A 218,808-nucleotide genomic window follows, 5' to 3' on the forward strand; every position below is an offset into this window, starting at 1 on the left:
GGCGTCGCCGCGGCTTTGCGCTTCCCCGATCGCCAGGTGGTGGTAGCCGCCGGCGATGGCGACTTCCTGATGAACGGGCAGGAACTGGCGACGGCGGTGCGCTATGGCGCGAACATGCTGGTGATCGTCGTCGACAATGCCAGCTACGGCACGATCCGGATGCACCAGGAACGCGAATATCCGGAGCGTCTGTCGGGCACCGAGCTGGTCAATCCCGACTTCGCCGCTTTGGGCCGCGCTTATAGCGCCTGGGCCGAGACGGTCGAGCGGACCGAGGATTTCGCCCCGGCGCTCGCCCGCGCGCAGGCGGAGAAGGGCGTGAAGCTCCTCCACCTCAAGACTGACGTCGAATTCATCGCCGCCGGCACGACCATTTCCAAGCTGCGCGACGCCAGGAAATAGAAAGCGCAACCATAAGGTTGCATTTCGCACCCGATCCGGACTAAATGGGGCAACGAGGAGGTTGCCCCATGACCGATCGTATCGAAAAGACCGTCGACCTCGCTGCGCCCGTCGAACGGGTGTGGCGCGCCGTCACCGACCACCAGGAATTCGGCCAATGGTTCAAGGTGCGGCTCGACCAGCCGTTCGCGGCGGGCACGCTTTCGACCGGGATGATGACCTATCCCGGCTACGAGCATGTGCCCTGGAAGGCGCGCGTGGTGCGGATGGACGCGCCCCATGTCTTCGCGTTCGAGTGGCCGCAGATGGACGAAGCGGACGAGACGATCGACGAGGAGGCCTGGATCCTGGTCGAATTCCGGCTCGAACCGACGCCAGGCGGGACCCGTCTGACGATCGTGGAATCGGGCTTCGATGCGCTGCCCGAGGGCAAGGGCGCGCTGGCGATGCGGCGCAACGAGCCGGGCTGGGAAGAGCAGACCGGCAACATCAAGGCCCATGTCGAAGGCTGAGGCGCTCGTCGATCCGGCACCGGTCTTCGCCGCGCTCGGCGACCGGACGCGCCTGTCGCTGCTGCTCCGCCTCAGCGACGGCCGCGCCCGCTCGATCACCACCCTCTCGATGGCGACGAACCTGACCCGCCAGGCGGTGACCAAGCATCTGCGCGTGCTCGAGGATGTCGGCCTGGTGGCGGTCAGCCGGGTGGGCCGCGAGAGCCTGTTCGCCAGCCGGCCCGAGGCGCTCGCGGAGGCGCGCTCCTATCTTGAGACTGTTTCCGCACAATGGGACGAGAATCTCACGCGCCTGCGGTCGCTCGTCGAGGACTGACCGTTACAGGCCGAACGGGTAGGTTTCGTCCTCGCCCTTGCGCTGCTCGGTCGGCAGCGGAGTCACCGCTTCGCTTTCGTCGAACCAGACCCAGGCATCGAACTGGCCGGGGAGAGACGCCTGCGCATAATGGCTCCAGCGCTCGGTCTCCGGCCGGTAGATCACGCCGACGAACCGCTCCAGCTGCGGCTCCGCCAGGCCGGCGCGCAATTCCTCACTCGCGTCGCGCAAATCCAGCAGGAAGCGCGCCACCCCGGCCTTGTGGCAGATGCGTTCGTAGCTGCCGGCGAGCGAGGGCCGCACCTCCTTCACCTCCATCGCCGCATCCCAGTCGGTCGCGGCAGCGACGGTTCCCGTGTGCGTGCCGAAGCCGATCAAGGCCGCGTCGCGCCCGAACCGCTCGCGGCAGAGCTGGCCGATATTCAGCTCCTCGCGCACCTGGCCCATCTCGGTATGGCTGGCGTCGCCAATATGGCTGTTGTGCGCCCACACCACGGCCTTCGCCTCCGGTCCCTTTGAATCGAGGATCTGGCAGAGCGTCTCGAACATGTGCGTGTCGCGCAAATTCCAGCTCTCGGCCGCGCCGTGATACATGACGCGATAATAAGCCTCGGCATTCTTCACGAGCCGCGCGTTGGCGGCGGCATCGAGGAATTCGTCAGCATCCGCGCCCGCATATTCCATGCGCTTCTGCATCAGCTCGCGCAGCATCTGGACGACCGGCTGCTCGCATTGGGCGAAGCCCTGGGTGATCGCCATTCGTCCGTAGCTTTGCGGATTGCGGCTCCAGGGCTTGAGGCAGCCATAGCGTTCGCGCGCCACCGCCGCCGCTTCGGGGTCGACGTCGTCGAGATAGTCAATGACGGCCCGCATCGAGCCGCCGAGATTGTAGAGGTCGAGCCCGTAGAAGCCGGCCATCTCGTCGCGCCCCTGATTGTGCGCGCGCAGCCAGCGGATGAACGCCTCGACGTCGGTGTTGCGCCACATCCAAGTCGGGAAGCGCTGGAACGGGGCTTCCTCGCCTTGGCGATGGGGCCGATGGCGGACGAAGCGGTCGACCGCCGCCGCGTCGGGCCAGTCGGCCTCGACCGCGACGATGCCGAAGCCGTGCTGCTCGATCAGCCGCCGGGTGATGGCCGCGCGGGCGCGGTAGAATTCGGACGTGCCGTGGCTCGCCTCGCCGAGCAGGACGATTCGCGCGTCGGCATAGCGATCAAACAGTGCGCCAAAGGCCGGATCGTCGAGCTCGGGCAGCGGCTCGCACGCCGCGCGGATCATCTGCGGGAGCGAGCGCGGCCCGTGCCGGGCACCCTTGGCGTCGCGAAACCCGTGGGTGCCGATCAGAGGCACGAAGCGCACCGGGCCAAGCTCCTCGCGCTCATATTCGTCCTTGCTGAGGCGGGTGATCTTGATCAGCTGCTGCACGGCGTGCGGTTCGCCGACCGGCATCACCAGTCGTCCGCCTTCGGCAAGCTGGAACAGCAATTCGTCGGGCACGTCGGGGCCGCTCGCTGCAGCGATGATCGCGTCGAACGGCGCTTCCTCGGGCATGCCTTCGCTGCCGTCGCCCTCGAACACGGCGACATTGTCGTAATCGAGCCGCGCCATCCGTGCTGCCGCAAGCTCGGCCAGCTCGGTCACCCGTTCGATCGCGAGGACCTCGCCGGCCATCTGCGCCATGATCCCCGCGGCATAGCCGGAACCCGCCCCGATCTCGAGCACTCGGTCGTCCGGGCCGAGCTCGGCCGCGTCGATCATCAAGGCGACGATGTAGGGCTGTGAGATGGTCTGCTCGCCCTCGATCGGGAGGGGACCGTCCTCAAACGCGAATTCACGCACTTTCTCGGGCACGAACAAGTGGCGCGGAACGGTCCGCATCGCCTCAAGCAGCCGGCGGTCGGTGATGCCGCGCGCCGCGATCTGGCGCTCGACCATCCGCTCGCGCGCCGCTGCAAGATCGGGACTATCGACAAGATCGCTCATTCCGCACTCCCGTGCCGCCGGCTCTCTCTACAACCGGCGCGACGGAGGCCCGTTCCGGATGAACGGCGCGATCTCGATCTTTAGGAAGGCCGGGGAGGCTCAGCCGCCGCCGACGAAGGTCACGATCTCGAAATCGTCGCCATCGTCGACCAGCACCTGATCGAGCGTCGAGCGCGGCACGACCTCCATATTGCGTTCCACAGCGACCTTGGCCGGCTCCAGCCCCAGATCGGCGGCGAGCTGGGCGATGGTGAGCCCGGCCACCACCCTGCGATGCTCGCCGTTCACGCTGATCGATACCGTGCCATCATCATGCATGTGCTTGTTACCTTTGCGCATCCGTTATCATGGTCATATAGGGGCTCCCCATGGCAACGCCACCGACCGTCTTCGTCCTCAACGGGCCGAACCTCAATCTGCTCGGCACGCGCGAGCCGGAAGTCTACGGCTCCGACACGCTCGACGACATCGCCGTCCGGCTCGAGGAACGGGCGCGGCCGCTCGGCCTCGCCGTGGACATGCGCCAGTCGAACCACGAGGGTCACCTCATCGATTGGCTGCACGAGGCGAATGCCGAAGGGGCCAAGGCGGTGATCCTCAACGCCGGCGCCTATACGCACACGTCGATCGCGCTGCGCGACGCCATCGCGGCGATCGCGGTGCCGGTCATCGAGGTGCATCTTTCGAACCCGCATGCGCGGGAACATTTCCGCCATCGGAGCCACGTCGCGCCGGTGGCCAGGGGTATGATCGCAGGCTTCGGAGCCATGGGCTACGAGCTTGCGCTGGACGCAGCCGCCCGTCTCTGACAGAGGCCGCGGCAAATCAGGGGTATAGAATGACCGACAACAACCAGGCCGACGGCGCCATGCAGGTCGACACCGATCTCGTCCGCCAGCTGGCCGAAATGCTTACCGACAGCGATCTGTCCGAGATCGAGGTCCAGGACGGCGAACGCCGCATCGTCGTGAAGCGCAAGCTCGCAATGGCCGCCGCGCCGGTCGCCTATGCGCCCGCGCCCGCCGCCGCGCCAGCCGCTCCGGCTGCTGCCGCACCCGCCGCCGACGTTCCCGCCGCTGCCCATCCCGGCGCGGTCAAGTCGCCGATGGTCGGCACCGTATTCCTCGCCGGCGAACCGGGCGCGAAGCCGTTCGTCGCGCCCGGCCAGCAGGTCGCCGCCGGCGACACCCTGCTGATCGTCGAGGCGATGAAGGTAATGAACCCGATCACCGCGACCAAGGCCGGCACGGTCAAGCAGGTCCTCGTCCAGGACGCGCAGCCGGTCGAGTTCGACCAGCCGCTCGTCATCATTGAGTGACGCGATGACGATCAAGAAGGTCCTCATCGCCAATCGCGGCGAGATCGCGCTCCGCATCCACCGCGCCTGCCACGAAATGGGCATCAAGACGGTGGCGGTCCATTCGACCGCGGACGCCGATGCGATGCACGTGCGCCTGGCCGACGAGGCCGTCTGCATCGGCCCGCCGCCCGCCGGCGAATCCTATCTCAACATCCCCAACATCATCTCGGCCGCCGAGATCAGCCACGCCGACGCGATCCATCCCGGCTACGGCTTCCTCTCGGAGAACGCCCAGTTCGCCGAGATCGTTGAATCCCACAACATCATCTGGATCGGCCCCAAGCCGGAGCATATCCGGACGATGGGCGACAAGATCGAAGCGAAGCGCACCGCCGCCAAGCTCGGTCTGCCGCTCGTCCCGGGCTCGCCCGGCCCGGTCGAAACCGTCGAGGAGGCGCGCGCGATCGCCGCCGAAGCCGGCTATCCGGTGATCATCAAGGCGGCGTCGGGCGGCGGCGGGCGCGGCATGAAGGTCTGCACGTCCGAGGGCCAGCTGGAAACGCTGATGCAGCAGGCCGGCAGCGAGGCGAAGGCCGCGTTCGGCGACGCCACGGTCTATATCGAGAAATATCTCGGCGATCCGCGCCACATCGAATTCCAGGTGTTCGGCGACGGCAAGGGCGCCGCCATCCATCTCGGCGAGCGTGACTGCTCGCTCCAGCGCCGCCACCAGAAGGTGCTTGAGGAAGCCCCCTCGCCCGTCATCTCCGCCGCCGAGCGCGATCGCATGGGCGGCATCGTCGCCAAGGCGATGGCCGACATGGCCTATCGCGGCGCCGGCACGATCGAATTCCTCTACGAGAATGGGGAATTCTACTTCATCGAGATGAACACGCGCCTGCAGGTCGAGCATCCGGTCACCGAGATGATCACCGGCATCGACCTCGTCCGCGAGCAAATCCGCGTCGCCGAGGGCAATCCCTTGTCGGTCACGCAGGACCAGGTCCAGTTTCACGGCCACGCGATCGAATGCCGGATCAACGCCGAGGACCCGCGTACCTTCGCCCCCTCGCCCGGCACGGTGAAGAATTTCGTCGCGCCCGGCGGCATGCACGTCCGCGTCGATAGCGGGCTCTACACCGGCTACAAGGTGCCGCCTTATTACGACAGCATGATCGCCAAGCTGATCGTCTACGGCACGACGCGCGAGCGCTGCATCATGCGGTTGAAGCGCGCGCTCGAGGAGTTCGTCGTCGACGGCATGAAGACCACGATTCCGCTCCATCAGGCGCTGATCGAGGACCCCGAATTCCGCGAGGGCGTCTACACGATCAAGTGGCTGGAGGAGTGGCTCGCCCGCCAGGACGAGGCCGCCTAGGTCGTAAAGACGCCGTCGGCCGGCTGCCCGTTGCCGTAGAGCTCGGGCAGCCAGCCCTCGGTGACCAGCACCTGGTCGCCCTTCACCACCTCCGCGAAGAGGATCTGCGCGAACTCCTCCGGCACGCCGATGCAGCCGTGGGTGGCGTAGCGCTCATCGACCTCGCTCCCGTGGATGGCGATGCCGTCCCAGGTCAGGCGCAGCATGTAGGGCATGGGCGCGTCGTAGAGGTTTGAAACGTGATCGGCGTCCTTCTCCAGGATAGGGAAGATGCCGTGCGGCGTCGGCTTGTCGTCGGCGCCGTAGATCATCGACGAGCGGCCGATCTCGACCCCGCCGCGATAGACGTAGACCTTCTGGGCGGCGATATCGACGACGATTTGGGTCGGGCCCGGCACCCCGCCGCCGGCCCAGGCAAAATCGCCGGCCTCGATCGGCTGGTCGAGATCGAGCACCGAATGGACCGCGAACACCGGCGCCGGCGCCTCGGTGACCTGCAAGGCCGGCGGCGCGGGAGCCGGCCGCGGCCGCGCCGGCGCAGCATCGGCGCTCTGGGTTTCGCTCGGAACCGGCGAAGCCTGGGAGCAGGCGCCCAATGCGGCCACGCCCAGCAGCGCGCACAACCCTATCCAAAAACGCCGGCTTACTCGCATCGTCACTGCCTCCTTCGCGCGGCTTAACGCCGAAGAGGCAGACGTGGCCATGGGCCGATTCTGCGCGTTTCCGAACGGGACAGTCTGTCGCCAATCCTCAAGGCGCGCGCCCGCGGCGTCCTTGCCGGGGGCTGGCGGGACTCCGATCCACTTGGCATAGGGGCGGGGGACGGCCGGGCCTGTTGCCCGCCGCTGCGCGCAACGGAAGAGCCCGGTCATGAAAGCCACCATCTACCACAATTCCCGCTGCGGCACGTCGCGCAAGACGCTCGAGATCCTCGAGCAGGAGGGCGCCGACGTCACCGTCGTGAACTATCTCGAAACCCCGCCGTCGAAGGACGAACTGCAGCGCCTCTACGACCGCGCCGGCATCACGCCGCGCGACGGGCTGCGCGCCAAGGAGTCGCTCGCGCAGGACCTCGACCTCGTCGAGGGGGCCGTCAGCGACGACGCAATCCTGGACGCGATGGTCGCGAACCCGATCCTGATCAATCGGCCGCTGGTCGAGACCGAAAAGGGCGTGCGCTTGTGCCGTCCGCAGGACGTGGTCCGCGAAATCCTCTGACGGCGGTTGACCGGCGGCGCCGGGCGTTACATCCGAAAAGGATGGCGATCCTCGATCCCGAGCTGTTGCTGCGCGCTTATTCGATCGGCGTGTTTCCGATGGCCGACGGCCGCGACGCCGACGAGGTGTTCTGGGTCGAGCCGCGCAAGCGCGCGATCCTGCCGCTCGATTCTTTCCGGATGTCGCGCTCGCTGCGCAAGACGCTGCGCACCGGCCAGTTCACGGTAACCCACGACAAGGCCTTCGCCGCGGTCGTCCGGCATTGCGCCGAGCGCGAGGAGACCTGGATCAACGCCCAGATCGAGGCCAGCTACAATCGCCTCCACCGGCTCGGCCACGCCCATTCGATCGAATGCTGGCAGGACGAGCAATTGGTCGGGGGCCTCTATGGCGTGCGGCTCGGCGCCGCTTTCTTCGGCGAGAGCATGTTCTCGCTGCGCACCGACGCTTCCAAGGTGGCTTTGGCCTGGCTGGTCGCGCGCTTGAGGGTCGGCGGCTTCCGCCTGCTCGACTGCCAGTTCATGACCGAGCATCTGCGCAGCCTCGGCGCGGTCGAAATCGACCAGAAGGATTATGTCGCGATGTTGGCTTCGGCCGCAGCGGGCGGCGCCGTCTCGGGCTCGGGAGCGGTCGGCGCCGCTTCGGGCTGCGCCGCCGGCGCCGAATTCGGAGCGCTCGACCGGCTCTTGGGCGCCGACCCGGCGCGGACCGCCGACGGCGCGGCTTCCGGATGGGTCATCGCGCAGCTCTTGGGCCAGACGTCGTAGATGGCGTGCTCGACGACGTTGAGCGACGGCGATTCCTTGTAGACCCAGCCCGAGAATACGCGCTGGAACTGGCCCTGCGGGTTGCGCACGTCGACCTGGACGAACGCGCCGGTCAGCCGCTGCGCCTCCCACGGCGCGGTCGTCTCGCAGGCGCGCAGGCGGACGATGACGTCCCCGGCGCGCAGCGCCTGGCCCGGCTTCATCGTCAAATCGCGCGAGATGCCGTTGCGCTTGTTCAAAAGGCCGATCACCGCCACCCGGTCCTTCATCGGCGTCGTGCCCGGCGCGATCTCGGTGACCGTCTGCGGGATATCGACCGTGTCGGGCTCCGGCTCGGCCTCGGCCTTGGCCTTGCCCTGGTCGGCGGGAAGGTCGTCGCGATTGCAGCCGGCAAGCGCGGTCATGCCGATCAGGCAGGCGATCATCAATCTGCGCGTCACTGGGCCGGTGCCTCTTCCATCGTGCCGAGGCCCTCCGGTTCGGTCGCGGCGCCCTTGCCGTCGTCGCCGCTGCGATTGATGACCGAACCGATCAGGCCCATCATGTCGACCGAACCCTGCGTATCGAGGATGACGTCGCCGTGCTTCAACGGCGTTTCGGACCCGCCGGGAAGCAAGGCGATATAGGAGCCGCCGAGCAGCCCTTCGGCCGTGATCGCGGCGCTGCTGTCGGACGGGAGCCGGACATTGCGGTCCAGCGCGAGCGTCAGTTCGGCCTGGTAGCTTTGCGGATCGAGCCGCTGCGCCGCGACCGTGCCGATCTTGAGCCCGGCAACGCGGACGTCGGTCCCGACCGAAACCCCGCCCGCGGCGGGGAACAGCGCCTTCACCTGGATCGCGTCGGGCATGCCGCCGCCGGTGCGGCCCCAGGCGAAGAGGATGAACCAGACCGCGAGAAGTACGACCAGCAGGCCGACGACGGCCTCGAGGGCATTATCGCGGAGGAGGCCGCGCATGCTTATTCGGGCGTCCAGGCCTGATAGTCGCCGCTCGCGGCCTGGCGTTGGCCGCCGCGCTCCAGCGCGCCCGACGGGCGGTAGGCTTGCGGAGTTCCGGTGAGGTTGCCGGTGGCGGGCTTCGCGAATTTGGGGACCGGCGGCAGCGTCTCGTCGGGCAGGCCGTCGATCTGGCGGTGCATCCAGCTGAACCATTCGGGCGGGATGCGGCTGGAATCGTTGGGGCCGTTATAGATCACCCAGCGCCGATCGCCCTTCTTCGAGCGAAAATAGACGTTGCCGAGCGAATCGGTGCCCACGCGCTCGCCGTTGCGCCAGCTCCACAGGGAGGTGCCGATCGTCGCACCATCCCACCACGTGAAAATCTTCTTCATGAGACCCATGGCGGCTCGCCTACCCTCGAAGGGCCGGGCGGCGCAAGTGTTGAAGAGCGTGCGAAGCCTGCCGCGGCCGGCTCACGGCCTCGGGCCGCCCGTCCAGCTAACGCGCGCACGCTCGTCGATCCCCAGTTCAGCAGCGCGGCCGCCCGGAATCTCGAGCACGGCCGCGACCGGCTCGCGTACCCCTTCGGGATCGAGCGAATGCGGCACCGTGTTGGCCGCGATGCGCGCGATCGTGCCGTCCGCGCGCACGAACAGCATGTCGAGCGGGATCAATGTGTTCTTCATCCAGAAGCTGGCCGGGCGCGGCGGATCGAACGGAAAGACCATGCCGCGGTTTGGCCCGAGCGATTCGCGGAACATCAGGCCCTGCGCCTGCTCCTCGGGCGTCCGCGCCACCTCTACCTGGAAGCGATGGACCTTGGCGCCGCTGCGGATCTCGAGCGGGATGATCTCGAGCCCGGCCGGCGAGACCGCATCGGACTGCGCGACCGCGGCCTGCGGCTCGGCGCTGCACGCGGCGGCGGCGGTGGCGAGCACCACCGCGATGACCATGCGACGAAGGATCACCGCGGTTCGACCGCGACCGCCAGCGGCCCCTTGCGCCCGTCCGCGATACGCGCGCGGAGCGGCTGGTCGGGAGTGAGGTCGGCGAGCCCGCCTTTGCGCACCGTTTCCATGTGGATGAAGATGTCCTCCGAATCGCCTTCCTCGCGGACGAGGAAGCCGTAGCCCTTCAGGCGGTTGAACCACTTCACCTTGACTGGCTCGAAATCGCCGGCCTGGTCAAGCAGCGCCGAAGGGTCGACGCGCTCGCCGGACGCGCCTTTGGCCCGGGTCGCCTCGGGGACGACGGCATGGGTGAGGTCGATCGAGAGCACCTTGCGCGCCTGGAGGCCGCGCTCCTGCTCGGCCACGAGGCATTCGACGATCGCGCCCTCGGGAAGACTGCGCCGGTCATGCTCCTTGAGCACGCTGAAATGGACGAGGATGTCGCCTTCGACCTGCTCGCTCACGAGAAAGCCGAAGCCGCGCGTCGCGTCGAACCACTTCATGGTGCCGGTGAGCCTCAGCAGCCCGTCCTCTGCAGCATCCACCGGATGCGCAGCCTCGGCGCCCGAAACATCGGCCCTTTGATCCTCTACAAGCATGTCCCCACGCGACTTCATTAACGGCTGGTCCACTACAAAGCTAAGGTAAGGAGTATCACGCATTCGCCGTGCTTGGGAACCGTTTTACCGTTATTTTTAAGGGATGTCGCAATCCGGGATATCGTCGGGCAACAAGTTAAGTATGGTGCGCGCAACTTCTGGCGAGTGCCCGGCCCTCATCATGGCCCCGAATGCCTTTTGTCGGACCCCATGGTCCATATTACTTTCGGCGTAGGGCCCAATTCGCTTGCGGCGGGCGAAGCGAAGCGCAGCCGCCATCGCACCATCTTGGACCTGTTCCCTTGCCTCGGCCGAATCCTCGTCGGCAATGCCCGCCGCGCGCAAAGCTTGGCCGACGCGCCGCGCGCCGTAGCCGCGCCTCTGCAGAGAGCCGGCGCGGGCGATGGCGAAGGCGGCGTCGTCGACATAGCCGAGGCCCGCCATCCGCTCGACGAGGCTGTCGACGGGGGCTGCGCCCTCCCCGTCCCAGCCGCGCTCCTTCAGCTTCCTGGCAAGATAGGACTTGAGCTTGGCCCGGCTGGTCGCGTAGCGACCGACATAATGCAGGGCCAGCCGCTGTAACGCCTCGGCGTCGAGCGGCGGACGGGGCTTTTTTGGTCGATCTGTGGTCACGCGCCATGATTGTGCCATAGTCGGGCCAGAATATGAACGCGCCTTGTGCCGTAAGACGGGAGCCGAACAGAGAGCGCCCGCGCACGTCCGGCGCCTGAGATAGTAAGGATTGTACCCGCAGTGCTCCATCAAGGTGAAGCCACGCTCCGCAAGCCCGCAGCCGACGATACCGTCGTGCCGACGCCGACGGAAGATCGCCTGCCACGCCGTTTCTCGGACTTCGCAACCCTCGGCGAGGCGCTGGATTATGCCGCGCGCGGCGAACGCGGCCTGAATTTCCACGATCCCCGCGGCGTTCTGACCCGCGCCTATTCCTATCAGGAACTGCGTGAGGATTCGCTTGCCGCAGCCTATCGGCTCGTCGCCCACGGCGTGAAGCCGGGCGACCGCGTGGCGCTGATCGCCGAAACGGGCGCCGACTTCGCCGCCCTCTTCTTCGGCGTCGTCTATGCCGGCGCCTGGCCAGTGCCGCTGCCGCTGCCAACCTCCTTCGGCGGGCGGGATTCCTATATCGACCAGCTCAGCGTCCAGCTCAAAAGCTCCGATCCGAGCCTGCTCTTCTATCCGGCCGAACTTACCTCCATGGCGGGTGCCGCCGCCCAGGCGGTCGGTGTCGAAGGGATCGACTGGGAGAGCTTCGCCGAGCGCAGGGCCGTGCCCGTCCCGCTTCCGCAGGCGGGCACCGACGATATCGCTTATCTCCAATATTCGAGCGGCTCGACCCGCTTCCCGCATGGCGTGGCGGTGACCCACAACGCCTTGCTGAACAATCTTGCCGCCCACGCCCACGGGGTGCGGATCGGGGACGATGACCGCGTGATCTCCTGGCTGCCCTGGTATCACGACATGGGCCTCGTTGGCTGTTTCCTCTCGCCGGTCGCCAACCAGGTCTCGACCGATTATCTGAAGACCGAGGATTTCGCCCGTCGCCCGCTCGCCTGGCTCGATCTCATCAGCCGCAATGCCGGCACGACGCTCAGCTACTCGCCGACCTTCGGCTATGACATCTGCGCGCGCCGCATCGGCAGCCAAAGCAAGGTTTCGGAGCGCTTCGACCTGTCGCGCTGGCGCATCGCCGGCAACGGCGCCGACATGATCCGCCCGGACGTGATGCAGGCCTTCGTCGACGCCTTCGCCGAGGCCGGCTTCCAGGCGTCGAGCTTCCTGCCGAGCTACGGCCTCGCCGAGGCGACTTTGGCAGTCTCGATCATGCCGCCGGGCGAAGGCATCGTCGTCGAGCTGGTCGAGGAGACGCTGCTGTCCGGCGGCGGCCCCGCCGACCGCGAGCGGCCGCAGCGCTACCGCGCGATCGTCAATTGCGGCAAGCCGGTGCGCGACATGGAAGTCGCGATCCGCGACGACGACGGCCAGGACCTGCCCGACCGCGCGATCGGCAAGGTCTATGCCCGCGGCCCCTCGATCATGCATTCCTATTTCCGCGACGAGGAGGCGACCAAGGCCTGCCTCAACGCCGACGGTTGGCTGGACACCGGCGACATGGGCTACATGTCGGGCGGCTACATCTACATCGTCGGCCGCGCCAAGGACATGATCATCATCAACGGCAAGAATCACTGGCCCCAGGACATCGAGTGGGCGGTCGAGCAACTGCCGGGTTTCAAGGCCGGCGACATCGCCGCTTTCTCGATCACCACGCCCGGCGGCGAGGAGACCCCGGCGGTGCTGGTCCAGTGCCGTACCTCGGACGCCGAGGAGCGCGGCCGGTTGCGCGACGAGATCCGCGAGCGCGTCCGCGCCATCACCGGCATGCACTGCGTCGTCGAGCTCGTGCCGCCGCGCACTTTGCCGCGCACCAGCTCGGGCAAATTGTCGCGCGCCAAGGCCCGCAATCTATATCTCTCGGGCGAGATCCAGCCCTACGATATCGCCGCCTGAGCCTCGCCCCTTGCGCCGCCGAAAAGCGGCGGGTAAGGGGGCGGCGGCTCTAGGAGTGTAGCTCAGTTGGTAGAGCATCGGTCTCCAAAACCGAGGGCCGTGGGTTCGAGTCCCTCCACTCCTGCCATCCCTCCGCCGCAGCGTGACGCCCCGATCCGGGCCAGCGCCGCGGCGGAGACGCTTTCCCCGCTTGCCAGGATGCGCACAGGCTCTTGCCCGGCGGCGCGTCCGCGCCTAAGTCGGGCGCGGAACCACGGCCCGGCGGCGTCTCGCCTCCAGGTCCCGAGCGAGGTCAGGCGGCGACGGCGAGAGCCGATGCGCGGCCCTGGCCTCATTGCTGTTGAACGAAGAGGGTGAAGAGTGGCCAAGGTCAGTCCCGGTGAATTTCTACGGCAGGTCCGCGCCGAGACCGCGAAAGTGGTGTGGCCGACCCGCAAGGAAACCATGACCACGGCGATCATGGTGGTGATCATGACCACCCTGCTCGGCCTCTTCTTCTTCGGCGTCGATTCGGCGTTCAGCGCGATCGTCAAGGCGCTGCTCGGCCTGCTGAGCTAAGCGCAAGGAACCCAGAATTTATGTCTCGCTGGTACATCATCCACGCTTATTCGGGCTTCGAGAACAAGGTCCGCGACGCCATCGTCACCGAGGCGCAGCGGCTCGGCCTCGAGCAGCTCGTCGAGGCCGTCGAGGTCCCGACCGAGAAGATCACCGAGGTCCGCCGCGGCAAGAAGGTCACCTCGGACCGCAAATTCTTCCCCGGCTACGTGCTCGCCAAGCTGGCGATGAACGACGACGTCTACCACCTCGTCAAGAACACGCCCAAGGTCACCGGCTTCCTGGGCTCCTCCGGCAAGCCGCAGCCGATCAGCGAGGCCGAGGCCGCGCGCATCCTCAACACCAAGGACGAGGCCGCCCAGGCCGCGCCCAAGACCAAGGTCAGCGTCGATTACGAGATCGGCGACCAGGTCAAGGTGCTGGAAGGCCCGTTCGCGAGCTTCAACGGCATCGTCGAGGAGCTCGATTTCGACCGCGGCCGCGTCAAGGTCGGCGTCTCGATCTTCGGCCGCGCCACTCCCGTCGAGCTCGAATTCGAGCAGGTGGAATTGTCGAAGTAACGGCCCGCTAAAGGTCGTCATCCCGGCGCAGGCCGGGTCCAGATACAAAGAGGCCGGTGCGCAAGCGCGGCCTCTTTCTTTTCAGCAACACCCCCCTCCGCCGCGCACGCTTAACCGCGCTTTTACCATGCGCCTTTACCTATGCCGGCTGGGGGCGCTGAATGTACGTTGCACTGGATCAACCCTGGTCGATAGACCGGCCCGCGCCGGTGCGCTCGCTGGCGAACTGGCTGCTGTGCTGGGTTTTCCTGCCCAACGTCGTCTTCGCCTGGGGCTGGGTGGTCGGCGGTCCGGCGCGGTCGGGAGCGGTGCTCGTCACCGCCGCGGTCGGCGTCGTCCTGCACCGCGCGCGCTTCCCTCTCAAACTTTGCGGGTTCGTGGCGGCGCTTGCTTATGCGGCGCTTTATTATATCGGCAGCGTGTTCAATCTAAGCATCGTTTCGCTGGTCCATTCGCTGAAATTCGCCGCCGAGCTCAGCCCGGCCGCATCGTCGGAATATGTCGTGGGCGCTCTCGCGCTCTCGGCCGTCGCCGCGGCCGCGTGGTTCCGGCTGCGGCGCTCGACCGAACTCGCCGGTGCCGGCTGGATGATCGCCGCGGCCGGTGCCGCCTGCCTGGTCGGGGCGGTCGACGCCCATATGGTCGCGCGCAACGGCACCTCGTGGACGCGCATTCCCGAGCCGGGCGCGCCGTTCGGCTCGGCGGTTGCGCGCAGCGGCCTCCTCGCCGCGGCGGACGGCAAGCGGCATATGGTCGTCGTCATGGTCGAATCGCTCGGGCTTCCGACCGATCCCAAGCTGCGCGACCGGCTCGTCTCGCTGTTCGCGCGGCCGGCGGCGCGCGCGCGCTACGATATCGCCATCGGCGACACGCCTTTCTACGGCTCCACCACCAGCGGCGAGATGCGCGAGCTCTGCGGCCGCTGGGCGGATTATGCCGAAATACTGGAAGCGTCCGATCCGACATGCCTGCCGGCCCGGCTGGCGGCGCGCGGCTACGGCACGCAGGCCTGGCACAGCTTCAACGGCTCCTTCTTCGACCGGTCGCATTGGTACCCCGGAATCGGGTTCCAGCAGATGCGCTTTGCTCCGGAATTGCTCGCCGGCGGCGCAGCGCCCTGCCCGGGCGTATTCACCGGCGCCTGCGACCGCGACGTCCCGCGCCAGATGGCGCTCGCCCTCAAGGAGGCGCGCCGGCCGCAATTCCTCTACTGGCTGACGGTCAATTCGCATTTGCCGGTCATGGCCCACGCCCGGCTCGGCACCGACGATTGCGACCGCTTCGACCGCGACCTCGGCCGCCAGCTGCCGATGGTCTGCCGCCTGTTCGCGCTCATCGACCAGACCGGCGCGGCGCTGGAGCAGGAGATCGTCGCCAAGGATTTCCCGCCTGCCGACATCCTGATCGTCGGCGACCATCTGCCGCCTTTCTTCGATCCCCAGCATCGCGGCGCGTTCGCCGGCGACCGCGTGCCCTGGATCCTGCTCAGGACCCGCGAGCCCGGCTGACGCCGCGGGGCAAAGCCGTCGTCATAGCGCAAAAAAGGCCGGGGCATTGCCGCCCCGGCCCTTTTCGTTCGGCAGTCCCGCGCCGCGGGCGCCGCCCCCCGCCCCGCTCGGGCTTAGCGGCTGTAATCCTGCTTGCCGGAATTGCCGGGGACGCCGTCATGGCCGCCATTGCCGTAGCCGTTATTGCCCTTTTCCTTGCACTTGGGCGGCTTGCAGCATTTGCCGCCGGCGCCCGACACGTGAACGAGTTCTTCCATTGCGAGCAGACGCATCGTCATTCTCCTCATTCCGAACCGCCCGCCGATCGGGGCGGCCGAGCATTTCTACGCCTCTCGCCCGCGCCCGCAACCGCCCGCAAAGCGCCGTCCCCGCTTGGGACGCAAATCGGGACCTAAGTGACTGGAATGAAGCCGCCTATCCTCCCCTCGCTTTCGCGGGGAGGATATTCAGGGGCCCCTGCTCTTCTTCATATGCTCGATCCGCCAGCCGCCGAACAAGGCGACCTCCGGGTCGTGCGGCGGCTTGCCCTGGGCGCGGCTCCAGCCGGTGACCTGGTCGAGCGCCGGCAGCACCGGCACGCCCCCGCCTTGCTCCGCTTCCGTCCTCTCTTCCCGCGCCGCGCGCGCCACCGCTTCGTCCTCGGCCTTGTGGCGCTCCTCGACCATCCGCATCGCGCGCAGCCGCTCGGTATAAGTCTCTTCCGATTCGCCGCGGCGCTGGCGGCGGTGGGGCTTCTCCCAGCCCTGGTAGACGCTCTTGTCGTGCAGGCAGAGCAGTTGCAGCGCCTGGCTCGGGGTCATCGCCGGGATCGGCAGCGGCGCGTTGTGGCGCCAGGCATCGTCGGCATAGCTTTCCGGCAGGCCTGCCATCAAAGCCGCCGCCTCGACCCGTTCGAAGCCGGTCCTGAGCGCGAGCCGCATCTCGCGCGCAAAGGCGCGGTTCTTCTCGCGGCGGCGGTAGAAGGCCCGTGCCGAGGCGCCCGTGGCGGCGGCCGACAGCCGGATATTGGCGGTGGCGGCGAGCGCAGCGAAGAAGGCCTGCTCGCACCTTTTGGTGAGCTTGCCCTTGTGCGCCGGCCGGATCTGCAGCCGCCCGCCCCGCGTCCGCACCACCACCGGCTCGCCGCCCTGCGTCCGCAATGGAGTCCCGCCCGGTCCTGAGCCTGTCGAAGGGCCTGAGCCTGTCGAAGGGCCTGGGCCTGCCGAGGCCCGCGCGCGATGAATCCGCGCATCGGCCATCACCAAATCCGCGTCCCAGTGCAAGGCGAAGCCGGCGCATTTCCCCCGCCGCTCGTGCATCGTCGCATGCGCCCGCCGCACCGCCCGCGCGGCCAGCCGGGCATTGCCGGTCTCGGCCAACATTTCGAGAAAGCGCGCATTCTCGAGCGCCTGGGCGCGGGTGAAGGGACGAGGCATTCGCACGGACTCCGTGTTCCCGCTATGTTCTCATGCAAAGTCCTTATTGGTCAAGTCCAGCCGCCCCGGCGCAGCGAGCCCGACGCGCCGCGACGCGCGAGCAGCGCCGGGAGTCGGCGCAGACCGGCCGGCGAGGCAGGCGCGCACCGCAACGCGCCTGAACTCGTCCGACGTCACGGCCGCCCGTGACGTCCTGTCCCAGTCCACCCGCCCAGGCGCAGCGCGCCCGGCGCATAGCGCCGCGCGAGCAGCGCCGGGAGTCGGCGCAGACCGGCCGGCGAGGCGCGAGAGCCCAAGTCTCGCGAACTCGTCCGACGTCACGGCTGCCCGTGACGCGCCTTCAGTTGCCACGCCGCCGCGGCGTAGTCGCGCCCGTATCCTAGATATCCGAGTGCCGCCCGGCATTCTTCTCGCGGGTAAGGTTCAAACCACGCAGATCGATCGATTTCAAGAATTCCGTCAGTTTCTCTGCTGGCGCGGCGGTCCGCATCCTCACCAATTCGATGACATCGTTCACACTCCACAACGCATCGCGTTGTTCAGGTTTGTAACTATCCTGAATAGGTCGCGGCACGACCAGCACCACTCTCTCGTCTTTCATCTGGTCTGTCTGGGCAACGGAGATCGCTGGCTCAAGAGTAATCAAGTGTTTTGGCCATATACGCCGGGCCTCCGGGAGAACTTGACGCCACCTTTCCTTGCAGGTCGATTTAGCGGCCAGCATGGTTAATCGATCAGTGGGATAGGATTGGTCATGGTATTCAGCCGAACCGGGGAACAAAAAGTCAGCGGTATTCCTCTGCTCTGTGACAACCTGCGTCTCAAACGTGAGTTCGTGCGCCCGGAAAACAGCTTCAAGGTGATTCTCAAAGGCTCTTCCCATCCGCGACTTTCTGCGGTTTTGAACTTGCAGTGAGAAATGGATGAAACCCTCAACATCGACGTTCGGCTCCGGGCCGAAACCGGAGGCGAGGCGCGCTGCCACTATCCGCCTTTCCAGCCGGCGAAAGAGCGCTTCTTCATGGTTGAGCCAAGCAATGAGGGCACTGTCAGGGTCATCAACCGCGCTGACGTGAGGTAGCGTAAGCCTTGCCAAGTCCGAAAATTCTCGAGTTTTTGGAAAGGCACCCCCAAACCGCTCGATGATCGAGTCGAGAGTGTTGGCTCTAGGATCTTCAAACTCAATGCCGAGTTCATCCAGTATCAGTCGAGCCGCAAAATCCAGCTCGGCGTCCTCGCTGCCCTCGATCTGGTGTGCATCGAATCCTAACTCCGGCTGAGTCTCAAATCCGAAGAGCCAGAGCAACTGGTTCTGAATGGTGCTCCCTGCGGGAGCGACTACGAACAGAAGGGTGCCATCGGTACGCTTCGCTAGAAATAGCGTTTCGCCTTCGGTCATGACGTCTGTCACGGGGTTGGAGGGGTAGTAGAGGCGCCATTCAGGTCCGCGGTGTTCCTGTTGCTCTCTCGTGTCGTAGAGTGTCGCCGTTCCCTCCTCGGAAAAGCTCTCCTGTTCACTACCCAACCACAGATAGACCACGGCGAAAGTTTTCTTCTCTTCCCCAAGGAAGCGCCTCATGGCACGCGTCGTACCAATTTCATGTTGATTGGACTGCGGTGTTGCATCGACGCGTGATAGCTTTTTGACTGCAACGCCTTCGAAGTACTCAGACAGGTAACCGCACCTCATTTCCTGCGATCTCCAGAGCGGTGTCATTCGAGCAAAGCCATGCTTCGCATCTGTCCAGCACTTCCGCCAGAGGCAATCGGGTTCGCCCCTTCAGCGCACACTCCCACACGATACCTATACGCCAGCCAGATGCCCGAAGCGCCTCCACCAAAGCGATATCTCGAACTCTGTTCTGCCTAATTTTATCTCGCCAGAACTCCTCGCGGCTTTTCGGCCATTTGAAGAGGTGGCAGTCATGCTGATGCCAAAAGCACCCATGGGCAAACAAGACTGCGCGATACTTTGGAAAGACGATGTCAGGCTTTCCCGGGAGTCCGTTGACGTGTAGACGAAACCTAAATCCACGCCCGTGCAGACCGCGACGAAGCAGAATTTCCGGAGCAGTGTTTTTATTCCGAATTCCAGACATCATCCGGCTTCGGACGGCCGGAGAAACCACGTCAACCACGGACGGCGATCAGTTCCCTTGGCGGTTCGGTTTCCTCAACTGTAGGCGCCGCCTCCGCCGCGAGGTGCGGCGACATAAGCCTTGCTACAGCACGCACCACCGGAACGACGACTGCATTGCCAAACTGGCGATAAGCCTGCGTGTCCGAGACAGGAATCCGGAAGCTCGAACCCTGCGGCTCGTCGAATCCCATCAATCTTGCGCATTCTCGGGGCGTGAGCCTGCGAGGTCTCCCACCCGGTTGCAAGACGAGAACCTCCGATCCATCCTTGTAATACCGCGCTGACAGCGTCCGCGTCACGTCATTTGGGCCGAAGACGGAATAGCCAAAGCCATTACCCGCCTTCTGGTGCTTCGCCTTGTAGTTTTGAAGATAGGTCCAAAGATGTTGGGTTAGCGTGTACTTCTCCGGGGGAGATCCTTCCAGTATATCCCCTAGTACCGGCTGACGCCCTTCGGGTACTTCCAGCGTGTCAAAATCGAAGCTGGTTCGGTCACGGAAACCCACAATAAAAATTCGTTCGCGCCGCTGCGGCACCCATGGATGCGAGCTGATCACACGATACTGCACGTGATATCCGAGCTCCTCCTCGAGGACGTGCATAATTGTCGCGAAGGTTCGACCACCATCATGACTTTCCAGGTTTTTGACGTTCTCCAGAAGAAAGGCGGCCGGACGGTGATGAGCCAGTATATTGGCGAGATCGTAAAACAGCGTCCCCTGCGTATCGCAGAGGAAGCCGTGAGGGCGTCCCAGCGCGTTCTTTTTCGATACTCCAGCGATCGAGAACGGCTGGCAGGGAAACCCCGCTAGCAACACGTCATGCGCCGGCACGCGCGAAGGATCTTTTGCGTACGGCCGTACATCCTCGGCGAACTCGTGCTCGAAAGGGTCATCGTGAAAATTTGCCGAGTAAGTCTGGCGCGAGAAGCGATCCCACTCTGCGGTGAAGATACATTTGCCGCCAATTTCCTGGAACGGCGTTCGCAACCCGCCAATACCGGCAAACAGATCTATGAACGTGAATGCTGGCTCCTGCTCGGGACGCGTCCAAATAGCCGCTGCGCGCCGCATAACGTCGAGGACCAAGGGGGACGGATCGCAGCCGCTCTCGCCCACGTCTTCGTACCTACGCACTTGCCGCTCGGAGACCTGAGCGAGTATCGCGGCTTCATCAAGCGACAGGCCCGCCTTTTGCCGCAGCTTCGTAAATTCGGTTCTCGGCTGCGAAGTCATGTGACGGCCTCTCCCTGGGTCGGTTTCTGACAAACTGTCATACAGCTTCCCAGCTGTGGAACAAGAGGGAAACATCTGATATTCTATGCGGTCAAAAGGGCCGGGACCCACCGTCCCGGCCCTCCCCCGTCAGAACCGAAGCCCGGCGCCGAGCTTCACCTGGTTGCGCTTGACGTCGCCGCCCTCGGCGGTCTCGTTGTACGCGGTGCGCAGATATTCCGCCTTGAGGTAGAGCGGACCGGCGACCGCGAATTCGGCGCCGCCGCCGACGTGCCAGCCGCCGACATCGTCGGTGCCGGTGAAGTCGTTGGCCTGGTCCTGGAAGTCGCGATAGGCGGCCTTGAAGCTGCCGTTGGAGAGGCCGGCCTTGCCGTAGACGAGCAGGCGGCTGCCGAGCGGGACGCCGAGCCGCGCGCCGAGCGTGTAGTTGCGCTTGCCCTCGAAGCAGAGCTCGTCGTTGCCGGCGAGCGTGCCGCAGGTCTCGTTCCTGGGCAGGTCGATGCCGGCATAGGCGCCGACCAGGACGTTGCCGAGCTGGAGGTCGTAGCCGGCCTCGCCGCCGAACGCGAAATCCTCGGCGTCGCGGTCGAACACGGAAGTTCCCGAATTGAAATCGCCCTTGACCGAGGCGGCGTCGCGGCTGCCATAGGCCTCGACGCGCAGGCCGGAGAAATCGGCGGCGGCGGCCGGAGCGGCGGCAAGCGCGCCGGCCGAAAGCGCGGCGGCGGCGATGGGATGAAGCTTCATGTCTGTCCTTCCTGAAAAGCCCCGGGGCAAGACGACGCGCCCGGGCAGGAACGGATGGAGAGGCGAGGATTGCAGTAGGGTGAACGGCCAGCCGCCCGGACGCAGCGAGCCCGGCGCAAGCGCCGCGCGAGCAGCGCCCGGAGTCGGCGCAGCCGCGGCCGGCGAGGCAGGCGCGCCGCAACACGCCTGAACTCGTCCGACGTCACGGCCGCCCGTGACGTCGCTCCCCCGCTTAAGCTCTCCCGTGAGCCGCCCCGCATTTGCATCCGCCCCGCGCTTGCGCTAAGGGCGCCGCTTCCAGCGCACCAGCATTGGAATTTGCGGGAGCCCCGGATCCGTCCGGGGCGCTTGGACCGCTAAACTTGAACCCGGGCAATAGTACCCCTTTTGCCCGATCTACAGAGTGAGACACATGGCTAAGAAGATTACGGGCTATATCAAGCTCCAGGTGCCCGCGGGCGCCGCCAATCCGTCGCCGCCGATCGGCCCCGCTTTGGGCCAGCGCGGCGTCAACATCATGGAATTCTGCAAGGCCTTCAACGCCGCCACCGGCGACCTTGAAAAGGCGATGCCGATCCCGACCATCATCACCGTCTATGCCGACCGGTCCTTCTCGTTCGAGACCAAGACGCCGCCGGCGACCTTCCTCATCAAGAAGGCCGTGGGCCTGAAGTCGGGCTCGAAGGAGCCGGGCAAGGTGATCGCGGCCAAGATCAAGCGCTCGCAGCTCACCGAGATCGCGAACATCAAGATGAAGGATCTGAACGCGACCGACATCGACGCGGCGACCCGCATCATCGAAGGCTCGGCCCGCGCGATGGGCCTCGAAGTGGTGGAGGGCTAAGGACATGGCAAAGCTCAGCAAGAAGGCCAAGGCCCTCGCCCAGACGATCGACCGCGAGAAATTGCACGGCGTCGATGAGGCGATCAGCACGATCAAGGCCAATGCGACCGCGAAGTTCGACGAAACGGTCGAGGTCGCGATCAATCTCGGCGTCGATCCGCGCCACGCCGACCAGATGGTCCGCGGCGTCGTGACGTTGCCGGCAGGAACCGGCAAGGACGTCCGCGTCGCCGTGTTCGCTCGCGGCGACAAGGCCGAGCAGGCGACCGCCGCGGGTGCGGAAGTCGTCGGCGCAGAGGATCTGATGGAATCGATCCAGGCCGGCAATATCGATTTCGACCGCGTGATCGCGACGCCCGACATGATGGGCATCGTCGGCCGCCTCGGCAAGGTGCTCGGCCCCAAGGGCCTGATGCCGAACCCGAAGCTCGGCACCGTCACCCCGAACGTCGCCGAAGCCGTCAAGGCGGCCAAGGGCGGCCAGGTCGAGTTCCGCGTCGAGAAGGCCGGCATCATCCACTCCGGCATCGGCAAGGCGAGCTTCTCCGAAGCCGACCTGCGCAAGAATTTCGACGCGTTCGTCGACGCGATCGTCAAGGCCAAGCCGGCCGGCGCCAAGGGCAAGTACGTCAAGAAGGTGGCCCTGTCCTCCTCGATGGGCCCGGGCGTCAAGGTCGACACGGCCGAACTCGCGAACGCCTGAGCGGACCGCGCCTAACGAAATGAGAAGGGCCGGGGCGCAAGCTCCGGCCCTTCTTCTTTGGCGCCTACGGTCTCCCCGCATCGGCCGCTAACCGGTCTTCAAGACCTCAGTCGCCAAGCTGGCAACTTCGGTCAGTTGAAAGTCCAGGATGCAGACCAAGGGGGGAATGGTCCACCGCGCACCGCGGCAGAAGGTGCTGATCCGGGCGCGGATGCGTGCCGGCGGGCCGCAGATGGACGTGTGCATTCGCGACGTCTCGGCGCGGGGCATGCTGGTCCAGGCGGACCACGCGCCGGCGCAGCGCTCCTATGTCGAGATCCTGCTCAACGGCCAGTCGATCGCCGGCCAAGTCATCTGGGCGAAAGACCGCCGCTTCGGCGTGGCGACGCGCGAGCAGATCGACATGGGCGCGGTGAGAAGCGGGGCGAAAGCCTCGTTGGTCGCGGCGGAAAGGCCGCGGCTGCCGGGCGCGCGGGCCGCCCCCGCCAACGTCCAGCACAGCCTCGACCGCAGCCGGCGCCTGGCGACGGCGCTGCAATTCGGCTTTCTCGTCGCGGCCGGCGCGGTGGCCGCCTCCGCCGTGGCGGTCACCGTCCACGGCAGTCTCGCCGGCACCTTCCGGGCGGTGGCCGACCAGCTGGGCGGCTGAGCCCGGCGCTCAACCCTTGGGCGCATCCTTGTGCGGATTGACCCCGCCGGCGGCTATAAAGGCGCGGATGCGCTGTTCGAGCACCGGCAACGGCACCGAGCCGGTCTCCAGCACCGCATCGTGGAAATAGCGGACGTCGAACTTCGGCCCGAGCGCGGCTTCCGCCTCGGCGCGGAGGCGGCGGATCGTCATCTCGCCAAGCTTGTAGGCGAGCGCCTGGCCGGGCCAGCTGATGTAGCGGTCGACCTCGGTCGTTACCTCGTGCAGCGACAAGGCGGTGTGGCCGGCGAGATAGTCAATCGCCTGCCGGCGGCTCCAGCCGCGCGAATGGATGCCGGTATCGATGACGAGCCGGGCGGCGCGCCACATCTCGTAGGAGAGGCGGCCGAAATGATCGTAGGGCGTGCGGTAGATGCCCATCTCGACGCCGAGATGCTCGGTATAGAGGCCCCAGCCCTCGCCGTAGCCCGAGAAATAGGTCTCGCGCCGGAAAGCGGGGCGGGCCGGCTGCTCGAGCGCGAGCGCGGCCTGGAAGCTGTGGCCGGGCGCGCATTCGTGGAGCGTGAGCGCGGTGATCTGGTAGAGCGGGCGCGACGGCAGATTGTAGGTGTTCATCTGGCACGCACCGAGGCCGCCGCGGCCGGCGGTGTAGAAAGGCGCGATCGCGTCCGGGACCGGGATGATGGTGAAGCGGTAGCGGGGCAGGAAGCTGAAATAATCCTTCAGTTTCCCGTCGACGCGCTTGGCCGCGTAAGATGAGAAGCCCATCAGTTCGTCGGGCGTCTTCGCGTAGAATTGCGGATCGGTCTTGAGGAAGGTCAGGAACTCGGGGAAGCTGCCCTTGAAGCCGCTCTCGCGCATGACCTGCTGCATCTCGGCCTGGATCCGCGCCACCTCCTTGAGGCCGATGTCGTGGATCTGGTCCGCGGTGAGATCGAGCGTCGTATATTCCTTGATCTGCGAGGCGTAGAAGGCCTTGCCGTCCGGCATGTCGTGCGCGGCGAGCGTGGTACGCGCCTTAGGCATATATTCGTTGCGCATGAAGGCGAGCAGCTTGCCGTAGGCCGGGATCACGGCTTCGCGGATCGCCGTCTCGCCCTCAGCGCGGAGCGCGGCCTGTTCGGCCGCCGGGATCGACTGCGGCATCTGCGCGAACGCCGTGTGGAACGGGTTTTTGGCGAGATCGGCCGTCGCGAAGGTCGCGATCGATGCGTCTCGCCCCTCGAGCGTCGCGCGAGGCACGCTGAAGCCGCGCTTCAGCCCGGCGCGCAAATTGACGATCTGCTCGTCGAAATAGCGTGGGATATCGCGCATGCGGGCGATGTAGCGCCGATATTCGTCGGCGGTGCGATAGCCCTGGCGCGGCGCCAGATAGGACCAGAAACTGCTGTCGGCATTGAACGACATCTCCCAGCTCCGGAAACGGCCGTTGGCGACGAAGGCCTCCAGGCTGGTGCGGAAGACGGCCGCGTTGATCTTCTCCTCGGGCGAGTGCTGGTCGAACGGGATGCGATCGAGCTCGGCCAGGGTCTTGCGCCAATATTCGACGCGGCGCTGCTGATTGGGGGCGTCGACCCGAGGCAGGTAATCGGCCGCCTCGCTTGATCCGTCCTCGGCCTCCCGCTCGCCGAACTCCTTCTGCCGCCACGCCCATTCCGCGTCGTACAGCGCCTTCAGACGGGCGTCGGCCGAAGCCTGGGCGGTGGCGGCGGCGGGCTGCGCGGGGGCCGCCGCGGGAACAATCGTCGCAACGCCGGCGAGCAAAGCGGCGGCCAGGGCCAAGGTCTTCATCATCTCTCCTATCATGCCTGGATGCGGGCGAGCAGGCGGTCGATCGCGGCGACACTCTCCGGCTCGGTAAGGATCGGGGTATGGCCGACATTGGGAATCGTGACGGCCTCCATCAGCGGCAGCTCTTCCTGCATCCGCGCCACCGTCTCGACCGAGAGCAGGTCGGACAATTCGCCGCGTAGGAGCAAAGAGGGCACGTCGACGAGTCCGCGGAGCGCCTGCCAGGCGTCGAAGCCGGTGACGCCGTTCGGCACCTTGAACGGCTCGGCGATGCGCATGTCGTAATCGAATACGATGCGCCCCCCCGTCGTCAGCCGGCACAGGCGCTTGGCCTGGGCGAGCCAGTCCTCGAGGTTCCAGCGCGGATAGACGTCGCGCTGGAACTCGCTGAACCAGCGCGCCGCGTGCAGCCACGTCGGCCAGGTCTGCGAACGGCCGACATAGGAGCGAATACGGTCGAGCCCGCGCTCGTCGAGCGTCGCGCCGACATCGTTGATCATCGCGCCGGCGATCCGATCGGGATGGGCCGTGGAGAGGAGCATGGTGAGAAGCCCGCCGAGCGAGGTGCCGAAGGCGACGAAGCGGGGCAGCTCCAGCTCGCGCAGCAAGGTCTCCAGATCCTGGACGTAGGTGACCGGCATATAGGTCATCACGTCCTTGGCAAAACCGCTCTCGCCGCGGCCCCGCAGCTCGACGCAGATCACGCGCCAGTCCGGGGAAAGCCGCTCCGCAACCGCTTCGAAGTCGCGCGCGTTACGGGTCAGGCCAGGAATGCACAGGATCGGCGGGCGGTCCGACGGCCCTGGATAGTCGCGATAATGGAGCCGCAGCCCGTCATTCGACCACCAGTAACCATCGGACCATGATGCCATGCTAGCTTCCCTTATATTCCCCTCCCATATCGACTGATGATGCAAAGCCCGCAAGCCAGCCCGTATCGCCCGGAGAAAGCCATTCTTTCGCTCGGCGACGCTTTCTACGACCCGGTCCGTCCCGCCGATTTCCCGCAGGCGATCCTCCGTTTCCGCAACGATCGCTGGGCCGAAGCCGTTGGGTTGGCGGCGCTCGGCGACGACGAGTGGATTCGCCATTTCGCGCGCTTCGAGCGACTGCCCGACAACCTCCCCGAGCCGCTGGCGCTGCGCTATCACGGCCACCAGTTCCGCGTGTACAACCCCGATATCGGCGATGGCCGCGGCTTCCTGTTCGCGCAACTGCGCGACAATGCCGATCGCCTGATCGACCTCGGCACCAAGGGATCGGGCCAGACCCCGTACAGCCGCTTCGGCGACGGCCGGCTGACGCTGAAGGGCGGCGTGCGCGAGGTGCTGGCGACCGAGATGCTGGAGGCGCTGGGCGTCGAGACCAGCAAGACCTTCTCGCTGATCGAGACCGGCGAGGCGCTGGAGCGGGGCGACGAGCCCTCCCCTACCCGCTCGGCCGTGCTGGTGCGCCTGCAGCACAGCCATATCCGCATCGGCACCTTCCAGCGGCTCGCTTATTTCGGAGACACGGACAATATCCGCCGGCTCGTCGATTATTGCCTCGACCATTATTATGGCGAGCCGGCTCGTGAGGACGGGCCCGCCCGGCTGCTGGCGCGGGTGGCCGAGGCGGCGGCGGGCCTGGCGGCCTCGTACATCGCCGCCGGTTTCGTCCACGGCGTGCTCAACAGCGACAATATCGCAATCACGGCGCAGAGCTTCGATTACGGGCCATGGCGATGGACGCCCTTTTGGGACGGCCATTTCACCGCCGCCTATTTCGACCATGCCGGGCTCTATGCGTTCGGCCGGCAGCCCGAGGCGATCCACTGGGACGTCGTTCAGCTCGCCGCGGCGTTGCGCACCGTGGCCGAGGCGGAGGTGTTGACGCCGGCGCTGGAGGCGTTCCCGACGATATTCCAGGAGCGGCTCGTCGAGACCGTCTTTGCGCGGCTCGGTATCCGCCCGACCGGGACCGATGCCGACAGCGACCTGCTGGTCGCGCTCGAGACCGGGCTGGCGCAGAAGACGGTCGAGATCGACCGCTTCTTCTTCGACTGGCGCGGCGGCCGGCGGCGCGGCCCCTCCCCCGCCGACATCGAATATGGCTCGGACGGCTTCACGCCCTTTCGCGAGCGGATCGAGCAGTTCGAGCCGACCGGCCCGCTCGACCACCCTTACTGGTCGGACGAGGGCCCTTGCTCGATGCATATCGACGAGGTCGAGGCGATCTGGTCGCGGATCGACGAGGCCGACGACTGGTCCCAGTTCGAGGCGAAAATCAAGGCGGTGCGCCGTATGGGCGAAGCGATGGGGGGCGTCTCTTGACCGCGTCGATCAAACATGTTGGGGCTGCGGCCCAGGAGATTGGGAACCAGATGAGCGACATGCTGACCTCGACCGAACCGGCCACCGGCGCCGCGCTCTGGACCGGCGCCATCGGCGATGCCGACGCCGAGGTGACCGCAGCGCGCGCGGCCTGGGCAGGGTGGGCGTCGCGGCCGCTTGCGGTGCGATCCGAGACGCTGCGCCGCTTCGCCAACGTCGTCCGCCAGAACAAGGACAAGTTCGCGGATCTGATCGCACGCGAAACGGGCAAGCCTCTATGGGAAGCCGGCACCGAGGTCGATTCGGTGATCAACAAGGTGGACATCTCGATCGCCGCTTATTCCGAACGCACGTCGCAGCGGAGGCTGGAAGGCGCGCTCGGCGCGCGGGTCGCGGTCCGGCACAAGCCGCACGGCGTGCTGGCGGTATTGGGGCCGTATAATTTCCCGGCCCACCTGCCCAACGGCCATATCGTTCCGGCCCTGCTCGCCGGCAATGCGGTGGTGTTCAAGCCATCGGAGAAGACGCCGGCCGTGGGCGAGATGCTGGTCAAGCTGTTCCACGAGGCGGGCGTGCCCGAAGGCGTGCTGCGCTGCCTGCAGGGCGGGCCCGACACCGGCCGCGCGCTCGCCGGCCATCCCGGGCTCGACGGCCTGCTCTTCACCGGGTCTGCCCGGGCGGGCCTGTCGCTGCACCGCCAGTTTTCCGAGACGCCGGAGAAGATCCTCGCGCTCGAGCTCGGCGGCAACAATCCCCTGGTCGTGTGGGACGCGCCCGACGTGCACGCGGCCGCGACGATCGCAGTCCAATCTGCTTTCATGAGCGCCGGCCAGCGCTGCACTGCAGCGCGGCGGCTGATCGTCAAGGACGGCGCGCACGAGGAACTGGTCGGCACGATCGTCAAGCTCGCCGAGCGCCTGATCGTCGACCAGCCGCACGCCAGTCCGGCGCCGTTCATGGGCCCGGTGATCGACAACCAGGCCGCCGATCAGCTCCAGGAGGCCTTCCTCGACCTGATGATGAAGGGCGGCAGGCCGCTGAAGCATCTCGATCGCCCGTACGACGACCGGCCGTTCCTCACCCCGGCGGTGATCGACGTCACCGACGTGAGCCAGCGGCCCGACGCCGAATTGTTCGGCCCCGTGCTGCAGGTGATCCGCGTGCCCGATTTCGACGCCGCATTGGCCGAGGCCAATGCGACCCGCTACGGCCTCGCTGCCTCCCTGGTGGGCGGCAGCCCGGAGCTTTACGATCGCTTCTGGGCCAACATCCGGTCGGGCGTCGTCAATTGGAACAAGCCCACCAACGGCGCCCCGTCGAACGCGCCGTTCGGCGGCGTCGGTGTCAGCGGCAACCACCGCCCGAGCGCTTATTATGCCGCCGATTATTGCGCCTATCCGGTAACCAGCTCCGAGGCGGAGACGGCACGGGCGTCGATCGGCGTCGGCCTGCGCGACGCCGCCAGCGCGAGCACGCCGATCGTCTGATCAGCCGCCGCGCACTTCCGGCAGATAGTGATCCTCGATCAGGTCCGAGAAGCGGGTGATCTTGGCGTCGAACTTCAACGTCACGGTGCCGGTGGCGCCGTGGCGCTGCTTGGCGATGATCAGTTCGGCCTTGCCGTGCGCCTCGCCCATCGCGCGCTGCCATTCGTCGAAGGCGGCGATCGTCGAGGCGTCGTCCCCGGCATCGGCCGAAGCCTCCTTGGGCTTGGCGAAATTGATGTAATATTCCTCGCGATAGACGAACAGGACGATGTCGGCGTCCTGCTCGATCGAGCCGGATTCGCGAAGGTCGGAGAGCTGCGGGCGCTTGTTCTCGCGGCTCTCGACCTGACGGCTGAGCTGCGAGAGCGCCATCACCGGCACGTTCAGTTCCTTGGCGAGCGTCTTCAAACCTCGCGAAATCTCCGAAATTTCCTGGACGCGATTGTCCTGGCCCCCCTTGCCCGAGCCCTGCAGCAACTGGAGATAGTCTACCACGATGAAGCCGATGTCGCGCTGGCGCTTCAGCCGGCGGGCGCGGGTGCGCAGGGCGGCTATGGTGAGGCCGGGCGTGTCGTCGATATAGAGCGGAAGGTTCTCGAGCTCGGCCGCGGCGCGGGCGAGGTTGCGGAAATCCTGCTGGCTGATCTTGCCCATGCGCAGGCTCTCGCCGCTGATCCCGGAGGCTTCGGCGAGAATGCGGGTGGCGAGCTGGTCGGCCGACATTTCGAGGCTGAAGAAGGCGACCGGCGCTCCCACCGACTTGGACGGCTCGAGCCCATCCTCGAGGTCGCGGATGTAGCGCGACGCCGTGTTGTAGGCGATGTTGGTGGCGAGCGAGGTCTTGCCCATGCCGGGGCGGCCGGCGAGGATCAGAAGGTCCGAATGGTGGAGACCGCCGGTGCGGGCGTTGAAGCTTTCGAGGCCGGTGGTGAGGCCGGAGAGGCCGCCGCCGGTGTTGAGCGCCTTTTCGGCGAGCTGCACGGCGAGCTTCGTCGCCTGGGCGAAGCTCTTGACTGAGCCCTCACCGCCGCCTTCCTCGGCGACGCGGTAGAGCGCGCTCTCCGCGGCCTCGATCTGGGCGAGCGGATTGACCTCCTCGCTGGTGTCGAGTGCCTGCTCGACCATCTCGCGGCCGACGCCGATCAGGGCGCGCAGCAGAGCGAGCTCGTAAATCTGCTCGGCAAAATCGCGGGCGCCGATGATCGCGGCGCCGCCGCCGGTGAGCTGGGCGAGATAGGCCGGGCCGCCGAGCTCCTTCATCTCCTCGTCCTGCTCGAACAGGGGGCGCAGCGTGACCGGGCTCGCGATCATGTTGCGGTCGATGAGCTTCAGGATGTTCTCGTAGATGCGGGCGTGTAGCGGCTCGTAGAAATGGTCCGGCCGCAGCTTCATCTGAATGTCTTCGGCCAGCCGGTTGTCGATCATCAACGCACCGAGCAGGGCGGCCTCGGCCTCCACATTCTGCGGAAGGGCCGCTGCGGCATCGGCAGCCGGGGTCTCGATCAACGTAAGGGGATTCAACATAACGCCTTGTCGCCCGTTCGGCGGGCGGCCTCAAGGCACATTAAGTCTGGGGATAGGGTGTGGATAAGCCTTGCTGCACCCGCTAACAAGCTTTCATGGGCGAGCCGCGCATCATCGACATCGAGCTGGACGACCGCACGATCCTGTGGCGCAACGCCGACGTGGAGCAGGAGCGGAAGATCGCGATCTTCGACCTGCTCGAGGCCAATCATTTCGCGCCCACCGGCCATGAGGGGCCCTTCAGGATCATGCTGCGGGTCGAGGACAACCGGCTCGCCATCGACCTCAGGGACCAGCAGGGCGCGCCGCTGGAGACGATCCGGCTCGGCCTCGCCCGTTTCCGCCGCCCGATCCGCGACTATTTCGCGATCTGCGATTCCTACTTCAAGGCGGTGCGGTCGGATTCGCCGCACGGCATCGAGACCGTCGACATGGCGCGGCGCGCGATCCACAACGAGGCCGCCGAACTCCTCCAGGAATGCCTCGAAGACCGGATCGACATGGACTTCGACACGGCCCGGCGGCTGTTCACCCTGATCTGCATGCTGCATATCAAATGAAGCCGCGCGCGGGGGCTTGCCCTCCCGCTTCATTCCCGCGAAAGCTCGCGCTCATGAAGCCACTCCTCATTCTCGGCCTGGCCGCGCTTGCCGGCTGCGCGGCCAACGGCCCCGCGCCGTTCGCAGCAGTGAAAAACGTCCGCTACAACGCTATCGGCCACGATCCGTTCTGGATCGTCGCGGTCGGCGACGACAAGGTCGTGTTGACGCTCGGTCCCGCCGGCGGCCGCGCCGACGGCGAACTCGAGAGCTTCGCCTATCCGCGGCCGCTGCCGCGCGAGGCGGACGGAGTGCGCCGCTGGGAATCGGGCGAAGGAACACAGGTAATCACGATCGAAGCGCGCAAGGCGGCATGCCAGGCAGGCGGCCGCTCCTATCCGGACAAGGTGAAAGTCTCGCTCAGCGGCCGGGTGCTGCAGGGCTGCGGCGGCCGCGAGCAGGGAGCGCGCGGCTAATGGCAGTGATGGCCGACCGCTGGATTCGCGAGCGCGCGCTCCAGGACGGAATGATCGAACCCTTCGTCGACCGCCAGAAGCGCGAAGGCTGCATCAGCTACGGCCTGTCAAGCTACGGCTACGACGCGCGCGTATCGGACGAGTTCAAGATCTTCACCAATGTCGACAGCGCCATCGTCGATCCCAAGGACTTCGCGGCGAACAGCTTCGTCGACCGCAAGACCGACTGCTGCATCATCCCGCCCAACAGCTTCGCGCTGGCGCGGACGGTCGAATATTTCCGGGTGCCACGCGACGTGCTGGTGATCTGCCTCGGCAAATCGACCTATGCCCGCTGCGGCATCATCGTGAACGTGACCCCGCTCGAGCCGGGCTGGGAAGGCCATGTCACGCTGGAATTCTCCAACACGACCCCCCTTCCCGCCAAGGTCTACGCCAACGAAGGCGCGTGCCAGTTCCTGTTCCTTCAGGGCAACGAGCCGTGCGAGGTCAGCTACGCCGACCGCGCCGGCAAATATATGGGCCAGCGCGGAGTGACCCTGCCGAAGCTGTGAAGGCGCGCAGCGCCGGCCTTTAGAGGAGCAGCCCGCTCCGCGGGGCGGCGCGCTTGGCCTTGGCCGGATCGGCTTCGGCGGCGGAGGCGGCGGTGGTCCAGCCGAGCTGGGGAATGCTGATCTGGCGCTTGCCGGTGAGGTCGATGCGCACGACGATCGTCCCGCGCTCCTCCATGTAATTGAGCAGCCGTCGCGCCCGATTGGCGGAGCTGGTGCCGTAGATCGCCGCCAGATCGGAATCGGCCGGGCATTCCTCTTCGTCCTTGGCGGCGCGCGCGATGGTGAGGAACACGCCGAGCATGTCCTCGGGCAGGCCCACCGCAATCTCCATCGCCTCGTCCCAGCCTTCCTCACCCTCGCGGTAGAGGCCGGCCCGCGCCATGCCGAGGCGGCGGCGGAAAGCGGCGAGATCGAGGCCGGGATCGTTCAATCGGTGCATGCGGCAGCGGAGCAGAAAATCCTGGAACAGGATCGCGGCCGACTGGAAGGCGGCGGCCGGATCGCCGACGATCTCGCGCAGCACGGTCTCGATCACGCGGTCGCGCTCGTCGGGGTCCATGGCCGGTGCCGCGGGCTGCGGCGTCGCCGGCGTCATCACCGGATGGCTGAGGCTGCGGATCAGCTCCTCGGCGGCGACCGGGCTGGGGCGCGGCGGCGCGGGCGGCGGTGGCGGAGCCTCCTCGGCGGGCGCGAACAGCAGGCTCTGCATATCCTCGCCATTGGTCTGCGGGAGCGGCACCAGCTTGGGGCTGCCGCTGCGCGCCGCGGTCTTCACGTCGCCGATCTTCACCGACACCGGCCGTCGCGACAGCGCCGGGCCGAGCGCCAGGAAATGGCCGCGCTGGAGATCGCGTATCTGCTCGGCCTGCTTGCGCTCCATGCCGAGCAGATCGGAGGCGCGCGCCATGTCGATATCGAGGAAGGTGCGTCCCATCAGGAAGTTCGACGCCTCGGCGGCAACGTTCTTGGCGAGCTTGGCGAGGCGCTGGGTGGCGATGACGCCGGCAAGGCCGCGCTTGCGGCCGCGGCACATCAGATTTGTCATCGCGCCGAGCGACAGGCGGCGGGCTTCGTCCGAGACCTCGCCCGCGGCCGACGGCGCGAACACCTGCGCCTCGTCGACCACGACCAGGGCCGGATACCAATGGTCGCGATGGGCGTCGAACAGGGCGTTGAGGAAGGCTGCGGCGCAGCGCATCTGCTGGTCCATCTCGAGCCCTTCGAGGCTGAGCACGACCGAGGCGCGATGCTCGCGGATGCGCGTGGCCAGGCGGGCGATCTCGGTTAGGCTGTAGTCGGTCGCCTCGATCGCGGTGTGGCCGAATGCGGAAAGGGTAACGAAATCGCCCTCGGGATCGATCACCACCTGCTGGACGAGGCCGGCGCTGCCCTCGAGCATGCGGCGCAGGAGATGCGACTTGCCGGAGCCGCTATTGCCCTGAACGAGGAGGCGGGTCGCCAGCAGCTCCTCCAGGTCCATGCCTACGGCCTTGCCGGCGGCGTCCACCCCCATGTCGATCTGTACGCTCACGCCTTGCCTTTGAACGCCTTAGCGCGCGGGAAGCAAGATGGGACGGACCCCTAAAGGGGTGCTTTTCTGGGGATGGAATCGGTGCGCGGCGATTCAGCCGGCGAGGCGATGGCCGGAAACCGACTGGAGAACGGGCGCGCGGCGGAAGGGCGGCCACGGCTCGCCGAGCCCGCGGGCGCGATATTCGGCGGCGGCGGCAAGGTGACGGCGGCGCTCGGCAGGATCGGCGGCGCGGTCGGCAAGATAGAGCGCACCCTGGCGCAGGCGCGCATAATGGATGAAATCGTCTTGCTGCTGCATCAGGGTCTCCGCGACTGCCGGACGGCGCCGATAAACCAAGAACGTACTGATCTCGCAGCGGTTCCAAGGCGGAGGCCGGAGTGGGATTGTTACGGCAAGCGGCGGCCGGCGGCTTCTTCGTTACGGCGCCGACGGCTATACTGGCGGGACGACTCAGAAACCACTGGTCGCTCCCTTGTGCCCACTCCGTAGCGATCCTCCTACGCCCCGGTTTCGGGGCGTTTTGTTGTGCGCGTCAGCTGCCGGTGTGACTGTGCGGAGCGGCCACCGGCTTCGATTCCGGCGATTCGCGCTGGCGCAGGTAGATCGACAGCACGACCAGCACCGCCGTCGAAAGAAACTCGCTCTGCCAGTTCTGGAAGCTCTCGAACCACAATTGCGGGTCGCCGAGATATTCCATGACGCTCATCGCCGGCTCGCCGTGCCGGCGCGCCTCCTCGGCGGCGGCCAGGGCGCTGTACCGCCAGTGCATCACGAACGAGGCGACGAACATCGCGAACAGCACGATCCCGAGCGAACGGGCATAGAGCCAGCGCGCCAATGCGCCCGCGCGCAGGGCCGCCGGGGCGTCGGGGCGCTGGCCCTGGGCCGCGAGATTGGCGTCGCGCGGGGGCGAATCCGGGTCCTTCGATTCGGAGGAGCCGCGTTGGATGAGGATGGCGGTCAGCATGACATAGGCCGACATCTGCAGGAACTCGCTCTCCCAATTTTCGAACACGGTAGAGAGGAATTCGTCGTCGGTCGCGTAAGCGAACAAGGTGATCGCTTCACGGCCGTGACGGGCGAGATCCTCGTTCTCGACATACCAGCCCATCACCCAGTGGCCGAGGATGCTGGCGAGAAACAGCAACATCAACGCGATAGTAAGGCCATTGTCCCGCAGCACGCGCACGATCCGGTCTCCTTATTGTTTCGGAAGCGAAAACCCCGTCGGACGGCTTCGTTCCCCGCCCGGGCATTTGCAGCGGCACGCTACTGCTGTAGCGGACGATCTCCCCGCCCCTTCAGGAACCCTGCATGGCCCTCTGGAACGACAATCTCACCGCCGACCGACCGACCTTCGTCAGTCATCTCGAATGTTCGATCACCGGCGAGCGTTACGAGGCCGACCGGCTGCACGGCCTGTCACGGGCCGGACGGCCGCTGCTGGTGCGCTACGATCTCGACGGGGTGCGGCAGGCGCTGAGCAAGGACGCAGTGACGCAGCGGCCCGCCGATTTCTGGCGCTGGCGCGAACTGCTGCCGGTGCGGGACAAGGCGAATATCGTCAGCCTGGGCGAGAATGCGACGCCGCTCATCCCGCTGCCGCGCTCGGGCGGCGCGCAGGTGCTGGTCAAGGATGAGGGCCGGCTGCCGACCGGATCGTTCAAGGCGCGCGGCATCGCCATGGCGGTGGCGATGGCCAAGGAACTGGGCGTGACGCGGATCGCGATGCCGACCAACGGCAATGCGGGCGCCGCGCTCGCGGCCTATGCCAGCCGCGCCGGGATCGAGACGGTCGTGCTCTGCCCGGACGACACGCCCGAGATCAACGTGCGCGAGATCGCGCAGCAGGGCGCGCGCGTCTATCGCGTCAACGGCCTGATCGACGATTGCGGCAAGATCGTCGGCGAAGGCGCGGCCGCGGGCCACTGGTTCGACATGTCGACGCTGAAGGAGCCGTACCGGATCGAGGGCAAAAAGACGATGGGGCTGGAACTGGCCGAGCAGCTCGACTGGCAGCTTCCCGACGTCATCTTCTACCCGACCGGCGGGGGCACCGGGCTGATCGGCATGTGGAAGGCGTTCGCCGAATTGGAGGCGCTCGGCTTCATCGGCTCCGAGCGGCCGCGCATGGTGGCGGTACAGGCCGAGGGCTGCGCGCCGATCGTCAAGGCATGGGCCGAAGGCGAAGAGCATGCGCCGCGGTGGGAGGACGCCCACACGATCGCGGCCGGCATCCGCGTGCCGCGCGCGGTCGGCGACTTCCTGATCATCCGCGCGGTGCGAGAGAGCGAAGGCTTCGGCATCACCGTTTCCGATGAGGCGATCGCGCAGGCGGTGGACGATGCCGCGCGCGAGGACGGCCTGCTGCTCTGCCCGGAGGGCGGCGCGACCCTGGCGGCCTATCGTAAGGCGCTGGCGGAGGGACTGGTTTCGGCGGGCGACCGCGCGGTGCTGTTCAACTGCGCCACCGGCCTCAAATATCCGATGCCGGACCGCTCGCGCACGCTCGACCGCCACGCTGCGATCGATCTCGCGGCGCTCTGAGCGGAGCCGCCGGCCCAACAGCTAGGCTTTAGCTCTTGCGGCCTTGGTGACGGACGTTGCCGGGGCGGCCGCGCTTGCCCTGCATGTACGGCTTCTTGTCGTCCTTGGGCTTACGGCTGCGCCGGCCGTCGCGGAACGTGCGGCGGTCGCTGGTGCCGGCCGGCGTGTCGGGCAGCTCGAAGCGCAGGCCGCCGGTGATCGGATTGGCCTCGACCAGCCGCAGGGTCAGCCGCTGGCCCGACGCGAACGTGACCTGCGTATCGTCGCCGACCAGGGTCTGGCTGGACTCGTCGTAACGGAAGTAATCGCTGCCCAGCGTCGAGACAGGGACGAGGCCGTCACCGCCGAGGCCCTCGACCGTCGCGAAGAATCCGAACGGCTGGACGCCGGTGATGCGCGTCTCGACCAGCTCTCCGACCCGCTCCGAGAGGTAGGCGGCGACATAGCGGTCGATCGTCTCGCGCTCGGCCTCCATCGCGCGCCGCTCGAGTTGCGAGATGAGCTCGCCGGTGACCTCCATCGCCTCGGCCTCGCCGTCGGTGAGTCCGGTTTCGCGCGTTTCCGGCCCGAGCCCGTAGGCGCGGACCAGCGAGCGATGGACGACGAGGTCGGCATAGCGGCGGATTGGGCTGGTGAAATGGGCGTAGGAGCCGAGCGCCAGGCCGAAATGGCCGTGATTTTCCGGCCCGTAATAAGCCTGGGTCTGGGTGCGGAGGATCTGCTCCATGATCTGCGGGCGGAAGTCCGCCTCGCCGATCCGCTCGATGATGCGGTTGAAGGTGGACGGGCGCACGACCTGGCCGAGCGCGAACTCGACCTCGAACGTCTTCAGATAATCCTTGAGCGCGACCAGTTTCTCGCGGCTCGGCGGCTCGTGGTCGCGGTACATGACCGGCGCCTTTTTCGCCTCCAGCGCCTTGGCGGCGGCGACGTTGGCGGCGATCATATAATCCTCGATGAGCTTGTGCGCATCGAGCCGCTCGCGCGGCGCCACCGAGAGGATGCGGCCCTTCTCGTCGAGCAGCACCCGGCGCTCGGGCAGATCGAGATCGAGCGGCTCGCGCTTCGCCCGCGCGGCATAGAGCGCGCGCCAGCACGCCCAGAGCGGCTTCAGCGTCGATTCGACGATCTCCGGAGCGACCGGTGCGTCGGGCAGGTTCATGTCGGCTTCGGAGAAGCTGCACGGGCTCGAGGCGACCTCCACCGCTTCCTCGATCCCCTTCCCTTCGGCGAGATCGATCGCGGCCTGGGCGTCCTCATAGGCGATGTTGGCGGCGATGCGGACGCGGGCGCGGGTGAAGCGCCACGTCTTGAGCTGGCCGTCGCGGCCGACCTGCAGGTGGCACACCATCGCCGCGCGGTCCTCGCCTTGCTTCAAGGAGCAGACATGGGCGCTCAGCGTCTCGGGCAGCATCGGCACGACGCGATCGGGGAAATAGACGCTATTGCCGCGCCGCCGCGCCTCCTTGTCGAGCGCCGAGCCGGGACGGACGTAGAAGCTGACGTCGGCGATGGCGACGATCGCCTTCCAGCCGCCGGGATTGGCGGGATCGTCGTCAGGCGCGGCCCAGACCGCGTCGTCATGATCGCGCGCGTCGGCAGGGTCGATCGCGACGATCGGGATCTGGGTCAAATCCTCGCGCTCGCCGAGCTGCTGGCCGGCGATGCGCTCGGCCTCCTCCAGCACATGCTCGGGAAATTCGTGCGGGATGCCGTGCTTGTGGATCGCGATCAGGCTGAAGCTGCGCGGCGCGAAGGGATCGCCGAGGATGTCGGTGACTCGGGCCGAGAGGCGCGGCGGGCGGCCGGTCTTCTCGGCCAGCACGAGGTCGCCGACCTCGGCCTTGCCCTTGTCGGAGATCGGCAGTTCGCGCCGCTCGCGCTTGTCGACCGGGCGCAGCCAGAAGCTCTCCCCTTCCTGGTGGACGACGCCGAGGACGAGCTCGCTGCCCTTGAGCAATTTCTTCATTGGATGGGCGATGATTCCGGCGCCCTTCTCCTCGGTGCGGGCGAGCACGCGGTCGCCGACGCCGAGCGCGCCCTTGCGGCCGCGCTCCTGGAGGCGGATGCGCGGCTCCGGCGTGTCGCTCTCCCAGCGCTCGGGCAGCGCCCAGGCAGTGCCGCTCTCGTCGATGTCGACGACGCGCAGCACGGTGACCTTGGGCACGCCCATCTTGTGGAAGGCGCGGCCGGGAGCGCTGTCGATCAGGCCCTCGTCGCCCATGTCGCGCAGCAGGTGCTTCAGCGCGATCTTCTCATTGCCGGCGAGGCCGAAGGCGCGCGCGATCTCGCGCTTGCCGGCCGGCGTTTCGGAGGTCTCGATGAATTCGAGGATCTGTTCGCGGCTGGGAAGGCCGGGTGTGTGCTTACGTGCCATGAGACTAAAACCCGTCACGCTGAACTTGTTTCAGCATCCATGAACACGAAAAGCGTTCAACCCGTCCCTTCCCTGTTCGCGGCCCCGGATCAAGCCCGGGGCGACGATCACTTGGCCGGAGGCGTGTAGGGTCGGAACGCGCCGCCGGGCACCGCGGAGGCGACCGGGCTCTCATAACCGTCGGCCGAGACCGACGACATGCCGAACACCCAGTCGTCGATGCGGATGCCCTTCAGCACATGGCTTGTACCGCCAGCGGGCACGCGGATGCTTTCCTGCCAATTCGCGGCGTCGGTCGGGCGCCAGCGGATCAGATAGGCTGCCGCGCCGGGCACCGGCTTCCAGCTCAAAGTCGTGTCCGGCTTCACCGCGCCTTCGACCGTCGGCTCGGGCGGCATCGGCGCGCGCGCCAGCGCCGCCAGGGCAGCGACGTTGAACTTGGTCGAGCGCTCGAAATAATCGAAGTCGATGCCCTCGATCACGTCGCCATAGGCGATGCCGTTCTCGGTGCGCAGATCCTGGTGCTGGCGATTGTAATTCTCCAGCGCCTCGGTGATCCGCACGCCCGGGAAGCCGGCATTCAGGAACTCGCTATGGTCGCCGCCGCGGCCGAAGCGGTCGTTGCGCCAGATCTGGCGGACGTCGAGACCGAACGGAAGCGTGTCGGCGAAACTGTCGAGCCAGCGCGAGAGGTTGCGCGAAGGCGAGTCGTTCTCGCCGCTAAGCCGGCGCACGAGCGCGAGATATTCGGGATTGGCGGCGTCGGCGCGGATGCCTTCGGAGAAGACGCGGATGTGGCGACTGTCGCGGGTGCCGTCCTGCCCCTCGGTGTTGCCGATCATGTCGTTGTTCAGATTGGCGACGATCTGCCAGCCCTGCGCCTTGGCATAGGCCGCCAGGATCTTCGCGCCGACCAGCCCCTGCTCCTCGCCGGCGAGCGGCGCATAGACGATCGTGCCGGGGAATTTGTGCTTCGAGAGCACGCGCGCCGCCTCGATCACCGCGGCCGTACCGGAACCGTCGTCATTGGCGCCCGGGGAATCGGAGGCGGCGTTCATCACGTCGGTGACGCGGCTGTCGATATGGCCGGTGATGACGACGACGCGCTTGGGATCGGTGGTGCCGCGCTGGATCGCGATCACATTCTGGACGCGGCTCGGGTTGGGGATGCGCGGGCCGGTGACCGTGTCTGCGACGGTCACGATCTCGAGGCAGTTCCCGCAGGCCTTCGAATAGCGGCGGAACTCCTGCTCGGTCCATTTCTGCGCCGCGACGATACCGCGCCTGGGATCGGACGGATCAGACAGAGTGTGGCGCGTCCCGAAGCTCACCAGCCTCTCGATATTGGCGCGGAGATTTTCGGCCTTCACGTCGTCGGCGATCGCAACCGGCGAGACCGGCGCAGCGGCGAGGAGGACGGGGCTGAGGGCGAGCAGCAGGGCGAGCTTTTTCATGCGCCCTGGGATGCCTTCCCGGACGGGCTCTTGGCAACAGGCGAATATCGTGGAAGGCTTCCGAGCGGAGAGCTGCTTTACACAGATAACACAGTGTGGCACGACCGCGGCCGAAACGATCTCCGGGGGACGGACAGAAATATGCTCGAGCTCAACGATGTCAGTCACGTTTACGCCAACGGGACTCGCGCCCTCGACCATGTGAGCCTGTCGATCCCGCGCGGCATGTATGGCCTGCTCGGGCCCAATGGCGCCGGCAAGTCGACACTGATGCGGACGATCGCGACTCTGCAGAGCCCGACCGAGGGCAGCATCCGCTTCGGCGACATCGACGTGATCGCCGAGCCCGAGCGGCTGCGGCGGACGCTCGGCTATCTGCCCCAGGATTTCGGCGTCTATCCGCGCGTCTCGGCTTACGACATGCTCGACCATATGGCGGTGCTGAAGGGCGTCGCGTCGGCGAGCGACCGCAAGGCGACGGTCGAGGGCCTGCTCCACCAGGTCAATCTGTGGGGCGTGCGCAAGAAGGCGCTAGCCGGCTTTTCGGGCGGCATGCGCCAGCGCTTCGGCATCGCCCAGGCGCTGATCGGCAACCCCGAACTGATCATCGTCGACGAGCCGACCGCGGGCCTCGACCCGGAAGAGCGCAACCGCTTCCTCAACCTGCTCGCCGAGATCGGCGAGAATGTGGTGGTGATCCTTTCGACCCATATCGTCGAGGACGTCGCAGATTTGTGCCCGCGCATGGCGGTGCTGACCGGCGGCCGCATCCAGCTCGAGGGCGCGCCGATCGAGCTCATCCAGTCGACCAAGGGCCGGATCTGGATGAAGGTGATCGATCGCTCCGAGCTCGAGACCTACAAGGGCTCGTATGAAGTGATCTCGACCCGGCTGTTCGCCGGCCGCACCGTGATCCACATCCTGGCCGACCAGGACCCCGGCAACGGCTTCGCCTCGACCGAGGGCGGCCTCGAAGACGTCTATTTCTCGACGCTCGCGCAATCGCGCCGCGCGGCCTGAGGAGGACGATCATGTTCGCGAGGATCGCCGGATTCGAGCTCCGCTACCAGCTCCGCAACCCCGTCTTCTGGGTGACGGCGGGCATCTTCTTCCTGCTCACCTTCGGCGCGATGACGATCGACCAGATCCAGATGGGCGACGGCGGCAACGTCCATAAGAACGCGTCCTATGCGACGCTGGAAAAGCATCTGATCCTGTCGCTGTTCTTCATGTTCGTGACGACGGCATTCGTCTCCAACGTTGTGGTGCGCGACGACGATACCGGCTTCGGGCCGATCGTCCGGTCCACCCGGATCACCAAGTTCGATTACCTGATCGGCCGCTTCACCGGCGCGTTCCTGGCGGCCGCTTTGTGCTTCGTGGCGGTGCCGCTGGCGATCTGGTTCGGTTCGCTGATGCCGTGGGTCGACCCCGAGACGCTCGGGCCCAACCGGCTCGAAGTCTATGCCTATGCCTATTTCGTGCTGGCGCTGCCCAACATCCTGATCACGTCGGCGATCTTCTTCGCGCTGGCGACGGTCACCCGCTCGATGATGACGACCTATGTCGGCGTGGTTGCCTTCCTGGTCGTCTATTTCGTCGGCAACATGCTGGTCCGGGACCAGCCCGAGATCGAGCCCACGGTCGCGCTGGCCGAGCCGTTCGGCGTACGCGCCATCAGCCTTGTCACCCGCTACTGGACCGCCGCCGAGCGCAACGTGATGCTGCCCGATTTGGGCGGCCCGCTGCTCGCCAACCGCCTGCTCTGGATCGGCATCTCGATGCTGTTCCTCGCGCTTGCCTACGCCGGCTACCGCTTTGCCGACAAGGGCATGTCCAAGAAGAAGGCGAAGAAGCAGAAGCTGGCCGAGCAGAGCCTGGCCGAGCCGCACGCCGCGCGCACCGAGCCGCTGCCGCCGGCGCGGCACGGCGCAGCTTCCGCCCGCGCCCAGCTTTCGGCCCGCACCCGCTTCGAGATGAAGCAGGTCTTCAAGAGCCCGGCCTTCCTGGTGCTGATCGCGCTCGGCCTGTTCAACTCGATCACCGCTTTGTGGATGGGCGGCGACCTGTTCGGAACCCCGACCATACCGGTGACGCGGGCGCTGATTCCCCTGCTCCAGGGCACATTCTCGATCATCCCGATCATCATCGCGATCTATTATGCGGGCGAGCTCGTGTGGCGGGAACGCGATCGCAAGATGCACGAGATCATCGATGCGACGCCGCTACCGAACTGGGCCTATGTCGTGCCCAAGACGATGGCCGTGTCGCTGGTGCTGCTCGCCTCGCTGGCGATCAGTGTCGTCGCGGCCATCTTGGTCCAACTGCTCAAGGGGCACAGCGATCTGGAGCTCGGCAAATATTTGCTCTGGTATATCCTGCCCATCGGCTTCGATCTGATCGTGCTCGCGGCGCTGGCGGTATTCGTCCAGGCGCTCAGCCCGAACAAATATGCCGGCTGGGGCATCATGGTGCTCTACATCATCATGACGATCGTCGCGGCGAACCTCGGGCTCGAGCATAACCTCTACGTCTACGGACAGGCGCCGCAGGTCGTCTATTCGGACATGAACGGCGCCGGCAGCTTCTGGGAAGGCGCCTGGTGGTTTAGGCTCTACTGGGGCGCCATCGCTTTGCTGCTGCTCGTCGCCGCGCACCTCCTGTGGCGGCGCGGCACCGAGACCAGGCTGAAGCCACGGCTGCAGCGGGCGCCGGCCCGCCTGCGCGGCACGCCCGGCCTGCTCGCCGGCGCCGGCTTGGCCGTCGCTCTGCTGACCGGGGGCTGGATCTTCTACAACACCAATATCCTCAACGAATATCGCACTCAGGACGACCGCAACCGCTTCTTCGCCGATTACGAGAAGAAGTATCTCGCCTACGAAAAGCTGCCGCAGCCGACCATCTCGGACGTTAAGCTCGATGTGGCCATCTTCCCGGAGGAGCGGCGGGTGGCGGTGAAGGGGCAGTATCTGCTCGCCAATCTGACCGATAAGCCGATCCGCGACGTCCATGTCCGCAACGTCGACCAGGATGTCGAATTGCTGTCGGTCAATTTCCCCGGCGCCAGGCTTGCCAGCCACGACGAGGATTTCGGATACCGAATCTACCGGCTCGACCGGCCGATGGCGCCGGGCGAGACGCGCAGCCTGTCGTTCGAGACGCGGCGCGGGCAAAACGGCTTCCGCAATTCGGGCGACGACACCAAGGTCGTCGAGAACGGCACCTTCCTGAACAATATGGAGTTCGCGCCCGCGATCGGCATGGACCGCATGGTCCTGCTCCGCGAGCGCAGCACCCGTCGTAAATATGACCTGCCGGCGGAACTGCGCCCGGCCAAACTCGAGGATCTCTCGGCAACCGCGAAAAGCTATTTCGGCAGCGGCTGGTCGAAGGCGGACATCATTGTCTCCACAGCCGCCGACCAGGTGCCGATCGCGCCCGGCAAGAAGGTGTCGGACGTCACCCGGGACGGCCGCCGCACCGCGCGCTTCGTGTCCGATGCGCCGATCCTGACCTTCTTCTCGGTCCAGTCGGCGCGTTATGCCGAGAAGCACCGCCAGCATGCGGGAGTCGACCTGGCGGTCTATTACCATCCCGACCATCACTGGAACGTGGACCGGATGTTGAGCGCGCTTCAGTCGTCGCTCGATTATTATCAGGCCAATTTCGGGCCCTATCAGTTCGAGCAGGCGCGGATCCTGGAGTTCCCGGCCTATGCCCAGTTCGCGCAGGCCTTCGCCAACACCATGCCCTATTCGGAATCGATCGGTTTCGTCGCCGACAACCGCGATCCGGAATCCATCGACTATGTCACCTACGTGACCGCGCACGAACTGGGGCACCAATATTGGGCGCATCAGGTGATCGGGGCAGACATGCAGGGCGGCACGATGCTCTCCGAGACGCTCGCCCAATATTCGGCGCTGATGGTGATGAAGAAGCTCTATGGCGAGGACAAGATCCGCCGCTTCCTCAAATATGAGCTCGACCGCTATTTGCGCGAGCGAGGCGGCGAGGCGGTCGAGGAACTGCCGCTCGCGCGCGTCGAGAACCAGCCCTACATCCATTACCGCAAGGGGTCGCTGGCGATGTACCTGCTACAGGAGCGGCTCGGCGAGGATGCGGTGAACCGCGCCCTGCGCTCGCTGCTCGACCGCTACAAGTTCAAGGGCGCGCCCTACCCGCGGTCGCTCGACCTCATCCAGGCGCTGCGCAAGGAGGCGAAGACGGCCGAAGACCAGGCGCTGATCACCGACCTGTTCGAGCGCATCACCCTGTTCGACCTCAAGGCGTCCGAGCCCAAGGCGGTGAAGCGCGCCGACGGCAAGTGGGACGTGACAGTCACCGTCGAGGCGAAGAAATTCTACGCCGACGGCGAGGGCACGGAGACCGAGGCGAAGCTCGCCGACCGCATCCCGATCGGCCTGTTCACCGCCGAGCCGGGCCGCGGCGCTTTCGACCGCAGGAACGTGCTGCTGATGGAAAAGCAGTCGGTGCGCAGCGGCAAGCAGAGCTTCCGCTTCGTCACCGACCGCAAGCCGACCCACGCAGGCGTCGATCCGTACAATTTCTACATCGACCGCAATTCGGACGACAATGTCGCCGCCGTGAGCTGACGGGGCGTCGGCCTCTTACGGCCGCGCTCCCGTCATCCCGGCGGAGGCCGGGATCCCGGGACGAGGTTGCACCAGGCATTGCGGAGGCCCCGGCCTGCGCCGGGGCGACGGTTACGCCGCCACCACTTCCTGCTCGATCGTTCCGAAGATCGGGTGGCCGTGCTCGTCCTCCATCCAGATGCGGACGGTGTCGCCGGGCTTGAGGAAGGGCGTGGCGGGAGCGCCGTCGAGGATCGTCTCGACCATCCGCACTTCGGCGAGGCAGGAATAGCCCCGCCCGCCGCGCGCGACCGGCTTGCCGGGGCCGCCGTCCGCGTCGCGGTTGGAGACCGTGCCCGAGCCGATCATCGAGCCCGCGCCCAAATTCCGCGTCTTGGCCAGGTGCGCGACGAGGATGCCGAAATCGAAGGTCATGTCCTCGCCGGCTTCGGCGCGGCCGAAAGGCTCGCCGTTCAAGTCGACCTTGAGGGCGCCGAGCAGCTTGCCGCTTTGCCAGCGGTCGCCGAGCTCGTCGGGCGTGACGAACACTGGCGACAGCGCGGAGGCGGGCTTGGACTGGACGAAGCCGAAGCCCTTGGCGAGCTCGGCCGGGATGAGATTGCGCAGGGAGACGTCGTTGACCAGCCCGACCAGGCGGATGTGGCCGAGCGCCTCTTCCGGGCTCACGCCGCGCGGCACGTCGCCGGTGACGACGACCACCTCGGCCTCGAGGTCGCAGCCCCAGGTCTCGTCGGCGAGCGGGATCGGATCGCGCGCGCCGAGGAATTCGTCGGACCCGCCCTGGTACATGAGCGGATCGGTCCAGAAGCTCTCGGGAAGCTCGGCGCCGCGCGCTTTGCGGACCAGCTCGACATGGTTCACATAGGCCGAGCCGTCGGCCCACTGATAGGCGCGCGGCAACGGCGCGGCGGCATCGCGCTCGTGGAAGCGCATCATCGGGATCGCCTCATGGGCGAGATCGGTGGCGAGAAGCTCGAGCTGCGGCGCGTGCCTTTCCCAATCGTCGAGCGCGGCCTGGAGGGTGGGCGCGATATGGGTCGCATCGGCGCACCAGGCGAGGTCGTGGCTCACCACCACGAGGCGCCCGTCGCGGCCGGACTTCAGCGATGCAAGCTTCATTCGTCTCTCCCATCACCCGGGTTGGACCCGGGGCCATTGAACATCGGCGTGTCGTCACGCCCTCTTCCGTGTTCGTGCAGGCCGGATCAAGCCCGGCAAGACGATTAGGCGCCCAGAAGCCGCGGCTGGCGGGCGCCGACCAACTCGGTGAGCCAGGCGACGAACGCCTCGACGCGGGGGAGCTGGCGGGTGTCGGCATGGGTGACGAGCCAGAAGGAGCGCGTTACCGCGATGTCGTCGAGCACGCGGACCAGCCCGGCATCGGCGTCGCCGATGAAGCAGGGCAGGACGGCGATGCCCGCGCCCGACGCGACGAGGCGATATTGGGCGTTGATGCTGGTGCTGCGGATGCGCGGCTCGAGGGCGGGTGCAATTTCGGCAAGATAGCGCAATTCGGGTGCGTAGAGCAGGTCCGGCACATAGCCGATCAGGGCATGGCCGCGCAGCGCCTCGACGCCGTCGACCGGGCCGTGCGTATCGAGGTAGGAACGGGCGGCGTAGAGGCGCAGCCGGTAATCGGTGAGCTTGCGCGTGAAGAGCGGACCCTTGCGCGGGCGGGCGAGCAGGATCGCCACGTCGGCCTCGCGCCGCGACGGATTGAGAAAGCCGCTGCTGGCGACGAGATCGATGCGGAGCCGCGGATGGGCGGCGGCGAAGCTCTCGAGATGGTGGGCGACGAACCAGGTGCCGAACCCTTCCGAGACGCTGACCCGGATCGAGCCGGCGAGGCCGTGCCCGGCCTCTGGGCCCGCCTCGATCGCGCGCATCTCGCGTTCCACGGCCTCGGCCTTGACCAGCAAGCGCTCGCCGGCCTCGGTCAGCGCCTGGCCTTCCTGGGTCTGCTCGAACAGGCTCTGACCCAGCGCTTTCTCGAGCCGCCGCAACCGCCGACCGACCGTGGTGGCGTCGACGCCGAGCCCGGACGCGGCGCGGCTGAGCTGCCCGGCGCGCGCGACGGCGAGGAAATGGCGCAGGTCGTCCCATTGCATCCGCCTGCATTATTGCAGTCACGGGCTGCATGTCTATCGCTTGCCTTGCACCGATGGTGAGGCTCATAGCAGCCGCACTTGGAGAGACGGACAGGACAGGATGACCATGCGGAACATCGATCATTTCATCGGCGGCGCGGCCTTCGCCTCGGGCGAGCGGCAGGGCGACGTCTTCGATCCGAACAATGGCAGGGTGCAGGCCAAGGTCCGGCTCGGCACGTCGGCCGATCTCGACAAGGCAGTGAAGATCGCGCTCGAGGCGCAACACGGCTGGGCCGCGACCAACCCGCAGCGGCGCGCCCGCGTGATGTTCAACTTCAAGGCCTTGGTCGAGAAGAATATCGACGAACTGGCGCTTTTGCTCGCCTCCGAGCATGGCAAGGTCATCGCCGACGCCAAGGGCGACGTGCAGCGCGGCCTCGACGTGATCGAATTCGCCTGCGGCATCCCGCACGCGCTGAAGGGCGAATATACCCAGGGCGCCGGCCCTGGCATCGACGTCTATTCGATGCGCCAGCCTTTGGGCGTGGTCGCCGGCATCACTCCGTTCAACTTCCCGGCGATGATCCCGATGTGGATGTTCGGCGTCGCGATCGCGGTCGGCAACGCCTTCATCCTGAAGCCGTCCGAGCGCGATCCCAGCGTGCCGGTGCGGCTCGCCGAGCTGATGATCGAGGCCGGCCTGCCCCAGGGGATACTCCAGGTCGTCCACGGCGACAAGGAGATGGTCGACGCGATCCTCGACCATGAGGACATCAAGGCGGTGAGCTTCGTCGGATCGTCCGACATCGCCCATTATGTCTACCGCCGCGGCGTTGCCGCCGGCAAGCGCGTCCAGGCGATGGGCGGCGCCAAGAATCACGGCATCGTCATGCCCGACGCCGACCTCGACCAGGTCGTAAACGACCTCACCGGCGCCGCCTTCGGCTCGGCTGGCGAGCGTTGCATGGCCCTTCCCGTCGTGGTCCCCGTGGGCGAGAAGACCGCCAACGAATTGCGCGAGGCGCTGCTGCCCGCGATCGCCAAGCTGCGCGTCGGCATCTCGACTGACGCCGAGGCGCATTACGGCCCGGTGGTGAACGCCGCCCACAAGCAGAAGGTCGAGAATTACATCCAGATGGGCGTCGACGAAGGCGCCGAACTGGTCGTCGACGGCCGCGGCTTCACGCTGCAGGGGCACGAGAACGGCTTCTTCGTCGGTCCGACCCTGTTCGACCACGTCAAGCCGAACATGCAGACCTACCAGGAGGAGATTTTCGGGCCGGTCCTGCAGATCGTCCGCGCCGACAGCTTCGAGGAGGCGGTGCGCCTGCCGAGCGAGCATCAATATGGCAACGGCGTCGCCATCTTCACCCGCAACGGCCACGCCGCCCGCGAGTTCGCCGCGCGCGTCAATGTCGGCATGGTCGGCATCAACGTGCCGATCCCGGTGCCGGTCGCTTATCACAGCTTCGGCGGTTGGAAGCGCTCGGCGTTCGGCGACATCAACCAGCACGGCATGGAAGGCGTCCGCTTCTGGACCAAGACCAAGACCATCACCCAGCGCTGGCCCGACGGATCGGCGACGGGCGAGAACGCGTTCGTCATTCCGACCATGGGGTGACGACGCGGCGGCGGTCGTTCGCACCGTCATCCTGACGAAAGTCAGGACCTATGAACACGATCGCGCAGAAAGGTCGCGGGCCGTTTTCATGGGTCCCGGATCAAGTCCGGGATGACGGGTGTGACGGCGTCAGCGTTGCGGGATGGGGCGGGATCGGTTCGAAGCCGAGCTCTATCGCCCGGTCCTCCCATAAGGGGTTGTCCTGTTCGATGAGTGCGATCTTCCAGGCGCGGCGCCAGTTCTTGAGCTGTTTCTCACGGGAGATCGCCGCAGCCATGTCGTCAAACATTTCGAAGTGGATCAGACGCCCGACACGATATTCGGCGGTGAAGCCTTTCGTAGCGCCGGTGCGATGTTGATGGAGCCGCGCCATCAGGTCGGCGGTTACGCCGATATAGAGCGTGCCGTGACGCCGGCTCGCCAGGACGTAGACGCACGGCTGCTTGGGCATATTCGGATGATGGCGCTTTCATGGATGTCGAAGCAACATTTTCGTCATTCTGACGAAAATCAGGGGCTGTGAACGCGATGGTACGGAATTGCCGCGGATGTGTTCATGGGTCCCGGGTCAAGCCCGGGATGACGCTGTGCGGGGCGCTGACCTCGAGCAAAATTCTCGCAAACCGCGTTCAAGGATGCTGAATCAAGTTCGGCATGACGTTATGGGACAGATATGACCACCCAGTTCGACCTTACCGACGAGCAGCGCCAGATCCAGGAGATGGCGCAGCAATTCACCGCCGACGCGATCACGCCGCACGCCGCGGAGTGGGACGAGAAGCATATCTTCCCGCGCGACACGATCCGCGCCGCGGCCGAGCTCGGCTTCGGCTCGATCTACGTGTCCGAGGAATCGGGCGGGATCGGGCTGGGCCGGCTCGAATCGGCCCTGATCATGGAGGCGATGGCCTATGGCTGCCCCTCCACCTCGGCCTTCATCTCGATCCACAATATGGCGAGCTGGATGATCGACCGGTTCGGCGCGGCCGCAGTCAAGCAGAAGTATCTGCCGTCGATGGTGACGATGGAGCAGATGGGCTCCTACTGCCTGACCGAGCCCTCGTCGGGGTCGGACGCGGCGGCGCTCAAGACCAAGGCAGTGAGGCAAGGCGACCATTATGTCGTCTCCGGCTCCAAGGCGTTCATCTCGGGCGGCGGTGAGAACGAGATCTACGTCACCATGGTCCGCACCGGCGAGGAGGGACCCAAGGGCATCTCCTGCCTGGTCATCGAGAAGGACATGCCGGGCGTCAGCTTCGGCGCGCAGGAGAAGAAGCTCGGCTGGCATTCGCAGCCGACCGCCCAGGTCAATTTCGACGAGGTCCGCGTGCCGGTCGAGAATCTGGTCGGCGGCGAAGGTGAAGGCTTTCGCATCGCGATGATGGGCCTCGACGGCGGCCGGCTCAATATCGGCGCCTGCAGCCTCGGCGGTGCCCAGCGCGCGCTCGACGAAGCAGTGCGCTACACCAAGGAGCGCAAGCAGTTCGGCCAGGCGATCGCCGACTTCCAGGCCACTCAGTTCACGCTCGCCGACATGGAGACGGAGCTGCAGGCGGCGCGCACCCTGCTCTACGCCGCCGCCGCCAAGGTCACCGCCAACGCGCCCGACAAGACCCGCTTCGCGGCGATGGCCAAGCGCCTCGCCACCGACACCGGCTCGAGTGTCGTCGACCGCGCGCTGCAGCTTCACGGCGGCTACGGCTATCTCCAGGATTATCCGATCGAGCGCTTCTGGCGCGATCTCCGCGTCCACTCGATCCTTGAAGGGACCAACCAGGTTATGCGCATGATCGTCGCCCGGGATATGCTGCGCCAATGAGCGACATCGTCACCCAGATCGAGGGCAAGGTCGGCCGTATCCGCCTCAACCGCCCGAAGGCGATCCACGCTTTGACCAAGGACATGTGCAGCGCGATGATCGCCGCCCTGGTCGAATGGCGCGCCGACCCGTCCGTGCAGGCGGTGCTGATCGACCATATGGAGGGCCGCGGTTTCTGCGCTGGCGGCGACGTCCGCATGCTCGCCGAAAGCGGATCGAGCGACGGCGCCGATGCGCGCGCCTTCTTCCACGAGGAATATCGGCTCAACCATCTCCTCTTCACCTACGCCAAGCCGGTGGTCGCCTTCATGGACGGCATCACCATGGGCGGCGGCGTCGGCATCTCCCAGCCCGCCAAATATCGCGTCGCGACCGAGAATACCCGCTTCGCCATGCCCGAGACCGCGATCGGCCTGTTCCCGGACGTCGGCGGCGGCTGGTATCTCTCGCGCCTGCCCGGCCGGGTCGGCCAGTTCCTGGCGTTGACCGGCGCCCGGCTCGACGGCGCCGAGAGCCACTATCTCGGTCTCGCCACCCATTTTATTCCGCACGCCAAGCTCGACGAGGTGAAGGAGCGGATCGCCGAACATCCCGAGCGGATCGAGGGCATATTGGGCGCGGCCGGAGTGACCCCGCCGGCGGCAAAGATCGCCGACAATCTGGTCCACATCAACAAGACCTTCGCGGCGGACCGGCTCGAGGACATCCTCGCCGCGCTCGAAGCGGACAGTTCCGACTGGGCCGAGACCGAGCTGGCGACCTTGCGCTCGAAGAGCCCGCAGGCGTGCAAGGTCTCACTCCGCCTCCTTTCCGACGGCGCGCGCATGAACGATTTCGCCGACGAGATGCGCCAGGAATATGCGGTGGCGGCCCGTGTCGTGCAGCGGCCCGACTTCGCCGAGGGTGTGCGCGCGGTGCTGATCGACAAGGACAATGCGCCGCGCTGGAATCCGGCCGAACCCGAAGGCGTCACCGATCATATGATCGATACGATCTTCGCGCCGATGCCCGCGGGCGAGGAATGGACGCCGCTTTCCGTCGATGGAGCCAAATAGTGAATTACGAGAACATCCTGGTCGAGCAGCGTGGCGCGGTCACGCTGATCACGCTCAACCGGCGCAAGGCCTTGAACGCGCTCAACACCGCCGTGCTCGGCGAGCTGATCCACGCCTTCGCCGCTTTTGATGCCGATGACAGCCAGCATTGCGCCGTGCTGACCGGCAGCGAGAAGGCATTCGCCGCCGGCGCCGACATCAAGGAGATGGAGAGCCAGGGCTTTGCCAGCATGTACGGCTCCAACTTCTTCGCCGGCTGGGAGAAGGTAACGGCGACGCGCAAGCCGTGGATCGCCGCGGTCGCGGGATACGCGCTTGGCGGCGGCTGCGAGGTCGCGATGATGGCCGACTTCATCATCGCCGCCGACAATGCCCAGTTCGGCCAGCCCGAGATCAAGCTCGGCGTGACGCCGGGCATGGGCGGATCGCAGCGGCTGACGCTTGCGATCGGCAAGGCCAAGGCGATGGAGATGTGCCTCACCGGCCGCATGATGGGCGCCGAGGAAGCCGAGCGCGCAGGCCTCGTCGCGCGCGTCGTTCCGGCCGAAAGCCTGCTCGAGGAAGCGCTGAAGACGGCCGCGACGATCGCCGGGATGGCGCCGCTGGCCGCGATCGCGACCAAGGAGCAGGTCAACGCCGCATTCGAGATGCCTCTCGCGCAGGGGATCGTGTTCGAGCGCCGCCTGTTCCACGGCCTGTTCGGCACCGAGGACCAGAAGGAAGGCATGGCCGCGTTCGTCGCCAAGCGGAAAGCGGAGTGGATGGGGCGCTGACGCCGCCGTCATCCCGGCGGAAGCCGGGACCCAGGAACACCGACCGCGACAATCCGGCTCTGCCCGTGGGCATGGGTGCCGGATCAAGTCCGGCATGACGATTGGAGGAAAGACATGGCACGTGTAGCATTTATCGGGCTCGGCAATATGGGCGGCGGGATGGCCGCGAACCTCGCCAAGGCGGGCCATGACGTGCGCGCCTTCGACCTCTCCGCCGAGGCGCTTGCCAAGGCCGAGAAGGCCGGCTGCATGCCCGCGGCGACCGCCGCCGAAGCGGTCGCCGGCGTCGAGGCGGTGATCACCATGCTGCCCGCCGGCAAGCATGTCCGCGACGTCTATGAGGGCAGCGTGCTGGGCGAAGCGCCGACCACCGCGATCCTGATCGACTGCTCTACGATCGACGTTTCCACTGCGCGCGAGGAGATCGAGAAGGCGCAGGGCCGCGGCTATGCGATGGTCGACGCGCCGGTCTCGGGCGGCATCGCCGCGGCCGAGGGCGGCACGCTCACCTTCATGGTCGGCGGCACCGGGGACGCGTTCGAGCGCGCCCGGCCCTATCTCGACATCATGGGCAAGGCCGTGATCCATGCCGGCGGACCCGGCGCCGGCCAGGCCGCCAAGATCTGCAACAACATGCTCCTCGGCGCCTCGATGGTCGCGACCTGCGAGACCTTCGTGCTCGCCCAGAAGCTCGGCCTCGACCCGCAGACATTCTTCGACATTTCGAGCCAGGCTTCCGGCCAGAACTGGTCGATGACCAGCTATTGCCCGCTGCCCGGCGTCGGCCCGGAGACGCCCGCCGACCGCAATTATGAAGGCGGCTTCGCAGCAGCTTTGATGCTGAAGGATCTCCGCCTTGCGATGGAGGCGGCGCAGAGCGTCGACGCCTACACGCCGATGGGCAGCCATGCCGAGAGCCTCTACGCGCGCTTCGCCGACCGCGGCGGATCGGCCAAGGATTTCTCCGCGATCATCAAGATGATCGACGACAGCTGGCAGGCGCCTGCGGGTTCCCCGGTGCCGGCTCCGCCCGTCACCCAGATCGACGAATAACCGCTTCGATTCCATCATCTTGTGCGAGCTGCCTTAGCCGGGTCGTACAGCTTGTATTAAACGAACGATCTATATAGCCTCGCGCAGCGTCCGGCCTGTCCGGGCGCTGTCTTTTTTCGAGGATCCTGCATGACGTTTTTCCGCCTCACCGTCTCCGCCCTTGCTCTGGCGGCGGCTGCGCCCGCTTTCGCCCACGATGCCCATGAATGCGTCGACGAGCAGTGCACCAATCTGGCCCTGTTCAGCCAAGCCGCGTCGACGGGCACCGGCTCGGGTTCGGTCGAAGCCGTGCGGATGGGGACGTGGGGGATCGATACCGCGGGCATGGACACTTCGGTGAAGCCCGGCGACGACTTCTTCGGCTACGTCAACGGCACCTGGGCGAAGACGACCCCGATCCCGGCCGACCGCTCCTCCTATGGCGGCTTCGCGGTGTTGCGCGACCTTTCCGAGGCACGCGTCCGCCAGCTGGTCGAGGGCTACAAGCTCGGCGACCCAACCAAGGACGGCGATCAGGCCAAGGTTGCCGCGATCTACCGCTCCTTCATGGACGAGGCGGCGATCGAGAAGCTCGGCGCAAAGCCGCTCAAACCCACGCTGGCCGCGATCCGCGCGGTGAAGGCCAAGGGCGCGATGGCGACCCTGATGGGCCGGTCGCTCGGTCGCATCGGCGGTAGCTTCTTCGGTGCCTACGTCAACGACGACAGCAAGAATCCGGATTATTACGCGCTCTACATGAGCCAGTCGGGCCTCGGCCTCGGCGACCGCGAGCTTTACCTGCAGGAGAAGTTCGCTCCGCAGAAGACGCGCTACCAGCAATATGTCGCGCAGATGCTCGGCCTCGCCGGCTGGGCCAATGCGGAGAAGGCCGCGGCCGACATCGTCGCGATGGAGACCAAGATCGCCGAAGCGCACTGGACCCGCGCCGAGAGCCGCAACCGCGACAAGACCTACAATCCGATGACGCTGGCCGAACTGAACGCGCAGGCGCCGGGCTTCCCCTGGGCCGCGTTCATGCAGGCCGCCAATGTCGGCAAGGCGGACAAGGCGATCGTCTCGCAGAACACCGCCTTCCCGAAGCTGGCCGCGATCTTTGCCGCGACCAACCTCGACACGCTGAAGGCGTGGCAGGCATTCCACACGGTCGACGATGCCGCCCCGCTCCTCTCCAAGGCGTTCGTCGACGCCAATTTCGAGTTCCGCTCGAAGTTCATGCAGGGCCAGCCCGAGCAGCGCGAGCGCTGGAAGCGCGGCGTGTCCTTCGCCGAGAATGCGATGGGCGAGGCGATCGGCCGCGATTATGTCCAACTCTACTACACGCCGGAGGCGAAGGCGGCGATGGACGACCTCGTCGCCAACATCCGCGTCGCGATGAAGAAGCGCATCGAGGGCCTCGAATGGATGGGCGCCGAGACCAAGGTCCAGGCGCTCGCCAAGCTCGAGAATTTCGGGCTGAAGATCGGCCATCCCGACAAGTGGCGGGACTATTCGGCGCTGCAGGTCCGCAACGGCGACCTGTTCGGCAATATGGAGCGGGCGGCGCAATATGAGTGGGCCTATCGCACCAACCGCCTCGGCCAGCGCGTCGACGACGCCGAATGGGGCATGACCCCGCAGACGGTGAACGCTTATTATTCGCCCGTGAAGAACGAGATCGTCTTCCCGGCCGCGATCCTGCAGCCGCCCTTCTTCGACCCCAAGGCCGACCCGGCGGTCAATTACGGCGCGATCGGCGGTGTGATCGGCCACGAGATCAGCCACGGCTTCGACGACCAGGGCCGCAAGTCGGACGGCGAAGGCATATTGCGCGACTGGTGGACCGCCGAGGACGCCGGCAAGTTCGAAGCCCAGGCCGCGCGCCTCGGCGGGCAGTATGAGGCCTACAGCTTCCCGACGCTGCCCGACATGCACATCAACGGCCGCGTCGCGATGGGCGAGAATATCGGCGATCTCGGCGGCGTGCTGCTGGGCCTCGAAGCCTATCGCAACTCGCTCGACGGCAAGCCGGCGCCGGTGATCGACGGCTTCACCGGCGAGCAGCGCCTGTTCATGGGCTGGGCCCAGGTGTGGCGGACCCTGTGGCGCGACGACGCTCTCAGGCAGCAGATCGTCAACGGGCCCCACTCGCCCGGCCAGATCCGAGCCTTCGCGCCGCTGCGCAACGTTGACGCCTGGTACGACGCGTTCGGCATCAAGGAGGGCGACGCGCTCTACGTGAAGCCCGAGGACCGCGTCCGCATCTGGTAAAGCGAACCGACCCGTTCCCCGGCGAAAGCCGGGGAAGAAATTAGAGGACCGCGGTCACCGCTGTTCGCCAACCGGCGAGGCGGCGGTCGCGGTCCTCCTGATTCATGCGGGGATCGAAGCGCGTCACCGAGCCGCGCATCGCCGCCGCTTCCTCCAGCGAGGCGAACATGCCGCAGCCGACGCCGGCGAGCATCGCCGCGCCGAGCGCGGTCGTTTCGATGAAGGCGGGGCGCTCGACTTCGAGATCGAGCGTGTCGGCGAGGTCCTGGGCGAGCCAGTCATTGGCGACCATGCCGCCGTCGACCTTCAGGCATTGCCACTGCACGCCGTCGGCGGCGAAGGCGGTCATCAGGTCGTGGGTCTGGTACGACTGCGCCTCGAGCGCGGCGCGGACGATATGGGCGCGGCCCGAGGCGAAGCTCAGGCCGGAAATGGATGCGCGCGCATCCGGCCGCCAGTGCGGCGCGCCGAGCCCCGACAAGGCGGGCACCAGATAGACGCCTCCATTGTCCGCAACCGATCGCGCCATCGCCTCGCTCTCGGACGATGCGGCGAGCAGGCCGAGATCGTCGCGCAGCCACTGGATCAGGCTGCCGGCGACGAACACCGAGCCTTCGAGCGCGTAGGCTCGCACGCCGCCCAATTGCCAGGCGATCGTGCCGAGCAGGCGATGGTGGGACACCGGCTGGTTCGCGCCGGCATGGCTGAGGACGAACGCGCCGGTGCCGTAGGTCGCCTTGGTGTCGCCGGGCGCGAGGCAGGCCTGGCCGATCGCCGCGGACTGCTGGTCGCCCGCCATGCCGGCGATCGGGATCGGCGCGCCGAACAGATCGGGCATGGTCTGCGCGAAATCGCCCGCGCAATCGACCACCTCCGGCAGCGCCGCGCGCGGCACCCCGAACAGCGCCAGCAGGTCGTCGTCCCAGCGCCCGGTGCCGATGTCGAGCAGGGCGGTGCGCGAAGCGTTGGTCGCGTCGCTGATGTGGAGCCCCCCGGTGAGGCGATAGACGAGCCAGCTCTCGACCGTGCCGACGAGGAGGTCGGCGCCGGCCGCGCGCAGTTGCGGCCAGTGGTCGAGCGCCCAGGCGATCTTGGTGGCGCTGAAATAGGGATCGAGCAGCAGGCCGGTCCGCGCCTGGACCGTGGCTTCGTGGCCGTCCTCGCGCAGCCGCTCGCACAGGTCGGCGGTGCGCCGGTCCTGCCACACGATCGCGGGGGCGAGCGCCCTCCCCGTCCGCCGGCTCCAGAAGACGATCGTCTCGCGCTGGTTGGTGATGCCGAGCACCGCGATCGCGTTGGCGCCGCCGGCCTGCTCGACGACCGTGCGAGCGCAGGCGAGGCTCGCGCTCCAGATCTGCTCCGCGTCATGCTCGACCCAGCCCGATTGCGGGTAATGCTGGGTGAGGTCGCGTTGCTGGGAGCCGAGGCACGCGCCGTCGGCCGCGAACAGCATCGCCCGCGTGCTGGTCGTGCCTGCGTCGATGACCAGCAGCCGGTCCGCCATATGCCCTCCCTTTGCTCTCTGCGCCCGCCACGCTAACAGACGAAGCGACAATGGAAAGCTTCGACCTCCTCGTCGTCGGCGGCGGCATCAACGGCACCGCGATCGCGCGCGACGCCGCCGGGCACGGGCAAAAAGTGCTGCTCGTCGAGAAGGACGATCTTGGCCAGCATACCTCCTCGGCCTCGTCCAAGCTGATCCACGGCGGGCTGCGCTATCTCGAATATTACGAGTTCCGGCTGGTGCGGGAGGCGCTGCAGGAGCGCGAGATCATGCTGCGCACCGCGCCGCATATCGTGCGGCCGCTGCGCTTCGTGCTGCCCCACACCGAGGGCATGCGGCCGTGGTGGATGGTCCGCGCGGGCCTCAAGCTTTACGACCTGCTCGCGTGGGGCAGCAGCCTGCCCGGTTCGCACAAGGTGAAACCGCGCGGCAGCGAGACGCTGATCTCCCCGTTGAAACGGGCGGCGGCGCGGCGGATGGCGATCTATTGGGACGCGTGGGTCGACGACAGCCGGCTGGTGGTGCTGAACGCGGTCGATGCCGCCGAGCGCGGCGCCGAAATCGCCACCCGAACCGAATTGCTGACGGCGCGGCGCGAGGGCGATCTCTGGCAGGCCGAGCTGTCGGGCGGGCGGCGGGTCGCTGCAAAGGCGATCGTCAACGCGGCAGGGCCGTGGGTCGCCGAAGTGCTGAACCAGCGCCTGTGCGAGAGCAGCGAGAGCCGGGTGCGGCTCATCAAGGGCAGCCATATCGCCGTGCCCCGCCTCTACGAGGGCGACCACGCCTACATCTTGCAGCAGCAAGACGGGCGCGTCGTCTTCGCCCTTCCGTTCGACGGCTGCACGTTGATCGGGACCACCGACGTGCCGGTCGCTACGCCGGAGAAGGCGGTGATCGATGCCGACGAGATCGCCTATCTGTGCGCGGCGGCGAACCTCTATTTCGAGGCCCAGCTCGGCCCCGCCGACGTCCGCTGGAGCTATTCGGGCGTGCGCTCGCTCTACGACGACGGCGCCGCCGAGGCGAAGGCTGTGACGCGCGACTACCGGCTCGAACTCGACGACGATCCCGGCGCGAAACTGCTGTCGGTATTCGGCGGCAAGATCACCACCGCGCGCGCGCTGGCGGCCGAAGCGCTGGACCGGCTCGGAATCGAGGGACGCAAGTGGACCACCCACACCGCGCTACCGGGCGGCGACATCTTTCCCGCGTTCAACGACTATCTGGACCGGCTGCGCTTGTGGATGCCTGCACCGATGGTGACGCGGCTCGCCCGGGCCTATGGCACGCGGCTGAAGGACGTGCTCGGCGATGCGACCAGCCTCGACGGACTGGGTCGCCGCTTCGCGCCGGGGCTCTACGAATGCGAAGTGCGCTACCTCGTCGATCGCGAGTTCGCACGCACGGCCGAGGACATATTGTGGCGCCGCACCAAGACCGGCCTCGTCGCGAGCGACGACGAGGCCGCGGCGCTGGCCGCCTATCTGGCTTAGGGTCCTTCGTGCAGCGGATCGGTGCCGACGGGCGGGATTTCGTCGAGATGCTTCGCCGCCTCCTCGCCTTTCTGCGTCGTCTCCGGGTCCTGGTGGGGAAGGTCCTCGTCGCTCGCCTTGTCGCGTTCCATGTTCATGCTCCTCCTCCCGTCAACGCAGAGAAAGGCGCATCTTTCCCGCGGCACGGAGGTTGAACGCGCATGACACCCACTCCCGAACAGGCCGCCGCGAAGGCCGGCACCGGCGACAGCGTCATTGGCTGGGCGCTCGACCGCGAGCAGCGCAAAGAGTTGCTGCTCCAATTCCCTCCGAAATTTCCGGACGTGGTGGCGGACCATGTCACGCTCGCCGCCAAGGTGCGGCGCGACGCCGTGCTGCCCGGCCCGGTCACCGGTGAGATCGTCGGACGGATCGACGACGATGCCGGCGTCGAGGCGCTGGTCGTGACGATCGACGGCACCGCCGACCGGCCCGACGGCAGCACCTACCACATCACCTGGTCGCTCGATAAGGCGAAGGGACGCAAAGCGAAGGAGAGCAACGACGTGATCGCAAAGCTCGGCTGGCAGAGGATCGACCTGCCTGTCCCGGTGCTGCTCGAACCGAGGCGCTGGCCGTGAGGCGCCAGCTCTATCTCGACTGCGACGGCGTGCTGGCCGATTTCGACAAGGGCGCGGAGGCAATCCTCGGCCTGAAGCCGAAGGCGTTCGAGCAGCGCTACAATATCGGCAAGATGTGGGCGAAGCTGGCAAGCGCGCCCGATTTCTACGGCACCCTGCCGCTGATGCCGGGCGCACGCGAATTGTTCGAGGCGGTCAAACATCTCGATCCGATCATCCTCACCGGCCTGCCGCGCGGCAATTGGGCAGCGGATCAGAAGGTGCGCTGGGCAGCGCAGCATTTCCCCGGCACGCGGATCATCACCTGCATGGCGGTCGACAAGCGCAACCATTGCCACGAGGGCGACGTGCTGGTCGACGATACCCTCAAGCACCGCCACCTCTGGGAGGAGGCCGGCGGCATCTTCGTCCACCACCGCAGCGTCCCCGAGACGCTGGCGGAGCTTCGCGATATCTACCCGCTCATCGACGCCTGACCCGCCTTAGGCCTCCTCGGCCTGCCAGCGGGTGGAGAGCAATGCGCCGATCCCGGCAGCGGCCAGGCTGGCCAGCGCCAGCGTCGCCAGCGGGTGGCGTGCCGCCTTGCTGTAGGCGCTCGGCCGGATCAGGCTGCCCTGATGGTCGCCGCGCACCTGCGCCTCCGACTGGCCGTGATGGAGATTGTCGGTCGGCGTCGCCCGGTCCGGCCCAAACTGGCTGTTGATCAGGAATTTCTCGCTGATCCAGTCCATCACCCGCGGCGCCTGCTGCGAGAAATGGCTGAGCGTGCTGGCGGCGCTGCCGATGAAGGCGTCGCGCGTCGGCCGCTCGGCCGCGCGCAGGATCGTCGCCGCGACTTCCTCGGGCGCATAGATGGGCGGCGGGAATTTGGCCTCCTGCTCGGAATAGTTCTTCACATGCTGCGGCATCGGTGTGCCGATCGAGGCGGGCTTGATCAGGGTCACCGAGACCGGCGCATTCTCCGCCTCCAGCTCCATGCGCAGCGCGTCGGTAAAGCCCTTCACCGCATGCTTGCTCGCCGAATAGATACCCTGCACCGGCATGGCACGGTCGGAGGTGACGCTGCCGATATTGATCAGCGCGCCGCCATGCGCCTTGAGGTGCGCGAGCGCGACCTCCGAGCCATAGACCACGCCCCAGAAGTTGGTCTCGAACAGTCGCCGCATGTCGGCGTCGCTGACCTGGTCGATCGTGCCCCAGATGCCGACGCCGGCATTGTTGACCCAGGTGTCGAAGCCGCCGAACCGGTCGAGCGCGTGGGCGGCGACCGCTTCCAGCTCCTCGCGGTTGCCGACGTCGGCGGTGACGAAGCTCGCTTTGCCGGGTCCCGCCTGGTTGATCTCGTCGACCGCCTGGGCGAGCGCGTCGCGGCTGCGGGCGCTCAGCACGACTTTGGCGCCCTGCTGCGCGGCCATCCTGGCGGTGGCGAGGCCGATGCCGCTCGAAGCGCCGGTGATGACGATGGTCTGCTCGGAAAGCGGCTTCAGCTTGCGCGCCATGGAAGAATCTCCTTGTTCGGGGCTTTGCGGGTCAACGCATGGGACTCACGAGCGTTCGACGGGAGACCGCGATTGGCGCACGAGGCGCCGTAACCGCTTGAGGGTCGGGCGCCGCCGCTTTAACCCCGCCTGCGCGTCAGCCAGGGAATCCGCATGAACCACATCGCCAAAATCCTACTACTGGGCTCGGGCGAGCTCGGCCGCGAGTTCGCGATCTCGGCGAAACGGCTCGGCTGCTACGTCGTCGCCTGCGACAGTTACGAAGGCGCGCCGGCGATGCAGATGGCCGACGAGGCGGAAGTCTTCTCGATGCTGGACGGCGAGCGGCTGCGCGCCGCGGTCGCCAAGCACAGGCCCGATTTCGTCGTGCCCGAGGTCGAGGCGATCCGCACCGAGATCCTCGCCGAGGTCGAGGCCGAAGGAACGGTCGTCGTGCCCTCGGCCCGCGCCACCCAGATGACGATGAACCGCGACGCGATCCGCGAGCTGGCCGCGGGTCCGCTGGGCCTGCGCACGTCGCGCTTCCGCTTCGCCGAGAGTCTCGAAGAGGTGCGCGCCGGCGCCGAGCACACCGGCTTCCCGTGCGTGATCAAGCCGGTCATGTCCTCGTCCGGCAAGGGCCAGAAGACGGTCACCGACGAAGCCGGCCTCGAGGAGGCCTGGAACTATGCGGTCGCCAACATGCGCGGCGACCGCGCGCGCGTGATCGTCGAGGAGTTCGTGCGCTTCGACTACGAGATCACGTTGCTGACGGTGCGGACGCGCGACGGCGTGCTGTTCTGCCCGCCGATCGGCCACCGCCAGGAGCGCGGCGATTATATGGAGAGCTGGCAGCCGGCGGCGATGTCTGCCAAGGCGCTGGCCGATGCGCAGGACATGGCGCGCAAGGTGGTCGACGACCTCGGCGGCCACGGCATTTTCGGCGTCGAATTCTTCGTCGCCGGCGAGGAGGTGATCTTCTCCGAGCTCTCGCCGCGCCCGCACGACACCGGCATGGTGACATTGGTCTCGCAGAACCTGACCGAGTTCGACCTCCACGCCCGCGCCATCCTCGGCCTGCCGATCCCGGAGATCCAGCTGCGCCACCCGGCCGGGGCGTCGGCCGTGATCCTCGCCGACCGCGACGCCGAGAGTTTCAGCTATTCCGGGCTCGCCGACGCGCTCGCCTTGGGCGGACACGGCCATGAGGTCGATCTGCGCATCTTCGCCAAGCCGGTCACGCGGCCCAATCGCCGCATGGGCGTCGCGCTCGCCTCGGGCGCGACGAGCGACGAAGCGCGCCGGCTTGCCGAGGCTGCGGCAGCGAAGGTCCGGATCGATTATCGCGACTGATTGCGCCCCGCGCCGACGGCGCTAAGCTCCCCCGAAAAGACAGGGGGGTGATGATGTTGAGCAAGGTCCTGGGAGCGCTGGTGAGCGCGGCGGTGGCGTTCGCGCCGGTCACGGCGGCAGCGGCGGCCGATTACGACACGATCATTCGCGGCGGCCTGATCTACGACGGCCAGGGCGGCACGCCATATGCCGGCGACGTCGGCATCAAGGGCGACCGTATCGCCGCGCTGGGCGACCTTTCCGGTGCGAGCGCCGACCGGGAAGTGAAGGCCGGCGGCCTCGCCGTGGCACCGGGCTTCATCAACATGCTGAGCTGGGCCAACGAATCGCTGCTGGAGGACGGCCGCTCGATGAGCGACATCAGCCAGGGCGTGACGCTCGAAGTGTTCGGCGAAGGCTGGTCGATGGGGCCGCTGACTCCGGCCATGCGCGCCGAGGAGCTGAAGCAGCAGAGCGACTTCAAATTCGATATCCCGTGGACGACGCTCGGCGAATATATGGACCATGCCGAGAAGAAGGGCATATCGACCAATATCGCCTCGTTCGTCGGCGCGACGACCGTCCGCATCCACGAGGTCGGCAGGGACAACAAGAAGGCCACGCCCGAGCAATTGAAGCGCATGCAGGATCTGGTCCGCCAGGCCATGCGCGAGGGCGCGATGGGGGTCGGCTCTTCCCTGATCTACGCGCCCGGCAATTTCGCCGACACGGACGAGCTGGTCGCGCTGACGGCCGCCGCGCACGAATATGGCGGCGGCTACATCTCGCACCTGCGCAGCGAGGCGGCGCGCTACGAGCGGGCGGTCGACGAGATCCTCGCCATCGGCAGGCGCACCGGCGCTCCGGTCCAGATCTACCATATGAAGCCCGGCGGCCGCGAGAATTGGACGAAGTCCGAGCCGGTGCTGCGCAAGCTCTGGGCGGCGCGCGCCGAGGGCGTCGACGTCACCGCCAACATCTATCCCTATATCGCGGGCTCGACCGGCCTTTACGCGACCATGCCGCTCTGGGTGCAGGAAGGCGGCCACGACGCCTGGGTGAAGCGCCTCAAGGACCCCGCGATCCGCGCCCGCGTCATCAAGGAAATGCGCGCGCCCGCGGTCGACTGGGAGAATCTGATGCATGATTCCGGCGGGCCGGAGAATGTGCTGCTGATCGCGTTCAAGAGCGACAAATTGAAGCCGCTCACCGGCAAGACTTTGGCCGAGGTCGCGAAGATGCGCGGCACCAGCCCGGAGGACACGATCATCGACCTCGTGATCGAGGACGACAGCCGCGTCGGCGCCGCTTACTTCCTGATGGACGAGGCCAATATCCGCCGCAACATCGCCTGGCCGTGGACCATGGTCGGATCGGATTCGGGCAGCGTCGCCGCCGAGGGCAATTTCCTGAAGAGCAATCCGCACCCGCGCGCCTACGGCACGTTTGCGCGCTTCCTCGGCAAATATGTGCGCGACGAGAAAGTGATCCCGATGGAGGAAGGCATACGCCGCCTCACCTCATTGCCCGCCGCCCAGCTGCAGCTGCGCGGGCGCGGACGGCTGGCGCCGGGCTATTTCGCGGACCTGGTCGTGTTCGATGCCAAGACGATTTCGGACAAGGCGACGTTCGACAAGCCGCACCAATATAGCGTCGGCGTCCGCCACGTGCTGGTCAACGGCACCCAGGTGCTGAAGGACGGCGCCCACACCGGCGCCAAGCCCGGCCGCGTCGTCCGCGGCCCAGGCTGGACCGGCTGGGGGAAGCAGTAACGCGCCAATCCGTTCGGGCTGAGCCTGTCGAAGCCCTTTCCTTTCCTTCAGCGACTAAGGACGAAGGAGAGCCCTTCGACAGGCTCAGGGCGAACGGGAGCGGGGGCGACATTAGTGTTCCCCGGCGAAAGCCGGGGCCCAATTTGCGCTCCCATAGGCCCCGGCTTTCGCCGGGGAACAGTGGTTAGATCAGCCCTGCGAGCGGGCTCGACGGGTCGGCGTAGCGGCGCTTGCCCATGCGGCCGGCGCGGTAGGCGAGGCGGCCGGCCTCGACCGCGGCCTTCATCGCGCGCGCCATCAGGATCGGGTCCTTGGCCTCGGCGATGGCGGTGTTCATGAGCACGCCGTCGCAGCCAAGCTCCATCGCTACCGCGGCGTCTGAGGCAGTGCCGACGCCGGCGTCGACCAACACCGGCACCTTCGCATTCTCGACGATCAGGCGGATCATCACCTGGTTCTGGAGGCCGAGGCCCGAGCCGATCGGCGCGCCTAGCGGCATGATCGCGACTGCGCCCACATCCTCGAGCTTCTTCGCAGCGATCGGATCATCGGCGCAATAGACCATCGGCTCGAAGCCTTCCTTGGCGAGGATCTCGGTCGCGCGCAGGGTCTCGATCATGTCCGGGTAGAGCGTCTTGGCCTCGCCCAGCACCTCGAGCTTCACGAGCGTCCAGCCGCCCGCCTCGCGCGCCAGCCGCAAAGTGCGGATCGCATCCTCGGCGGTGAAGCAGCCGGCGGTGTTGGGGAGGTAGACGGTCTTCTTCGGGTCGATGAAGTCGGTCAGCATCGGCGCCTTGGGGTCGGAGACGTTGACCCGGCGCACCGCGACGGTGACGATCTCCGCGCCCGACGCCTCGACCGCGGCCGCATTCTGCTCGAAGCTCTTATACTTGCCCGTGCCGACGATCAGGCGCGAATGGAAGGTGCGGCCGGCCACCGTCCAGCTGTCGGTCTGCGCTTCGGGAAGGATCGTGGTCTCGAGGTTCAATGCATTCACTCCGTCTCGCGGCCCGGACGCCGCTGCCGCGCATATAGCGATCCGGAGCGCGGCGTGAAACCGCTGCAGGCAGAGAAACAATGGGATGGCGGTGGGCGCCGGCCCGCTTTATCGTCACGTCCAAACAAGGAGGATGCCATGCGTTTCACTGTTCTTGCCTGCGCTGCGGCATTGCTCGCCGCCGTGCCCGCCGAGGCTGCGCTGCCCGTCGGCGCCAAGGCGCCCGATTTCACCACCAAGGGCGCGCTCGCCGGCAAGCCGTTCAACCTGCGCCTGAAGCAGCAGCTCAAGAAGGGTCCGCTCGTCCTCTATTTCTTTCCAGCCGCCTTCACCCAGGGCTGCACGCTGGAAGCGCACGAATTCTCCGAGGCTTATGACGATTTCGCGGCCGCCGGCGCGCGCGTCGTCGGCCTTTCCGCCGACCCCTATGACAAGCTCGCCAAATTCTCGGTCGACGCGTGCCGCAACAAATTCCCGGTCGCGACCGCATCGCAGGAGGTGATCAAGGCCTATGACGTCGTGCTTCCGCAAAAGCCGACGCTGACCAACCGCACCTCCTACGTGATCGCGCCCGACGGCACGGTGATCTACGCGCACAGCGACTTGAGCTACAAGGATCACGTCAAGAACACGCTCGCCGCGGTGCGGAAGTGGAAGGCTTCGCGCAGCAAATAGCGCGGCAAAGCGACGGCTTCCCTGCCCTTATGCATGCCCGTCGTGCTGCGCCAAATGCTGCGCAGCATGACGCGGCGCAATTCCTGCTGACAGCGCCGGCATTGCTGCTAAACCCCGCCGGTTTCCGAAGAGCTTGAAAGGATGAATATGGCGAGTGCGGGGAAGCCCTTCTGGACGACGCTCTATTTCCAGGTGCTGGTCGGCATCGCTCTTGGCGTCCTGACGGGCTGGCTGTTTCCCGCATTCGGATCGGCGCTGAAGCCGCTCGGCGACGGCTTCATCAAGCTGGTGAAGATGATCATCACGCCGGTGATCTTCCTCACCGTCGTCACCGGCATCGCCGGCATGGCCGATCTCAAGGCCTTCGGCCGGGTCGGCGCCAAGGCGATGGCCTATTTCCTCACCTTCTCCACGCTCGCCCTGATCGTCGGCTTGGTCGTCGGCAATGTCGTCAGCCCGGGCACCGGGCTCAACATCGATCCCGCCACGCTCGATCAGGGCGCGGTATCGAGCTACGTCAGCGCCGCCAAGGAGCGGACCGTCACCGACTTCGTGCTGCACATCATCCCCGACACGGCGATCAGCGCGTTCACATCGGGCGAGATCTTGCAGGTCCTGTTCGTGGCGATCCTGTTCGGCGTCGCGCTGGCGCTGATCGGAGAACGAGGGGAGAAATTCCTCGGCAGCCTGCGGACTTTGACAGCGATCGTGTTCCGCATGGTCCATATCCTGATGTACGCCGCGCCGATCGGCGCGTTCGGCGCGATGGCCTTCACGATCGGCGAATATGGCATCGGCACGCTCGCCAATTTGGCCGGCCTGATCGCGACCTTCTACGTCACGTCGCTGCTGTTCGTGGTGGTCGTGCTCGGCCTCGTCGCGCGCGCCGCCGGCTTCTCGCTGCTCGGCCTCGTCCGCTACATCAAGGAGGAGCTTTTGCTGGTGCTCGGCACCTCATCGTCGGAAAGCGCGATGCCGCTGCTGATGGAGAAGCTCGAGCGCGCCGGCTGCCCAAAGCCGATCGTCGGCCTGGTCGTGCCGACCGGCTATTCGTTCAACCTCGACGGCACCAACATCTACATGTCGCTGGCCGCTTTGTTCATCGCCCAGGCGACCAACACGCCGCTGACCTTCGCCGACCAAGCGCTGCTGATGGCGGTGGCGATCCTCTCGTCCAAGGGCGCCGCGGGCGTGACCGGATCGGGCTTCATCGTCCTCGCCGCGACCTTGTCGGTCGTGCCGGCGGTGCCGGTCGCGGGGATGGCGTTGATCCTCGGCGTCGACCGCTTCATGAGCGAATGCCGCGCGCTCACCAATTTCACCGGCAACGCGGTGGCGACGATCGTCGTGTCGCGCTGGGAAGGCGCGCTCGACATGCGGCGGCTCGAGGCCGCCTTCGCCGGCAAGGGCGGCGATTTTACCGAGACCGAGAGCGACGCTCTCCAGATCGAGGGGCGCAGCGACGTCCCGGTCTAGGGCTATTCGCGAATGTCGGCGCCGAGCGAGTCGATCGCCGCGCGCAGCACCGTCTCCCCGACCACGTTGAGCAGGACGAGGCCGAGCAGGTAGGAGCGGACCGGCCCCGCGATCGACGAGGTCGCGAGCGCCGTCACCTGCTGGCCGATCGCCGACTGCTCTTCCTGCGACACATTCTGCATCAGGGCGAAGCAATAGGATGGGAGGGCGAGATGCGCCTTCTCGAAATCGATGCCGGTCATGATGCGCGTGACGGCGATGGCGCGGGGCGCCGCGCGGCCGCGATCGACGGCGCGGTCGGTGACGTCGAGCAGCACCTGCAGCACCAGGCCGGGGCCGAGCGGCACGTCCTTGTCGCCGATCTTGAAGGTGAAGAAGGAGCTGCGGAAAAAGGCCATCGCGCCAAGGCCGCCGGTAAGGACCAGCATCGCGCGCAGCTTCACCGCGTCGCGCGCCGGATCGAGCCCGAAATCGACCCTGAACACGTTGAGCAGAAGCAGCGCCAGCAAGGCGGCGGCGGTATTGATCAGAATGTAGAGGATCGCCGAAACATTGACGACGGCGCGCCACGGCTCGTCTCGATAGCGGGCGAGGAGTTCGCAGAGCCCAATCAGTCCCCCGAGCAGCGCTACCGCAACATAATCGAACGCGATCGAACCCATAGCCTGCCCCCTTCGGCCGCGTCGCGGCCCTGGCTGCGGCCTATGCCGCCACGCGCCTCCCCAGATCGGTGAGACGCACACATTCGTCGCCCCCGGCGGTGCTGAGCGCGACCAGATCGGCCTTGGCGAGCTGCTGGAGCGCGGTGACCGCAAGACTGGGCGGAAGCGCGAGCGCCACGATCAGCTCCCGGACCGAGGTCGGAGCCTCGTGCGGCGCAAGAAAGCTCAGGATCTTCTTCTCGACGTCGGCCGGCATTCCCATGTCGCGCGCGCTGCGGGTCTGCGCCGCATCGCCTTGCGCGGCGTTGAGGAATGAGCCGAAATAATCCTTGCCGGTGGCCGAGCTCATGATCCGTCCTTTGCTGGCCGAACGATAAGCCCCGCCTGACGCGCTGGCAATCGCGCCCTTACCGCGTCCGCGCCGCGACCGCGCCGGCGGGCCCGACCACCGCCGGATCCCCGCGCGAATAAGTGCCGATCAGCAGTCCGGCGGCGAGGACGCGGCCGGCCATCGCCCGCACCAAAGCGGACCGGCTCGGCGTGTCGCCGGCGTCGGGCCCGGCCGCCAGCGCGAACAATTGGAAGGCGTAGCGATGCTCGCCATGGCCGGTCGGCGGGTCGGGCGGCAGCCAGCCTTCGCGGAAATAGGAGTTGCGGCCGACGTCGCGCCCGTCAGCAGAGCCATCGCCGTCGGCCGCGATCGCGCCTTCGGCGAGCCGGTGGTCGTCCGGCGAAATGTCCCACACGATGGCGTGGACGAGCGGCTGGGGCGTGGGTGCGTCCGGATCCTCGACGATCAACGCAAGGCTCTCGGTCCCCGCGGGCACGGCGTTCCACACCAAGGGCGGCGACACGCCCTCCCCGTCCGCGGTGAAGCGCGGCGGCAGGCGTCCGCCATGAGCGAAGGCCGGGCTCGCAAGATCGAGCGTCCCGTAAGCGTCGCCAAGCTCGGCCTGGGCGATCACCAGCTTGTCGGCGCCGGCCCGCAATCCCTGCAGCGCGCGGCCCAGCCATGACGGCACATGTTCGAGCATCAGCCTCCCTTTCCGCTTCGCGCTCAACCCCCGAGCCCTTCTATGGGTCCGCTAAGTGGGATCGATCCCGACTGGTCGCAACCTTGGCACGGTTCAGCGCGAAGCACCAAACCAGCGTGGGGCCCCGCGCGCTGTAACCCTTGGCGCTGGGGCGTGAGGAGTGAGGACCATGAGAAAGATCTTCTTCGCGCTTGCCACGGTGTCGGCGATCGCATTCGCCGCGCCTGCGGCTGCGCAATATGAGAATGCCAATGCCAATATGCGTGTCCGCGTCGACCAATTGCAGACGCGGCTCCAGGCCGGCGTGCAGGCCGGCACGATCACGCGCGCCGAAGCCCGCACGTTGCGCGAGCAGCTTCGCCAGCTGCGCGCGCTCGAAACGCAATATAGCGCGAACGGGCTGACACAGAGCGAGCGGCAGGACCTGCAGGGCCGGATCCAGGCGCTGCGCCGCGACCTGCGCACGGCAGAGGCCAGCAATAATGGCCAACGCTACGGCCAATCCGACTGGATCGACCGCAATCGCGATGGCTATGACGACCGCGATCGCGATCGGGACGGACGGTGGGACGACGATGTCCGCGGCGGCAGCCAATATGGCAACACCGACTGGGTCGATCGCGACCGCGACGGCTACGACGACCGTGATCGCGACCGCGACGGCCGCTGGGACGACGACCGGGGCGGTTACGGCCAGGGCGGTCCCTATGAGGAAGTTGACGAAGCCTGCCAGACCCGCAGCGGCGTCGGTGGCGTCATCGACACGGTGCTCGGCCGCGAGTGCCTGCGCGTCGGTGCGCGGGCGCCGACCAATCTCGGCGCGGTACCTTCTGCCTATCGCAACCAGTTCCGCGACGGCAGCGGCTATTATTACCGCTCGGACGGCGACCGAGTCTATCAGATCGACAGCCGCACCCGGACGGTGACGCGGGTCTACGACATCGACTGACGGCCAGCGACGGACGACCAGGAGGGCGCTCCGGCAATCCCGGGGCGCCCTTTTCATATCGGCGCCGAATCGGTGTATGCAGCAGGCGAGCCCCGGCTCCTGTGCGTATCCCAGAATGCGAAGGAGGGCGCGATGACCAGGTTCCTATGGGCAATATTGGCAACCGCGGGATCGGCAGCGGCGGCGGCGCCCGTCTTCCTGTTTGCGCCGATGCCGCGCTGGAGCGAGCCGCCCGAGACCGAGGAGGTGTGCGCGGCGATCGAGAAGGAATGCCCCGCTTTGTGGGCCGCCGAGACCATCGAGGCCGAGTTCGGCTATGAGGAATTGTACGATCCCAAGGGCATGCTGGCCGGCGTGCGGATGACCCGCTCGACCGGCTGCCAACCGCTCGACGAAAGCCTGCTGCTCGGCCAGCGCCGCTTCCGCCTGGCCTTCCACGCCGACGACAAGCCGGACTTCGACAACATCCACGCCGAGCTCGGCCCGGGCGTGAACCCGGACCAAGTCCGGATCGTCAAGGCCTCCCAGACCAATGTCAGCATGGGCTGCCGATAGCGCGCCTCGAAACCACGCGCTTGTCAGCGACGGAAGCGGCGCATTACACCCGATGCGAAGGAGACGAGGATGCGCAGGACAGCCGCCGCTTTCGCTTTGGGTATCGCCCTTGCCGGCTGCACGGCCGCGCCCGATCCGCGCGGGGTGGAGCGCGACGAGGTCCTGCTCCAGGTCGTGGCCACCGGTCGGACCGACATTCGCCCCGACGAGGCCCGCTTCACCGCCGGCGTGCAGACCAACGCGGCCACCGCCGCCGCCGCGAGCGCAGGCAACAATGCGGTGATGAACAAGGTGACCGCGGCGCTCGAGCAGCTCGGCGTCAAGCCGGACGATGTCCAGACCCGCCAGATCAGCCTACAGCGCATCGATTATGGGCCGGAACGCGGCCGCTTCCGCGCCGACAACATGATCGAAGTACGCGTCCGCGACCTGAGCCGCGCTGGCGAGGCGATCGCCGCGGCGACGCAGGCGGGCGCCAACATCGTGTCCGGGCCCAACCTGACCGTGTCCGATCCAGAGGCGGCGAGCCGCTCCGCCTACGCCGTCGCCTACAAGGCGGCGCGGGCGCGGGCCGAGACTTATGCCAAGGCGGCAGGGTTGCGCGTCGCGCGCGTGCTGGCGATCCGCGACACGGGCGAGGCCGGCGGACCGATTCCCTATGGCGGCGGCATGGCCGTGGACGCAGTAGCGCAGACGGCGGCCCCGCCTCCCCCACCGGTGCGAGCGGGACTGACCACCAGCGAAGTACGGGTGCGCGCCGATTTCGCACTGGCCGAGTAAGGGCGGCTCCTTTGGGGGGTGAACAAGGGCTGTCGAACCGGTTCAGCAACGCCACAGCGGCCCGGGCGCTATCTGCGTCTCAAGCGAACCCCGCTTAGGAGACCAGAGATGAAAAAGACCCTGATGACGATCGCCGCTTTGTCCGCGCTCGCCAGCGCCGCGCCCGGCATGGCGCAGAACCGCGGCAGCAACCTCGACAACCGCATCGACAATCTGCAGTCGCAGCTTCAGCAGGGCGTGCAACGCGGGACGATTACGCGCAACGAAGCGCAGCCGCTGCGCGAACGCCTCCGCCAGCTCGAGCGGCTCGAGCGCCAGTACAGCCGCGGCGGATTTAGCCGCAACGAGCAGCAGGACCTGCAGCGCCGCATCCAGACGCTGCGCCAGCAGATCCAATATGCCGAGCGCAACGGCCGCAACGACCGCCGCGGCCATAACGACCGCGACCGCGACCATGACGACCGCGGCCATGACAACCGCGGCCGCGACCATGACGACCGCGGCCATGACCGCCGCGGCCGCTAAGCCCAGCCGCTAGCGGAAATACGGGACGCCCCGGCGAAAGCCGGGGCGTTTTGCGTTGCAGCTTGGCCGCAGGATGGGCCGCGCTCGTCGCGCCGCTGTCGACCTTGCCACGAGCAGCGCGGCAGCCAGAGCCCTTCCAGATGGGAGGGATTATGTCGAAAGGGATTCTGGCCGGTATCGCATTGCTGGCCGCCACCGCCGCCGGCGCGGCAGTGCCGAAGCCGCAATGGGAGCGCGTCGGCAGCCACCACGGGCAGCCGGTCGAGGTCGACAAGGCGTCGATCCGGACCGCGGGCGGGGTCACAAGGGGCTGGTGGCGCGTCGCTCTGGCCGAGCCGCGCGGAGACGGCACGGCGCAGGAGAAGCAGCTCGAAGCGATCGACTGCGGCGAAAGGCTGTCGACCTCGCTGGCGCTGGTCGCGCTCGACGCCGACGGACAGGTGCTGAGCGACTTGCGCGAGCCCGAAAGCGCCGCCCTCGCCCGCCTCGCCCCCGCCACGCCCGGCACGACCGGCGAGTTGGTCGCCGACGCGATCTGCCGCCTGCGCCCGCGGCCCAAGCCGGCGCGGCGCTAGAATTGCGGAACGGCTAGCGGCTGGCGCCGTCGAACGGGATGATGGTGAGCGCCTCCAGGTCGATGTCGTCGGCGCAGCGCAGGTTGATCTCGACCATCGGCTGGCTGTCCGGGCCCTCGCCCTCCGCGTAAGGCGCGCAGCCGCAGGTCTTGCAGAATTGGTGGCGGATGGCGTGGCGGTTGAACGTATAGACGGAGATGTCGTCGCGCGAACCGTGGAGCGTGAATTTGTCGGGCGTCGAGAAATGGTGGAGATAGCCCTTGCGCCGGCAGATCGAGCAGTTGCAGGCCATCGCCTGCGCCGGCACGTCCTCGTCGAGCGTATAGGCGACCTTGCCGCAATGGCAGCTTCCGTGAATCGGCATGTCATACTCCCCGGAAATGAGACACGATCCTGTGCCTCATCCCAGGGCGCATGGACAAGCGCGCCTTAGCCGTTCGGGCAGAGGCGGCGGCGCAGGAAATCGCCGGCGACGATCACACCTTTGATACCGTACCGCACGATGCCGCCGACTTGGTCCGCGATGAACAACAGCACCTTGCGGATCTCATCCCAATGCTCGCAGAAGAAATTGCGGACATCCTCGGTCCCGGCCGCCGCCATCTCGTCGCTGCGGGCGGCCGCGCTATCATCGGACATCATTGCCTCGCCGACGGCGCGGGTCAGTTCGGCACGGTCGCTCTCGCTCAATTGCGGTTGGAGCATGTCAGTCTCCCTGGATTGGAGGCGCGGCGCCCGGGATCGGACGGCGGGCCTGGCCGAGGCAAATTAGCATCCGCCACGCCCGCGCGCGCCGCGAGACCGCGCCGATGTGGAGCCAAAGCCGACAAGACCGCTCGCATTCGGCGCGAACGGCTGGGCCCCTTCTCTCTTGGCTCGACGGGCGAGACGGTTGACAGCGAAGGCCCGGGTCCGGACAGCGGCGACCGAATGGAGGATCTATGGACGGGGTTTCACTCCCTCCCGCGTGGCAGGAACGGCTCGGATGCGAATGGACCCGCCCCTATATGGCGGAACTGGGCGCATTCCTCGCCGCCGAGAAAGAGGCCGGAAAGGCGATCTTCCCAGAAGACGGCGCGTGGTTTCGAGCGCTGGAGCTCACCCCGCCCGACGACGTGCGGGTCGTGATCCTGGGCCAGGACCCCTATCATGGCCTCGGCCAGGCGCACGGCCTGTGCTTCTCGGTCCGGCCGGGCGTGAAGACCCCGCCGAGCCTCGTCAATATCTACAAGGAGCTGCAGAGCGACCTCGGCATCGCGCCGGCGCGGCACGGCTTCCTCGAACATTGGGCGCGGCAGGGCGTGCTGCTGCTCAACAGCGTGCTGACGGTCGAGATGGGCCGCGCCGCCGCGCACCAGGGCCGCGGCTGGGAGCGCTTCACCGATGCCGTGATCGGGGCCGTCAACGCCCAGGCCCAGCCGGCCGTGTTCATGCTGTGGGGCGCCTATGCGCAGAAGAAAGCGGCGTTCGTCGACAGCCTCGGCAAGGGCGGCCGGCATCTGGTACTGACGGCGCCCCACCCTTCCCCGCTCTCGGCTTATGCCGGCTTCTTCGGCTGCCGCCATTTCTCGAAGGCGGATGCGTTCCTCGCCGAGCACGGACGAGGCCCGATCGACTGGGCGCTGCCGGAAACGGTGGAATAGCGCTGCGCTGGCCGCGGCCTCCGGGCTCGGCTAGGGGAGCGGCATCATCAGACGGAGCGAGACGGGAATGACGGGCGGCGAGGACGATTATGTCTACGACGAGGCGAGCGGCGAGTGGATCAGCGCCGCCGATGCGGCCGAGCGCGGCGGCACGGCGGAGACGGGCGTCGAGGTGCGCGATGCGGTCGGCAATGTGCTGCAGGACGGCGACCAGGTCACGCTGATCAAGGACCTCGTCGTCAAGGGGGCCGGCCAGACGCTGAAGCGCGGCACTTTGATCAAGTCGATCCGCCTCACCGGCGACCCGCAGGAGATCGACTGCCGCTACGACGGGATCAAGGGGCTGGTGCTGCGCGCGGAGTTCGTGCGCAAGCGCTAAGCCGCGACGCACCCGCTAAGCGCGGTGCTCCATCAGCAGGCACGTACCCCACATAGTCTCGACCGGACCGCCGGTGACGACGAAGCCGGCCTTCCGATAGGCGGCGATCGCGCGGGCGTTGGCGGGATGCGGATCGGTGCCGATCGCGGGCGCGCCGGCGGCGAGCAGGCGTTCGACGTGCAGGCGGACGAAGGCCGTGCCGTGGCCGCAGCCGAGCATCGCCGGGTCGCCGATCGACTGGTCGATGCCGCGCGCGCCGGGGGGCAGATGCGCGAAATGGTGGCCCGACACCGCGCGGGGATCGTAATCCTGCGCATAGGCGAGTGGCTGCCCGTCCAGCTCGACGATCCAGGCGGCGGTGTCGGGCGCGGCCATCGCCTCTTCGAAAAAGCCAGCGTCCGCCTCGGCCGGCCCCCACCATTCGACCCAGTGCGGCTGCGCGCGCCACGCCTGGAGCAGCGGCAGATCGGCGGGCACGACCGGGCGGAAGCTGTAGCGGGACGCGGCCGATCGCGTCATCGCGCCGGCGGCAATGCCGGCCGCGTCTTCGCGAGGAGATCGCCGATTGCGCGAGGCGCGAAACCGGACTTGAACGATGGAAGCACGGCGGCCGGATCGAGCCCGTCGACCTTGACGCGAGTCATCTCGGCGGCGGCGAGCCGCTCCAGTCCGGTACAACCATCGATCGCTTTGGCGACGAGCTCGGCCTCGGCCAGAACCAACGGCGCCAGCTTGGCCGCTTCGCCGACGATACAGGCCGACCACAATTGCATCAGCGCGGTCACGCTGGCCGGCGGCTGGATGCGCGGCACGTCCGTTTCGCCGGGCGATCGCCAGGTCACCCGGCTTTCGGCCGTCCCGACGGTCGGCTTGCCATCGGCGTCGAGCGCCGGCCTGAATCGCGCCCTCTTGGTCATGACGCCGCAGGTCGCCTCGTCGAGACTGACATGCCCGCTCGACTGGGTGATGGCGCACCGGCTGACGCGCCCATCGGTGCCGATCGTCAGTCGAAAATGGGTCGTCCCCTGCTCGCCCTTGGCCAACGCCTCGGTCGGGTAATCCTCATAGCGGAACAGGGATACAAGTCCCCCGATCGGCTTCGCCTCTCTCGCTCGCGTATCGGCCTTGTCCTGGCCCGCATAAGCCGTCGCCGATCCGCCCGCCAGCAAGACGGCCAGCGCGAGGCGCGCCGCGCTGCAAAGTATTCGTCTCGTCATAAGCCCCCCTACCCGACCGGCTGAGCTTACACGATCCGACCGCGAGGCAAAGGCGGCACGGCGCCCGCTGAACCTTTGGCGGCGTGGCCCGTTCTCGGTCGGACCTCAGACCAGGAGACGAGACGTGGCCGAGAAGAGCCTTGCGCAGCTTGCCGAGAAGATGAGGGACATCGACTTCGCGGTCCTTTCCACACGCACCGAGAATGGCGCGATCGCGGCGCGGCCGATGAGCAACAACCGCGAGGTGGAGTTTGACGGCGACTCCTACTTCTTCACCTGCGACGACACCCGCACCGTTTCCGACATCGCCCGCGACCCGCAGGTCGGCCTCGCCTACCAGGCCAAATCGGGCCTGCTCGGGCTGCGGCCTTTCTTCCTCACCGTCGAGGGCCGCGCCGAGCTGATCCGCGACAAGGAGCGCTTCGCCGCCCACTGGACCAAGGACCTCGATGCCTGGTTCAAGCAGGGCGTGGACACGCCGGGCCTGACCCTGATCAAGGTCCGCGCCGAGCGCCTTCATTATTGGGACGGCTACGACGAGGGCGAGATCAAGGTGGACGCGGGCGCGACCGCCGAGGCCTGAGCAGCCGCCCCGCGACGAGCGCGTCGCATCAGGCAGGCGCGCGGCGATCGAGCCACACCGTTCGGGCTGAGCCTGTCGAAGCCCTCCCTTGGCCCTTAAGACAGGAAGGCCCTTCGACAGGCTCAGGGCGAACGGTGCGGGCGGTCAGGGCGAACGATGCGGGCGGTGTCCGGGGCGAAGCGGTCGCGGACGCAGCGTCGGCGTCAGGCCTTGGAGATTTCCTCCAGCGTTTCGCCGGTGAGTTGGTCGCCGGCCTCGAGCGCGACGTCGCCCAATGAGACCACGCCGACCAGCGCGTCGCCGTCGGTGACGTAGAGGCGGCGGATCTGCTTGTCCTGCATCAGCCGCGCGGCATCCTGCACGTCGCAGTCCGGGCCGACGCAGACCGGATCGCCGCTCATCACCGCGCTGACCGGCTCGTCCGGGCCGCAGCCCTTCGCCACGCCGCGCACCGCGATGTCGCGGTCGGTCACGACGCCGGCGAAACGGCCGCCGTCCAGCACCGGCATCGAACCGAAATTGCCGCTCTGCATCTGCGCCGCGACCGCCTGCAGGCTGTCCGACGCCTGGGCGGCGGTCGGGTTGGGGGTCATCACCTGGGAAATCTGCATGATCCGGGTCCTCTCGTTTCGGGCAAAGCCTTCGCCCCTACCAACGTCGCCGCACCGCCCCCGTTCCTGCCCCACGCTTGCGGAGCGCGGCCGGACGAGGCGACCGTCAGGCGCAGCCCTCGACGTAGCCGAGCACCGGCATCGTGCCGACGTGGATCAGCGCGACCTTGCCGTCCTGGCCGATCTCGAACCGCAAAGCCGGATCGCCGCTCGGCGCATTGGGCGCGGTCAGATATTTGGCCGGGCTTTCCGAATAAGCGTGCGGCTCGGCGCGGAAGCCGGCGAAGGCGGCGCGCACCTCGGCCTCGGTCGCGCCGACGCCGATCCCCTCGACCAGCTTCACGTCCGAGCGCTCGCCGACGGTGACGCGGCGCACCTTGCCGCCCTCGACGATCGCATAGGTTCCGGGGAAATCGGGCGAGCTGACGGTGCGGCACGCGTCCGAAATCTGCGCGCCGCGCTCGGCCCACGAGCTGTTCGCCGGCACCGGCTCGCCGATGCGGAGCGGGCCGAGTCCGTCAAGCGTCAGCACGTTCGCGGCGACCGCGCCGGGCGACGGTCGGGGCCGCGGCATGGGCGGCGGAATCGAGGGCGTGGGGGCGTTGGCTTCGGCGGGCAGCGTCTGCGCATTGCCGGACGGATCGGCCGGCTCCGGCGAGCAGGCGGCAAGGGCGAGGAGCGCCGTCGCGCAAAGGATTGGCTTCATGGTCGCTCCGAATGCCTAGAATTCGATCTTCACCGAGGGCGCGCTGCGTTGCGCCTCGCCGTGGTAGACGGCTTCGATATTGTTGCCGTCGGGATCGAGCAGGAAAGCGGCGTAGTAACCGGGATGGTAAGGCCGCTCGCCCGGCGCGCCATTGTCGGTGCCGCCAGCGGCGAGCCCGGCCGCGTGGAAGGCGTCGACGGTGGCGCGGTCTTTGGCCTGGAAGGCGAGGTGGTGGCGGCCGGTGAGCCTTCCCAGAGCCTCCGGGCTGTCGGGCGACGAGACGAACAATTCGTCATACCAGAAATGGCTTTCGGCGCCGCCCCCGAGCGGGACGTCGAGCACATCGAACACCGCATCGTAAAAGCGCCGGCTCGCGCCCAGATCGGCGACGATCAGCTGGATGTGATCGATCAGCCGCCCGCGATGCAATTGCATGGTCTCCATCATCGCCTCCCGTCATTGCGGCCCGCAGGCAGCCGTGGCGCGCGCCCCGATTTCGCGTAGAAAGGCCTCCCAGCGAGGGACCAATTGTGGCCAAGCACCGCATCTCCACAACCAGTTTCTCAAGCGTCTATCCGCACTATGTCGCCAAGGCCGAGAAGAAGGGACGGACCAAGGCGGAGGTCGACCAGATCATTACCTGGCTGACCGGCTATTCGCCGCAGGCGCTGCAGGCGGAGCTGGACGCGGGCACGGATTTCGAGACCTTCTTTGCCGAGGCGCCGGCGCTGAACCCGGCGCGGGCGGCGATCACCGGCACGATCTGCGGCGTCCGCATTGAGGCGATCGAGGAGCCGCTGATGCGCGAGATACGGTATCTGGACAAACTGATCGACCAGCTGGCCAACGGCCGCCCGATGGAGAAGATCTTGCGGGTGCGATGAGCGCGCGGGCGGGCGGAAGGTCACACTAGGATCACACCAAAACGGTCTGCGCGAACGCGCGGAGTCGCGGCCCGGATCGGGGTGGCGGCGCGGTTTCGGCCGCGGCGACTCGGGGCGCTGTCCCATCCGCGGGAGTAGAACATAAAGGGTACGGTGTAGGACAGGGTTTTGTTCGTGCCGGGCCCCGGGGCGCATCAGCGCGGAGCGGCGGCCGGCGGCGTGTCGTTGAGCTCTTCGGGCAGGTCGGTCCCGACCTCGCGCACCAGCGCTAGGCCGGCGGCCGCGGCCCGCTGCGCCGATTCCAGCTTGCGGTTGGCCGTATAGAGGTCGCACGCCTCGCTGGCGCGCGCGAACACGGCCTCCTGCCGCTTGCGGATTTCGAGCCGCTTCGCCTGCTTCGCCGCTTCCTCGGGCGCGTCGTTTGCGTCACAATCGACAAAGTCGCCGGTGTGGCTGCCGCAATTCATCGGCCCCTCCGCCATCGCGGCCAGCATCAGCAAAGGATAGGCCTTGCGAACCTCGGCGCAGCCGCGATCGAGCTGCTTCAGCGCGTCCCCATCCGCCTGCGCGGCAGCGGCGAGAGCGAGCAAAGCGAGGAGCGAGGCGGCTGCATTCATTGGCTTTTCCTTCCAGGCGGCGAAGGTCTGCGAGAAGCAGCGTGCCGTCAACCGTGCCTTTTGGTTCACTTCCCTGCCTTAGCTCGAATAGGCCCGCCCACTTTCCGAGTCATTGCTGGCATCGAAACATCTCGCTATCAGATATCGACAAGCAAAGGGGCAGATAGCTTTATGTCGCAAATAGCACATCCGTTCATGGGAAAGGTTTTTGTCGGGAGTCCATGTGCGATTGGAAAGAATGCCGAGCTTTATAGCGGCCTGCTGATGGACGGTGAGGCTGTTGACATGGAGTTCCAAGGTCTGCGCGACGGGGCTCTGTTTACAGATCGCAGACTCCTCGTCTGGAACAAACAAGGTCTCATGGGGAAAAAGCACGAGTTCAGTACATTTCCGTGGCGTTCGGTTACCGCCTTCGCCCTTGAGAACAGCGGCACTTTCGACCTGGACGCCGAATTCAAGATCTGCGGTTCAGGCTGGGGCGTGTGCGAGGTAGTGATGACCAAGGGGACCGATGTGCGGGCAGTGCTCACGTACATGAATAATAAGATTTTGGCATAACCGCCAAAAAACGGACACAGACGGTGGCGTCGTCATGCTCGCGCAGGAGACGATTGGTCGAGCGGTCAGGGGACCGATTACCTACAGTCTCATCGGATCCTATCAGTCAGCCCCCACTAGAAGCTTGATGTAAGCGGCAGCCACGGTTCCTGTCGCCGCTAATCCGGCGCCTAGAAAACCAAAAAACCACGGCTTCCAGCGATCCCGATGCAAGACCTGCTTGTCGTGCAGATTGATAGCCAACTGGAAAAAATTCGACACAAACTCGGGCGCTAGCGGTGGCCGACGGTCTTCGCCATCGATCGCGACTTTTCCAACGATGTACCGAATAATCAGAGCAGCGCGAGCTCTCCGACCTTCTTGTCTCCGAACTCGAAAGAACTCTGGGTGTGCCCCGGCAAGATCAATCCACGAAGTAGATGAGATAGGCTTCCTACCAAGGTCGGCGGCCATTCCCTCTTCACTTCGGTAGCCGCTTTCGTCAAACGCCAATAGCTGAATGAGAGAGAGAACATCTGCGAGTCTCCCCTTATCCAAGTACGATGTAACTTTGCCATTCATGATTGCGGCCTTCACAATCACCAATGTATCTATAATTTTTTCTCTGATGCACTAGCAAAGCTTTCTCTCGTAGCAGGCGAGAGAATGGGATTAAGGCTACTTCAGTCACGCTGCATAGGAAGAGCTATCGTACAACCGATTTACGAACTTTGCTACTAGCCACTCTCTATCTAGTTTTGAAAAGCTGTCCTTAGGAAACTCGAACCTTATCTTCCGAAGCACACTGCAAAGACGCCGCGATCCACGTAGGTCTGTCGGGCCAGTGGAGGCCGCAGCCGCCGCCAGCGCCTGCCAGCGCGCGTGCTAGTCCGGGATGGCGGCGTGCAAGCGAGGGGACTAGGGCCGCCCGGGACGCTGTAATCGCTTACGCGCTCAACCTATCGTGCGGACGCCTTCCCTGGCCCATTCCCGGTCTACATCGACGCCTTGTCTGGCCCATTCTTCGCGGGTCCAGCACTTGACCAGCTCGATGAGAGTGCCGGTCAGCGCCTCGATCCGCATGCAATATCGGGTTTCGGCGGTTCCGGCGGGGGCCTCCGTCATCCGCGTCCGGCCCTCGGTTGCGGCCGATACCGGCGCGGCGGCGGCGATCACGCTCAGAGCCAGAACCCATTTCCTGGTCGCCATGTCGTTTCTCCCTGGTGGCATCGCTGGCATGCCCTTCTTAGCATTTCCTTCGACCGGACGCGACTCTTCACCCGGCCGTGGGCAGGTAGATCTCGCCGCCCTTCTCGCGGAATTTCTCGCTCATTTCGGCCATGCCGGTTTCGGCGTCAGCTTCCACGTTGCTCATCTCCGTTCGGGCTGAGCTCGTCGAAGCCCCTTCCTTTCCTTCGATGGCGGGCGAGACGGAATGCCCTTCGACAGGCTCAGGGCGAACGGCGGGAGTCGCCGCCAGGAAGGTGTCGGCGCTGGCATTCTGCTTCGCCGCAAAATCCCTGACTTCCTGCGTGATCTTCATCGAGCAGAATTTCGGGCCGCACATCGAGCAGAAGTGGGCGGTCTTGGCGCCTTCGGCCGGCAGGGTCTGGTCGTGATATTGCTCGGCGGTGTCGGGATCGAGCGAGAGGTTGAACTGGTCACGCCAGCGGAACTCGAAGCGGGCGCGGCTTAGGGCGTCGTCGCGCATCTTCGCGGCGGGGTGGCCCTTGGCGAGGTCGGCGGCGTGGGCGGCGAGCTTGTAGGTGACGACGCCGACCTTGACGTCGTCGCGGTCGGGGAGGCCGAGATGCTCCTTGGGCGTGACGTAGCAGAGCATCGCGGTCCCGAACCAGCCGATCATCGCCGCGCCGATCGCGCTGGTGATGTGGTCGTAGCCCGGCGCGATGTCGGTGGTGAGCGGCCCCAATGTATAGAAGGGGGCTTCGCCGCAGGCTTCGAGCTGCTTGTCCATGTTGGCCTTGATCTTGTGCATCGGCACGTGGCCGGGGCCCTCGATCATCACCTGGACGTCGTGCTTCCAGGCGATCTGGGTGAGCTCGCCCAGGGTGGCCAGTTCGGCGAACTGGGCCTCGTCATTGGCGTCGGCAATGGAGCCTGGTCTCAGGCCATCGCCGAGGCTGAAGGCGATGTCGTACGCCTTCATAATCTCGCAGATCTCCTCGAAATGCGTGTAGAGGAAGCTCTCCTTGTGGTGGCTGAGGCACCATTTGGCCATGATCGAGCCGCCGCGGCTGACGATGCCGGTGACGCGCTTCGCCGTCATCGGGATGTAGGGCAGGCGGACGCCGGCGTGGATGGTGAAATAGTCCACGCCCTGCTCGGCCTGCTCGATCAAAGTGTCGCGGAAAATGTCCCAGCTCAAGTCCTCGGCGACGCCGCCGACCTTTTCCAGCGCCTGGTAGATGGGGACGGTGCCGATCGGCACGGGGCTGTTGCGGAGGATCCATTCGCGGGTGTCGTGGATGTTGCGGCCGGTGGAGAGGTCCATGACCGTGTCGGCGCCCCAGCGGATCGCCCAGACCATCTTGTCGACTTCGGCGGCGACGTCGGAGGCGACGGCGCTGTTGCCGATATTGGCGTTGATCTTGACCAGGAAGTTGCGGCCGATCGCCATCGGCTCGGATTCCGGGTGGTTGATGTTGTTGGGGATGATGGCGCGGCCCCTCGCCACCTCGTCGCGGACGAATTCGGGAGTGACGTAATCGGGGATGCTCGCGCCGAAATCCTGGCCGTCGCGGGCGGCGGCTTCGGCGAGCTGGGCGCGGCCGAGATTCTCGCGGATCGCGACATATTCCATCTCGGGCGTGATGATGCCGCGGCGGGCGTAATGCATCTGCGAGACGTTCATGCCGGCCTTTGCGCGTAGCACCGTGCGGCGGACGTTGGGGAAAGGCTGGACTCCGCCGGAGCGGTCCGGTCCGAGCTGGCCGTTATCTTCCGGCTTCACTTCGCGCTGGGCGACCTCCTCGACGTCGCCGCGGGCGCGGATCCATGTCGACCGCAGCTCGGGCAGGCCGGCCATGATGTCGATGCGGGCATCGGGATCGGTATAGGGTCCCGAGCAATCGTAGACGCGCAGCGGCGGCTCTCCGCACGAAGGCTCGAGGTCGATCTCGCGCATCGCGACGCGGTGCTCGCCCACGTGGATCTTGCGCGAGCCGCGGATCGGGCCGGTGGTGACTTTGAGTTCGGTGCGTGCGGGAATGTCGGCCATGTGTCGTCTCCTCTCCATTGGAGGGAGTACGGGTGACCGCCTCTCCCTCCCTACGCCGGTGTCAGCCGGATCAGGTTCAGCGGGTCTTGGCGTCAGCCAACTCTCAACCGCTTGCGCGCGGTCCCCCGGGGATGGCCCGTCCTTAGGCCAAAGCGCCGGCGTAAGGAAGCCCATAAGCGTGCGCCGTGGCTGGACGCGCGGCCCTCTGTCGGCTTATGGGATCCCATGCACAGGGAGATCGACTTGGCTTTCGACATCGTTGCGGCGGAGGCCTGAGGCCCCGATGGAGAATCCGGTCGCACAGCGCATCCGCGAGCTGATCCTGGACGGAAGCCTCGCCCCCGGCACCCGCCTCGCCGAGGCGGCGATCGCCGAACGGCTCGGCGTGTCGCGCACGCCCGTCCGCAACGCCCTCCCTGCGCTCGCCATGGAAGGGCTGCTCGAGCCGGCCGGACGGCGCGGCTGGGCGGTGAAGGCGTTCAGCGTCGCCGACAGTTTCCGTGCCACCGAGATGCGCTGCCTGCTCGAGGGCCATGCCGCGCGCGAAGTCGCGGCGAGCGGCGCCAAGCCCGAGGTCATCGCCGAGCTGCGCGCGGTGCTCGCCGAAGGCGACCGCATCTTCGCCAAGGGCCATGTCGTGCCCGAGGACGAGGCGACCTATGCGCGGATGAACCGGCGCTTCCACGACATCATCGTCGACGCCGCCGAGGATCCCCTGCTCACCGACCTCATCCACCGCGTCTATGCGGTGCCGTTCGTCGCGCCGAGCGGGCTCGCCTTCCACCGCGTGCCCTTTGCCGAGATCTTCCCGACCCTGGTCGCCGGCCACCACCAGCACCACGCGATCGTCGACGCGATCGAGGCCGGCCAGGCCGACCTCGCCGAGATGCTGATGCGCGGCCATTCGAAGCCGGCTTTGCGCAGCCTGGGGCTCGACAAATTGCCGGGCGAGGAAAAGCTGGCGCCGCCCGTATCGCTGTGAGCCGCTTCGACGTCCTGATTGTCGGCGCCGGCCATGGCGGGGCGCAGGCGGCGATCGCGCTCCGGCAGAAGAAGTTCGAAGGATCGATCGCCATCGTCGGCGACGAGCCCGAACTGCCCTATGAGCGGCCGCCGCTCTCCAAGGAATATCTGGCCGGCGAGAAGGCGTTCGAGCGGATGCTGATCCGGCCGGCGGCCTTCTGGAACGAGCGCGACGTGACGATGCTGCTCGGCCGCGAGGTGGTCGCCGTCGATGCCGCCGCCCACCGCGTGACGCTCGGCGACGGCGCGAGCCTCGAATACGGCATTTTGATCTGGGCGACCGGCGGCCGGCCGCGCGCCCTCTCCTGCCCCGGCGCGGACGGCGCCCACGTCCATTCGGTGCGCAGCAAAAGCGACATCGACCGGATGCTGGCGCGGCTCGACCGGGTCGAGCGCGTCGCGGTGATCGGCGGCGGCTATATCGGGCTCGAAGCGGCCGCGGTGCTGACCAAGCTCGGCCGCAAGGTCGTGCTGCTGGAGGCGCTCGACCGGGTGCTGGCGCGCGTCGCGGGCGAGGCCATCTCGCATTTCTACGAAGCCGAGCACCGCGCCTTCGGCGTCGACCTGCGCACCGGCGTCGCGGTCGACTGCATCGAGGAGGGCGGCGTGCGACTGGGCGACGGCAGCCTGGTTCCGGCCGACCTCGCCATCGTCGGCATCGGCATCGTCCCGGCGGTGGCGCCTTTGCTGGCGGCGGGCGCGGACGGCGACAACGGCGTGGCGATCGACGGATATTGCAGCACCAGCCTGCCCGACATCTTCGCGGTCGGCGACTGCGCCGAGCATGCCAACGCCTTCGCGGGCGGCGCGCGGCTGCGACTGGAATCGGTGCAGAATGCCAACGACCAGGCCAATGTCGTCGCCGGCGCGATCACCGGCGCGGCCGAGCCCTATCATGCGGTGCCGTGGTTCTGGTCCAACCAATATGATCTGAAGCTGCAGACGGTCGGCCTGTCGCTCGGCCACGACCAGGCGGTGACGCGCGGCGACCCGGCCAGCCGCAGCTTCTCGGTCGTCTATCTGCGCGAGGGCCGCGTGATCGCGCTCGACTGCGTCAACATGGTCAAGGATTACGTCCAGGGCCGCAAGCTGGTGCTGGACCGCGCGCAGATCCCCGCCGAGCGGCTGGCGGATGCAGCAACGCCGCTCAAGGAACTCGCCTAAGCCGCCAGCAAAGCTTCGATCTCGGCAGTGTAGCGGTCGACGTCGAGGCCCTGGGCGGCGATCCAGTCGGGGTTGTAATAAGTGTCCTGGTAGCGCTCGCCGGAATCGCACAGAAGGGTGACGATCGAGCCGCACTCGCCGCGGGCGCGCATCTCCTGCATGAGCTGCAGGCAGCCCCAGAAATTGGTGCCGGTCGAGCCGCCGCAGCGACGGCCGACGAGGCCGGAGACGAAATGCATCGCGGCAATGCTGGCGGCGTCCGGCACGCGCATCATGCGGTCGACGATGTCCGGCATGAACGATTCCTCCGGGCGCGGACGGCCGATGCCCTCGATGCGCGAGCCCTGCGCCGTCGCCAGCGCGGGATCGCGGCTCTCGTAATAATCGGCGAAGACCGAATTTTCCGGATCGACGACGCAGAGCTGCGTGTCGTGCTGGCAATAGCGGATGAAGCGGCCGATCGTCGCCGAGGTGCCGCCGGTGCCGGCGCCGCACACGACCCAGGCGGGGATCGGATGCTCCTCAAGCTCCATCTGCTCGAAGATCGACTGCGCGATATTGTTGTTGCCGCGCCAGTCGGTGGCGCGCTCGGCATAGGTGAACTGGTCCATGAAATGGCCGCCAAGCTCGGTGGCGAGGCGGTGGCATTCGGCGATCACCATGCAGGGATCGTCGATCAGCCGGCATTCGCCGCCGTAAAATTCGATCTGGCGCAATTTCTCGGGCGAGGTGCCCTTCGGCACGACGGCGACGAAGGGCACGCCGATCAGCCGCGCGAAATAGGCCTCGGACACCGCGGTCGAGCCCGACGACGCCTCGATTACCGGCCGGCCCTCGTGCAGCCAATTGTTGCAGAGCGCGTAGAGGAAGAGCGAGCGCGCCAAGCGGTGCTTGAGGCTGCCGGTCGGATGGACCGATTCGTCCTTCAGATAGAGCGTGCAGCCGGCCGATCCGGGTAGATCGAGGCGGATGAGGTGCGTGTCGGCGGAGCGGTTCACGTCGGCTTCGATCCTGCGGATCGCCTCGTTGGACCAGCTGCGATTATCGGATGTCATGGAAACTCGGTTCATTGCGTCGGTGGAGCCGCGCGGACGCGGCGAAAATTCAGGCGAGATTTTCGACGATCGTGACGTTGGCGATGCCGCCGCCCTCGCACATCGTCTGCAGCCCGTAACGGCCGCTGCGCGCCGTCAGCGCATGGACCAGGGTCGCCATCAGCTTGGCGCCGCTCGCGCCGAGCGGGTGGCCGAGCGCGATGGCGCCGCCATGCACGTTGAGGCGATCCGGGTCGGCGCCGGTCTGCTGCAGCCAGGCGAGCGGGACCGAAGCGAAGGCCTCGTTGACCTCGAACAGGTCGATGTCGCCAATGCCGAGACCGGCGCGGCCGAGCGCCCGCGCGGTGGCCGGGATCGGCTCCTCGAGCATGATCACGGGATCGCCGGCAGTGACGGTGAGATTGTGGATGCGGGCGAGCGGGGTGAGGCCGTGCGCCTTCAGCGCGGCTTCGGACACGACCAGCACGCCGGCGGCGCCATCGCACATCTGCGAGGCGTTGGCGGCAGTGATCGATCCGCCCTCCTGCAGCGGCTTGACCGCGGCGATGCCCTCGAGGGTCGCATCGTAGCGAATGCCCTCGTCGCTGCGATGCTCGCCCAAGGGCACGATTTCGTCGGCGAAGGCGCCCGCCTGGGTGGCGCGCGCGGCCTTGCGGTGACTGTCGAGCGCGAAGGCGTCCATGTCCTCGCGCGACAGGCCGTATTTGTCGGCCATCATCTGCGCGCCGACGAACTGGCTGAACATCGCGACGCCGAAGCGGTCCTGGATGCGCTTCGAGAAGGGACCGGTGCCGATGCCGTGCTGAAGCGGCAGCGTGAATGGCAGGCCCATCGGCACGCGCGTCATCGATTCGACGCCGGCGGCGATCACCACATCCTGGGTGCCGCTCATCACCGCCTGGGCCGCGAACTGGATCGACTGCTGCGACGAGCCGCACTGGCGGTCGATCGAGACCGCCGGGACCGAGGCCGGCAGCTTCGAGGCGAGCACGGCGTTGCGGCCGATATGGAAAGCCTGTTCGCCGGCCTGGCCGACGCAGCCCATGATCACGTCCTCGATCGCGGCCGGATCGACGCCGGTGCGCTCGACGAGCGCGTTCAGCACCTCGGCGGCCATGTCAGCCGGGTGCCAGTCCTGGAGCGCGCCGCCGCGACGGCCGCCGGCAGTGCGGACGGCAGCGACGATATAGGCTTCAGGCATTGACGGCTTCTCCCTTGGACGCGGCGGGCGGCCGCGGACCGCGCGCCGTATCGACCTCGACCCGGTTGCGGCCGCGGTCCTTGGCCTTGTAGAGCAAGGCGTCGGCGCGTTTCATCACCGATTCCACATCCTCCTCCTTGCCGGCAGCGACGACGCCGGCCGAGAAGGTGATCGAACCCAAGGGCGCGTCGGTCTCGCGGACCTTGAAATAGCGGTTGGCGACGGCCTCGCGCGCCTCGCCGATGATGCGCGACGCCGCGGCAGCGCCGACCGCGGCGAATACCACCGCGAATTCCTCGCCACCGTAGCGCGCGACCATGTGGCCCGGGCAATTGGCGTCGATCACCGAGGCGACCATCTTCAGCACGCGGTCTCCGACGCCGTGGCCGTGGCTGTCGTTGATCAGCTTGAAATGATCGACGTCGCACAATGCGACGCTGACCGGCACGCCGGCATCGACCAGAGCCGCGTAGCGATCCTCGAACGCGCGGCGGTTGGGGAGCGCGGTGAGCGCGTCGCGGCGCGCCTCCTCCTCGGCACTGGCGAGCCGCTCGCGCAGCGCGCGCGCCTCGACGGTTGCGGTCTCGAGCCTCTTCTCGGCCTCGCGCGTGCGCTCGATCATCGCGCCGGTGATGCGGATCAGGTCGCCGAGCGAATCCGCCCCCTCGGCCGCCTCGAGCTGCGCGGCGCCGGTCTCGAGGTCGCCCGAATAGGTGCGCACCTCGGCCTGGGTGGCCTCGACGATATCGGTGAAATCCGCGACCTGGCGGCGGGCATGGTCGATCGTCTCGGGCCCGATCGAGGGCTCGCCAATCTCGATGCCGGCGCTGCCGAGGATGCGGTTCGCCTCCATCTGGGTGAGGCGCAGACCGTCGCTGGTCGCGTCCTCGATGGCGGCGATGGTCGAGGCGTTGCTGCCGGTGACCAGCGTGTGGACCAGCATGTAATTGGCCGGGGTCGGCTCCAGCCGGTGATCGAACAGGAAGGCGCCGATCGCATCGTAGATGCGCCGCCTCTCCACCTCCTGATCGCTCGCTGGCTGCATGGTCCCTCCCCCGTTCCCCTAAAGCAGGGACCGTTTAAGGATCCTTATGGCGGCGGCGCGCCGAAGGCCAGTAGTCCCCACAGCATCGCGCAAGGCCGGCACGTCCGTCAGGCCGGGACCGGGGCGCCGGCGAAGCCGCGCAGGAAGGCGGCGACATTGTTGCCGAGCGCATCGACCGCATAACCGCCCTCCATGACGACCAGGGTGGGCAAATCGAGCGCGGCGATGCGCCCGGCGACGACCGGAAAATCCTGTTCGCGGATCGCGAAATGGGAGATCGGATCGCCCTCGAACGTGTCGGCGCCGAACGACAGGATCAGCACGCCCGGATCGAAGGCGGCGATCGCGTCCAGCGCGCGGGCGAGCGCGTCAAGATAGGCGGGCAGCATCGTGCCGCGCGGCAGCGGCAGGTTCAGCGTGGTCCCCGCGCCGGCGCCCTGCCCCGTCTCGTCTGCATGGCCCCAGAAGAAGGGGTAATCGGTGGCGGGATCTGCGTGGATCGAGGCGAAGAAGACGTCGGGATCCTCGAGGAAGATATCCTGCGTGCCGTTGCCGTGATGATAGTCGATGTCGAGGATCGCGACGCGCCCGTGGCCGGCGGCGGTGGCGGCGCGGGCGGCGATGGCGGCGTTGTTGAGGTAGCAATAGCCGCCCATATAATCGGCGCCGGCATGGTGGCCGGGCGGCCGGCATAAGGCGAAGGCGGTGCGCGCCGTCCCGTCCAGAACGGGAGCGAGCGCGGTCAAGGCGGTCTGCGCGCCCCAGTAAGCCGCATCCGAGGTGCCGGCCGCGATCGGCGTGCCGGCATCGTAGCTGAACCGGCCGAGCAGGGCGTCGATCCGATCCAGCCGCAGCGAGCGGCGGCCGACCACGGGCCAGGTGTATCCGACGGCGTCGCCGCTGCGGCCGGCGGCGAGCCAGCGTTCGTGGGCAGTGGAGAGGAATTCGAGATATTCGGCGCTGTGGACGCGCTCCAGCGGCGCCATTCCGAAATCGCGCGCCGGCGCCAGCGCGCCGAGCTTCGCGGCAATGATCTCGGCGCGCGAGACCTTCTCGGCATAATCTACCCAGCCGCCATTGTGCAGCTCCAGGGCCGGGCTGTGGCCGAGCTGGCGTGGATCGAAAACCTGGAACATCGTCACTCCCCCGCAGACAAGCGAGGGCGTGCCTAGCAGGGCCGCGCGGCGCGCGCGAGCCCCGCCGATCGCGCTAGCGGCGGTCCGCGTCGGCGGCGCGGCGATAGGGCACGAACGGCCCCAAGGCGACGAAGCCGGTCTGCATCCGCGCGGTCGCATCGTAGAGGCGGACGATGTCGATGCTGCAGAGCCGCGACGAATGGGTGTCGGTCACCATGATGTCGTCGCGGTCGAGCGATTGCTCGCCGCCTTCGGGCCGGTTGACGTAGAGCGTGCTGCCGACCTGGTAGAGGATCGCGGTGCCGTCGATGATGCGGCTCGAGCGGATGTTGCGCAGCGGGATGCAGTCGACCGGCTCGCCGGCGACGCGACCCTCCAGGGCCTGGGCGAGCCGCGCCTCCGGATCCTTGGGACGCGCGAGGCCGGGCTGAGCCGAAGCGGCGAGCAAGGCGGTGAGCAGGAGCGAGGGCAGGATCTTCATGGCGGCGTCTCCAGAAAGGCTCTTCGGCGCGAGCCTAAGGCCAAGAGCCTGAACCGGCGCTGAGCGAAGGGGCCGGCTATTGTCCGCCCGGGGGCGTCGCCGGGGGCGGCGGCGGCGGGTCCTCCAGCCGCCAGGTCAGAGGCGCGTGGAGGGTGATCGTCTGCGTCATTCCGCGCGGCTCGAAACGGGCGCGGCTGCGGTAGAGCAGGCAGGCGTGCTCGTCCAAGACCGGAAAGCCGGAGGAGCGGGCGATCGCGCAGTCCCTGATCTTGCCCGACGGGTCCACCTGCAGGCGGAGCAGGCTCGTTCCCTGCGCATCGATCCGGCGGGCGCGGGCGGGATAGTCCGCCTCGCTCACAGGCGGCGGCAGGTAGCGGAGCTCGGCGCCGTCGGGGAGGCTGACCGCCTGCCAGCCCGGACCGAGCGGCGCTGGATCCGGCGCCGGGGCCTGGGCGCCGAGCACCAGGCCGAGGAAAATGAGTGCGGGAGAAAATGTCACCGCTTCGGCCTACAGGGAGGATGCATATTCTACGACCTCGGTCAGGACGCCGGCGTGGCGGGATTGTGCTTGGCAAGAAAGGAATCGAGGCGCTGGAGGAAATCGGCCAGATCGTCGCTGTCGGAGAAACTGTGCCCGGTATCCTTGTAGAAGACCGAAGTGACGTCTGCGCCAGCGGCGCGAAGCGCTTTCTCCATGGCCTGGCCCTGCTTGACCGAAACGACCGTGTCCTGCTCCCCATGGGCGATCAGCACCGGCACCTTGAGCCGGGCGGCCTGGGCGAGCGGCGACAAGGCCTGCAGATCGTGCCCGCTTTCTCCGGCGACCTTGACGCGCCACTGCCGAAAATATCGCGTCGCGGAGAAGCTCTTGCGATTGTCGCGCAGCTGCGCCGATAGGTCGGTTACGCCGGCATAGCTGACCGCGCACCTGTAGCGCTCCGGCGTCCGGATCGCGCCCCAGAGCGCCGCATAGCCCCCATAGGATGCGCCGACGATGCAGACACGGCGCGGATCGGCCTGTCCCGTGCCGATCATCCAGTCGACCCCATCGTCGAGATCGTCCTGCATCTTGCGGCCCCATTCGCCGTAGCCCTTTTCGACAAAGTCCTTCCCGTAGCCGGTCGATCCCCGGAACTGCGGCTGAAGCACGGCATATCCTTGGCCGGCGAGGAATTGGACCCAGGGATCATAGACCCAGGAATCGCGCAGAAACGGGCCGCCATGGGGCATCAGGATGAGCGGCAGCCTCTCCCCCGTTCCGCCCTTCGGCAGCGTGAGGTATGCCGGGATGACCAGGCCGTCGCGGCTCCGGTAGGTGACCGGCTTGACCGGCGAGAGCTTCGCCGCGTCGATGCGCTCGAACGGCGTGATCACAGGCCGCATCCTCGACGTATTCTGATCGAGCAGGAAGTAGCTGCCCGGGTCCGCGGCGCCGCCGGACCAGACGAGCACACGATCGCCGCCGTCCGACCAATCGACGATCGCGTTGACCGCCTCGGGAAGCGCCGTATCGAGCCGGGCCTGGAGCTTCTTGAGCTTGGGATCGAGCCAAACGAAACGATGGCGGTCGTCCTCGTAGCGGACGGCGCTGATCTCCCCGGTCAGGCGGTCGGCCCGGACATCGGCGACGTCCACCGAAGGATGTTCGAAAACAGCGTCGCCGATCTGGCCGGTCTTGAAGTCGTAGCGGTAGACGCCGAACCGACCGGTCCGCTCGTTGGTGATGATCGTTCCGGCGCCCGCCTGACCAAAGCTGACGCGATCGACCGAGCTGTCCTTGCCGGTCTTGCCCTTGATCGGTTTGAGCGGATGCCCGGGCTCCTCCCGATACCACATGGTCCAGCGGTGCTCGTCATAAGCAAGCCCGGCGCGCACGACGCCGCGCGTATCGACGTACCAGTCCCACACATTGGGACGCCCCTTCTCCACCACCTCGGCCTTCCCCGTGGCGAGGTCGACCCGTTTGACGGAGGGGGTGGAATAGATATCGTTCTGGCTTGCCACCAGCGCCCATTGCCCTGTCGGGTCCGCGTAAAGCACGTCTCCGCCGTAGATGCCGCGACTCTTCGGGTCGGCGATGCGGGACCGTCCGTCGGCCAGGTCGAGCACGATCAGGCGGCTTGTCGGGACCACGAGGCCAAAGACCTCGCTCTTGCTGATAATCGTCAGCAACAGCCGGCCGTTGCCGGCCCAATGCAGTTCCGAGAGCACCGCCTTGCCCAACAGGATGTTTTTCGGGGCCGCCTCCGGGTCGTCGGCATTGATGATCACCAGCTTGGCAACGCCCTCGACGGTGACGCGAGCCGCGATCTTGCGGCCGTCCGGCGAAAGTTGGGGGTCGCGGATCGTCGGCTGCGCCGCGAAGTCGGCGATCGTTATGGGCGCCGCCATCGACGGGATCGCGGGTCCGATGATGGACAGGCCCGCAAGCAGGCTGATTAGAAAATTGCGCATGAAGACCCCCCGGACTACCGATCAAGCCTGATGGAAAGAGATAAAGAACGCAATAAGTTTGGCGCCGCGACGGATCGAACGCGGGTATATTCACGGTGGCACCGATGCGGCCTTCCCCGATTCGGGCCTGTTGTATCCGGAGCCCTCGCTCGCGAGTTAAAGAGCGTGACGTAGACGGAGCAAGGCGTGCCGTGGCGATCCGATACACACCTCTCACCTTGATCGGCGCGAGTCTGCTGGCGGCCGCCTGCACGCCGGCTGCGGAGGCTCCGCTGCCGCCCGCCGCCGCGGATCGCGACGCCCGGGTCGAAGCGCCGCGCCAGGACTTGTCGGACGAACAGCGCTCGCCCGACCTGTTCGGCGCGTGGCTGGTCGAGGGGATTGAAGCGCCGAAGCCGGTTGCGCGGGACCGCAGCTGGGAGATGGTGCTGCTTGTCGGCGTGCGGCAGCTCGAACTCCTCTCGCAATGCGTGACGATCGGCCCGTTCGACTATGGCCGCACGTCCGGCGGCGGCATTGCGGTCCGGCAGCCCGTCGCCCCGCCCCGGGCCGAAGCGCCGCCGCCTGCGCAATGCGCGCGGGCGCTGAGCCCGGCCGAGGCGGCGATGCCGGCCGTGCTCCTCAGCGCAACCGACGTCCAGCGGCGACAGGATGGCACGGTCCTGTTGGCGGGGCCGCGGGGAAGCGCGCTCCTGCGCCGGCCCGAGGGGGCGTTGCGCAACCCGCGCGGACAGGCCCCGCCACCGCGGGTACCGCTGCTGTTGGGGGCGTGGCGGTTCGTCAGCGTCGACGGGCGCACGGTGCCGCCGGGCGAGGCGATGGAGCTGCTGCTGCGCCCGACGCAGCTGGAATGGCGGTCGGGCTGCGTCAGCGCCGTGAGGGCGCTGCACCGCGAGGGCGACACGCTGCGCGCCGGCGAAAGCGACATGTTCCCGGTGTGCGAACGCGGCCGCAGCGAAGCCGAACGCTCCGCCGAGCGCCTCTTCGCCGGCAGCGTGACGACCCGCATGGACGCGGATGGCCGGCTGCGCCTGGAAGGCTCCGGGGTAACGGCGGAGCTCGTTCCGCTCGCTTCCGGCCGCTAGAGCAGTAACTGACAATCGCTTACGGCTCAGCCCAACGGGGAATGGCCGAGAGTCGACCGGCAAATTTCGCGGTCACGGTCCTCACCGGCCCGCCGGACAATGCCGTCGCCGAGGACGCGGCGCCCGTAAGGCGCACCTCATGACGCGGAACCGCGGCTAACCCTCGATGCGCGGCAGCGTCTCGAACTGGTGGTATGGCGGCGGGCTGGACAGCGTCCATTCCAGCGTCGTCGCGCCTTCGCCCCACGGATTGTCCGGCGCTTTCCTGCCGAACATCAGCGACCAGATGACGTTCAGGAAGAAGAAGAGCATGCCGACGGCCATGACGGCGTAGCCGAACGAGGCGATTTCGTTCCAGCCGCCAAACGCATCCGGATAGTCGGGGTAGCGGCGCGGCATGCCGTCGAGGCCGAGGAAGTGCATCGGGAAGAACAGGATGTTCACGCCGATGAAGAACACCCAGAAGTGCAGCTGGCCGAGCAGCTCGTTATAGTGGCGCCCCCACATCTTGGCGAACCAGTAATAGAAGCCGGCGAAAAGCGCGAAGACGGCGCCAAGCGACAGCACGTAATGGAAGTGCCCGATCACGTAATAAGTGTCGTGCATGTAGTTGTCGACGCCGCCATTGGCGAGCACGACGCCGGTGACGCCGCCGATCGTGAACATGAAGACAAAGCCGAGCGCCCATAGCAAGGGTGTGCGGAAGCTGATCGAGCCGCCCCACATGGTCGCGATCCACGAGAAGATCTTGATGCCGGTCGGCACCGCGATCACCATGGATGCGGCGGAGAAATAGAGCTTGGTGTTCACGTCCATGCCGACCGTGAACATATGGTGGGCCCAGACGATGAAGCCGATCAGCCCGATCGCGACCAGCGCGTAGACCATCCCGAGATAGCCGAAGACGGGCTTGCGGCTGAAAGTCGCCACCACCTGGCTGATGATCCCGAAGCCCGGGAGGATCATGATGTAGACCTCGGGGTGGCCGAAGAACCAGAACAGGTGCTGGTAGAGGACCGGGTCCCCGCCACCGGACGCGTCGAAGAAGGTGGTCGCGAAATTGCGGTCGGTGAGCAGCATCGTGATCGCTCCGGCGAGCACCGGAAGCGAGAGCAGCAGCATGAAGGCCGTGATGAGCACCGACCAGACGAACAGCGGCATTTTGTGCAGCGTCATGCCCGGCGCGCGCATGTTGAAGATGGTGGTGATGAAATTGATCGCGCCTAGGATCGACGAGATTCCGGCAAGGTGGAGCGCGAGGATCACCATGTCGACCGCCGGCCCCGCATGGCCGCTGGTCGCGAGCGGCGCGTAGAGCGTCCACCCGGTGCCGGCGCCAGTGCCGGATCCGCCGGGCACGGCCATCGAGGCCATCAGCAGGATGAAGGCCGGGACCAGCAGCCAGAAGCTGACATTGTTCATGCGCGGGAAGGCCATGTCCGGCGCGCCGATCAGGATCGGTACGAACCAGTTGCCGAAGCCGCCCATCATGGCGGGCATCAGGGTGAAGAAGATCATGATCAGCCCGTGCGCTGTCACGATCACGTTCCAGAGATGGAGCGCCTCGTCGAAGCCACCCGCGCCGGCCCAGGCCTGGAGATATTGAATGCCCGGATGCGCCAGCTCGAGGCGCATGAGGCCCGACAGCGTGCCGCCGATGATGCCCGACACGATCGCAAAGATCAGGTAGAGCGTGCCGATGTCCTTGTGGTTGGTGGACATGAACCCGCGCGCGAGGAAGGCCGGCTTGTGCTCGCCATGCTTCGCGCCACCGCCGTCCAAGGCCTGGAAACGGCTGGGGCTGGCGGCCGTGTCAGTCATGCGCGCGCCCGACGGTGCGACCATGATCCTGGAACATCGTCTGCTCCTGCAAAGACAGCCTGATTGAACCGTCCATGCAGATATATCGTGTTGCGATATTTATGCAATGCCCGCGCCCTGCGAACACCCCGCCTCCTGGCTATCGCGATTGACTCGATCGATCGCTTATCGATCCATTTCTCGAGGGGGCGTGACGGTCGTTCGGACGCGGATCGCGGACTGCGCCTCCGCGATGGCATCGCTGCGCAACCGCGGCTAAGCGCAAGCGATGACCGACTTCCATTGGCGGCCGATGCGCGAAAGCGACCTGGACGGCGTGGCCGCGGTGGCCGCTATCGCCTTCCCCGGTCATTTCGAGGAACGAGCCTGTTTCGCCGAGCGCCTGGCCCTATTCCCCGACGGCTGCTTCGTGCTCGCCGCGCCCGATGGAATCATCGGCTATCTCATCGCCTACCCCTGGGCGCCGGGCGCGATCCCGCCGCTCAACAGCCTGCTCGGCTCTCTCCCTGCCACGGCGGAGGCGGTCTATCTGCACGACCTCGCGCTCCATCCCGACGCTCGCGGACAAGGCGCCGCCCGGCCGATGATCGAGCGGCTGGCCGCCAACCTGCGCTCGCTGGGCACGCGCCAGATTGCCCTTGTGGCGGTAAACGGTTCGGTACCTTTCTGGCAGACGATGGGGTTTGCGCCTGTGCACGACGATCCGTCGCTCACCGGGAAGCTGCAGAGCTACGGCGGCGATGCGACCTATTTGACCCGCCCGCTCTGAGCGGGTGCGGAGCCTCTCTCCCGTAGCGCGGGGCCCTTGGGGGATCGGAGGGGAATGTGAGGGAAAGCGCGGCCCTCACCGCGCGTCAGCCGCCCGCGGTGCGACCGCCTCATTGTGACTCCACTGGAACGACCCGCCCTTCCTTCCGTTCAGGCCGGGAAGGAGATGTTTGTGCTGAGTATCCCGAGCCTTGAAATGCTGACGCGCATCGGCTTTGCCGCCCGCGGCGTCATGTACTGCCTCATTGGTTACCTGGCATTGCGGTCCGGACGAGGCGAGGACGGCTCGGGGGCGCTTGCCTATCTCGCGGACGGGAGCGGGAAGCTGCTGCTGGGGCTGATGGCCCTCGGGTTCCTCGCTTATGGCATCTGGCGACTGTCCGAAGCCCTCATCGACACGGAAGGGCATGGCTCGGACGCCAAGGGCCTCATCGTGCGCGCCGGCGGCGCAGCGAGCGGAATCATCCACGCCGGACTGGCAGTGGTTGCGGCCAATCTCGCGTTCGGGCGGGCCGGAGGCGCCGGTCGCGAGGGCGCGCAACAGGGGGCTGAAACCGCGCTCGCCGTGCCGGGCGGCGCGCTCCTCCTCGGCCTGATAGGACTGGCGCTGATCGCGACAGGCGCGTGGCAGATCGTGAAGGCGGCGCGCGCCGATTTTCTGCGCCCGCTCGACGGCCAGGCCGCACGACGCCCGTGGGTGATCGGCCTCGGACGGACAGGTTATTTCGCGCGCGGGCTCGTATTCCTGATCATGGGCTGGTTCCTGGTGAAGGCCGGCCTCGCCGCCGACGCCTCGCAGGCGGGGGGCATGGATGCCGTCCTGGAATCCCTCTCGAGCGGACTGCGCTACGCCGTGGCGCTGGGATTGCTGCTTTTCGGTGTCTTCAGCTTTGTCGAAGCCTGCTACCGCCGGATCAACGATCCCGATGTCCTGAACCGGCTGAAGGGCGCCGCGCAGGCGGCGCGAGCCTGACCGGGAAGAGGCATCTCGGGCTTGGGAGCAGAAACATTAGAGCCCGTGAGTGGGTCGCATGCGGGCCCCGGCCCGCATCATTGTCCTTGCCCGTAAGCGCGAGGAGGGTTGCGCCGATCGACCCTAGGTCGGCGGAATAAGTGGCAAGCAAGGCGAGCTCTACCTTCTCGTCCGGACCGGGTCGAAGGCCCTCCAAGAACGACCGTGCAGGCCAGCTGTCGACCGCTTCGCTCATCCGACGTCTGCGAGGTCGTTGAGAAGGTTGGCGACCTGATCCCATCGATAATGGAGGGGCTGGGCGAAACCATGCTCGTCGATCGACCATTCGAGGCGCCGCGACCGGCCGTTGGGTGTCGACGCGGCTCCTCTGGACTGGTAAGGGTAACGGCTCCTTTTGGCCGTAAACGGACTGTCTGTTTCTCGGTTCAGCGGGGGCAAAGCAGACGTTGGCCGGTAGCCCATCCTCGATGCCCGCTAGTGATGGCGTCCATTAAAAGAGCGGGGCGAGGACTCCCCTGGCTTGCCGCTGCCGCCCGAGCAGATCCAAGCAGTCATGGCGCTCGCAGAAACAGCTCAGAGGTGCCGTTGCAGCAGCCTAGCCCCGCTTCACGCGCCCCAACGCTCTGGGCGAATCGCTCGCTATGCGTATCGGCTTACGCGCCTTCGTGTAAAACACCCGGCTCTGAAGCGGCAAATTTGCGTAAAACGAGTAAGCGGGTTGGAATATTCCGACCGCGAAACTTTAGGTGCAGGAGCGTGAATGGCCAATTTCGCCGAACAGTCCGACATAATCGGCCAGGAAGAGCTGCCCCGGGCGAAGCCGCGCGACAGCCTCGAACGGCGTGTGTTTCGGGCCACCGTGATCATCCTTGCGACCCTCGCAGCAGCCTATGTGTTGTGGCTCCTCGTTGATCTGCTGCTCCTCCTGTTCGCCTGCGCCCTGGTGTCGCTCATTCTGCTGACCTTCACGAACGCATTCCGCCGGCGCACCGGGCTACCATATGGCGTCGCACTAGTGCTCGTGGTGGCCGGGCTGCTTGCATTTGTCGGCGGCGCGGTGGTCTTCTTCGGCGCGACAATGCAAACCGAATTCGCGGAACTGGGCACGCGCCTACCCGCCTCCTGGGCCGATCTTCAGGCGAGACTGCAAAACTCAGCTCTAGGGGCTGCAATTCTCGAGCGGGCGCAGGGGGTGGCGCCGAGTGGGCAGACGATCGTGAGCGCCGCGACCGGCGCACTTGCCGCCGTCGGCGGGGCGTTGTCCGGACTCGTTCTCGTCCTTGTCGGCGGCTTATATCTCGCCGCCCAGCCGACGCTCTACGCCACCGGCCTGCTGCGCCTGATACCCCCGCAGGCCCGCGCGTCGGCTGCCGAGACGCTGGATGCCATCTCCGTCTCGCTTCGCAATTGGCTGAAAGGCCAGGCGCTTGGGATGCTCGTCGTCGGCGCGGGCACCGGCTTCGGACTGTGGCTTGTCGGCGTACCCGCCGCCTGGGCGATTGGGCTCGTGGCCGGCCTGGCGGAGTTTGTGCCCTACCTCGGTATATTCGTGGCAGCCATACCTGCGGTCGTCCTCGGCTTCGGGCAAGGCACGGATACGGGGCTCTGGACCGTCGGGGTACTGATCGCGGTGCAGCAGCTTCAGGGCAACCTCGTAATGCCACTTCTGCAGAATCGAATGGTCGATCTGCCTCCGGCCGTAACCATCTTCGGCATAATTGCCGCAGGCATCCTGTTTGGATTGCCGGGAGTGCTGCTCGCGACTCCCCTTACCATCGTCGTTCTGGTGCTCGTTCGCCGGCTCTATCTCGAGGAGGACAAGCATGAGGTGCTCGCGAGCAGCGATGCTCCGGCCACGCCTCCCCCGCCGATAACTCCATCCTGAGCTGGGGTGAGGCAAAGGGCGGAAGCGGCGTAACACAGTCTCGGTAATGGCCGCCGCGCCGCGCACACCCATTCCGGATCGACTGTCTCACTCCTGTAAAGGTGCCGTTTGCAATCGCTCCATCTGGAACTGTTCCAGGGCAACGGCGTTCTTTCTCCTCCCGTCATGTTAGGTCGGCCAAAACTGGAGTTCTCCACATGCTGATCAACGCCGAGACGGTTGATCTCGTTATCGATAGTGCAACGAGCATATTCAGCGACGGTCATGGCGAGTTTGCCGAGATGCTGGAGCAACTCCCGGCGGCGATCTACGTCACCGACAAAGACGGTACCATCATCTACTTCAATCGAGCGTGTGTGACCCTGTCCGGCCGGGAACCGGTGCTGGGCGTGGATAAATGGTGCGTGACGTGGAAGCTCTACACGGTAGAGGGCGAGCGCCTTCCTCACGATGAGTGCCCCATGGCCGTGGCGATCCAGCAACGGCGCCAGATCAGAGACGTCGAGGCGGTTGCTGAAAGACCAGACGGGTCCAGGGTCAACTTCATCCCGTATCCCACGCCGGTGTTTAACGAGAGCGGGGACCTGTCAGGGGCCGTGAATCTGCTCCTTGAGGTCCGCCAAGCGGATAAGCCGCGCTACTTGCGCCAGCAGGCGGAGCGATGCCGCAGCCTGGCCAACGAGACCGGTAGCTCGACCCTCGTCGAAACGCTCATGCTGATGGCCGCAAAGTATGACGAGCAGGCCCTCAGGATGAACAGGTAGAAGGGTCGGTCAGCTTGCCGCGAAGGCGAGCGCAACTCGATCGACTTCCCGTGATCATTCGCTCCTAGCCCCGAACGCGCACCACTGACCGCGCGAAACGGGCGAAGGCCTGCTTTCGGGCTATCGGGGCATCCACTCGGTAATGCCGCTACTTCCGCGCCTTGCGAGCCGCATAACGGGCATCCCGCGCCGCTTTCATGTCCGCTGCACTGGCAGGCTTCAATCGCGCAGCCTTGAGCGCTGCTGCGGCCTCAGCTTCCGCAATGCCGGCGGCCTTGATTGCTGCCTTCTCTGCTTTCGCAGCCGCATTTGCCTCAGCCTTGGCTGCACGCTCCTCGGCGAGCACCTGCTCTCGCGATTCCCGCGCCTGACGGCGTTCCGCCATCAAGGCCTCATCGACCGGGGGCTTTGCCTTCAGCTGGTCTAACGCGGTTTGCTTGGCCTTCTTGGCTGAGGCGACGCGATCTTGAAACGAAGGGTCTTTGAACGAGGCCACGAATTGTCCTTGGTAAGAGATGAACTTCGAGCGCTGTTTATAAGTCGCCAGCCGCGCTTTCAAGCTGGCGCTGATGAGGCCCCATGAATTGACCAGGGGAGCCGTTGATATGGCGCTTGGCGACGCGTTAAACGAGGCCGGGGCCCGAGCCGAGATGGTTAGCACCGGCTCCTGCCTTCGGCCGTCGAGGGTGAGCGGCCGATTAGCGGCGCTGGCCTACCACGTCCGTGATCGCTCGCACGACCTGCTCGGGCACGGCGTAATGGAACAGATGGCCCTGCTCCGGCACGACGCGCAGATCCGAACCGTCGATATCCTCGACGAGCCGCTCCGAGTGCTTTCCGATATGCGCGATCAGGTCGCCCTCGCCTGCCATGATAATCACCGGCAGCCGCAACTCGCCATAGCGGCGGCTGAGCGCCACGGCGCCGGGTATCATCAAAGCGGTGTCGGCGGCCGTGGCGCGCACCTGAGACGGACGCAGTGCCATCGCTATCGGCAAGTCGGCGAATTTTTCCGATACAGCAGCAGGGGCAAAGCTGGCCTTGACGGCGGCCGGACCGGTCAGCAGGCCGGTGAGCGGCGCTACCGTGTGGGCAATCACATCACCGAGCAGCGGAATGGCTGGAACCGAGAACGGGAGGACGTCGGGCCGGACGGAACCGTAATAATAGCCAGAAAGAAGAACCAGGCCGGCCACCGCTTCCGGATGATCGAGTGCCATGGCAATGGCGGCCATCGTGCCCCAGCTGTGGCCGACCACGACGGCGCCTTCTGCGCCGATCTCCTTCAACGCCTTTGCAATGAGCTCCGCCTGAGCGGCCGGTGTCCAGATGGTCGTCCGGGGACGATCGCTGTAGCCAAACCCGGGCCGATCGAACGCGAGCACGCGGTGATGCTCGGCAGCGAGCCCCAGGATTCCACTCGCCTCGAAATCCTGCAGCATCACTCCGTTGCCGTGGAGGAGCACGACAGGCGTACCCTTGCCACGATCGACATAATGAAGCCGGACCCCGTCGACGACGACGAACTTACCGACTGGCGGGTTTTCCTCTTCGACCCGCCGGGCCCGCGCGCGATTGAACCAGGCGCTGGCCGCCAACACGGCGGCGGTTGTGCCGGCAGCAAGCCAGCTCTTATTCTGCTTGGCCGACACCAGCCACTGTTCGGATTGGCGAGATGCGGCGAGGTGGCCTGGTTGGGCTTTCTTGTTGGGCTTTTGTGTCATGGCCCCTCAACCTTGTGGTATGCACAAAGTTGCACGTCACCCGCCAGCGCGTCATCGCCGAAAGATCCGATCGTTTAATGAGAAAACAAGCTGTCATCTCCCGGCAGTTGAGCAGCCAGACCCTGAAACTAAAACCTGAATGGCTTCGTTAGAGTCATATCGTTGGTACAGGCGTTTGAGCGTCCAACGGCCGAGAGACCTTGTGCTCCCGCTTTAGGGAGAGACAGCAGTGCACGCTCTGATTATTGAAGACGAGCCCGTCATCGCGATGATGATCGAGGAAATCCTTCGCGAAAATGGCTACACTAGCTTTGGGTTTGCGGTGTCTGCAGCGGAGGCCGTCGAGGTCGCGCGGGCCCACTGTCCGGATCTGATAACTTCAGACGTGGCGCTGAAACCAGGCAACGGGATCGATGCAATCGTGGAGATTTGCGGTACAAAAGCGCTTCCCGTGATTTTCGTCACCAGCAATGATGCGGAGGTTCGGAGGCGGCTGCCGAGGCATCTCGTGGTGCGTAAACCATTTTTGGCAGCGGACTTGAACGCAGCGATCCGCTCATTCTCCGACTAGCGAAGCGGAGTCCGCCATTCGATTATCCGGAATGTCAGATTGAGCGTTCATGTGCGTTCGTCGCACAAGGTTAGTTCCATGAGCGAGGAAAATATACTGCGCGACTGTTAACCTGTTCTAAGCTAGGGGTCACTAGAAGTCAGAAACAGCGGAGCCGGACTTCTCCTTCGAAGCGGCCCTATGCTGCGGCCGGATCCCCCGGCCCTGACCGACCGGTAGGTCGATCATTTAAGCTACGTGTGTACCTCACCGCTGCGTGGGGGACGTCACGCCTCCCAGACGCGGCGGCATTGAGGTAGCTATGTACAAGTACAGCGTAATCACGGCGGCCATGCTGGCCGCCGGCGGGCAGGCCGCGTCCGCCCAGCAGGCGCCCAGCGCCGGCACTCAACTTCAGCAGATCCCTCCCGCTCCGGCTCCGCCAAGGGTCGATCCCCAGATCAGGATCGAACGCGCCGGCTCGCCCGACCAGCCACTCGCGGGTGGCGCAACGGTGCGCGTTGATTCCTTACATGTGACCGGAAACACCCTGTTCAGCGAGGCAGAACTGATCGCGGCCGCAAACATCGCGCCGGGCAGCGAGCTCACGCTCGCCGACCTTCGCGCCGCCGCCGCCAGGATTGCCGCGCACTATAACGAGCGGGGCTATTTCCTGGCGCAGGCCTATCTCCCCCCACAGGGCATCGAAAACGGCCTGGTAAAGATCGCCGTCGTGGAAGGGCGCTACGGCAAGATCGACGTACGCAACCAGACCAACCTGGCGAATGGACGCGCGAACCAGATCCTGGACGGGCTGCGCACCGGCGATCCGGTCGCGAGCGCCCCGCTCGAACGGCGCCTGCTGCTCCTATCCGACATTCCGGGCGTTCGAGTGAAGTCCACTCTGGTCCCCGGCGCGCTTGTCGGCACCTCCGATCTCCTTGTCGATATTGACCCGGGCCGGCGCGTTACCGGCAGCGTGGAGGCGGACAATGCCGGCAACCGTTACACCGGCGCCCTTCGTGCCGGCGGTTCGGTCAACCTCAACAATCCTGGCGGCATCGGTGATCTCCTCAGCCTGCGGTTGCTCGCTTCGGAAGGCGGCCTGGCTTACGGCCGCGCCTCCTATCAGGCGCCGGTCGGCAGCTTGATGTTGGGCGTCGCCTATACGCATCTCACCTACGAACTCGGCCGCGAATTCGAGAGCCTCGACGCCGACGGCACCGCCGACATCTTCAGTGTCTTCGGCAGCTATCCGCTGGTGCGGTCGCGGGATGCCAATCTCTACGCGCTGGCCGGCGTGGACGTGAAGCAGCTCGAGGACCGGGTGGGCCTGGTATCGAGCGAATCCGACAAGCAGGCAGTAGTTGCTACTGTCGGCCTCAGTGGCGATTCCCGCGATGAGTGGGGGGGTGGAGGTTGGAACGTCTATTCGATGGGCGTTTCGTTCGGAAGCCTCGACATCCAGAGCCCGATCGAACGGGCTGCCGACGCTCTCACGGCGCGCAGCAACGGCAACTTCGGGAAGCTTCAGGCCAATATCGGCCGGCTGCAGACTCTCAGTGGGCCGCTCTCGCTCTACGCCTCGATGCGGGGCCAGCTCGCCTTCGCCAACCTCGACAGCTCCGAGAAGATGGAACTGGGCGGCGCCTATGGGGTGAGGGCCTATCCCGAGGGCGAGGCGTATGGAGACCAGGGCTATATCGCGACGGTGGAGGCCCGATTGATGCTCACACAATGGACAAAGGCTCTGCCGGGACAACTCCAGCTGATCGCCTTCGTCGATGTCGGCGAGGTCGAGTTTTCCCATGATCCCTGGTTCACCGGATCGAACCATGCCAGCCGCAGCGGATACGGCGCCGGCCTCACGTGGTTCGGCCCGCACGATCTGGTCCTCAAGGCCAGCTACGCCCGTAAATTGGGTGACGCAGTGACGACATCCGGCCCCGACAGGGACGGCCGCGCCTGGTTCCACATCTCCAAGCTGTTCTGACGGCCCGACCAGCATCTCCGGCTCACGCCGGCCCCCGATCAAAAGGACGTCATCATGAGCAAGATCTATACCGGGCGCTTCGACGCGGGCGACGCCATCGCGGCCGCCATTCCGCCCGCCAAGGGCCTCCTGTCCGCATCGACCGCCATAGCCCGCGTGGCGGGCCTGTGCTTGCTCGGGATGACGATCGGCTCGGCGGCGCAGGCGCAAAGCCTGCCCACCGGCGGCACTGTCACCTCGGGAAGCGCCACTATCAACCCGGGCGCAACCGTTCTGACTATCAACCAGACGAGCCAGAACGCGGCGCTAAACTGGCAGAGCTTCTCAATCGGCAAGGACAGCGCGGTTGTCTTCGTCCAGCCGAACAGCAATTCCGTTGCGCTAAACCGCGTGCTTGGCGCTGATCCTTCGGCAATCCTTGGAAGCCTCACGGCCAACGGCAAGGTTTTCCTGGTCAACCCGAACGGCATCCTGTTCGGCCAGGGCGCGAACGTCAACGTCAGCGGGCTGGTCGCCTCGACCCTCGGTCTTTCGGACACCGACTTCATGGCCGGCCGCTACACCTTCTCCGGCGCCGGGGGAGCGGTGCTGAACCAGGGGACGATCACTGCCAACGGCGGCTACGTGGCCTTGCTCGGCGCCAGCGTCAGCAACCAAGGTGTGATCCAGGCCAATCTCGGCACCGTTGCGCTCGCGGCAGGCGAAGCGATTACGCTCGACGTTGCCGGGGATGGCCTGCTCAACGTTGCGATCGACACGGGCGCTGTGAATGCGCTCGTTCAGAATGGCGGCCTGATCCGCGCCGATGGGGGCCGCGTGATGATGACCGCTCAGGCGGCTGGGGCACTGCTGCGGACCAGTGTCAACAACAGCGGCATCATCGAGGCACGCACGATCCAGAACCGCAACGGCACGATCGTGCTGCTCGGTGACATGGAGAGCGGCACGATGAGCATTGACGGCGTGCTCGACGCAAGCGCCGCCCAAGGCGGCAACGGCGGCTTTATCGAGACCTCCGCAGCGAATGTCACGATCGCCGACGGCGTCCGTGTCACCACGGCCGCGCCGCACGGTCTCACCGGCACCTGGCTGATCGATCCGAAGGACTTCACAATCGCGGCCACCGGGGGGGACATTTCGGGCGCTACGCTTTCGGCCCAGCTCGTCACGAGCAGCGTCGTCATCAGCACCCTCAGCTCGGCGGGCGACAATACAGGCGGCGCCGGCGACATCTTCGTCAACGACGCGGTTGCGTGGACCGCATCCGGCGCGCCGACGACTCTGACGCTCAACGCTGTGCGGGACGTCAACATCAACGCGGCAATCACGGCTACCAACGGCAATGTAGTCGCCTGCTGCGGCCGCGACGTGAACGTCAACGCGCCGATCACGACGACCAACGGTAGCGTGCTGCTGAACGCGGGTCAGAATGTGAACGTGTTTCACGCGATCACGACGACCGACGGCAACATCGCCCTTTGCGCTGGGCACGACGTCCATATCGACGCTGCGATCACGCTGACGCGGGGGAGTACGATCCCGGCGCAGAGCCTCGGCCTGCCGGTCGGCCTCACCCTCATCTCGGGAGCGGCCGGCACCGGACCGGGCGTCGATGGCGGGACGATCGTCTTCGCGCCGCTCGCGCCGCCGGTCACCGTCACGGTCGCCCCCGTGACGATCAACTACAATCCGGTCTCCTACCAGGCGCCAAGCGACTTCTCGACCAAGTTCGTCCTCACCGAGGGCGCCGCGCTGACCCAGCGAATGCTGCTCTTCCCGAACGGCGACAAAGCGTTCGACGGGACCACCAACGCGGTCTTGGCCGGGTTCAACACAACCGCGACGTCGGGACTGCCGGGCGGCGTCACCCTGGTCGCGGGGCCGGACGCGACTGCCGCGTTCGATGGCTCCAGCGTCGGCACGGGGGTTGGCATCACCTACACGGGCTACAGCCTTGCCGGCGCGAATGCCGACCAATATGCGCTGGCAGGCTCGTGCTGTGTGAGCGGCTCGAGAACGACGTCGACGATTTCGGCAGCGGCGCCGCCACCGGTGGTGACTCCTCCTCCTGTCACGCCGCCTCCTGTTACACCTCCCCCAGTGACGCCGCCGCCACCGCCGGTGGTGACGCCTCCTCCTGTCACGCCGCCGCCGGGGACTGTTCCGACACCGGTGACCCCGCCTCCCGTAGTGCCGTCGCCGATATTGCCGGTCGCCCCGATCGTGCTTGCGCCCGTGCTAACCCCGCCGAGCGCGACACTTCCGCTTGCGTCGGCCGCTCTCCTGCCGATCCTGACCGAACTCGTTGTCGTGCAGCCAGGGCTGGATCTCGCCGTGCTCGACGGCGGCGTCAGGATGCCGGCCCCCGAACCGGTCGCCGCCGCTGCCCCGGCCGCTGCCCCGATGCCGAAACCCGTCCCAGTCCCGGCCAAGCCCGCTCCGGTGCCCGTCTATGCACCCAAGCAGGACCGGAATTGAGGAGGGCCCGCGTCACCGGGAGTATCTCGGCGCGGCTCCAGCGTACGCTAGGGCTCACGATGCTGGCGATCATGATGCCGTTTCCGTTCTCGGCAGGTGCAGCCGAATCATCGCCGCCGCCGACCTTCCTAGCAGAGGGCGCGTCGCCGGACGTGCGCAAGCTCGGCGCGTGGGCAATCCAGACCGGAGATCACCAAGGCGGCCCGTTCATCATCGTCGACAAGGCCGAAGCAAAGGTGTTCGTGTTCAGTGCGAAGGGCGTGCTGCTTGGGACGGCTCCGGCCCTGCTCGGCATGGCCAAGGGCGACACTTCCCCGGACGGCATCGGCGCGCGCAAATTGGCGAGCATCACGCCCGCTGAACGAATTACGCCGGCCGGGCGCTTCGTGGCCGCCATCGGCAGGAATCTGAGCGGGAAGGACATCCTGTGGATCGACTATGATGAGGCGCTCTCGCTTCACCGCGTCGACACGGCGAAGCCGCGCGAGCGGCGACTGCAGCGACTCGCCACGCCGACGACATCCGACAACCGCATCTCTTACGGCTGCGTCAACGTCCCCGCGGCCTTCTTCGAGACCTTTGTCGTGCCGCAGTTCAACGGAAGAACGGGGATCGTCTACATACTTCCGGAGACGCAATCGGTCGAACGCGTATTCTTTGCAAAGCCCTGAGCCCGCTTCCGCTGCCACCCTCGCCGATTCTAGCGATTCCATTCTTCCCGGAGAACGGCCTCTCGACACGTTTTTCCCGACACCGAAGCGCTAAGACCCCCAAAGCGAGGGCCCAAAGCGCGTTAGATTGCCGTATCGCCAGTTAGCCGGCTCACAGCTTCATCGACCGCCATGAGCTCAGTTTTGTGTCATCCGACAGCGAGCGCCGGATCGTCGTCTCGCCCGTGCTGGGCGTCCGGGAAGAGGATGGTCACGACCACTCCCCCGTCATTCCGAACGTCGATCTGGCCGCTGATCTGACGGACCAGCATTCGCACAAGCCCATAGCCGAGCGAACCGTCTCGCACCTCGGACATGCCCACGCCATCGTCCTTGATCACCAGTTCAATATTTCCAGTATGGCGGCGCCTGGTCTGGACCATGATCGTTCCGCACCGGGGGTGCGGGAAAGCGTATTTGACGGCATTGGTGATGAGTTCGGTTGCTACGATACCCAGCGGAACCGCCGTATCCGCGTGGACGAGGATCCCCTTCTCGACGTCAGCCGTCATGGATACGCAGTCGTCGTGATCGGTGATCGGCCTCAACGCTTCGCAAAGGTCGCCAATGTAGGTTGCCAGGTCTACCCGTTGCGAAGTCTCCGATTTGCTGAGCAGGTCGTGCACCCGCGCCATCGCCATGAGGCGATCCTGAGCCTCTTGAAAATGTGCCCTGACGGCAGGATCGGATTGCCGACGCCCTTGGATGCTCAGCAGGGACGATGCGATGGCGAGGCTGTTTTTAGCGCGATGGTTCACTTCGGCGAGTAGCATCTCCTTCTCCCCCGCCAGCTTGCTCAGCTCCCGGTTGGTTTGCTCGAGCGCCGATGTGCGCGCCGCAACCTTTGCCTCCAGGGAATGGGTGAGAGCACGCAGATCCTCTTCCGCTTCGTGGCGGCGGGTGATGTCGAGATACGACAGGAAGTGGTTGGTCACGCTCCCTTGGTCATCGTTCAGCGGACTGGCGAAGAGCATTGCTCGTAAGGATGCCCCGTCCTTCCGGTATTGGACGATCTCCAATGTCACGTCGCGACCTTGCTCCATCGCGGATTCATATTCCCTGATCGCGTCGGGATCCGTTCCCTCGCCATTCATGAAATGAGGGTCTTGCCCGGTGAGCTCCTCGGCAGTGTAGCCGGACAGCTCGATGAACGCCTCATTGGCGAAGATGATCGGGTTGCCCGGAAGTGTCGCGTCCGTCACGATCATCGGCATGCGGGTAAGGCGGACGGCCTCGACAAACATGCCGCCTTGCTCGCGCAAATCGTCCATATGCCGCTCGGATCGCGTCCGGGCGGGAGTATCCGCCATATTTTCTTCATAGCGATTCATGGATGCGCCCTTAGCGGCATCCGTGGCTCAGGGAACTGCTAATTCGACAAAAATGCTACTATCTGAACCACATTCGCCGGAGAGCGCCAATGATTAGGCACATGGCTCAGAACGGCGTCGTCTGGTCGGTCTCGATCTCAGATGCGAGCATGGCCGCTACGCTCCAAGGTCCGCCTTCGGGAAGCTCAATTTCTATCCAGAACGTCCGGTAATGGCGCAAAGCGGACGTGGCGGCCAACTGGTTCATTTGAACCAGCCGACCCCTGCGCACTCAGCTATCGGGAGCAGCCAGGCTCTTGGTTCGCAAGGAAGAATATGGTGGGCGTGGCAAGGATTGAACTTGCGACCCCTGCGATGTCAACACAGTGCTCTACCACTGAGCTACACGCCCACTCTGGGAGCGGCCTTTAGCCGGGGGATTCGCCCCGCGCAAGCCGCCGTCCGCGCTTTTTTACAATCTTCCGTGCCGGTCCTCGGTCTGGAACAGGCGGTCGACCTCGGCGACGAGGTCGCGCAGGTGGAAGGGCTTGGAGAGGACCTTGGCCGAAGGGGTGGCCCGGCCCGCCTTCAGCGCGACCGCGGCGAAGCCGGTGATGAACATCACGCGCATGTCCGGGGCGATCTCGGCGGCGCGCTGGGCAAGCTCGATGCCGTCCATCTCGGGCATGACGATATCGGTGAGGAGCAGATCGAACCGGTCCGATTCGAGCAGAGGCAGGGCCGCCGTGCCGCGATCGACCGAAGTCACCGCATAGCCGGTCTTTTCGAGCGCCCGCGCGAGATAGTGGCGCATCGACTCGTCGTCTTCGGCCAGCAGGATCTTGATCATCCGGTCCTCGGAAACCCCATCGTGCGCGGCCCGATTGCGGCGCCGGAGGAGGGATTATGCCCGAAAGGCTTAAAAGTTTCCACCCAGCGCACAGGGGGTGCGAAGGCCGCGGCGAATGCGATTGCACCGCTTCGGTACGGCCCCTAGATTCGCGGGAGAGCAATGGACGAGTCCCGGCCTCCCTTCCTGCGCGTCGGCCCCGAGTTGCCGGCCTCGCCCGTGATCCTGTCGGTGCCCCACGCCGGGCGCGCTTATTCGGAGGACTTGCTGCGCGCCGCGCGGCTGCCGCGCCACAAGCTCGAGATCCTCGAGGACCGGCTGGTCGACAGGCTGGTGTGGCGAGCGGTGGAGGCCGGATCAGCCGCGTTCATCGCCGCGGCGCCCCGCGCCGAGATCGACCTCAACCGCGACGAGCGCGAGATCGACCCGGCGATGGTCTATCCCTCCCCTGCCCCCGGGACATTGCTCCAATCGCCGCGCACCCGCGGCGGGCTCGGCCTCGTCCCGGCACGGATCAGCGGCGCCGGATCGATCTGGCTGCAGCGCATCGGCCAGGCCGAGATCGAGCGCCGCACCGCCGAGATCCACCGCCCCTATCATGCGGCGCTGGCGCAGGCGCTGGAGGCGGCAAGGGCGCGGTTCGGAATCGCCATCCTGCTCGATTGCCATTCGATGCCGCCGCGCGCCGGCGAGGAAGGCGCGATCGTCTTCGGCGACCGCCACGGCACCAGCATCGCGCCCGATCTGATCGCGGCCGCGGTCGCGGCGGCCGAGGCCGAGGGTTTCGCCACCGCACGCAACGCGCCTTATGCGGGCGGCTACATCACCATGCGCCACGGCCGGCCGGGCGAGGGCATCCACGCGCTCCAGATCGAGATCGACCGCTCGCTCTATCTCGACGCGGCCTTACGCGCGCCCGGGGCCGGTTTCGACCGCACGTCGCGCATGATCGCGGCGGTGGCGGGGGCGCTCGCCGCCAAGGCAATGGAACCGCCGCAGGCGATCGCCGCCGAATAGGCAAAAAAAGACCGCCCCGGAGAAACTCACGGGGCGGCCAAGGTTCAGGGAGGAACGCCCCGAAGGGCGTAACACGCAGCTGCAAAGGGGGGGTGCAGCGCGTATCTTCCTCTAAATGGGTTTGTTTTGCAGAAGTTCAAGCCGCGCCGGGCGGCGCGCGACGGACCGTGCGGCGAAGCCCGCGAACCGACTTTTCAGCCGCGATAGAGCCACGGACCCATCCGCCCGATCAGGTGGCGGTGGCCCTGCAGATGGTGCTTGAGCGCGCCCAGCAGGTGCAGGGCGATCAGGCCGAGCATGAGCTTGGCGGCCAGCTCGTGCAGCTCCTCGAACAGATCGTGGGCGTCGTCGCCGCGGGAGACGGGCAAGGTGCCGATCTCGAACAGGCCGAAATAGTCGATCGGCCGGTCGCTCGACGAGGACAGCATCCAGCCGGTGAGCGGGATCGCGATCAGGAAAAAGTAGAACAGCCAGTGGACGAAGCGGGCCATGACCGCCTCCCAGGGCGCCAGCACCGCGTCGAACGGCGGCGGGCGATGGCCGAGGCGCCAGGCGAGGCGGGCGAGCGTCAGCACCAGCACGGTGACGCCGATCGATTTGTGGAAGAACATCATCCACGACCGCGCGGCCTTGCCGAAATCCTCGTGGTAGAAACCGAGCAGAAGGTTGACCACGACCAGGGCGGCGATGAGCCAGTGCAGCCACATCGCGACGCGCGAATAATGCAGCCGCTCGGGAATCGTCTCGGGTATCATCGTCGTCGCCATCTTCGCCTCCCCGGACGCAGAAAAGGCCCCGTCGCCGGGGCCTTTCCATTAGTCACGACGCCAGGGCGCGCGGTCAAGCGTTGCCGGCGACCTCGCCCTGCGGCGGGACCTTGCCCTGCTGCATCTGCTTGCCGAAGATCTCGCGGATCAGCGGCAGCGAGAAGAGGTGGGCGAACAGCAAAGGCAACATGCCGTTCTGGTTCATCTTGCGGAGCTTGTCGCCATGCGCGTCGCGCAGCTTCTGCTCGTCGACCATCTGGAAGCCGCGATAGACGAACGGCTGCTGGGAGTCGGACGGCTGGATCGACACTTCGCCGTCGATCAGCAATTCGCTCTCTTTCAGCTCCTTCATGAAGGCGTTGGTGCGCTGCGCCGACATCTCGAATTCCTCGCAGAATTTGAGGACCTGGTTGGTCACCTCGCTCGGGGTCTCGCCGTCGAACAGCGCATTGCCGTCCTCGAACTCGCCGACCAGGCCGCTCGACGGATCGAAGCAGAGCGACAGCTCCTCGGCGTCCGGGCGCAGGCGGGCCAGCATGAACGGGTAGCGGCGGATATAGGCCGGAATGTAGGTCTCGGAGAGCAATTTGCCCTCAGCGTCGACGAACACGTTGGTGCCCTCGTTGAGGCCCATCAAAGCGAGCGGAACGGGATTGTCGCCGGTCGAGAAGACGATCGGGTAGAAACGCTGGCAGGCCGCGAACTCGTCGATCGTAATCGGGATCGCATGCGCCTGGGCAAGAAACGGCGCGCTGTCGGCGGCGCGGGTCTTGAAGCTCGCGTGGATGTTGCTCGAAAGCGGCTCCAGGCCGTTGTAGAACAACGGCAATTGCGGATTCGGCGCCTGACTCGCCATGGTCAATCTCTCCCCAAGATGATGAAAGCAGCCGGACGGCCACCAATTTCCTGCCCTCGTCTATGGACGATGCGGCGCTTCCGCAAGCGGTACAAGCTTGCCGGGGTTCATTATTCCGTGCGGATCAAGCGCCTGCTTGATCGCGCGCATCGCCCCCAGGCGAGCCGGATCGCCGAGCCGGGCGAGCTCCGCCAGGCGCATCTGGCCGATGCCGTGCTCGGCCGAGATCGAGCCGCCGGCCGCCACGACGAGATCGTGGACGAAGGCGGTGACCGCCTGCCCCTCCCCCTCGATCCAGGCGGGCGCGGCGCCGGCCGGGGCGCGGGCATTGAAATGGACGTTGCCGTCGCCGAGATGGCCGAAGGCGATCACCCGGACGCCGGGAAAGCGGGCCTCCACGGCGGCGGCGGTCTCGACCATGAAGCGCGGCATCGCCGCGACCTCGACCGAGACATCGTGCTTGGCGGCGGGCCCGTCGGCTTTCTCGGCCTCCGAAATGCTGTCGCGCAGGCGCCAGAAGGCCTCGGCCTGCGCCTCGCTGGCGGCGATCACGGCATCGTCGACCATCCCCTTTTCCAGCGCGGCGCCCAACGCGCGGCCGAGGGCGGCCTCGGGCGATGGTGCGTCCGGCGGCGCAACCGCCTCGATCAGGACGTGCCACGGATGCGCGCCCTCGAGCGGCGGGCGCGTGCCGGGAACGTGGCGCAGGACGAGGTCGAGCGCGGTATTGGGTACCAGCTCGAAACTCTCGACCGCGTCGCCGACCGTATCGTCGAGCAGGCGCAGCAAGGCGAGCGCCTTGTCCGGCGTGGCGAGGCCGATCCAGGCGACGCTGCGCGCGCCGACCGCCGGCACCAGTTTCAGGCTGGCGGCGGTGACCACGCCCAGCGTGCCCTCGGCGCCGATCAGCAGCTGGCGCAGGTCGTAGCCGCGATTGTCCTTCTTGAGCGGGGCGAGACCGTCGAACACCGAGCCGTCGGGCAGCACCGCCTCCAAGCCCTGGACGAGGCCGCGCATCGTGCCGAAGCGCAGCACCTGGGTCCCACCGGCATTGGTCGAGACGAGGCCGCCGATCGTCGCCGAGCCCCGCGCGCCGAGCGTCAGCGGGAAACGCCGGCCGACCGCGGCAGCGGCCTCGTGGAAATGCGCGAGGACGACCCCGGCTTCGGCGACGCCCGTGCCCGCCTCGGCCGAGAGCGCGCGAATCCGGTTCATGCGGCGGAGCGAAAGGAGCAGCGCATCGCCGGCGGGCGTCGGCACCGCCCCGCCGACCATCGACGTGTTGCCCCCCTGGGGCACGAGCGGGACCCTTTCCTCGGCGCAGGCACGGACGATTTCCGCTACCTCCGCCGTGCTCGCGGGGGAGATCATGGCCGCTGCCGCGCCGCGGAAGCGCTTGCGCCAGTCCTCTAGCCACGGGGCCATCTCCGCCGGATCGGTGGTGAAGCCCTTCGGCCCGAGCAGGTCCTTGAAGCGGGCGAGGAGATGGGGCGGAGGGGGATTGGCCATAAGCATGTGGCGCGATAGTAAACATCGCCGGGGGGATGTCGCAATTAATCACATGTTCAAGCGCCGTGCCGATAGGCTGGAAGCAATGGAGCTCCCCAAATGATCCTGGCGCCGCTGCTGATGCTGGCGCATGCCGCCGCATTGCCCGCGGCCGAGCCCGCGCCGGAGCGGCCGATGGAGCTCGCCCAGGTCGTCGTGCGCGAGCAGATCATCATCCGCGTGCCGATGCGGATGCGGAAGGACAAGGCGCCGCCCCGGGCGACTCCGGTCGAGTGGGAAGAGAGCAAGGGCCCGAAATGCGTTTCCCATCGGACCGTGGCGGGCGCGACCCTGCTCGGCCAGGACAGCGTCGATCTCATCCTGCGCGACGGCAGCCGGGTCCGCGCCAAGCTCGATAATTGCCCGGCGCTCGATTATTATCCCGGCTTCTACATCAGCCCGCACCCGGACGGAAAGATCTGCGCCGACCGCGACATGATCCGATCGCGCATGGGCGGACAGTGCGGAATCGAGCGATTCCGGACACTGACTCCGAAGCCTAAGGATTGACCCTCGCTTGACAAGCGCCCGTGCCTTTGCGCAAGCGGATCCCAAACCAGCTTGATCTTGAGCGCCCCAATTCCGGAACAGATATGACTTTCGCCGATCTCGGCCTTTCAGACGAACTGCTCCGCGCGGTAAATGAGTCCGGCTATACCGAGCCGACGCCGATCCAGCGGCAGGCCATTCCGTCGGTCCTGATGGGCCGCGACATCATCGGCATCGCCCAGACAGGCACCGGCAAGACGGCTGGCTTCGTGCTGCCGATGATCGACATCCTTGCCCAGGGCCGCAGCCGCGCGCGCATGCCGCGCTCGCTGATCCTCGAGCCGACCCGCGAGCTGGCCGCGCAGGTGGCCGAGAATTTCGAGAAATACGGCCAATATCACAAGCTCAACATGGCGCTGCTGATCGGCGGCACCAACATGGCCGACCAGATCAAGAAGCTCGAAAAGGGCGTCGACGTGCTGATCGCGACGCCGGGGCGGCTGATGGACCTGTTCGGGCGCGGCAAGATCATGCTCAACGGGTGCAACCTGCTTGTCATCGACGAGGCGGACCGGATGCTCGACATGGGCTTCATCCCCGACATCGAGGAAATCTGCACCAAGCTGCCGCCGCAGCGCCAGACCCTGCTCTTCTCCGCGACGATGCCGGCGCCGATCAAGAAACTGGCCGACAAGTTCCTCTCCAGCCCGAAGACGATCGAGGCCGCGCGGCCGGCCACGGCCAATGCGTCGATCGAGCAGAGGCTGGTGAAGGTCGATTCGCGCAAGAAGAAGGAAGCGCTCGTCCGCCTGCTCCAGAATGACGAGGTGAAGACCGCCATCGTCTTCTCGAACCGCAAGACGATGGTACGCGACCTGACCCAGAGCCTGAAGCGCAGCGGCTTCCGCGCCGGCCAGATCCACGGCGACATGGAGCAGCCCGAGCGAGTCGCCGAGCTGGACCGGTTCAAGTCCGAGGAGATCAACATCCTGGTCGCCTCCGACGTCGCCGCGCGCGGGCTCGACATCAAGGGCGTCAGCCATGTCTTCAACTTCGACGTGCCGTGGCAGCCCGACGATTATATCCACCGCATCGGCCGCACCGGCCGCGGCGGCAAGACCGGCATCGCCATCACGCTAGCGACCAAGGAAGATGCCGAGGCGATCGCCGGCATCGAAAAGCTGCTCGGCATGCCGATCCCGCCCGTGGGCGGCGCCGAGCCGGTCCGCGACGACGAGGAAGCGGAAGAGAAGCCGGCCCGCAGGTCGCGCGCGAAGAAGGCCGAAAAGCCCGCCGCCGAGCGCAAGCCCCGCGAGGAGAAAGCGCCGCGCGAGGAGAAGCCCGCCAGCGAAGAGAAACCCGCCCGCGCGGAAAAGCCGGCCCGGGCCGAGAAGGCGCCGCCCGCCGAGCCGGTGGAACGCGAGCCGCGCGAGCCCGTCGCCAAGCCGCGCCGTGACGAGCGCGCCGAGCGCCGCCCGCGGCGCGACGAGGACGAGCGCGAGCCGGCGCTGGTCGACGAAGGCTGGAACGGACCGGTGCCGAGCTTCCTCGCCTTCGGGTTCGACAGCTGAGCGATCCTAAGGCGGCGCTCGCGTCGCCCTGCGTCAATATCTGCGCGCTCGACCAAACCGGCCGCATCTGCGTCGGCTGCGGCCGCACGCTCGGCGAGATAGCGGAATGGAGCGAAGCCGCACCCGCGCGCCGGCTGGCGATCATCGCCGCGGCGCGGGATCGGCTCACTCGAAGCTAAGCGGCTCCGCGGTTTCGAAGCGGATCCAGGGCCGGGCGCGGTGGCTGTAGACCGAGATCGTGGGCTCGGGGAAATCGCGATCCGCAAAGCAGCCGACGGCGACCGAGACCATGCCCGGACGCCGCTCGATCTCCCAATAGAGGACGGTGCCGCAGCGCGGGCAGAAATAATGGCGCCCCCAGAAGCCTTCGTCGGACGAGCGCGTGTATCCGCTGCTCGCGCCGTCGGTCCGGACCTGCTCGACCGGCCAGGTCGCATTGAGACCGAAGGCGCTGCCGGTGCGCTTCTGGCATTCGAGGCAATGGCAGAGGGAGATGCGGGCGGGCTCGCCTTCGCAGGTGGCGGTCAACGCTCCGCAGGAACAGCTCGCAACACGCGTGACCATGGCGCCCTCCCGTTCGATCGCGCATCATAAGCGCGCCGCGGCGGACATGGCGACCGTTATTGCGGGACGTCGTCGTTCATCGGCGGCAGCTGGAAAGTGCCTTCCTGACGGACCTCGGCAACCCCGGGGAAGCTGCGCAGGCTTTCCTCGATCGCGGGATCGCCATGGCCGCCGACGACACCGACTCCCGGCAGTTCGCGCTCGATCTCGAGCCCTGCGCCGCGCAGTTCGTTGGCGACCTCGTGCACATCATGGTCTCGAGCGATCCGCACGAGATAGTTGACGGTCTTGGCCGGGCCCGTGCTGTTTTCGTCCATGCCCGGAATGTAATCCTTCAGGGCGCCTGAACCAAGCCCGCGCCGACATCCTGTTCGTCGAGCCCGCCGACCTGAACGGCGCTGTCCACGATTTTATCCCACAAGGCCCGGCCGCGCAGCGACGGATCGGTTTCCGCCCATAGCGCCGCAATCCCGGCGACATGGGGACAGGCCATGCTCGTGCCGGACAGGCTGCGGTAGAGCCGCGGGCGCGGCACCGAGGAAAACACCCCGACCCCCGGCGCCGCGACATCGATCGCGCCGGTGCCCGTGGCGCCACAGGAGAAGGTGGCGATGCCGGCGTCCGCTCCGATCGCGGCGACCGCCATGATCGACGGGGCATTGGCCGGAGCCGAGACCGGCGCGACATAGCCGTACCGACGATCGCTCTCGTTGCCGGCGGCGGCGATCACCAGGGTGCCGGCCTCCAGCGCCCGCCGGCCAATGTCCTCATAAAGAGGATCGAACGGTTCATCGGGCCTAACCGCACGCCCCAGGGACATCGAAGCGACGGCGCAACCCTGCCGAATCGCCCATTCCATGCCGGCGAGGATGTCGAGTTCGCGCCCGGCGCCGCTGTCGTTCAGCACCTTCACGACGTGGAGATCGGCGTCGGGCGCAACGCCGTAGTACGGCACATTGCCTCTGCGTGCCGGGCGCCCGGCCGCAGTGCCCGCGCAGTGGGTGCCGTGGCCACGGACGTCGTCAACCGTCTGGCCCGCGACGAGGCTATGCGTGACGATCGTGCGGCCGGCAAAATCAGGATGGCCGAGACCGATGCCGGTATCGAGGACCGCCAGCTTGACGCCTCGTCCGGTCGCGCCCCGCCCCGGCAGGTTCACCGCGTCGCGGCCCCAGGTCGAGGCAGCGCTGTCCCTCCAGGGCGGCCGGGCCGATGTAAACATCCAGAATTCGGGCCGCGTGTCGGCGACCTCGTCCATCGCAGCCATGGTCGCGGCGACATTCGAGGAGCGTTCGAAGCCGCCGCCAATCGCGGCGATCCCGAAGCTTTCGAGCAAAACGACATCGTCGCCGCGCGGCAAGCTGCTGTCCGCAGCAGCAAAGTCGCGTGACCGCGCGACCTCTCCGTTTCCGCTGGCGCGTCCAAGCAGTCGAGCGGCCCGATCGACGGACACATCCTTACGAAAGACGACCAGACGTCGTCCAGTCGGCTGCGGCGGTACGATCGTGGACCGGACCTTGGGCTTTCGCATCATATCGGTCATCGGCTTCTCCTCCTCGCGGAAAGGGAAGCACGAGCGCGCGAGTCCGCGCTAAGCGAGACTGGTCCGTTTCGGAGGGCGCGGCGTCAGGCCCCGGCCGGCCTCCGCGTGATCGCGTGCGGGACGACGTGCGCGGTCCGGGCGTCCGGGTCCACTTCGAACCGGAACTTGCTGTAGAAGCGGATCTCAACCATGGCCCGCTTCCTTCCTGGGCGCGTGGTAGCGGGCGCGGAAGGCGTTGGCGAAGGCGGCGAGCCGCCCTTCCGTGATCGCGGCGCGCAGATCGGCCATCAGCGCCTGATAGAAATGCACATTGTGCTCGGTCATCAGCATCGCGCCCAAAATCTCGCCGGCGCGGACGAGATGGTGGAGATAGGCGCGGCTCCAGGTGGCGCAGACCGGGCAGCCGCATTCCGGGTCGAGCGGGCTCTTGTCCTCGCCGAACTTCGCGTTGCGGATGTTGATCGGGCCCGAGCGCGTGAAGGCCTGGCCGGTGCGTCCCGAGCGGGTCGGCAGCACGCAATCGAACATGTCGATGCCGCGCTCGACCGCGCCGACGATATCGTCGGGCTTGCCGACGCCCATCAGGTAGCGCGGCTTGTCGGCGGGAAGCTGGCCGGGCGCGAAATCGAGGCAGCCGAACATCGCCTCCTGCCCCTCGCCGACGGCGAGCCCGCCGACCGCATAACCGTCGAAACCGATATCGATCAAAGCGTCGGCCGATTCCTTCCGGAGATTTTCGTCGAGCGCCCCCTGCTGGATGCCGAACAAAGCGGCGCGCCCGGCATGATCGCCGCCGGAATCGAAGCCTTCGCGCGAGCGCCTCGCCCAGCGCATCGAGCGGTCCATCGCCACCTTCTGCTCGTCGGGCGTGGAGGTGGTCGGCACGAGCTGGTCGAACGCCATGACGATGTCCGAATCGAGCAGCCGCTGGATCTCCATCGAGCGCTCCGGCGAAAGCATGTGGCGCGAGCCGTCGAGGTGGCTCTTGAAGGCGACGCCTTCCTCGGTGACCTTGTTCAATTCCGACAGGCTCATCACCTGGTAGCCGCCGCTGTCGGTGAGGATCGGCCGCTCCCAGCCCATGAAATCGTGCAGGCCACCGAGCCGCGCCACCCGTTCCGCGCCGGGGCGGAGCATCAGGTGATAGGTGTTGCCGAGGATGATGTCGGCGCCGGCGGCGCGGACGTCGGCCGGCTTCATCGCCTTCACCGTGGCAGCGGTGCCGACAGGCATGAAGGCGGGCGTGCGGATCTCGCCGCGGCGCATGGCGATCGTGCCGGTGCGCGCGGCGCCATCAGTGGCGGCGATCGTGAAGGCGAAACGGGGGCGTTCGGACATGGCCGGGCCTTAGCGCGTCACTTGCCGAGCGCAAGCTCCCAGATTTCGCCCTGCTCGGGCTTGCCGAACTCGTGGTGAACCTCGGTCGAGACGATTTCCATGCCGGCCGCCGCATAGATCTTGCGCGCGCTGAGCAGGATCGAATGGGTCCAGAGCTGGAGCTTGTCGTAGCCGGCATCGCGCGCAAATTCGATGCAGTGACGGACGAGGTCGTTGCCGAGGCCGAGGCCGCGCGCGGTCGGCTCGACATAGAGCAAGCGCAGCTTGGCGACACTGTCGCCGGCGTCGGTGACGAAGACCGAGCCCGCCATCGCGCCGTCGATCTCGGCGATCCAGCATTGCTCGCGGCCCGGCTTGAAATTGCGCAGGAACGAGGACGTGATCTCGCCCAGCAGGGCCTCCATCGGCCGCCCCCAGCCGAAGCCGTCATTGTAGAGCACAGCCTGGCGCGCGCAAACGAGACCCATGTCGCCGGGCCGGAAGGTGCGGATCGTGTAGGGCTTGGTCATGGCAGCAGCAGACTAGCATCGCCGTAGGAATAGAAGCGATAGCCGGTGGCGATGGCGTGGGCGTAGGCGGCCTGCATGCGCTCGCGGCCCATCAGCGCCGAGACCAGCATGAACAGGGTCGACTTCGGCAAATGGAAGTTGGTGACGAGGCCGTCCACCGCCTTGAAGCGGTAGCCGGGCGTGATGAAGATCGCGGTGTCGCCCTCGAACGGGCGGATAATGCCGTCGTCGCCGGCCGCGCTTTCGAGCAGACGCAGCGAGGTGGTGCCGACCGCGACCAGCCGGCCGCCGCGGGCACGCACGGCGTTCAGCCGGTCGGCGGTGGCGGCGTCGATCCGGCCCCACTCGCTGTGCATGACATGGTCGTCGGTGTCGTCGGCCTTGACCGGGCGGAAGGTGCCGGCGCCGACATGGAGGGTCAGCGTCTCGTGGCCGACGCCGGCATCGGCAAAGGCCTGCATCAAAGCCGGCGTGAAATGGAGCGCGGCGGTGGGCGCGGCGACGGCGCCCTTCTCGCGCGCGAACATGGTCTGGTAGTCCTCTGCGTCGCGCGCGTCGGTCTCGCGCTTGCCGGCAATGTAGGGCGGCAGCGGCATGCGTCCGGCGCGCTCGAGCAGCAGTTCGACCGGCTCCTCGCCCTCGAACGCAAGCAGGATGCTGCCGTCCTCGGCCTTGGCGCCGGCGAGCGCGGTCACCCCGTGGCCGAAATCGATCCGATCGCCGTTGCGGACGCGCTTGGCGTTGCGGACGAAGGCGCGCCATTCGCGCACCCCCTCGCGCTTGTGCAGGGTGGCGCCGATGCTGGCCTCGCCGCGGCGCCCTTCGAGCTGGGCGGGGATGACGCGGGTGTCGTTGAAGACGAGGACGTCGCCGGGCGCGAGCAAGGCCGGCAGATCGGTGACGACACGGTCGTCGAGCCGGTCGCCCTCGACCAGCAACAGGCGCGCGCTGTCGCGCGGGGAAGCGGGGCGGAGCGCGATACGCTCCGCCGGCAGATCGAAATCGAATAAGTCGACGCGCATGGCGCCGGGCTTATTGCTGGGGCTGCGTCGCCTGTACAGGGGCAACGGCCGCGTCGGCGGCCGGGGCGGGAGCGGGCGGAGCCATCAGCGCACTCGCGGGGAGCGGCGGCACATTGTCGGCGCCGATCGAAGCCCGGACGACGCGCGTCGGATTGGCCGGCGGCTCGCCCCGTTCGATCGCGTCGACATATTGCATGCCGCTGACGACGCGGCCGAAGGTGCTGTACTTGCCGTCGAGCGTCAGGCGCGGCGCCAGCATGATGAAGAACTGGCTGTTGGCCGTGTTGGGCTCGTTGGTGCGGGCGGCCGAGACGGCGCCGCGGACGTGCGGGAGCGCGTTGAATTCGGCGGCGAGATCGGGCAGCGGCGATCCGCCCTCGCCAGTCCCGGTTGGATCGCCGGTCTGCGCCATGAAGCCCTCGATCACGCGATGGAAGACGACGCCGTTATAGAAGCCCTGGCGGGCCAGCGTCTTGATCCGCTCGACATGGTTGGGCGCGACATCCGGGCGGAGCTGGACGACGACGCGGCCGCCGGTCGAAAGATCGAGGTTCAACGTGTTCTCCGGCTCCAGCGCCGGCACGATCGTCGCCGGCGAAGGCGCGGCCGGGGCCGGCTCCTGGGCGGCGACGGAACCCGCCAGCAGGAAGCCGCCGGCGGCGGCGAACAGTGATTTCAGCAACATAGGCACCCTTATCCCCGTAAACTGGTCCTGCGCATCTCTAGCGCCCGCCATTAAGATTGTCAGCCTGAACGGCTCATGACCCCTTGCGGCCGAGCCGCTCCACCCGCGCCACGACATCGTCGGCGACCGCGGGCGAGACGAACTTGCGGATATCGCCGCCATAAAGCGCGATTTCCTTGACCAGGCGCGAGGCGATCGGCTGCAGCGACACATCGGCCATCAGGAAGACCGTCTCGATCCGGTCGTTCAACTGCTGGTTCATGCCCGCCATCTGATATTCATATTCGAAATCGGCGACGGCGCGCAGGCCGCGGACGATCATCGACGCGCCCTCGCGCTCGGCAAAGTCCATCAGCAGGCAATCGAACGAGACGACGCGGATGTCGCGGTCGCAGCTCTCGACCTCGCGGCGCACCATCTCCATCCGTTCCTCGATCGAGAACATCGGCGACTTGGACGGATTGGTGGTGACGCCGATGACCAGCCGGTCGACGAGGTTGGCGCCGCGGCGGATGATATCCATATGGCCGAGCGTGATCGGATCGAACGTGCCCGGATAAACGCCCGTGCGCATCATCATGTCCCCCATTGGTCCGGCGAGCGGCTTATCAGTGATCGCGTTCGACCGCAAAGCGCGCGATCGCGCGCAGCAGATCGGCCTCGGCGCCGTAGGATTGCAGATATTCGACGGCCTGGGCGACGAGCAGATCGGCCTGCTGGCGGGCGCGCTCGGCGCCGAGCAGGGAGACGAAGGTCTCCTTACCGCGATGCTCGTCCTTGCCGACGCGCTTGCCGGTGCGGCTCTCGTCGCCCTCGGCGTCGAGCAGGTCGTCGGCGATCTGGAAGGCGAGGCCGACGTCGCGAGCATAGCCGCGCAGCGACTTGCGGCCTTCCGGCGGAATGCGGCCCATGATCGCGCCCGCCTCCAGGCAGAAGGCGATCAGGGCGCCGGTCTTCAATTGCTGGAGGCGGGTGATGGCGCCGAGGTCGAGCGAAACGTCCTCGGCCTCCAGGTCCATCATCTGGCCGCCGGCCATGCCCGCCGGCCCCGCTGCGCGGGCGAGTTCGGCGACCAGCTCGGCCCGGACGAAGGGATCCTCGTGCGTCGCCTCGTCGGCCAGTACCTCGAAGGCGAGCGCGTGGAGCGAGTCGCCGGCGAGGATCGCCGCGCTCTCGCTATAGGCTTTGTGCACAGTCGGTTTGCCGCGGCGCAGATCGTCGTCGTCCATGCACGGCAGATCATCGTGGATCAGCGAATAAACGTGGATGCACTCGACCGCGAGGCCGGCGCGCAGCGCGCGCGCGCGGTCGACGTGGAAAAGCGCGCAGGTGGCGACGACCAGCAACGGCCGCAGCCGCTTGCCGCCGCCGATCGCGGCGTGGCGCATCGCCTCGTAGAGGCGCGCGCGCGGATCGGGCGGGACGGCGAGCAGGTCTGAGAAGAGCCGGTCGATATCGGCGCTGACCTCGTCCATGGCGCTGGCGAGGAGCGGCGGCAGCGGGATCGCCACCGCCTTATTCGGCGTCGAACGGGGTCGTGCCGCTCGGCTGGCCGTCGCGGCCGACCTGGATCTTCTCGATCCGCGCCTGGGCGTCGCGCAGCCGCGCCTCGCATTGCTGCTTGAGCTGGTCGCCCTCGGCATAAAGCGAGATGGATTCGTCGAGCGAGGCCTCGCCGCTTTCGAGCTTGCGGACGATTTCCTCCAGGCGCTTCAGCGCCGCTTCGAACGAGAGCTGGGTGATGGCTTCAGGCTGATCCGACATGGCCCTGCTTTGGCCTCCGCACCGGCGAGGGTCAAGCGCCCGCCTTGGCGCGTTCCTCGGCCTGGAGTTCCTTGCGGCTCAGTTTGCCGATCATCGTCTTGGGGAGGCTGTCGCGGATCTCGACGGCGGCGACGCGCTCGTGCTTGCCGAGCTGGGGATTGAGCCACTCCATCAAGAGGTCGCCGGACACGTCGGCGCCGTCGGTGAGCGTCACGAAGGCCTTGGGGCGCTCGCCGGCATAGGCGTCGGGGATGCCGATCACGAGCGCCTCCCGCACCGCCTCGTGCCGGTAGAGCAGAGCCTCAATCTGGCTCGGGAAGACCTTGAACCCGCCGACCGCGATCATGTCCTTCAGCCGGTCGACGATGCGGATATAGCCGTCCTCGTCGATCAGGCCGACGTCGCCGGTGCGCAGGCCGCCGCCGTCCACGAACACCTCGGCATCGGCCTCCGGGCGGTTCCAATAGCCCTTCATGACCTGCGGCCCGAAGAAGACGATCTCGCCCGGCTCGCCTTCCGGCGGCGGAAGGGTCGGATCCTCCTTGTCGACGAGGCTTACGGTCGTGCCGGGGATCGGCTGGCCGATCGTGCCGGGCTTGTTCAGCCCCTCATAGGGATTGGTCGAGACCACGCCCGAGCTTTCGGTGAGGCCATAGCCTTCGACCAGCCGCGCCCCGGTCTTTTCCTCGAAGCGGCGCTTGACCTCTGCCGGCATCGGCGCGCCGCCCGAAATGCAGACGCGGAGCGAGGACATGTCCGTGGCCGGCGTGCGCGGATGATCGAGCAAAGCCTGGTACATGGTCGGCACGCCCGGGAAGGAGGTCGGCCGCGCACGCTCGATCGCGGCCAGCGTCTGGGCGGCGTCGAAGCGGGGCAGCATGACGATCTCGCCGCCGCGCATCACGGTGCGGTTCAATACGCAGGTGTTGGCGAAGACGTGGAACATGGGCAGCACGCCCATGATCCGGTCCTCGGCCTCCGGCTCTGGATCGAGCGCGTCGACCTGGCGCGCATTGGCCGACATGTTCTGGTGGGTCAGCATCGCGCCCTTGGGCGTCCCCGTCGTGCCGCCGGTATATTGGATGAGCGCAAGATCGCTTGCCGGATCGATGTCGACCGCCGGAAAATCGCCATTGTTCGCGATCAGGCCCGAGAAAGCGGTGACGCGTTCGTCATGCGGGCGGTGCGCGATCTCGCGGCTCTTGAACAGGCGGTAGAGCAAAGACTTTGCGGGCGGCAGCGCGCCCGCCACCGAGCCGACCACGAGCCGCTCCAGCGGCGTTTTCTCCATCACCTCGAGCGCCGCGGGGAGCAGCAGGTGTGAGGACAAAGTGAAGAGGAGGCGCGCGCCGCTGTCCTCGATCTGGTCGCACAATTCGGCGACCGTGTAGAGCGGCGAGAAATTGACCACTGTCGCGCCGATTTTCAGCGCGCCATAATAAGCGGCGACATAATGGGGCACGTTGGGCAGGAAGAGGCCGACGCGGTCGCCCTTGCCGATGCCGAGCCGAGCGAGGCCGCAGGCGACGCGGTCCACGCCGTGCAGCGTCTCGGCATAGCTGTATTTGCGGCCCATGAAGTCGATCAGCCAGGCATTGGGCACGCGCCGCGCGGTCGCGTCGAACATGTCGGGCAGGCTCAAGGGCGGGAAGGAGCGATCCCAGGAACCGGGATGCTGGTACGCGGTACGCCAGATGGCGGTCGGGTCGGACATTACGTTGACGTAAAGCCTGGCTCGCCGCGCGGCAAGCCTCAGGCCTGGCGATACCAGTTCACGCCCTCGTGGAACTCGCGCACGGCCCTGCCCTCGACCTCGAGCCGGCGGAGATGGGCGAGCGCCTCGCCGGTGGCGAGGCCGATCACGCTGTCGTCGATCCGGCGCGCGAACAGGACCGAGAAGCAATCGACCGCGCGGCGCGGCTCGGACAAGTGCGCGTGCAGCGCGTCGAGCCGGTCGCGGTGGCCGTAGTCGAGCGCGTCGAGCCGGGCGTGGAGGCCGGTGAAGGGCTCGCCGTGCGAGGGCAGGACGAGCAGGCTGCCCGGCAGCGTCTTCAGCGTGGCGATCGAGGAGAGCCAATCGCCGAGCGGATCGGCCTCGGGCTCGCTGAGGCTCAAAGAGACGTTGGACGTGATGCGCGGCAGCACCTGATCGCCCGCGATCATCACGCCGCCGGCTTCGTCGACCAGACAGGCATGTTCCGGGCAATGGCCGCTGCCGACCAGCACCCGCCAATCGCGCGCGCCGATGCGGATCACATCGCCGTCGCGCATGCGCACGAAGCTGACGGGCACCGGGCTCACGACGGAGGCGAAGCGGCCCCAGCCCTTGGCGGTCTCGGCGGCAATCCTGTCCTTGTCCCAGCCGGCGGCGCGCCAATAGGCCAAGGCTTCGGGCGGCGGCGCATCGCGCACGTCGATGCTGAGCATGCGCGCGAACAGCCATTCCTCGCGCGTCATCCACAGCGGCGCGGCGAAGCGCCCCGCGAGCCAGCCGGCGAGACCGATATGGTCGGGGTGAAAATGGGTGCAGAAGATGCGCGTGACCGCGCGACCGGCGAGCGGCCCCGCCAGCAGGGCTTCCCAGCCCTGGCGCGCGACCTCGATGTCGAGGCCGGTGTCGACGATGGCGACTCCGTCGCCGTCGTCGAGAATCCAGATATTGATATGCTTCAGGGACCCCGGCACCGGCAGCCGCGCCCAGGCGACGCCATCCGCAAGCCGGACCAGCTCGCCTTCGCCCGGCCCCTTGCGGCCGAGCGGATAGGTCAGGCCCTTATGGCTGTAGGCCTCGCCGGCATCGGCCAGCGAGGCATCGGGCTCAGCTCTTGAAGGGGTCGACAAAGCCCTGATCGGCCTCCTCTACGCCCGACTGCGCGGCAGCCTCGGCGGCGTGGGCGGCTTGGGCCTCGCGGGCATGGGCCTCGCGCTCGGCGCGCAGCTCGGTGATCAGCGCCTCGCGGTCGCCGGCGAGGTTGAGGTCGACCGGGGCCGCCTCGATGCCGGCGGCCTTGGCGGCCTTGGCGACGACGGCGTCGAGCTCGCGCTGCGAGGTGAGGCCGAGGGTCACCGGGTCCTTGGGCTGGATGTTGGCGATGTTCCAGTGGGTGCGATCGCGGATCGCGGCGATCGTCGTGCGGGTCGTGCCGATCAGCTTCGAGATCTGGCCGTCCGAAACCTCGGGATGGTTGCGGATGATCCAGGCGATGCCGTCCGGCTTGTCCTGGCGCTTGGAGACCGGGGTGTAGCGCGGGCCCTTGGTACGGCGAACCTTGTCCGGCTCCTTCTGGAGCTTGAGGCGATATTCCGGATCGGCCTGGCCGCGCTCGATCTCCTCCATCGTCAGCTCGCCGGCGCGCAGCGGATCGCGGCCGGTCAGCTTGGTCGCGGCGGTGTCGTCGGCGATCGCCTGGACCTCGAGAATGTGCAGGCCGCAGAAGTCGGCGATCTGCTCGAAGGTGAGCGCGCTATTGTCGACCAGCCACGAAGCGGTGGCATGGGGCATGAGAGGCTGGGCCACTGGGGTCCTCCAGATAAAATAAGGGCCGCCCCTTACCGGAGCGGCCAAACCATTGCAGCGGATGTAAGCCGGGGCCGGTTCCGAAGCAAGATAAAGGTGCGGTCCAGGCACAGTAAATCACGCTGCGGCATTCCCCTCGTCCCCGCAAAGAAGCGGGACCCCCGCGTTCGCGGGGGTGACGATAATGGGCAGGGCGGTTCGGGCATTCTCGTCACTCCTGCGAACGCGGGAATCCCGCTTTTGTTCGGCCCGTCACTCCACCTCGAGCACGATCTTGCCGATATGCTCGCTGCTTTCCATGCGGCGGTGCGCGTCGGCGGCCACTTCGAGAGGGAGAACGGTGTCGATGACCGGGCGAATGCGGCCGGATTCGAGGTGGGGCCAGACCTTGTCGCGCAGCGCGTCGGCGATGGCGGCCTTGAATTCGACGGGACGTGCTCGAAGCGTCGAACCGGTCAGCGTCAGGCGCCTGGCCATGATCGCCCAGACTGGGATTTCCGCCTTGGCGCCGCGCTGGACGGCGATCGAGACGTGACGCCCCTCCTCGGCCATGCAGGCGATGTTGCGCGCCACATAATCGCCGCCGATCATGTCGAGCACGACGTCGACGCCGCGGCCGCCGGTGATGCGCTTCACCTCCTCCGCGAAATCGGCCTCGCGATAGTTGACCGCATAGTCGGCGCCGATCTCGAGCGCCCTCGCCGCCTTTGCGTCCGAGCCGACGGTGACGATGACGGTGAGGCCGAACGCTTTGCCGAGCAGGATCGCGGTGGTGCCGATGCCGCTGGTGCCGCCATGGACGAGCGCGGTCTCGCCCGCCTTCGCGCCGCCCCGGTCGAACAGGTTGGACCAGACGGTGAAGAAGGTCTCGGGCAGCGCCGCCGCCTCGACCATCGACAGGCCGGCGGGAACGGGAAGGCATTGCGCGGCCGGCGCGACGCAATATTGCGCGTAGCCGCCGCCGGCGACGAGCGCGCAGACTGGCTGGCCGAGCAGCGCCCGATCGACGCCGTCGCCGAGCGCGACGATCGTGCCCGCGATCTCGAGCCCGGGGATGGCCGGCGCGCCGGGCGGCGGCGGATAGAGGCCCATGCGCTGCATCACGTCTGGCCGGTTGACGCCGGCAGCCGCGACGCGGACCAGCACCTCGCCCGGCCCGGGCTGCGGCACCGGCCGCTCGACGGGCCTCAGCATTTCCGGTCCGCCCGGCTGCTCGGCCTCGATCGCGACCATCATGGCCGGAACGGTGGTCATAAGGTCACGCTCCCCGAAGAATGTTGGGGATATAATCCTGCGCGATGTTGACACAAGCAGCCCGCCGGGTGGAGTCTTCGGCCATGGACCTCGACGAGCTCTTTCCCGACAAGCCCGGCGACCCGCTGACGCTGCTCGCCAGGCAGGATCTCGATCCCTTCTCGGTCGACGAACTCAACGCCCGCATCGCCCTGCTGGAAGCGGAAATCGCACGGACCCGGGCAAAAATTGAAGCCGCGGTTAACCATCGGGCAAGCGCCGAGGCTATATTCAAGAAATGACCAGGCTGAGGAAACCACCCGGTGTTTTCCCTAGTTTGAAAGGCACGTGCTTGATGCTGGGCCGATGCGGCACGACATTAAGGTCAAGACGCCCGTGACGACCAACGCGGGCACATAGGAGTAGACCATGCCGTCATTTGCCCGCGAACTGGAACAGACGCTGCATACGGCCCTCGCCGAAGCCAGCGGTCGCCGGCACGAATATGCGACCCTCGAACATCTGCTGCTCGCGCTGATCGAGGACACGCACGCTTCCAAAGTGATGAAGGCGTGCGGCGTCGACCTGCCCGAGTTGCGCGAAGCCGTCCGCCTCTATCTCGACAGCGAATTGGAAGCGCTCAAGGTCGAGGGCGAGACCGACCCCTCCCCGACCAGCGGCTTCCAACGTGTCGTCCAGCGCGCCATCCTACACGTACAGTCCTCGGGCCGCGACGAAGTGACCGGCGCCAACGTGCTCGTCGCGCTCTTCTCCGAGCGCGAGAGCTATGCCGTCTATTTCCTGCAGCAGCAGGACATGAGTCGCCTCGATGCCGTCAGCTACATCAGCCACGGCGTCGGCAAGGGCGAGACCTCCACCGAGGCGCCCGAGGTGAAGGGTGTGGAGGAGACCAAGTCGGATGACGGCAAGAAGAAATCCGAATCCGCGCTGAAGCAGTTCACCGTCAACCTGAATGAGAAGGCCCTGGACGGCCGCGTCGATCCGCTGATCGGCCGCGGGCCCGAGGTCGACCGCACGGTGCAGATCCTGTGCCGCCGCTCCAAGAACAACCCGCTCTATGTGGGCGATCCCGGCGTCGGCAAGACCGCGATCGCGGAGGGCCTCGCGCGCAAGATCATCGAGGGCGACGTCCCCGAAGTGCTGAAGCCGGCCGTGATCTACTCGCTGGACATGGGCGCCCTGCTCGCCGGCACGCGCTATCGCGGCGACTTCGAGGAGCGGCTGAAGGCGGTCGTGACGGAGCTGGAAAAGCTTCCCGACGCGATCCTGTTCATCGACGAAATCCACACCGTGATCGGCGCCGGCGCGACCAGCGGCGGCGCGATGGACGCGTCGAACCTCCTCAAGCCCGCGCTTTCGGGCGGGACGATCCGCTGCATCGGATCGACCACCTACAAGGAGTTCCGCAACCATTTCGAGAAGGACCGGGCCCTGCTCCGGCGCTTCCAGAAGATCGACGTCAACGAGCCGACCATCGAGGACACGATCAAGATCCTCGCCGGCCTGCGGTCGGCGTTCGAGGAGCATCACAGCGTCAAATATACGAGCGACGCGATCAAATCGGCGGTCGAGCTCAGCGCGCGCTACATCAACGACCGCAAGCTGCCCGACAAGGCGATCGACGTAATCGACGAGGTCGGGGCGATGCAGATGCTGGTGCCGCCCAACAAGCGCAAGAAGACGATCACGACCAAGGAGATCGAGGCGGTCATCTCGACCATCGCCCGGATCCCGCCGAAATCGGTGTCGTCGGACGACAAGAAGGCGCTCGAGCATCTCGACCGCGACCTGAAGCGCGTCGTCTTCGGCCAGGACAAGGCGATCGAGGTGCTTGCCTCGGCGATCAAGCTGAGTCGCGCCGGCCTGCGCGATCCCGACAAGCCGATCGGCAACTACCTCTTCTCCGGCCCCACCGGCGTCGGCAAGACCGAGGTCGCGCGTCAGCTCGCTTCGATCATGGGCATCCCGCTCCAGCGCTTCGACATGTCGGAATATATGGAGCGCCACTCGGTCAGCCGTCTGATCGGCGCGCCGCCGGGCTATGTCGGCTACGACCAGGGCGGCCTTTTGACCGACGCCGTCGATCAGCATCCGCACTCGGTGCTGTTGCTCGACGAGATCGAGAAGGCGCATCCCGACCTGTTCAACATCCTGCTGCAGGTGATGGACAACGGCAAATTGACCGATCACCACGGCAAGACGGTCGATTTCCGCAACGTCATCCTGATCATGACGACCAATGCGGGCGCCAGCGACATGGCGCGCGAGGGCGTCGGCTTCGGCACTCAGACCCGCGAGGGCGAGGACGAGGAAGCGATCAAGCGGATGTTCACGCCGGAATTCCGCAACCGCCTCGATGCGATCGTGCCGTTCGGCTATTTGCCGCCGGAAGTCGTGGCGCGGGTGGTGGACAAGTTCATCCTCCAGCTCGAACTGCAGCTGGCGGACCGCGGCGTCCACATCAGCCTCGACGACGAGTCCAAGAAGTGGCTGACCGATCGCGGCTACGACCGGCTGTACGGCGCGCGCCCGATGGGTCGCCTCGTCCAGGAGAAGGTGAAGCAGCCGCTGGCCGAAGAATTGCTGTTCGGCAAGCTCACCAACGGCGGCGAGGTCAAGGTCCGCATCAAGGACAATACACTCGCCTTCGAGATCATCCCCGCCCCGCCCAAGGCGCGGCGCAAGGGCAAGAAGCAGCCCGAAGAACAGGCCTGATCACAGCCGCGTGAATAGGAAGAGGCCCTCTCCGGAAACGGAGGGGGCCTTTTTCCTGGTTCCCGCGGCGCAGACTCCCACTCGCTTCAAAGCAAGGATAGGATGCCTCCCGGATCAGGGAGAGCCATGATGTCCGAGCTCATCTTCTACACCAACCCGATGTCGCGCGGCCGGATCGTGCGCTGGATGCTCGAGGAACTGGGCGAGCCTTATGAAACCGTCCTGCTCGATTACGGCACGACGATGAAGGCGCCCGACTATCTGGCCGTGAACCCGATGGGCAAGGTGCCGGCGATCCGACACAACGGGACGGTCGTGACCGAGGCGGGCGCGATCTGCGCCTATCTGGCCGACATGTTCCCGGATCGCGGGCTGGCGCCGCCATCGGGCAATCCGGCCCGCGGTCCTTATTATCGCTGGATGTTCTTCGCAGCGGGGCCGGTCGAGGCTGTGGTCACGGGCAAGGCGCTCGGCCTGTTGGCGCCCGAGGACAAGAAGATGATGGCGGGATACGGATCGTTCGACGAGACGATCGACGCGCTCGAGCGCGGCATCAGCCAGCATCCCTATATCTGCGGCGACGAGTTCACCGCCGCCGACGTCTATGTCGGCTCGCAGATCGGCTGGGGGATGATGTTCGGCACGATCGATAGGCGCGCGGCCTTCGCCGACTATGTTGGGCGTATCCAGGCCCGGCCCGCGGCGCTCCGCGCACGCGAAATCGACGACGCATTGATGCCCAAGAAAGAGGAGGAGCCGGCATGAGCGGCGATATCCGCACCCGGGCGATCGCGCTCTATGACCGCTTCACCCACGAGGGCCTCGATCGCCGCACCTTCATGGCCGAGCTGACCCGGATCGCGGGCAGCGCCGCCGCCGCCAACGCCCTGCTGCTCGGCATCGCCGCCAGCCCGGCCGCGGCGGCGATCAAGGCGGACGATCCGCGCCTGCTCATCACGCGCGGCTCGCTGGGGCTAGAAGGGCACGCGCTCGACGGCTATATGGCCGCGCCCAAGGGCAAGAAACGCCTCCCCTCGGTCATCGTCATCCACGAAAATCGCGGGCTCAATGCGCATATCGAGGATGTCGCGCGGCGGCTCGCGCTGGCCGGCTACTTTACGGTGGCGCCCGATTTCCTGACTCCCGCGGGCGGCACGCCGTCCGATCAGGACAAGGCGCGCGAGATGATCGGCAAGCTCGACCTTGGCGCGAGCATGGCATCGGCGGTCGCGCTGGCCGGGCAGCTGAAGGGCGTGAAGACCAGCAACGGCAAGGTCGGCGCGGTCGGTTTCTGCTGGGGCGGCGCCTTCGTCAACCGCTTCGCCGTCGCCGGCGGTGACGCTCTCGACGCCGCGGTCTCCTATTACGGGCCGGCGCCGGACGTCGCCGAGGCGGCAATGGTGAGGATGCCGCTGATGCTGCACCTTGCCGGGCTGGACGAGCGCGTGAACGCCACCGGCCTCCCCTGGGCGGAGGCGCTGAAGAAGGCCGGCAAGACGGTCGAGGCGCACACCTATGCGAACGTCAACCACGCCTTCAACAACGACACGTCCGCCGAGCGTTACGACAAGGCGGCGGCGGACCTGGCGTGGCGGCGGACTCTGCACTTCTTCGGGCGGCATCTAAGTGGATAGGCCGCGGCTAAAGGGGGGATCGGGATGTCACGAAACGCGCAGTTGGGCCTCAGCCTGGTGCTGACCGCCTTCATCCTCGGCATTGCCTTCTACACCGGCAATTCCGGGCTCTACATCCTCGCCGGGCTGGCGGCGGGCAGCGCCATCGCCCTGTGGCAACGCCGGCGGACGGCCTGAACGAAAAAGGCCCGACGTCACCGCCGGGCCTTTCCGTTTCGTGCCTTCTCCGGGAAGCGCTTAGTCGCGCTGGCCCATGAACTGGAGGAGGAAGGTGAACATGTTGACGAAGTCGAGATAGAGCGACAGCGCGCCCATGATCACGGTCTTGCCCATCATGTCGGTGCCCGCCACGTGGGCGTACATGCTCTTGATGCGCTGCGTGTCGTAGGCGGTGAGGCCCGCGAACAGCAGCACGCCGATGAAGCTGATCACCAGTTGCATCGTGCCCGACTGCAGGAAGATGTTGATGATCGAGGCGACCAGCAGGCCGACCACGCCCATGATCAGGAAGGTGCCGAAGGCCGACAGATCCCGCTTGGTCGTGTAGCCGTAGAGGCTAAGGCCGAGGAATGCCGCCGCCGTGGCGAAGAAGGTCTGCGCGATCGACGTGCCGGTGAAGACCAAGAAGATCGACGCCATCGACAGGCCCATCACCGTTGCGAACGCCCAGAAGAGCATCTGCGCGGTGGCGGTCGAGAGGCGGTTGATGCCGAAGCTCAGCACCATCACGAACGCCAGCGGCGAGAACATGATCAGATATTTGAGCAGACCGGGTCCGCCGAGGACCGTCGCCGCATAGCCGCTGTTCGCGAACAGCAGAGCGACGATGCCGGTGAGAAGGACGCCCGACGCCATATAATTGTAGACGGACAGCATGTAGGAGCGAAGGCCGGCGTCGAAGGCGACGCTTTCCCGGCCGACCCCAGCCGTTCCAGGCTGCGGCCTTGCGGTCGCTCGAGGGTCAAATCCGTTAGCCATGTTCACTCGTCTCCTTGATCGGCAATTGCCCCTGCCGTTGCGGCCAATATCGTGTGATACGGGGGCGCTTTCAAGCGAAACCGGACATGCGCCCCGGATGCTTTCAAGTTGGTTGACGCCTTATGCATCGCCTGTTCGTCGCCATTCGACCCCCGCGCCCGATCCGCGAGCAACTGCTCGCGGTCATGGGCGGCGTGCGCAACGCGCGCTGGCAGAGCGATGAACAGCTCCATCTGACGCTGCGTTTCATCGGCGAGGTCGACCGTCACCAGGCCGAGGACATCCATGCCGCGCTGGCCGCGATCCGCCATCCCGGCTTCGAGATCGCGCTGGCAGGCATCGGCCGCTTCGGCCGGCCGGGGCAGCCGGGGAGCCTGTGGGCGGGAGTGTCGCCGCACGAACCGCTCAAAGCCCTCCACCACAAGGTCGACCAGGCCGTCACCCGTGCCGGAGTGCCGCCCGAGCGCCGCGCCTTCGCGCCGCACATCACGCTCGCGCGGCTGAAGCGCGACGCCGGACCGATCGACGGCTTGCTGGCGCATTCCGGCGGCCTCTCTAGCCCGCTTTTTGCAGTGGATGCTTTCGCGCTCTACGAGAGCGAGCTTACGCCGGACGGGGCGATCTACTCGGTGGTCGAGCGCTTCGATCTCGGCTGATCAGGCGCCGAGCCGGCCGAGCAGGCGATCGACCATGCCCGCATAGGACGCCCCGAACAGCCGCAGATGCACGAGCGCGGGGAACAGTTGATAGACGTCGCGCCGTTCCCTCCATCCGGCCTCCAAGGGTCCGTAGGCATCCCAGAATTCGGCGGGGGGCGACCCGAACAGGGTCAGCATCGCAAGGTCGACTTCCGCGTCACCGCCATAGCAGGCCGGATCGATCAGTGCCGCGAGCTTGCCGTCGGCAACGAGGATGTTTCCGGTCCAGAGGTCGCCGTGGAGAAAGGAGGGGGGCGGTGCGGCCGGCAGCAGATCGGGCAGGCGCCGGGCGAGGCGCTCGACCCGTTCGCGCGTCGGCCGGTCGAGGATGCTCGCCGTGGCGACCAGCCTCTGCTCGCCCCAGAAGGCCGGCCAGTCGCTGGTCTGGCGGTTGTCGAGCGCAACGGTGCCCAGCCGATAGTCGACCGGCCAGCCATATTGCCGGCCGACCTTGTCGTGGAGCCGCCGCACGACCCGTCCGATGTCGGTCCAGGCATGGGGGCTGAACACGCCGTCATTCTCGACATGGTGGAGCAGCAGCACGCCGTCATGCTCGCCCTCCACCATCGGCACCGGCACGCCTGCGCCCAGCAGCGCCCGCAGCATCGCCGCCTCGGTCGCGACGGCCGCCCCGCCCTTGGCGACCGTGCAACGGCCATCGGGGCGGCGGAGCAGCAAAACCTCGGACAGATCGCCGCCGGCAAGCCGCTCGAGCCGCTCGGCCGGAACGCCGGTGAGGTCGGCCACCTTGCTGGCGAAGGCCGTCACCGCCCGGCGATCTTCCGCGCAAGGCCCCGCGCGCCTTCTGTGACGTCGCGCCAGGTGACTTCGAAATGCTCGGACTGGCCGTAATAAGGATCGGCCACCGCCTCCCCTTTCCGTCCCTCGACATGATCGAGCAGCAGCGACAATTGCGCCTTGCCGTCGTTCGGCTCGAGGCGCTTCAGATTGGCGAAATTCTCGGCATCGAGCGCGACGATATGATCGAAGCGGAGGAAATCGTCCGGCGCAACCTGACGCGCGCGCAGGTGGGAAATGTCGACGCCGTTCTTGCGGGCGACGGCGATGGCGCGAGAGTCGGGCGAGCGCCCGACATGCCAGTCGCCGGTGCCGGCGCTGTCCACTTCGACATCGAGCCCCAGCCGTTCGGCCTCGGCGCGGAATGCCGCTTCGGCGAGAGGCGAGCGGCAGATGTTGCCGAGACACACGAACAGGACCGAAACCGTCATCGCTGAAACCCTGTTGCCAATGTGCGCCCCTCTGCTAGCCAGAAGCACAGAACAAATCGAGAGGTGCCATGGCGACGCAAAAGGTGGACGCTCCCCCGATCAGAGTCGGCGCCTATGCCTGGTACGCCCTCTTCGTTCTCGTCATCGTCTATGCGCTCAATTTCGTCGATCGGCAGATCCTCTCGATCCTGGCCGAAGACATCAAGAAGGATCTGGGCCTGGAGGATGCCCAGATCGGCTTCCTCTACGGCACCGCCTTCGCCGTCTTCTACGCGCTGTTCGGCATCCCGCTCGGGCGGCTTGCCGACAGCTGGTATCGCGGGCGCCTGATGGCGATGGGCCTGGCGCTCTGGTCCGGCATGACCGCTCTGTCGGGCTTCGCGACGAGCTTCGGCATGCTCGCCGTCGCGCGCATCGGCGTCGGCATCGGAGAGGCGAGCGCTTCGCCCGCCGCTTATTCGATGATCTCGGACAGCTTCCCCAAGGAGAAGCGCGCCACCGCCCTCTCGATCTATTCGAGCGGCCTCTACATCGGCGGCGCGCTCAGCCTGCCGATCGGCGGCTTCGTGCTCAGCCGGTGGAACACCGCCTACCCGAGCGCGGCCGAAGCGCCTCTGGGCCTCGCCGGCTGGCAGGCGGCCTTCCTCGCCGTCGGCATCCCCGGTCTCCTTATCGCTTTATGGGTCCTCTCGCTCAGGGAGCCGCAGCGCGGCGCGTCCGACGGACTACCCCAGCCGGTGGTGCGCCCGCATGCCTGGCGAGACTTCGGGCGCGAGCTGGTGGCGATCCTGCCGCCGCTCACCTTGTTCAACACCGCGCGCCTGCCCGGCGAGTTCAAGATCAACCTGATGGCGCTCGCGGTCGTGGCCGCCGCCGCCGCGGGTCTGATTGCGCTGACCGGCGACGCCCCGCAATGGGGAGCCTACGGGCTCGGCATCTATGCCGTCTTCTCCTGGGTTCAATCGCTCCGCCATCGCGACCGGCCGACCTACCGGTTGCTCTGGGCGACGCCGACGACGCTGATGCTTGCGATCGCGTTCGGCAGCATCTCGTTCGTGAGCTATGCGGTGAGCTTCTGGACGCCGCCCTACGTGATGCGCACCTTCTACCCCGACCCGACCGGGCCGGCCTTCTACATTTCCGGAATGACGGGCGCCGAGGAAGTCGCCACCATCATCGGCTGGGGCGCGGCCGCCAGCGCCGCAGTCGGCGTGATCATGGGCGGCATCATCTCGGACCTGTGGCGCCGCCGCCATCCGGCGGGACGGCTCTACGTCAACGCTTTGGCGGTGATCCTCCCCGCGCCGCTGACCTGGTTCCTGTTCAGCACCGGGGATCTCACCCGTTTCTACGCCGTCTTCCCGTTCGCCCACATGTTCGGCGCGGCATGGGTCGGCGCGGCCGTGGCGACGCTCCAGGATCTGGTTCTGCCGCGGATGCGCGCCACCGCCGGGGCGACATACATCCTCGGCACCACGATGATCGGATTGGCGCTCGGCCCTTATTATGCGGGCAAGATGGCCGACGTGCTGCAGAGCCTCAGCGCGGGGATTTTTGCGCTCTACGTCGTCCCGCCCTTCACCCTGCTCGCGCTGTGGGTCGGATCGCGAACCATCGCCGGCGTGGAGGACGGCAAGATCGAAAGGGCCCGCGCAGCGGGCGAGCCCCTCTGACCGCTTGGTAGAGGAAACGGGCCGCCCCAAGGCGACCCGCGCTCATTCAGCGAAACACGCCGCAGGCGATGCGACCACCGCTGTTGCCCGACGGATCCGTCCGGTAGTCGTCCGCGGTCGCGTGGATGACGATGGAGGCACCATCGCCATCCAGCATGGCCGCTCCGCCGCCGCTCAGTCGCCCACCGGGGATCGTATATTCCAGCGAGCCTTCCCCGTTCGCGCCGATCAGCACGTTGGGCAGGTCGCCGTGATGCATTCCGGCGGGATTGTCCTTGCCGTGCTTCCGGTCCGTCGGGTTCCAGTGCGGACCGGCGCTGGCGAAGTCGGGCGCCGCGCAGACGCCGGTCTGGTGGATGTGCGCGCCATGCGCGCCGCTCGGGAGATTGCGGCCGTCGATCCGGATCCGGATGCTGTCGCCCACCTGGCTCGCCGTCGCGCTCCCCATGACGCGGCCGCTGGGGTCGCGCAGCTCGGCCGAAGCCATTGCGGCATCGGGCCCTGGCCCGACGTCATCCGCATCATATGTCGTCGCGCAGCCAGCCAATGCCAGGGCTGCCGTCGCGCAGAGCGTCCACCGCTTCATCTCGTCCTCCTAAATTGCTCGTCATCTGAACGAGCCGGAGGCGAAACAGTTTCCCCAGGCACCGTCAAGGGCACCGGGGCCGGGCGCAAAAAAAAGAGCCGGTCCCGAAGGACCGGCTCCCTTTTCGCTTGGTGCTTCCCGCCGCCGAAGCGACGGGAGCCCACCTTACTGGCCCGAACCCGGACCGAAGGTGATTTCCACGCGCCGGTTCTGCGGCTCGCGGACACCGTCGGCGGTCTCGACCAGCGGACGGCTCTCGCCGAACGCTTCGGTGGTCATCACGCCATCGGGCACGCCGCGACCGGCCAGATACTGGCGGACGTTGTCGGCACGACGCTGCGAAAGACCAACGTTGTACTGGGCCGAACCCGACTTGTCGGCGTGACCGGCGAGCACGACCTGCGCCTGACCCGTCGACTGGTAAGCCGAGGCAGCGTTGTCGAGGATCGCGGCAGCCTGCGGGGTGATGTCCGACTTGTCCCAATCGAAGAACACGATGAACGGACCCTGCACGACCGGCGGCGGCGGAGGCGGCGGCGGAGGCGGCGGGGGCGGGGGAGGCGGCGGCGGCGGCGGCGGCGGCGGCGGCGGAGCGGCGCCGAAGTTGAAGATGATGCCACCGAGCAGGCTGTGCGAGCGATAGCGCGACGAAGCCTCGTCACCGTTGAACGCCACCATGTCGAGACCCGACACGTTGAAGAAACGGTACTTCAGCTGGGCGTCGATGTTCTCGGTGATCGGGGCGCGAACGCCTGCGATGACCTGCCACGCGAGGCCGGAGTCGCTGTCGTCGAGGAAAGCGCCCTGGTTCGCGAAAACGCGCTGGTTGTCATACTTCACGCGGGCGATACCGATACCACCGCCGATGAAGCCGTTGATGCCATCGTCATCGCCGAAATCGGCCATGCCGTTGACCATGAAGCTCAGCACGTTGGTGTTGCCGGCTGCGGCATCATAGATCACGCTTGCGCGATTATCGCCCGGCAGAACCAGACCCGACGTGGTTACGCCTTCGAGGTCCGCCTTCTTATAGGCCACTTCGGCTTCGATGCGGAACGCACCGAGATCGTAGCCGGTGAAAAGCGCCGCGTCATAACCATAATCATGGTCAAGGCCGATGACGTTATCCACGCCTGCGATGTCAACGTCGATATCCTCGACGATCATCGCACCGAGTTCGCCGCCTACATACCATGCGCCGTCGCGAGCCATTGCCGGAGTCGCGAGCACGGTGGATGAAAGCGCCACAACTATGGCGAGCTTCCGCATAAATCTTTCCCCTTTCTTCTGCGTTCCAACGGGAACGACCTTGAACTCAATACGGTAAGCGGAGTTTCCGTGCAAGCACGCTTAGCCCCGATTATGTTGCAGAAAAGCCTCAGTTTGTATTGAACCCCTGCGGCCCCACTGCGAACAGGCCCTCAAACGACACGCCGCCGTATCGGTTTCACAGCCGCTCGAAAAAAGATCAATCAGTCAGACCGTGTGACATTAATGTCGCAATCAAAGCGTCGATCGCTGCGCGCGCTTCCGTGTCGATTATCGCGCCGCCAGAAGGACTTAGGATAGGCGGCTGCCGTTTTCCTACCACCTGAACACCGCCGATCACGAGTTTCGCGGCCGGGACCTCGCCATCGCTCCAGCCACCGTCTTCATAGTGAAGCCAGAGGCGCGCCGCCTTGTCCCAGACGCATGTGCCCGGTTGCGGCGAGAGGAATCGCCAGCCCCCCTCGGTCCAGCAGGCGATGTGGCCCTCCTGCCCGGTCCACGCGCCGTCTGCCGGAGCCGCAACGACCCAGCTTTGGCCCGGCGTTGGCGCTGTCGGAGGCGTCGCCAATGGACCTTCTTCCACGCAGCCGTGAAGGGCGCAGTCGATCCGGGACAGGGCCTCGTTGTGGTACAGTTCCTTCTGGGCCTGCCCTGGCAGGATGAAAGGAAGCTGGAACCGCGGTGTCGCGTTCATAGAGTTGCTCCAACTAAAAGCGCTCGCCGCGCCTCAGCGGCGCAGTTCCACTCAAGAAAAACAATGACTTGAGACGAATTCGTATCTAGTCCGGAATGACGGCCGTAGTGGGACGGGACTCAGCCCACGCTCCCATCTGGACTACGCTGACGGAGAAAGGCACCGCGATCCCGTCTGCCGCCTGTTGGCTGGTCGTATAGGTGAAGCGCGGCTCATCGAGGATGACGGCGCGCTCCCTGATTCCATCGGACACGATCAGGCGATACACCTCGGCCTCCTCTGCCAGCGGAACATCGAGCCCGTCTGACCAGGTCCAGCCCGCACGGCTGCGCCTTACCCAACTCAGGAAGAGATCCCCGGCGAGCCATGCGGCGTGCAGGTGGACAGGCGTCGGCGGGCGTATCGCTTCGCCGCTGATCAACAGAGTGGCCGTGGCTGGCTCATCATCGCCCATGCCGATGGCCAAGGCTTGGCAATGACCGCCGATCGCCGGCACGGCGGCTCCGCCAGGCGGAGCGTTTCAGGATCGAGAAGCAGAAACGGCTCCCCGATGGCGTGTGTGGCCGCGGCCCATTCGCTGCCACGCCGCCCGCGCACTAGGCGCGACACTCGGAAGCGTCGGTCGCCCAGCGGCTCGGCGGAACCGAACTGGATCAATTCGCCGCCCAACATGGCCGCGTTGGAGCCGCCGACCAGCGCGTCGTCGCTCCGGCTCTCCAGCCACATGTCGTCGTTCAGCAACTCGACATCGACGCTGCTCGCCGCGTCGAACAAGGCCGCATCTCCCTCGCCAAGCGCGGTCACAGCCGATCCCATGACTGCAGGAGGAGCCGTCGATCCCACCTCCTGCCATTCACCGCTGCCGAAGCGGATCGAGAGGGACGCCCGCCGTCAACCCTCGCCGCCCGCCGCCGCGATAGCCAGCTGGGGCCGCGTCAGGGCGCTGTCGCTGACCGGCGGAAGATCGAGCAGAAGCAGCGATGTGGGGCCATGATGCAGGTCGGGGTGGCCGATCGCCCGGCCTGGCTCGGCCGCCGGCGCTGGCAAGACACCCTCCCCCACCCGGACCAGCCCGAGGCTGACCACCATCCTGTCGAGCGTCCAGCGCTCTATCTTCCACAATCCCGGCTGGTCGGAGAGGCGGACGCAGGCGCCCGGCCGCATTGTCAGCCAGTTCCAGCTCAAATGCTGGGTAGCGGTCGTGCGCCCCGCCCAGAGGGCCGAGAGGCGCTGCTCCGCAATCGCCTTGGCCGCACCGGCGGAGAGGGTTGCCGGGAGCGCCAGCCGTTCGTGAGGCTGGCCCGCCGTCCCGCGCGTCGCGCGTTGGAGACCGGCCTGATAGTCACGCGCAGGGTCGTGATAAGCCACGCTGACCTCGCCGGTCAGCCCGCCCATCGCGCGCTGCGATACGTCGCCCGCTCCGCCGGCCCCATTGGCCGAGGTTGCGCCAGTGGATCTTCCGTCGACCAGGATCGGGGCCTCATAAGCCGAAACCAGCGAGAGCGCGCTGGCATCGCCGCGCAGCGACAAGGGGATCGCCTGGGCCAGCGTCTCCAAGACTGCGCGCACGCTATCTCCGCCGGCGGCGAACCCGCTCAGGTGGGGTGTACCCCCATCTTCTATCGCTCCCGCGCTGAGCTCTCCGGCCATAACACCCACCGAAACCGGTCCCGAATCCGCCTCCACTTCGAATGTCAGCGACGGGATCCGGTTACCGAAATCCTCGAGCTGCATGTCCTCGAACACCGCGTAGGCGAGCCCGCGATAGGCCGGCGCCTGGCCAGCGCCTTCGATCGCTGCGATCAAGGGGTCCACCTCCTGGTCCTCAGTTCCGAGATAGAGGCGATAACCGGTGGCGCTCTTGAAATCTCCGCCCGCCCCACGGAGCAGCTTCCCTTCGGCCCAGATCCGCCGCACGCCCTTGATGGGCCGCGCCGACAGCGCGACCGCAAACGACGCGGTATAGGAATAATCCGTCGTCTTCGGCCGGCCCTTGGTGCCCCCGCTCGTCCGCTTGTGCTCCTGGAGATCGGTGGCCCAGATGACCGTGCCCGCCACGCGCATCATCCCGAATATTTTCGGCAGTTCAGAGCCATAGGACGAGGTCTGGACCGCAAGGTCGCCGAGACGTGGTCCGTGGCGTCCTTTGGGCGCAAACAGCCGGCCGTCGATCTGCTGCCCGAGGATCGCGCCGATCGCAGCGCCGACGGGGCCGCCGACGGCGCCGCCCACGGCGGTCAGGACGAGAGTGGCCATGTTTCCCTCCACACCCGCCACGCCGCCAGAACCGGCCACGGCACCGCCCCCGGCCTCTCCACCACCCGCCGCATGCGAATATCCGCGTGAACGAAGCCGCCATCGACGAGCACCACGAAATGATGCTGGCCCGAACCTATACACACCAGCAGGATGTCGCCGGCCGCCGCGTCACCGGGCGCGATGGATCGGGCATGTCCGGCATATTGTTCGCTCAGTCCGTCCGGGGCGGCGCCGCGCATCGCATAATCGCTGGGCACCAGCTCCAGTGGCAATTGGGCCGCCGCCGCGACGAGTCCCACGCAATCCAGCCCGTGGTCCGGCCGCCGCCCTTGCGGGCGGAAGCGCACGCCGACCAGCGCTCGTGCGCGGTCGACGACGGACTTGTTCACGATGCACCCGGATAGCGGGTCAGCAGGTCCATCCCGGGCAGATGCGGTTCCCCGCGGAAATTTGCGCCGTTGGCGAACCGAACGGTGCATGTTGCGAAGCTCTTGTCGCAGCCCTCCATGACCTCGACCAGGTCGCCTGCGGCCGGCGGAAAGCGGGGCGGCTCGCGCAGCACGAGCCGGGTTCCCTCCGAAGCCAGCAGGCTGCTCTCCAGCCCGCTATTGGCCCCGCCGAGCCACCGCAGCCGTCCATAACCATAGGCGTTTCCGGCCGCCCCTTCCGCAATGTGGATCACGTCTTCGCTCTCCACCGCGATTATCCGGGTCGTGGTAATGCGTGAGGCCATCGCTACGCGGCACCTCTTGTCCCCCAACGTGGCGCGGCATTCGGGGGACGTCTGCTCGACCACGGGCGTATTGAGCCGCGCGGCGGGGCCACGCAGTTCCGTCGTAAAACCGTTGCGCTCGATGCTGACGTCGCCGAATTCGCCGCGGGCAAGCAGCACTTGCTCGCCGTCAGGATCCTCCCAATCGATCGCGAAGATCGAGACTGCGGCGCCGTCCCACCGTCCGGCCGAGAGATCAGTCCGGCTGATGGCCTCGCTCGTCAACGCACCCGAGACTTCGAGCGTGTCGAGCTCGAAACCGTCGGAAAGGGTGATAGCCGATGGCAGCATCCCAGGCATGGCGCGATAGCGCAGGTGGGCGATCACCAAATCCTGGTCGTGGGTGGTGAAACCCAGGCAGACGCCGTCGCGCCGTTCCACCCGCCAGCAAAAGGCGATCGTGCCGAGCGCGCTGTCGACGAAGCTCACGACTCCCTGACCTCGACCAGCGGCACCGAAGGGACTTCGCCGGCCGCAAAGGTTGCTCGGGTGACGCTCAACCGGTCTTCGGCAAAGCGCACCGGGACGTCGAAGCGATAGCCGGCTCGGACCACCGCACCTGTCGGGAGCGGCGTTTCGAAGCGCACCACCCCGCCCGCAGCCAGTATCCAGCCCGACACCTGCTCCACGCCGTCGACCGATACCCGGACGCTTCCCGCCACGGGCCGGGTTATCCGCCGCACCTGGTCCTCATAATGTTTGATCAGCGGGAAGTCGGTGCGCAGCCCGTCGCCGACCCCGATCGGCTGGTCGTCCGCTTCCGGCTCACCCGTCATGCCGTGCGAGCTGTGATCGTAGGGATCTTCGAATCGGAAGGCGACCGCCGCCCCGCGCCGCGCGCGGAAGAAGGCGATCAGTGCCTGCAATTCGGCCTCGCCGCGCAGCCCCGGTCCGGCGTCGAACCGCAGCCGCGCGTCGGCCCAGCCTTTCGGTTGCCTCGGCGATGCCCCGCGCCGTCGCGCCGGCATTGCCGGCGATCACCCAATCATAATCCTCGAGCTGGAGCACGTCGAAGGCGGGCGCCGCCCAGCCGATCGGGATATTGGCCCGCCTCGCCTCCGCCCCGTCGAGCACCGTCGGGAGATAGACCAGCAAGAGGCTTTCCGCCGACGGGACCTCTGCCTTCACGGCCGCGACGAGCGAGGCGGTCGATGCCGCCAGCAACGCTCCCGCCTGGTCGAGCAGATCCTTCTGCGCCGCATCGAGCGGCTGCCGCACATCCGCGATCGATACCGGATTGCCGCCGAGTGCCGCCTTCGCGGCATCGTCGTAAAGGCATATCTGCCCGTCGCCCGTCACCCACCACCACGGCTCGCCCACCTGGAACCGCACGGCTGCGCCTGCGTCGCGGGCGATGGCGCCGAAGGCCCGCCCCACGGCCTGGAGGTAATTCATCGCTCCCGCATGCGCGGGCGACAGCAGGGTCGAAGGGGGCACCCAGCCGGTCAGCGCCGGCGCGCCCGCTTCGGTGCGCTGCTTCCAGTCGTTCCAGCAATGCGCATCGAACAGCTCGTAGCTGAGCGAAAGGATCACCGAGATGCCGAGCGCGTGCGCGCGGGCCAGGAAGTCGCGATGCCAGGCCGCGCACGAGATGTTGAGCGCACTGCCGGCAAGGCTCACGTAGAATCCGCTGCCGAGCGGCTCGAGCCGGAAATAATGGCTCATCCCGACATAATGGTTGATCTCGTTTCGATAGCCGAGCTGCACGATGTTCCGCAGCAGCCGCGCCGGCGTCAGATGGTAGAGATCGTCATAGCCCGTGGCCATCCGCAGCCGATGCTCGGGCACCAAAGTCTCGCCGATCGCCAATACCGAGCCGGCCCCGTCGCAGGCGATGCCGCTTATCTCGGCCCAACCTTCTGCCGGCGCGGAAAAGGACGCAGCCTCCCCGCTGTAACCGGGCGGCACGAGCGAGATGAACAGACGGTCGATGTCGCCGGCCCAGACCGGATCGGCTTCGTCCGGCAGGAGGAACCCGCCCGCCAGATTGGCAAAGTCGATCGCGACCATGGCATCATCCGGGGCGCCCGTGGCGTAATTCCAGAGGCGCACGTACCAGCTTTTCGGCTGGCCGGCAGCGTCGCGGCCCTCGATCGTCAGCGTCGGCCCGTCGATCGCGTCCAGGCCCTTGATGCCGCTGCTGCGCCAGCGAAAGCGCAGCCGACAACCGCGGAAGTCGCGGTCGGTTTCATAGGCGAGCAGCGGATTGTCGAACCGGTCCTCCGCTTCCCAAATCAGTCCGGCCAGGTCGTCGGCCTTGTAGAAGACGGCATCGACGCGCAGTGAGTCCGGCCCCGTAGTGACGACGCTCGCCATCATCGGCCGCGGGAAATTCACCGACCAGAAGCGCGCGTCGAACCGCTTCAAATGACCGAAAACCTTCGCGGCCGCAGAAGGCGCGAGCCAATGCCCCATATCGTCCTCCCGTCCGCTAAGTGCTGGGGTCAATCTTCGACGCGGAGCAGCGCCTGCTTGACCGCACGCGCGACCTGGCGGCTCGATCGCGCGAGCGCCTGCGGCTCCGCCCCCGCGGGCGCATTGATCGTGATGTTCATGCGGATTTCCCGGCTTCCTCCCCGCAGCGGGCCCGCTGACCCGGTCTCGATCCGGCCGCTGGAGGTCGGCACGAACAATTCCGGCCCCCGTTCGCCCACGCGATAGGCCCGGTTCGGGGCGACCAGCCCGCCCGTCGCCCGCCCCGGCGCGCCGAGCACGGCGATCAGGAGTTGGCTCGCCAGCGCGCCAAGGCTGCCGCCGCCGCTCTCGGCGCCGCCGTTTCCGCCGAACGCCGCGCCGATGCCGGACCGGATGGCCGCGGCAGCAATGTCGGCCATCACGGCCAGTGCGAGGCTCTTCAGCTCCTCAAAGCCGAACTTCCCCTTGCGCACGGCCCGGGCGAGCGCATTCTCCAGTCGCAGTCCGGCGCGTTCGGCCGCATCGCCGAACGGTCCGTCGAGCTGCGATCGCATCTCCGCCACGTCGCGGGCGAATACGGCTGTGTCGGCGCGCACGCTGACCAACAGCCGATCGATGTCCTCATCCATCCGGAAACATCTCCTGAAGCCGCTCCATTTCCGCGCGCGACGCGGTCGGTGGCTCCTGGCCGCGCATCGCGCTGACAATGGCGGCCAGCTCAGCCGGCGTGGACCGCCAGAATTCCTCCGGACGCCAGCCGAGCAGGAGCCCGGCCAGCCCGGCCCAACGCGCCGCCGAGTTTGCGAACGTCGCCGCTGGCTCGGTCACCGGCCCTGCAGGATCTGCATGAGCAGTCGCTTCAGGATCGGAGTCATGGCGGCGAGCCCTGCTTCGGCGATCGCGGCGCCGATCCTTTCCTTCGTCACCATCTCAGGCCGGTCCTGGACGCAATGCCAGAACAAGGCGGCCATCTCGGACAGTTTCAGCGCGCCCTCGGCCGCGCGCTCGACGAGGGCGAACAACGGGCCCAGTTCCTCCTCGGCGGCGACCAATGCCTCGAAGCTCGGCCGCAGCGTCAGCGGCTCGCCGCCCACCAGCAGCCTCGCCTCCCCCCGCGCCAGGTTGGGGGTCACAGCGGCACCACCGGGCCGGCGCTTTCGAGGTTCAGCGCGTAATTGCGCTCGCCATTATAGTCGCCGGAATAGTCTAGCCGGGTCACCAGGAACTTGCCCTGCATGCGCTCGCCGCTCTCGAAGCTCAGCTCATAGTCGTCGACGATCCCGGCCAGCGCGTTCGACTTGAGACGGCTTTCGGCCGCCGATCCGCTGAAGATCCCGCTCCCCGAAACCGACACAGATCGAATGCCGGCGCCCGACAGCAATTCGCGCCACGCGCCCGAATCCTTCGAAGTGACGTTCACCGCTTCGCCGTTCACGGACATCTGCGTGGTCCGCATGCCCGCAACGGTCGAAAAGACCGGCGGCTCGGCGCCGTTTCCGACCTTCAAGAGGAATGTGCTTCCCTTTTCCGCGCTCATGTATCATTCTCCCTATAGTCAAGCTCAAGCACTGGAACTCGCCATGATTTCTTATGCGCTTGTTGCGGCTCTGATGATTATGGGGCCGCTTTCCGGATCGACTTCAGCCTCCCGCAATGCTTATTCGCAGTGCATCAATGCGTTCATGAAGAAGAGCCTTGCCGACAAGCTCGACACCCAGGCCTTCGGCACGGCGGTTGCGAGCGCCTGTCAGGCCGAAGCCACCGCCTTCCGCAACGCCGTCGTCTCCAAGGCCACCACGGACGGGTTCAAAAAGGCCGAAGCCGAGCAGATGGGCAAGGACGAGGTCCTCGACTATCAGATCAACGCGACCGAGATGTTCAGCGAATATAGCGAGAACAATACGACCCCGAGCTGATCGAGGCGCCAAGTCGTTAGGCGACTTCCATCACCCTGATGCGATGCTCGACGAGCAGCGCCCGGATGCCTTTCTGCTCAACGGTCCGCGAACGCAGGAACAGGGCTGACGCCACGCGCCAGCCGGGCAGGTCTCGTCCCAGCGTCTCCCCGGCCTGTTCGGCGGCCGCCCTCATGGCGGCCAGCCGTTCGCTCTGCCCGCCTGCGACCCGCACGACGATCGCGGTGCGAAGCTCGCGCCCCTGCCAGCTCTTGCTGCTCCAGTCTGCCGAGGCGGGCTCGCCCACTTCGATCCGCGGCAGCACCGGCGCGTCGGCGCCATAGACGGCCACCCCGTCCAGGACGGGCTCGCCTTGCAACGCCGCTACCAGCGCCGTCCGCACCGTCTGCGCAGCATCGCTCATCGTCCACCTCGCTTCGCTTGCCGTCCGACGATCCGCGGTCGCTTCACTGCAGCCGCAACCGCCGCCAGGGCCGCCATAAGGCGGTCACGGCCGCGGGCGGCCCCATGTCTCCTGCCTCGTCGCGATGGGCGTGCAGGTGGGCTGCGAGCCGCACCATTCCCTGACGCAGCGCGTCGGGCACCTGCGTCCATTCGGCCGCCATCCCAGCCTCGTAGCTGACCTGCACCCGCCGGATGTCGCCAGGCCCGGTAATCCGGATCCAGCCGTCCCCTTGCGCATCGATGTCGATGGCAAAGGCGTCGACGGGCAGCGCGACCGGTTCGCCGTCCGCGGGAAGCCCCTGGATCGTCGAGATCGCCCGGACCGGCGTACGCCCCAACCGCTGCCACGCAGCGCTGGCCGGCAGGACTTCCTTCACCTCCCGGGCGATCGTGACCTGGCCGGTGAAGCGTTCGCACAGTTCGGCGCCGCTCCGCATCCAGCCGGCAATCAATCCGTCATCGGCTTCCCCGTCGACGCGCAAAAAGGCTTTGGCGTCGTCCGTCGCTTGCGGCGGCAAGACGATAGCATCGCTCCCGATCATGGCTGCTCCTTCCCCCCGATGGTTGCGCCGCGCGGGCCAGGGGACAGTCCGCGCGGCGCCCTCCCCTTCCGAAGAAGGGGAGTGCCATTCTGTGTCAGGCGCTGAACTTCATCAGCTTGATCGCCTCGGAATTGGCCACCTGCCCGCCGACCCGCTTGGTCGCGTAGAAGTGGACGAACGGCTTGTGGCTGTAGGGGTCGCGCAGGATCTGGGTCTCGGTCCGCTCCGCGATCAGATAGCCCGCCTTGAAATGGCCGAAGGCGATCGACAGGCTGTCGGCCGCGATGTCGGGCATGTCCTCGGCTTCGACCACGGGATAGCCGAGCAGGGTGTTCGGCTGGCCCGTCGTCAGGCTCGGCTGCCAAAGGAACGCGCCGTCGCTCGTCTTGAACTTGCGGATCCGCGCGGCGGTCGCCGAATTCATCACGAACACCGCGCCCTGCCGGTAGGGCGGCCTCAGCGCCTGGACGAGGTCGATCAGCCGATCCTGCGGGCTCGAGGCCGCGAAAGCGCCGGCGGCGCCGCTGGTCACGAACTGCAGCGTCCCGAACGGCCGGACGGAATCGCCCGCGGCCGAAACCGGCGCCTGCAGGAAACCCTTGGGCCGGTTGACCCCCGATCCGCCGACGAACGCAGCGCCCTCGGCGCGTGCGAATTCGGTCGCGATTTCATCGGCCAGCCAGCCTTCGACGTCGAACGCGGCATCGTCGAGCATGGCCTGCGTCGCCGCCGGGTTCGCATAAAGCTCGCCGAACGGCGGCGCGATTTCGCTAAAGCTCGGCGTGTCTGTCTCGATCCGCGCCGCATCCTCGGCGACCCAGCCGGACGGGATCCCGCCGGTGGTCACGAGCTTGCGATAGCCGGCCGAGCCGACCTTCACGACATTGGCGATCGCGCGGATCGGCGAGATCGCGGTCAGCGTGCGGTCGATGCGTGCGTCGATCTCCTCGGGCACGGCATAGCCGCCGGTGCTGTCGGACGTGCCGGCCAGCGCTTTCAACTCCACTCCCGCCTCGACGCCGCGCCGCAGATAATTCTCGACGAACGGCGAGCGTTCGGCCTGCGCGCCGCTCAAGGCCGGGCGCGATGCCGCCACCGCCTGCGCGTCGATGCGCGACTTGAGCTGCGCCATTTCCTCGCGCAGCTGGGCCACGTCCTCGTCCTGCCGCTCCAGCGCCTCGAACGAGGCCTCCAGCGGATCCGCCTTCACTTCCAACATGTCGTCTCTCCCGTCATTGATCGTCCACCGCATGCACGCGCGCCCGGGGCTGCATCGGAAAGGTCACCAAGCTGATCTCGACCAGGTCGACATCAAGCAGCTCGCGCATCCCGGATCCGCTCGCTTCGTCTTTCGCCTCGCGCACCCGGTATCCGAAGCTCAGCCCGCCGAGCGCGCCGTCCCGGATCAGCGCCGCCGCCTCGTTGCCGGCCGCTCCGGAGGAAAGCCTCCCGATCACGCGGAGGCCCCTTCTGTCTTCGGCGAGATATTCGATGCGGCCGATGGGCCGGGCGCGTTCGTGCTGCCAGAGCAGCGGCACCGCTCCCGCCTTCACCGCGCGGGCGAAGGCTCCGGCGCGCACCACGTCTCCGCCGCGATCGGGCCGGTCGAAGATCGCGGCATAGCCGGCAAACCTCACCGCACGAGCTCCGTCAGGCCGAGCTTCACCGCCATGCCGACCAGCAGCACCGCCAGCAGGGTGCGCATGGTCCAGTCGACCACTGCCTTCCACGCCGCTTTCTTGGCGTCGCGCCAGGCCTGGAGAAGCTGTCGCAGCTCGTCCATGTCGCGGCGAGCATCCTGGCCGGTGAGGCCGAGCGTCCCCAATGCGCGCTCCGCGCCTGTCTCGCTCGCTTCCTCGATCAGGGCGCGCAGGGTGACGAGGTCCGCGCCCTGCGCCTCGGCCTGGGCCATCAGCCGGGCCAGCATCGATGCCGAATCCGTCATTATGCGCCTTTCCCTTCGGCGAGCGGTTCGAAGCCGAGCATCTCGCGTTTCTCCTGTTCGGTGAGGAATTCGGCGGCCGAGACCTGCGCCCACAGACGCTCCCTGTCCTCGGCAAGCGCAGTGACCTGATCGATGTCGAGCGTCAGGCCCTCCCCCGGCCACCAAGCCGAAAGCGCGCCGGCGATCCCGCCCAGGATCTTCTCGGCGAGCGGCAGGATCGTGAGCCGCCACAAGGCCCGGTTGGCTTCGCGGTAATTGGCGTAGGTCGCGTCGCCCGGCAGGCCGAGCAGCATCGGCGGCACGCCGAAGGCCAAGGCGATCTCCCGTGCCGCGGCGGCCTTAAGGCCGACGAAGTCCATGTCGGCGGGCGTGAGACTCATCGCCTGCCAGCGCAGGCCGCCCTCGAGCAGCATCGGCCGCCCGGCATTGGCCGCGCCCGCGAACCCCGCCTCCATCTCCGCCTTCAGCCGTTCATATTGGTCGGGCGAAAGGGGCATTCCCTTCTCGCCCGGATCGAACAGCAAGGCCCCGGATGGCCGCGCGGCGTTGTCGAGCAGCGCCTTGTTCCAACGCGTGGCCGCATTGTGGATCGCCACCGCGCCCGCCGCGGCTCCCAGGCAGCCGAGCCCATAATGATCGTCGAGCGGGTGCATCGCTTTCAAATGCACGACCGACGGCCGGCCGAGCCCGTCGCGCGCCGCCATCCGGCTCTTCGCCTGCCCGGCTTTGTAGACATAGGCGAGCGGCCACCCTGCCGCATCGGCCTCGACGCTGACCCGCTCGGGCCGCAGCGGAAACAGCTCCGCCGGCACGCCGTCCGCGTCGAGCAGGATTTGGATGAAGGCATTGCCGTGCAGCAACAGCTGCGCCGCCACCGCTTCCAGCAATGAAGGCCGGACCAGGGACTCCATCTGCGCGCCGGCCACGGCCGCGCCGGAGGCATAAACGGGCGCGCCGCCGATGCCTTCCGCGACGAGCCGGACGGCGCGCTGCGCCACCGGATTGTGCAGATAGGCTTCGCGGACCTGCTGTTCGTAGCCCCGCGGCCAGGGCTCGCCGGCGAGCCCGCTCCATCCGCGCAGCAGAAAAGGCCGAGCGGCGACGCGCCCGGCCTTGCGGCCAAACCATTTCATCGATGTCTCCCGCTTGTCCGGACAGCGGCAGCAAAAAGGCCGCGACGGCTTCCCGTGCGGCCCTGCTACAATTCTCCAGCTTGGCTTAGTGGTACCATAACAGCGTGACGCTGTCAACATCTTTTTACCGTTTTGGTTCTACAACGATGCAAGTTAAGTGCGAATGCGCCGAACGTTTCGCAAGTAGTATGAGTCGAATCACGCCTGTCCCAAAATTGGTCCGCAGTTGGCCGCGAGGCGACTTGTAGAGCTTCGAAAAATCGAGCAAGTCTTCGCCCAGTCGAGCAATTCCGCCAATTTGAAGGCGTTGACACATCGTAAAATTACTGTGAAAATCAAAACACTTAGGGCGGATTGCTCCGCGCCTCGATCCCGGGGGATCGTTCGGCGCGCTTCACGACATGGTGGCGGGAGGGGAATGGAATGGGTTTCCGTGACGGCTGTCTGCATGCCTTCCAGGCCCTGGCGGCGATGGCCGCCGGTGCGCTGCTGGTGAGCACACCCGCCCTCGCAACCACACCGCTCTTGATGTGGAAAGACGTGAAGCAAATCGCCGTCCATTGCCTGGTCGTCCCGGACCCTGCCATGCCGGCGACCCGCGCGCTCCAGTCCGCGCTCTGCGACCGTGTCTGCACCCTCGCTGCATCCGGCGCTCCCGCACCCGTCGACGTGGTGGGCTTTGCCGATCCGGCCTTGATCGCGCCCGGCACGGCGGTGATCCTGGTCCACGCTTCGGTCGAACCCGCCGGCCGCGACGAACGGCTCCTCGCCTTCAGCATCCGCCCGTTCCGCGTCTCGGCGGAACAGACCACGACCTTGTTCGGCGCGGCGCCCCGCGCCGCGAAGATTCCGGTTTCAGGCGTCGCCAGCGCGGCCCTGGATAAGGCGCTCGGCGCCGCATTGTCCGAAACCCTGCCATGGCTCGCACGGCCGGAGGGGCCACGGATCATTCGCTAGCTTCCATCAACCACCAGAGTTTTGAAGCAAAAACAGCCAAGGAGAGGCTTTGCCCATGTCGACTGAAATCCTTCACAGCGCGGACACTCTCAACTGCGCCTGCGCGGCCTGCACCTCGTTTCGCGGCGTCGATCTTGACGTTCCCGCAGACGCGTCGCTCGATCCGCTGGCCGGCGGCACCGCCAACGGCAAGCCGATCTGGACGCCCGAGCAGATCGCCGCTTATCTGAACCGCACCGGCGGCCAATGGGGCGACGGCGTCAACGACATGATGCCGACCGGCGGCGACAAGAATGTCATCACCTTCGGCTTCCACGAGAACCAGCAGAGCCTGTTCGACAACGGCTATGTCTATGCGAGCGGGAACCAGCTGTTCGGCCTCGCCGAATATTTCCAGTTCGCCGCGTTCAACGCTGCGCAGCGCGACGCGACCCGCGAGGCCTTCCAGTATTGGGACGACATCCTCGCGGTCTCGTTCCAGGAAACCGGCGCCTATGAGGGTGACATCAACTTCGGCAACCTGACCAATTCGCCGAACACCCAGGCCTATTCGCGTATCCCCACCACCGGTCTCGCCACCACCCTTGGCGGCCAGGTCGCGGGCATCGCCGGCGACGTCTGGGTATCGGTCCACCAAGTCTCGAACTTCCAGTTCGACGAGGGCCTGTACGGCATGAACACGCTGGTCCACGAGATCGGCCACAGCCTCGGCCTCTCGCACCCGGGCGGCTATAACTTCGGCCCCGGCTTCGCGGTCACCTACGGCAACGGCGCCGAATACGCCCAGGACGCGCGCAACTACTCGATCATGTCCTACTGGAACCCGCGCGACATGGGTTCGACCGCCAGCGGCGTCCCGACCCGCGACTTCGACTGGAGCCTCATGTCGATCGCTTACGGCTCGACGCCGATGGTGCACGACATCCTCGCCGCGCAGAACATGTACGGCGCGGACATGACGACCCGCACCGGCGACACGGTCTACGGCTTCAATTCGAACGCTGGCCGCGACGCCTTCGATTTCGAGAAGACGCCGTGGCCGACGATGGCGATCTGGGATGCGGCCGGTAACGACACGCTCGACGCGTCGGGCTTCAACGTCACCCAGGTGATCGACCTCACCCCGGGCTCGCTGTCGAGCATCAGCGGCATCACTTATGAGGACGCGCTCGCCACCTTGAGCTTCGAGCAGGTCAACGCTAACCGCGTCGCGGCCGGCTACACCGCGATCACCCGCGCGACCTATGACGCCAACATGGCGGCATTTGCGGCGGACCCGAACTTCCGTGGCCGCCTCACCGACAATGTCGGCATCGCCTACGGTGCGGTGATCGAGAACGCCAAGGGGGGCTCGGGCAACGACACGATCTACGGCAACAACGTCGACAACGTCCTCACCGGCAACGCAGGCAATGACGTGATGGAAGGCCGCGGCGGCAACGACACGCTCGACGGCGGCGCTGGTGCCGACGTCATGAAGGGCGGGATCGGCAACGACATCTACATCGTCGGTGAAGCCGGCGACGTCGTCGTCGAGAATGCCGGCGAAGGCCTCGATACCGTGCTCTCGTCGATCGATTACACGCTCGGCGCCAATGTCGAGAATCTCGATCTCACGGGAAGCGCGATCTCGGGCACCGGTAACGAGCTCGACAACCGCATCAGCGGCAACGGCCTCACCAACATCCTGACCGGTGGCGACGGCAACGACGTGTTCGTGGCCGAGATGAACGACGTGCTGACCGCGTCCAAGTTGGGCGCGATCTCGGTCGACATCCTGATGGACTTCGATGCCGCCGGCGACGACGTCATCGATCTCAGCGCCATCGACGCCGATCTGACGCAGGACGGCCACCAGGCGTTCAGCTTCGTCGGCAAGTCGAGCACCAACAATGCGGGCGATCTCGGCTACAAGACCTACGGGAACGTCAATGCCGCCGAAAAGGCGCTCGGCTTCGACATCGATGGTCTCGCCGACAGCGCTCACAGCGGCCCGATCACGGTGATCTTCGGCAACAACGACGCCGACAAGGACGCCGACTTCGCGCTCGTTATCTACGGTACGCCTCAGATCGAAGCGACCGACTTCCTCTTCGCCTAATCGCGGAGCCGAAATGGAAACGCTCCTGGAGCCCCGCTCCGGGAGCGTTTTCGCATCTCAGGCGGCGAAAGCCGAGGGCATGAAGGGCTTCCAGTTGCGGCTGTGGCCGCCGACGCCGCCCTGGACCCTTCCTTCCGAGAGCGGGATCGCCGTTCCGCAAAAGCCGCACTCCGCCGTCAGCCGGCCGACATACCAATGGGAGTGGCCGCAGCCGGGGCAGTGGTTGGTTTCGTCGTCGGGGTAGACGACGCAATATCCGCGGACGGCGGGATCGTGCGGAAAGGTCTTGGCCTGGCGTTCGGTCAGCATGTTGGCGGGTTCCTCGTATTTGCCCCCCGCCTATCAGGCCCTCCGCGCTGGCGCGGTCTTTGTTCGACGGCTGCGGTCATGGTTTCGACGAGGACGTGATCCTCGACGAAAGCCGCGCGGCACGCGATGAAGCTGCCCGGCCAGGATTTTTTCGCGCGCCGTGCGGCGCTCCGATCCGATCCGCGTTGATGCCCCGCGACAAGGGGGACTGAATGACGATCGACCAGATGCTCGCTTTTGCGGTTCTCGCGGGCATGATGCTGCTCTTCATCTGGGGGCGGATCCGCTACGATATGGTCGCGGTGCTGGCGCTGCTCGCGGCGCTGGTCCTTGGCATCGTCCCGGCAGACAAGGCCTTCACCGGCTTCAGCGACGATATCGTGATCATCGTCGGCTCGGCGCTCATCATAAGCGCGGCGGTCGCTCGCTCGGGGATCGTCGAAGCCGTCATCCAGCGCGTCGCCGGCCGCTTCTCCAGCATGGGGTCGCAGCTCACGATCCTCGTCGGATCCGTCACGTTGCTGTCCGCCCTCGTCAAAAATATCGGCGCGCTCGCGATGCTGATGCCGGCCGCCTTCCAGATGGCGAAGCGCTCCAACACCTCGCCCTCCTGCCTGCTGATGCCGATGTCGTTCGGCTCGCTGCTCGGCGGACTCATCACTTTGGTAGGCACCTCGCCCAACATCATCGTCAGCCGCGTGCGCGAGGAAATGACCGGTCAACCTTTCAGTATGTTCGACTACACGCCGGTCGGTCTCGGAATTGCCCTGACCGGGCTAGTCTTCCTCCGCTTCGGCTACCGCCTCCTGCCGACCAACCGCCGCGCTGCGCCCACCTTGGGTGAGGCACTTATGATTGACGACTACACGACCGACGCCCGCATCCCTGCCAACAGTCCTGCCGACGGGATCAGCGTCGTCGCCTTCAAGCAGCTGACCGAGAACGAAGTGGAAGTGACGGGCCTCCACCGCGGCGAACGCCGCCGGATCCGGCCGCTGCCCGATGCGGTCCTGAGCGCCGGCGACGTGCTGATCCTGGAAGGCGAGCCCGAAGCGCTCGAGCGGGCCATCGCCACGGCCGGACTGAGACTGGAGGGCCAGCAACGCTCCGCGTCCCGCGAGAAGTCGCCATCGGACGTCGGCGTCATCGAGGCCGTGATCGGCACCGACTCCGTCTTGGTCGGCGACGCCGCCAGCCGGGTTGCTCTCCACGACCGTCACGGCGTCAATTTGCTCGCCGTGTCGCGCCGCGGCGAGCGGCTGACGAAGCGGCTGCGGGATCTGGAGCTCTGCCCGGGCGACGTCATCGTGCTGCAAGGTCCGCTCAGCACCTTGCCCCTGCGCCTACAGGAAATGGGCTGCCTGCCGCTGGTCCAACGCAACATCCGTCTCGGCAGTGCCCGCCGCGGCCTCGTGCCGTTGGCCATCCTCGGCGGCGCGATGGTCCTGACCGCGATCGGCTGGGTTCCAGTCGGCGTCGCCTTCTTCGGCGCGGCAGCGCTCGTCATGCTCACCGGTTCGCTCCCGGCGCGGGAGGCCTATGCCCATGTCGAATGGCCGATCCTGATCATGATCGGTGCGCTGATCCCGGTCAGCGACGCCCTGCGCACCACCGGCGGCACCGATCTCATCGCCGGCTGGCTGTCGGCGACCGCCACTAGCCTCCCGGCCTGGGGCGCCGTCGCCCTGATCATGATTGCTGCGATGGCGGTGACGCCGTTCCTCAACAACGCCGCCACGGTGCTCGTCATGGCGCCGATCGCCGCGCTTTTCGCCAATGATCTCGGCTACCGGCCCGAGGCCTTCCTGATGGCCGTCGCGGTAGGCGCCGGCAGCGACTTCCTCACGCCGATCGGCCACCAGTGCAACACGTTGGTCATGGGGCCGGGCGGCTATCGCTTCGGCGACTATGCCCGCCTTGGCGCGCCGCTTTCGGTGCTCGTCATCCTGGTCGGCGTGCCGCTCATCCTGGCGGTGTGGCCGCTTTAGGCGGTTCGCGCCAGGAAGGCCGTCTCGCGCTCCACCCAGCTCCGGAAGCTGTCGCGGGCCAGCATCGCCTCGACATAAGCGGCGAGCTTGGGCCGTCCATCCGCCCACGCCACGCCCAGATGCTGCAGGTTCACGAACGGACTGGCGACCGCGATGTCCGCCAATGTCAGGCGATCCTCGATCAGCCAGCCGCTGTCCGGAATGATGCGCTCCAGATAATCCAGGATCGGCGGCAGTTCCTCGCGCTCGGCCTTGTCGGCGGTCGCCAGATCGCCGTCCCGTTTCATGAAGCGGGGCGCGACGACGCGATTGAAGAACATCTTGGTCCCGCAGCCGGCCAGGATCGTGTCGGCGAATTCGTCATACCAGATGGTCCGGGCCCGCGCCTTGGCCTCCAGCGGGATGAGGTTAGGCTCCGGCATGATCGCGTCGAGATAGGTGATGATCGCGCTCGAATCCGAAATGCCGAAGTCGCCGTCGCGGAAGGCGGGGATCTTCTTGAACGGGCTGGCCTCTAGGAACTCCGGGTCGTCCGAGCCCAGAGGCAGCGGCCGCGATTCCAGCTCGAGCCCCTTTTCCGCTCCGAATGCCAGCACCTTGCGCACGAAAGGCGAGATGGACGAGCCGTAAACGATCATTCCCCGGACCCCTAAATAGGTTTCTTTATGCAACTTCTATATTCCGGTGATGGAACGAACTCAAGCTGGTCCGTGTGAATGCGGTTGGGCTCGCGTTCCACTTGCTCTAACGGGCGCAGCCTATGCACGAGCGCCCCTCATCGTCTGCTCTCTGGCGCGAAGAGATTCGCGCGACAATGCTGCTCGCCTATCCGCTGATCCTGACCAATCTCGCCCAGGCCGCGATCCACGCGACCGATGTGGTTCTGCTCGGCTGGGTCGGCTCACGCTCGCTCGCGGCCGGGGCACTCGGCGTCAATCTGTTCAACGCCGTGCTGATCTTCGGCACGGGTCTCGTCACGGCCTCCGCGCCGATGATGGCGCGCCAGCTCGGCCGCCATCGCCACAGCGTCCGTGAAGTCCGCCGCACCGTTCGCCAGGCGATGTGGGCCGCCGTCGCCATCGCCGTTCCCTTCTGGGTTTTGCTCTGGCAGGCCGAGCATATCCTGCTCTTCTTCGGGCAGGAGCCGGGGCTGGCTGCGGATGCCGGCGGCTTCGTGCGGGCGCTCCAATGGGGGCTCCTCCCCTATTTCTTCTTCCTGATCCTGCGCAGCTTCGTGTCCGCGCTCGAGCGACCGCTCTGGTCGCTCGTCATCGGCGGCGGCGGGGTCCTGTTCAATGCGATCGTCAATTACGGTCTGATCTTCGGCCATTTCGGCCTTCCCCAGCTCGGGCTGCTCGGGGCCGGCATCGGCAGCGCGCTGTCGAACCTGCTGATGTTCGTCGGCATGGCGATCGTGGTCACCCGCCACGAGCAGTTCCGGCGCTACCGCCTGTTCGGGCGCTTCTGGCGTGCCGACTGGTCTCGCTTCGCGGCGATCTGGAAGCTCGGCCTCCCCATCGCCGTCACGCTCACCCTCGAGGTCACGATCTTCAACGCGGCGGTCTTCCTGATGGGCCTGATCTCGACCGAAGCGCTCGCCGCCCACGCGATCGCGATCCAGATCGCGGCTTTGTCCTTCATGATCCCGCTCGGCCTCGCCCAGGCGGTGACGGTGCGTGTCGGCCTCGCCTTCGGCCGCGGCGACCGCGCCGGCATCGCCCGCGCCGGCTGGACCAGCTTCGCGATCGGCGAGGCCTTCATGGTGGTGATGGCGCTCATCCTCGTCGCTATCCCCCACCTCCTGGTCAACGCCTTCCTCGACGAGAGCGACCCCGCCAATGCCGAGGTGATCGGCCTCGCCGTCTCGTTCCTCGTGGTCGCCGCCCTGTTCCAGATCGTCGACGGGGCGCAGGCGGTCGGCGCCGGCATGCTGCGCGGCCTTCACGATACGACCGTGCCGATGCTCTACGCGCTGGTCGGCTATTGGGTCATCGGTCTCGGCACCGGGGTCTTTCTCGCCTTCGGTCTGGAATGGGGCGGCATTGGGCTTTGGCTCGGTCTCGCCCTCGGCCTCGCCGTGGTTTCAATATTGATGATCCTGCGCTGGATGCGCCGCGACCGGCTCGGCCTCATGCCCGAAGCGCATTAGGCGCACCGCGCCCGTCTCGCCCTTAATGCGGGACGGGCTGATGATCCGTTCCGGGACGCCCCAAATTGGCGTCTCGACTCCTTCGCGCCGACCGCTGTCTAAGGCGGGATGCCGTTGCACGCCTATCCGCTCCACCAACCTGGGACCCGCCTTTACGGTGGTCATTACCAGCGCAGCACGCCGCGGGCGTCGGTGCGGATCGCGGCCTCCCTGCGCGAGCCGGCCAAGCCTTCAGGCCCGGTCACCGTCACCGACCTGTCGGCGCGCGGCTGCCGCATCCTTACCAGGCAGCGCCTGGCCCCTGGCACGATCGTGTGGCTCCGCCTCCCCGGCATCGAAAGCTGGTACGCCACGGTGGTCTGGGCCGCGGGCGGTGCGGTCGGCCTCGATTTCGACCGGCCGTTCCATCCGGCGGTCGCCGACAAATTGATCGACACGTACCGGACGGCATTCCCGCTGCGCGAATGGACCGCCGAGATGCGGCGCCGCTTCGGCTGAACCCGCCCGCAGGCGCGTCCGATATGGATGCGCTTGCCCGCCTCTTGCTCGGCAATGGTATCAAAAGGCCGAAAAGCGGGGGACCAGAGGGGGTTAGCTTGGATGCGGAAAGCGAAAGCCACGCCCAAGGAATAGAATATAGCGCGCAACCGAGCCTGTTCGTGCTGACCGACGGGGACGCGGCCACCGAGCGCGTCCGGAGCGCCGCCGCCGCGCTCGGCTATCGCATAGCCGATGTCGCCCCCATCGATGCCGCTGTGTCGCGTCTCGACCGTCAGGCCGGGCTGGACGCCGTCGTCGTCGAGGTGGATCGCGATCCCGGGCCGGCGCTCGACGCTCTGCTCGATCGGCTGGAGGCCCGCGCGCGCTCCGGCGGCCACGGCAGCGTCGTCGTCGCGCCCCCCGCCTTGCTCGATGCGGTGGCCGCGCGAACCCCGCATCCGCGCATCCAGCACCTCTGCGATCCCCTGCCGCACGACCGGATCGCCGCCCTTGCCCTCGCCGTCGCCGCGCCGCCGGCCCGACTGCACGACATACGCCGGCAGCAGGGCCCGGTCCGGCTCCAGCAGTTGAGCGAGGAGATCGGTCGGATCGCCTCCCTGCTCGCAACCCTGTCCGAGACCGAGGCGATCGAGCCGGCACCTCGCCACGCCGGAGACGAGGAAGGCGACCACCCGGTCGGCCCGGCCGAGATTCGCGCCGTGCTGCGCGCGCGCCGGATGCGCGACCGCTATTTCAACGGCGAATTCTTCGCCGATCCGGCGTGGGACATGATGCTGGACCTGCTCGCCGCCCGGCTCGAGGGTCAGCGCGTCGCCGTCTCGAGCCTCTGCATCGCCGCCGCGGTGCCGCCGACCACGGCCCTGCGCTGGATCAAGCTCATGAGTGAGCACGGCCTGTTCGTGCGCAGCGCCGATCCGCAGGACGGCCGCCGCGTCTACATCGCTTTGTCGGACCAGGCTGCCGCCAGCCTGGGCGCCTATCTTCGCGCAGTGCAGCGCCTGTCGCCGCTGGTGATCTGAAGATGGTGGGCGCTGACGGGCTCGAACCGCCGACCCTCTCGGTGTAAACGAGATGCTCTACCAACTGAGCTAAGCGCCCGCATGGGGAATGCGGCTATCTAGGCCGTCTGGCGCATCCGTCAAGGCGGCGCGCCGTCGCATTGCGCCTCATAGCCAGCCCATGACGGCCAGCAGAAGCAGGGTCGCGACCACCGAGATCAGGATCGATCCGAGACAGCCCAGGCGGTTGGAAAAGAGAAAGAACAAGAATCGTCTCCCGCAATGTGGTGCCGGACAACGAACCCGATGCGCATTGGGCTCCCGCGCCTCTTCCGATCGGTGGGAGCACTGTTCCGCTGCGGCGAAGACGGTTAGTGTGACGGTGACGAAGCCCGGCGGCCGATCTCCAGACGGGAGTTGCCGCCCCGGGCCCTGCCCGGGAGGCGCGCGATGAAATCCATTCTGCTCTACGCCAACGAGGACGGCGGCACGGCCGCCCGGCTCGAGGCGGCGCTGACGCTGGCGCGGACCTACGACGGGCATGTCGTCTGCCTGCAGGCGACGCCCTATGATTCCTATATACTCGGCGATCCGTTCGGCGGCGTCTATGCGCTGCCCGAGGTGGTCGAGCGGGTCCGCGAGGCCGAGGACGCGCACCGCTCCCGTGTCGAAGCGATGCTCCCGCGCGAGGGTCTCTCCTGGGAATGGCAGCGCGTGGACGGGGCGCCTGTCCAGTCCCTCATCGACCGCACCCGCTTGGCCGACGTGGTCGTGGTGAGCCTGCCTCCGCGCAACGACCAGGGCAAACGGGGCACGACCGGCATGGCGGGGGACGTCGCTCTGCACGTGCGCGCGCCGGTGCTCGCCATGCCCATGGAGGCCCGGGCGTTCGACCCGCTCGGCGTTGCCGCCGTCGCTTGGAACGGCTCGATCGAAAGCGCGCATGCGCTCCGCCTGGCCTTGCCGCTGCTGGCCCGGGCGCGGAGCGTCCATCTGATCACCGTGGACGGCCGCCAGCACGACTTCGCGGCGAGCCAGGCGCGCGACTATCTCGCGTTCCACGGCATCGGCGCCGAAGTGCGCGAATGGCCTCTCCAGGAACCGGGTATCGCGACCACCTTGATTGCCGCGGCCGAGTCGCTGGACGCCAGTTACCTGGTGATGGGCGCCTACGGCCATTCGCGCCTGCGCGAGGCCGTATTGGGCGGGGCCACGCGCGACCTGCTCGATTCCAGTCCCATCCCGCTCGTATTGGCCCACTAGGCCGCGGCTCCGTCTAGAGCGTGCGGATCAGGCGGATGGCCACTGCGGCCCAGGGCGGATCCGCGACCACCAATTGACGCTGGCCGCCGCCCAGCGGCAGCACGTGAAGCTTGCCCTCTTCGCGCCCGATCAACCGCCCGAACAGGAAGCGCCCAGCCGGCCGCGGCAACAGCAGGTCGCGGTTCATCGCGCGGCCGAACTCGTCCGGCGTCAGGCGATGGCACCAGATTTCGTCGCCGCTGCGATAGTCGCCGATCCCGGAAGCCACCGTGACCGCGACCAGCCCGGGCTCCGCTTGCGGGGGAATCGCCACGCCTTCGCGCCGCGGCGCGTGCGCACCGTCATGTTCGAGTACCGCCGCCACCGGGATGTCGGCGCGATCGGGCAGCTTGACGAGATCCCCCGCCTCCACGCCGAGCGCGCGTGCAATCCGGTTCAGCCATCCCACCGAGACGGTGCGCGTGCCCGTCTCCAGCCGCCCGATCGTCTGCGGCGTGGTCGGCGGCTCGCAGCGGTCCGCAACGTCCTGCAGCGTCATCTTCTTGGCCCGGCGAACCTCGCGGATACGCGTGATCATGCCCCGTCCCCTAACCCGTGTGGTTATTTCATTTTCCTACACAAGGGCCGGAATGGCAATAGCAAAGATGAATCGAGTCGCAGGAGAAGAGCATGGCCGCACCCAAACGCAACCGCCTGCTGGCCGAACGCGCACTGCCCGAGGACGGCGAGCAGCGGGGCTCAAGCCCGGTTCGCACGCGCCGCGCCCGCTCGGTGACTGTGAACCTCGCCGAATCCCCGTTGGCCTGGCTGCGCGCACGCGGGCATATCGACGAGCGTCAATTTGCTGCCGGCGAGCATCTGCGCGTCGACTGGGAACGGTCGCAGCTGCCGCCGCGCGTCACGATGCGCTGGGATGCTCCGCCGCTCGCGCGCGGCCGTGGCGGGGCTCCGGGCCCCGCCGATCCGACCGAGGCGCAGCTTGCCGCCCGCCGCCGCTTTGAGGCGGCGACGGCGGCGGTCGGCCCGGGCCTCAGCGATGTTCTGTGGCGCATCGTCTGCGCGGGCGAGGGGATGCGCGATGCCGAGCGCGCGCTCGGCTGGCCGGCGCGCGCCGGCAAGCTCGTCCTCGGCTTGGCCCTCGATCGGCTGGCCGATTTTTACCGCCAGCGCTGAGCGCCCTTTCGACCAGCGTGCCGAGCACTTCGACCAAAGGCTTTGGCGAGCTAGCCGACAAGGCGTACAAGCGATCCGAGCGGACGGCGGAAGGAAATGTATGAGCATACGGTTGTTCTGCCTCCTCGCGTCCGCGGCGGCGCTCGTCGCGCCGCTTCATGCCCAGCCGGTGCCGAGACCCGATGACAGCGCCGCCGACGTGCTCGGCTATGCGCCCGACGACTCCCAAAGGATGACGGTCCCGGTCAGCATCGGCGGCAAGGGTCCGTACCGGTTCATCGTCGACACGGGTGCCGAGCGGACGGTCATCGCTCGCGAGCTTGCCCACGAGCTCCGCCTTGGCCCCGGCGATAGCACGATTCTGCACAGCATGACGGAGGTGCAGGAGACACCGACTGTCCTGATCCCCCGCTTGGAAGTGAGCAGGAAGACGGTGAGGGATATCCACGCCCCTGCTCTGGCGCGCGCGCACCTCGGCGCGGAAGGCATGCTCGGCGTGGACAGCCTGCAGGCTCAGCGGGTTCTGTTCGATTTCGTGCGCCAAGAGATGTCGATCTCGCCGTCGCGCGTGCGCGAGCCACGCTGGGACTCGGATACGATCGTGGTCACGGCGCGCAGTCGCTTCGGTCATCTGATCCTGGTCGATGCGGCCGTCGACGGCGAGAAAGTGAATGTGATCCTTGATACCGGGTCGCAGGTCACGATCGGCAACAATGCCTTGCGTCGCAAGCTCGCCAAGAAGGGCAAGCTGCGCTTCACTGTCCCGATCAGCTTGCTCAGCGTCACTGGAGGCGTCACTCAGGCGGATTATACTGCGGTTAAGAAGCTCCGGCTGGGCGGCGTCGACATCACCGACATGCCGATCGCCTTTGCCGAGGTGCACCCGTTCCGCAAATTGAAGCTCACCGACAAGCCGGCGCTGCTGCTCGGAATGGACGCCCTCAAATTGTTCGAGCGCGTCTCGGTCGACTTCGCCACCCGCAAGGTACGCCTGCTGCCTCCCGGCACCGCGCAGGCGGATCAGCCGCGCCGTTATGCCGGGCGTCTCGTCCGCTGATCAGGCGGCGCTTGCCACCTTTTCGGCCTGCGTCGCGCCCGGAGCGTCTTCCGCGAGGATCCATTCGACCGCTGCCTGGCAGTGAAGCGCCGTCGTGTCGTAGACCGGCAGCACGTTGGCGCCGGTATCAACCAGCATGACCAGCTCGGTGCAGCCGAGGATCACCGCTTGCTGCCGCGCCTGGCTCATATGGGTGAGGCAGGTCTTGAGCGCGCGCTGCGACGTCCGCGTCACCTGTCCCCGGGTCAGTTCCTCATAGATGATGCGATCGATCTCGCGGGCTTCGGCCGGCGCCGGCGGCGTGACGGCGATACCGTGCGCCTCGATCCGCTCGCGATAGAAAGGCTCCGACATCGTGAAGCGCGTCCCCAGCAGGCCGGCCCGCCGCACGCCATCCTTGGTCAGCCGCGCCGCGGTCACGTCGCCAATGTGGAGGATCGGCACGCCCACCGCCTCGGACACGCGCTCGAACGGCTTGTGCATCGTGTTGGAGCCGATGATCAGGCCCTCGGCCCCGGCCTGCTCGAGCCGACGTGCCGATGCGATCAGCACCTCGGCGAGCGCGTCCCATTCGCCGTCATGCTGCAACTTGGCGACGGGTGCGAAATCGAGGCTGTCGATGATCAGGGGCGCCGAGTTCAGCCCTCCGAGCCGCCGCGCCACGCCCTTGTTGATCTGCTCGTAATACATGGCGGTCGAGACCCAGCTCATCCCGCCGATCAATCCCAATTTACGCAAAGCCCGTTCACCCCGAAAGAAACCGAATCCGCTCGTCCTCTAGGCTATTCGGGCGACGCACCTGAACCCCGGGTGATCCCTTAACCGAGCGATTTTACGATCTCTTCGACCATCTTCTTGGCATCGGCGAGCAACATCATCGTATTGTCGCGGAAGAAGAGCTCGTTCTCGACCCCTGCATAGCCGGCGCCGCCCATCGAGCGTTTGATGAAGAGCACCGTCTTGGCCTTTTCCACATCGAGCACGGGCATGCCATAGATGGGCGACGACTTGTCCGTTTTCGCGGACGGGTTGGTTACGTCGTTGGCGCCAATGACGAAAGCAACGTCGGTTCGGGCAAATTCGGAGTTGATGTCCTCCAGCTCGAACACTTCGTCATAGGGGACGTTGGCTTCGGCCAGCAGCACGTTCATGTGGCCCGGCATGCGCCCTGCGACGGGGTGGATGGCGAACCTCACCTTGACCCCTTCTTCCCTCAGCAGGTCGGTCATCTCGCGCAGCGCATGCTGCGCCTGGGCGACTGCCATGCCGTAGCCCGGAACGATGATGACCTGCTCGGCTTGCTTCATCAGGAAGGCTGCATCCTCCGCCGATCCGCGCTTGTACGGCCGGTCGAGCGCCGATCCGCCGCCCGTGATCGCCGCATCGCCGCCAAAGCCACCGGCGATGACCGAGATGAAGCTCCGGTTCATCGCCCGGCACATGATGTAGGAGAGGATTGCGCCCGACGAGCCGACCAGCGCACCGGTGACGATCATCGCCGTATTCTGGAGCGTGAAGCCCATCGCCGCGGCAGCCCAACCGGAATAGGAGTTCAGCATCGACACGACGACGGGCATGTCGGCGCCGCCGATCGGGATGATCAGCAGGAACCCGATCAGGAAGGACAGTGCCGTGACCGTGAAGAACACCCAGGGGCTCTGGTCGGTGACGGAATAGGCGATCAGGCCCAGGATCGCCGCCAGGATCCCGAGATTGATCACGTGCCGTCCCGGCAGCATGATCGGCTTGCCGGACATGTTGCCGTTGAGCTTCAGGAACGCGATCACCGACCCCGAGAATGTAATCGCGCCGATCGCGACGCCGAGGCCCATCTCGATCCGGCTGACCTTCAGGATCTCGCCGGCGCCATCGAGGATTCCGAACGCGCCCGGATTGAGGAAGGCCGCTGCGGCGACCAGCACGGCGGCCATGCCGACCAGCGAGTGGAAGGCCGCGACCAGCTGCGGCATCGCCGTCATCGCGATCCGCTTTGCGGTGACGAAGCCGATCGCCCCGCCGATGGCGATCGCGATCAGGATCTCGGGCAGGCTCGTCACATCGTGCATGATCAGGGTGGTGACCACTGCGATGCCCATGCCGATCATGCCGAACCGGTTGCCGCGGCGGCTGCTTACCGGGCTCGAAAGGCCGCGCAGCGCGAGGATGAAGCAGATGCCGGCGATCAGATAAGCGAGTGGCACCCAGGCCGGAACGTCCGCGGCCTCATGCATCGCGGCGTTCCTTCTTCTTGTACATGGCAAGCATGCGCTCGGTGACCGCAAAACCGCCGAAGATATTCACGCTCGCCATCGCCACCGCGATCAGCCCCAGCCACTTGGCGGCGGCCGAGCCCGCTTCGGCCGAAGCGATCAGCGCGCCGACGATGATGACCGAGGAAATGGCGTTGGTCACCGCCATCAGCGGCGTGTGCAAGGCCGGCGTTACCGCCCAGACGACATAATAGCCGACGAAACACGCCAGCACGAAAATCGACAGGATTGAGACGAAGTCCATCCAGGAGCCCCCTGACACTGATGTGCGCCCACTGTGGCGGGTCGCGCAGACCGTGTCGAGGGGCTATCCCGGTGCGGATCGGCGATGCCCCGAAGCGTCAGGCCTTGCGATCGCCTTTGTGGCCGTAGCCCGATTTGACTTCGGTCTTGGCATGCTGACGCTGGTCGGCCGCCGACGACCGGCCGACGTCCGTGACGTCCTTGAACCGGCCTTGCGTGTCGCGCGTCACATAACGCTTGTCGTTGCCGGTATCGATCAGCTCGCGCTTGCCGCTCATGCTCCTCACTCCTCCAGAAATGGACTGCCTGGAAGAATCCGCGAAGCGTCGCCTTTGTTCCTGAAATCAGTTGCCTAGCAGGCGTGCGCTTACCACCTGGCCGCTGCGCGTGAGCCGAACGCCCTGGACGATCTCGTCCTCGTCGGGCAGCACGACCCGTTTCGCGTCCGGATCCCAGAAGGCGCTGAGGAAATTGTACAAGTTGCGCGCGTAGAGCGCTGAAGCATCGGCGGCGAGGCGCGACGGTACGTTGCGATGACCGACGATGCGGACGCCGTGCCGCTCGACGATCGCGCCCGCGACTGCGCCTTCGACATTGCCGCCCTGCTCGACGGCGAGGTCGACGATCACGCTGCCGGCCCGCATCGTCGCCAGTTGCGCGTCGGAAATCAGGCGCGGCGCCGACCGCCCCGGGATCAGGGCGGTGGTGATGACGATGTCCTGCTTGGCAAGATGGCTCGACACCAGGGCCGCTTGCGCCTGCTTATATTCGTCGGACATTTCGGTGGCGTAGCCGCCCGCGCCTTCGCCTTCGATTCCGGCGACATCCTCGACGAAGATCGCCTTGGCGCCCAGGCTCTCGATCTGCTCCCGGGTCGCGGCGCGGACATCGGTGGCCGAGACGATCGCTCCAAGCCGCCGCGCCGTCGCGATAGCCTGCAGGCCGGCGACGCCGACTCCCATTACGAACACGCGCGCCGCGGCGATCGTGCCGGCCGCCGTCATCATCATCGGGAACGCGCGGCCATATTCGCCGGCCGCATCAAGCACCGCCTTGTAACCGGCTAGGTTCGACTGCGAGGACAAGATGTCCATCGATTGCGCGCGAGTGATCCGCGGCATGAATTCCATTGCCAGCGCTTCTACGCCTGCGGCCGCATAGGAATCGATGCGCGCCCGGTCGCCGAACGGATTGAGAGCGGCGACGACCAGCGCGCCCGATTGAATGCCGTCGAGCCCGCTCGGATCGGGGCCCTGCACGGCGAGCACAGCGTCGGCGCCGCTCAGCACGCTCGCGCGGTCGCCGACGACGGCGCCCGCGGCCTCATAGTCCGCGTCGGATATGGCAGCGCTTTCGCCCGCGCCGCGCTCGACCGCCATCTCGGCGCCCAGGGCGATGAATTTCTTGACGGTTTCGGGCGTGGCGGCAACGCGCCGTTCGCCCTCCGCCATTTCCTTGAGAACCGCGATTTTCACCCCCCCGCGGCCCCTCGTCAGTTCGAAATCAGCAGAACGACTATGGCGGTGGTGACCACGCTCACGATCGTTCCCCACTTCATGATCGCCGCGAAAAGCGAATAGCTCTTCTCGTGGTGCTTATAGTCCATCGCATTTTCGGGTTCGGTAGCCATTTCTTCCTCTGGGATGAGCAAATTTATCGACACCCTTATCGAAGAGGGTGCCGGCGCCCAAGCCCAAAATTAGGCTGAAGCTTAAGCCCCCCTTTACCGGCCGCATGCTAGAGCATGCGTTCAACCGAGAGGAGCCCGCATGCGGCCGGATGCGACACGTTGCCTGTTGCTGATCGACGACGAACCCGCGCAGCGGCGTCTGGTAAGTGCCATCGGCGCGCGGGCCGGCTGGTGGGTGATGGGCGCGCCCGATGTCGATGCGGCCCAAAAGCTGCTCGCCGGCGAGGAAGGGCGCGACGTCGACGCGATCATGCTCGATCACTGGCTCCCGGGCGAGGCAGGGGCCGACCTGATCCGGCAGATTCGCGCGCTTCGCCCGGACCTCCCTTTATTGATCCTCACCGCGCAAACCTCTGTGGCAGCGGCCGTGGATGCGATGCGCGCAGGCGCCAATGATTTCCTCGTCAAGCCGATCGCGCCCGACCGCCTGCTTGCAGCGCTGAACGCGGCCACTGACCGACGCCAGCGCAACGGCGAGCTTCGCCCCTTGTCGGAGAAGATCACCAAGACGCTCGCATTTGACGAGATTGTCGGATCGGCGCCGGAATTCCGTGCCGCGCTCGCGATCGCCGCCAAGGCGGCCCGCGCCCGCGTCTCGGTCCTGATCGAAGGCGAGAGCGGATCGGGCAAGGAAGTGCTCGCCCAGGCGATCCACAGCTCCAGCCCGCGTGGCAAGAAACCGATGGTGACCGTCAATTGCGGCGCGATCCCCGGCAACCTCGTCGAATCGGTCCTGTTCGGCCACGAAAAGGGCGCCTTCACGGGCGCGTTCGACCGCCATATCGGCCGGTTCGAGGATGCCGACGGCACCACCCTCTTCCTCGACGAGATCGGCGAACTGCCGCTCGACACCCAAGTGAAGCTGCTGCGCGCCATCGAGACGGGCGAGATCCAGCGCATCGGCGGGCGCAGCATCCAGATCGTCGACGTGCGCATCATCGCCGCGACCAACCGCCGCCTGCTCGACGAAGTTGCCAAAGGGAATTTCCGCGAGGATCTCTATTACCGCCTCAACGTCGTCCATGTGGATATCCCACCGCTGCGCGCGCGCCAGAGCGACATCCCGCCGCTCGCTCGCCACCTACTGGCCCGGATCGCGGAGCAGCCGGGCATGCGCTACCTCAGCATCACCGACGACGCGCTCGAAGTGCTGATGGCTTATGGCTGGCCCGGCAACGTCCGGCAGCTTCAGAACGCCTTGTTTCGCGCCGCCGTCCTTTGCGACGGGAACGCGCTCACCGCTGCCGACTTTCCGCACATCGCCCAGGAATCGACGTTCAGCAAACGCGCCGACGATTATCATGCCAAGGCGCTGAGCGGCGCTTCCAACAGTGCCGCTTTGTCGCACGGTCCCGGCATCACTCTGTACGAATCGAGCGGCCACCTGCGCTCGCTCGAGGAGATCGAGGCCGACGTCATTCGTCTCGCCATCGGCCATTATCGCGGCCGCATGACCGAGGTTGCCCGCCGGCTCGGCATCGGCCGCTCCACCCTGTACCGCAAGCTCGGCGAGCTCGGCATCGGCGCCGACGCCGCCTAGACGAAGCGCGATCTCCTGCTAAGCTTGCTCGATGCAGGGCTTTACTAACGGAAAAATTCTCATCACCGGCGCCGCCTCGGGCATCGGCGCCGCAACGGCGACGCTGCTGGCCTCTTCGGGCGCGCGGAAACTGATCCTGTGCGACCGCGACGAGAACAGGCTCGCCGATTTCGCGTTCACCTTGCCGTGCGAGCGCCAATTGATGGTGGGCGACGTCACCGACGAGCAGATGTGGGCCAACGCCGACCTGACCGGCCTGACCCACGCCGTGGTCAATGCCGGCATCGGCGAGGGCAAGCCGATCCTCGAAACTACGTTGGCCGACTGGCGCCGGGTCATGTCGGTCAATCTCGACGGCGCCTTCCTCACTTTGCAGGCCGCCATGCGGGCGATGCACGGCAATGGCGGCGCGATCGTCCTCACCGCCTCGGTGGCGGGCATCAAGGCCGAGGCGGGCATTGCCGCTTATGCCGCCTCCAAGGCCGGCGTGATCCAGCTCGCGCGGGTGGCAGCCAAGGAGGGGGCGCCCAGCCGCATCCGGGTCAACGCGATCGCCCCGGGCGGCGTCGAAACCCCGATCTGGACCAACGTGCCTTTCTTCACGGATCTTGTGAACAGCACCGGCAGCGAGGAAGCCGCGTTCGAGGCGATAAGCGCAGCCGCAACGCCCCTCGCCCGCTTCGCCAAGCCCGAAGAAATGGCCGAGCAGATCGCCTTCCTGCTGTCTGACGCGTCCGCCTTCACCACAGGCAGCTGCCTCGTCAGCGACGGCGGCTACTCCCTTTAGATCGGCGTCGCCCCAGCCGCCTCTTCCACGACGGGCTCCTCACTGGATTCCTCCGGCGCCGCCGCGGTCGCGGACCAGATGGTGCTGAGGCACTGCGCCAGCGCGGTCATGGCCGTATCGCTGCCCGCCAGCTTCAGGCTGTCGATCCGCTGGCCATCGCGCGCGATATGCATCCCGCGCGCGCCGGCGAACTGTTCGAGGAAGCCGGTTCCCCCGGCGGGACCGGATGGGCTGACCGCAAATGTGAGGCCGGGGCCGTCGGCGTCGAGATTGCGCCTGGCGACCGCCTGCATCGGCCACGCGCTGCGCTCGTCGAAACTGACCTGGATGTCGTATCGTCCGCCATCCTCGAATGCGTTCCATTGGCGGTTCTGGATCAGGAAGCGGATGCTGTCATTGTCCGCGCTGCCCCAGACCGACACGACGGTCCCGCTCGGCGCGGCCGCGTGAACGAGACAACCGTCAGGCGTCACCTCCAATGCCCAGGGACTTGGCGCCTCGGTTTGTGCCGTGGCGACCGCGGCCGGCGCTGCGAGGGCCAGGACTGCAATCAACGACCTGAACATGGTGGGCTCTCCTCGCCCCCCGCTCATGTTCTTGTTCGATAAGGCAAACCTTCGGGGCCGTTTGTTGGTTGCACGAATGGAGCGATTTCCGGCCGCTGCGCCCACGCCGCCGGGCCGCCCATCGGTTGATCAATCCTTTACGGACGTGACCGTGCAAGCCCGAAATGCTGGGAGACGATAGCTTCCAATTTGCTAACCTTTGTCTGCCATGACGGCTTAATGGGCGGGTTGGGCGAATTGTGGACCGGTTTCCTGAAAAGGGCCGGAAAAGGGGGCGACCCACGCCTCCGCATCCTGCTGTGGGCGACCCTGGCCTGCCTCCTTTTCGGAGCCGTCGAGCTCGGTCAGCCGCTCGAAAACGCGCTGCGCAACTTGCGCAACACGGTTCGCAGCCATCCCACCAGCGGCGACATCGTCCTCGTCGGAATTGACGATCGCAGCCTGAAAGAGCTTGAGAAATGGCCTTGGCCTCGGGGATATCACGCGCTTCTGACTGATCGTCTCATCGCCCAGGGTGCCGACCGCATTTTCTTCACGATCGATTTCTCGTCGCGTGCGGATCCACGAAACGATGCCATGCTGGCAGGCGCACTGGCGCGTGCAGGCCGCAAGGTTACCTTGCCGTTCCAGCAACTGCGCGATCCGGCGTCCGGAAATCAGACCACCGTACTCCCGCACCCCATCTTCCGCTCGCACGTCAGCATGGCCTCGCTCTCTTTGGAGTACGACTTCCAGGGCGCTGTCTGGCGATTGCCGAGCGTTGGTCAGGCCGACAAGGTCACCTATCCATCCTTCGCGGCTGCGCTGAGCGGCGCAGAGGGCCGGCAGGGCGAGGAATTCCGCGTCGATTATTCCTTCGATCCTCGATCCGTGCCCAATATTAGCGCTGTCGATGTGATACGCGGCCGATCCCGCGCGGGCGCATTCTCTGGCAAGACTGTCGTCGTCGCTCCGACCTCGGCCCAACTCGGGGGCTTCCAGCTCGCGCCTGGCCATGGCTGGATGTCGTCGTCCTACATTCACATCCTCGGTGCCGAGACGTTGAAATCGGGGCGTCCGGTAGACGTCGGATGGTTTCTCCCGTTTCTCGTTACGGTTCTAGGCGCGGGCCTGTCCCTGCTGCTGTCGAGGCTCCGCAATGCGATCGGGGCGATGGCCGGCATATTGACGTGCGTGCTGGTCGCGCCGTTTCAGCTCGACGCCAGCTTGATATATATCGACACCGCGCCGGCGGTGGTCGTGTTGCTGGCGATTGCCGCATCGCTGGCATGGTCGGAATTCCGGCGGTCCTATCGGCTGCGAGGGACGGTCAATGCGGTCTCCGGCCTGCCCAACCTCAATGCCCTGCGACAGGAGAAGATCGATCACGGCCGCCCATTGGTGGCGGCGCGCATACTGAACTATGCCGAAATTGCCTCCGCCCTTCCGGTCGATGATGAAAAGGCACTGGTCGAGCAGATCATAGGTCGACTGACGGTAGGGGCGCCCGGACGTGGGCTCTATCAAGGCGACGAGGGTATTTTCGCCTGGTTCGCCGAGGAGGGCGAGACCAACTATCTCGGCGATCATCTCGATGCCCTGCATTCGCTCTTCAGAAGCCCGATCGTAGTAGGCCGCAATCCGCTCGACCTCAGCATCACGTTCGGGTTCGACGCCGGCGGGGCCCGCTCGCTTTCGAACCGCCTCGGCAGCGCCCTCGTGGCTGCCGATGAGGCGAGCCACGAGGCGCTCAAGTGGAAACGCTACGACCCTGCCAAGCTTAAGGACGCGGCCTGGCGGCTGTCCCTGCTCAGCCAGCTAGACGCTGCGATCGCCGCCGGCGACGTGTGGATAGCCTATCAGCCCAAGCTGGACCTGCGCACGCGGGCGATCTGCGGGGCCGAAGCGCTCGTGCGCTGGACACATCCGGAAAAGGGCCCGATCAGCCCGGCCGAATTCGTGGCCGCGGCCGAGCAGCATGACCGCATCGAGGGCCTGACCATATTCGTGCTCGAAGGCGCCATCGCTGCTGCGGCCGCCATCCACCGCCGTGGCATTGCATTCAATGTGGCGGTTAATCTCTCCGCCCGCCTGATCGACGACAGCAATCTCGCCGCGACAATTGGGTCACTTCTGAAAAAGCACCACCTGCCGGCCTCGTCGCTCACGCTGGAGGTAACCGAAACTGCCGCTCTTAGCGGCGGCGTCGGAAGCCTCGATATGCTCTGGAAGCTGCGCGAAATCGGCGTCTGCATCTCGATCGATGACTATGGGACCGGGCTTTCGACCCTCGATTATTTGAAGAAGATCCCGGCGACCGAGATCAAGGTCGATCAAACCTTCGTCCAGGCCATCGAAAACAGCAGAAGCGACAAGCTCATGGTTCATTCGACCATACAGCTCGCCCATTCGCTCGAACAAACCGTCGTCGCGGAAGGTGTCGAGGACCGTCAGACCCTTGAAACGCTTGCACAAATGGGCTGCGACGTGGCGCAAGGCTATCATATTGGCAGACCTATGACTTTCCGTGCCTTAACGAGACAGGTGCTGGGTGAACGGAGATCCAAAGCCGCCTGACAATAGTTAATGTCTTGATAACCATTTTATTGGAGTTCATAACGAGGCCCTCAGGCGCCGCGACGGTCGTGGCGCGTGCTTTGAAGGGGGGTCTTTATGACGAACCACAAAAATACTCGCCCGACCCGCGGCTTCTGGGATTGGCTCTGGGGCGGCGGCGGCACCGGCGGCGCAGTCAAGGGCTGAAAATGAGAACCCCGGCTTCGGTCGGGGTTTTTCATTTTGTCGAATGAAAAAGGGCCCTTACGAGGCCCATTTTTGTTGTCGCGGCTCAGGCGGGCGTCAGCGCCGCGTCGCGAAGGCCGCGCCAAACCCGCAGCGCCTGCACGGTCTCGGCCACGTCGTGGACGCGCAAGATCTGGGCCCCCTGCTCCGCCGCTTTCACCGCGAGCGTGAGCGATCCGCCGAGTCGTTGATCGGCCGGCGCTTCGTTCGAAAGCGCGCCGATCATGCGCTTGCGGCTCGCACCGAGCAGCAATGGGCAGCCGAGGCCGTGGAACAGCGCCAGCCCGTTCATCAGCTGCAGATTGTGCGCGACGCTCTTGCCGAAGCCGATACCCGGATCGACGATGATGTTCGCCCGGTCGATGCCCGCGGCCACCGCCGCCGCAACCCGTGCCTCGAGCCAATCATAGACTTCGAACAGCACCGGCCCGTCGTAATGCGGGGCGACCTGCATCGTCTCGGGCGCGCCCTGGTAGTGCATCAACACGACTGGACACCCCGATCGCGCCGCCACGTCCATCGAGCGCGGATCGTAGAGCAGGCCGGAAACGTCGTTGAACACCGCCGGCCCCACCGCCAGCGCCGCTTCCATCACCGCCGCCTTGCGCGTGTCGATCGAGAGCGCCGTGCCCGATACGGCGAGCTGGCGCACCACCGGCAGCACCCGTTCGATCTCGTCGCCTTCCCAGACCGGCTCCGCGCCCGGACGCGTCGATTCGCCCCCGATATCGATGATCGCGGCGCCCTGGGTCGCCATGGCGTGCGCCGTCTCGGCCGCCGTGCCCTCGTTGCGGCCGCCGTCGGAGAAGCTGTCGGGCGTGACGTTGAGGATGCCCATCACCTGGGGCTGGTCGAGACGGATCACGCGCGGGCCGAGCGTCAGCGGCGGGCGCGCGGTCGTGAGGTTGATCCAGGCCGTGCGCACCGGCTCGCCGAGACGCTCGACCACATCCCCCATCGTCTCCACCGGCACCAATTCGGTCGAAACCCGGCGCTTGCCCTCGATCACGTCGATTTCCACCGCCGAGAACCATGCAAGGCCGCCGGCCAGCCGCGCCACCCGGCCATCATAACCGAACGGCGCGTCCACGAAGGCGGTAGGCCGCAGATAGATGCGCTCAGCCATGTCCTATTCTCCGCAGCCGGACCGGACGACCGGGCGTCCGCCCTGCCTCAATCCAGCGTGGCGATATATTTCTGCCTGAGCTCGTCGAGACAGACCAGCGAATCCCCCTGCGTCACGTACCAGAAGGTCCAGCCGTTGCACGAAGGCGCGTCCTGCGCCGCGGCGCCGATTTGGTGGATCGAGCCCTGCTTGCCGGCCAGCTCGACCGATGCGTCGGCACCGACCTTCGCCTGCCAGCGCCGCTTGGAATCGGTCAGCACCGCGCCCGGCTCGATCATGCCGGTCTCGATCAAGGCGCCGAACGGCACGCGCGGCTGGTTCTTCTTGGACGCCATCGTCCGCATCGCGCTCTCGTCGAGCTCGAGCGTCGAAGCGATGCGCTCCTTGGCAACCTTCACATATTTCTGCTCGCGCTCGATGCCGATCCAGTGGCGCCCGAGCCGGCGGGCGACGGCGCCGGTCGTCCCCGTCCCGAAGAAGGGATCGAGCACGACGTCGCCTTTGTTGGTGCAGGCCAGCAGCACGCGGTAAAGCAGGCTCTCCGGCTTCTGGGTCGGATGCGCCTTCACGCCGTCGGTCTTGACGCGCTCGCCGCCCGAGCAGATCGGCAGGACCCAGTCCGAGCGCATCTGCACTTCATCGTTGAGCGCTTTCATCGCACGATAATTGAACGTGTAGCGGCTGTCCTCGCTCTTCGAGGCCCAGATCAAAGTCTCATGCGCATTGGTGAAGCGCGTGCCGCGGAAGTTCGGCATCGGGTTCGATTTGCGCCAGACGATGTCGTTCAAGATCCAGTAGCCCAGATCCTGCAGTGCGGCGCCGCAGCGGAAGATATTGTGGTAGGAGCCGATCACCCACAAAGTCCCGTCGGGCTTCAGGATGCGGCGGGCCTCGCGCAGCCAGGCGCGGGTGAAGGCGTCATAGGCCTCAAACGTGTCGAATTTGTCCCAATCGTCGTCGACCGCGTCGACGCGGCCGCCCTCGGGCCGGAACAGGTCGCCGCCGAGTTGGAGATTGTAGGGCGGGTCGGCGAAGACCATGTCGACGCTGTTGTCCGGCAGCGCGGCCATCGCGGCGATGCAGTCGCTCTCGATGATGCGGTTGAGCGGAAGATCGGGATGCGGCCCGGCCTTTGCGCGGCGCACAGCCGTACCCACACGTCCCATCACGCTCATTCAGACAGCCCCCGGTTTAACCACAAAGAGGTCCAGAGTGAGTCAGCGCGACTCGGCGGTCAAGGACAGTGCGTTGAGCCGAGTCGTTAAGAATCTACCGCAGGTGAAGAGAACGAAACGAGTCTCCCCCACATCTGGCGTCCGCCCCGATTCTTGAGACTCAATATGAAGTGGTGTGGCGGGAAAGACTCACAAGTCGAGCATATGCTGCTTCACCGGGGCGAAGCTGCGCCGGTGCAGCGGAGTGAGGCCGTGCAGGTCGAGCGCCGCGACATGCTCGGGCGTGCCATAGCCCTTGTTGGTCGCCCAGCCATAATGGGGATGTGTCTCGGCATATTCGGCCATCATCCGGTCGCGCGTGACCTTGGCGACGATCGAGGCAGCGGCGATCGAGCGGCTCTTGGCATCGCCGCCGACGATCGCCTTGGACGGATAGCGCCAGTCGGGGCAGCGATTGCCGTCGACCAGCACGGTGCCGGGCTCGATGCCGACGGCTTCGACGGCGCGGGTCATGGCGAGCATGGTCGCCCAGAAGATGTTGTAGCGATCGATTTCCTCGACCGTCGCGATGCCGACGGCGACGCGGGCGACTTGCTGCAGCTTGCCGTAGAGGCTCTCGCGCACCTCGAAGCAGAGCTTCTTCGAATCGTCGATGCCGCGTGGACAGCGCTTGCGGTCGAGCACCACCGCCGCCGCAACGACCGGCCCGGCCAGCGGCCCGCGCCCGGCCTCGTCGACGCCCACGACCGGCTCGGCGAACGGTTTTTCAATCTTGAAGCAGGGCGGCGGCATCGGCGCAGGGTAAAAAGGACGGCGGGATCGCGCCAGTCAAAGCTGAAAATTCAATCCACTAAGCTGTGGATAAGTTCGAATGGCGAGACACCGAGCGCATGGCCCATCGGGCCGTGGCCCGCGCCAAAGCCGGGCGCCGCTAGGATCGTGGCGCGAGTGTAATTCCGCCCCCGCTCGACTGCCTCGACGGCCGACAATCCCTGCCCGAGGCCGGCGGCGATCGCACTGGCAAGCGTGCAGCCGGTGCCATGCGTGTTGCGGGTCTCGATCCGGTCACTGCTCCAGCGCCGCACCTCCTCCCGGTCGACGAGCACGTCGGTCAGGATCGGTCCCGGCAGATGGCCGCCCTTGGCCAGCACGGCCGCCTCCACCTTGTTCGAAAGGACAAGCGCCGCGCTCTCCGCTTCGGCGCCCGTGGCGATCGTGCGTCCGCTCAGCGCCTCGAGTTCGGGCACGTTGGGCGTGATCAACGTCGCCGCTGCCATCAGCCGCTCGAATGCGGCGACTGTCGCCGAATTGGCCAGCGCGGCGCCGCTCGTGGCGATCATCACCGGATCGAACACGATCGGCACGCCGCTGAGCCGCGCCAGCCGCTCCGCCACCGCGGTCGCGGTCTCCGGCGAGCCGATCATGCCGATCTTCACGGCGTCGACCCCGAGGTCGTCGATGACCATGTCGATCTGCTGCAGCACGACGTCGGTCGGTATCGGCAGCACACCGTCCACGCCCAACGTGTTCTGCGCGGTGATCGCGGTCACTGCCGTCATCGCGAAGCCGCCGAGCATGGTGACCGTCTTGATGTCGGCCTGGATCCCGGCGCCGCCGCCGCTGTCGGACCCGGCAATAATGAGGACGCGCGCGGCTTTCACTTGGGGCTCTTTCGCTCTGTCGAGGCCGGGAAGCGGACGAGCAGACCGGCCGGCCGGATCGGCCGCGGCTCGAAATTGCCGCCGCAATTGGGGCAGATGCCGGCCAGGGGACCATCGACGCACTGCGCGCAAAAAGTGCATTCGAACGTGCAGATGCGGGCGTCGGCGCTGTCGGGCGCGAGATCGCGACCGCACCGTTCGCAATCGGGACGGAGCTCCAGCATCAGGCGGCCTTCACCGCCTCGCAGATGCTGTCGACCACTTCCTCAACCAGCGCATGGTCCTCGCCCTCCGCCATCACGCGGATCAGCGGCTCGGTGCCGGATTTCCGGATCACGAGGCGGCCGGTTCCCTGAAGACGCAATTCCGCCGAGGCAATCGCCGACTTGACCGCCTCCGCCTCGAGCGGCGCGCCCCTTTCGAAGCGCACGTTTTTTAGCAACTGCGGCAACGGCTCGAACTGGCGCAGCAATGTGCTCGCCGGCTGGCCGCTCTCGACCAGGCAGGCCAGCACCTGCAGCGCCGCCACCAGGCCGTCGCCCGTGGTCGAATAATCGGTGAGGATGATGTGGCCAGATTGCTCGCCCCCGACATTGAAGCCCTTCGCGCGCATCGTCTCGAGAACGTAGCGGTCGCCGACCTGGGTCCGTTCGAGGGTCAGCCCTTGGCCCGCCAGAAAGCGCTCGAGACCGAGGTTCGACATCACCGTCGCGACCAGCCCGCCGCCGCGCAATTTGCCGCGCTGATGCCAGGCCGACGCGATCAGCGCCATCAACTGGTCGCCGTCGACGACCTGGCCCTTCTCGTCGACCACGATCAGCCGGTCGGCATCGCCGTCGAGCGCGATGCCGATATTGGCGCCGGCCTCGACGACCGTCTTCTGAAGCAGGGCCGGCGCGGTGGACCCGCAGCCCTCGTTGATGTTGAGACCGTTGGGAGAAACTCCGATCGCAATCACTTCGGCGCCGAGCTCCCACAGGGCGGCGGGCGCAACCTGATAGGCCGCGCCATTGGCGCAATCGACCACGACCTTGAGGCCGTCGAGCCGCAGCTCGTTCGGGAAGGTCGCCTTGGCGGCGTGGATATAGCGGCCGCGCGCATCCTCGATCTTGCGCGCCCGCCCGATCAGCGGAGAAGGCGCCAGCTGCGGCTCATGGTCGAGCAGCCGTTCGATCGCGCGCTCGTCCTCGTCGGACAATTTATATCCGTCCGGGCCGAACAATTTGATGCCGTTATCTTCGTACGGATTGTGGCTCGCCGAGACCATCACGCCGAGGTCCGCACGCATCGAATGGGCGAGCAGGGCCACGGCCGGCGTCGGCACCGGCCCGACCATGACGACATCCATGCCCACGCTGGTAAAGCCCGCGATCAGCGCCGATTCCATCATGTAGCCGGAAAGGCGGGTATCCTTGCCCACGACCACGCGGTGGCGATGGTCGCCGCGGACGAAATGCGCGCCGGCCGCCTGGCCGACCCGCTGCGCCATCGCGGCGGTCATCGGCATCTGGTTGGTGCGGCCCCGGATCCCATCCGTGCCGAAAAATTTGCGAGTCATCTGGTCCCAGCCCGTTAAATTTCACTTGCGGTATCCCGTACCGCTCTCAAGAGAGTGTGATAGCGGCATTCGTGTCGAAGAGCGATGCTTTTGAACGGCAGGGCGCCGGTCGGAGTTCGCGTCTTTTGGGAAATGCCACGGTCATTTGTTGAAGGGGCGCGTATGTCACAACCAACCCGTATCCTGCTGGCGCTCGTCACCGGGCTCGCGCTCGGACTGCTCAGCGCCCGTACCGGCGGGGCCTGGGTTGGCACAGCGATTACGGTGGCCGAGCCGATCGGCGGCCTGTGGCTGAACGCCCTGCAGATGACGATCATTCCGCTGGTCGTGTCGCTGCTGATCACGGGCATCGCCGCCAGCATGGAGGCGGCCCGCGCCAGCCGTCTCGCCACGCGCGCCATCATCCTCTTCCTAGTCCTTTTGTGGATTTCCTCGGGCTTCGCCGCCGTGGCGATCCCATTCTTCCTCGAGATATTCCCGATGCCGGTGGACGCGGCTGCGGCGCTCCGGTCCGCACTCGCCACGTCCGAGCCAGTCGGGGCAGTGCCGGGCTTCGGCGATTTCCTGCGCTCGATCATCCCGAGCAACCCGATCGCCGCCGCGGCCAACGACGCGATCCTCCCGCTGATCATCTTCACCGCGGTCTTCGCCTTCGCGCTGACTCGCCTTCCGGCCGAGCCGCGCGAGCAGCTCACCCGCTTCTTCCGCGCGGTATCGGACGTGATGCTGGTGATGATCGGCTGGATGCTCTGGCTGGCCCCGATCGGCGTTCTCGCCCTGGCCTATGTCGTCGGCGCCCGCGCCGGCACTGCCGCCTTCGGCGCGCTGCTTCATTATGTCGTGATCATCTCATCGGTCGGCATCGTCCTCTGGGCGCTGGCCGTACCGTTCGGCGTGATCGGCGGACGAGTGTCCTTCCGCCGGTTCCTGCGTGCGATCGGCCCGAGCCAGGCGGTGGCGATCAGCACCCAGTCCTCACTCGCATCGCTGCCCCCGATGCTGCGCGGCGCCGAGAGCCTGGGGGTCCCCGTCGCGGCGTCCGGCGTCGTCCTGCCGCTGGCGGTCGCGGTCTTCCGCTGGACGGGGCCCGCGATGAACTTCGGCGTCGCCCTCTACATTGCCCATTGGTATGGCATGGAGCTCGGGCCCGCCCAGATCTTCGCCGGAATCGCCGCCGGGGCGACCACCACCCTGGGTGCCGTGAGCCTTCCCGGCCAGGTCAGCTTCATCACCTCGATCGCCCCGATCTGCATGGTCATGGGGGTTCCGATCGAGGCGCTGGCGCTGCTGATCGCCGTGGAAACGATTCCCGACATCTTCCGCACGCTCGGCAACGTCACCATGGACGTCGCCGCAACCGTGACGGTGACCCGGCGCACCGGCTTCATGGAAGGCGAGGCGATAACGGCGGAAGACAGGTTGCTTGCCGGCGAAGCGGCGCCGCACACCTGAGGACGGGCCGGCTTCGCCGGTCCCGCCTCGCGCCTGGACTGGTTACTCGTCGCGCTTGCCGGAAGGTCCGGTCGCAGCCTCGTCGTGACCGCTCTTGTCGCTGTAGAAAGCGGCGGCAAACAGGCCGCAGCCGAGCAGGACCGAGATGAAGACGCCGGCGATGGTGGCGACCACCATATGCAGCCGCAGCGGACCGTAGAGCGAGAGATACCATAGAGCCGCGGCGACCAGCACCACCCCCGACAGGGCGATCCAGCCCACCATGCGCTTGAATTCGCGGAGCGCGGATGTCTCGCGCTCACCCTTGATCTTGGTCATTCGCCGGCCTTCCCGTGCTCGCCAGGCAATGTGAGGCGCCCGGCTCCGTCGCGCGGCGACGGATGCTCCATGCCTCTACGCCCGCGCTCCCGCAGCGTACAGGGCGGTATTTACCCTAGGGTGTTTACCGGAGGCGCGTCAGCGCCCTCGGAACAGGCCGCCGAGCAATCCGCGCACGATCTGGCCGGCGATGCGGTTTGTGACCTGGCGCTGCACCGAGCGGCCGACTTGGCGCATCATATCCTCGTGCAGCGGCCGATCGCGCCCCGCCTGGCGTTCCGCCCGCGCCCGTTCCTTCTCCGCTCGCTGAGCGGCCGTTTCCGCCTCTTTCTGCGCCTTCTGCGCCGCTGCCGCGTCGGCTGCGGCGGATGCCCGCGCGGCGAGGATCTCCTCGGCGCTCTCGCGGTCGAGCGGCGTCTCGTACTGACCCGCCACCGGAGATGTCGCGCGGATCACCGTCCGCTCCTCGGTGCGGAGCGGCCCGAGCCGCGACCGCGGGGGCTTTATCAAAGTCCGCTGGACGGGGCTTGGCGCGCCGTCCGCGCCGAGCAAGGACACCAAAGCCTCGCCGGTGCGCAATTCCGTGATTACGCTTTCGACCGCGAAGGCGGGATTGGGCCGGAACGTCTCGGCCGCCGCCTTGACCGCCTTCTGGTCCTTCGGCGTGAAGGCGCGCAATGCGTGCTGCACCCGGTTGCCGAGCTGGCCGGCAATATCCTCGGGAATATCGATCGGATTCTGGGTGACGAAATAGACGCCCACCCCCTTCGACCGGATCAGCCGCACGACCTGCTCGACCTTGTCGAGCAGCGCCTTCGGCGCGTCCTCGAACAGCAGATGCGCCTCGTCGAAGAAGAAGACGAGCTTGGGCCGCTCTGGATCGCCGATCTCGGGGAGCTCCTCGAACAGCTCCGAAAGGAGCCACAACAGGAAGGTCGCGTAGAGCTTCGGGCTCGCCATCAATTTGTCGGCGGCCAGCACGTTGACGAAGCCGCGCCCAGCCTCGTCGATGCGCATCAGGTCCGCGATGGCAAGGGCCGGCTCGCCGAAGAAAAGGCTGCCGCCCTGGCCCTCGAGCTGGAGCAATTGGCGCTGGATCGTGCCGACGGTGGCCTTCGCGACATTGCCGTAGGTCGTGGCGAGCTCCGCGGCATGCTCGGCGACATAGGTCAGGATCGCCTGCAGATCGTCGAGGTCGAGGAGAAGGAGGCCCTGCTCGTCGGCGATGCGGAATGCGATGGCGAGCACGCCCTCCTGGGTGTCGTTGAGCCCCATCAGCCGCGCGAGCAGCAGCGGTCCCATCTCGGAGACGGTGGTCCGGATCGGATGCCCCTGCTCCCCGAACAGATCCCACAAGACGACCGACGGCGCCTCATAGGCGTAATCGCTCTCGCCCACCTCCTGCGCGCGCTGCGTCATCGCCGCATGGGCCTTGTCCATCGGCGAGCCGGGCATGGCGACACCGGCAAGGTCGCCTTTGACGTCGGCAAGGAAGACTGGCGTCCCCGCCTTGGCAAAGCCCTCGGCCAATCCCTGCAGCGTCACCGTCTTGCCGGTGCCGGTCGCGCCGGCGATGAGGCCGTGGCGATTGGCGCGATTGAGAAGCAGGCACTGCGGCCCTTCCTCCGAACGTCCGACGAGAAGGGAATCGTCCACGGCTTGCTCCTGCATTTGGTCGCCCCCGACCAACCACAGCCGTCCGTGCGGCGCAAGCGGCCCGCCGGATCGCGCCAGGCACAAAAAAAGGGCCTCCCGAAGGAGGCCCTTTCTATCTCTCAGGCGAGAAGCGCGCTCAGGCGGCTTCGGCCTCGAACTCGTCGGCCATCACCGGGCCCGAATCCTGGCCCTTGGCGGTGACGTCGCGGTCGACCAGTTCGATGATCGCGATCGGGGCGGCGTCCGAAGCGCGGATGCCGGCCTTGATGATACGGGCATAGCCGCCGTTGCGGTCCGCGTAGCGGGTCGCGAGCACGTCGAACAGCTTCTTGAGCTGGGTCTCGTCGAGCAGGCGGGCATGGGCGAGGCGGCGGTTGGAGAGGCCGCCCTTCTTGGCGAGCGTGATCAGCTTCTCGACATAGGGGCGAAGCTCCTTCGCCTTGGCGGTCGTGGTGGTGATCTGCTCATGCTTGATGAGGGCAGCCGCCATGTTGCGGAACAGGGCCGCACGATGGCTGGAGGTACGCTGCAGCTTGCGGCCGGCGACGCGATGACGCATGTCTTCTTTCCTTCGTTCGTCCCGGGGCCGTCTTACGGAGATCCCCGGACCAGGCGATGAAACGGGGCACCGCCAAGACCCCTAAACAGCAAGGCGGAGCCGCAGCCCCGCCCTCTTGCGCGCCCCAAAAGACCATATGGCGCACGGAGTCAAGGCGTTTGGGCGGACGCAGGAGCGGGATCGAGTGGTGCAAAACTGTAGAGGTAATATTTTACCTTCCGGGAAACCCGCCGAAACATTGACTTTCCGACGCCTCATTGGCATTTGGCCGTCACCAGCGCCGCTCGGATTCGGGCGGCGCAGTTCATTTCAAGAGGTCATGCCCCATGAAGGCGCTGATGAAGACCACCAAGTCGGCCAAGCCGGCCGAGGTGGAGAAGAAGTGGCATCTGATCGATGCCGACGGGCTGGTGGTCGGGCGTCTCGCCACGATCGTAGCCAATCTCCTGCGCGGCAAGCACAAGCCGAGCTACACCCCGCACGTTGATTGCGGCGACCACGTCGTCATCATCAACTCGGACAAGGTGCGCTTCACCGGCAAGAAGCTGCAGGACAAGGTCTATTACAAGCACACCGGCTATGCGGGCGGCATCAAGTCGATCACCGCCGGCAAGGTGCTTGAAGGCCGCTTCCCCGAGCGCGTGCTCGAGAAGGCGATCGAGCGCATGATCCCGCGCGGCCCGCTCGGCCGCGACCAGATGCGCGCCCTGCACCTCTATAACGGCACCGAGCATCCGCACGGCGGCCAGAACCCCGAAATCCTCGACGTCGCGGGCATGAACCGCAAGAACAAGGTGGGTGCCTAATGTCTGATACCCGTCAGTCCCTTTCCGATCTCGCGGCGCTGACCGAGGGCCAGGAAGCTGCTCCGGCCGCCGCCGCGCCGGCGCCTGCCGCTCCGATCCCCGGCTCCGAGGACAATGGCGTTTCGACGCAGGGTCCGCAGATGGAAGCCGTTCTGCGCGAGCAGCAGCTCGACAAGCAGGGCCGCGCTTATGCGACCGGCCGCCGCAAGGACGCCGTCGCCCGCGTTTGGCTGAAGCCCGGCACCGGCAAGATCACGATCAACGGCCGCGACCAGGAAGTGTATTTCGCACGTCCGACGCTGCGCCTCGTGATCAACCAGGTGTTCGACATCACCGAGCGCCGCGACCAGTATGACGTCGTCGCCACCGTCAAGGGCGGCGGCCTCTCCGGCCAGGCCGGCGCGGTCAAGCACGGCATCAGCCAGGCGCTGACCCGCTACGAGCCGACGCTGCGCACCACGGTGAAGCGCGCCGGCTTCCTGACCCGCGATCCGCGCGTCGTCGAGCGTAAGAAGTACGGCCGCGCCAAGGCTCGCCGCAGCTTCCAGTTCTCGAAGCGCTAATACGCCTCAGGCTGTACACGAAATCGGGCGGTCCGGAGCTTCCGGGCCGCCCTTTTTCGTGTCCGTAACGGACGTTTTTCGCCGCTTGACCGTCGCCTTGCCGGCCTGAAACTATGGCGGCAGCGGGACGCTTTCCGTCCTGCCACATCGGGAGACCAGAGATGTTGGAACCCAAGAACCCCAACGACGATCCGCTCCGCAAGACGCCGACCGACACCGAGAAGAAAAGCGATCCGAACAAAAGCGGGTCGTCCGAGAAGAAACCCCAATAAGCCGCAGCGCCGCCGGTTACGCGAAACCGGCGGCGTCTCGCCCTAGCCGAGCTCGGCGATCTCCGCTGCGCAGGCGGCCGCTGGCAGCCGCAGGAAGAAGACCGTCCCCCCGCCCGGATTGGCCTCCGCCCAGATGCGTCCGCCATGGGCCTCGACGATCGTGCGGCTGATCGAGAGGCCAATTCCCATCCCTTCCTCGCGGCCCGACGTGAACGGCTCGAACAACGTCTCTGCAATCTCGGGCGCGATGCCGGCGCCGCTGTCGCGCACCAGGATCTCGACGAACCCGCGTCGTTCGGCGGCCGCAATTTCGAGCTTCCGGCAGGGCGCGTTCTGCATCGCCTGCAGCGCGTTGCGCACGAGATTCAGCATCACCTGCTGCAACTGGATCGGATCGGCCTCCACCGCCAGCGTGGGCGGAACGTCTAGCTGGATATCCAGTCCGCTTTCGTCGAGCCCGACCAGGGCCAGGCCCATCGCCTCCTCGACCGCCTCCCCGAGCGGTACCGCGCGGGTGCAGACCTCGCCCCGCTCGGTCATCGCCCGCAGCCGCCGGATTACGTCGCCGGCCCGCAGCGCGCTCGCATGTGCGCCCTTCATGCCCTCCAGCAACAGACCCTCGCGGTCCTCGCCTCCGGACTCGAGCAGGCGCTGGCACCCGACCAGATAGGAGGTGACCGCCGTCAGCGGCTGGTTGAGCTCATGTGCAAGCGTCGAGGCCATCGTGCCCATCGCGCTCACCCGGGAGACGTGGATCAGTTCGGACTGGAGCTGCTGCACCTTCTGCTCGGCGGTCCTCTTCTCGGTGAGATCGACGAGCGCGCCCACCGCCCTGATCGCCGCGCCATTGTCGTCGCGGATGATGAAGCAGCGCTCGTAGATGATCGCATATTCGCCGTCGGCGCGCCGCAATCGATATTCGTCCGACCAATAGGTCGCGCGGCTCGCCAATGCCCGCGCCAGACCGGCTGCCACCCGTTCGCGATCATGGGGGTGCAGTCGCTCCTGCCACCAGTCGATCGGGTGATGCGCAGTGTCGTCGGTGCCGGTAAAACCACGTGCCGTCTGGCTCCAATGGATGTCGTTCGCCGGGATATCCCAGTCCCAGATGATATCGTTGGTCGCCTGCGCGGCCAGCTCGAACCGTTCCTGGGTCTCCTGAAGCGCCGCCTCGGCGAGCTGCCGCTGCGTGACATCTCGAAAGAAAATGCCGATCCCGTCGCCGAACGGGTGGAAGCGCAATTCCAGCCACAACTCGCGCCGCCCGACATGATGATGGCTCATCGTCCGCGCGACCCGTTGGGCCATCGCCTCGTGCAGTAGCCGGCCGACCTTGTCGCGTTCGCGGCCGGGCCATGCCTCCCAGACGGTCCGCCCGACGATCGCATCGGCGGTCCGTCCATCGACCCGCAGCGCTTCCGTGTTGAGGCGCACGATGCGGAAATCGGCGTCGAGAAGAATGAAGCCGATGTTCATGCTGTTGAGAAGGTCGCGCAACTGGTCCTGCGTCACGTTCAACACTTGCGGCAGCTCCCGTCTCGACCTCGCCCGCGCGTTCTAGCCCAAAGTGCGCAGGCGACGCACTACCCTCGATAGCGCCGCGCGTGCGGTCATTACGGTCGCACGTCGAGCAGCGGAACCGCGGGCCGAGGGGACGGTTGTGCCTGCTTCAGATTGGACAGGACATGGACACGATCGTCGACTATTTCGCCCACCGTGCCGGGGAGGAATTCTTTCACTCCGGACGGGCGGCCACCGATGAGGCGCGGACCGCGCACCGCCGGCGCGCCGAGCGTTACGCGAACCTGGTCTGGGCAGCGCGCGGCGCTCCGCGAAACCCTATTCGCCGCTCCCTCTGATCGGCAAAGGGCGGCGCACAAGCGGCGGCACAATCCGGATCTCGGTCCACGCGTCATGCGGTGGCTTGCAGATCCTTGAGGAAGCTGCGGATGCGCCGCGCGTTCGTGCCGACATCGCTCTGGCCGACCTGGCTGATCGACCGCATGTCGACGATCGAGCCGCCCGCCATGTCGTCGCGGACGCGCGCGACGACATTGTCCTTGAAGCGAAAGAACAGGCTCGTATCGACCGCCTCGACGATGCCGGTGCGCGGATCGACGGTGGCGATCTCCCATCCCCGCTCGCGCATCAGGGCCTCGATCCGGCTCACGGTCTCGGCCTTGCTCCAGGGCACGCGCAGGCTCTTGAGATCGCCATATTCCTGGGCATGGATGGCGCGCCAGCGCTCGCGCGGAGTCAGCCGCGCCAGCGCCGGCCGACCGAGATCGGGGATGTAGGCGAGATTGTCGTCGCGCACCCGCAGCCGGTAGAAGCTCGGCGGGTCGTCGAGATTGGTCGTGATATCGTGGATCGGCGCTACGCTGCGCGCCGTCGTCACCATGCTGCCGAGATAGAAGACATAGCCGAGCGCGACGATCAGCGCGATGAGGTTCAGCCACACCAGCGCATGCATCCCGCTGCGCCCAGCGAGCACCAATGCGATCAGCGCGAGCACCGCACCTGCGATCGCGGCGAAGAACATATATTCGAGCAAGGCGAAGCCGGTGCGGAAATGCCACATGCCCTGCCCGCTGCCGATCGCGGCGACCAGCGCCACGAAAACCGCACCGAGGCTCAGGATGGCGGCGATCCAGGACAGCCGCTGCGTCAGTTGTCGTCTCCGAAGCGCGTCCGCCATCGTTCGACTCCCTGCCGTTCCGGCCGAGTGTGATCCCAACCATGGCTCTCGACAAGCCCCGCGCCGCTTTCTAGATAGCGGGCCAAGGCGCGGGTATGATGTAATGGTAGCCTGTCAGCTTCCCAAGCTGAACGCGCGGGTTCGATTCCCGCTACCCGCTCCAACAAATCCGTGACGCACGGGCGCTCCCGGAACCTCATCGCATCGCCGGCATCAAATCCACGCGGTCCCACCGGGCCGGGAGGAGATAATGATGACCATAAGAGCCGTTTTGTTAGGGGCCGCCGCTGCAATTTTGACCACAAGCCCGGCCTGTTCGCAGGATAAGGGGCCGAGCGACGCCCAAATCGCCCATATCGCCTACAGCGCCGGCCAGATCGACGTCGAAGCGGGCAAGCAGGCGCTGGCCAGGGCGCAGGACCCCGCCGTGCGCGCGTTCGCCGAGACCATGGTCCGCGACCACGTCGCCGTGAACGACCAGGCGCTGGCGCTGGTCAAAAAGCTCGGCGTAACGCCCGAAGCCAATCCGGTGAGCGAGGGCCTGGCCAAGGAGGCCGCCGCGCAGACCGCGCGGCTCGGCGCGCTCAAGGGTGCGGAATATGACCGCGCCTATGTCGCCAACGAAGTCGCCTTCCACCGCACCGTCAACGACGCGCTGCGCACGACGCTCATCCCCGCCGCCGACAATGCCGAATTGAAGGCCCTGCTGGAGACCGGCCTCACCCTGTTCCAGGCCCACCAGGCCCATGCCGAGCAGCTCGCCGCGAAGGCCGATAAATGACCATCGGCAAGCGCGGCGTCGCCCTGCTGCTGGCGGCGGCCGGCCTGAGCCTGGGTTGCACAGGATCGGACGCCGCGCCTGCCGCCCCGCGGACCCACGTCATCGTCGTCGACAAGATGCAGTTCGGGTCCGTCCCCCGCGGCATCCGCGTCGGCGACACGATCGAGTGGGCGAACAACGACCTGTTCCGCCACAACGCGACCGCGCGGGACGGCAGCTTCGCCGTCGACCTGCCGCCGCGCAGCAAGCGCAGGATGGTGGTCCGCAAGGCCGGCACGGTGCGCTTCTACTGCACCTTCCATCCCGCGATGCAGGGGTCGCTCGCCACCGCGAAATAGGCCGCCAAACACGGGAACCTCCCCTGCCCCGCGGCATCCAATGGCCTGAACCCAAAAGGGAGTGATCGAGTGGAGCTTATTCAACGCGCGCTGGTCAATGACGACGAAGTCGCGCTGGTCGACGACATTTCGCGACGCCTCGCGACCGAGCAGGCCGTCCGGACACTGATCGCGGCCGCAGGCGACGATCCGTCCCGAGAAGGCCTGCTCGACACGCCGGCGCGCGTCGCCAGGGCCTATGCCGAATGGTTCGCCGGCTACAGGATTGATCCCGCCCGGCTGCTCCAGCGCACCTTCGCCGCGGCGGACTATCGGGAACTCGTCCTGCTCCGTTCGATCCCGGTCCGTTCGATCTGCGAGCACCACATGGCGCCGATCACGGGCGTCGCCCATGTCGGCTATCTGCCCGCCGGCAGGGTCGTCGGCATCTCCAAGCTGGCGCGGGTCGTCGACGCTTATGCGCGGCGGCTGCAATTGCAGGAGCGCCTCACCAGCCAGATCGGGCAGACCATCGACGAGGTGCTGAAGCCGCGCGGCGTCGGCGTGATCATCGAAGCCCATCACGGCTGCATGGCCAGCCGCGGCGTCAACCAGAACGGCATTTCCCTGGTCACCCAATGCTGGCTCGGCGCGTTCGAGACCGATGCCGAGCTCCGCCGCGATTTCACACAATCCGTCCAGCGTGGCATATAGGGGCCATGGCGACACTAGCCGACGCCCCCGAAATCCACGACCAGCGGCCCGCCGAGGCCGGCTATGCGGACGACCTCGCGCTCGTGCGAGGCTTCGCCGCGCGGCAGCCGGAAGCCGTGCGCCTGATCACGGCACGCAACAACCAACGCCTGTTCCGCGCCGCCTGGGCGATCCTGCGCAATCGCGCCGAGGCCGAGGACGCGGTCCAGAGCGCCTATCTCAAGGCCTTCGCCGCCGCGGGCTCGTTCGAGGCACGATCCTCGCTGACGACCTGGCTGACCCGGATCGCGATCAATGAGGCGCTCGGCCGCCGCCGCGCCGCGCAGCGGCGCATGGCCGGCCTCGACGGAAGCTCGGTAACGGTGCTCGACGACTATCGGGACAAGATGATGCGCGGATCGACCACCACCCTGCTGCCGGACGGCGCATTGGCGCGCCTGCAGATCCGGCAGATGCTCGAGGAAGCCATTGCCAGGCTGCCCGACCATTTCCGCACGGTCTTCGTGCTGCGCGAGATCGAGGGGATGAGCGTGGAGGAGGTTGCCGCAGCGCTCGCCATCGCGCCCGCGACCGTCAAGACCCGCACGCTGCGCGCCCGCCAGCGTCTGCGTGAGGCGCTGGCGCCCGACATCCAGACCGCGCTGCAGGGCACTTTCCCGTTCGCCGGCGTCGACTGCGTCGCCATGACGCAATGGGTGGAACGGCAGATTTGCGCCTAGCTTGATGGCGTTGTCGGGCCGGCGTCACATGCTGAGCGGCGCCGCATAGCCGGTCAGTTCGAGATAGCCGCGGCCGCCAGGCGTAGTCACCGCACCCTCCCAATAGACCGGCATGCCGGCGCTGCGGCCGTCCAGTTCCTGGGCGTCGAACAAGGGCGTGAGCCGATACGTGCGCACGCCCTCGGGAAGGCGGAGCATGAGATCGGTTTCGACCGGATAGATCGCGCCGGTGGCCGGCGAGCGCCAGCGGCGGCGCGGCGCGAAGCGCACGTCGTCCGGTCCCAGCAGGACGACGCCGCCGTCCGGCCGGCGCAAAGTGCCCCCGGCATAGAACGTGTCGCCCTTCGCGCCGCGCACGCGGAACGCCATCAGCGCGCCGCCGTCGTCGAGATTGATGCCCGCCCAGTCCCAGCCGGCGGCGCCCGGCGCGAGCAGGGTCGACGACCATTCGCGGTCGAGCCAGCCAGTGCCCGTCACCGCCAGCCGCTTGCCGCCGCGCGTCGCCGTACCGGTCACTTTCAATTGCGGCAGCGAATAATAATAGCTCGCCTGCTCCGGCCGCGGCCCCTTCTGGCTGTATCCGCCGCGGCCGTTGGCCATCACGGACTGGGTCGGGACGAAGGCGAGGTCGAGCGCGAATTCGCGCGATGACGCCGCCGCCCGGAATTGCCCGCCCGGATCGCGGCGGAGGCGCCAATCGAGCAATGTCACATCGGCATCGTCGCTGCGCGCCTCGGCGATCCCGAAGCCGCCGCGGGCGGCGCGCTGGTCGTGGAGCAGGCGCCCCGTCGCCGGATCCGACAGCGCGGCATGCGCGAACAGGATCTGGCGCGGCGCGAAGGCGCTGGGATTGGCGGGGTCGACGGCGGGCCGCGAACGGAAGAAAGTGATCTGAAAGCCCAGCCGTTCGCCCGCGTCGGCCTGCAGCCAGCCGGTGAAATACCACCATTCGGTGCGGTAATCCGGATGGGCGCCGTGGTCTCGCGGAAAGCGGAATTCGAGCCCGGGCTTTACCTCGGGATAGGTGACGAGCGCTTCGTCGGCCGGCGCCGCCACGGCCAAGCCGAGCAAAGCGAGAGGCACCAGCCGCCGCATCACCAATCCTCGCTGACCGCGCGGACCGCGTCGCGCGAGACGGCCCGGCGCCCGGCGAGCACGGCCGTTCCGGCCGACGTCGCCACCAAGGCGAGCCCGACGCTCGCCAGCAACGTCCACGGGATGCGCGTCGTCATCGTCCAGTTGAACGATTGCGGGTTGATCACGTGGATCAGGATCTGGCTGATGCCGAGCCCGAGCGCGATCCCCGCCGCCGCACCGATCAGCCCGAGCAGAGCCCCCTCGCCGGCCAGCATCGCCACGATCTGGCGCGGCGCCATGCCGACGTGACGGAGCATGCCGAATTCCTTGATCCGCGCCATGGCCTGGGCCGAGATGGTCGCCGCCACGCCGGCAAGGCCAATCAGGATCGCGATCGCCTCCAGCCCGTAGGTGATGGCGAAGCTGCGATCGAACAGGCGCAGCGCCTCGGCGCGCAAAGCCTTGGGCTCGAGCACCTGGACCCGCCCCGCCAGCGAGTCCGGAAGACGGCGCAGGATCTCGGACCGGACAGATTCGGCCGTCGCGCCGGGCGCGAGGTCCACCGCCGCCTCGCTTCGGTCCCGGTCTCCGGTCAGCGCGACATAATCCCGCTCATCGATGACGACAGCGCCTTGCTGGCGGGCATAATCGCGCCAGATGCCGGCGACATGGCCCGGCGTACCGGATGGGCCGAACGGGAGCGTCAGCCGGTCGCCGGGACGAAGCCGGTAGATCCGCGCGGCCGGCTCGGAGAGCCACAGTGCCAAACCCGGCCCCGTCTCCCGGGCGCGCTCGATCAGCGGCAGCGCATAGCCCGCCCCGCCGACCGGCCGCACGATCAGCGCCAATGACGGTAGCTCCGGATCGAGCGCCAGCGGCACCGTCTTGCTGAAGGCGATCGATTCGACGCCCGGCGTCCCCGCCAGCCGCCGCTGAGCATCGGCATCGAACAGAGGTTCGCTCGCGGCCGCGCCGACATAGAGATCGGCGCTGAGGAAGGCATCGAGCCAGTCGTCCACCGCGCCGCGGAAGCTGGTCACCATCACCGCCATCGCGATCATGAGGGCGGTGCTCGCGACGATGCCGCCGAGCGCGGTGGCGGCCTGCGACGGCGCGCCGAGCAGCCGCCGCAGCGCGAGATCGAACCACGGCCGGCGCGTGTCGATCCTGGCCAGCAGCGCGAGCAGCGTCCGCGCCAGCCACGGCATCGCCGCCACGCCGCCGGCCAGCACCAGCCCGACCGCGATGTAACCGAACAAAGGCAGCCGGTTGACCGCAGGCAACAGCGCCGCGCCCGTGCCGGCCAGGATCAGCAGAAGCGCCGGGCGCCAGGCGGGCCGGCGGCGCGGGTCGACCGGATCCCCGGCGTCCTTGAGCGCTTCGGCCGGCACGATCCGCCCGGCCTGCAGCGCCGGCGCGAGACTTCCCGCCAGCGCCGTCGTCACGCCGAAGAGGAAGAAAAGCAGGGCCGCCAGCGGCGAGAATAAAAGATCGGGCGTCGCGTTGTCGAAATAGCCGCCGCCGAGGTCCGCGCCGACGAACCGCAGCACCAGGGCGGCCAGCCCATAGCCGAGTATCAGCCCGATCATGGCCCCGGTGATACCGAGCACGGCGCCTTCGCCGACGAGGTGCCGGACGAGATCCCTTTTCTCCAGCCCCAAGGTCCGCAGCAAGGCCAGCTGCCGCAGCCGCCGCGTGACCGACAGCGACTGCGCCGAATAAACGAGGAAGCCGCCGGTGATCAGCGCGACGAGGGCCAGCATGTCGAGATTGACGCGGTAGGCGCGCGACAGGCTGTCGCCACGCCGGCTTTCCCCCTCGGGGTCGGTGAGCCGGGTACCGCCAGGCAGCACGTTTTCGACCGCCGCCCGCACCCGGCCAATGCCGGCTCCCTGGCGCAATCGGAGATCGACCCGCTCGATGCGGCCGAGCCGCCCAAAGCGCCACTGCGCCGCGGCGATGTCGACGACGGCCACGGCCTGCCCGGCCGCGACTCCGGGCAGGTCGCCGCCGACGGTGAAGACATGCTCGCGGCGCCCGACCCGCACGGTCGCACGATCGCCCGGCGCCAGGCCTGTGCGCCTCCGCCCCTCCGCCGAGAGGTGGATCATGCCCTGGTCGAACGCGGAATCGACCGCCGCGCCGCCTTTGTACGCGGGCACCAGAGCGGGCGTGACCTGGAGCGCGCGCAGCACGTCCAGCCCCAGCAAGGTCACGCGCGCCTCTCCGATGCGGGCGTCGAGCTGCACCACCGGGCTGGCGTCCGCCACCCCGTCGACACGGAACAGGCGCGGATAGACTCGCTCGTCGAAGCCGCCCGACGCGACCGACCGCACCTGAAGGTCGGCGCCCCCCGACACGCTGCGTACCGCCGCGCCGAACGCCTCGGCGGCCGAGCGGTTGATGACATGGACCGCGAACGCGAGCGCGACGCCGATCGCGATCGCCAGCACCGCCAGCACGAACCGGATCGGGAAGGCGCGCCATTCGCCCGCGATCAGCCAGCGCCATGCGCCGCCGGCGGAACGCGCCTCAGCCACCGCCCGCGACCAGCCCGGCCGGGGTCAGCAGCAACTGCCGGTCCGCGCTCGCCGCCGCCGTCGGCGAGTGGGTGACCAGCACCATCGCCGCGCCGGTCTCCCGCACTGTGCCTCCGAGCAGGGCCATGACCTGGGCGGCCGTCTCGGGATCGAGATTGCCGGTGGGCTCGTCGGCAAGGATCAGGGACGGGGCGTGGACCAGCGCCCGTGCGATAGCCACGCGCTGGAGCTCGCCGCCCGACAGTTCCTTGGGGTAGCTGTGAAGCCTGCCGCCGAGCCCGACCAGACCGAGCAGCCTGCCGGCCTGCGCCAGCGCGTCCGCCCGTCTTTTCCCCTGCAGCACCAGCGGCAGGGCGACGTTGCGGGCGAGATCGAGATGCGGCAGCACGTGAAAGGCCTGGAAGACAAAGCCGATCGCGTCGCGCCGCAGCCGGGTGCGCGCACTCTCGTCGAGCCCGGCAAGCTGCCGGCCCGCGACGATCACTTCGCCGCTGTCGGGCACGTCGAGGCCGGCGATGATGTTGAGCAGGGTCGATTTGCCAACGCCCGATTCGCCGCGGATCGCGACATGCTCGCCGCGCGCCACCGCCAGGCCGAGCCCGTCGAACAGGATCCGGCCGCCCGGCAGGGCCTTGCGCAACGCGACGAGCTCGAGGGCGGGATCGCTCATCGGCCGCACGATAGAGCGCGACCCGCGCCCGGGAAAGCGGCGGCGCGCTCGTAATTTTTCCGTCGCGCGGGCCGAACATGGGCGCTAGGGGCGCAAGCCATGCCCCCGTTCGACATGCAGGTCCGCGACCTGGAGGAGCTTTCCCGCCAGAGCCGGCGCCGGTCCCTCATTCCCCGCGCCGGCCACGATTTCGCGTCCAACGACTATCTCGCTTTGGCCTCCTCGCCGCGGCTGAAACAGGCCGTTGCCGAGGCGCTCGAGCGGGGCGTCCCGCTCGGCTCCGGCGGCTCGCGGCTGCTGCGCGGCAACCACGAAGAGCATGAGGCGCTTGAGGCGGAGGCGGCGTGCCTGTTCGGCACCGAGGCCAGCCTGTTCTTCTCGAGCGGCTATGCCGCCAATGCCGCGTTGCTCTCGACGTTGCCGCAGCGCGGCGACCTCATCGTCTATGACGAATTGGTCCACGCCAGCAGCCACGAGGGCATGCGCCTCAGCCGGGCCTTGTGCCTGTCCGCCGTCCATAACGACGCGGACGCCTTCGAGAGCGCGATCGCCGCCTGGCGGCGCGGCGGCGGCGCCGGCAAGGTCTGGATCGCGGTCGAGAGCCTCTACAGCATGGAGGGCGACCGCGCGCCGCTCGACGCGCTCGCGGCATTGGCCGACCGCCACGACGCCGTGCTCGTCATCGACGAGGCGCACGCGACCGGCGTGTTCGGGCCCGACGGCCGCGGCCTCGCGGCGCATCTCGACGGGCGCGACAACGTCATCACCGTGCGCACCTGCGGCAAGGCCCTCGGCTGCGAGGGCGCGCTGGTCTGCGGGCCGGCGCCCGTGCGCGATTTCCTCGTCAATCGCGGCCGCGCCTTCATCTTCTCGACCGCGCCCTCGCCGCTGATGGCAGCCGCGGTCCGCGCCGCCTTGCGTCTGCTGGTCGACGAGCCGGAGCGGCAGGCGCGGCTCCACGGCCTGATCGAGGCCGCCGCGCGCCGGCTGGTCCCACTCGGCGCGACCGCGTCGGGAACGCAGATCCTGCCGCTGATCCTCGGCGACGATGCGCGCACCATGGCGGTCGCCGCACGCCTGCAGGAGGCCGGATTCGACGTGCGCGGCATCCGCCCGCCGACCGTCCCCGCCGGCACGGCGCGGCTGCGCATCTCGCTCACGCTCAATGTCGACGAGGCGGCGGTGGCGGCGCTGGGCGACGCGATCGAGGCGGCTTGGGCATGACGATAATCGTCACCGGCACCGACACCGGCATCGGCAAGACGATCTTCGCCGCCGCGCTCGCCGGGGCGCTCGGCGGCCATTATTGGAAGCCGATCCAGTCGGGGCTCGAGGAAGCGAGCGACAGCGCGACCGTGGCCGGCTTGTCGGGCCTCGCGCCGGACCGAATCCTGGCCGAGGCCTATCGCCTCTCTGCGCCGCGTTCGCCGCACCTCGCCGCGGAGCTGGACGCCGTGACGATCGACCCGGACAGGCTCACCCCGCCGGATCTCGATCCGCTCGTGGTCGAAGGCGCCGGCGGGCTGCTCGTGCCGGTGACGCGCGACCTTCTTTATGCCGACCTGTTCGCGCGCTGGGGCCATCGCGTCGTGCTGATCGCCCGCACCGGGCTCGGCACGATCAACCACAGCCTGCTCTCGATCGAGGCGCTCCGCGCGCGCCGCATCCCGATCCTCGGTGTCGCCTTTGTCGGCGAGGCGAACGAGGACAATGAGGCGATCGTCGCCAAGCTGGGCGGGGTGAAGCGGCTCGGTCGCCTGCCGCTCCTGGATCGGCTCGATCCGCGAGCCCTCGCTGCCGCTTTCGCGGCCCATTTCGACCTGGCCGATTTCCGGTGAGCTCGCCGGTCTGGCATCCGTTCACCCAGCACGGCCTTGGCGAGCCGATCCCGCTCGTCACCCGCGCTGAGGGCGCCGCTCTCTACACGGCGGAGGGGCGCCGCATCGTCGACGCCATCTCCTCCTGGTGGGTGACGACCCACAGCCACTGCCACCCGCGCATCATGGCGGCGATCGCGGAGCAGGCCGGAAAGCTCGACCAGATCATCTTCGCGGGCTGGACGCACGAGCCGGCCGAGACGCTGGCGCGATCGCTCGTCGAGATGATGCCGGCGCCGCTCGCCCACGTATTCTTCTCGGACAGCGGCTCGACCAGCGTCGAGGTCGCGCTCAAGATGGCGCTCGGTTACTGGGCCAATCGCGGCGCGCCGCGGCACCGCATCCTCGTGATGGAGCACAGCTATCACGGCGACACGATCGGCGCGATGTCAGTCGGCGCGCGCGGCGTCTTCAACCAGAGTTACGAGCCCTTGCTGTTCGACGTCGGCACCGTGCCCTTCCCCGCAGGGCACGAGCAGGAGACGCTCGACGCGCTCGAAGCCTATTGCCGCGCGGCGCCGGCCGCTTTCATCGTCGAGCCGCTCGTGCTCGGCGCCGGCGGCATGCTCTTCTACCCGGCCGCCATATTGGCCGAGATGCGCGCCATCTGCGCGCGCCACGGCGTCCTGTTCATCGCCGACGAGGTGATGACCGGCTGGGGCCGCACCGGCACCCTGCTCGCCTGCGAACAGGCCGGGATCGTGCCCGACATACTCTGCCTGTCGAAAGGCCTGACCGGCGGCGCGGTCCCGCTCGCGGTCACCCTCGCCACGCCGCCGATCTTCGAAGCCCATGTCTCGCAGGACCGGGCCAAGCAGTTCTTCCACTCGTCGAGCTACACCGCCAACCCGATCGCCTGCGCCGCCGCCAACGCCAATATCGCGATCTGGCGCGACGAGCCCGTTCTGGAGCGGGTGGCCGCGCTGGCCCGCCGTCAGGCCGAGCGCTTGGCGGGCCTCAAGGGGGTCGAAAACAAGAGACAGATCGGCACCATCGCCGCGCTGGAGATCGCGGACGGCAGCGGCTCCTATTTGTCCGCGCTCGGCCCGCGGCTGCTCGCTTTCTTCCGCGACCGCGACCTGCTGCTCCGCCCGCTCGGCAACACCGTCTATGTGATGCCGCCTTATTGCATCGAGGAAGCCGATCTCGACGCGATCTACGGAGCGATCGAAGAGGCGGCGGCTTCTTTCTCGTGATAGGGTCGCGCGCAGGAGGATCCGTCATGCAGCCTGCCCGCCTCATCCTCGCCGCCGCCTTGCTGATCGGCGCCGCTCCGCCGGAGCCGAAAGCGCCGGCGTGGCTCGCGGGCGCGTGGGAGACCGAGCAGGCCGGGAGCTGGACCGAGGAGCGCTGGGCGCCGCCGCGGGGCGGCGTGATGCTCGGCACCAGCCTCAGCGGGAAGGGCCAAAGCGCCACCTGGTTCGAATATATGCGGATCGCCCGCGACGAAGCGGGCAGGCTCCACTTCTACGGCTCTCCCCAAGGCAAGCCGGCCGTCGCCTTCCGCGTCGAATCCGCGGCTGCCGAGAGCATCGTCTTCGTCAATCCGGCGCACGATTTTCCGACCCGCATCGCATATCGTCGGGCCGGCGACCGTCTCGTCGCGACCGTCTCCGGGCCCGGCGGCGCCAATACGCAGACCTGGAATTATCGGCGCGCGGAGTAGGTCAGCCCCAGAGGGCGTTGCGCAGGACGAGCAGGATACCGAGCACGCTGATCAGGAACACGAGGGTGCGCACGCGCGGAATGCCCATCGCGTAGAGCGGCAGGTAGACGACCCGCGCGGCCAGCCAGGTGATCGCGCCGATCTCGGTCAGCCAGTCGGTGCGGTCGGACACGCTCACGATCAGAATCGCCGCGGCCATGATCGGGAAGGTCTCGAAATAATTGGCCTGCGCCCGCGCGAGCCGGCCGACGATCGGTTGCGGCGGCGGCAGTTCCTCGTCGCGCGCGCCCATATTCCATTTGGTGCCATATTGCCGCGTCTTCACCCGCACGGCGGCGAAGATATGGACCAAGGCCAGGAGGCACCCCCAGGCGAGCACGGTCAGTTCGGTGTTCATATCCCCTCCTCCATCACTTGCCGGCCATCCTCTTCAAGCCGCCGCACGAGATCGTAGACGCACGCCTCGAGGGCGTTCTCGCTGGTCGAGCGGACGACGAAGTTCGCGCCCACCTTGCCGGCGCGAAAGAAGGGATAGGAGCCGATTTGGCAGCCGTCGTGCGTCACCTCGGTCTCGCGCAATAGGTCGGCCACTTCGCTCTCCGGCACCCAGCAGCCGATGGTGCGCGACAGCAAGGGCTTGCCGCCCTCGAGCGTGCCCGACAGCGCCTCGAGCATCATGCCGGCGATGTGCGGCACGCCCGCTAGGATGAAGATATTGCCATGGCGGATGCCCGGCGCGCCCGACATGCGATTCTCGATCAGGTCGGCGCCGGCCGGCACCCGCGCCATTCGCAAGCGCGCCTCGGTCAGCCCGCCCTTCGCGGCATAATAGCTTTCCAGCGCCGCCCGCGCCCTCGGGTGGATTTCAACGCCGACGCCGGTCGCGGCCGCGATCGCATCGACGGTGATGTCGTCATGGGTGGGGCCGATGCCGCCGGTGGTGAACAGATAGTCGTTGCCGGTCCGGAGCGCGTTGACCGCCTCGACGATCCGCTCGTGCACGTCCGGCACGATCCGGACCTCGGTGAGGCGGATGCCCTGCAGGTTGAGCCAGGTCGCGATCGGCGAGACGTTTCGGTCCTGGATCCGGCCCGAGAGGATCTCGTCGCCGATGATGAGGAGCCCGGCCGTCCAGATCCGTTCGCTTGCCATTCCGCCCGCCATAACGGTGGCTCCGGGGCTCGCCAAGCCATGGCCGAGGGCTTATATGGCGGCCATGACCGAATATCTGACGATGGAGAAGGGCGACACCGCGTCGGCCCGAAGCGGCGCGATCAAGCTCCACGGGCCCGAAGGCTTCGCCGGGATGCGCGCCGCCGGCCGCCTCGCCGCCGAAATCCTCGACGCGCTCGTGCCCCACGTGGTCCCGGGCGTCACCACCGCCGAGCTCGACTCGATCGTCAATCGCATGATCCGCGATGCCGGAGGCTATCCCGCGACCCTGGGCTATCGGGGCTACACGCACAGCTGCTGCATCTCGATCAACCACGTCGTCTGCCACGGCATTCCGGGCGACCGGACGCTGAAGGACGGCGACATATTGAACGTCGACGTGACGCCGCTTTTGAACGGCTGGCACGGCGACAGCAGCCGCATGTATCTGTGCGGCGACGTTCCCATCAAGGCGAAGAAGCTAGTCCAGGTCACCTACGAGTGCCTGATGCTGGGGCTGGAGCAGGCCAAGCCCGGCAACCATCTCGGCGACATCAGCCACGCCATCCAGAGCCATGCCGAGAAGCACCGCTACGGCGTCGTCCGCGATTTCTGCGGCCACGGCGTGGGGCGGCTGTTCCACGACGCGCCCGAGGTCGTCCATGTCGGCCGCCCCGGCACCGGCCCGGAGCTGCGCCCCGGCATGATCTTCACGGTCGAGCCGATGATCAATATCGGCAAGCCGGGCTGCAAGGTGCTCGAGGACGGCTGGACGGCGGTCACGCGCGACCGCAGCCTCTCGGCCCAGTTCGAGCATTCGATCGGTATCACCGAGGACGGCTGCGAGATCTTCACGACCAGCCCCAAGAGCCTTCACCAGCCGCCTTACGCCTGATCCGCACGCGGGCGCGACAGGGCGATCCCGCCCCGCCGTGAAATGTTCACCAGCGCCCCGAATCGGCTGGACGGGCCCGGGAAATCCGTGTGATCTCGCGCCACACAGCACGAGAGTTTCCTAAGTGAAAAAGATCGAAGCCATCATCAAGCCGTTCAAGCTCGATGAGGTGAAGGAGGCCCTGCATGATGTGGGCGTCTCGGGAATCACCGTCTTCGAGGCCAAGGGCTTCGGCCGCCAGAAGGGCCATACGGAGCTCTATCGCGGCGCCGAATATGTCGTCGACTTCCTCCCCAAGGTGAAGCTCGAGGTCGTCGTCGAAGACAATCTCGCCGAGCGCGTCGTCGAGGCGATCGCGACCGCGGCCCGCACCGGCCGCATCGGCGACGGCAAGATTTTCGTCAGCTCGATCGAGGAAGCGCTCCGCATCCGCACCGGCGAGCGCGGCTCCGAGGCGATCTGACGGACAAGCTCCCCGGCGAAAGCCGGGGCCCAGATGAGTTCAAAAGACTGGACCCAGGCTTTCGCCGGGGAACGAAGTGAAGGAACAGTAGAATGGCCAACGACGCCGGCAAGATTCTGAGCATGATCAAGGACCAGGAGATCGAGTGGGTCGACCTGCGCTTCACCGATCCCAGGGGCAAGTGGCAGCACCTCACCATGACCGCCAGCCTGATCGACGAGGATCAGCTCAACGACGGCTTCATGTTCGACGGCTCCTCGATCGAGGGCTGGAAGGCGATCAACGAGAGCGACATGACGCTCCAGCCCGACCTCGACGCCGTCTATGTCGATCCCTTCTCGGCGACGCCGATGCTGATCCTGTTCTGCGACGTGGTCGATCCGGGCACCGGCGAGCTCTACGCCCGCGACCCGCGCTCGACCGCCAAGCGCGCCGAGGCCTATCTCAAGACGACCGGCATCGGCGACACCGTCTATGTGGGGCCGGAAGCCGAATTCTTCATGTTCGACGACGTCCGCTTCGAGGACGGCTACGCCACGTCCTATTTCCGCATCGACGACATCGAGCTGCCGACCAATACCGGCCGCGAATATGAGGGCGGCAACCTCGCCCACCGTCCGCGCGCCAAGGGCGGCTACTTCCCGGTCGCGCCGGTCGACAGCGCAATCGACATCCGCGCCGAGATGATGTCGACGATGATCGAGATGGGCCTGCCGATGGACAAGCACCATCACGAGGTCGCCGCCGGTCAGCATGAGCTCGGCATGACCTTCGGCAAGCTGGTTGAGACTGCCGACCGCATGCAGATCTACAAATATGTGGTCCACATGGTCGCCCATGCCTACGGCAAGACCGCGACCTTCATGCCCAAGCCGATCGCGCAGGATAACGGTTCGGGCATGCACACCCATTTGTCGATCTGGAACGAGGGCAAGCCGCTCTTCGCCGGCAACGGCTATGCCGGCCTGTCCGACACCGCGCTCTACTTCATCGGCGGCATCATCAAGCACGCCAAGGCCTTGAACGCGTTCACCAACCCGACGACCAACAGCTACAAGCGCCTGGTGCCGGGCTTCGAGGCACCGGTTCTGCTCGCTTATTCGAGCCGCAACCGCTCGGCCTCGTGCCGCATCCCCTACGGCTCGGGCGAGAAGGCGAAGCGCGTCGAGTGCCGCTTCCCCGATCCGCTCGCCAATCCGTATCTGGCTTATGCGGCTCTGGTCATGGCCGGCCTCGACGGCATCCAGAACCGTCTCCATCCGGGCGAAGCGATCGACAAGAACCTGTACGATCTGCCGCCGGCCGAACTGGTCAATGTGCCGACCGTCGCCGGCTCGTTGCGCGAGGCCCTGGTCTCGCTCCAGAACGACCGCGACTTCCTCACCAAGGGCGACGTCTTCTCCGACGACCAGATCGACGCCTATATCGAGACGAAGTGGGCCGAAGTGATGCGCTGGGAAACCACGCCGAGCCCGGTCGAATTCGACATGTATTATAGCGGCTAAGCCGTTTCTCCCCGCGCTCTCCAAAAGAGCGCGGGGATTTTTCGGCGCGGCTACTCGCCCTTGTCCTCGCCCGGCCGCGTCTTCTGCGTCGGGGCGTTCGCATTTTCGCCGACCTTGTCTTCGCCGAGCTGCCCCGTACCGTGATAGGCCATCTCGGTCTGCCCGCCGTGGCCCATGAAGCCTCCGGATTGCGGCTTCTTGCCGGTATGCGGGTTGGGATAGGCGCCGCCGCCGGAATCGCCACCGCCGAGGCCGCTCTCGCGCCCGCTGAATTTCTGCTGCGCTTCCGGGTCGCTGGGTCGCTTGTCGCTCATCTTTAAACCCTTTCTCTCGCTGGTCAGTCTGCAGGCTCTGCGGCGAACTCGTCCGCGAGCCTCAGCACATAGGCGATGTTGTCGATGGTGAGGCGCAGCCCCTCTTCTTCCTGCAGCCGGCGCTGGATGTAGCGGAGGCGCGCGTCCGGATGGAGCTCCGCGTCGAGGATTTCCGGGTCGGCGAGGTTGCCGCCGCGATGGCGTTCAAGCACGGATCATCTCCATTCTGGATCTTCGCCCATTCAACGAGCGGGACGGCGGTTGGTGCCCGCGCCTGAGGCTCAGTCTTCCAGGATCTGGCTGTGGTGGCGGGTATCGCGCATCCGCAAATAGACGATCAGCGAGACGCCGATCATGGCGGTCACGTACCAGTAGAAGCCGCTCTCCATGCCCTGCGTCTTGAACCACAGCGCGACATATTCGGCGGTGCCGCCGAAGAGCGTGTTGGCGAGCGCATAAGGCAAAGCGACGCCAAGCGCGCGGATATGGGCCGGGAACAGCTCCGCCTTCACCACCGCGTTGATCGACGTGTAGCCGGTGACAATCACCAATGCGGTGAGCACCAGCAGGAAGGCCGCGATAGGATCGCGCACCGTCTCAAGCGCTGTGAAGATCGGATAGGTGAGCAGCAGCCCGGCAAAGCCGAAGCCGACCATCAAGGGCTTGCGGCCCCAGCGGTCCGACAATGCGCCGGCCGCCGGCTGGAGCAGCATGAACAGGAACAGGGCCGCGGCCGTGATCTGGGTCGCCGTCTCGCGGCCGAAGCCGGACGTGTTGACCAGGAATTTCTGCATGTAGGTCGTGTAGGCGTAGAAGGCGAGCGTGCCGCCCGCGGTCAGCGCCATCACCAGGAACGCCTCGCGCGGATGGTTGCGGAACAGGCTGAAGGTGCTGGATTTGGGCGCGTCCACGCCCTGCGCATTGTGGAAACTCTCGGTCTCGGCCAGACGGCGGCGGATCCAGAAGACGACCACGGCGAGGCCGGCGCCGATGAAGAAGGGAATGCGCCAGCCCCATTGCTCGAGCGCGGCTTCCGACATGCTCGCCTGCAGCACGATCAGCACGCCGAGCGCGATCAGCTGGCCCGAGATCAGGGTCACATATTGGAAGCTGGAGAAGAAGCCGCGCCGCTGGCGCCCCGCCATCTCGCTCAGGTACGTGGCGCTGGCGCCATATTCGCCGCCGACGCTGAGACCCTGCATCAGCCGCGCGAGCACCAGGATCGCCGGCGCCCAGGAACCGATGCTGGCATAGCCCGGCGTCACCGCGATCAGCAGCGATCCGGCGCACATCAGCGACACCGACAGGGTGAGCCCCGCCTTGCGGCCCTTGCGGTCGGCATAGATGCCCATCAGCCAGGCGCCGATCGGCCGCATCAGGAAGCCGACCGCGAACACCGCGGCCGCGCTCAGCAGCTCGGCGGTGCGGTTGCCCGACGGGAAGAAGGCCGGCGCGAAATAGAGGGTGAAAGCCGAATAGACGTACCAATCATACCATTCGACCAGATTGCCCGCCGAGCCGCCGATGATGTTGCGCAGCCGATGGCGGCGGTCCTCGGCGCTCCTGTCGTGCACCCTCAGTCTCCCTTAAGCGCCGCCGCCTCACGCGGTGGCGAGCGACCGCCGGCTTCCGTAAGCCAGGTAGACGCCGAGGCCGATGACGTTCCAGACCAGGAAATAGAGCTGGGTCTGCGACGGCAGGCTGAAGAACAGATAGATGCAGCCGAGGATCGCGATGGCGCCGACCAGCCACGGCAGCGGGGTGCTGAACTTGCGGGGCACGTCCGGCGCGCGTCGACGCATGATCAGCATGCAGGCGGCGACCGCGGTAAAGGCCGCGAGCGTGCCGGCATTGGCCAAAGCGGCGATCTCGTCGATCGGCAGCAGCCCGGCGATGATCGCCACCAGAATCGCGGTGATCACCGTGATGCGGATCGGCGTGCCGGTGCGCGGCGACACCTTCGCGAGGCTCATCGGCAGCAGGCCGTCGCGCGCCATCACGAAGAAGATGCGGCTCTGGCCGTAGAGGAAGGCGAGCAGCACGGTCGGCAGCGCGATGACCGCCGAGACGCCGAGATAGGTCGCCGCTCCCGACTGGCCGAGGTTGCGCAGGATCAGCGCCAGCGGCTCGGGCGTGTTGGCGAATTCGGCATAGTGCAGCACGCCCACGGCGGTGACCGCGACCAGGATGTAGATGGCGACGCAGACGAGCATCGAGCCGACGATGCCGATCGCGAGGTCGCGTCCCGGATTCTTGGTTTCCTCGGCGGCGGTAGCGATCGCGTCGAAGCCGTAAAAGGCGAAGAAGATGATCGCCGCGGCCGCCATCACGCCGCGCTCGACGCCGTCGGGGCCCATCGCCTTGCCGAAGCCGTGCGGCATGAACGGCTCGAGATTGGCGGCATTGAAATAAGGCAGCGCCACCACGACGAACACGATCAGGGCGACGATCTTCACAATCACGAGCGCGGCGTTAAGCGTCGCACTTTCCTTGGTGCCGAGCATCAGCAGGCCGGCGACGACGGCGATGATGAAGATGGCGGGCAGGTTGACCACGCCGCCGGCGTGCGGCCCCTGCATTAGATCCATCGGAAAGCCGAGCCAGGCCTGGAGCAAGGGCGCGGCATAACCGGACCAGCCGACCGCGACCGCGCTTACCACCAGGCTGTATTCGAGGATCAGGCTCCAGCCGATCACCCAGGCGACGAGCTCGCCGATCACCACGTAGGAATAGGTATAGGCGCTGCCCGAGGCCGGGATCATCGTCGCCATCTCGGCATAAGCGAGCGCGGCGCAGGCGCAGATCAAGCCGGCGATCAGGAAGGAGAGGATGACCGCAGGCCCGGCCTTGTCGGCGCCGACCCCGATCAGGGTGAGGATGCCGGTGCCGACGATCGCGCCGACGCCGAGGGCAATCAGATGGGGCCAGCTCAGGCTCTGCGTCAGCCGGTGTTCGGCCGCCATTTCCTCGCGGCCGACGATGCGCTTGCGCGCGTTCCAGTTACCCATTCAGACCCCCGAATTCTTGTTTGCGCGCACAATGGCGGCTTCCGGGCCATTCGTCGAGATGCTGCGATCGACGGGCTGGAGACGCTCAATAATCCTTGGAAACCCGCACGTTCACGCTCTCGCGCCCGATCGTGGAGATGCTCGAGAGGAGCGAGAGCCAGCGCGTGATCTGATATTCGACCTGCGTGGCCGAATAGCCGCGGCCATCGGTGATCACCTCCACATAGACGCGCCGGCCGATATATTTGCCCGCCGCGATCGAGGTCCCCTGCCCGGTGCTGATGTCGGCCGGCAGGATGCGGAGGCGATCGAGCCCGGTCGCGGTGCGCACGGCATTGATCGGATCGAGCCCGCCGCCGGTATCGTTCAGGCTCGCAACGGCGGCGGCGAGCTGCAGCGCTTCGGGCGCCGACAGGTTGGTGATCGAGGTGCCGAACAGCAGCCGGCTCAGCAGTTCGTCCTCGGGCAAGGCCGGCGTGCTGGTGAAGGCGATTTCGGGCTTCTGGCCGCGCCCGGTGACCCGGATCGTCGCGTTCAGCCCCTGCACCCCGCCTTCCGCGACGATGTCCAGCAGGGGATTGATCGGGCTCTCGCCCTGGAAGCGGATCGTGCCGCGTTCCAGATCGAAGCGCCGGCCGGCGAAATCGTACGTGCCCCGCACCAATTCGGCCTCGCCGGTGATGCGCGGAGCGGTGACGGTCCCGGCGATCTTCAGGTCCGTGCCCCATTCGCTGTTGATGCCGAGGCCGGTGACGGTCAGGCGCTTATCGCCCCGGACCTTGAGGTCGAGCGCCCAGGGCCGCACCGGCCGCGGCGCGGGCGCTTCATCGTCGGGGCGGTTGAGTTCGCGCACCGGGATCCGCGCCACTTGGGCCGCCGCCGTGGCGCTGCCGAGGCGGAAGCTGCCGCTGACCAAAGCGAGATCGCCGGCGATCGTGCCGCCAGAGCCGTCCGAACGGATCGTGAGCGGTCCCGTCACCTGGGCCTTCAAATCGTCGCGATCGATCAATTGCGCGGCCTGCGTCTCGAGCGCGATATCCATCCCGAAACCGTTGGCGGCGGCGAGGTCGAACGTGCCGCGGCCGCGCACGCGCCCGTCCTTCTTGGTCGTTCCGGCGAAGCTGTCGATCACCAGCCGCGAGCCGCCGAAACGCCCGCTCGCCTGGATATTCTCGATCACCGTGCCGCTGACCGCGCTTTCGAGGCGGGCGCCGCTGGTGCGGACCGAGCCGCGGATCTGCGGATTATCGATCGTGCCGCGCGCGTCGGCGCCGACTGCCACCGGCCCGCTGAGATCGAGCATCTCCAGCCCGGTCAGCCGCCACAACGTATCGGCGGGTCCGTTGTAACGGAGCTGGGCGAAGAGCGGTGCCCGCGTCAGCCGCTCGGCCAGGCTGCCGCTGGTCCCGACCGGCGAGATCCGCGCCTGCGCGCGCCCGATCGTCCGGCCTTCGCTGACCGCGATCGCGCGCATCGCCGCGTTGCGCCCGTCGAGCTTGGCGACAAGGCCGATGTCGACCGGCCGCGACGAGAGAACCAGGCCCGCCCGCGTCAGCCCGCGCACGCGCAGGTTGGCGTCGCCGGTCGGCGCGCCGTCTCCCTTCGGCTCGCGATAGCTGACCGTGCCCGACGCGATGCCGCCCAGCCCCAGCCGCGGCCAGCCAATGTCGAGCACGGTCAGCGGCATCCGCTCCATGCGCGCGTTGAGTTCGTTCGCATCCTTGCCGAACAGGCCGGAGACGGTGGCGTTGCCCCCCGCAAAGGTGAGCGCCGTCGGCGACAGGCGCCAGCCATCCTCGGTCTGGGTGAGGACCGCCGGCTCGCTGAGCTCGATCGGCCTGCGGTCGACCGTCCCTCCCCCGGTCAGCCGCACCCGCCCGGGGGCGATGTCGGCGACCGTGCGGAACACGAAATCGCGGCCGCGGGTGCCGGCGATGTCGGCGCGGATCCGCCCCGTGCCGCCGCGCATACTGGCCTGGGCGTCGAGCCGCGCGAGCGACAGGCCGCCGCGGCTCAATCCGCGCGCGCTCATTGTCGCCTCGACCGAGGTCCCGGCCGGATCGAGCAGGATCACGCCGTCGAGCTTGCCGCGGCGGATGGTGAGCGGGGTCGCACCGGCAAAGCGGGCGTCGTTCGCCGTCAGATGCGCTTCGATCCGCTGCACATCGCCGACCGGGCTGAACGCCAGCTGCCCGTCGAGCCCGCCGCCGGCCACGGCGAGAGTGCCGCTGAACCCGCCCGGATCGGCGCGGAGCGTGCCGCTCGCGGTCGTGCCGGAAAGCTGCAGCGCCGCGATCTGGATCAGTGCCGGCTGGCCCTGGGGCAGCAGGATCGCGCCGTGAGACTGGAAGGGGCCCAGATGGGACTGCCCCTCGGCGCGATAGGCGAAGCCCTGCGCGTTGGGATCGAGGTTCAGCAGCACGTCCGCCAGCCCCATCGCGTCGTTGGGCCGCTGCAGCCGGATCGTCATCTTCGGCCGGTCGATCCGCCCGTCCAGCCGGATCGTGAACGGGCCATATTTGGCCTGCCGCCCCGTGCCTTCGAACAGGAACGTGCCGTCGTTGCGGCGCAGGCCGTTGCCCTGGATCGCGATCGACGGGCCGGTCAGCCGCAAATTGCGGAAATGGAGAATCTTGTCGGTGCCGCGCACGAGATCGGTCTCGATCTGCGGCAGCCCGCCCGACAGCCCGGCGAGGAAACCATTGTCGAAACGGCGCACCCAGGCGCGGCCCTTGCCGGTCACGATCGTGCCCTTGCCGCCGGGCCCTTCCACGATCTTGAGCTCGCTGGTGACGTCGACGACGCCGAGGCCGGGGATCAGATAGCGCGTCAGCCCACCCGACAGGATGACCTGATAGGTGCCGCCCTCGGTAAGATCGACGAAGACGCTGACCTTGCCCTTGAGCTTGTCGGAGCTCAGCGTCATCCCCTCGCCGGTCAGGCGCTTGCCGGTGACCTTGAGCACGCCGTCCACCGAGAGGTTCGCCAGGATGCCGCCGGCGACATCGCCCACGCCGGTCACGCGCCGCGCGAATAGGCGCAGCGGCACAGTGACGGGCGGATCGGACAGGCGGCCGCGCCCTTCGGCGCGAACGTCGTCGAAGCCGGTATCGTCGAAGGCGACGTGCGGCGAGGTCAGGCGATAGGTGAAGCCCGCGCGCTTGAACGGACCGTCGAGCAACACCGTCAGCCGGACGTCGCGGCCGCTCATGTTGGGGAACAGGGCCTTGGGCTGCAGCAATTCGGCGCCGACGCGGACGTCATCGAAGCCGCTGCGGGCGAGGTCGATCACGCCCTTGCTCTCGACCCGCAGGGCCTGCGAGCGCAGCGACAGCGCCCCGTCGAGCCGCCGGTCGACGAGCGTGGCGTGCGCGTTGACCAGGATCGCCGGCGCGGAAAGGCGCATCAGCTTGCCCTTCAGGAACTGCGCCGGCGCAAGCTCGCCCGACAGGCGGTAGCGGCCCTTTTCGGCCTTCAGCGCGAAATCGGCGGCGCGCTGGCCCGAGAGATCGAGCCGCGCGGTGCCGGCCCAGGCGCTCCAGCTGCCGTCGCCCGCAATCTGCAGGGCGATCGGCCGCTTGGTGCCGAGGATCGCGCCAACCACGCCGTTTTCCGGCGCCGCTAGCCGTACGTCGAGATCGAAGTGGTCGCGGTCGGGCTCGGCATCGAGCAGCAGGCTAAGTTCGTCGCCACCGCCGCGCACCTTGGCCTTGAGGTCGACCAGGGCGCGGCCGGAGCGTATGTCGGCCTCGCCGGTGACGCGCGCGATCCGCACCTCGCCGGTGACCGCTTTCTCGAACCGGAGCTGCGCGATTTCCAGCCGCCCGATGCGAATGTCGAAACCGGGCAGGATCGGCCGCGGCTCCTCGCTCGGGATCAGCTTGGGAAGGCGGTGCAGCACGACCAGCTCGGAGGTCAGATCGTCGACCACCAGCCGGTTGGTGAGCCAGGCGATCGGCTGCCAGTCCATCTCGATGCGGGGGGATTCGAGAAACAGCCCGTCGGGATCGTAGGCGCGCACGTCGATCAGCTGCGTGTCGCCCCAGATCGACCCCTCGATCCGGCCGATCCGGACCTTGAGCCCCGACGAGGGGCTGAGCGCGGCGATGCGATCGGCGAGGAAGCGGTGCCCGGCGTCGGTGTCGAGGAAGGCGAGCAGGCCGGCGAAGGCCAATGCGAGCGCGACCAGCAGCCCGACCACCCCTTTGGCGAGCGACGACGCCCAGCGTCCCCGCCGGCGGCGGACGGGCGGCTCGCCTTCCGCCCCGGCGATCGGCGCGGGCGCCTGGTCGGCCATCAGAAGGCCTGGCCCAGCGAGACGTAAACCGCGATTCGGTCGTCGCCGCTGCGCCGGTTGAGCGGCGTGCCGACATCGACCCGGATCGGGCCGAAATTGGTGTGGTAGCGCACGCCGAGGCCGGCGCCGAAGCGGAGATGGTCGATCTCCGGCAGCGGCGACGTGTAGATGTTGCCGGCGTCGATGAACGGCACGATCCCGAAATTGCCGACCCGGACCCGCGCCTCGAGCGCGAACTCGGCAAGGCTGCGGCCACCGATCGGATCGTCGAAGATCGGGTCGCGCGGCCCGAGCTTCTGGAAGCCGTAGCCGCGCACCGATCCGCCACCGCCGGCGTAGAAGCGGCGCGACGGCGCGATGCGGTCCCGGCTGGCGCCGAAGATCGTGCCGAGCCGCGCCCGCCCGGCGATCGTCACCGTGTCGGAAACCGGCTGGTAGAAGCTGCCGTCGAGCTGGACCCGCGAATAGCCGAACGTGCCGTCCTGCAGCGACGCTTCGGGCGAGAAGCGCCCCGACAGGCGGAAGCCGCGGGTCGGATCGAGCAGGTCGTTCGAGCCGTCATAGGAGAGGCTCGCCGGCAGCGCGCCGATCAGGAAGGTGCGCCGTCGCGTCGTGCCGCTGTCGATGTCGACGTCGCGTTCGTCCGAAGCGATCAGATCGGCGCCGAGCGACCAGGTCCATTTCTTCTGCCAGATGATGTTGCTGCGGCGCTCGATCCCGGCGCCCAGCAGGAAGGTGCGGGCGTCATAGGCATTGCGCTCGACATGGCTGGCCGCCGCTTGCGCGGTCAGCACCTGGTCGCGCTTGCGGAAATTGTTGCGGCGCAGGGTGGCGGAGATGAGCTGCTCGCGCGTGCCGGCGACGCCGCGGAAGGTGACGGCGCCTTCTGGGCGGATCAGGTTGCGGTGCTGCCAGCTCGCCTCGACCCGGACGCCCTCGCCGGTGCCGTAGCCGGCCGCGCCGGCGATGGTCCGCATCGGCGCCGGCTCCAGCGCGACGGCGATGTCGACCGTCTTGGTCGCGGGATCGTCGATCGGCCGCAGGCTGACCGACGAGACGATGCCGGTGGCGACCAGGGCCCGACGCAGATCCTCGAGCAACGGCTGTTCGTAGCGGTCGCCCGGATCGAACCGAGCGATGCGCTGGATATGCTTGGCGGAGAACAGCCGATCGCCTTCGACGACGATGCGCCCGAACTGCCGCGCGCCTTTCGGTTCGACCGGCAGCACCAGCGTCGCCGTGCGCGTTTCGTGGTCGACGGCGATGTCGAGCTTGCCGACATCGGCGAACGCATAGCCGCGCTTGCCCAGCTCGATCCGGAGCGCCGCCTCGCCGGTCGTCACGTCGGCGGCGTTGACCGGCTCGCCTTCCTCGACCCCGAACGCCTGCCGCAACGCGGCTTCGTCCTCGCCTGCCCCCTCGATCCCGGGCAGGCGGACTTCGGCGAAGCGATATTGCGGGCCCGGCTCGGCCTCGAGCGTCACCTGCGCCACATTGGCCGCCGCGCCTGCTTCGACACGGGTGCGCACGAGCGCGTCATAGTAGCCCCAGGCCCGCAGCAATTCGCTCAGTAGGTCGGCGTCGGCGCGCGCGCGCCGATCGATCTGGGCGGCGTTGGCAGTGTCGTCCGCATCCTGCTCGAGCGCGGACAATTGCTTGAACTGGAGGAGAAGCGCCTCTGACCCGACGCCCTCCAGCCCTTCGATCCGCACGGTGTAGCGGCGCTCGCTCGCCGCATCGGCGATGCTGGTATCGGGCGCATCGGCGATCTCGCCCGGCTCCTCTTCCATATCCGGCCATTCGACGCCGAGGTCGGGCATCGGAGCGAGCGGCGCCGAAGGGTCGAGCGGCTGGTCAAGCTCGTCCAAGCCGCTGCTCTCCTGCGCTCGCGCCGGATGATGGGTGAGAGTGAGGGCAGCGACGGCCAGAGCGGCCGCCACACGCCGCCCCGCAGCGACTTGCAACATAAAGCGAAATCTAGCCGGGGGCGGAGCGCTCCGCCAGCGGGATTATAAGGGCGTTAACCCTAGTGGACCGTGTCCGTCACGTCTTCGCCACGGAGCATCGTGATCGCGCGCTCGATCTGCCGCCAATGGCAGAAATGGATGACGTTGCCGAGCGTCCGGCTGCGGTCGGCCCGGTCGGCCGCCTCCGTCTGCGCGAGCTCGCCATAATGCTGCATCAATTCGGTCGCTTCGGCCAATGCCGCGCGATCCACATGGATATGCTCTCGCAAGAGGTCCCCGCATCTTGTGTTCTTAGCGTCCGCTTTGCGTCTAGCCCGCCCGGGTTTCAAAATGGCGCACCGGCTGGGTCAACGCGATCTTCACCATCCAGGGGCTGGCATCGCGGGCGGCGACCTGCCAAAGGACCGCGCATGAACGCACCCCAGTCCAACCGCACCCAGGCCGGCGGCTTCCTCATTGCTGCCAGCGTCATCGTCGGCTCCGTCGCGGGCATGATCGTCGGCCAGCCGAGCGCCGGCTTCGTCGTCGGCCTCGCCACCGGCGTGATCCTCGCCGTGGTGCTGTGGCGGCGGGATCGGCGCCGCTAGGCGATCCTCCGCCCGGCCCACACCACGCGACCGACCACGTCAATCTCGTCGAGCGGACAATCGGGCCAGCTCGGATAGGCGGAATTGTCGCTGCTGATCGAAGCGGTCCGCGCGACCGGATTGACCGACAGCCTCTTCACCATCAGCGCATCCTCGATCCGTAGCACGTAGATGCCGTCGCGCAGCCGGCCCGCGACATCGCTGCGATCGACCATGATCTCGTCGCCGTCGGCCAGGGTCGGGACCATCGAATCGCCCTCGACGCCGATGATCGAGAGCCCGCGCACGTCGCCCGCCCCAAGCCGTTTAAGCCATTGGGAATCGAAGGCGAAATGGGATTTCGCGCGCTCGTCGCCGGGCAGCGCGCCCGGCCCCGCCGACGCGCCCAACTCCAGATGCGGGACGATCACATGGCCGGCCGCGTCGGCTGAAGCCGGCTGGCCGCCAAGCCTTTCCTCCGGCACGCCGAAATAGCGCGCGAGGATGCGCCGGTCCTCCTCCGCGAGGGTCCTGGGCGTGCCGCGCTTGATGAACTGCTGCACATAAGCGGCGTTGCGGCCGATCAGCCGCGATAGCGAGGCATAATCCTCGCCTCGCTCCCTGATGAGGCGCTCCAATTCTGCGCGCGCGTCCATTCTTCGATCCTATCATAGGAATTTTCCTAGACAAGTAGGAAATCTCCTTCGATTGTGAACATAGCGAGAACATTCGAGTCGGAAGGAGAGACAGATGCACCTGCTGCAGCGCGTGGAGAGCCATCTCAGAAAGACCGGCATGACCGCCACCGGATTCGGACGCACGGCGCTCAACGACCCACGCCTGGTCCACGACCTGCGCCGGGGCCGCGAGCTCCGCCCCCGCACCGCCGCCCGCATCTGCGCTTTCATCGATGAACGCGAGCAGGGAGGCACGCTATGCGGCCGCTGATCAACGACGCCACCAGCGCCCTGCTGCGCGCGGTCTGCGCGCGGATCGAGCGAGTCGACCGCATCGTGTTCGAGGAGATCGTCAGCCGCCAGTGGGCAAGCGCCACCTTCACCGGGGCGCGGCACGACCTCACCTTCCGGCTGGAGGGGCCGAATGCTTGGGCATCGGCCGACTCGTTCCTGGATAATCTCGAAAGCGCGGAGTTTGCGCTGCGCGGCCACATCCTCGCCGACATCGCCCTGGTTTCGGAGGAACGGTTCGCCGATCCGGCGGGCGACCCGCGGACGCGCCTGCGGATTGAGGCGCTGACCGTCGAGGACGCCTAGGGCCGGCGCGCGGCCATTTTCTGAAGGTCGTCGAGCGCGCTACGCAGCCGCGCGTCGACCGGATCGTCGAACGGGACCGCGTCGATGACGGGCTCGGCCGCGACGCGCGTCTCGCGCATCTGGCGGCGGAGCAGACCCTGCTCCAGCCGTTCCATCAGTTCGGGGATGGTCGGCATGCGTTCGTCCGCGGCTACGGCTGCGGCCCCGGCATCGGGCGGGCAGGCGATCTCGTCTTCCGGATAGACTTCGGCCTCGGCGGCCTCCGGCTCCTCCTCATATGCCTCGACGTGCGGGATATCCTCGATCACCGGCTCAACCATCTCGGCTTCGGTGAGCTCGAGCCATTCCTCCGCTTCCTCGGCCTTTTCCACTTCCTCATCCGGTTCGGGCATCAGGAAGCGCGGCAGATCGGGCGTCTCGGCTTGGGCCGGCTCGCCAAGGTCCAGCCCGGCGAAGAGCGGCCGGCGCGACGGGGCGTCGGGGTGGAAATCTGCACGGCGCAGTCGCGGCGGATCGGCCGGCACTTCGGCCGACCGTGCCCGCACCGGCGCCTCGGAAGGGCGGCTGCCGATCGCGCGCAGCACCAGCCAGATCAGCACGAACGTTCCCAGCGCAGCGGCAACGATGACTGACAGGCGCGCGGTCTGGCCGAGCGGCGGTGCGGCGGCGGGCAGGATCGCGGACAGGCCGGTCCCGGCGATGGCGTCGGCGAAGAAGGCGTCGGGCATCGCATAAGCGACGAACGCAACCGACAAGGCGGCCAGCCCCGCCATGGGCAGATCGAGTGAGAAGCGCACGCCGCTCCCCCGCCTCACGATGCTTTTCGATGCCATTACAAAGCCATGCCAGTCAGTTTCCGATAAGCGGGAGCATAATTGGAAATGTTCAATGACCAGTTACGATCGCGCTCGACGAAGGCGCGGGCCGTGTCCCGCCGCGCCTCCCAGCCGTTGCGCTCGCCCAGTAGCCCATCGAGCGCCGCTGCCAGGGCTGCAGGGTCGTCCGGCGGGAACAGGGTGCCGGTGACGCCGTCCTCGATCAGTTCGCGATGGCCGCCGACGTCCGACGCCGCGACCAGCTTGCGCTGCGCCATCGCCTCGAGCGGCTTCAGCGGCGTCACCAGCTCGGTCAGCCGCATCGCCTTGCGCGGGTAAGCGAGGATGTCGATCAGCCCGTAATAAAGCTCGACCTGCTCGTGCGGCACGCGGCCGATGAAATGGATCCGTCCCGCCGCCGGCGATGCCGCGGCCTGCGCCTTCAGCGCCGCTTCCATCGGCCCGCCGCCGACCAGAAGCAGATGCGCGTCCGGACGCATTGCCACCAGAAGCGGCATCGCGGCGATCAGATCGTCGAGCCCTTCATAATCGTAGAATGAGCCGATGAACCCGATCACGTCTGCGCCGTCCAGGCCGAGTTCCTCGGCGAAGTCACGGTCATAGGGCAAGGGCTGGCCGAACATGCCCATGTCGACGCCGTTGGGCGAGACGAGAATCTTGTCGGCGTCGATGCCACGCGCGACCAGGTCGCGGCGCAGCCCCTCGCAGATCACGGCGACGGCGTCGGCCCGGCGAACCGCGTGCGTTTCAAGCAGGCGCGTCAGCCGATAGCGCAGCGACCCCTCGCGCCCGGTGCCGTTGCCGACCGCGGCATCCTCCCAAAAGGCGCGGATCTCGTAGAGCAGGGGCAGCTTCCGCTTCCGCGCCACACGCAGGGCGGCCAGCGCGGTCAGCACTGGCGAGTGGGCGTGCAACTGGTCCGGTTTCCACTCCTCAGCCAGCCGGTCGAGCCGGTCGGCGAGCATCCGCACCTCGCGCAATTCGCGCAGCAAAGGCGGGCCGGACGCACGGCCGGGCGTCCGATAGAAGGTGATTCCGTCGATCACTTCCGGATCCGGGCCCGGCGCGGCGTGGCGCACGCCAGTCAGGCAGGCGACGTCCCAGCCCTGCGCAATCTGCGCCTTCAGGATCGCGCGCGTCCGAAATGTATAGCCGCTGTGGAGCGGCAGGCTGTGATCCAGGACGTGGAGAATGCGCATGGAGCGCGTTTGCCACATCGGGCTTAACGCCGCGTCAACCGCGCGTGCCTACAAGGCTGGCAACGAACGCCGCGGGACCGCACGCACATGATCGACAGTTTCGCGCTCGCCCTGACGCATGGGTTGATGGCCCTGGCCGCCTGGCGCCTGCTGTTCCGGCCCGATCTCGACGACGAGGATGCGCCCGGTGCGTGACCTCGCTTTCATCGCCTTCATCGCGGCCTTGCTCGCATTCGGGTTGAAGCGCCCGTTCCTGTGGGTGCTGGCCTACGCCTATGTCGACATCGTCTCGCCCCAGCGGCTGAGCTATTATCTGCTGAACAGCATCCCGATCTCGATGCTGGCGGCGGCGGTAGCGGTGGGCGGCTGGCTGCTGCTCGACAAGAAGAACGGCTTTCGGGTCGCCGGCCGGCAGTGGCTGATCCTGATCCTGCTCGCTTATTGCGGCGCGACGACGCTCTATGCCGATTACCCGGTCGAGGCGCTGGAGAAATGGGACTGGGTCTGGAAATCGCTCTTCTGGGCCATCTTCCTCCCCTTCACGCTCGGCACGAAGCTTCGCATCGAGGCCTATCTGCTGTTCATGACCCTCTCGGCGGGCGCGATCGTCATCGTCGGCGGCCTGAAGACGGTGATGGCCGGCGGCGGCTACGGCGCGCTCAACCTGATGGTCGAGAACAATAGCGGCCTCTACGAAGGCAGCATCATCTCGGCCGTTTCGATCGCCCTCATCCCGGTGATCCACTGGCTGTCGCGCCATGGCACGATCTTCCCGCCCGACTGGCGCGTGCGCCTGTTCGCTTACGCCCTGATCTTCTCCTGCCTGCTGATGCCGGTCGGCACCGAGGCGCGCACCGGCCTCGTCTGCATCGCCGTCCTCGGCGCGCTCAGCCTGCGCGACGCGAAGAACCGCTTCGTCTACGCCGCCTTCGTCGGGCTCGCGATGATGGCCGCAATCCCGTTCCTGCCGCAGAGCTTCACCAGCCGCATGGGCACGATCGCCACCTACCAGGCCGACAGTTCGGCGACGACCCGCCTCGCCGTCTGGGCCTGGACCTGGAACTACGCCCAGGACCATCCGATGGGCGGCGGCTTCGACGCCTATCTCGGCAACAATCTGCGCGTCGAGACAGTCGCCAGCCAGACCGCCGGGTCGGTGCAGGTCGTCCAGGCCAAGGCGCACCAGGATTCGGCCCGCGCCTATCACAGCTCCTATTTCGAGATGCTCGGCGAGCAGGGCTTTCCGGGCCTCGCCCTCTACCTCCTGATCCACGGCATCGGCCTCGTCCGTATGGAGGTTCTGCGCCGGCGTTATCGCGCGGCGGAAGGCCAGGATGCGTGGATTGCGCCGCTCGCGACCGCCCTCCAGCACGCGCAGATCATCTACCTCGTCGGTGCCCTGTTCGTCGGCATCGCCTACCAGCCGTTCATCTTCATGCTGGTCGCCGTCCAGATCGGCTTCGACGGCTGGGTCGGCACCCGCACGAAAGCCATGGCGCGGCGGCCCTGGATAGGAACCGCCGCGCCCGTCGCAAACTGATCAGGCGGTTTCCATCCGCGTGTCCGCGCTCTCGACGAGCTCGATGAATGCGTCGGTGAAGGCGGGAATATCCTCGGGCTTGCGGCTGGTGACGAGATTGCCGTCCACCACCACCTCCTTGTCGACCACCTCGGCGCCGGCGTTGCGGAGGTCGGTGCGGATCGAGGGCCAGCTGGTCACGGTACGGCCACGCACCACGTCCGCCTCGACCAGCAGCCAAGGGCCGTGGCAGATCGCCGCGACCGGCTTGCCGGCGTCGACGAACTTCTTGATCGTGTAGACGACCGATTCCTCCATCCGCAATTTGTCCGGATTCTTGGTCCCGCCGGGCAGGACCAGGGCGTCGAAGTCCTTGCTGTCGACATCGTATATGGTCGCGTCCGGCATGATCGTCTTGCCGTTGTCGCCCTTGATCTCGCTGAGTTGCAGCGAGGCGAGCGTCACGGTCGCGCCGCGGTCGATCAAAGTCTGCCGCGGCACCAGCAGCTCCGAATCCTCGAAGCCGTCCGTGGCGATCATCAGGATCCTGGCCTCGGCAATGTCCGGCATCTTCATATCTCCTCGGGAAAGTGTGATCCTCCAACGAAGCCCGACCGCGGCGCGTTCCGGAACGAAGCGGTGTCGCGACCGGTTATCGCGCCGTCACGAAAAGGAAATCCCCGATTCCGATGCTCTGCTATGTCGAAGATTCCTCTCCCGGCATCACCCGCAAACGCCACGGCCGCTACTGGCAATATTTCGATGCGCAGGGGAAACGCATCACCGACCGCGACGAGATCGACCGGCTGAACGGGATCGGCATGCCGCCCGCCTATGAGCGATGCTGGTTCTGCCCGAAGCCGAACGGCCACATCCAGGCGGTCGGCTACGATGCGAAGGGCCGCAAGCAATATCGCTACCATCCCCGCTTCCGCGAACAGCAGGAGACCCTCAAATATGAGCGGCTGGCCGCGTTCGGGCGCGCCCTGCCGAAGCTGCGGCGGCGCGTTGAGCAGGACATGGCCCGCCGCAAGATCGGCTGCGACACCGTGCTGGCCGCAGTCGTGCGCCTGATCGACGCCACCTACATGCGCGTCGGCAACGAGGAATATGCCAAGGAGAACAAAAGCTTCGGCGCCACGACGTTGCGCAACCGCCACGCCCGCGTGAACAGCCGAAGCCTGCAGATCACCTATACCGGCAAGCACGGGATCAAACGCTGCGTCACCGTCAACGACCGCAGCCTCGCCCGCATCGCCAAGCGCACCCAGGACCTGCCTGGCCAGAATCTGTTCGAATTTCTCGACGAGGACGGATCGGTCCGGCCGGTCACGTCGAGCGACGTCAACGGCTACGTGAAGGAGGCGACCGGCGACGATTTCACCGCCAAGGATTTCCGGACCTGGGGCGCCAGCGTCATCGCATTCGAGGAGATGGTCAGGCGCGCCGCCGACAGCGACAAGATAAGGCTGAAGAGCGTGATCGCGCCGGTTGCCGAGGCGCTCGGCAACACGCCCGCGATCAGCCGCAAATCCTATGTCCACCCTGCGCTGATCGAGGCCGCCAAGGACGCCGGGGCGATCGGCGCGGCGAAGCTCCCGCGCGCCACCAAATATCTGAGCGCCGCCGAGCGCGGCCTGGTCGCGTTCCTGGACGCCCTCCCCGGCGAGACGGCAAGGGTGGACGCGAAGGCCGCGGCTGAGGCAAAGGCTAAAGGCAAATCGAAGAAGCAGGCGGAAGCGGACATGGCAGCGAAGGCACAGGCGAAGCTGAAGGCAGAAGCAGCCTGATGAGTAACGCGAATAACGGGAGCGTGATCGACGCCGCCGAGAACCTGTCCGAGAAGAGCGTCGAGATCGCCACCCAGACTTCGGGCTGGATCAGCACCAACGGCCTCGACATCCTGATCGCGGCCGGCCTCGGCGCCGTCATCGCGCTCGTGCTCCTCGGCGTGCGCGCGCTGGCATGCCGCCTGATGGCCAGCGGTGCGGCCGGCGACACCCATTGGCGCATCATCTTCGCGCGCGTCCTCTCCCGGACGAATCTCTTCTTCATCATCATGTGCTCGGCGGAGCTCGTTGCCGAGCATGCGGCGACGCCGCTCGCGCTGTTGCGCGTGATCAACGTCCTGTTCGTCATCGCCGCAGCGCTCCAGGCCGCGATCTGGGCGCGCGAACTGATCCTCGGCTTCATCCAGCACCGCGTCGGCGTCGCCGAGGAGCATAGCACGCTGGGATCGGCGATCGGCATCATCCGCCTGCTCGTCAGCGTGGCCGTATTCGCGATCGCGATCATCCTGATCCTCGACAATCTCGGCGTGAACGTGACCGGCCTTGTCGCCGGCCTCGGCATCGGCGGCATCGCCATCGGTCTCGCCGCGCAGGGCATTTTCTCGGACCTGTTCGCGGCCCTCTCGATCATCTTCGACAAGCCGTTCCGCAAGGGCGACGGCATCAAGGTCGGCCAGATCAACGGGTCGGTCGAGCAGATCGGGCTCAAGACCACGCGCATCCGCTCGCTCTCCGGCGAGGAGGTCGTCGTCTCCAACGCCAAATTGCTCGAGCAGCAGCTCCACAATTATACCAACCTCGAACACCGCCGCATGGTGCAGATGTTCGGGGTTACCTATCAGACGCCGCCCGAGGTGCTGGACGGGATTCCGGAGCTGGTGCGCGGCATTGTCGAGGGGCATGACCATGCCACCATGGTCCGCTGCGGCCTGATCGGCTTCGGCGCCTCAAGTCTCGACTTCGAGCTGCAGTTCGACATCCACTCGCTCGATTACGAATATGTCTTCATGACCCGCCACGCGATCTTCATCGAGATGCTGAAGGCGTTCGCGACGCAGGGCATCGAATTCGCCTACCCCACGCAGGTCAGCTTCACGGCCGCGCCGGACGGCGAGTTGATCATGCCCTACCCGCACGTAAAGATGCTCGCGACCGAGGATTGCGACAATTAGGCCTCAGGCTGCCATCTGACGCTGGCGGGCCTCCGCTGCGGGCGTGGTAGAGGCAGGTTCTTGAGTCTCCGCCGGCGAAGCCTCGGCGACCATGGCCAGCATGTCCTGGACGGTGATCGCGTCGCGATATTCGCGCTGCATCTCGTCGGTCAGCACCTCGATCATCAGGCAATTGTCGATCCAAAATTCGATCACGCCGAAGGCGCCGCCGCGCCGGCAATATTTGGTGGTCCAACCCTCGTGCGCGCCGATCGCATAGATGCGCTCGATGGCAAGTTCGGTGCCGATGGCGAGGTGGACCGCGCCGTGGCGGCGATGCGTGCCCGCGATCGCGAACCCGTCCATATGGCCTTCGCCCTGGTGGAGCTCGGTGCCGCGCGGATAGACTTCGATCAGCGTGCCGTGGGCGTCGCCGGCGAGCGCGACCCACGAACCCTTGCCCACATGCGGGAAGGGCGCGGCCACGCCGCCCATGATCTCCGCCAGCACGCCGGCC

The 218,808-nt window shown here is 66.9% G+C and carries 233 protein-coding genes, 4 tRNA genes, 3 pseudogenes and 1 riboswitch (2 of these 241 cut by a window edge); of the genes and pseudogenes, 104 read left to right on the forward strand and 136 right to left on the reverse strand.

Translation table 11 applies throughout. The features are described 5' to 3' along the window. The 3 genes from SH591_RS04235 to SH591_RS04245 form a co-directional block, all read left to right on the forward strand. Positions 1 to 402 carry the 3' end of a thiamine pyrophosphate-binding protein gene (locus SH591_RS04235; RefSeq protein WP_324750659.1) on the forward strand. It extends 1,251 nt beyond the left edge of the window, so only the last 402 of its 1,653 coding nucleotides appear in the window; the start codon falls outside the window, past its left edge; its stop codon occupies positions 400 to 402. A gap of 68 nt (positions 403 to 470) precedes the next feature. Further along, positions 471 to 914, forward strand: a complete 444-nt coding sequence (locus SH591_RS04240; protein WP_324750660.1) for an SRPBCC family protein — start codon at positions 471 to 473, stop codon at positions 912 to 914. Further along, positions 901 to 1,230 (forward strand): ArsR/SmtB family transcription factor, encoded by a 330-nt coding sequence (locus SH591_RS04245; protein ID WP_324750661.1) that lies wholly within the window; start codon positions 901 to 903, stop codon positions 1,228 to 1,230. The genes SH591_RS04240 and SH591_RS04245 overlap by 14 nt, the downstream gene beginning before the upstream one ends. Before the next feature lie 3 nt (positions 1,231 to 1,233). Here SH591_RS04245 and SH591_RS04250 read toward each other — a convergent pair whose 3' ends face one another. Together SH591_RS04250 and thiS are read right to left on the reverse strand one after the other, a co-directional pair. Further along, positions 1,234 to 3,213 (reverse strand): protein-L-isoaspartate(D-aspartate) O-methyltransferase, encoded by a 1,980-nt coding sequence (locus SH591_RS04250; protein ID WP_324750662.1) that lies wholly within the window; start codon positions 3,211 to 3,213, stop codon positions 1,234 to 1,236. Between the two features lie 102 nt (positions 3,214 to 3,315). Further along, a pseudogene (thiS, locus tag SH591_RS04255) lies at positions 3,316 to 3,531 on the reverse strand (sulfur carrier protein ThiS); the annotation flags it as partial. A 50-nt stretch (positions 3,532 to 3,581) separates the two neighbouring features. Here thiS and aroQ point away from each other — a divergent pair. The 3 genes from aroQ to accC are packed head-to-tail and all read left to right on the forward strand — an operon-like array spanning position 3,582 to position 5,891. Continuing rightward, positions 3,582 to 4,022: a type II 3-dehydroquinate dehydratase gene (gene aroQ, locus SH591_RS04260; RefSeq protein ID WP_322831727.1), complete on the forward strand. Its 441-nt coding sequence runs from the start codon at positions 3,582 to 3,584 to the stop codon at positions 4,020 to 4,022. 29 nt (positions 4,023 to 4,051) lie between these two features. Then, on the forward strand, positions 4,052 to 4,531 hold the full coding sequence (accB, locus tag SH591_RS04265; RefSeq protein WP_324750663.1) for an acetyl-CoA carboxylase biotin carboxyl carrier protein: 480 nt from the start codon (positions 4,052 to 4,054) through the stop codon (positions 4,529 to 4,531). Positions 4,532 to 4,535: 4 nt separating this feature from the next. Beyond that, positions 4,536 to 5,891: an acetyl-CoA carboxylase biotin carboxylase subunit gene (gene accC / locus SH591_RS04270; protein ID WP_324750664.1), complete on the forward strand. Its 1,356-nt coding sequence runs from the start codon at positions 4,536 to 4,538 to the stop codon at positions 5,889 to 5,891. Here the strand turns inward: accC and SH591_RS04275 are convergent. Continuing rightward, positions 5,888 to 6,514: a L,D-transpeptidase family protein gene (locus SH591_RS04275; RefSeq protein ID WP_324750665.1), complete on the reverse strand. Its 627-nt coding sequence runs from the start codon at positions 6,512 to 6,514 to the stop codon at positions 5,888 to 5,890. The genes accC and SH591_RS04275 overlap by 4 nt on opposite strands. Positions 6,515 to 6,761: 247 nt before the next feature. On the opposite strand from SH591_RS04275, the gene arsC reads away from it, so the two are divergent. Both arsC and aat read left to right on the forward strand, forming a co-directional pair. Next, on the forward strand, positions 6,762 to 7,109 hold the full coding sequence (gene arsC / locus SH591_RS04280; RefSeq protein WP_324750666.1) for an arsenate reductase (glutaredoxin): 348 nt from the start codon (positions 6,762 to 6,764) through the stop codon (positions 7,107 to 7,109). 41 nt (positions 7,110 to 7,150) lie between these two features. Next, entirely contained in the window at positions 7,151 to 7,876 is a 726-nt protein-coding gene (gene aat / locus SH591_RS04285; RefSeq protein ID WP_324750667.1) for a leucyl/phenylalanyl-tRNA--protein transferase, read from the forward strand. Positions 7,877 to 7,911: 35 nt separating this feature from the next. Here aat and SH591_RS04290 read toward each other — a convergent pair. The 6 genes and pseudogenes from SH591_RS04290 to SH591_RS04315 form a co-directional block, all read right to left on the reverse strand. Next, positions 7,912 to 8,301 (reverse strand): annotated as a pseudogene (locus SH591_RS04290) (DUF2155 domain-containing protein); the annotation flags it as partial. 11 nt (positions 8,302 to 8,312) lie between these two features. Continuing rightward, the gene (gene mlaD / locus SH591_RS04295) at positions 8,313 to 8,831 is read right to left on the reverse strand and encodes an outer membrane lipid asymmetry maintenance protein MlaD (RefSeq protein ID WP_324750668.1); all 519 of its coding nucleotides are present in this window, start codon (positions 8,829 to 8,831) and stop codon (positions 8,313 to 8,315) included. Between the two features lie 2 nt (positions 8,832 to 8,833). Then, complete coding sequence (locus SH591_RS04300) at positions 8,834 to 9,214, reverse strand: NADH:ubiquinone oxidoreductase subunit NDUFA12 (protein WP_324750669.1); 381 nt, start codon at positions 9,212 to 9,214, stop codon at positions 8,834 to 8,836. Between the two features lie 72 nt (positions 9,215 to 9,286). Continuing rightward, positions 9,287 to 9,781 (reverse strand): DUF192 domain-containing protein, encoded by a 495-nt coding sequence (locus SH591_RS04305; RefSeq protein WP_416385208.1) that lies wholly within the window; start codon positions 9,779 to 9,781, stop codon positions 9,287 to 9,289. After that, the gene (locus SH591_RS04310; protein WP_324750670.1) at positions 9,778 to 10,308 is read right to left on the reverse strand and encodes a cold-shock protein; all 531 of its coding nucleotides are present in this window, start codon (positions 10,306 to 10,308) and stop codon (positions 9,778 to 9,780) included. The genes SH591_RS04305 and SH591_RS04310 overlap by 4 nt, the downstream gene beginning before the upstream one ends. Before the next feature lie 150 nt (positions 10,309 to 10,458). Next, positions 10,459 to 11,013, reverse strand: coding sequence for a regulatory protein RecX (locus SH591_RS04315; RefSeq protein ID WP_324750671.1), 555 nt, complete (start codon positions 11,011 to 11,013; stop codon positions 10,459 to 10,461). A gap of 102 nt (positions 11,014 to 11,115) precedes the next feature. On the opposite strand from SH591_RS04315, the gene SH591_RS04320 reads away from it, so the two are divergent. The 5 genes from SH591_RS04320 (at position 11,116) to SH591_RS04340 (ending at position 15,517) form a co-directional block, all read left to right on the forward strand. Further along, complete coding sequence (locus SH591_RS04320) at positions 11,116 to 12,891, forward strand: fatty acyl-AMP ligase (protein ID WP_324750672.1); 1,776 nt, start codon at positions 11,116 to 11,118, stop codon at positions 12,889 to 12,891. 51 nt (positions 12,892 to 12,942) lie between these two features. Next, positions 12,943 to 13,018 (forward strand) — tRNA-Trp (locus SH591_RS04325). Between the two features lie 233 nt (positions 13,019 to 13,251). Further along, positions 13,252 to 13,449: a preprotein translocase subunit SecE gene (gene secE, locus SH591_RS04330; RefSeq protein WP_322831739.1), complete on the forward strand. Its 198-nt coding sequence runs from the start codon at positions 13,252 to 13,254 to the stop codon at positions 13,447 to 13,449. 20 nt (positions 13,450 to 13,469) lie between these two features. Further along, complete coding sequence (nusG, locus tag SH591_RS04335) at positions 13,470 to 14,009, forward strand: transcription termination/antitermination protein NusG (protein ID WP_322831740.1); 540 nt, start codon at positions 13,470 to 13,472, stop codon at positions 14,007 to 14,009. 161 nt (positions 14,010 to 14,170) lie between these two features. Then, positions 14,171 to 15,517: a sulfatase-like hydrolase/transferase gene (locus SH591_RS04340; RefSeq protein WP_324750673.1), complete on the forward strand. Its 1,347-nt coding sequence runs from the start codon at positions 14,171 to 14,173 to the stop codon at positions 15,515 to 15,517. Between the two features lie 113 nt (positions 15,518 to 15,630). Here SH591_RS04340 and SH591_RS04345 read toward each other — a convergent pair whose 3' ends face one another. From SH591_RS04345 to SH591_RS04370, 6 genes are all read right to left on the reverse strand, one after another. Beyond that, positions 15,631 to 15,789 carry a hypothetical protein gene (locus SH591_RS04345; RefSeq protein ID WP_324750674.1) on the reverse strand — a complete coding sequence of 53 codons (159 nt, stop codon included), beginning with the start codon at positions 15,787 to 15,789 and terminating at the stop codon, positions 15,631 to 15,633. A 174-nt stretch (positions 15,790 to 15,963) separates the two neighbouring features. Continuing rightward, positions 15,964 to 16,932, reverse strand: a complete 969-nt coding sequence (locus tag SH591_RS04350) for a hypothetical protein (RefSeq protein WP_324750675.1) — start codon at positions 16,930 to 16,932, stop codon at positions 15,964 to 15,966. A 379-nt stretch (positions 16,933 to 17,311) separates the two neighbouring features. Beyond that, a complete protein-coding gene (locus tag SH591_RS04355; protein ID WP_324750676.1) occupies positions 17,312 to 18,649 on the reverse strand; it encodes a type II restriction endonuclease in 1,338 nt (445 codons plus the stop codon). Continuing rightward, entirely contained in the window at positions 18,600 to 19,034 is a 435-nt protein-coding gene (locus tag SH591_RS04360) for a very short patch repair endonuclease (RefSeq protein WP_324751327.1), read from the reverse strand. The genes SH591_RS04355 and SH591_RS04360 overlap by 50 nt, the downstream gene beginning before the upstream one ends. 28 nt (positions 19,035 to 19,062) lie before the next feature. Continuing rightward, entirely contained in the window at positions 19,063 to 20,307 is a 1,245-nt protein-coding gene (dcm, locus tag SH591_RS04365) for a DNA (cytosine-5-)-methyltransferase (RefSeq protein ID WP_324750677.1), read from the reverse strand. Between the two features lie 129 nt (positions 20,308 to 20,436). Beyond that, complete coding sequence (locus SH591_RS04370; protein WP_324750678.1) at positions 20,437 to 21,054, reverse strand: outer membrane protein; 618 nt, start codon at positions 21,052 to 21,054, stop codon at positions 20,437 to 20,439. Between the two features lie 412 nt (positions 21,055 to 21,466). Between SH591_RS04370 and rplK the strand changes: the two genes are divergently transcribed. The 3 genes from rplK to SH591_RS04385 all read left to right on the forward strand — a co-directional run bounded on the left by rplK (position 21,467) and on the right by SH591_RS04385 (position 23,250). Continuing rightward, positions 21,467 to 21,898, forward strand: a complete 432-nt coding sequence (gene rplK / locus SH591_RS04375; protein WP_324750679.1) for a 50S ribosomal protein L11 — start codon at positions 21,467 to 21,469, stop codon at positions 21,896 to 21,898. Between the two features lie 4 nt (positions 21,899 to 21,902). Further along, positions 21,903 to 22,601, forward strand: a complete 699-nt coding sequence (gene rplA, locus SH591_RS04380) for a 50S ribosomal protein L1 (protein ID WP_322832996.1) — start codon at positions 21,903 to 21,905, stop codon at positions 22,599 to 22,601. Positions 22,602 to 22,749: 148 nt separating this feature from the next. Then, entirely contained in the window at positions 22,750 to 23,250 is a 501-nt protein-coding gene (locus SH591_RS04385) for a PilZ domain-containing protein (RefSeq protein ID WP_324750680.1), read from the forward strand. 9 nt (positions 23,251 to 23,259) lie between these two features. Here the strand turns inward: SH591_RS04385 and SH591_RS04390 are convergent, their stop codons facing one another. After that, positions 23,260 to 25,044 (reverse strand): DUF885 domain-containing protein, encoded by a 1,785-nt coding sequence (locus SH591_RS04390; RefSeq protein WP_324750681.1) that lies wholly within the window; start codon positions 25,042 to 25,044, stop codon positions 23,260 to 23,262. A gap of 8 nt (positions 25,045 to 25,052) precedes the next feature. Next, positions 25,053 to 25,913, reverse strand: a complete 861-nt coding sequence (locus SH591_RS04395; protein ID WP_324750682.1) for an alpha/beta fold hydrolase — start codon at positions 25,911 to 25,913, stop codon at positions 25,053 to 25,055. Between the two features lie 36 nt (positions 25,914 to 25,949). Between SH591_RS04395 and SH591_RS04400 the strand changes: the two genes are divergently transcribed. After that, entirely contained in the window at positions 25,950 to 27,353 is a 1,404-nt protein-coding gene (locus tag SH591_RS04400) for a protein adenylyltransferase SelO family protein (protein WP_322832992.1), read from the forward strand. Positions 27,354 to 27,403: 50 nt separating this feature from the next. After that, the gene (gene astD, locus SH591_RS04405) at positions 27,404 to 28,840 is read left to right on the forward strand and encodes a succinylglutamate-semialdehyde dehydrogenase (RefSeq protein ID WP_324750683.1); all 1,437 of its coding nucleotides are present in this window, start codon (positions 27,404 to 27,406) and stop codon (positions 28,838 to 28,840) included. Here astD and SH591_RS04410 read toward each other — a convergent pair whose 3' ends face one another. Further along, positions 28,841 to 30,364, reverse strand: a complete 1,524-nt coding sequence (locus SH591_RS04410) for a replicative DNA helicase (RefSeq protein WP_324750684.1) — start codon at positions 30,362 to 30,364, stop codon at positions 28,841 to 28,843. A gap of 95 nt (positions 30,365 to 30,459) precedes the next feature. On the opposite strand from SH591_RS04410, the gene SH591_RS04415 reads away from it, so the two are divergent. From SH591_RS04415 to dcd, 3 genes are read left to right on the forward strand one after another with little or no spacing between them, the layout of a single operon-like run. Beyond that, positions 30,460 to 30,924 (forward strand): UPF0262 family protein, encoded by a 465-nt coding sequence (locus SH591_RS04415; protein WP_322832989.1) that lies wholly within the window; start codon positions 30,460 to 30,462, stop codon positions 30,922 to 30,924. A 53-nt stretch (positions 30,925 to 30,977) separates the two neighbouring features. After that, a complete protein-coding gene (locus SH591_RS04420; RefSeq protein WP_324750685.1) occupies positions 30,978 to 31,379 on the forward strand; it encodes a hypothetical protein in 402 nt (133 codons plus the stop codon). Then, positions 31,379 to 31,933: a dCTP deaminase gene (dcd, locus tag SH591_RS04425; RefSeq protein WP_322832987.1), complete on the forward strand. Its 555-nt coding sequence runs from the start codon at positions 31,379 to 31,381 to the stop codon at positions 31,931 to 31,933. The genes SH591_RS04420 and dcd overlap by 1 nt, the downstream gene beginning before the upstream one ends. A gap of 19 nt (positions 31,934 to 31,952) precedes the next feature. On the opposite strand, the gene SH591_RS04430 is transcribed toward dcd, so the two are convergent. The 3 genes from SH591_RS04430 to SH591_RS04440 form a co-directional block, all read right to left on the reverse strand. Beyond that, positions 31,953 to 33,464: an ATP-binding protein gene (locus tag SH591_RS04430; protein WP_324750686.1), complete on the reverse strand. Its 1,512-nt coding sequence runs from the start codon at positions 33,462 to 33,464 to the stop codon at positions 31,953 to 31,955. A gap of 93 nt (positions 33,465 to 33,557) precedes the next feature. Continuing rightward, the gene (locus SH591_RS04435; RefSeq protein ID WP_324750687.1) at positions 33,558 to 33,764 is read right to left on the reverse strand and encodes a hypothetical protein; all 207 of its coding nucleotides are present in this window, start codon (positions 33,762 to 33,764) and stop codon (positions 33,558 to 33,560) included. Between the two features lie 235 nt (positions 33,765 to 33,999). Beyond that, entirely contained in the window at positions 34,000 to 34,656 is a 657-nt protein-coding gene (locus SH591_RS04440; RefSeq protein ID WP_324750688.1) for a DUF6766 family protein, read from the reverse strand. Positions 34,657 to 34,781: 125 nt separating this feature from the next. Between SH591_RS04440 and SH591_RS04445 the strand changes: the two genes are divergently transcribed. Beyond that, a complete protein-coding gene (locus tag SH591_RS04445) occupies positions 34,782 to 36,014 on the forward strand; it encodes a threonine synthase (protein ID WP_324750689.1) in 1,233 nt (410 codons plus the stop codon). A 28-nt stretch (positions 36,015 to 36,042) separates the two neighbouring features. On the opposite strand, the gene SH591_RS04450 is transcribed toward SH591_RS04445, so the two are convergent. Further along, a complete protein-coding gene (locus tag SH591_RS04450) occupies positions 36,043 to 38,391 on the reverse strand; it encodes a ribonuclease R family protein (protein ID WP_324750690.1) in 2,349 nt (782 codons plus the stop codon). Between the two features lie 107 nt (positions 38,392 to 38,498). After that, positions 38,499 to 39,845: a M28 family metallopeptidase gene (locus tag SH591_RS04455; protein WP_324750691.1), complete on the reverse strand. Its 1,347-nt coding sequence runs from the start codon at positions 39,843 to 39,845 to the stop codon at positions 38,499 to 38,501. A gap of 141 nt (positions 39,846 to 39,986) precedes the next feature. On the opposite strand from SH591_RS04455, the gene SH591_RS04460 reads away from it, so the two are divergent. Both SH591_RS04460 and SH591_RS04465 read left to right on the forward strand, forming a co-directional pair. Further along, positions 39,987 to 40,865: an ABC transporter ATP-binding protein gene (locus tag SH591_RS04460; RefSeq protein ID WP_324750692.1), complete on the forward strand. Its 879-nt coding sequence runs from the start codon at positions 39,987 to 39,989 to the stop codon at positions 40,863 to 40,865. An 11-nt stretch (positions 40,866 to 40,876) separates the two neighbouring features. Continuing rightward, positions 40,877 to 44,461: an ABC transporter permease/M1 family aminopeptidase gene (locus tag SH591_RS04465; protein WP_324750693.1), complete on the forward strand. Its 3,585-nt coding sequence runs from the start codon at positions 40,877 to 40,879 to the stop codon at positions 44,459 to 44,461. Positions 44,462 to 44,572: 111 nt separating this feature from the next. Here SH591_RS04465 and SH591_RS04470 read toward each other — a convergent pair whose 3' ends face one another. Together SH591_RS04470 and SH591_RS04475 are read right to left on the reverse strand one after the other, a co-directional pair. Then, entirely contained in the window at positions 44,573 to 45,580 is a 1,008-nt protein-coding gene (locus tag SH591_RS04470; protein ID WP_324750694.1) for a fumarylacetoacetate hydrolase family protein, read from the reverse strand. Positions 45,581 to 45,684: 104 nt separating this feature from the next. Next, positions 45,685 to 46,569 carry a LysR family transcriptional regulator gene (locus SH591_RS04475; RefSeq protein WP_324750695.1) on the reverse strand — a complete coding sequence of 295 codons (885 nt, stop codon included), beginning with the start codon at positions 46,567 to 46,569 and terminating at the stop codon, positions 45,685 to 45,687. Positions 46,570 to 46,675: 106 nt separating this feature from the next. On the opposite strand from SH591_RS04475, the gene SH591_RS04480 reads away from it, so the two are divergent. Next, positions 46,676 to 48,172 carry a CoA-acylating methylmalonate-semialdehyde dehydrogenase gene (locus SH591_RS04480; RefSeq protein ID WP_324751328.1) on the forward strand — a complete coding sequence of 499 codons (1,497 nt, stop codon included), beginning with the start codon at positions 46,676 to 46,678 and terminating at the stop codon, positions 48,170 to 48,172. A 100-nt stretch (positions 48,173 to 48,272) separates the two neighbouring features. Here the strand turns inward: SH591_RS04480 and SH591_RS04485 are convergent, their stop codons facing one another. Beyond that, positions 48,273 to 48,623 (reverse strand): GIY-YIG nuclease family protein, encoded by a 351-nt coding sequence (locus tag SH591_RS04485; RefSeq protein ID WP_324750696.1) that lies wholly within the window; start codon positions 48,621 to 48,623, stop codon positions 48,273 to 48,275. A gap of 222 nt (positions 48,624 to 48,845) precedes the next feature. Between SH591_RS04485 and SH591_RS04490 the strand changes: the two genes are divergently transcribed. The 5 genes from SH591_RS04490 (at position 48,846) to SH591_RS04510 (ending at position 55,119) form a co-directional block, all read left to right on the forward strand. After that, complete coding sequence (locus tag SH591_RS04490) at positions 48,846 to 49,991, forward strand: acyl-CoA dehydrogenase family protein (RefSeq protein ID WP_324750697.1); 1,146 nt, start codon at positions 48,846 to 48,848, stop codon at positions 49,989 to 49,991. After that, a complete protein-coding gene (locus SH591_RS04495) occupies positions 49,988 to 51,046 on the forward strand; it encodes an enoyl-CoA hydratase/isomerase family protein (protein ID WP_324750698.1) in 1,059 nt (352 codons plus the stop codon). Before SH591_RS04490 ends, SH591_RS04495 begins: the two co-directional genes overlap by 4 nt. Beyond that, entirely contained in the window at positions 51,046 to 51,819 is a 774-nt protein-coding gene (locus SH591_RS04500) for an enoyl-CoA hydratase (protein WP_324750699.1), read from the forward strand. Before SH591_RS04495 ends, SH591_RS04500 begins: the two co-directional genes overlap by 1 nt. A 114-nt stretch (positions 51,820 to 51,933) precedes the next feature. After that, on the forward strand, positions 51,934 to 52,872 hold the full coding sequence (mmsB, locus tag SH591_RS04505) for a 3-hydroxyisobutyrate dehydrogenase (protein WP_324750700.1): 939 nt from the start codon (positions 51,934 to 51,936) through the stop codon (positions 52,870 to 52,872). Positions 52,873 to 53,001: 129 nt separating this feature from the next. Next, positions 53,002 to 55,119: a M13 family metallopeptidase gene (locus tag SH591_RS04510; RefSeq protein ID WP_324750701.1), complete on the forward strand. Its 2,118-nt coding sequence runs from the start codon at positions 53,002 to 53,004 to the stop codon at positions 55,117 to 55,119. A 40-nt stretch (positions 55,120 to 55,159) separates the two neighbouring features. Here the strand turns inward: SH591_RS04510 and glpK are convergent, their stop codons facing one another. After that, positions 55,160 to 56,623, reverse strand: a complete 1,464-nt coding sequence (gene glpK / locus SH591_RS04515) for a glycerol kinase GlpK (protein WP_324750702.1) — start codon at positions 56,621 to 56,623, stop codon at positions 55,160 to 55,162. A 50-nt stretch (positions 56,624 to 56,673) separates the two neighbouring features. Here glpK and glpD point away from each other — a divergent pair, with 50 nt between their 5' ends. Continuing rightward, positions 56,674 to 58,116 (forward strand): glycerol-3-phosphate dehydrogenase, encoded by a 1,443-nt coding sequence (gene glpD / locus SH591_RS04520; protein ID WP_324750703.1) that lies wholly within the window; start codon positions 56,674 to 56,676, stop codon positions 58,114 to 58,116. On the opposite strand, the gene SH591_RS04525 is transcribed toward glpD, so the two are convergent. Beyond that, complete coding sequence (locus SH591_RS04525; RefSeq protein ID WP_324750704.1) at positions 58,113 to 58,253, reverse strand: hypothetical protein; 141 nt, start codon at positions 58,251 to 58,253, stop codon at positions 58,113 to 58,115. The genes glpD and SH591_RS04525 overlap by 4 nt on opposite strands. A gap of 63 nt (positions 58,254 to 58,316) precedes the next feature. Between SH591_RS04525 and SH591_RS04530 the strand changes: the two genes are divergently transcribed. Both SH591_RS04530 and SH591_RS04535 read left to right on the forward strand, forming a co-directional pair. Continuing rightward, positions 58,317 to 58,736, forward strand: a complete 420-nt coding sequence (locus SH591_RS04530) for a hypothetical protein (protein ID WP_324750705.1) — start codon at positions 58,317 to 58,319, stop codon at positions 58,734 to 58,736. Then, the gene (locus SH591_RS04535) at positions 58,733 to 59,212 is read left to right on the forward strand and encodes a 5' nucleotidase, NT5C type (protein WP_324750706.1); all 480 of its coding nucleotides are present in this window, start codon (positions 58,733 to 58,735) and stop codon (positions 59,210 to 59,212) included. The genes SH591_RS04530 and SH591_RS04535 overlap by 4 nt, the downstream gene beginning before the upstream one ends. A 6-nt stretch (positions 59,213 to 59,218) precedes the next feature. Here SH591_RS04535 and SH591_RS04540 read toward each other — a convergent pair whose 3' ends face one another. Beyond that, the gene (locus SH591_RS04540) at positions 59,219 to 60,235 is read right to left on the reverse strand and encodes an SDR family oxidoreductase (protein WP_324750707.1); all 1,017 of its coding nucleotides are present in this window, start codon (positions 60,233 to 60,235) and stop codon (positions 59,219 to 59,221) included. Between the two features lie 153 nt (positions 60,236 to 60,388). Here SH591_RS04540 and purT point away from each other — a divergent pair, with 153 nt between their 5' ends. Together purT and SH591_RS04550 are read left to right on the forward strand one after the other, a co-directional pair. After that, the gene (gene purT / locus SH591_RS04545; RefSeq protein ID WP_324750708.1) at positions 60,389 to 61,567 is read left to right on the forward strand and encodes a formate-dependent phosphoribosylglycinamide formyltransferase; all 1,179 of its coding nucleotides are present in this window, start codon (positions 60,389 to 60,391) and stop codon (positions 61,565 to 61,567) included. 50 nt (positions 61,568 to 61,617) lie between these two features. Beyond that, positions 61,618 to 63,318: an N-acyl-D-amino-acid deacylase family protein gene (locus SH591_RS04550; protein WP_324750709.1), complete on the forward strand. Its 1,701-nt coding sequence runs from the start codon at positions 61,618 to 61,620 to the stop codon at positions 63,316 to 63,318. A 184-nt stretch (positions 63,319 to 63,502) separates the two neighbouring features. Here SH591_RS04550 and SH591_RS04555 read toward each other — a convergent pair whose 3' ends face one another. Next, positions 63,503 to 64,306: a bifunctional sulfur carrier protein/thiazole synthase protein gene (locus SH591_RS04555; RefSeq protein WP_324750710.1), complete on the reverse strand. Its 804-nt coding sequence runs from the start codon at positions 64,304 to 64,306 to the stop codon at positions 63,503 to 63,505. 147 nt (positions 64,307 to 64,453) lie between these two features. On the opposite strand from SH591_RS04555, the gene SH591_RS04560 reads away from it, so the two are divergent. Both SH591_RS04560 and SH591_RS04565 read left to right on the forward strand, forming a co-directional pair. Beyond that, positions 64,454 to 64,990, forward strand: a complete 537-nt coding sequence (locus tag SH591_RS04560; RefSeq protein ID WP_324750711.1) for a peroxiredoxin — start codon at positions 64,454 to 64,456, stop codon at positions 64,988 to 64,990. Between the two features lie 147 nt (positions 64,991 to 65,137). Next, a complete protein-coding gene (locus SH591_RS04565; RefSeq protein WP_324750712.1) occupies positions 65,138 to 66,466 on the forward strand; it encodes a dicarboxylate/amino acid:cation symporter in 1,329 nt (442 codons plus the stop codon). Between the two features lie 2 nt (positions 66,467 to 66,468). On the opposite strand, the gene SH591_RS04570 is transcribed toward SH591_RS04565, so the two are convergent. The 3 genes from SH591_RS04570 to SH591_RS04580 are packed head-to-tail and all read right to left on the reverse strand — an operon-like array spanning position 66,469 to position 68,162. Further along, positions 66,469 to 67,128, reverse strand: a complete 660-nt coding sequence (locus SH591_RS04570) for a hypothetical protein (RefSeq protein WP_324750713.1) — start codon at positions 67,126 to 67,128, stop codon at positions 66,469 to 66,471. Positions 67,129 to 67,168: 40 nt separating this feature from the next. Next, positions 67,169 to 67,477 carry a helix-turn-helix domain-containing protein gene (locus tag SH591_RS04575; RefSeq protein ID WP_324750714.1) on the reverse strand — a complete coding sequence of 103 codons (309 nt, stop codon included), beginning with the start codon at positions 67,475 to 67,477 and terminating at the stop codon, positions 67,169 to 67,171. Between the two features lie 58 nt (positions 67,478 to 67,535). Beyond that, positions 67,536 to 68,162: a YbhB/YbcL family Raf kinase inhibitor-like protein gene (locus SH591_RS04580; RefSeq protein ID WP_324750715.1), complete on the reverse strand. Its 627-nt coding sequence runs from the start codon at positions 68,160 to 68,162 to the stop codon at positions 67,536 to 67,538. A gap of 169 nt (positions 68,163 to 68,331) precedes the next feature. Between SH591_RS04580 and SH591_RS04585 the strand changes: the two genes are divergently transcribed. The 5 genes from SH591_RS04585 to SH591_RS04605 all read left to right on the forward strand — a co-directional run bounded on the left by SH591_RS04585 (position 68,332) and on the right by SH591_RS04605 (position 71,546). Beyond that, positions 68,332 to 69,111 (forward strand): OmpH/Skp family outer membrane protein, encoded by a 780-nt coding sequence (locus tag SH591_RS04585; protein WP_324750716.1) that lies wholly within the window; start codon positions 68,332 to 68,334, stop codon positions 69,109 to 69,111. A 132-nt stretch (positions 69,112 to 69,243) separates the two neighbouring features. Next, positions 69,244 to 69,666 carry a hypothetical protein gene (locus SH591_RS04590; RefSeq protein WP_324750717.1) on the forward strand — a complete coding sequence of 141 codons (423 nt, stop codon included), beginning with the start codon at positions 69,244 to 69,246 and terminating at the stop codon, positions 69,664 to 69,666. A 69-nt stretch (positions 69,667 to 69,735) separates the two neighbouring features. Further along, positions 69,736 to 70,446 (forward strand): SIMPL domain-containing protein, encoded by a 711-nt coding sequence (locus SH591_RS04595; RefSeq protein WP_324750718.1) that lies wholly within the window; start codon positions 69,736 to 69,738, stop codon positions 70,444 to 70,446. 108 nt (positions 70,447 to 70,554) lie between these two features. Beyond that, on the forward strand, positions 70,555 to 70,971 hold the full coding sequence (locus SH591_RS04600) for a hypothetical protein (protein WP_324750719.1): 417 nt from the start codon (positions 70,555 to 70,557) through the stop codon (positions 70,969 to 70,971). Between the two features lie 152 nt (positions 70,972 to 71,123). Then, the gene (locus SH591_RS04605) at positions 71,124 to 71,546 is read left to right on the forward strand and encodes a surface-adhesin E family protein (protein WP_324750720.1); all 423 of its coding nucleotides are present in this window, start codon (positions 71,124 to 71,126) and stop codon (positions 71,544 to 71,546) included. 13 nt (positions 71,547 to 71,559) lie between these two features. Here SH591_RS04605 and SH591_RS04610 read toward each other — a convergent pair whose 3' ends face one another. Both SH591_RS04610 and SH591_RS04615 read right to left on the reverse strand, forming a co-directional pair. Further along, positions 71,560 to 71,910 carry a GFA family protein gene (locus tag SH591_RS04610; RefSeq protein WP_324750721.1) on the reverse strand — a complete coding sequence of 117 codons (351 nt, stop codon included), beginning with the start codon at positions 71,908 to 71,910 and terminating at the stop codon, positions 71,560 to 71,562. 65 nt (positions 71,911 to 71,975) lie between these two features. After that, complete coding sequence (locus tag SH591_RS04615; protein ID WP_324750722.1) at positions 71,976 to 72,251, reverse strand: hypothetical protein; 276 nt, start codon at positions 72,249 to 72,251, stop codon at positions 71,976 to 71,978. 236 nt (positions 72,252 to 72,487) lie between these two features. Between SH591_RS04615 and ung the strand changes: the two genes are divergently transcribed. After that, positions 72,488 to 73,189, forward strand: coding sequence for a uracil-DNA glycosylase (gene ung / locus SH591_RS04620; RefSeq protein ID WP_324750723.1), 702 nt, complete (start codon positions 72,488 to 72,490; stop codon positions 73,187 to 73,189). 67 nt (positions 73,190 to 73,256) lie between these two features. Beyond that, positions 73,257 to 73,568 (forward strand): alkylphosphonate utilization protein, encoded by a 312-nt coding sequence (locus SH591_RS04625; protein WP_324750724.1) that lies wholly within the window; start codon positions 73,257 to 73,259, stop codon positions 73,566 to 73,568. A 15-nt stretch (positions 73,569 to 73,583) separates the two neighbouring features. On the opposite strand, the gene SH591_RS04630 is transcribed toward SH591_RS04625, so the two are convergent. After that, positions 73,584 to 74,087: a GNAT family N-acetyltransferase gene (locus SH591_RS04630; protein WP_324750725.1), complete on the reverse strand. Its 504-nt coding sequence runs from the start codon at positions 74,085 to 74,087 to the stop codon at positions 73,584 to 73,586. After that, the gene (locus SH591_RS04635; protein ID WP_324750726.1) at positions 74,084 to 74,785 is read right to left on the reverse strand and encodes an energy transducer TonB; all 702 of its coding nucleotides are present in this window, start codon (positions 74,783 to 74,785) and stop codon (positions 74,084 to 74,086) included. Before SH591_RS04635 ends, SH591_RS04630 begins: the two co-directional genes overlap by 4 nt. A 160-nt stretch (positions 74,786 to 74,945) precedes the next feature. Between SH591_RS04635 and SH591_RS04640 the strand changes: the two genes are divergently transcribed. Then, positions 74,946 to 75,368, forward strand: coding sequence for a pyridoxamine 5'-phosphate oxidase family protein (locus SH591_RS04640; protein WP_416385228.1), 423 nt, complete (start codon positions 74,946 to 74,948; stop codon positions 75,366 to 75,368). A gap of 203 nt (positions 75,369 to 75,571) precedes the next feature. Here the strand turns inward: SH591_RS04640 and SH591_RS04645 are convergent, their stop codons facing one another. From SH591_RS04645 to SH591_RS04655, 3 genes are all read right to left on the reverse strand, one after another. Next, the gene (locus tag SH591_RS04645) at positions 75,572 to 75,979 is read right to left on the reverse strand and encodes a CBS domain-containing protein (RefSeq protein WP_324750728.1); all 408 of its coding nucleotides are present in this window, start codon (positions 75,977 to 75,979) and stop codon (positions 75,572 to 75,574) included. A gap of 106 nt (positions 75,980 to 76,085) precedes the next feature. Next, on the reverse strand, positions 76,086 to 76,685 hold the full coding sequence (locus SH591_RS04650; protein ID WP_324750729.1) for a hypothetical protein: 600 nt from the start codon (positions 76,683 to 76,685) through the stop codon (positions 76,086 to 76,088). Positions 76,686 to 76,700: 15 nt separating this feature from the next. Beyond that, positions 76,701 to 77,132 carry a VOC family protein gene (locus tag SH591_RS04655; RefSeq protein ID WP_324750730.1) on the reverse strand — a complete coding sequence of 144 codons (432 nt, stop codon included), beginning with the start codon at positions 77,130 to 77,132 and terminating at the stop codon, positions 76,701 to 76,703. Positions 77,133 to 77,215: 83 nt separating this feature from the next. Between SH591_RS04655 and SH591_RS04660 the strand changes: the two genes are divergently transcribed. After that, positions 77,216 to 77,569 (forward strand): DUF2200 domain-containing protein, encoded by a 354-nt coding sequence (locus SH591_RS04660; protein WP_324750731.1) that lies wholly within the window; start codon positions 77,216 to 77,218, stop codon positions 77,567 to 77,569. A gap of 194 nt (positions 77,570 to 77,763) precedes the next feature. Here the strand turns inward: SH591_RS04660 and SH591_RS04665 are convergent, their stop codons facing one another. Next, positions 77,764 to 78,186 carry a hypothetical protein gene (locus tag SH591_RS04665; protein WP_324750732.1) on the reverse strand — a complete coding sequence of 141 codons (423 nt, stop codon included), beginning with the start codon at positions 78,184 to 78,186 and terminating at the stop codon, positions 77,764 to 77,766. Positions 78,187 to 78,381: 195 nt separating this feature from the next. Here SH591_RS04665 and SH591_RS04670 point away from each other — a divergent pair, with 195 nt between their 5' ends. Continuing rightward, entirely contained in the window at positions 78,382 to 78,744 is a 363-nt protein-coding gene (locus SH591_RS04670; RefSeq protein WP_322831787.1) for a PH domain-containing protein, read from the forward strand. Between the two features lie 102 nt (positions 78,745 to 78,846). Here SH591_RS04670 and SH591_RS04675 read toward each other — a convergent pair whose 3' ends face one another. From SH591_RS04675 to thiC, 3 genes are all read right to left on the reverse strand, one after another. Further along, complete coding sequence (locus SH591_RS04675; protein ID WP_324750733.1) at positions 78,847 to 79,326, reverse strand: hypothetical protein; 480 nt, start codon at positions 79,324 to 79,326, stop codon at positions 78,847 to 78,849. Positions 79,327 to 79,677: 351 nt separating this feature from the next. Then, a complete protein-coding gene (locus SH591_RS04680; protein WP_324750734.1) occupies positions 79,678 to 79,932 on the reverse strand; it encodes a hypothetical protein in 255 nt (84 codons plus the stop codon). A 67-nt stretch (positions 79,933 to 79,999) separates the two neighbouring features. Next, a complete protein-coding gene (gene thiC, locus SH591_RS04685) occupies positions 80,000 to 81,961 on the reverse strand; it encodes a phosphomethylpyrimidine synthase ThiC (protein ID WP_324750735.1) in 1,962 nt (653 codons plus the stop codon). 30 nt (positions 81,962 to 81,991) lie between these two features. Then, positions 81,992 to 82,099: riboswitch (TPP riboswitch) on the reverse strand. A 145-nt stretch (positions 82,100 to 82,244) separates the two neighbouring features. Here thiC and SH591_RS04690 point away from each other — a divergent pair. After that, complete coding sequence (locus SH591_RS04690; RefSeq protein ID WP_322831790.1) at positions 82,245 to 82,943, forward strand: GntR family transcriptional regulator; 699 nt, start codon at positions 82,245 to 82,247, stop codon at positions 82,941 to 82,943. Beyond that, the gene (locus SH591_RS04695; protein ID WP_324750736.1) at positions 82,940 to 84,148 is read left to right on the forward strand and encodes an NAD(P)/FAD-dependent oxidoreductase; all 1,209 of its coding nucleotides are present in this window, start codon (positions 82,940 to 82,942) and stop codon (positions 84,146 to 84,148) included. Before SH591_RS04690 ends, SH591_RS04695 begins: the two co-directional genes overlap by 4 nt. Here SH591_RS04695 and SH591_RS04700 read toward each other — a convergent pair. From SH591_RS04700 to SH591_RS04730, 7 genes are all read right to left on the reverse strand, one after another. Continuing rightward, positions 84,145 to 85,203: a PLP-dependent cysteine synthase family protein gene (locus SH591_RS04700; RefSeq protein WP_324750737.1), complete on the reverse strand. Its 1,059-nt coding sequence runs from the start codon at positions 85,201 to 85,203 to the stop codon at positions 84,145 to 84,147. The two genes, SH591_RS04695 and SH591_RS04700, sit on opposite strands and share 4 nt — an antisense overlap. Before the next feature lie 49 nt (positions 85,204 to 85,252). Further along, positions 85,253 to 86,404, reverse strand: coding sequence for an acetyl-CoA C-acetyltransferase (locus tag SH591_RS04705; protein ID WP_324750738.1), 1,152 nt, complete (start codon positions 86,402 to 86,404; stop codon positions 85,253 to 85,255). Beyond that, a complete protein-coding gene (locus tag SH591_RS04710; protein WP_324750739.1) occupies positions 86,397 to 87,449 on the reverse strand; it encodes a GGDEF domain-containing protein in 1,053 nt (350 codons plus the stop codon). Before SH591_RS04710 ends, SH591_RS04705 begins: the two co-directional genes overlap by 8 nt. Before the next feature lie 107 nt (positions 87,450 to 87,556). Beyond that, on the reverse strand, positions 87,557 to 88,585 hold the full coding sequence (locus SH591_RS04715) for a histone deacetylase family protein (RefSeq protein ID WP_324750740.1): 1,029 nt from the start codon (positions 88,583 to 88,585) through the stop codon (positions 87,557 to 87,559). A gap of 73 nt (positions 88,586 to 88,658) precedes the next feature. Next, complete coding sequence (locus tag SH591_RS04720) at positions 88,659 to 89,066, reverse strand: hypothetical protein (RefSeq protein WP_324750741.1); 408 nt, start codon at positions 89,064 to 89,066, stop codon at positions 88,659 to 88,661. Between the two features lie 76 nt (positions 89,067 to 89,142). Continuing rightward, complete coding sequence (locus SH591_RS04725) at positions 89,143 to 89,565, reverse strand: energy transducer TonB (protein WP_324750742.1); 423 nt, start codon at positions 89,563 to 89,565, stop codon at positions 89,143 to 89,145. Between the two features lie 41 nt (positions 89,566 to 89,606). Next, positions 89,607 to 91,520 (reverse strand): alpha/beta hydrolase family protein, encoded by a 1,914-nt coding sequence (locus SH591_RS04730; RefSeq protein WP_324750743.1) that lies wholly within the window; start codon positions 91,518 to 91,520, stop codon positions 89,607 to 89,609. Between the two features lie 191 nt (positions 91,521 to 91,711). On the opposite strand from SH591_RS04730, the gene SH591_RS04735 reads away from it, so the two are divergent. Further along, positions 91,712 to 92,605, forward strand: coding sequence for a hypothetical protein (locus SH591_RS04735; RefSeq protein ID WP_324750744.1), 894 nt, complete (start codon positions 91,712 to 91,714; stop codon positions 92,603 to 92,605). A gap of 156 nt (positions 92,606 to 92,761) precedes the next feature. Here the strand turns inward: SH591_RS04735 and ctaD are convergent, their stop codons facing one another. Further along, complete coding sequence (ctaD, locus tag SH591_RS04740) at positions 92,762 to 94,426, reverse strand: cytochrome c oxidase subunit I (protein ID WP_324750745.1); 1,665 nt, start codon at positions 94,424 to 94,426, stop codon at positions 92,762 to 92,764. A 268-nt stretch (positions 94,427 to 94,694) separates the two neighbouring features. On the opposite strand from ctaD, the gene SH591_RS04745 reads away from it, so the two are divergent. From SH591_RS04745 to SH591_RS04760, 4 genes are all read left to right on the forward strand, one after another. Beyond that, positions 94,695 to 95,195 carry a GNAT family N-acetyltransferase gene (locus SH591_RS04745; RefSeq protein WP_324750746.1) on the forward strand — a complete coding sequence of 167 codons (501 nt, stop codon included), beginning with the start codon at positions 94,695 to 94,697 and terminating at the stop codon, positions 95,193 to 95,195. Positions 95,196 to 95,390: 195 nt separating this feature from the next. Beyond that, positions 95,391 to 96,167: a DUF1206 domain-containing protein gene (locus SH591_RS04750; RefSeq protein ID WP_324750747.1), complete on the forward strand. Its 777-nt coding sequence runs from the start codon at positions 95,391 to 95,393 to the stop codon at positions 96,165 to 96,167. A gap of 760 nt (positions 96,168 to 96,927) precedes the next feature. Further along, positions 96,928 to 98,052 carry an AI-2E family transporter gene (locus SH591_RS04755; RefSeq protein ID WP_324750748.1) on the forward strand — a complete coding sequence of 375 codons (1,125 nt, stop codon included), beginning with the start codon at positions 96,928 to 96,930 and terminating at the stop codon, positions 98,050 to 98,052. A 197-nt stretch (positions 98,053 to 98,249) separates the two neighbouring features. Further along, the gene (locus SH591_RS04760) at positions 98,250 to 98,816 is read left to right on the forward strand and encodes a PAS domain-containing protein (RefSeq protein WP_322832642.1); all 567 of its coding nucleotides are present in this window, start codon (positions 98,250 to 98,252) and stop codon (positions 98,814 to 98,816) included. 148 nt (positions 98,817 to 98,964) lie between these two features. Here SH591_RS04760 and SH591_RS04765 read toward each other — a convergent pair whose 3' ends face one another. Beyond that, positions 98,965 to 99,375, reverse strand: coding sequence for a DUF6481 family protein (locus tag SH591_RS04765; protein ID WP_322832641.1), 411 nt, complete (start codon positions 99,373 to 99,375; stop codon positions 98,965 to 98,967). 139 nt (positions 99,376 to 99,514) lie between these two features. Next, on the reverse strand, positions 99,515 to 100,540 hold the full coding sequence (locus SH591_RS04770; protein WP_324750749.1) for an alpha/beta fold hydrolase: 1,026 nt from the start codon (positions 100,538 to 100,540) through the stop codon (positions 99,515 to 99,517). A gap of 229 nt (positions 100,541 to 100,769) precedes the next feature. On the opposite strand from SH591_RS04770, the gene SH591_RS04775 reads away from it, so the two are divergent. The 4 genes from SH591_RS04775 to SH591_RS04790 all read left to right on the forward strand — a co-directional run bounded on the left by SH591_RS04775 (position 100,770) and on the right by SH591_RS04790 (position 106,232). After that, positions 100,770 to 101,111 carry a response regulator gene (locus SH591_RS04775; protein WP_322832639.1) on the forward strand — a complete coding sequence of 114 codons (342 nt, stop codon included), beginning with the start codon at positions 100,770 to 100,772 and terminating at the stop codon, positions 101,109 to 101,111. Positions 101,112 to 101,412: 301 nt separating this feature from the next. Next, positions 101,413 to 103,083: a ShlB/FhaC/HecB family hemolysin secretion/activation protein gene (locus tag SH591_RS04780; RefSeq protein WP_324750750.1), complete on the forward strand. Its 1,671-nt coding sequence runs from the start codon at positions 101,413 to 101,415 to the stop codon at positions 103,081 to 103,083. A gap of 54 nt (positions 103,084 to 103,137) precedes the next feature. Next, complete coding sequence (locus SH591_RS04785) at positions 103,138 to 105,561, forward strand: two-partner secretion domain-containing protein (protein ID WP_324750751.1); 2,424 nt, start codon at positions 103,138 to 103,140, stop codon at positions 105,559 to 105,561. Positions 105,562 to 105,620: 59 nt separating this feature from the next. Then, positions 105,621 to 106,232 carry a L,D-transpeptidase gene (locus SH591_RS04790; RefSeq protein ID WP_324750752.1) on the forward strand — a complete coding sequence of 204 codons (612 nt, stop codon included), beginning with the start codon at positions 105,621 to 105,623 and terminating at the stop codon, positions 106,230 to 106,232. A 188-nt stretch (positions 106,233 to 106,420) separates the two neighbouring features. Here the strand turns inward: SH591_RS04790 and SH591_RS04795 are convergent, their stop codons facing one another. From SH591_RS04795 to cpdR, 4 genes are all read right to left on the reverse strand, one after another. Then, a complete protein-coding gene (locus SH591_RS04795; RefSeq protein ID WP_324750753.1) occupies positions 106,421 to 107,602 on the reverse strand; it encodes a sensor histidine kinase in 1,182 nt (393 codons plus the stop codon). Between the two features lie 106 nt (positions 107,603 to 107,708). Beyond that, entirely contained in the window at positions 107,709 to 107,849 is a 141-nt protein-coding gene (locus SH591_RS04800; RefSeq protein WP_324750754.1) for a hypothetical protein, read from the reverse strand. 69 nt (positions 107,850 to 107,918) lie between these two features. Beyond that, positions 107,919 to 107,993, reverse strand: a tRNA-Val gene (locus tag SH591_RS04805). Positions 107,994 to 108,053: 60 nt separating this feature from the next. Beyond that, positions 108,054 to 108,431 (reverse strand): cell cycle two-component system response regulator CpdR, encoded by a 378-nt coding sequence (cpdR, locus tag SH591_RS04810; protein WP_322831801.1) that lies wholly within the window; start codon positions 108,429 to 108,431, stop codon positions 108,054 to 108,056. A 162-nt stretch (positions 108,432 to 108,593) separates the two neighbouring features. Between cpdR and SH591_RS04815 the strand changes: the two genes are divergently transcribed. Beyond that, positions 108,594 to 109,448 carry an N-formylglutamate amidohydrolase gene (locus tag SH591_RS04815; protein ID WP_324750755.1) on the forward strand — a complete coding sequence of 285 codons (855 nt, stop codon included), beginning with the start codon at positions 108,594 to 108,596 and terminating at the stop codon, positions 109,446 to 109,448. 194 nt (positions 109,449 to 109,642) lie between these two features. Here SH591_RS04815 and SH591_RS04820 read toward each other — a convergent pair whose 3' ends face one another. The 3 genes from SH591_RS04820 to SH591_RS04830 all read right to left on the reverse strand — a co-directional run bounded on the left by SH591_RS04820 (position 109,643) and on the right by SH591_RS04830 (position 112,580). Then, positions 109,643 to 110,215 carry a cytochrome b gene (locus tag SH591_RS04820; RefSeq protein WP_324750756.1) on the reverse strand — a complete coding sequence of 191 codons (573 nt, stop codon included), beginning with the start codon at positions 110,213 to 110,215 and terminating at the stop codon, positions 109,643 to 109,645. A gap of 73 nt (positions 110,216 to 110,288) precedes the next feature. Beyond that, positions 110,289 to 111,071, reverse strand: coding sequence for a SapC family protein (locus tag SH591_RS04825; RefSeq protein ID WP_324750757.1), 783 nt, complete (start codon positions 111,069 to 111,071; stop codon positions 110,289 to 110,291). A 60-nt stretch (positions 111,072 to 111,131) separates the two neighbouring features. Continuing rightward, a complete protein-coding gene (locus SH591_RS04830) occupies positions 111,132 to 112,580 on the reverse strand; it encodes an FAD-binding oxidoreductase (RefSeq protein ID WP_324750758.1) in 1,449 nt (482 codons plus the stop codon). Between the two features lie 99 nt (positions 112,581 to 112,679). On the opposite strand from SH591_RS04830, the gene SH591_RS04835 reads away from it, so the two are divergent. From SH591_RS04835 to SH591_RS04845, 3 genes are all read left to right on the forward strand, one after another. Further along, positions 112,680 to 113,129 (forward strand): hypothetical protein, encoded by a 450-nt coding sequence (locus SH591_RS04835; RefSeq protein ID WP_324750759.1) that lies wholly within the window; start codon positions 112,680 to 112,682, stop codon positions 113,127 to 113,129. Positions 113,130 to 113,212: 83 nt separating this feature from the next. Further along, positions 113,213 to 114,679 carry a DEAD/DEAH box helicase gene (locus SH591_RS04840; RefSeq protein ID WP_324750760.1) on the forward strand — a complete coding sequence of 489 codons (1,467 nt, stop codon included), beginning with the start codon at positions 113,213 to 113,215 and terminating at the stop codon, positions 114,677 to 114,679. A gap of 65 nt (positions 114,680 to 114,744) precedes the next feature. Then, positions 114,745 to 114,858, forward strand: a complete 114-nt coding sequence (locus SH591_RS04845; protein ID WP_324751329.1) for a DUF1289 domain-containing protein — start codon at positions 114,745 to 114,747, stop codon at positions 114,856 to 114,858. On the opposite strand, the gene SH591_RS04850 is transcribed toward SH591_RS04845, so the two are convergent. From SH591_RS04850 to SH591_RS04915, 14 genes are all read right to left on the reverse strand, one after another. Beyond that, positions 114,845 to 115,207 carry a GFA family protein gene (locus tag SH591_RS04850; protein WP_324750761.1) on the reverse strand — a complete coding sequence of 121 codons (363 nt, stop codon included), beginning with the start codon at positions 115,205 to 115,207 and terminating at the stop codon, positions 114,845 to 114,847. The two genes, SH591_RS04845 and SH591_RS04850, sit on opposite strands and share 14 nt — an antisense overlap. Positions 115,208 to 115,299: 92 nt before the next feature. Further along, entirely contained in the window at positions 115,300 to 115,560 is a 261-nt protein-coding gene (locus SH591_RS04855; RefSeq protein WP_324750762.1) for a hypothetical protein, read from the reverse strand. A 17-nt stretch (positions 115,561 to 115,577) separates the two neighbouring features. After that, positions 115,578 to 116,786, reverse strand: coding sequence for a S8 family serine peptidase (locus SH591_RS04860; RefSeq protein ID WP_324750763.1), 1,209 nt, complete (start codon positions 116,784 to 116,786; stop codon positions 115,578 to 115,580). 183 nt (positions 116,787 to 116,969) lie between these two features. Next, on the reverse strand, positions 116,970 to 118,124 hold the full coding sequence (gene tgt / locus SH591_RS04865; RefSeq protein ID WP_324750764.1) for a tRNA guanosine(34) transglycosylase Tgt: 1,155 nt from the start codon (positions 118,122 to 118,124) through the stop codon (positions 116,970 to 116,972). A 17-nt stretch (positions 118,125 to 118,141) separates the two neighbouring features. Next, complete coding sequence (locus SH591_RS04870; RefSeq protein ID WP_324750765.1) at positions 118,142 to 118,633, reverse strand: GNAT family N-acetyltransferase; 492 nt, start codon at positions 118,631 to 118,633, stop codon at positions 118,142 to 118,144. Further along, complete coding sequence (gene queA, locus SH591_RS04875; RefSeq protein WP_324750766.1) at positions 118,630 to 119,655, reverse strand: tRNA preQ1(34) S-adenosylmethionine ribosyltransferase-isomerase QueA; 1,026 nt, start codon at positions 119,653 to 119,655, stop codon at positions 118,630 to 118,632. Before queA ends, SH591_RS04870 begins: the two co-directional genes overlap by 4 nt. Positions 119,656 to 119,665: 10 nt before the next feature. Further along, on the reverse strand, positions 119,666 to 120,340 hold the full coding sequence (locus SH591_RS04880) for a peptidylprolyl isomerase (RefSeq protein WP_324750767.1): 675 nt from the start codon (positions 120,338 to 120,340) through the stop codon (positions 119,666 to 119,668). A gap of 73 nt (positions 120,341 to 120,413) precedes the next feature. Next, positions 120,414 to 120,920, reverse strand: coding sequence for a pantetheine-phosphate adenylyltransferase (gene coaD / locus SH591_RS04885; RefSeq protein WP_324750768.1), 507 nt, complete (start codon positions 120,918 to 120,920; stop codon positions 120,414 to 120,416). Positions 120,921 to 120,948: 28 nt separating this feature from the next. Then, the gene (locus tag SH591_RS04890; RefSeq protein ID WP_324751330.1) at positions 120,949 to 121,815 is read right to left on the reverse strand and encodes a polyprenyl synthetase family protein; all 867 of its coding nucleotides are present in this window, start codon (positions 121,813 to 121,815) and stop codon (positions 120,949 to 120,951) included. A gap of 40 nt (positions 121,816 to 121,855) precedes the next feature. Next, positions 121,856 to 122,104, reverse strand: a complete 249-nt coding sequence (locus tag SH591_RS04895; RefSeq protein ID WP_322831816.1) for an exodeoxyribonuclease VII small subunit — start codon at positions 122,102 to 122,104, stop codon at positions 121,856 to 121,858. A 31-nt stretch (positions 122,105 to 122,135) separates the two neighbouring features. Then, on the reverse strand, positions 122,136 to 123,818 hold the full coding sequence (locus SH591_RS04900) for a long-chain-fatty-acid--CoA ligase (protein ID WP_324750769.1): 1,683 nt from the start codon (positions 123,816 to 123,818) through the stop codon (positions 122,136 to 122,138). Positions 123,819 to 123,856: 38 nt separating this feature from the next. After that, positions 123,857 to 124,945 (reverse strand): MBL fold metallo-hydrolase, encoded by a 1,089-nt coding sequence (locus tag SH591_RS04905; protein ID WP_324750770.1) that lies wholly within the window; start codon positions 124,943 to 124,945, stop codon positions 123,857 to 123,859. Then, the gene (locus SH591_RS04910) at positions 124,923 to 125,621 is read right to left on the reverse strand and encodes a DUF1013 domain-containing protein (protein WP_324750771.1); all 699 of its coding nucleotides are present in this window, start codon (positions 125,619 to 125,621) and stop codon (positions 124,923 to 124,925) included. The genes SH591_RS04905 and SH591_RS04910 overlap by 23 nt, the downstream gene beginning before the upstream one ends. 252 nt (positions 125,622 to 125,873) lie before the next feature. Continuing rightward, positions 125,874 to 126,875 (reverse strand): NAD(P)H-quinone oxidoreductase, encoded by a 1,002-nt coding sequence (locus SH591_RS04915; RefSeq protein WP_324750772.1) that lies wholly within the window; start codon positions 126,873 to 126,875, stop codon positions 125,874 to 125,876. Between the two features lie 83 nt (positions 126,876 to 126,958). On the opposite strand from SH591_RS04915, the gene SH591_RS04920 reads away from it, so the two are divergent. From SH591_RS04920 to SH591_RS04940, 5 genes are all read left to right on the forward strand, one after another. Further along, on the forward strand, positions 126,959 to 127,156 hold the full coding sequence (locus SH591_RS04920; protein WP_324750773.1) for a DUF1192 domain-containing protein: 198 nt from the start codon (positions 126,959 to 126,961) through the stop codon (positions 127,154 to 127,156). Between the two features lie 127 nt (positions 127,157 to 127,283). Then, positions 127,284 to 129,590, forward strand: a complete 2,307-nt coding sequence (gene clpA / locus SH591_RS04925; RefSeq protein WP_324750774.1) for an ATP-dependent Clp protease ATP-binding subunit ClpA — start codon at positions 127,284 to 127,286, stop codon at positions 129,588 to 129,590. 126 nt (positions 129,591 to 129,716) lie between these two features. After that, entirely contained in the window at positions 129,717 to 130,355 is a 639-nt protein-coding gene (locus tag SH591_RS04930) for a glutathione S-transferase family protein (protein WP_416385209.1), read from the forward strand. Continuing rightward, positions 130,352 to 131,224: a dienelactone hydrolase family protein gene (locus tag SH591_RS04935; protein ID WP_324750775.1), complete on the forward strand. Its 873-nt coding sequence runs from the start codon at positions 130,352 to 130,354 to the stop codon at positions 131,222 to 131,224. The genes SH591_RS04930 and SH591_RS04935 overlap by 4 nt, the downstream gene beginning before the upstream one ends. Positions 131,225 to 131,248: 24 nt before the next feature. Beyond that, positions 131,249 to 131,401 (forward strand): hypothetical protein, encoded by a 153-nt coding sequence (locus SH591_RS04940; RefSeq protein WP_324750776.1) that lies wholly within the window; start codon positions 131,249 to 131,251, stop codon positions 131,399 to 131,401. Between the two features lie 60 nt (positions 131,402 to 131,461). Here the strand turns inward: SH591_RS04940 and SH591_RS04945 are convergent, their stop codons facing one another. Continuing rightward, positions 131,462 to 132,202: a Bax inhibitor-1/YccA family protein gene (locus tag SH591_RS04945; RefSeq protein WP_322831826.1), complete on the reverse strand. Its 741-nt coding sequence runs from the start codon at positions 132,200 to 132,202 to the stop codon at positions 131,462 to 131,464. Positions 132,203 to 132,324: 122 nt separating this feature from the next. Here SH591_RS04945 and thpR point away from each other — a divergent pair, with 122 nt between their 5' ends. Then, positions 132,325 to 132,858, forward strand: a complete 534-nt coding sequence (thpR, locus tag SH591_RS04950; protein WP_324750777.1) for an RNA 2',3'-cyclic phosphodiesterase — start codon at positions 132,325 to 132,327, stop codon at positions 132,856 to 132,858. Here the strand turns inward: thpR and SH591_RS04955 are convergent, their stop codons facing one another. Continuing rightward, positions 132,859 to 133,668 carry a fructosamine kinase family protein gene (locus SH591_RS04955; RefSeq protein WP_324750778.1) on the reverse strand — a complete coding sequence of 270 codons (810 nt, stop codon included), beginning with the start codon at positions 133,666 to 133,668 and terminating at the stop codon, positions 132,859 to 132,861. Further along, positions 133,665 to 134,129 carry a low molecular weight protein-tyrosine-phosphatase gene (locus SH591_RS04960; RefSeq protein WP_324750779.1) on the reverse strand — a complete coding sequence of 155 codons (465 nt, stop codon included), beginning with the start codon at positions 134,127 to 134,129 and terminating at the stop codon, positions 133,665 to 133,667. Before SH591_RS04960 ends, SH591_RS04955 begins: the two co-directional genes overlap by 4 nt. Before the next feature lie 68 nt (positions 134,130 to 134,197). On the opposite strand from SH591_RS04960, the gene SH591_RS04965 reads away from it, so the two are divergent. Continuing rightward, positions 134,198 to 135,802: a spinster family MFS transporter gene (locus tag SH591_RS04965; RefSeq protein ID WP_324750780.1), complete on the forward strand. Its 1,605-nt coding sequence runs from the start codon at positions 134,198 to 134,200 to the stop codon at positions 135,800 to 135,802. A 46-nt stretch (positions 135,803 to 135,848) separates the two neighbouring features. On the opposite strand, the gene SH591_RS04970 is transcribed toward SH591_RS04965, so the two are convergent. From SH591_RS04970 to SH591_RS05030, 13 genes and pseudogenes are all read right to left on the reverse strand, one after another. After that, positions 135,849 to 136,388 (reverse strand): superoxide dismutase family protein, encoded by a 540-nt coding sequence (locus SH591_RS04970; RefSeq protein WP_324750781.1) that lies wholly within the window; start codon positions 136,386 to 136,388, stop codon positions 135,849 to 135,851. A 165-nt stretch (positions 136,389 to 136,553) separates the two neighbouring features. After that, a complete protein-coding gene (locus SH591_RS04975) occupies positions 136,554 to 137,657 on the reverse strand; it encodes an OmpA family protein (RefSeq protein WP_324750782.1) in 1,104 nt (367 codons plus the stop codon). 199 nt (positions 137,658 to 137,856) lie between these two features. Next, entirely contained in the window at positions 137,857 to 138,351 is a 495-nt protein-coding gene (locus SH591_RS04980) for a DUF2793 domain-containing protein (protein WP_324750783.1), read from the reverse strand. Positions 138,352 to 138,436: 85 nt separating this feature from the next. Continuing rightward, on the reverse strand, positions 138,437 to 138,817 hold the full coding sequence (locus tag SH591_RS04985; RefSeq protein WP_324750784.1) for a hypothetical protein: 381 nt from the start codon (positions 138,815 to 138,817) through the stop codon (positions 138,437 to 138,439). Continuing rightward, entirely contained in the window at positions 138,769 to 139,125 is a 357-nt protein-coding gene (locus SH591_RS04990) for a GTA baseplate fiber-binding domain-containing protein (RefSeq protein ID WP_324750785.1), read from the reverse strand. Before SH591_RS04990 ends, SH591_RS04985 begins: the two co-directional genes overlap by 49 nt. Before the next feature lie 117 nt (positions 139,126 to 139,242). Continuing rightward, positions 139,243 to 140,607 carry a phage tail protein gene (locus SH591_RS04995; protein ID WP_324750786.1) on the reverse strand — a complete coding sequence of 455 codons (1,365 nt, stop codon included), beginning with the start codon at positions 140,605 to 140,607 and terminating at the stop codon, positions 139,243 to 139,245. Further along, entirely contained in the window at positions 140,589 to 140,999 is a 411-nt protein-coding gene (locus SH591_RS05000; RefSeq protein ID WP_324750787.1) for an NlpC/P60 family protein, read from the reverse strand. Before SH591_RS05000 ends, SH591_RS04995 begins: the two co-directional genes overlap by 19 nt. After that, positions 140,996 to 141,811, reverse strand: coding sequence for a DUF2163 domain-containing protein (locus tag SH591_RS05005; protein ID WP_324750788.1), 816 nt, complete (start codon positions 141,809 to 141,811; stop codon positions 140,996 to 140,998). Before SH591_RS05005 ends, SH591_RS05000 begins: the two co-directional genes overlap by 4 nt. Then, positions 141,808 to 143,797 (reverse strand): annotated as a pseudogene (locus tag SH591_RS05010) (DUF2460 domain-containing protein). The gene SH591_RS05005 and the pseudogene SH591_RS05010 overlap by 4 nt, the downstream one beginning before the upstream one ends. A 29-nt stretch (positions 143,798 to 143,826) precedes the next feature. Then, complete coding sequence (locus SH591_RS05015; RefSeq protein WP_324750789.1) at positions 143,827 to 144,426, reverse strand: tail tape measure protein; 600 nt, start codon at positions 144,424 to 144,426, stop codon at positions 143,827 to 143,829. Next, positions 144,419 to 144,625, reverse strand: a complete 207-nt coding sequence (locus tag SH591_RS05020; RefSeq protein WP_322831838.1) for a phage tail assembly chaperone — start codon at positions 144,623 to 144,625, stop codon at positions 144,419 to 144,421. Before SH591_RS05020 ends, SH591_RS05015 begins: the two co-directional genes overlap by 8 nt. After that, entirely contained in the window at positions 144,622 to 144,930 is a 309-nt protein-coding gene (locus tag SH591_RS05025) for a gene transfer agent family protein (protein WP_324750790.1), read from the reverse strand. Before SH591_RS05025 ends, SH591_RS05020 begins: the two co-directional genes overlap by 4 nt. Next, positions 144,927 to 145,304, reverse strand: a complete 378-nt coding sequence (locus SH591_RS05030) for a phage tail protein (protein WP_322832311.1) — start codon at positions 145,302 to 145,304, stop codon at positions 144,927 to 144,929. Before SH591_RS05030 ends, SH591_RS05025 begins: the two co-directional genes overlap by 4 nt. On the opposite strand from SH591_RS05030, the gene SH591_RS05035 reads away from it, so the two are divergent. Then, entirely contained in the window at positions 145,207 to 145,713 is a 507-nt protein-coding gene (locus SH591_RS05035) for a hypothetical protein (protein WP_324751417.1), read from the forward strand. The two genes, SH591_RS05030 and SH591_RS05035, sit on opposite strands and share 98 nt — an antisense overlap. A 16-nt stretch (positions 145,714 to 145,729) precedes the next feature. Here the strand turns inward: SH591_RS05035 and SH591_RS05040 are convergent, their stop codons facing one another. The 6 genes from SH591_RS05040 to SH591_RS05065 all read right to left on the reverse strand — a co-directional run bounded on the left by SH591_RS05040 (position 145,730) and on the right by SH591_RS05065 (position 149,777). After that, entirely contained in the window at positions 145,730 to 146,116 is a 387-nt protein-coding gene (locus SH591_RS05040) for a hypothetical protein (RefSeq protein ID WP_324750791.1), read from the reverse strand. 43 nt (positions 146,117 to 146,159) lie between these two features. Continuing rightward, on the reverse strand, positions 146,160 to 146,699 hold the full coding sequence (locus tag SH591_RS05045; RefSeq protein ID WP_324750792.1) for a head-tail connector protein: 540 nt from the start codon (positions 146,697 to 146,699) through the stop codon (positions 146,160 to 146,162). 94 nt (positions 146,700 to 146,793) lie between these two features. Next, positions 146,794 to 147,918, reverse strand: coding sequence for a phage major capsid protein (locus SH591_RS05050; protein WP_324750793.1), 1,125 nt, complete (start codon positions 147,916 to 147,918; stop codon positions 146,794 to 146,796). A 13-nt stretch (positions 147,919 to 147,931) separates the two neighbouring features. Next, a complete protein-coding gene (locus tag SH591_RS05055) occupies positions 147,932 to 148,336 on the reverse strand; it encodes an HK97 family phage prohead protease (protein WP_324750794.1) in 405 nt (134 codons plus the stop codon). Then, positions 148,333 to 148,644: a DUF6127 family protein gene (locus SH591_RS05060; RefSeq protein WP_324750795.1), complete on the reverse strand. Its 312-nt coding sequence runs from the start codon at positions 148,642 to 148,644 to the stop codon at positions 148,333 to 148,335. Before SH591_RS05060 ends, SH591_RS05055 begins: the two co-directional genes overlap by 4 nt. Then, positions 148,644 to 149,777: a phage portal protein gene (locus SH591_RS05065; protein ID WP_324750796.1), complete on the reverse strand. Its 1,134-nt coding sequence runs from the start codon at positions 149,775 to 149,777 to the stop codon at positions 148,644 to 148,646. The genes SH591_RS05060 and SH591_RS05065 overlap by 1 nt, the downstream gene beginning before the upstream one ends. 423 nt (positions 149,778 to 150,200) lie before the next feature. Between SH591_RS05065 and SH591_RS05070 the strand changes: the two genes are divergently transcribed. Beyond that, positions 150,201 to 150,734, forward strand: coding sequence for a hypothetical protein (locus tag SH591_RS05070; RefSeq protein WP_324750797.1), 534 nt, complete (start codon positions 150,201 to 150,203; stop codon positions 150,732 to 150,734). A 55-nt stretch (positions 150,735 to 150,789) separates the two neighbouring features. Continuing rightward, positions 150,790 to 152,835, forward strand: coding sequence for a M10 family metallopeptidase C-terminal domain-containing protein (locus SH591_RS05075; RefSeq protein WP_324750798.1), 2,046 nt, complete (start codon positions 150,790 to 150,792; stop codon positions 152,833 to 152,835). A gap of 57 nt (positions 152,836 to 152,892) precedes the next feature. Here the strand turns inward: SH591_RS05075 and SH591_RS05080 are convergent, their stop codons facing one another. After that, a complete protein-coding gene (locus SH591_RS05080) occupies positions 152,893 to 153,144 on the reverse strand; it encodes a hypothetical protein (RefSeq protein WP_324750799.1) in 252 nt (83 codons plus the stop codon). A 212-nt stretch (positions 153,145 to 153,356) separates the two neighbouring features. On the opposite strand from SH591_RS05080, the gene SH591_RS05085 reads away from it, so the two are divergent. After that, positions 153,357 to 155,132: an SLC13 family permease gene (locus SH591_RS05085; protein ID WP_324750800.1), complete on the forward strand. Its 1,776-nt coding sequence runs from the start codon at positions 153,357 to 153,359 to the stop codon at positions 155,130 to 155,132. On the opposite strand, the gene SH591_RS05090 is transcribed toward SH591_RS05085, so the two are convergent. After that, the gene (locus tag SH591_RS05090) at positions 155,129 to 155,770 is read right to left on the reverse strand and encodes a glutathione S-transferase family protein (RefSeq protein ID WP_324750801.1); all 642 of its coding nucleotides are present in this window, start codon (positions 155,768 to 155,770) and stop codon (positions 155,129 to 155,131) included. The genes SH591_RS05085 and SH591_RS05090 overlap by 4 nt on opposite strands. 176 nt (positions 155,771 to 155,946) lie before the next feature. On the opposite strand from SH591_RS05090, the gene SH591_RS05095 reads away from it, so the two are divergent. The 3 genes from SH591_RS05095 (at position 155,947) to SH591_RS05105 (ending at position 158,801) form a co-directional block, all read left to right on the forward strand. After that, positions 155,947 to 157,281: an MATE family efflux transporter gene (locus SH591_RS05095; RefSeq protein ID WP_324750802.1), complete on the forward strand. Its 1,335-nt coding sequence runs from the start codon at positions 155,947 to 155,949 to the stop codon at positions 157,279 to 157,281. A gap of 108 nt (positions 157,282 to 157,389) precedes the next feature. Continuing rightward, positions 157,390 to 157,779, forward strand: a complete 390-nt coding sequence (locus tag SH591_RS05100) for a PilZ domain-containing protein (RefSeq protein WP_324750803.1) — start codon at positions 157,390 to 157,392, stop codon at positions 157,777 to 157,779. Positions 157,780 to 157,877: 98 nt separating this feature from the next. Then, the gene (locus tag SH591_RS05105) at positions 157,878 to 158,801 is read left to right on the forward strand and encodes a MarR family transcriptional regulator (protein WP_324750804.1); all 924 of its coding nucleotides are present in this window, start codon (positions 157,878 to 157,880) and stop codon (positions 158,799 to 158,801) included. A 3-nt stretch (positions 158,802 to 158,804) separates the two neighbouring features. Here SH591_RS05105 and SH591_RS05110 read toward each other — a convergent pair. Continuing rightward, positions 158,805 to 158,880: transfer RNA gene (locus SH591_RS05110), tRNA-Val, on the reverse strand. Between the two features lie 350 nt (positions 158,881 to 159,230). Here SH591_RS05110 and SH591_RS05115 point away from each other — a divergent pair. Beyond that, the gene (locus tag SH591_RS05115) at positions 159,231 to 160,043 is read left to right on the forward strand and encodes a universal stress protein (RefSeq protein WP_324750805.1); all 813 of its coding nucleotides are present in this window, start codon (positions 159,231 to 159,233) and stop codon (positions 160,041 to 160,043) included. Between the two features lie 13 nt (positions 160,044 to 160,056). Here the strand turns inward: SH591_RS05115 and SH591_RS05120 are convergent, their stop codons facing one another. Continuing rightward, positions 160,057 to 160,620, reverse strand: a complete 564-nt coding sequence (locus SH591_RS05120; RefSeq protein WP_322831854.1) for a helix-turn-helix domain-containing protein — start codon at positions 160,618 to 160,620, stop codon at positions 160,057 to 160,059. 92 nt (positions 160,621 to 160,712) lie between these two features. Here SH591_RS05120 and SH591_RS05125 point away from each other — a divergent pair, with 92 nt between their 5' ends. After that, a complete protein-coding gene (locus SH591_RS05125) occupies positions 160,713 to 161,216 on the forward strand; it encodes a DUF6456 domain-containing protein (protein WP_324750806.1) in 504 nt (167 codons plus the stop codon). A 100-nt stretch (positions 161,217 to 161,316) separates the two neighbouring features. Beyond that, on the forward strand, positions 161,317 to 162,273 hold the full coding sequence (locus tag SH591_RS05130; RefSeq protein WP_324750807.1) for a retroviral-like aspartic protease family protein: 957 nt from the start codon (positions 161,317 to 161,319) through the stop codon (positions 162,271 to 162,273). Here SH591_RS05130 and SH591_RS05135 read toward each other — a convergent pair whose 3' ends face one another. The 6 genes from SH591_RS05135 to SH591_RS05160 all read right to left on the reverse strand — a co-directional run bounded on the left by SH591_RS05135 (position 162,274) and on the right by SH591_RS05160 (position 166,416). Beyond that, on the reverse strand, positions 162,274 to 163,011 hold the full coding sequence (locus SH591_RS05135) for an aspartate/glutamate racemase family protein (RefSeq protein ID WP_324750808.1): 738 nt from the start codon (positions 163,009 to 163,011) through the stop codon (positions 162,274 to 162,276). Positions 163,012 to 163,091: 80 nt separating this feature from the next. Next, positions 163,092 to 164,504 (reverse strand): NAD(P)(+) transhydrogenase (Re/Si-specific) subunit beta, encoded by a 1,413-nt coding sequence (locus SH591_RS05140; protein ID WP_324750809.1) that lies wholly within the window; start codon positions 164,502 to 164,504, stop codon positions 163,092 to 163,094. Then, a complete protein-coding gene (locus tag SH591_RS05145; RefSeq protein ID WP_322831859.1) occupies positions 164,497 to 164,787 on the reverse strand; it encodes an NAD(P) transhydrogenase subunit alpha part 2 in 291 nt (96 codons plus the stop codon). Before SH591_RS05145 ends, SH591_RS05140 begins: the two co-directional genes overlap by 8 nt. A 97-nt stretch (positions 164,788 to 164,884) precedes the next feature. Beyond that, positions 164,885 to 165,064, reverse strand: a complete 180-nt coding sequence (locus SH591_RS05150) for a hypothetical protein (RefSeq protein ID WP_324750810.1) — start codon at positions 165,062 to 165,064, stop codon at positions 164,885 to 164,887. Between the two features lie 66 nt (positions 165,065 to 165,130). After that, complete coding sequence (locus SH591_RS05155; protein WP_324750811.1) at positions 165,131 to 166,261, reverse strand: NAD(P) transhydrogenase subunit alpha; 1,131 nt, start codon at positions 166,259 to 166,261, stop codon at positions 165,131 to 165,133. 17 nt (positions 166,262 to 166,278) lie between these two features. After that, a complete protein-coding gene (locus SH591_RS05160) occupies positions 166,279 to 166,416 on the reverse strand; it encodes an aa3-type cytochrome c oxidase subunit IV (protein WP_322831862.1) in 138 nt (45 codons plus the stop codon). 139 nt (positions 166,417 to 166,555) lie between these two features. On the opposite strand from SH591_RS05160, the gene SH591_RS05165 reads away from it, so the two are divergent. Together SH591_RS05165 and SH591_RS05170 are read left to right on the forward strand one after the other, a co-directional pair. Then, positions 166,556 to 168,016, forward strand: a complete 1,461-nt coding sequence (locus SH591_RS05165; protein ID WP_322831863.1) for a sigma-54-dependent transcriptional regulator — start codon at positions 166,556 to 166,558, stop codon at positions 168,014 to 168,016. A gap of 31 nt (positions 168,017 to 168,047) precedes the next feature. Then, positions 168,048 to 168,803: an SDR family NAD(P)-dependent oxidoreductase gene (locus tag SH591_RS05170; RefSeq protein WP_324750812.1), complete on the forward strand. Its 756-nt coding sequence runs from the start codon at positions 168,048 to 168,050 to the stop codon at positions 168,801 to 168,803. On the opposite strand, the gene SH591_RS05175 is transcribed toward SH591_RS05170, so the two are convergent. Further along, on the reverse strand, positions 168,800 to 169,369 hold the full coding sequence (locus tag SH591_RS05175) for a hypothetical protein (protein WP_324750813.1): 570 nt from the start codon (positions 169,367 to 169,369) through the stop codon (positions 168,800 to 168,802). The genes SH591_RS05170 and SH591_RS05175 overlap by 4 nt on opposite strands. A gap of 219 nt (positions 169,370 to 169,588) precedes the next feature. Here SH591_RS05175 and SH591_RS05180 point away from each other — a divergent pair, with 219 nt between their 5' ends. Beyond that, entirely contained in the window at positions 169,589 to 171,925 is a 2,337-nt protein-coding gene (locus SH591_RS05180; protein ID WP_324750814.1) for an EAL domain-containing protein, read from the forward strand. A 271-nt stretch (positions 171,926 to 172,196) separates the two neighbouring features. Here SH591_RS05180 and folP read toward each other — a convergent pair whose 3' ends face one another. From folP to glmM, 6 genes are all read right to left on the reverse strand, one after another. Further along, positions 172,197 to 173,276 (reverse strand): dihydropteroate synthase, encoded by a 1,080-nt coding sequence (folP, locus tag SH591_RS05185; protein WP_324750815.1) that lies wholly within the window; start codon positions 173,274 to 173,276, stop codon positions 172,197 to 172,199. Positions 173,277 to 173,323: 47 nt separating this feature from the next. Beyond that, a complete protein-coding gene (locus tag SH591_RS05190) occupies positions 173,324 to 174,451 on the reverse strand; it encodes a site-specific DNA-methyltransferase (protein WP_324750816.1) in 1,128 nt (375 codons plus the stop codon). Positions 174,452 to 174,640: 189 nt separating this feature from the next. Then, positions 174,641 to 175,243: a ribonuclease HII gene (locus tag SH591_RS05195; protein ID WP_324750817.1), complete on the reverse strand. Its 603-nt coding sequence runs from the start codon at positions 175,241 to 175,243 to the stop codon at positions 174,641 to 174,643. 50 nt (positions 175,244 to 175,293) lie between these two features. Continuing rightward, positions 175,294 to 176,112, reverse strand: coding sequence for a bifunctional hydroxymethylpyrimidine kinase/phosphomethylpyrimidine kinase (gene thiD, locus SH591_RS05200; RefSeq protein WP_324750818.1), 819 nt, complete (start codon positions 176,110 to 176,112; stop codon positions 175,294 to 175,296). Next, positions 176,109 to 176,336, reverse strand: a complete 228-nt coding sequence (locus SH591_RS05205) for a DUF1272 domain-containing protein (RefSeq protein ID WP_324750819.1) — start codon at positions 176,334 to 176,336, stop codon at positions 176,109 to 176,111. The genes thiD and SH591_RS05205 overlap by 4 nt, the downstream gene beginning before the upstream one ends. Then, positions 176,336 to 177,670: a phosphoglucosamine mutase gene (glmM, locus tag SH591_RS05210; protein ID WP_324750820.1), complete on the reverse strand. Its 1,335-nt coding sequence runs from the start codon at positions 177,668 to 177,670 to the stop codon at positions 176,336 to 176,338. The genes SH591_RS05205 and glmM overlap by 1 nt, the downstream gene beginning before the upstream one ends. Positions 177,671 to 177,832: 162 nt before the next feature. Here glmM and SH591_RS05215 point away from each other — a divergent pair, with 162 nt between their 5' ends. Beyond that, complete coding sequence (locus SH591_RS05215) at positions 177,833 to 179,122, forward strand: dicarboxylate/amino acid:cation symporter (protein WP_322831873.1); 1,290 nt, start codon at positions 177,833 to 177,835, stop codon at positions 179,120 to 179,122. A 42-nt stretch (positions 179,123 to 179,164) separates the two neighbouring features. Here SH591_RS05215 and SH591_RS05220 read toward each other — a convergent pair whose 3' ends face one another. From SH591_RS05220 to rplQ, 3 genes are all read right to left on the reverse strand, one after another. Continuing rightward, positions 179,165 to 179,440, reverse strand: coding sequence for a hypothetical protein (locus tag SH591_RS05220; protein WP_322831874.1), 276 nt, complete (start codon positions 179,438 to 179,440; stop codon positions 179,165 to 179,167). Positions 179,441 to 179,578: 138 nt separating this feature from the next. Next, positions 179,579 to 181,096: a helicase HerA-like domain-containing protein gene (locus SH591_RS05225; RefSeq protein ID WP_416385210.1), complete on the reverse strand. Its 1,518-nt coding sequence runs from the start codon at positions 181,094 to 181,096 to the stop codon at positions 179,579 to 179,581. Between the two features lie 136 nt (positions 181,097 to 181,232). Next, positions 181,233 to 181,655, reverse strand: coding sequence for a 50S ribosomal protein L17 (gene rplQ, locus SH591_RS05230; protein ID WP_322831876.1), 423 nt, complete (start codon positions 181,653 to 181,655; stop codon positions 181,233 to 181,235). Positions 181,656 to 181,981: 326 nt separating this feature from the next. Between rplQ and rplM the strand changes: the two genes are divergently transcribed. Together rplM and rpsI are read left to right on the forward strand one after the other, a co-directional pair. Further along, positions 181,982 to 182,461, forward strand: coding sequence for a 50S ribosomal protein L13 (gene rplM / locus SH591_RS05235; RefSeq protein WP_322831877.1), 480 nt, complete (start codon positions 181,982 to 181,984; stop codon positions 182,459 to 182,461). Further along, positions 182,461 to 183,024 carry a 30S ribosomal protein S9 gene (gene rpsI, locus SH591_RS05240; protein ID WP_322831878.1) on the forward strand — a complete coding sequence of 188 codons (564 nt, stop codon included), beginning with the start codon at positions 182,461 to 182,463 and terminating at the stop codon, positions 183,022 to 183,024. The genes rplM and rpsI overlap by 1 nt, the downstream gene beginning before the upstream one ends. A gap of 314 nt (positions 183,025 to 183,338) precedes the next feature. Here rpsI and SH591_RS05245 read toward each other — a convergent pair whose 3' ends face one another. Then, positions 183,339 to 184,817, reverse strand: coding sequence for an ATP-binding protein (locus SH591_RS05245; RefSeq protein WP_324750822.1), 1,479 nt, complete (start codon positions 184,815 to 184,817; stop codon positions 183,339 to 183,341). A 164-nt stretch (positions 184,818 to 184,981) separates the two neighbouring features. Here SH591_RS05245 and SH591_RS05250 point away from each other — a divergent pair, with 164 nt between their 5' ends. Next, complete coding sequence (locus SH591_RS05250; RefSeq protein ID WP_322831880.1) at positions 184,982 to 185,155, forward strand: hypothetical protein; 174 nt, start codon at positions 184,982 to 184,984, stop codon at positions 185,153 to 185,155. Positions 185,156 to 185,208: 53 nt separating this feature from the next. Here the strand turns inward: SH591_RS05250 and SH591_RS05255 are convergent, their stop codons facing one another. After that, positions 185,209 to 185,994: a DUF1499 domain-containing protein gene (locus SH591_RS05255; RefSeq protein WP_324750823.1), complete on the reverse strand. Its 786-nt coding sequence runs from the start codon at positions 185,992 to 185,994 to the stop codon at positions 185,209 to 185,211. A gap of 89 nt (positions 185,995 to 186,083) precedes the next feature. Here SH591_RS05255 and SH591_RS05260 point away from each other — a divergent pair. From SH591_RS05260 to SH591_RS05280, 5 genes are all read left to right on the forward strand, one after another. Further along, a tRNA-Gly gene (locus tag SH591_RS05260) sits at positions 186,084 to 186,157 on the forward strand. A 132-nt stretch (positions 186,158 to 186,289) separates the two neighbouring features. After that, a complete protein-coding gene (locus SH591_RS05265) occupies positions 186,290 to 186,775 on the forward strand; it encodes a DUF4142 domain-containing protein (protein ID WP_324750824.1) in 486 nt (161 codons plus the stop codon). Next, positions 186,772 to 187,113, forward strand: a complete 342-nt coding sequence (locus SH591_RS05270; protein ID WP_324750825.1) for a cupredoxin domain-containing protein — start codon at positions 186,772 to 186,774, stop codon at positions 187,111 to 187,113. Before SH591_RS05265 ends, SH591_RS05270 begins: the two co-directional genes overlap by 4 nt. A gap of 78 nt (positions 187,114 to 187,191) precedes the next feature. Further along, positions 187,192 to 187,806, forward strand: coding sequence for a GTP cyclohydrolase I FolE (gene folE / locus SH591_RS05275; protein WP_416385229.1), 615 nt, complete (start codon positions 187,192 to 187,194; stop codon positions 187,804 to 187,806). 5 nt (positions 187,807 to 187,811) lie between these two features. Beyond that, positions 187,812 to 188,525, forward strand: a complete 714-nt coding sequence (locus tag SH591_RS05280) for an RNA polymerase sigma factor (protein ID WP_324750826.1) — start codon at positions 187,812 to 187,814, stop codon at positions 188,523 to 188,525. A gap of 24 nt (positions 188,526 to 188,549) precedes the next feature. Here SH591_RS05280 and SH591_RS05285 read toward each other — a convergent pair whose 3' ends face one another. Genes SH591_RS05285 through SH591_RS05295 form a run of 3 tightly spaced genes read right to left on the reverse strand, consistent with a single transcriptional unit; the run spans position 188,550 to position 192,812 of the window. Beyond that, complete coding sequence (locus SH591_RS05285; protein ID WP_324750827.1) at positions 188,550 to 189,620, reverse strand: lipocalin-like domain-containing protein; 1,071 nt, start codon at positions 189,618 to 189,620, stop codon at positions 188,550 to 188,552. After that, positions 189,620 to 192,142, reverse strand: coding sequence for an FtsX-like permease family protein (locus SH591_RS05290; RefSeq protein WP_324750828.1), 2,523 nt, complete (start codon positions 192,140 to 192,142; stop codon positions 189,620 to 189,622). The genes SH591_RS05285 and SH591_RS05290 overlap by 1 nt, the downstream gene beginning before the upstream one ends. After that, a complete protein-coding gene (locus tag SH591_RS05295) occupies positions 192,135 to 192,812 on the reverse strand; it encodes an ABC transporter ATP-binding protein (RefSeq protein WP_324750829.1) in 678 nt (225 codons plus the stop codon). The genes SH591_RS05290 and SH591_RS05295 overlap by 8 nt, the downstream gene beginning before the upstream one ends. A 99-nt stretch (positions 192,813 to 192,911) precedes the next feature. On the opposite strand from SH591_RS05295, the gene SH591_RS05300 reads away from it, so the two are divergent. The 4 genes from SH591_RS05300 to SH591_RS05315 are packed head-to-tail and all read left to right on the forward strand — an operon-like array spanning position 192,912 to position 196,355. After that, positions 192,912 to 194,036, forward strand: coding sequence for an 8-amino-7-oxononanoate synthase (locus SH591_RS05300; RefSeq protein ID WP_324750830.1), 1,125 nt, complete (start codon positions 192,912 to 192,914; stop codon positions 194,034 to 194,036). After that, on the forward strand, positions 194,033 to 194,650 hold the full coding sequence (bioD, locus tag SH591_RS05305) for a dethiobiotin synthase (protein ID WP_324750831.1): 618 nt from the start codon (positions 194,033 to 194,035) through the stop codon (positions 194,648 to 194,650). Before SH591_RS05300 ends, bioD begins: the two co-directional genes overlap by 4 nt. After that, positions 194,647 to 195,885: an adenosylmethionine--8-amino-7-oxononanoate transaminase gene (locus SH591_RS05310; protein ID WP_324750832.1), complete on the forward strand. Its 1,239-nt coding sequence runs from the start codon at positions 194,647 to 194,649 to the stop codon at positions 195,883 to 195,885. Before bioD ends, SH591_RS05310 begins: the two co-directional genes overlap by 4 nt. A 26-nt stretch (positions 195,886 to 195,911) precedes the next feature. Beyond that, positions 195,912 to 196,355, forward strand: coding sequence for a DUF6265 family protein (locus tag SH591_RS05315; RefSeq protein ID WP_324750833.1), 444 nt, complete (start codon positions 195,912 to 195,914; stop codon positions 196,353 to 196,355). A gap of 1 nt (position 196,356) precedes the next feature. On the opposite strand, the gene SH591_RS05320 is transcribed toward SH591_RS05315, so the two are convergent. After that, positions 196,357 to 196,752: an MAPEG family protein gene (locus SH591_RS05320; protein WP_324750834.1), complete on the reverse strand. Its 396-nt coding sequence runs from the start codon at positions 196,750 to 196,752 to the stop codon at positions 196,357 to 196,359. After that, a complete protein-coding gene (locus tag SH591_RS05325) occupies positions 196,749 to 197,507 on the reverse strand; it encodes a competence/damage-inducible protein A (RefSeq protein WP_324750835.1) in 759 nt (252 codons plus the stop codon). The genes SH591_RS05320 and SH591_RS05325 overlap by 4 nt, the downstream gene beginning before the upstream one ends. 64 nt (positions 197,508 to 197,571) lie before the next feature. Here SH591_RS05325 and map point away from each other — a divergent pair, with 64 nt between their 5' ends. The 3 genes from map (at position 197,572) to glnA (ending at position 200,370) form a co-directional block, all read left to right on the forward strand. After that, on the forward strand, positions 197,572 to 198,402 hold the full coding sequence (gene map / locus SH591_RS05330; protein WP_324750836.1) for a type I methionyl aminopeptidase: 831 nt from the start codon (positions 197,572 to 197,574) through the stop codon (positions 198,400 to 198,402). A gap of 124 nt (positions 198,403 to 198,526) precedes the next feature. Then, on the forward strand, positions 198,527 to 198,865 hold the full coding sequence (locus SH591_RS05335) for a P-II family nitrogen regulator (protein ID WP_324750837.1): 339 nt from the start codon (positions 198,527 to 198,529) through the stop codon (positions 198,863 to 198,865). Positions 198,866 to 198,957: 92 nt separating this feature from the next. Further along, complete coding sequence (glnA, locus tag SH591_RS05340; RefSeq protein ID WP_324750838.1) at positions 198,958 to 200,370, forward strand: type I glutamate--ammonia ligase; 1,413 nt, start codon at positions 198,958 to 198,960, stop codon at positions 200,368 to 200,370. Positions 200,371 to 200,420: 50 nt separating this feature from the next. On the opposite strand, the gene SH591_RS05345 is transcribed toward glnA, so the two are convergent. From SH591_RS05345 to SH591_RS05375, 7 genes are all read right to left on the reverse strand, one after another. Beyond that, positions 200,421 to 200,684 carry a hypothetical protein gene (locus SH591_RS05345; protein WP_324750839.1) on the reverse strand — a complete coding sequence of 88 codons (264 nt, stop codon included), beginning with the start codon at positions 200,682 to 200,684 and terminating at the stop codon, positions 200,421 to 200,423. 23 nt (positions 200,685 to 200,707) lie between these two features. Beyond that, complete coding sequence (locus SH591_RS05350; RefSeq protein WP_324750840.1) at positions 200,708 to 200,896, reverse strand: hypothetical protein; 189 nt, start codon at positions 200,894 to 200,896, stop codon at positions 200,708 to 200,710. A gap of 69 nt (positions 200,897 to 200,965) precedes the next feature. Beyond that, positions 200,966 to 202,258, reverse strand: a complete 1,293-nt coding sequence (locus SH591_RS05355) for an MFS transporter (RefSeq protein ID WP_324750841.1) — start codon at positions 202,256 to 202,258, stop codon at positions 200,966 to 200,968. Positions 202,259 to 202,285: 27 nt separating this feature from the next. Then, positions 202,286 to 203,692, reverse strand: coding sequence for an amino acid permease (locus SH591_RS05360; protein WP_416222341.1), 1,407 nt, complete (start codon positions 203,690 to 203,692; stop codon positions 202,286 to 202,288). A gap of 85 nt (positions 203,693 to 203,777) precedes the next feature. Further along, positions 203,778 to 207,989: a translocation/assembly module TamB domain-containing protein gene (locus tag SH591_RS05365; protein WP_324750842.1), complete on the reverse strand. Its 4,212-nt coding sequence runs from the start codon at positions 207,987 to 207,989 to the stop codon at positions 203,778 to 203,780. Next, on the reverse strand, positions 207,989 to 209,956 hold the full coding sequence (locus SH591_RS05370; protein ID WP_324750843.1) for an autotransporter assembly complex protein TamA: 1,968 nt from the start codon (positions 209,954 to 209,956) through the stop codon (positions 207,989 to 207,991). The genes SH591_RS05365 and SH591_RS05370 overlap by 1 nt, the downstream gene beginning before the upstream one ends. 59 nt (positions 209,957 to 210,015) lie before the next feature. After that, positions 210,016 to 210,192, reverse strand: coding sequence for a hypothetical protein (locus SH591_RS05375; protein ID WP_322832331.1), 177 nt, complete (start codon positions 210,190 to 210,192; stop codon positions 210,016 to 210,018). Between the two features lie 174 nt (positions 210,193 to 210,366). Here SH591_RS05375 and SH591_RS05380 point away from each other — a divergent pair, with 174 nt between their 5' ends. After that, positions 210,367 to 210,543, forward strand: coding sequence for a hypothetical protein (locus SH591_RS05380; protein WP_324750844.1), 177 nt, complete (start codon positions 210,367 to 210,369; stop codon positions 210,541 to 210,543). Here SH591_RS05380 and SH591_RS05385 read toward each other — a convergent pair. Further along, positions 210,540 to 211,178: a S24 family peptidase gene (locus SH591_RS05385; protein ID WP_324750845.1), complete on the reverse strand. Its 639-nt coding sequence runs from the start codon at positions 211,176 to 211,178 to the stop codon at positions 210,540 to 210,542. The genes SH591_RS05380 and SH591_RS05385 overlap by 4 nt on opposite strands. A 94-nt stretch (positions 211,179 to 211,272) precedes the next feature. On the opposite strand from SH591_RS05385, the gene SH591_RS05390 reads away from it, so the two are divergent. Further along, positions 211,273 to 211,470 (forward strand): hypothetical protein, encoded by a 198-nt coding sequence (locus tag SH591_RS05390; protein WP_324750846.1) that lies wholly within the window; start codon positions 211,273 to 211,275, stop codon positions 211,468 to 211,470. Further along, positions 211,458 to 211,796, forward strand: coding sequence for a hypothetical protein (locus SH591_RS05395; protein WP_324750847.1), 339 nt, complete (start codon positions 211,458 to 211,460; stop codon positions 211,794 to 211,796). Before SH591_RS05390 ends, SH591_RS05395 begins: the two co-directional genes overlap by 13 nt. Here the strand turns inward: SH591_RS05395 and SH591_RS05400 are convergent. Together SH591_RS05400 and SH591_RS05405 are read right to left on the reverse strand one after the other, a co-directional pair. Continuing rightward, positions 211,793 to 212,629: a hypothetical protein gene (locus SH591_RS05400; RefSeq protein ID WP_324750848.1), complete on the reverse strand. Its 837-nt coding sequence runs from the start codon at positions 212,627 to 212,629 to the stop codon at positions 211,793 to 211,795. The two genes, SH591_RS05395 and SH591_RS05400, sit on opposite strands and share 4 nt — an antisense overlap. Further along, a complete protein-coding gene (locus SH591_RS05405) occupies positions 212,629 to 213,831 on the reverse strand; it encodes a TIGR04063 family PEP-CTERM/XrtA system glycosyltransferase (protein WP_324750849.1) in 1,203 nt (400 codons plus the stop codon). The genes SH591_RS05400 and SH591_RS05405 overlap by 1 nt, the downstream gene beginning before the upstream one ends. Before the next feature lie 187 nt (positions 213,832 to 214,018). On the opposite strand from SH591_RS05405, the gene SH591_RS05410 reads away from it, so the two are divergent. Next, complete coding sequence (locus SH591_RS05410; RefSeq protein ID WP_324750850.1) at positions 214,019 to 215,371, forward strand: putative O-glycosylation ligase, exosortase A system-associated; 1,353 nt, start codon at positions 214,019 to 214,021, stop codon at positions 215,369 to 215,371. Here the strand turns inward: SH591_RS05410 and SH591_RS05415 are convergent, their stop codons facing one another. Further along, complete coding sequence (locus SH591_RS05415) at positions 215,372 to 215,920, reverse strand: type 1 glutamine amidotransferase domain-containing protein (protein ID WP_324751334.1); 549 nt, start codon at positions 215,918 to 215,920, stop codon at positions 215,372 to 215,374. Positions 215,921 to 216,039: 119 nt separating this feature from the next. On the opposite strand from SH591_RS05415, the gene SH591_RS05420 reads away from it, so the two are divergent. Then, positions 216,040 to 217,140 (forward strand): DNA topoisomerase IB, encoded by a 1,101-nt coding sequence (locus tag SH591_RS05420; protein WP_324750851.1) that lies wholly within the window; start codon positions 216,040 to 216,042, stop codon positions 217,138 to 217,140. Further along, entirely contained in the window at positions 217,140 to 218,312 is a 1,173-nt protein-coding gene (locus SH591_RS05425; RefSeq protein ID WP_324750852.1) for a mechanosensitive ion channel family protein, read from the forward strand. The genes SH591_RS05420 and SH591_RS05425 overlap by 1 nt, the downstream gene beginning before the upstream one ends. A gap of 3 nt (positions 218,313 to 218,315) precedes the next feature. On the opposite strand, the gene SH591_RS05430 is transcribed toward SH591_RS05425, so the two are convergent. Next, positions 218,316 to 218,808: the 3' portion of a hypothetical protein gene (locus SH591_RS05430; RefSeq protein ID WP_324750853.1), read on the reverse strand. It continues 44 nt past the right edge of the window; the window shows 493 of its 537 coding nt (coding positions 45-537); its start codon lies beyond the right edge, outside the window; it ends in the stop codon at positions 218,316 to 218,318.

Origin of the sequence: Sphingomonas sp. LY54 (assembly GCF_035594035.1) — a bacterium.
GTDB lineage: Bacteria > Pseudomonadota > Alphaproteobacteria > Sphingomonadales > Sphingomonadaceae > Allosphingosinicella.

What these genes read in the sequence shown, in the direction of transcription:
- arsC (WP_324750666.1), top strand. Translation starts at nt 6,762, where the DNA reads ATGAAAGCCACCATCTACCACAATTCCCGCTGCGGCACGTCGCGCAAG.
- SH591_RS04760 (WP_322832642.1), top strand. Translation starts at nt 98,250, where the DNA reads ATGCTGATCAACGCCGAGACGGTTGATCTCGTTATCGATAGTGCAACG.
- SH591_RS04825 (WP_324750757.1), bottom strand. Translation starts at nt 111,071, where the DNA reads ATGGCGAGTCAGGCGCCGAATCCGCAATTGCCGTTGTTCTACAACGGC.
- SH591_RS04650 (WP_324750729.1), bottom strand. Translation starts at nt 76,685, where the DNA reads ATGAAGCCAATCCTTTGCGCGACGGCGCTCCTCGCCCTTGCCGCCTGC.
- SH591_RS04460 (WP_324750692.1), top strand. Translation starts at nt 39,987, where the DNA reads ATGCTCGAGCTCAACGATGTCAGTCACGTTTACGCCAACGGGACTCGC.
- SH591_RS04840 (WP_324750760.1), top strand. Translation starts at nt 113,213, where the DNA reads ATGACTTTCGCCGATCTCGGCCTTTCAGACGAACTGCTCCGCGCGGTA.
- SH591_RS05095 (WP_324750802.1), top strand. Translation starts at nt 155,947, where the DNA reads ATGCTGCTCGCCTATCCGCTGATCCTGACCAATCTCGCCCAGGCCGCG.
- SH591_RS05420 (WP_324750851.1), top strand. Translation starts at nt 216,040, where the DNA reads ATGCTCTGCTATGTCGAAGATTCCTCTCCCGGCATCACCCGCAAACGC.
- SH591_RS05345 (WP_324750839.1), bottom strand. Translation starts at nt 200,684, where the DNA reads ATGAGCGACAAGCGACCCAGCGACCCGGAAGCGCAGCAGAAATTCAGC.
- SH591_RS05180 (WP_324750814.1), top strand. Translation starts at nt 169,589, where the DNA reads ATGGGCGGGTTGGGCGAATTGTGGACCGGTTTCCTGAAAAGGGCCGGA.
- SH591_RS04780 (WP_324750750.1), top strand. Translation starts at nt 101,413, where the DNA reads ATGTACAAGTACAGCGTAATCACGGCGGCCATGCTGGCCGCCGGCGGG.
- SH591_RS04715 (WP_324750740.1), bottom strand. Translation starts at nt 88,585, where the DNA reads ATGTTCCAGGTTTTCGATCCACGCCAGCTCGGCCACAGCCCGGCCCTG.
- SH591_RS05190 (WP_324750816.1), bottom strand. Translation starts at nt 174,451, where the DNA reads ATGAGCGTGATGGGACGTGTGGGTACGGCTGTGCGCCGCGCAAAGGCC.
- glmM (WP_324750820.1), bottom strand. Translation starts at nt 177,670, where the DNA reads ATGACTCGCAAATTTTTCGGCACGGATGGGATCCGGGGCCGCACCAAC.
- SH591_RS04595 (WP_324750718.1), top strand. Translation starts at nt 69,736, where the DNA reads ATGCGCAGGACAGCCGCCGCTTTCGCTTTGGGTATCGCCCTTGCCGGC.
- SH591_RS05075 (WP_324750798.1), top strand. Translation starts at nt 150,790, where the DNA reads ATGTCGACTGAAATCCTTCACAGCGCGGACACTCTCAACTGCGCCTGC.
- SH591_RS05385 (WP_324750845.1), bottom strand. Translation starts at nt 211,178, where the DNA reads ATGGACGCGCGCGCAGAATTGGAGCGCCTCATCAGGGAGCGAGGCGAG.
- SH591_RS04770 (WP_324750749.1), bottom strand. Translation starts at nt 100,540, where the DNA reads ATGACACAAAAGCCCAACAAGAAAGCCCAACCAGGCCACCTCGCCGCA.
- SH591_RS04705 (WP_324750738.1), bottom strand. Translation starts at nt 86,404, where the DNA reads ATGCCTGAAGCCTATATCGTCGCTGCCGTCCGCACTGCCGGCGGCCGT.
- SH591_RS04610 (WP_324750721.1), bottom strand. Translation starts at nt 71,910, where the DNA reads ATGCCGATTCACGGAAGCTGCCATTGCGGCAAGGTCGCCTATACGCTC.
- SH591_RS04495 (WP_324750698.1), top strand. Translation starts at nt 49,988, where the DNA reads ATGAGCGACATCGTCACCCAGATCGAGGGCAAGGTCGGCCGTATCCGC.
- SH591_RS04935 (WP_324750775.1), top strand. Translation starts at nt 130,352, where the DNA reads ATGAGCGGCGATATCCGCACCCGGGCGATCGCGCTCTATGACCGCTTC.
- SH591_RS05390 (WP_324750846.1), top strand. Translation starts at nt 211,273, where the DNA reads ATGCACCTGCTGCAGCGCGTGGAGAGCCATCTCAGAAAGACCGGCATG.
- accB (WP_324750663.1), top strand. Translation starts at nt 4,052, where the DNA reads ATGACCGACAACAACCAGGCCGACGGCGCCATGCAGGTCGACACCGAT.
- SH591_RS04755 (WP_324750748.1), top strand. Translation starts at nt 96,928, where the DNA reads ATGGCCAATTTCGCCGAACAGTCCGACATAATCGGCCAGGAAGAGCTG.
- SH591_RS04395 (WP_324750682.1), bottom strand. Translation starts at nt 25,913, where the DNA reads ATGGCATCATGGTCCGATGGTTACTGGTGGTCGAATGACGGGCTGCGG.
- SH591_RS04800 (WP_324750754.1), bottom strand. Translation starts at nt 107,849, where the DNA reads ATGAACCAGTTGGCCGCCACGTCCGCTTTGCGCCATTACCGGACGTTC.
- cpdR (WP_322831801.1), bottom strand. Translation starts at nt 108,431, where the DNA reads ATGATCAAGATCCTGCTGGCCGAAGACGACGAGTCGATGCGCCACTAT.
- SH591_RS04355 (WP_324750676.1), bottom strand. Translation starts at nt 18,649, where the DNA reads ATGACACCGCTCTGGAGATCGCAGGAAATGAGGTGCGGTTACCTGTCT.
- SH591_RS04890 (WP_324751330.1), bottom strand. Translation starts at nt 121,815, where the DNA reads ATGGACGAGGTCAGCGCCGATATCGACCGGCTCTTCTCAGACCTGCTC.
- SH591_RS04655 (WP_324750730.1), bottom strand. Translation starts at nt 77,132, where the DNA reads ATGATGGAGACCATGCAATTGCATCGCGGGCGGCTGATCGATCACATC.
- SH591_RS04550 (WP_324750709.1), top strand. Translation starts at nt 61,618, where the DNA reads ATGATGTTGAGCAAGGTCCTGGGAGCGCTGGTGAGCGCGGCGGTGGCG.
- map (WP_324750836.1), top strand. Translation starts at nt 197,572, where the DNA reads ATGACCGAATATCTGACGATGGAGAAGGGCGACACCGCGTCGGCCCGA.
- SH591_RS04790 (WP_324750752.1), top strand. Translation starts at nt 105,621, where the DNA reads ATGCTGGCGATCATGATGCCGTTTCCGTTCTCGGCAGGTGCAGCCGAA.
- SH591_RS04830 (WP_324750758.1), bottom strand. Translation starts at nt 112,580, where the DNA reads ATGGCCAATCCCCCTCCGCCCCATCTCCTCGCCCGCTTCAAGGACCTG.
- SH591_RS05080 (WP_324750799.1), bottom strand. Translation starts at nt 153,144, where the DNA reads ATGCTGACCGAACGCCAGGCCAAGACCTTTCCGCACGATCCCGCCGTC.
- SH591_RS04450 (WP_324750690.1), bottom strand. Translation starts at nt 38,391, where the DNA reads ATGGCACGTAAGCACACACCCGGCCTTCCCAGCCGCGAACAGATCCTC.
- SH591_RS05255 (WP_324750823.1), bottom strand. Translation starts at nt 185,994, where the DNA reads ATGGCGGACGCGCTTCGGAGACGACAACTGACGCAGCGGCTGTCCTGG.
- SH591_RS04640 (WP_416385228.1), top strand. Translation starts at nt 74,946, where the DNA reads ATGAGGGACATCGACTTCGCGGTCCTTTCCACACGCACCGAGAATGGC.
- SH591_RS05045 (WP_324750792.1), bottom strand. Translation starts at nt 146,699, where the DNA reads ATGATCGGGAGCGATGCTATCGTCTTGCCGCCGCAAGCGACGGACGAC.
- SH591_RS05380 (WP_324750844.1), top strand. Translation starts at nt 210,367, where the DNA reads ATGAACGCACCCCAGTCCAACCGCACCCAGGCCGGCGGCTTCCTCATT.
- glnA (WP_324750838.1), top strand. Translation starts at nt 198,958, where the DNA reads ATGGCCAACGACGCCGGCAAGATTCTGAGCATGATCAAGGACCAGGAG.
- SH591_RS04665 (WP_324750732.1), bottom strand. Translation starts at nt 78,186, where the DNA reads ATGAATGCAGCCGCCTCGCTCCTCGCTTTGCTCGCTCTCGCCGCTGCC.
- rplQ (WP_322831876.1), bottom strand. Translation starts at nt 181,655, where the DNA reads ATGCGTCATCGCGTCGCCGGCCGCAAGCTGCAGCGTACCTCCAGCCAT.
- SH591_RS05195 (WP_324750817.1), bottom strand. Translation starts at nt 175,243, where the DNA reads ATGCCGCCGCCCTGCTTCAAGATTGAAAAACCGTTCGCCGAGCCGGTC.
- SH591_RS05295 (WP_324750829.1), bottom strand. Translation starts at nt 192,812, where the DNA reads ATGAGCGATCCCGCCCTCGAGCTCGTCGCGTTGCGCAAGGCCCTGCCG.
- glpK (WP_324750702.1), bottom strand. Translation starts at nt 56,623, where the DNA reads ATGGCGGACCGGCTGCTGGTCATCGACGCAGGCACGACCAGCACGCGG.
- SH591_RS04645 (WP_324750728.1), bottom strand. Translation starts at nt 75,979, where the DNA reads ATGCAGATTTCCCAGGTGATGACCCCCAACCCGACCGCCGCCCAGGCG.
- SH591_RS05325 (WP_324750835.1), bottom strand. Translation starts at nt 197,507, where the DNA reads ATGGCAAGCGAACGGATCTGGACGGCCGGGCTCCTCATCATCGGCGAC.
- SH591_RS05090 (WP_324750801.1), bottom strand. Translation starts at nt 155,770, where the DNA reads ATGATCGTTTACGGCTCGTCCATCTCGCCTTTCGTGCGCAAGGTGCTG.
- tgt (WP_324750764.1), bottom strand. Translation starts at nt 118,124, where the DNA reads ATGTCCGAACGCCCCCGTTTCGCCTTCACGATCGCCGCCACTGATGGC.
- rplM (WP_322831877.1), top strand. Translation starts at nt 181,982, where the DNA reads ATGAAGGCGCTGATGAAGACCACCAAGTCGGCCAAGCCGGCCGAGGTG.
- SH591_RS04560 (WP_324750711.1), top strand. Translation starts at nt 64,454, where the DNA reads ATGCGTTTCACTGTTCTTGCCTGCGCTGCGGCATTGCTCGCCGCCGTG.
- SH591_RS05065 (WP_324750796.1), bottom strand. Translation starts at nt 149,777, where the DNA reads ATGAAATGGTTTGGCCGCAAGGCCGGGCGCGTCGCCGCTCGGCCTTTT.
- SH591_RS04400 (WP_322832992.1), top strand. Translation starts at nt 25,950, where the DNA reads ATGATGCAAAGCCCGCAAGCCAGCCCGTATCGCCCGGAGAAAGCCATT.
- SH591_RS04625 (WP_324750724.1), top strand. Translation starts at nt 73,257, where the DNA reads ATGACGGGCGGCGAGGACGATTATGTCTACGACGAGGCGAGCGGCGAG.
- SH591_RS05270 (WP_324750825.1), top strand. Translation starts at nt 186,772, where the DNA reads ATGACCATCGGCAAGCGCGGCGTCGCCCTGCTGCTGGCGGCGGCCGGC.
- SH591_RS05100 (WP_324750803.1), top strand. Translation starts at nt 157,390, where the DNA reads ATGCCGTTGCACGCCTATCCGCTCCACCAACCTGGGACCCGCCTTTAC.
- clpA (WP_324750774.1), top strand. Translation starts at nt 127,284, where the DNA reads ATGCCGTCATTTGCCCGCGAACTGGAACAGACGCTGCATACGGCCCTC.
- ung (WP_324750723.1), top strand. Translation starts at nt 72,488, where the DNA reads ATGGACGGGGTTTCACTCCCTCCCGCGTGGCAGGAACGGCTCGGATGC.
- SH591_RS04820 (WP_324750756.1), bottom strand. Translation starts at nt 110,215, where the DNA reads ATGGCGACGACGATGATACCCGAGACGATTCCCGAGCGGCTGCATTAT.
- SH591_RS05160 (WP_322831862.1), bottom strand. Translation starts at nt 166,416, where the DNA reads ATGGCTACCGAACCCGAAAATGCGATGGACTATAAGCACCACGAGAAG.
- SH591_RS05215 (WP_322831873.1), top strand. Translation starts at nt 177,833, where the DNA reads ATGTCACAACCAACCCGTATCCTGCTGGCGCTCGTCACCGGGCTCGCG.
- SH591_RS05285 (WP_324750827.1), bottom strand. Translation starts at nt 189,620, where the DNA reads ATGCGGCGGCTGGTGCCTCTCGCTTTGCTCGGCTTGGCCGTGGCGGCG.
- SH591_RS05280 (WP_324750826.1), top strand. Translation starts at nt 187,812, where the DNA reads ATGGCGACACTAGCCGACGCCCCCGAAATCCACGACCAGCGGCCCGCC.
- SH591_RS05365 (WP_324750842.1), bottom strand. Translation starts at nt 207,989, where the DNA reads ATGGCCGACCAGGCGCCCGCGCCGATCGCCGGGGCGGAAGGCGAGCCG.
- SH591_RS04510 (WP_324750701.1), top strand. Translation starts at nt 53,002, where the DNA reads ATGACGTTTTTCCGCCTCACCGTCTCCGCCCTTGCTCTGGCGGCGGCT.
- SH591_RS04680 (WP_324750734.1), bottom strand. Translation starts at nt 79,932, where the DNA reads ATGGCGACCAGGAAATGGGTTCTGGCTCTGAGCGTGATCGCCGCCGCC.
- SH591_RS04390 (WP_324750681.1), bottom strand. Translation starts at nt 25,044, where the DNA reads ATGATGAAGACCTTGGCCCTGGCCGCCGCTTTGCTCGCCGGCGTTGCG.
- SH591_RS05220 (WP_322831874.1), bottom strand. Translation starts at nt 179,440, where the DNA reads ATGACCAAGATCAAGGGTGAGCGCGAGACATCCGCGCTCCGCGAATTC.
- SH591_RS04590 (WP_324750717.1), top strand. Translation starts at nt 69,244, where the DNA reads ATGACCAGGTTCCTATGGGCAATATTGGCAACCGCGGGATCGGCAGCG.
- SH591_RS04920 (WP_324750773.1), top strand. Translation starts at nt 126,959, where the DNA reads ATGGACCTCGACGAGCTCTTTCCCGACAAGCCCGGCGACCCGCTGACG.
- astD (WP_324750683.1), top strand. Translation starts at nt 27,404, where the DNA reads ATGAGCGACATGCTGACCTCGACCGAACCGGCCACCGGCGCCGCGCTC.
- SH591_RS04585 (WP_324750716.1), top strand. Translation starts at nt 68,332, where the DNA reads ATGAGAAAGATCTTCTTCGCGCTTGCCACGGTGTCGGCGATCGCATTC.
- SH591_RS04445 (WP_324750689.1), top strand. Translation starts at nt 34,782, where the DNA reads ATGGCCCTCTGGAACGACAATCTCACCGCCGACCGACCGACCTTCGTC.
- SH591_RS04750 (WP_324750747.1), top strand. Translation starts at nt 95,391, where the DNA reads ATGCTGACGCGCATCGGCTTTGCCGCCCGCGGCGTCATGTACTGCCTC.
- SH591_RS04580 (WP_324750715.1), bottom strand. Translation starts at nt 68,162, where the DNA reads ATGCTCGAACATGTGCCGTCATGGCTGGGCCGCGCGCTGCAGGGATTG.
- SH591_RS05120 (WP_322831854.1), bottom strand. Translation starts at nt 160,620, where the DNA reads ATGATCACGCGTATCCGCGAGGTTCGCCGGGCCAAGAAGATGACGCTG.
- purT (WP_324750708.1), top strand. Translation starts at nt 60,389, where the DNA reads ATGAACCACATCGCCAAAATCCTACTACTGGGCTCGGGCGAGCTCGGC.
- nusG (WP_322831740.1), top strand. Translation starts at nt 13,470, where the DNA reads ATGTCTCGCTGGTACATCATCCACGCTTATTCGGGCTTCGAGAACAAG.
- SH591_RS04860 (WP_324750763.1), bottom strand. Translation starts at nt 116,786, where the DNA reads ATGACCGATATGATGCGAAAGCCCAAGGTCCGGTCCACGATCGTACCG.
- SH591_RS04615 (WP_324750722.1), bottom strand. Translation starts at nt 72,251, where the DNA reads ATGCTCCAACCGCAATTGAGCGAGAGCGACCGTGCCGAACTGACCCGC.
- SH591_RS04670 (WP_322831787.1), top strand. Translation starts at nt 78,382, where the DNA reads ATGGGAAAGGTTTTTGTCGGGAGTCCATGTGCGATTGGAAAGAATGCC.
- SH591_RS04785 (WP_324750751.1), top strand. Translation starts at nt 103,138, where the DNA reads ATGAGCAAGATCTATACCGGGCGCTTCGACGCGGGCGACGCCATCGCG.
- SH591_RS04730 (WP_324750743.1), bottom strand. Translation starts at nt 91,520, where the DNA reads ATGCGCAATTTTCTAATCAGCCTGCTTGCGGGCCTGTCCATCATCGGA.
- SH591_RS04250 (WP_324750662.1), bottom strand. Translation starts at nt 3,213, where the DNA reads ATGAGCGATCTTGTCGATAGTCCCGATCTTGCAGCGGCGCGCGAGCGG.
- SH591_RS04900 (WP_324750769.1), bottom strand. Translation starts at nt 123,818, where the DNA reads ATGTCCGACCCGACCGCCATCTGGCGTACCGCGTACCAGCATCCCGGT.
- SH591_RS05130 (WP_324750807.1), top strand. Translation starts at nt 161,317, where the DNA reads ATGAGCATACGGTTGTTCTGCCTCCTCGCGTCCGCGGCGGCGCTCGTC.
- SH591_RS04605 (WP_324750720.1), top strand. Translation starts at nt 71,124, where the DNA reads ATGTCGAAAGGGATTCTGGCCGGTATCGCATTGCTGGCCGCCACCGCC.
- SH591_RS04600 (WP_324750719.1), top strand. Translation starts at nt 70,555, where the DNA reads ATGAAAAAGACCCTGATGACGATCGCCGCTTTGTCCGCGCTCGCCAGC.
- SH591_RS04245 (WP_324750661.1), top strand. Translation starts at nt 901, where the DNA reads ATGTCGAAGGCTGAGGCGCTCGTCGATCCGGCACCGGTCTTCGCCGCG.
- SH591_RS04895 (WP_322831816.1), bottom strand. Translation starts at nt 122,104, where the DNA reads ATGTCGGATCAGCCTGAAGCCATCACCCAGCTCTCGTTCGAAGCGGCG.
- SH591_RS04745 (WP_324750746.1), top strand. Translation starts at nt 94,695, where the DNA reads ATGACCGACTTCCATTGGCGGCCGATGCGCGAAAGCGACCTGGACGGC.
- SH591_RS04455 (WP_324750691.1), bottom strand. Translation starts at nt 39,845, where the DNA reads ATGAAAAAGCTCGCCCTGCTGCTCGCCCTCAGCCCCGTCCTCCTCGCC.
- SH591_RS04995 (WP_324750786.1), bottom strand. Translation starts at nt 140,607, where the DNA reads ATGGCCACTCTCGTCCTGACCGCCGTGGGCGGCGCCGTCGGCGGCCCC.
- aroQ (WP_322831727.1), top strand. Translation starts at nt 3,582, where the DNA reads ATGGCAACGCCACCGACCGTCTTCGTCCTCAACGGGCCGAACCTCAAT.
- folP (WP_324750815.1), bottom strand. Translation starts at nt 173,276, where the DNA reads ATGGCTGAGCGCATCTATCTGCGGCCTACCGCCTTCGTGGACGCGCCG.
- SH591_RS04880 (WP_324750767.1), bottom strand. Translation starts at nt 120,340, where the DNA reads ATGTTGCTGAAATCACTGTTCGCCGCCGCCGGCGGCTTCCTGCTGGCG.
- SH591_RS04855 (WP_324750762.1), bottom strand. Translation starts at nt 115,560, where the DNA reads ATGGACGAAAACAGCACGGGCCCGGCCAAGACCGTCAACTATCTCGTG.
- SH591_RS04835 (WP_324750759.1), top strand. Translation starts at nt 112,680, where the DNA reads ATGATCCTGGCGCCGCTGCTGATGCTGGCGCATGCCGCCGCATTGCCC.
- SH591_RS05165 (WP_322831863.1), top strand. Translation starts at nt 166,556, where the DNA reads ATGCGGCCGGATGCGACACGTTGCCTGTTGCTGATCGACGACGAACCC.
- SH591_RS04940 (WP_324750776.1), top strand. Translation starts at nt 131,249, where the DNA reads ATGTCACGAAACGCGCAGTTGGGCCTCAGCCTGGTGCTGACCGCCTTC.
- thpR (WP_324750777.1), top strand. Translation starts at nt 132,325, where the DNA reads ATGCATCGCCTGTTCGTCGCCATTCGACCCCCGCGCCCGATCCGCGAG.
- SH591_RS04540 (WP_324750707.1), bottom strand. Translation starts at nt 60,235, where the DNA reads ATGGCGCGCAAGCTGAAGCCGCTTTCCGAGCAGACCATCGTCATCACC.
- SH591_RS04975 (WP_324750782.1), bottom strand. Translation starts at nt 137,657, where the DNA reads ATGCGGAAGCTCGCCATAGTTGTGGCGCTTTCATCCACCGTGCTCGCG.
- SH591_RS05150 (WP_324750810.1), bottom strand. Translation starts at nt 165,064, where the DNA reads ATGAGCGGCAAGCGCGAGCTGATCGATACCGGCAACGACAAGCGTTAT.
- SH591_RS04720 (WP_324750741.1), bottom strand. Translation starts at nt 89,066, where the DNA reads ATGAAGATCCTGCCCTCGCTCCTGCTCACCGCCTTGCTCGCCGCTTCG.
- SH591_RS05085 (WP_324750800.1), top strand. Translation starts at nt 153,357, where the DNA reads ATGACGATCGACCAGATGCTCGCTTTTGCGGTTCTCGCGGGCATGATG.
- SH591_RS04795 (WP_324750753.1), bottom strand. Translation starts at nt 107,602, where the DNA reads ATGAATCGCTATGAAGAAAATATGGCGGATACTCCCGCCCGGACGCGA.
- SH591_RS05175 (WP_324750813.1), bottom strand. Translation starts at nt 169,369, where the DNA reads ATGTTCAGGTCGTTGATTGCAGTCCTGGCCCTCGCAGCGCCGGCCGCG.
- SH591_RS05315 (WP_324750833.1), top strand. Translation starts at nt 195,912, where the DNA reads ATGCAGCCTGCCCGCCTCATCCTCGCCGCCGCCTTGCTGATCGGCGCC.
- SH591_RS04970 (WP_324750781.1), bottom strand. Translation starts at nt 136,388, where the DNA reads ATGAAGCGGTGGACGCTCTGCGCGACGGCAGCCCTGGCATTGGCTGGC.
- SH591_RS04915 (WP_324750772.1), bottom strand. Translation starts at nt 126,875, where the DNA reads ATGACCACCGTTCCGGCCATGATGGTCGCGATCGAGGCCGAGCAGCCG.
- SH591_RS04690 (WP_322831790.1), top strand. Translation starts at nt 82,245, where the DNA reads ATGGAGAATCCGGTCGCACAGCGCATCCGCGAGCTGATCCTGGACGGA.
- SH591_RS04385 (WP_324750680.1), top strand. Translation starts at nt 22,750, where the DNA reads ATGCAGACCAAGGGGGGAATGGTCCACCGCGCACCGCGGCAGAAGGTG.
- SH591_RS05405 (WP_324750849.1), bottom strand. Translation starts at nt 213,831, where the DNA reads ATGCGCATTCTCCACGTCCTGGATCACAGCCTGCCGCTCCACAGCGGC.
- aat (WP_324750667.1), top strand. Translation starts at nt 7,151, where the DNA reads ATGGCGATCCTCGATCCCGAGCTGTTGCTGCGCGCTTATTCGATCGGC.
- SH591_RS04340 (WP_324750673.1), top strand. Translation starts at nt 14,171, where the DNA reads ATGTACGTTGCACTGGATCAACCCTGGTCGATAGACCGGCCCGCGCCG.
- SH591_RS04465 (WP_324750693.1), top strand. Translation starts at nt 40,877, where the DNA reads ATGTTCGCGAGGATCGCCGGATTCGAGCTCCGCTACCAGCTCCGCAAC.
- SH591_RS04470 (WP_324750694.1), bottom strand. Translation starts at nt 45,580, where the DNA reads ATGAAGCTTGCATCGCTGAAGTCCGGCCGCGACGGGCGCCTCGTGGTG.
- thiC (WP_324750735.1), bottom strand. Translation starts at nt 81,961, where the DNA reads ATGGCCGACATTCCCGCACGCACCGAACTCAAAGTCACCACCGGCCCG.
- bioD (WP_324750831.1), top strand. Translation starts at nt 194,033, where the DNA reads ATGACGATAATCGTCACCGGCACCGACACCGGCATCGGCAAGACGATC.
- SH591_RS04530 (WP_324750705.1), top strand. Translation starts at nt 58,317, where the DNA reads ATGACACCCACTCCCGAACAGGCCGCCGCGAAGGCCGGCACCGGCGAC.
- SH591_RS04945 (WP_322831826.1), bottom strand. Translation starts at nt 132,202, where the DNA reads ATGGCTAACGGATTTGACCCTCGAGCGACCGCAAGGCCGCAGCCTGGA.
- coaD (WP_324750768.1), bottom strand. Translation starts at nt 120,920, where the DNA reads ATGATGATGCGCACGGGCGTTTATCCGGGCACGTTCGATCCGATCACG.
- dcm (WP_324750677.1), bottom strand. Translation starts at nt 20,307, where the DNA reads ATGACTTCGCAGCCGAGAACCGAATTTACGAAGCTGCGGCAAAAGGCG.
- SH591_RS04490 (WP_324750697.1), top strand. Translation starts at nt 48,846, where the DNA reads ATGACCACCCAGTTCGACCTTACCGACGAGCAGCGCCAGATCCAGGAG.
- SH591_RS05170 (WP_324750812.1), top strand. Translation starts at nt 168,048, where the DNA reads ATGCAGGGCTTTACTAACGGAAAAATTCTCATCACCGGCGCCGCCTCG.
- SH591_RS05050 (WP_324750793.1), bottom strand. Translation starts at nt 147,918, where the DNA reads ATGTTGGAAGTGAAGGCGGATCCGCTGGAGGCCTCGTTCGAGGCGCTG.
- SH591_RS04870 (WP_324750765.1), bottom strand. Translation starts at nt 118,633, where the DNA reads ATGACCAAGCCCTACACGATCCGCACCTTCCGGCCCGGCGACATGGGT.
- SH591_RS05145 (WP_322831859.1), bottom strand. Translation starts at nt 164,787, where the DNA reads ATGGACTTCGTCTCAATCCTGTCGATTTTCGTGCTGGCGTGTTTCGTC.
- SH591_RS05140 (WP_324750809.1), bottom strand. Translation starts at nt 164,504, where the DNA reads ATGCATGAGGCCGCGGACGTTCCGGCCTGGGTGCCACTCGCTTATCTG.
- SH591_RS04410 (WP_324750684.1), bottom strand. Translation starts at nt 30,364, where the DNA reads ATGTTGAATCCCCTTACGTTGATCGAGACCCCGGCTGCCGATGCCGCA.
- SH591_RS04240 (WP_324750660.1), top strand. Translation starts at nt 471, where the DNA reads ATGACCGATCGTATCGAAAAGACCGTCGACCTCGCTGCGCCCGTCGAA.
- SH591_RS04345 (WP_324750674.1), bottom strand. Translation starts at nt 15,789, where the DNA reads ATGCGTCTGCTCGCAATGGAAGAACTCGTTCACGTGTCGGGCGCCGGC.
- SH591_RS05300 (WP_324750830.1), top strand. Translation starts at nt 192,912, where the DNA reads ATGCCCCCGTTCGACATGCAGGTCCGCGACCTGGAGGAGCTTTCCCGC.
- SH591_RS04710 (WP_324750739.1), bottom strand. Translation starts at nt 87,449, where the DNA reads ATGCAGCCAGCGAGCGATCAGGAGGTGGAGAGGCGGCGCATCTACGAT.
- SH591_RS05125 (WP_324750806.1), top strand. Translation starts at nt 160,713, where the DNA reads ATGGCCGCACCCAAACGCAACCGCCTGCTGGCCGAACGCGCACTGCCC.
- SH591_RS04525 (WP_324750704.1), bottom strand. Translation starts at nt 58,253, where the DNA reads ATGAACATGGAACGCGACAAGGCGAGCGACGAGGACCTTCCCCACCAG.
- SH591_RS04475 (WP_324750695.1), bottom strand. Translation starts at nt 46,569, where the DNA reads ATGCAATGGGACGACCTGCGCCATTTCCTCGCCGTCGCGCGCGCCGGG.
- SH591_RS04635 (WP_324750726.1), bottom strand. Translation starts at nt 74,785, where the DNA reads ATGACGAGACGAATACTTTGCAGCGCGGCGCGCCTCGCGCTGGCCGTC.
- SH591_RS05370 (WP_324750843.1), bottom strand. Translation starts at nt 209,956, where the DNA reads ATGTTGCAAGTCGCTGCGGGGCGGCGTGTGGCGGCCGCTCTGGCCGTC.
- SH591_RS05040 (WP_324750791.1), bottom strand. Translation starts at nt 146,116, where the DNA reads ATGAGCGATGCTGCGCAGACGGTGCGGACGGCGCTGGTAGCGGCGTTG.
- accC (WP_324750664.1), top strand. Translation starts at nt 4,536, where the DNA reads ATGACGATCAAGAAGGTCCTCATCGCCAATCGCGGCGAGATCGCGCTC.
- SH591_RS05415 (WP_324751334.1), bottom strand. Translation starts at nt 215,920, where the DNA reads ATGCCGGACATTGCCGAGGCCAGGATCCTGATGATCGCCACGGACGGC.
- SH591_RS04960 (WP_324750779.1), bottom strand. Translation starts at nt 134,129, where the DNA reads ATGACGGTTTCGGTCCTGTTCGTGTGTCTCGGCAACATCTGCCGCTCG.
- SH591_RS05425 (WP_324750852.1), top strand. Translation starts at nt 217,140, where the DNA reads ATGAGTAACGCGAATAACGGGAGCGTGATCGACGCCGCCGAGAACCTG.
- SH591_RS05395 (WP_324750847.1), top strand. Translation starts at nt 211,458, where the DNA reads ATGCGGCCGCTGATCAACGACGCCACCAGCGCCCTGCTGCGCGCGGTC.
- SH591_RS05015 (WP_324750789.1), bottom strand. Translation starts at nt 144,426, where the DNA reads ATGGATGAGGACATCGATCGGCTGTTGGTCAGCGTGCGCGCCGACACA.
- SH591_RS04315 (WP_324750671.1), bottom strand. Translation starts at nt 11,013, where the DNA reads ATGGCACAATCATGGCGCGTGACCACAGATCGACCAAAAAAGCCCCGT.
- SH591_RS04370 (WP_324750678.1), bottom strand. Translation starts at nt 21,054, where the DNA reads ATGAAGCTTCATCCCATCGCCGCCGCCGCGCTTTCGGCCGGCGCGCTT.
- SH591_RS04630 (WP_324750725.1), bottom strand. Translation starts at nt 74,087, where the DNA reads ATGACGCGATCGGCCGCGTCCCGCTACAGCTTCCGCCCGGTCGTGCCC.
- rplA (WP_322832996.1), top strand. Translation starts at nt 21,903, where the DNA reads ATGGCAAAGCTCAGCAAGAAGGCCAAGGCCCTCGCCCAGACGATCGAC.
- SH591_RS04360 (WP_324751327.1), bottom strand. Translation starts at nt 19,034, where the DNA reads ATGATGTCTGGAATTCGGAATAAAAACACTGCTCCGGAAATTCTGCTT.
- mlaD (WP_324750668.1), bottom strand. Translation starts at nt 8,831, where the DNA reads ATGCGCGGCCTCCTCCGCGATAATGCCCTCGAGGCCGTCGTCGGCCTG.
- glpD (WP_324750703.1), top strand. Translation starts at nt 56,674, where the DNA reads ATGGAAAGCTTCGACCTCCTCGTCGTCGGCGGCGGCATCAACGGCACC.
- SH591_RS04575 (WP_324750714.1), bottom strand. Translation starts at nt 67,477, where the DNA reads ATGAGCTCGGCCACCGGCAAGGATTATTTCGGCTCATTCCTCAACGCC.
- queA (WP_324750766.1), bottom strand. Translation starts at nt 119,655, where the DNA reads ATGCGCGTCGACTTATTCGATTTCGATCTGCCGGCGGAGCGTATCGCG.
- SH591_RS05070 (WP_324750797.1), top strand. Translation starts at nt 150,201, where the DNA reads ATGGGTTTCCGTGACGGCTGTCTGCATGCCTTCCAGGCCCTGGCGGCG.
- SH591_RS04415 (WP_322832989.1), top strand. Translation starts at nt 30,460, where the DNA reads ATGGGCGAGCCGCGCATCATCGACATCGAGCTGGACGACCGCACGATC.
- rplK (WP_324750679.1), top strand. Translation starts at nt 21,467, where the DNA reads ATGGCTAAGAAGATTACGGGCTATATCAAGCTCCAGGTGCCCGCGGGC.
- SH591_RS05250 (WP_322831880.1), top strand. Translation starts at nt 184,982, where the DNA reads ATGGACACGATCGTCGACTATTTCGCCCACCGTGCCGGGGAGGAATTC.
- SH591_RS04815 (WP_324750755.1), top strand. Translation starts at nt 108,594, where the DNA reads ATGGACGAGTCCCGGCCTCCCTTCCTGCGCGTCGGCCCCGAGTTGCCG.
- SH591_RS04350 (WP_324750675.1), bottom strand. Translation starts at nt 16,932, where the DNA reads ATGCCTCGTCCCTTCACCCGCGCCCAGGCGCTCGAGAATGCGCGCTTT.
- SH591_RS04930 (WP_416385209.1), top strand. Translation starts at nt 129,717, where the DNA reads ATGATGTCCGAGCTCATCTTCTACACCAACCCGATGTCGCGCGGCCGG.
- SH591_RS05205 (WP_324750819.1), bottom strand. Translation starts at nt 176,336, where the DNA reads ATGCTGGAGCTCCGTCCCGATTGCGAACGGTGCGGTCGCGATCTCGCG.
- rpsI (WP_322831878.1), top strand. Translation starts at nt 182,461, where the DNA reads ATGTCTGATACCCGTCAGTCCCTTTCCGATCTCGCGGCGCTGACCGAG.
- SH591_RS05060 (WP_324750795.1), bottom strand. Translation starts at nt 148,644, where the DNA reads ATGACGGATTCGGCATCGATGCTGGCCCGGCTGATGGCCCAGGCCGAG.
- SH591_RS04420 (WP_324750685.1), top strand. Translation starts at nt 30,978, where the DNA reads ATGAAGCCACTCCTCATTCTCGGCCTGGCCGCGCTTGCCGGCTGCGCG.
- SH591_RS04980 (WP_324750783.1), bottom strand. Translation starts at nt 138,351, where the DNA reads ATGAACGCGACACCGCGGTTCCAGCTTCCTTTCATCCTGCCAGGGCAG.
- SH591_RS04700 (WP_324750737.1), bottom strand. Translation starts at nt 85,203, where the DNA reads ATGACATCCGATAATCGCAGCTGGTCCAACGAGGCGATCCGCAGGATC.
- dcd (WP_322832987.1), top strand. Translation starts at nt 31,379, where the DNA reads ATGGCAGTGATGGCCGACCGCTGGATTCGCGAGCGCGCGCTCCAGGAC.
- SH591_RS04435 (WP_324750687.1), bottom strand. Translation starts at nt 33,764, where the DNA reads ATGCAGCAGCAAGACGATTTCATCCATTATGCGCGCCTGCGCCAGGGT.
- SH591_RS04965 (WP_324750780.1), top strand. Translation starts at nt 134,198, where the DNA reads ATGGCGACGCAAAAGGTGGACGCTCCCCCGATCAGAGTCGGCGCCTAT.
- SH591_RS04565 (WP_324750712.1), top strand. Translation starts at nt 65,138, where the DNA reads ATGGCGAGTGCGGGGAAGCCCTTCTGGACGACGCTCTATTTCCAGGTG.
- SH591_RS04300 (WP_324750669.1), bottom strand. Translation starts at nt 9,214, where the DNA reads ATGGGTCTCATGAAGAAGATTTTCACGTGGTGGGATGGTGCGACGATC.
- SH591_RS04485 (WP_324750696.1), bottom strand. Translation starts at nt 48,623, where the DNA reads ATGCCCAAGCAGCCGTGCGTCTACGTCCTGGCGAGCCGGCGTCACGGC.
- SH591_RS05360 (WP_416222341.1), bottom strand. Translation starts at nt 203,692, where the DNA reads ATGGGTAACTGGAACGCGCGCAAGCGCATCGTCGGCCGCGAGGAAATG.
- ctaD (WP_324750745.1), bottom strand. Translation starts at nt 94,426, where the DNA reads ATGACTGACACGGCCGCCAGCCCCAGCCGTTTCCAGGCCTTGGACGGC.
- SH591_RS04570 (WP_324750713.1), bottom strand. Translation starts at nt 67,128, where the DNA reads ATGGGTTCGATCGCGTTCGATTATGTTGCGGTAGCGCTGCTCGGGGGA.
- SH591_RS05115 (WP_324750805.1), top strand. Translation starts at nt 159,231, where the DNA reads ATGAAATCCATTCTGCTCTACGCCAACGAGGACGGCGGCACGGCCGCC.
- SH591_RS05320 (WP_324750834.1), bottom strand. Translation starts at nt 196,752, where the DNA reads ATGAACACCGAACTGACCGTGCTCGCCTGGGGGTGCCTCCTGGCCTTG.
- mmsB (WP_324750700.1), top strand. Translation starts at nt 51,934, where the DNA reads ATGGCACGTGTAGCATTTATCGGGCTCGGCAATATGGGCGGCGGGATG.
- SH591_RS05400 (WP_324750848.1), bottom strand. Translation starts at nt 212,629, where the DNA reads ATGGCATCGAAAAGCATCGTGAGGCGGGGGAGCGGCGTGCGCTTCTCA.
- SH591_RS04480 (WP_324751328.1), top strand. Translation starts at nt 46,676, where the DNA reads ATGCGGAACATCGATCATTTCATCGGCGGCGCGGCCTTCGCCTCGGGC.